The organism is Pontibacter saemangeumensis, assembly GCF_039541895.1.
Classification (GTDB): Bacteria; Bacteroidota; Bacteroidia; order Cytophagales; family Hymenobacteraceae; genus Pontibacter; species Pontibacter saemangeumensis.
In genome coordinates, this window is sequence record NZ_BAABHC010000001.1 from 115,343 (window position 1) to 346,028 (window position 230,686).

The 230,686-nt window shown below is 54.7% G+C and carries 210 protein-coding genes and 2 tRNA genes (2 of these 212 cut by a window edge); 65 read left to right on the top strand and 147 right to left on the bottom strand.

The genetic code is table 11. The features are described from left to right. The 3 genes from ABD920_RS00520 to uvrA all read left to right on the top strand — a co-directional run. A protein-coding gene (locus ABD920_RS00520) for a YidH family protein (RefSeq protein ID WP_345156171.1) crosses the window boundary here: on the top strand, positions 1-105 show its 3' portion. 291 nt of this gene lie to the left of the window's left edge; the window shows 105 of its 396 coding nt (coding positions 292-396); its start codon lies beyond the left edge, outside the window; the stop codon is at positions 103-105. 177 nt (positions 106-282) lie between these two features. Beyond that, entirely contained in the window at positions 283-666 is a 384-nt protein-coding gene (locus tag ABD920_RS00525) for a YidH family protein (protein WP_345156172.1), read from the top strand. A 129-nt stretch (positions 667-795) separates the two neighbouring features. Next, positions 796-3,690, top strand: a complete 2,895-nt coding sequence (gene uvrA, locus ABD920_RS00530) for an excinuclease ABC subunit UvrA (RefSeq protein ID WP_345156173.1) — start codon at positions 796-798, stop codon at positions 3,688-3,690. Positions 3,691-3,752: 62 nt separating this feature from the next. On the opposite strand, the gene ABD920_RS00535 is transcribed toward uvrA, so the two are convergent. Next, complete coding sequence (locus ABD920_RS00535) at positions 3,753-4,322, bottom strand: DUF4142 domain-containing protein (protein ID WP_345156174.1); 570 nt, start codon at positions 4,320-4,322, stop codon at positions 3,753-3,755. Positions 4,323-4,459: 137 nt separating this feature from the next. Then, on the bottom strand, positions 4,460-5,038 hold the full coding sequence (locus ABD920_RS00540; RefSeq protein ID WP_345156175.1) for a DUF4142 domain-containing protein: 579 nt from the start codon (positions 5,036-5,038) through the stop codon (positions 4,460-4,462). A 217-nt stretch (positions 5,039-5,255) separates the two neighbouring features. On the opposite strand from ABD920_RS00540, the gene ABD920_RS00545 reads away from it, so the two are divergent. Further along, the gene (locus ABD920_RS00545) at positions 5,256-5,954 is read left to right on the top strand and encodes an ABC transporter ATP-binding protein (protein WP_345156176.1); all 699 of its coding nucleotides are present in this window, start codon (positions 5,256-5,258) and stop codon (positions 5,952-5,954) included. Positions 5,955-6,108: 154 nt separating this feature from the next. Here the strand turns inward: ABD920_RS00545 and ABD920_RS00550 are convergent, their stop codons facing one another. The 5 genes from ABD920_RS00550 to rpoN all read right to left on the bottom strand — a co-directional run bounded on the left by ABD920_RS00550 (position 6,109) and on the right by rpoN (position 11,016). Beyond that, complete coding sequence (locus tag ABD920_RS00550) at positions 6,109-6,891, bottom strand: enoyl-CoA hydratase-related protein (RefSeq protein ID WP_345156177.1); 783 nt, start codon at positions 6,889-6,891, stop codon at positions 6,109-6,111. A 113-nt stretch (positions 6,892-7,004) separates the two neighbouring features. Continuing rightward, positions 7,005-7,625 (bottom strand): hypothetical protein, encoded by a 621-nt coding sequence (locus ABD920_RS00555; protein WP_345156178.1) that lies wholly within the window; start codon positions 7,623-7,625, stop codon positions 7,005-7,007. Between the two features lie 174 nt (positions 7,626-7,799). Next, positions 7,800-8,783 carry a 3-dehydro-L-gulonate 2-dehydrogenase gene (yiaK, locus tag ABD920_RS00560; protein WP_345156179.1) on the bottom strand — a complete coding sequence of 328 codons (984 nt, stop codon included), beginning with the start codon at positions 8,781-8,783 and terminating at the stop codon, positions 7,800-7,802. Between the two features lie 114 nt (positions 8,784-8,897). Next, positions 8,898-9,458, bottom strand: coding sequence for a sugar O-acetyltransferase (locus ABD920_RS00565; RefSeq protein WP_345156180.1), 561 nt, complete (start codon positions 9,456-9,458; stop codon positions 8,898-8,900). 112 nt (positions 9,459-9,570) lie between these two features. Continuing rightward, on the bottom strand, positions 9,571-11,016 hold the full coding sequence (gene rpoN, locus ABD920_RS00570; protein ID WP_345156181.1) for an RNA polymerase factor sigma-54: 1,446 nt from the start codon (positions 11,014-11,016) through the stop codon (positions 9,571-9,573). Between the two features lie 343 nt (positions 11,017-11,359). Between rpoN and asnS the strand changes: the two genes are divergently transcribed. After that, positions 11,360-12,799 carry an asparagine--tRNA ligase gene (gene asnS / locus ABD920_RS00575; RefSeq protein WP_345156182.1) on the top strand — a complete coding sequence of 480 codons (1,440 nt, stop codon included), beginning with the start codon at positions 11,360-11,362 and terminating at the stop codon, positions 12,797-12,799. Between the two features lie 170 nt (positions 12,800-12,969). On the opposite strand, the gene ABD920_RS00580 is transcribed toward asnS, so the two are convergent. Then, complete coding sequence (locus ABD920_RS00580; protein ID WP_345156183.1) at positions 12,970-13,305, bottom strand: DUF805 domain-containing protein; 336 nt, start codon at positions 13,303-13,305, stop codon at positions 12,970-12,972. A 275-nt stretch (positions 13,306-13,580) separates the two neighbouring features. On the opposite strand from ABD920_RS00580, the gene ABD920_RS00585 reads away from it, so the two are divergent. After that, positions 13,581-15,140, top strand: a complete 1,560-nt coding sequence (locus ABD920_RS00585) for a hypothetical protein (RefSeq protein WP_345156184.1) — start codon at positions 13,581-13,583, stop codon at positions 15,138-15,140. Positions 15,141-15,215: 75 nt separating this feature from the next. Here the strand turns inward: ABD920_RS00585 and ABD920_RS00590 are convergent, their stop codons facing one another. From ABD920_RS00590 to ABD920_RS00645, 12 genes are all read right to left on the bottom strand, one after another. After that, a complete protein-coding gene (locus ABD920_RS00590) occupies positions 15,216-15,713 on the bottom strand; it encodes a DUF4168 domain-containing protein (protein ID WP_345156185.1) in 498 nt (165 codons plus the stop codon). Positions 15,714-16,109: 396 nt separating this feature from the next. Then, entirely contained in the window at positions 16,110-17,489 is a 1,380-nt protein-coding gene (locus ABD920_RS00595; protein ID WP_345156186.1) for an FAD-dependent oxidoreductase, read from the bottom strand. Between the two features lie 69 nt (positions 17,490-17,558). Continuing rightward, positions 17,559-18,137, bottom strand: a complete 579-nt coding sequence (locus ABD920_RS00600; RefSeq protein ID WP_345156187.1) for an alpha-ketoglutarate-dependent dioxygenase AlkB family protein — start codon at positions 18,135-18,137, stop codon at positions 17,559-17,561. A 50-nt stretch (positions 18,138-18,187) separates the two neighbouring features. Beyond that, positions 18,188-19,465, bottom strand: a complete 1,278-nt coding sequence (locus ABD920_RS00605; protein WP_345156188.1) for a cation:proton antiporter — start codon at positions 19,463-19,465, stop codon at positions 18,188-18,190. 249 nt (positions 19,466-19,714) lie between these two features. After that, positions 19,715-20,641: a mechanosensitive ion channel family protein gene (locus ABD920_RS00610; RefSeq protein WP_345156189.1), complete on the bottom strand. Its 927-nt coding sequence runs from the start codon at positions 20,639-20,641 to the stop codon at positions 19,715-19,717. Between the two features lie 86 nt (positions 20,642-20,727). Next, the gene (locus tag ABD920_RS00615) at positions 20,728-22,974 is read right to left on the bottom strand and encodes a monovalent cation:proton antiporter family protein (RefSeq protein ID WP_345156190.1); all 2,247 of its coding nucleotides are present in this window, start codon (positions 22,972-22,974) and stop codon (positions 20,728-20,730) included. Positions 22,975-23,235: 261 nt separating this feature from the next. Further along, complete coding sequence (locus ABD920_RS00620) at positions 23,236-23,412, bottom strand: hypothetical protein (RefSeq protein WP_345156191.1); 177 nt, start codon at positions 23,410-23,412, stop codon at positions 23,236-23,238. Positions 23,413-23,646: 234 nt separating this feature from the next. Then, positions 23,647-24,033 (bottom strand): RNA methyltransferase, encoded by a 387-nt coding sequence (locus ABD920_RS00625; protein ID WP_345156192.1) that lies wholly within the window; start codon positions 24,031-24,033, stop codon positions 23,647-23,649. Positions 24,034-24,131: 98 nt separating this feature from the next. Further along, complete coding sequence (kynU, locus tag ABD920_RS00630; protein WP_345156193.1) at positions 24,132-25,406, bottom strand: kynureninase; 1,275 nt, start codon at positions 25,404-25,406, stop codon at positions 24,132-24,134. 386 nt (positions 25,407-25,792) lie between these two features. Then, positions 25,793-26,881, bottom strand: a complete 1,089-nt coding sequence (locus ABD920_RS00635; RefSeq protein WP_345156194.1) for an amidohydrolase family protein — start codon at positions 26,879-26,881, stop codon at positions 25,793-25,795. A 132-nt stretch (positions 26,882-27,013) separates the two neighbouring features. Further along, positions 27,014-28,342 carry a PQQ-dependent sugar dehydrogenase gene (locus tag ABD920_RS00640; RefSeq protein WP_345156195.1) on the bottom strand — a complete coding sequence of 443 codons (1,329 nt, stop codon included), beginning with the start codon at positions 28,340-28,342 and terminating at the stop codon, positions 27,014-27,016. Positions 28,343-28,615: 273 nt separating this feature from the next. Next, positions 28,616-29,155: a 3-hydroxyanthranilate 3,4-dioxygenase gene (locus ABD920_RS00645; protein ID WP_345156196.1), complete on the bottom strand. Its 540-nt coding sequence runs from the start codon at positions 29,153-29,155 to the stop codon at positions 28,616-28,618. 120 nt (positions 29,156-29,275) lie between these two features. On the opposite strand from ABD920_RS00645, the gene ABD920_RS00650 reads away from it, so the two are divergent. The 3 genes from ABD920_RS00650 (at position 29,276) to ABD920_RS00660 (ending at position 33,316) form a co-directional block, all read left to right on the top strand. Continuing rightward, positions 29,276-30,064, top strand: coding sequence for an SDR family oxidoreductase (locus ABD920_RS00650; protein WP_345156197.1), 789 nt, complete (start codon positions 29,276-29,278; stop codon positions 30,062-30,064). Positions 30,065-30,379: 315 nt separating this feature from the next. Further along, positions 30,380-31,825 (top strand): aldehyde dehydrogenase, encoded by a 1,446-nt coding sequence (locus ABD920_RS00655; protein ID WP_345156198.1) that lies wholly within the window; start codon positions 30,380-30,382, stop codon positions 31,823-31,825. A 216-nt stretch (positions 31,826-32,041) separates the two neighbouring features. Continuing rightward, a complete protein-coding gene (locus tag ABD920_RS00660; RefSeq protein ID WP_345156199.1) occupies positions 32,042-33,316 on the top strand; it encodes a chloride channel protein in 1,275 nt (424 codons plus the stop codon). A gap of 159 nt (positions 33,317-33,475) precedes the next feature. Here ABD920_RS00660 and ABD920_RS00665 read toward each other — a convergent pair whose 3' ends face one another. The 3 genes from ABD920_RS00665 to ABD920_RS00675 form a co-directional block, all read right to left on the bottom strand. Next, positions 33,476-35,713 (bottom strand): S9 family peptidase, encoded by a 2,238-nt coding sequence (locus ABD920_RS00665; protein ID WP_345156200.1) that lies wholly within the window; start codon positions 35,711-35,713, stop codon positions 33,476-33,478. Between the two features lie 179 nt (positions 35,714-35,892). Continuing rightward, positions 35,893-37,458, bottom strand: a complete 1,566-nt coding sequence (locus ABD920_RS00670) for an OmpP1/FadL family transporter (protein ID WP_345156201.1) — start codon at positions 37,456-37,458, stop codon at positions 35,893-35,895. Positions 37,459-37,494: 36 nt separating this feature from the next. Next, positions 37,495-38,709 carry a hypothetical protein gene (locus ABD920_RS00675; RefSeq protein ID WP_345156202.1) on the bottom strand — a complete coding sequence of 405 codons (1,215 nt, stop codon included), beginning with the start codon at positions 38,707-38,709 and terminating at the stop codon, positions 37,495-37,497. Positions 38,710-38,906: 197 nt separating this feature from the next. On the opposite strand from ABD920_RS00675, the gene proS reads away from it, so the two are divergent. The 3 genes from proS (at position 38,907) to floA (ending at position 42,143) form a co-directional block, all read left to right on the top strand. After that, a complete protein-coding gene (gene proS, locus ABD920_RS00680) occupies positions 38,907-40,385 on the top strand; it encodes a proline--tRNA ligase (protein WP_345156203.1) in 1,479 nt (492 codons plus the stop codon). Positions 40,386-40,668: 283 nt separating this feature from the next. Continuing rightward, positions 40,669-41,142 (top strand): NfeD family protein, encoded by a 474-nt coding sequence (locus tag ABD920_RS00685; RefSeq protein WP_345156204.1) that lies wholly within the window; start codon positions 40,669-40,671, stop codon positions 41,140-41,142. An 11-nt stretch (positions 41,143-41,153) separates the two neighbouring features. Next, on the top strand, positions 41,154-42,143 hold the full coding sequence (gene floA, locus ABD920_RS00690) for a flotillin-like protein FloA (protein WP_345156205.1): 990 nt from the start codon (positions 41,154-41,156) through the stop codon (positions 42,141-42,143). Between the two features lie 210 nt (positions 42,144-42,353). Here the strand turns inward: floA and ABD920_RS00695 are convergent, their stop codons facing one another. The 3 genes from ABD920_RS00695 to ABD920_RS00705 form a co-directional block, all read right to left on the bottom strand. Continuing rightward, entirely contained in the window at positions 42,354-42,743 is a 390-nt protein-coding gene (locus ABD920_RS00695) for a Dabb family protein (protein ID WP_345156206.1), read from the bottom strand. A gap of 172 nt (positions 42,744-42,915) precedes the next feature. Then, positions 42,916-44,034, bottom strand: coding sequence for a redoxin family protein (locus tag ABD920_RS00700; protein ID WP_345156207.1), 1,119 nt, complete (start codon positions 44,032-44,034; stop codon positions 42,916-42,918). Positions 44,035-44,245: 211 nt separating this feature from the next. Then, entirely contained in the window at positions 44,246-45,085 is an 840-nt protein-coding gene (locus ABD920_RS00705) for a hypothetical protein (RefSeq protein ID WP_345156208.1), read from the bottom strand. 103 nt (positions 45,086-45,188) lie between these two features. Here ABD920_RS00705 and ABD920_RS00710 point away from each other — a divergent pair, with 103 nt between their 5' ends. Both ABD920_RS00710 and chrA read left to right on the top strand, forming a co-directional pair. Further along, on the top strand, positions 45,189-46,163 hold the full coding sequence (locus ABD920_RS00710; protein ID WP_345156209.1) for an isopenicillin N synthase family dioxygenase: 975 nt from the start codon (positions 45,189-45,191) through the stop codon (positions 46,161-46,163). Between the two features lie 70 nt (positions 46,164-46,233). After that, positions 46,234-47,406 carry a chromate efflux transporter gene (gene chrA, locus ABD920_RS00715; protein ID WP_345156210.1) on the top strand — a complete coding sequence of 391 codons (1,173 nt, stop codon included), beginning with the start codon at positions 46,234-46,236 and terminating at the stop codon, positions 47,404-47,406. An 85-nt stretch (positions 47,407-47,491) separates the two neighbouring features. Here the strand turns inward: chrA and rfbA are convergent, their stop codons facing one another. The 4 genes from rfbA to prmC form a co-directional block, all read right to left on the bottom strand. Further along, the gene (gene rfbA / locus ABD920_RS00720; RefSeq protein WP_345156211.1) at positions 47,492-48,352 is read right to left on the bottom strand and encodes a glucose-1-phosphate thymidylyltransferase RfbA; all 861 of its coding nucleotides are present in this window, start codon (positions 48,350-48,352) and stop codon (positions 47,492-47,494) included. Between the two features lie 137 nt (positions 48,353-48,489). Continuing rightward, positions 48,490-49,539 (bottom strand): dTDP-glucose 4,6-dehydratase, encoded by a 1,050-nt coding sequence (gene rfbB, locus ABD920_RS00725; RefSeq protein ID WP_345156212.1) that lies wholly within the window; start codon positions 49,537-49,539, stop codon positions 48,490-48,492. 11 nt (positions 49,540-49,550) lie between these two features. Beyond that, positions 49,551-50,582, bottom strand: coding sequence for a UDP-glucose 4-epimerase GalE (gene galE / locus ABD920_RS00730; protein WP_345156213.1), 1,032 nt, complete (start codon positions 50,580-50,582; stop codon positions 49,551-49,553). Between the two features lie 194 nt (positions 50,583-50,776). After that, on the bottom strand, positions 50,777-51,631 hold the full coding sequence (gene prmC, locus ABD920_RS00735) for a peptide chain release factor N(5)-glutamine methyltransferase (RefSeq protein WP_345156214.1): 855 nt from the start codon (positions 51,629-51,631) through the stop codon (positions 50,777-50,779). A gap of 336 nt (positions 51,632-51,967) precedes the next feature. Between prmC and ribD the strand changes: the two genes are divergently transcribed. Then, complete coding sequence (ribD, locus tag ABD920_RS00740; RefSeq protein ID WP_345156215.1) at positions 51,968-53,017, top strand: bifunctional diaminohydroxyphosphoribosylaminopyrimidine deaminase/5-amino-6-(5-phosphoribosylamino)uracil reductase RibD; 1,050 nt, start codon at positions 51,968-51,970, stop codon at positions 53,015-53,017. 84 nt (positions 53,018-53,101) lie between these two features. Then, complete coding sequence (locus ABD920_RS00745; protein ID WP_345156216.1) at positions 53,102-53,584, top strand: GAF domain-containing protein; 483 nt, start codon at positions 53,102-53,104, stop codon at positions 53,582-53,584. A gap of 310 nt (positions 53,585-53,894) precedes the next feature. Here the strand turns inward: ABD920_RS00745 and ABD920_RS00750 are convergent, their stop codons facing one another. The 4 genes from ABD920_RS00750 to ABD920_RS00765 form a co-directional block, all read right to left on the bottom strand. Then, on the bottom strand, positions 53,895-54,578 hold the full coding sequence (locus ABD920_RS00750) for a phosphatidylserine decarboxylase family protein (RefSeq protein ID WP_345156217.1): 684 nt from the start codon (positions 54,576-54,578) through the stop codon (positions 53,895-53,897). Positions 54,579-54,701: 123 nt separating this feature from the next. After that, the gene (locus tag ABD920_RS00755; protein WP_345156218.1) at positions 54,702-55,976 is read right to left on the bottom strand and encodes a Glu/Leu/Phe/Val family dehydrogenase; all 1,275 of its coding nucleotides are present in this window, start codon (positions 55,974-55,976) and stop codon (positions 54,702-54,704) included. A 95-nt stretch (positions 55,977-56,071) separates the two neighbouring features. After that, complete coding sequence (locus ABD920_RS00760; RefSeq protein WP_345156219.1) at positions 56,072-56,899, bottom strand: phosphatidate cytidylyltransferase; 828 nt, start codon at positions 56,897-56,899, stop codon at positions 56,072-56,074. Between the two features lie 58 nt (positions 56,900-56,957). Further along, a complete protein-coding gene (locus ABD920_RS00765; RefSeq protein ID WP_345156220.1) occupies positions 56,958-57,923 on the bottom strand; it encodes a CPBP family intramembrane glutamic endopeptidase in 966 nt (321 codons plus the stop codon). 53 nt (positions 57,924-57,976) lie between these two features. Here ABD920_RS00765 and dusB point away from each other — a divergent pair, with 53 nt between their 5' ends. The 4 genes from dusB to ABD920_RS00785 all read left to right on the top strand — a co-directional run bounded on the left by dusB (position 57,977) and on the right by ABD920_RS00785 (position 62,823). Further along, positions 57,977-58,972, top strand: a complete 996-nt coding sequence (dusB, locus tag ABD920_RS00770; RefSeq protein WP_345156221.1) for a tRNA dihydrouridine synthase DusB — start codon at positions 57,977-57,979, stop codon at positions 58,970-58,972. A 12-nt stretch (positions 58,973-58,984) separates the two neighbouring features. Next, positions 58,985-59,710 carry an FRG domain-containing protein gene (locus tag ABD920_RS00775; RefSeq protein WP_345156222.1) on the top strand — a complete coding sequence of 242 codons (726 nt, stop codon included), beginning with the start codon at positions 58,985-58,987 and terminating at the stop codon, positions 59,708-59,710. Between the two features lie 95 nt (positions 59,711-59,805). After that, positions 59,806-60,648, top strand: coding sequence for a DMT family transporter (locus ABD920_RS00780; protein ID WP_486357926.1), 843 nt, complete (start codon positions 59,806-59,808; stop codon positions 60,646-60,648). Positions 60,649-60,828: 180 nt separating this feature from the next. Further along, entirely contained in the window at positions 60,829-62,823 is a 1,995-nt protein-coding gene (locus ABD920_RS00785) for a Na+/H+ antiporter NhaC family protein (protein ID WP_345156223.1), read from the top strand. Positions 62,824-63,147: 324 nt separating this feature from the next. Here ABD920_RS00785 and ABD920_RS00790 read toward each other — a convergent pair whose 3' ends face one another. After that, a complete protein-coding gene (locus ABD920_RS00790; RefSeq protein WP_345156224.1) occupies positions 63,148-64,083 on the bottom strand; it encodes a GNAT family N-acetyltransferase in 936 nt (311 codons plus the stop codon). Positions 64,084-64,204: 121 nt separating this feature from the next. Further along, the gene (locus ABD920_RS00795) at positions 64,205-65,386 is read right to left on the bottom strand and encodes an ATP-binding protein (protein ID WP_345156225.1); all 1,182 of its coding nucleotides are present in this window, start codon (positions 65,384-65,386) and stop codon (positions 64,205-64,207) included. Between the two features lie 112 nt (positions 65,387-65,498). On the opposite strand from ABD920_RS00795, the gene hemA reads away from it, so the two are divergent. After that, positions 65,499-66,782: a glutamyl-tRNA reductase gene (gene hemA / locus ABD920_RS00800; RefSeq protein ID WP_345156226.1), complete on the top strand. Its 1,284-nt coding sequence runs from the start codon at positions 65,499-65,501 to the stop codon at positions 66,780-66,782. A gap of 127 nt (positions 66,783-66,909) precedes the next feature. Here the strand turns inward: hemA and ABD920_RS00805 are convergent, their stop codons facing one another. Continuing rightward, on the bottom strand, positions 66,910-67,218 hold the full coding sequence (locus ABD920_RS00805; RefSeq protein ID WP_025608763.1) for an ArsR/SmtB family transcription factor: 309 nt from the start codon (positions 67,216-67,218) through the stop codon (positions 66,910-66,912). A gap of 130 nt (positions 67,219-67,348) precedes the next feature. On the opposite strand from ABD920_RS00805, the gene ABD920_RS00810 reads away from it, so the two are divergent. The 3 genes from ABD920_RS00810 (at position 67,349) to ABD920_RS00820 (ending at position 70,896) form a co-directional block, all read left to right on the top strand. Continuing rightward, the gene (locus tag ABD920_RS00810) at positions 67,349-68,422 is read left to right on the top strand and encodes an anhydro-N-acetylmuramic acid kinase (protein ID WP_345156227.1); all 1,074 of its coding nucleotides are present in this window, start codon (positions 67,349-67,351) and stop codon (positions 68,420-68,422) included. A gap of 71 nt (positions 68,423-68,493) precedes the next feature. Next, positions 68,494-69,720 (top strand): Glu/Leu/Phe/Val dehydrogenase dimerization domain-containing protein, encoded by a 1,227-nt coding sequence (locus ABD920_RS00815; RefSeq protein ID WP_345156228.1) that lies wholly within the window; start codon positions 68,494-68,496, stop codon positions 69,718-69,720. After that, a complete protein-coding gene (locus ABD920_RS00820) occupies positions 69,721-70,896 on the top strand; it encodes a mechanosensitive ion channel family protein (RefSeq protein ID WP_345156229.1) in 1,176 nt (391 codons plus the stop codon). It begins immediately after the preceding gene. Positions 70,897-71,296: 400 nt separating this feature from the next. Here ABD920_RS00820 and ABD920_RS00825 read toward each other — a convergent pair whose 3' ends face one another. Beyond that, positions 71,297-73,762, bottom strand: a complete 2,466-nt coding sequence (locus ABD920_RS00825; protein ID WP_345156231.1) for an AsmA-like C-terminal region-containing protein — start codon at positions 73,760-73,762, stop codon at positions 71,297-71,299. Between the two features lie 238 nt (positions 73,763-74,000). Between ABD920_RS00825 and ABD920_RS00830 the strand changes: the two genes are divergently transcribed. Continuing rightward, positions 74,001-74,075: transfer RNA gene (locus tag ABD920_RS00830), tRNA-Val, on the top strand. Positions 74,076-74,246: 171 nt separating this feature from the next. Here the strand turns inward: ABD920_RS00830 and coaE are convergent. From coaE to ABD920_RS00870, 8 genes are all read right to left on the bottom strand, one after another. Next, positions 74,247-74,852: a dephospho-CoA kinase gene (gene coaE / locus ABD920_RS00835; RefSeq protein ID WP_345156232.1), complete on the bottom strand. Its 606-nt coding sequence runs from the start codon at positions 74,850-74,852 to the stop codon at positions 74,247-74,249. Between the two features lie 4 nt (positions 74,853-74,856). After that, on the bottom strand, positions 74,857-75,840 hold the full coding sequence (locus ABD920_RS00840) for a YbbR-like domain-containing protein (RefSeq protein ID WP_345156233.1): 984 nt from the start codon (positions 75,838-75,840) through the stop codon (positions 74,857-74,859). 40 nt (positions 75,841-75,880) lie between these two features. Beyond that, positions 75,881-76,189, bottom strand: coding sequence for a preprotein translocase subunit YajC (yajC, locus tag ABD920_RS00845; RefSeq protein ID WP_345156234.1), 309 nt, complete (start codon positions 76,187-76,189; stop codon positions 75,881-75,883). 41 nt (positions 76,190-76,230) lie between these two features. Further along, complete coding sequence (locus ABD920_RS00850) at positions 76,231-76,779, bottom strand: DUF1573 domain-containing protein (RefSeq protein WP_345156235.1); 549 nt, start codon at positions 76,777-76,779, stop codon at positions 76,231-76,233. 31 nt (positions 76,780-76,810) lie between these two features. Then, a complete protein-coding gene (locus ABD920_RS00855) occupies positions 76,811-77,809 on the bottom strand; it encodes an isocitrate/isopropylmalate dehydrogenase family protein (protein WP_345156236.1) in 999 nt (332 codons plus the stop codon). A 3-nt stretch (positions 77,810-77,812) separates the two neighbouring features. Then, positions 77,813-78,118, bottom strand: a complete 306-nt coding sequence (locus tag ABD920_RS00860) for a YtxH domain-containing protein (RefSeq protein ID WP_345156237.1) — start codon at positions 78,116-78,118, stop codon at positions 77,813-77,815. Between the two features lie 92 nt (positions 78,119-78,210). Further along, positions 78,211-79,353: a transcription antitermination factor NusB gene (gene nusB / locus ABD920_RS00865; RefSeq protein ID WP_345156238.1), complete on the bottom strand. Its 1,143-nt coding sequence runs from the start codon at positions 79,351-79,353 to the stop codon at positions 78,211-78,213. 184 nt (positions 79,354-79,537) lie between these two features. Then, positions 79,538-80,638 (bottom strand): Glu/Leu/Phe/Val family dehydrogenase, encoded by a 1,101-nt coding sequence (locus ABD920_RS00870; RefSeq protein WP_345156239.1) that lies wholly within the window; start codon positions 80,636-80,638, stop codon positions 79,538-79,540. Positions 80,639-80,790: 152 nt separating this feature from the next. On the opposite strand from ABD920_RS00870, the gene ABD920_RS00875 reads away from it, so the two are divergent. After that, positions 80,791-82,575, top strand: a complete 1,785-nt coding sequence (locus tag ABD920_RS00875) for an ABC transporter ATP-binding protein (protein WP_345156240.1) — start codon at positions 80,791-80,793, stop codon at positions 82,573-82,575. Between the two features lie 139 nt (positions 82,576-82,714). Continuing rightward, the gene (locus ABD920_RS00880; protein ID WP_345156241.1) at positions 82,715-83,125 is read left to right on the top strand and encodes a hypothetical protein; all 411 of its coding nucleotides are present in this window, start codon (positions 82,715-82,717) and stop codon (positions 83,123-83,125) included. 408 nt (positions 83,126-83,533) lie between these two features. Here ABD920_RS00880 and ABD920_RS00885 read toward each other — a convergent pair whose 3' ends face one another. The 6 genes from ABD920_RS00885 to ABD920_RS00910 all read right to left on the bottom strand — a co-directional run bounded on the left by ABD920_RS00885 (position 83,534) and on the right by ABD920_RS00910 (position 89,708). Beyond that, positions 83,534-84,148 (bottom strand): TetR/AcrR family transcriptional regulator, encoded by a 615-nt coding sequence (locus ABD920_RS00885; RefSeq protein ID WP_345156242.1) that lies wholly within the window; start codon positions 84,146-84,148, stop codon positions 83,534-83,536. 218 nt (positions 84,149-84,366) lie between these two features. After that, positions 84,367-84,885 (bottom strand): GyrI-like domain-containing protein, encoded by a 519-nt coding sequence (locus ABD920_RS00890; protein ID WP_345156243.1) that lies wholly within the window; start codon positions 84,883-84,885, stop codon positions 84,367-84,369. Continuing rightward, a complete protein-coding gene (locus ABD920_RS00895) occupies positions 84,882-86,651 on the bottom strand; it encodes an ABC transporter ATP-binding protein (RefSeq protein ID WP_345156244.1) in 1,770 nt (589 codons plus the stop codon). Before ABD920_RS00895 ends, ABD920_RS00890 begins: the two co-directional genes overlap by 4 nt. Positions 86,652-86,885: 234 nt before the next feature. Continuing rightward, positions 86,886-87,638 (bottom strand): tRNA pseudouridine(38-40) synthase TruA, encoded by a 753-nt coding sequence (gene truA, locus ABD920_RS00900; RefSeq protein WP_345156245.1) that lies wholly within the window; start codon positions 87,636-87,638, stop codon positions 86,886-86,888. Positions 87,639-87,718: 80 nt separating this feature from the next. Beyond that, the gene (locus tag ABD920_RS00905; protein ID WP_345156246.1) at positions 87,719-88,267 is read right to left on the bottom strand and encodes a GAF domain-containing protein; all 549 of its coding nucleotides are present in this window, start codon (positions 88,265-88,267) and stop codon (positions 87,719-87,721) included. Between the two features lie 241 nt (positions 88,268-88,508). Then, on the bottom strand, positions 88,509-89,708 hold the full coding sequence (locus ABD920_RS00910) for a thiolase family protein (RefSeq protein WP_345156247.1): 1,200 nt from the start codon (positions 89,706-89,708) through the stop codon (positions 88,509-88,511). Between the two features lie 64 nt (positions 89,709-89,772). Here ABD920_RS00910 and ABD920_RS00915 point away from each other — a divergent pair, with 64 nt between their 5' ends. Continuing rightward, positions 89,773-90,273: a DUF4293 domain-containing protein gene (locus ABD920_RS00915; RefSeq protein ID WP_345156248.1), complete on the top strand. Its 501-nt coding sequence runs from the start codon at positions 89,773-89,775 to the stop codon at positions 90,271-90,273. Positions 90,274-90,654: 381 nt separating this feature from the next. Here ABD920_RS00915 and ABD920_RS00920 read toward each other — a convergent pair whose 3' ends face one another. From ABD920_RS00920 to ABD920_RS00950, 7 genes are all read right to left on the bottom strand, one after another. Further along, positions 90,655-91,431, bottom strand: a complete 777-nt coding sequence (locus ABD920_RS00920) for a proline and serine-rich protein 1 family protein (protein ID WP_345156249.1) — start codon at positions 91,429-91,431, stop codon at positions 90,655-90,657. Positions 91,432-91,612: 181 nt separating this feature from the next. Further along, on the bottom strand, positions 91,613-92,182 hold the full coding sequence (locus ABD920_RS00925; protein WP_345156250.1) for an outer membrane beta-barrel protein: 570 nt from the start codon (positions 92,180-92,182) through the stop codon (positions 91,613-91,615). 324 nt (positions 92,183-92,506) lie between these two features. Next, a complete protein-coding gene (locus ABD920_RS00930; protein ID WP_345156251.1) occupies positions 92,507-93,679 on the bottom strand; it encodes an AIR synthase related protein in 1,173 nt (390 codons plus the stop codon). Between the two features lie 321 nt (positions 93,680-94,000). Next, positions 94,001-95,917 (bottom strand): CHU_0125 family OmpA-like outer membrane integrity protein, encoded by a 1,917-nt coding sequence (locus ABD920_RS00935; protein ID WP_345156252.1) that lies wholly within the window; start codon positions 95,915-95,917, stop codon positions 94,001-94,003. A gap of 57 nt (positions 95,918-95,974) precedes the next feature. Then, on the bottom strand, positions 95,975-96,457 hold the full coding sequence (locus tag ABD920_RS00940; protein ID WP_345156253.1) for a hypothetical protein: 483 nt from the start codon (positions 96,455-96,457) through the stop codon (positions 95,975-95,977). 257 nt (positions 96,458-96,714) lie between these two features. Further along, positions 96,715-97,500, bottom strand: a complete 786-nt coding sequence (locus ABD920_RS00945) for a (Fe-S)-binding protein (RefSeq protein WP_345156393.1) — start codon at positions 97,498-97,500, stop codon at positions 96,715-96,717. A 206-nt stretch (positions 97,501-97,706) separates the two neighbouring features. Then, positions 97,707-99,080 carry a 4Fe-4S dicluster domain-containing protein gene (locus ABD920_RS00950; protein ID WP_345156254.1) on the bottom strand — a complete coding sequence of 458 codons (1,374 nt, stop codon included), beginning with the start codon at positions 99,078-99,080 and terminating at the stop codon, positions 97,707-97,709. Between the two features lie 168 nt (positions 99,081-99,248). On the opposite strand from ABD920_RS00950, the gene ABD920_RS00955 reads away from it, so the two are divergent. Then, positions 99,249-99,321: transfer RNA gene (locus ABD920_RS00955), tRNA-Phe, on the top strand. 336 nt (positions 99,322-99,657) lie between these two features. Here the strand turns inward: ABD920_RS00955 and ABD920_RS00960 are convergent. Continuing rightward, positions 99,658-100,764, bottom strand: a complete 1,107-nt coding sequence (locus ABD920_RS00960; protein WP_345156255.1) for a tetratricopeptide repeat protein — start codon at positions 100,762-100,764, stop codon at positions 99,658-99,660. A 155-nt stretch (positions 100,765-100,919) separates the two neighbouring features. On the opposite strand from ABD920_RS00960, the gene ABD920_RS00965 reads away from it, so the two are divergent. The 3 genes from ABD920_RS00965 to ABD920_RS00975 are packed head-to-tail and all read left to right on the top strand — an operon-like array spanning position 100,920 to position 102,674. Beyond that, entirely contained in the window at positions 100,920-101,300 is a 381-nt protein-coding gene (locus ABD920_RS00965) for a phage holin family protein (protein ID WP_345156256.1), read from the top strand. Next, positions 101,297-101,923 carry a hypothetical protein gene (locus tag ABD920_RS00970; protein ID WP_345156257.1) on the top strand — a complete coding sequence of 209 codons (627 nt, stop codon included), beginning with the start codon at positions 101,297-101,299 and terminating at the stop codon, positions 101,921-101,923. The genes ABD920_RS00965 and ABD920_RS00970 overlap by 4 nt, the downstream gene beginning before the upstream one ends. Next, positions 101,913-102,674, top strand: a complete 762-nt coding sequence (locus ABD920_RS00975; protein WP_345156258.1) for a phosphoglycerol geranylgeranyltransferase — start codon at positions 101,913-101,915, stop codon at positions 102,672-102,674. Before ABD920_RS00970 ends, ABD920_RS00975 begins: the two co-directional genes overlap by 11 nt. Here the strand turns inward: ABD920_RS00975 and ABD920_RS00980 are convergent. The 7 genes from ABD920_RS00980 to panC form a co-directional block, all read right to left on the bottom strand. Continuing rightward, complete coding sequence (locus tag ABD920_RS00980) at positions 102,657-103,583, bottom strand: AraC family transcriptional regulator (protein WP_345156259.1); 927 nt, start codon at positions 103,581-103,583, stop codon at positions 102,657-102,659. The two genes, ABD920_RS00975 and ABD920_RS00980, sit on opposite strands and share 18 nt — an antisense overlap. A 159-nt stretch (positions 103,584-103,742) precedes the next feature. After that, complete coding sequence (locus tag ABD920_RS00985; protein WP_345156260.1) at positions 103,743-104,882, bottom strand: acyl-CoA dehydrogenase; 1,140 nt, start codon at positions 104,880-104,882, stop codon at positions 103,743-103,745. A gap of 215 nt (positions 104,883-105,097) precedes the next feature. Next, on the bottom strand, positions 105,098-105,778 hold the full coding sequence (locus ABD920_RS00990; protein ID WP_345156261.1) for a zinc metallopeptidase: 681 nt from the start codon (positions 105,776-105,778) through the stop codon (positions 105,098-105,100). Positions 105,779-105,793: 15 nt separating this feature from the next. Beyond that, positions 105,794-106,285 (bottom strand): D-glycero-beta-D-manno-heptose 1-phosphate adenylyltransferase, encoded by a 492-nt coding sequence (gene rfaE2, locus ABD920_RS00995; RefSeq protein ID WP_345156262.1) that lies wholly within the window; start codon positions 106,283-106,285, stop codon positions 105,794-105,796. Next, positions 106,269-107,312 (bottom strand): lysylphosphatidylglycerol synthase transmembrane domain-containing protein, encoded by a 1,044-nt coding sequence (locus tag ABD920_RS01000; protein ID WP_345156263.1) that lies wholly within the window; start codon positions 107,310-107,312, stop codon positions 106,269-106,271. The genes rfaE2 and ABD920_RS01000 overlap by 17 nt, the downstream gene beginning before the upstream one ends. Before the next feature lie 8 nt (positions 107,313-107,320). Beyond that, entirely contained in the window at positions 107,321-107,668 is a 348-nt protein-coding gene (gene panD, locus ABD920_RS01005) for an aspartate 1-decarboxylase (RefSeq protein ID WP_345156264.1), read from the bottom strand. A 94-nt stretch (positions 107,669-107,762) separates the two neighbouring features. After that, the gene (gene panC, locus ABD920_RS01010; protein ID WP_345156265.1) at positions 107,763-108,620 is read right to left on the bottom strand and encodes a pantoate--beta-alanine ligase; all 858 of its coding nucleotides are present in this window, start codon (positions 108,618-108,620) and stop codon (positions 107,763-107,765) included. A 136-nt stretch (positions 108,621-108,756) separates the two neighbouring features. Here panC and ABD920_RS01015 point away from each other — a divergent pair, with 136 nt between their 5' ends. Next, entirely contained in the window at positions 108,757-109,569 is an 813-nt protein-coding gene (locus ABD920_RS01015) for a glycogen/starch synthase (protein WP_345156266.1), read from the top strand. Between the two features lie 111 nt (positions 109,570-109,680). Further along, the gene (gene glmS, locus ABD920_RS01020; protein WP_345156267.1) at positions 109,681-111,516 is read left to right on the top strand and encodes a glutamine--fructose-6-phosphate transaminase (isomerizing); all 1,836 of its coding nucleotides are present in this window, start codon (positions 109,681-109,683) and stop codon (positions 111,514-111,516) included. Between the two features lie 309 nt (positions 111,517-111,825). On the opposite strand, the gene ABD920_RS01025 is transcribed toward glmS, so the two are convergent. Next, entirely contained in the window at positions 111,826-112,503 is a 678-nt protein-coding gene (locus ABD920_RS01025) for a 3-hydroxyacyl-CoA dehydrogenase family protein (RefSeq protein ID WP_345156268.1), read from the bottom strand. Positions 112,504-112,554: 51 nt separating this feature from the next. On the opposite strand from ABD920_RS01025, the gene ABD920_RS01030 reads away from it, so the two are divergent. Further along, on the top strand, positions 112,555-112,935 hold the full coding sequence (locus tag ABD920_RS01030; protein ID WP_345156269.1) for a RidA family protein: 381 nt from the start codon (positions 112,555-112,557) through the stop codon (positions 112,933-112,935). Positions 112,936-113,051: 116 nt separating this feature from the next. Here ABD920_RS01030 and ABD920_RS01035 read toward each other — a convergent pair whose 3' ends face one another. Beyond that, complete coding sequence (locus ABD920_RS01035) at positions 113,052-114,071, bottom strand: YihY/virulence factor BrkB family protein (protein WP_345156271.1); 1,020 nt, start codon at positions 114,069-114,071, stop codon at positions 113,052-113,054. Between the two features lie 182 nt (positions 114,072-114,253). Between ABD920_RS01035 and gltX the strand changes: the two genes are divergently transcribed. The 4 genes from gltX (at position 114,254) to ABD920_RS01055 (ending at position 117,531) form a co-directional block, all read left to right on the top strand. Next, on the top strand, positions 114,254-115,795 hold the full coding sequence (gene gltX, locus ABD920_RS01040) for a glutamate--tRNA ligase (protein ID WP_345156272.1): 1,542 nt from the start codon (positions 114,254-114,256) through the stop codon (positions 115,793-115,795). A gap of 139 nt (positions 115,796-115,934) precedes the next feature. Continuing rightward, positions 115,935-116,309, top strand: a complete 375-nt coding sequence (locus tag ABD920_RS01045; RefSeq protein ID WP_345156273.1) for a hypothetical protein — start codon at positions 115,935-115,937, stop codon at positions 116,307-116,309. Positions 116,310-116,444: 135 nt separating this feature from the next. Beyond that, entirely contained in the window at positions 116,445-117,212 is a 768-nt protein-coding gene (locus tag ABD920_RS01050) for a TIGR00266 family protein (RefSeq protein WP_345156274.1), read from the top strand. A gap of 124 nt (positions 117,213-117,336) precedes the next feature. After that, the gene (locus ABD920_RS01055) at positions 117,337-117,531 is read left to right on the top strand and encodes a hypothetical protein (RefSeq protein WP_345156275.1); all 195 of its coding nucleotides are present in this window, start codon (positions 117,337-117,339) and stop codon (positions 117,529-117,531) included. A gap of 323 nt (positions 117,532-117,854) precedes the next feature. Here ABD920_RS01055 and ABD920_RS01060 read toward each other — a convergent pair whose 3' ends face one another. From ABD920_RS01060 to lptB, 3 genes are read right to left on the bottom strand one after another with little or no spacing between them, the layout of a single operon-like run. Then, positions 117,855-119,366, bottom strand: coding sequence for a GH3 auxin-responsive promoter family protein (locus ABD920_RS01060; protein WP_486357925.1), 1,512 nt, complete (start codon positions 119,364-119,366; stop codon positions 117,855-117,857). A gap of 38 nt (positions 119,367-119,404) precedes the next feature. Then, positions 119,405-119,785 (bottom strand): four helix bundle protein, encoded by a 381-nt coding sequence (locus ABD920_RS01065; protein WP_345156277.1) that lies wholly within the window; start codon positions 119,783-119,785, stop codon positions 119,405-119,407. Positions 119,786-119,828: 43 nt separating this feature from the next. Next, on the bottom strand, positions 119,829-120,560 hold the full coding sequence (lptB, locus tag ABD920_RS01070) for an LPS export ABC transporter ATP-binding protein (RefSeq protein WP_345156278.1): 732 nt from the start codon (positions 120,558-120,560) through the stop codon (positions 119,829-119,831). A gap of 249 nt (positions 120,561-120,809) precedes the next feature. On the opposite strand from lptB, the gene ABD920_RS01075 reads away from it, so the two are divergent. Continuing rightward, positions 120,810-121,583: a glycoside hydrolase family 25 protein gene (locus ABD920_RS01075; RefSeq protein ID WP_345156279.1), complete on the top strand. Its 774-nt coding sequence runs from the start codon at positions 120,810-120,812 to the stop codon at positions 121,581-121,583. A gap of 229 nt (positions 121,584-121,812) precedes the next feature. After that, complete coding sequence (locus ABD920_RS01080; RefSeq protein WP_345156280.1) at positions 121,813-122,382, top strand: hypothetical protein; 570 nt, start codon at positions 121,813-121,815, stop codon at positions 122,380-122,382. Positions 122,383-122,413: 31 nt separating this feature from the next. On the opposite strand, the gene recJ is transcribed toward ABD920_RS01080, so the two are convergent. The 12 genes from recJ to ABD920_RS01140 form a co-directional block, all read right to left on the bottom strand. Then, positions 122,414-124,120, bottom strand: coding sequence for a single-stranded-DNA-specific exonuclease RecJ (gene recJ, locus ABD920_RS01085; RefSeq protein WP_345156281.1), 1,707 nt, complete (start codon positions 124,118-124,120; stop codon positions 122,414-122,416). Positions 124,121-124,370: 250 nt separating this feature from the next. After that, complete coding sequence (locus tag ABD920_RS01090) at positions 124,371-126,182, bottom strand: tetratricopeptide repeat protein (RefSeq protein WP_345156282.1); 1,812 nt, start codon at positions 126,180-126,182, stop codon at positions 124,371-124,373. A gap of 456 nt (positions 126,183-126,638) precedes the next feature. Further along, on the bottom strand, positions 126,639-127,094 hold the full coding sequence (locus ABD920_RS01095) for a DoxX family protein (RefSeq protein ID WP_345156283.1): 456 nt from the start codon (positions 127,092-127,094) through the stop codon (positions 126,639-126,641). Positions 127,095-127,153: 59 nt separating this feature from the next. Next, positions 127,154-129,262, bottom strand: coding sequence for a peptidylprolyl isomerase (locus tag ABD920_RS01100; protein WP_345156284.1), 2,109 nt, complete (start codon positions 129,260-129,262; stop codon positions 127,154-127,156). A 75-nt stretch (positions 129,263-129,337) separates the two neighbouring features. Beyond that, positions 129,338-130,639, bottom strand: a complete 1,302-nt coding sequence (locus ABD920_RS01105) for a hemolysin family protein (protein ID WP_345156285.1) — start codon at positions 130,637-130,639, stop codon at positions 129,338-129,340. Between the two features lie 23 nt (positions 130,640-130,662). Beyond that, positions 130,663-130,836 carry a hypothetical protein gene (locus tag ABD920_RS01110; protein WP_345156286.1) on the bottom strand — a complete coding sequence of 58 codons (174 nt, stop codon included), beginning with the start codon at positions 130,834-130,836 and terminating at the stop codon, positions 130,663-130,665. Beyond that, complete coding sequence (lptC, locus tag ABD920_RS01115) at positions 130,836-131,372, bottom strand: LPS export ABC transporter periplasmic protein LptC (RefSeq protein ID WP_345156287.1); 537 nt, start codon at positions 131,370-131,372, stop codon at positions 130,836-130,838. Before lptC ends, ABD920_RS01110 begins: the two co-directional genes overlap by 1 nt. Before the next feature lie 140 nt (positions 131,373-131,512). Next, entirely contained in the window at positions 131,513-132,793 is a 1,281-nt protein-coding gene (gene bamG / locus ABD920_RS01120) for a BamG family beta-barrel-assembly machinery protein (RefSeq protein ID WP_345156288.1), read from the bottom strand. After that, positions 132,786-133,502 carry a type III pantothenate kinase gene (locus ABD920_RS01125; RefSeq protein ID WP_345156289.1) on the bottom strand — a complete coding sequence of 239 codons (717 nt, stop codon included), beginning with the start codon at positions 133,500-133,502 and terminating at the stop codon, positions 132,786-132,788. Before ABD920_RS01125 ends, bamG begins: the two co-directional genes overlap by 8 nt. A 3-nt stretch (positions 133,503-133,505) precedes the next feature. Next, positions 133,506-135,236 (bottom strand): pseudouridine synthase, encoded by a 1,731-nt coding sequence (locus ABD920_RS01130; RefSeq protein ID WP_345156290.1) that lies wholly within the window; start codon positions 135,234-135,236, stop codon positions 133,506-133,508. A gap of 100 nt (positions 135,237-135,336) precedes the next feature. Beyond that, positions 135,337-135,900 (bottom strand): SMC-Scp complex subunit ScpB, encoded by a 564-nt coding sequence (scpB, locus tag ABD920_RS01135; RefSeq protein ID WP_345156291.1) that lies wholly within the window; start codon positions 135,898-135,900, stop codon positions 135,337-135,339. 24 nt (positions 135,901-135,924) lie between these two features. Then, on the bottom strand, positions 135,925-136,314 hold the full coding sequence (locus ABD920_RS01140) for a TraR/DksA family transcriptional regulator (protein WP_345156292.1): 390 nt from the start codon (positions 136,312-136,314) through the stop codon (positions 135,925-135,927). A 365-nt stretch (positions 136,315-136,679) separates the two neighbouring features. Between ABD920_RS01140 and ABD920_RS01145 the strand changes: the two genes are divergently transcribed. Beyond that, positions 136,680-137,282: a DUF3575 domain-containing protein gene (locus tag ABD920_RS01145; protein ID WP_345156293.1), complete on the top strand. Its 603-nt coding sequence runs from the start codon at positions 136,680-136,682 to the stop codon at positions 137,280-137,282. 211 nt (positions 137,283-137,493) lie between these two features. Here ABD920_RS01145 and ribH read toward each other — a convergent pair whose 3' ends face one another. The 3 genes from ribH to pdhA all read right to left on the bottom strand — a co-directional run bounded on the left by ribH (position 137,494) and on the right by pdhA (position 140,012). Then, complete coding sequence (gene ribH / locus ABD920_RS01150) at positions 137,494-137,970, bottom strand: 6,7-dimethyl-8-ribityllumazine synthase (protein ID WP_345156294.1); 477 nt, start codon at positions 137,968-137,970, stop codon at positions 137,494-137,496. A gap of 156 nt (positions 137,971-138,126) precedes the next feature. Further along, positions 138,127-138,846 (bottom strand): tetratricopeptide repeat protein, encoded by a 720-nt coding sequence (locus ABD920_RS01155; protein WP_345156295.1) that lies wholly within the window; start codon positions 138,844-138,846, stop codon positions 138,127-138,129. Between the two features lie 119 nt (positions 138,847-138,965). Further along, positions 138,966-140,012: a pyruvate dehydrogenase (acetyl-transferring) E1 component subunit alpha gene (pdhA, locus tag ABD920_RS01160; protein ID WP_345156298.1), complete on the bottom strand. Its 1,047-nt coding sequence runs from the start codon at positions 140,010-140,012 to the stop codon at positions 138,966-138,968. Positions 140,013-140,150: 138 nt separating this feature from the next. Here pdhA and recF point away from each other — a divergent pair, with 138 nt between their 5' ends. Both recF and ABD920_RS01170 read left to right on the top strand, forming a co-directional pair. Further along, complete coding sequence (gene recF, locus ABD920_RS01165) at positions 140,151-141,257, top strand: DNA replication/repair protein RecF (RefSeq protein ID WP_345156300.1); 1,107 nt, start codon at positions 140,151-140,153, stop codon at positions 141,255-141,257. Positions 141,258-141,291: 34 nt separating this feature from the next. Then, the gene (locus ABD920_RS01170; protein WP_345156301.1) at positions 141,292-141,720 is read left to right on the top strand and encodes a DUF1643 domain-containing protein; all 429 of its coding nucleotides are present in this window, start codon (positions 141,292-141,294) and stop codon (positions 141,718-141,720) included. 277 nt (positions 141,721-141,997) lie between these two features. Here the strand turns inward: ABD920_RS01170 and ABD920_RS01175 are convergent, their stop codons facing one another. The 14 genes from ABD920_RS01175 to ABD920_RS01240 all read right to left on the bottom strand — a co-directional run bounded on the left by ABD920_RS01175 (position 141,998) and on the right by ABD920_RS01240 (position 151,007). Further along, the gene (locus ABD920_RS01175; protein ID WP_345156302.1) at positions 141,998-142,504 is read right to left on the bottom strand and encodes a DUF488 domain-containing protein; all 507 of its coding nucleotides are present in this window, start codon (positions 142,502-142,504) and stop codon (positions 141,998-142,000) included. A gap of 146 nt (positions 142,505-142,650) precedes the next feature. Next, positions 142,651-143,391, bottom strand: a complete 741-nt coding sequence (locus ABD920_RS01180) for a cupin domain-containing protein (RefSeq protein ID WP_345156303.1) — start codon at positions 143,389-143,391, stop codon at positions 142,651-142,653. A 370-nt stretch (positions 143,392-143,761) separates the two neighbouring features. Next, the gene (locus ABD920_RS01185) at positions 143,762-144,100 is read right to left on the bottom strand and encodes a 2Fe-2S iron-sulfur cluster-binding protein (RefSeq protein WP_345156304.1); all 339 of its coding nucleotides are present in this window, start codon (positions 144,098-144,100) and stop codon (positions 143,762-143,764) included. A gap of 50 nt (positions 144,101-144,150) precedes the next feature. Continuing rightward, positions 144,151-144,588 (bottom strand): RrF2 family transcriptional regulator, encoded by a 438-nt coding sequence (locus tag ABD920_RS01190; RefSeq protein ID WP_345156305.1) that lies wholly within the window; start codon positions 144,586-144,588, stop codon positions 144,151-144,153. A gap of 181 nt (positions 144,589-144,769) precedes the next feature. Next, on the bottom strand, positions 144,770-145,255 hold the full coding sequence (locus tag ABD920_RS01195) for a hypothetical protein (RefSeq protein WP_345156306.1): 486 nt from the start codon (positions 145,253-145,255) through the stop codon (positions 144,770-144,772). Positions 145,256-145,272: 17 nt separating this feature from the next. Then, a complete protein-coding gene (locus ABD920_RS01200) occupies positions 145,273-145,554 on the bottom strand; it encodes a cupin domain-containing protein (protein ID WP_345156307.1) in 282 nt (93 codons plus the stop codon). A gap of 176 nt (positions 145,555-145,730) precedes the next feature. After that, positions 145,731-145,979 (bottom strand): cupin domain-containing protein, encoded by a 249-nt coding sequence (locus tag ABD920_RS01205; RefSeq protein WP_345156308.1) that lies wholly within the window; start codon positions 145,977-145,979, stop codon positions 145,731-145,733. Positions 145,980-146,194: 215 nt separating this feature from the next. Next, a complete protein-coding gene (locus tag ABD920_RS01210; RefSeq protein WP_345156309.1) occupies positions 146,195-146,590 on the bottom strand; it encodes a group III truncated hemoglobin in 396 nt (131 codons plus the stop codon). Further along, positions 146,587-146,994, bottom strand: a complete 408-nt coding sequence (locus tag ABD920_RS01215; protein WP_345156310.1) for a cytochrome C — start codon at positions 146,992-146,994, stop codon at positions 146,587-146,589. The genes ABD920_RS01210 and ABD920_RS01215 overlap by 4 nt, the downstream gene beginning before the upstream one ends. A gap of 4 nt (positions 146,995-146,998) precedes the next feature. Further along, positions 146,999-147,256: a hypothetical protein gene (locus ABD920_RS01220; RefSeq protein ID WP_345156311.1), complete on the bottom strand. Its 258-nt coding sequence runs from the start codon at positions 147,254-147,256 to the stop codon at positions 146,999-147,001. Between the two features lie 4 nt (positions 147,257-147,260). Continuing rightward, complete coding sequence (locus tag ABD920_RS01225; RefSeq protein WP_345156312.1) at positions 147,261-147,506, bottom strand: hexameric tyrosine-coordinated heme protein; 246 nt, start codon at positions 147,504-147,506, stop codon at positions 147,261-147,263. Between the two features lie 131 nt (positions 147,507-147,637). Next, on the bottom strand, positions 147,638-148,654 hold the full coding sequence (locus tag ABD920_RS01230; RefSeq protein WP_345156313.1) for a cytochrome c: 1,017 nt from the start codon (positions 148,652-148,654) through the stop codon (positions 147,638-147,640). Between the two features lie 61 nt (positions 148,655-148,715). After that, positions 148,716-150,584 carry a cbb3-type cytochrome c oxidase subunit I gene (locus ABD920_RS01235; RefSeq protein WP_345156314.1) on the bottom strand — a complete coding sequence of 623 codons (1,869 nt, stop codon included), beginning with the start codon at positions 150,582-150,584 and terminating at the stop codon, positions 148,716-148,718. Between the two features lie 195 nt (positions 150,585-150,779). Then, the gene (locus ABD920_RS01240) at positions 150,780-151,007 is read right to left on the bottom strand and encodes a hypothetical protein (protein ID WP_345156315.1); all 228 of its coding nucleotides are present in this window, start codon (positions 151,005-151,007) and stop codon (positions 150,780-150,782) included. A gap of 606 nt (positions 151,008-151,613) precedes the next feature. Between ABD920_RS01240 and ABD920_RS01245 the strand changes: the two genes are divergently transcribed. The 4 genes from ABD920_RS01245 (at position 151,614) to ABD920_RS01260 (ending at position 153,293) form a co-directional block, all read left to right on the top strand. After that, positions 151,614-151,964: a nucleotidyltransferase family protein gene (locus ABD920_RS01245; protein ID WP_345156316.1), complete on the top strand. Its 351-nt coding sequence runs from the start codon at positions 151,614-151,616 to the stop codon at positions 151,962-151,964. After that, positions 151,933-152,271, top strand: a complete 339-nt coding sequence (locus ABD920_RS01250) for a HepT-like ribonuclease domain-containing protein (protein ID WP_345156317.1) — start codon at positions 151,933-151,935, stop codon at positions 152,269-152,271. The genes ABD920_RS01245 and ABD920_RS01250 overlap by 32 nt, the downstream gene beginning before the upstream one ends. A 77-nt stretch (positions 152,272-152,348) precedes the next feature. Next, on the top strand, positions 152,349-152,672 hold the full coding sequence (locus tag ABD920_RS01255) for a DciA family protein (RefSeq protein ID WP_345156318.1): 324 nt from the start codon (positions 152,349-152,351) through the stop codon (positions 152,670-152,672). A gap of 66 nt (positions 152,673-152,738) precedes the next feature. Next, positions 152,739-153,293: a hotdog domain-containing protein gene (locus ABD920_RS01260; protein WP_345156319.1), complete on the top strand. Its 555-nt coding sequence runs from the start codon at positions 152,739-152,741 to the stop codon at positions 153,291-153,293. A gap of 101 nt (positions 153,294-153,394) precedes the next feature. On the opposite strand, the gene ABD920_RS01265 is transcribed toward ABD920_RS01260, so the two are convergent. After that, positions 153,395-156,214, bottom strand: coding sequence for a GEVED domain-containing protein (locus tag ABD920_RS01265; protein ID WP_345156320.1), 2,820 nt, complete (start codon positions 156,212-156,214; stop codon positions 153,395-153,397). Between the two features lie 1,063 nt (positions 156,215-157,277). On the opposite strand from ABD920_RS01265, the gene ABD920_RS01270 reads away from it, so the two are divergent. Beyond that, the gene (locus tag ABD920_RS01270) at positions 157,278-158,660 is read left to right on the top strand and encodes a M28 family metallopeptidase (protein WP_345156321.1); all 1,383 of its coding nucleotides are present in this window, start codon (positions 157,278-157,280) and stop codon (positions 158,658-158,660) included. A gap of 25 nt (positions 158,661-158,685) precedes the next feature. After that, on the top strand, positions 158,686-159,399 hold the full coding sequence (gene bla, locus ABD920_RS01275) for a subclass B1 metallo-beta-lactamase (RefSeq protein WP_345156322.1): 714 nt from the start codon (positions 158,686-158,688) through the stop codon (positions 159,397-159,399). A gap of 76 nt (positions 159,400-159,475) precedes the next feature. Here bla and ABD920_RS01280 read toward each other — a convergent pair whose 3' ends face one another. From ABD920_RS01280 to ABD920_RS01300, 5 genes are all read right to left on the bottom strand, one after another. Continuing rightward, positions 159,476-159,742 (bottom strand): hypothetical protein, encoded by a 267-nt coding sequence (locus ABD920_RS01280; RefSeq protein ID WP_345156323.1) that lies wholly within the window; start codon positions 159,740-159,742, stop codon positions 159,476-159,478. A 158-nt stretch (positions 159,743-159,900) separates the two neighbouring features. Next, the gene (locus ABD920_RS01285) at positions 159,901-160,623 is read right to left on the bottom strand and encodes a head GIN domain-containing protein (protein WP_345156324.1); all 723 of its coding nucleotides are present in this window, start codon (positions 160,621-160,623) and stop codon (positions 159,901-159,903) included. Positions 160,624-160,802: 179 nt separating this feature from the next. Next, entirely contained in the window at positions 160,803-161,180 is a 378-nt protein-coding gene (locus ABD920_RS01290; RefSeq protein ID WP_345156325.1) for a hypothetical protein, read from the bottom strand. Between the two features lie 11 nt (positions 161,181-161,191). Next, entirely contained in the window at positions 161,192-161,377 is a 186-nt protein-coding gene (locus ABD920_RS01295) for a zinc-ribbon domain-containing protein (RefSeq protein WP_345156326.1), read from the bottom strand. After that, positions 161,374-161,529: a hypothetical protein gene (locus tag ABD920_RS01300; RefSeq protein ID WP_345156327.1), complete on the bottom strand. Its 156-nt coding sequence runs from the start codon at positions 161,527-161,529 to the stop codon at positions 161,374-161,376. Before ABD920_RS01300 ends, ABD920_RS01295 begins: the two co-directional genes overlap by 4 nt. A 19-nt stretch (positions 161,530-161,548) precedes the next feature. On the opposite strand from ABD920_RS01300, the gene ABD920_RS01305 reads away from it, so the two are divergent. From ABD920_RS01305 to ABD920_RS01315, 3 genes are all read left to right on the top strand, one after another. Next, the gene (locus ABD920_RS01305) at positions 161,549-162,355 is read left to right on the top strand and encodes an N-formylglutamate amidohydrolase (protein WP_345156328.1); all 807 of its coding nucleotides are present in this window, start codon (positions 161,549-161,551) and stop codon (positions 162,353-162,355) included. 302 nt (positions 162,356-162,657) lie between these two features. Continuing rightward, positions 162,658-164,505 carry a peptidase MATCAP family protein gene (locus ABD920_RS01310; RefSeq protein ID WP_345156329.1) on the top strand — a complete coding sequence of 616 codons (1,848 nt, stop codon included), beginning with the start codon at positions 162,658-162,660 and terminating at the stop codon, positions 164,503-164,505. A 48-nt stretch (positions 164,506-164,553) separates the two neighbouring features. After that, positions 164,554-165,603: a glutathione synthetase gene (locus tag ABD920_RS01315; protein WP_345156330.1), complete on the top strand. Its 1,050-nt coding sequence runs from the start codon at positions 164,554-164,556 to the stop codon at positions 165,601-165,603. A 777-nt stretch (positions 165,604-166,380) separates the two neighbouring features. Here ABD920_RS01315 and ABD920_RS01320 read toward each other — a convergent pair. Then, complete coding sequence (locus ABD920_RS01320) at positions 166,381-166,839, bottom strand: hypothetical protein (protein ID WP_345156331.1); 459 nt, start codon at positions 166,837-166,839, stop codon at positions 166,381-166,383. Between the two features lie 511 nt (positions 166,840-167,350). On the opposite strand from ABD920_RS01320, the gene ABD920_RS01325 reads away from it, so the two are divergent. Continuing rightward, on the top strand, positions 167,351-169,207 hold the full coding sequence (locus ABD920_RS01325) for an ABC transporter ATP-binding protein (protein WP_345156332.1): 1,857 nt from the start codon (positions 167,351-167,353) through the stop codon (positions 169,205-169,207). Positions 169,208-169,299: 92 nt separating this feature from the next. Here the strand turns inward: ABD920_RS01325 and ABD920_RS01330 are convergent, their stop codons facing one another. From ABD920_RS01330 to ABD920_RS01370, 9 genes are all read right to left on the bottom strand, one after another. Next, positions 169,300-170,082, bottom strand: a complete 783-nt coding sequence (locus ABD920_RS01330; RefSeq protein WP_345156333.1) for a DUF2490 domain-containing protein — start codon at positions 170,080-170,082, stop codon at positions 169,300-169,302. Positions 170,083-170,140: 58 nt separating this feature from the next. Further along, entirely contained in the window at positions 170,141-170,959 is an 819-nt protein-coding gene (locus ABD920_RS01335) for a 3-keto-disaccharide hydrolase (RefSeq protein ID WP_345156334.1), read from the bottom strand. A 211-nt stretch (positions 170,960-171,170) separates the two neighbouring features. Beyond that, complete coding sequence (locus tag ABD920_RS01340; RefSeq protein ID WP_345156335.1) at positions 171,171-172,949, bottom strand: SLC13 family permease; 1,779 nt, start codon at positions 172,947-172,949, stop codon at positions 171,171-171,173. A gap of 177 nt (positions 172,950-173,126) precedes the next feature. Then, positions 173,127-173,552, bottom strand: coding sequence for a hypothetical protein (locus ABD920_RS01345; protein WP_345156336.1), 426 nt, complete (start codon positions 173,550-173,552; stop codon positions 173,127-173,129). 179 nt (positions 173,553-173,731) lie between these two features. Continuing rightward, positions 173,732-174,202 (bottom strand): fasciclin domain-containing protein, encoded by a 471-nt coding sequence (locus ABD920_RS01350; protein WP_345156337.1) that lies wholly within the window; start codon positions 174,200-174,202, stop codon positions 173,732-173,734. Positions 174,203-174,302: 100 nt separating this feature from the next. Further along, entirely contained in the window at positions 174,303-174,926 is a 624-nt protein-coding gene (locus tag ABD920_RS01355; RefSeq protein WP_345156338.1) for a rhomboid family intramembrane serine protease, read from the bottom strand. Positions 174,927-175,191: 265 nt separating this feature from the next. Continuing rightward, complete coding sequence (locus ABD920_RS01360) at positions 175,192-176,166, bottom strand: polyprenyl synthetase family protein (protein WP_345156339.1); 975 nt, start codon at positions 176,164-176,166, stop codon at positions 175,192-175,194. A 151-nt stretch (positions 176,167-176,317) separates the two neighbouring features. After that, positions 176,318-178,597, bottom strand: coding sequence for a ribonuclease R (rnr, locus tag ABD920_RS01365; RefSeq protein ID WP_345156340.1), 2,280 nt, complete (start codon positions 178,595-178,597; stop codon positions 176,318-176,320). Positions 178,598-178,871: 274 nt separating this feature from the next. Continuing rightward, on the bottom strand, positions 178,872-180,716 hold the full coding sequence (locus ABD920_RS01370; protein WP_425568529.1) for an ABC transporter ATP-binding protein: 1,845 nt from the start codon (positions 180,714-180,716) through the stop codon (positions 178,872-178,874). A gap of 174 nt (positions 180,717-180,890) precedes the next feature. Between ABD920_RS01370 and ABD920_RS01375 the strand changes: the two genes are divergently transcribed. Continuing rightward, positions 180,891-181,496: an HAD family hydrolase gene (locus tag ABD920_RS01375; RefSeq protein WP_345156342.1), complete on the top strand. Its 606-nt coding sequence runs from the start codon at positions 180,891-180,893 to the stop codon at positions 181,494-181,496. 197 nt (positions 181,497-181,693) lie between these two features. Here the strand turns inward: ABD920_RS01375 and ABD920_RS01380 are convergent, their stop codons facing one another. From ABD920_RS01380 to ABD920_RS01390, 3 genes are all read right to left on the bottom strand, one after another. After that, complete coding sequence (locus ABD920_RS01380; protein ID WP_345156343.1) at positions 181,694-182,320, bottom strand: lipoprotein signal peptidase; 627 nt, start codon at positions 182,318-182,320, stop codon at positions 181,694-181,696. Positions 182,321-182,421: 101 nt separating this feature from the next. Then, positions 182,422-185,775 (bottom strand): isoleucine--tRNA ligase, encoded by a 3,354-nt coding sequence (gene ileS / locus ABD920_RS01385; protein ID WP_345156344.1) that lies wholly within the window; start codon positions 185,773-185,775, stop codon positions 182,422-182,424. Between the two features lie 1,072 nt (positions 185,776-186,847). After that, entirely contained in the window at positions 186,848-188,350 is a 1,503-nt protein-coding gene (locus ABD920_RS01390) for a glycine--tRNA ligase (protein ID WP_345156345.1), read from the bottom strand. Between the two features lie 231 nt (positions 188,351-188,581). Between ABD920_RS01390 and ABD920_RS01395 the strand changes: the two genes are divergently transcribed. Further along, positions 188,582-189,718, top strand: a complete 1,137-nt coding sequence (locus tag ABD920_RS01395) for a hypothetical protein (protein WP_345156346.1) — start codon at positions 188,582-188,584, stop codon at positions 189,716-189,718. Positions 189,719-190,172: 454 nt separating this feature from the next. On the opposite strand, the gene ABD920_RS01400 is transcribed toward ABD920_RS01395, so the two are convergent. The 12 genes from ABD920_RS01400 to ABD920_RS01455 form a co-directional block, all read right to left on the bottom strand. Continuing rightward, on the bottom strand, positions 190,173-190,631 hold the full coding sequence (locus tag ABD920_RS01400; protein ID WP_345156347.1) for a hypothetical protein: 459 nt from the start codon (positions 190,629-190,631) through the stop codon (positions 190,173-190,175). 45 nt (positions 190,632-190,676) lie between these two features. Further along, a complete protein-coding gene (locus tag ABD920_RS01405) occupies positions 190,677-191,225 on the bottom strand; it encodes a DUF4385 domain-containing protein (RefSeq protein ID WP_345156348.1) in 549 nt (182 codons plus the stop codon). Continuing rightward, positions 191,191-193,266, bottom strand: coding sequence for a cation:proton antiporter (locus ABD920_RS01410; RefSeq protein WP_345156349.1), 2,076 nt, complete (start codon positions 193,264-193,266; stop codon positions 191,191-191,193). The genes ABD920_RS01405 and ABD920_RS01410 overlap by 35 nt, the downstream gene beginning before the upstream one ends. 1,460 nt (positions 193,267-194,726) lie before the next feature. Continuing rightward, positions 194,727-196,340 (bottom strand): Ig-like domain-containing protein, encoded by a 1,614-nt coding sequence (locus ABD920_RS01415; protein ID WP_345156350.1) that lies wholly within the window; start codon positions 196,338-196,340, stop codon positions 194,727-194,729. 74 nt (positions 196,341-196,414) lie between these two features. Further along, positions 196,415-197,302: a class I SAM-dependent methyltransferase gene (locus ABD920_RS01420; RefSeq protein WP_345156351.1), complete on the bottom strand. Its 888-nt coding sequence runs from the start codon at positions 197,300-197,302 to the stop codon at positions 196,415-196,417. Continuing rightward, complete coding sequence (gene mnmG, locus ABD920_RS01425; protein WP_345156352.1) at positions 197,303-199,165, bottom strand: tRNA uridine-5-carboxymethylaminomethyl(34) synthesis enzyme MnmG; 1,863 nt, start codon at positions 199,163-199,165, stop codon at positions 197,303-197,305. A gap of 66 nt (positions 199,166-199,231) precedes the next feature. Next, the gene (gene ybeY / locus ABD920_RS01430) at positions 199,232-199,660 is read right to left on the bottom strand and encodes an rRNA maturation RNase YbeY (RefSeq protein WP_345156353.1); all 429 of its coding nucleotides are present in this window, start codon (positions 199,658-199,660) and stop codon (positions 199,232-199,234) included. Beyond that, on the bottom strand, positions 199,644-200,069 hold the full coding sequence (locus tag ABD920_RS01435) for an ATP-binding protein (RefSeq protein ID WP_345156354.1): 426 nt from the start codon (positions 200,067-200,069) through the stop codon (positions 199,644-199,646). Before ABD920_RS01435 ends, ybeY begins: the two co-directional genes overlap by 17 nt. Positions 200,070-200,099: 30 nt before the next feature. Next, positions 200,100-203,408: a DUF4175 family protein gene (locus ABD920_RS01440; protein WP_345156355.1), complete on the bottom strand. Its 3,309-nt coding sequence runs from the start codon at positions 203,406-203,408 to the stop codon at positions 200,100-200,102. A gap of 146 nt (positions 203,409-203,554) precedes the next feature. Then, the gene (locus ABD920_RS01445) at positions 203,555-204,316 is read right to left on the bottom strand and encodes an exodeoxyribonuclease III (protein ID WP_345156356.1); all 762 of its coding nucleotides are present in this window, start codon (positions 204,314-204,316) and stop codon (positions 203,555-203,557) included. A 160-nt stretch (positions 204,317-204,476) separates the two neighbouring features. Then, entirely contained in the window at positions 204,477-204,827 is a 351-nt protein-coding gene (locus ABD920_RS01450) for a hypothetical protein (protein WP_345156357.1), read from the bottom strand. A gap of 79 nt (positions 204,828-204,906) precedes the next feature. Then, positions 204,907-205,260 (bottom strand): carboxymuconolactone decarboxylase family protein, encoded by a 354-nt coding sequence (locus ABD920_RS01455; RefSeq protein WP_345156358.1) that lies wholly within the window; start codon positions 205,258-205,260, stop codon positions 204,907-204,909. A gap of 89 nt (positions 205,261-205,349) precedes the next feature. Here ABD920_RS01455 and ABD920_RS01460 point away from each other — a divergent pair, with 89 nt between their 5' ends. Then, on the top strand, positions 205,350-206,036 hold the full coding sequence (locus ABD920_RS01460) for a ComF family protein (RefSeq protein ID WP_345156359.1): 687 nt from the start codon (positions 205,350-205,352) through the stop codon (positions 206,034-206,036). Between the two features lie 111 nt (positions 206,037-206,147). On the opposite strand, the gene ABD920_RS01465 is transcribed toward ABD920_RS01460, so the two are convergent. The 3 genes from ABD920_RS01465 to ABD920_RS01475 form a co-directional block, all read right to left on the bottom strand. Further along, the gene (locus ABD920_RS01465) at positions 206,148-206,621 is read right to left on the bottom strand and encodes a DUF4265 domain-containing protein (protein WP_345156361.1); all 474 of its coding nucleotides are present in this window, start codon (positions 206,619-206,621) and stop codon (positions 206,148-206,150) included. An 81-nt stretch (positions 206,622-206,702) separates the two neighbouring features. After that, positions 206,703-207,932 carry a gliding motility lipoprotein GldJ gene (gene gldJ, locus ABD920_RS01470; protein WP_345156362.1) on the bottom strand — a complete coding sequence of 410 codons (1,230 nt, stop codon included), beginning with the start codon at positions 207,930-207,932 and terminating at the stop codon, positions 206,703-206,705. 63 nt (positions 207,933-207,995) lie between these two features. Further along, on the bottom strand, positions 207,996-209,009 hold the full coding sequence (locus tag ABD920_RS01475) for a PorP/SprF family type IX secretion system membrane protein (RefSeq protein WP_345156363.1): 1,014 nt from the start codon (positions 209,007-209,009) through the stop codon (positions 207,996-207,998). A gap of 145 nt (positions 209,010-209,154) precedes the next feature. Between ABD920_RS01475 and ABD920_RS01480 the strand changes: the two genes are divergently transcribed. Both ABD920_RS01480 and ABD920_RS01485 read left to right on the top strand, forming a co-directional pair. Then, on the top strand, positions 209,155-212,181 hold the full coding sequence (locus tag ABD920_RS01480; RefSeq protein WP_345156364.1) for an AsmA family protein: 3,027 nt from the start codon (positions 209,155-209,157) through the stop codon (positions 212,179-212,181). Between the two features lie 179 nt (positions 212,182-212,360). Then, positions 212,361-213,155, top strand: coding sequence for a DUF4382 domain-containing protein (locus ABD920_RS01485; protein ID WP_345156365.1), 795 nt, complete (start codon positions 212,361-212,363; stop codon positions 213,153-213,155). Between the two features lie 195 nt (positions 213,156-213,350). Here ABD920_RS01485 and ABD920_RS01490 read toward each other — a convergent pair whose 3' ends face one another. The 4 genes from ABD920_RS01490 to ABD920_RS01505 all read right to left on the bottom strand — a co-directional run bounded on the left by ABD920_RS01490 (position 213,351) and on the right by ABD920_RS01505 (position 215,229). Then, positions 213,351-213,827, bottom strand: a complete 477-nt coding sequence (locus tag ABD920_RS01490) for a DinB family protein (protein ID WP_345156366.1) — start codon at positions 213,825-213,827, stop codon at positions 213,351-213,353. A gap of 6 nt (positions 213,828-213,833) precedes the next feature. After that, positions 213,834-214,226, bottom strand: coding sequence for a DUF6970 domain-containing protein (locus ABD920_RS01495; protein ID WP_345156367.1), 393 nt, complete (start codon positions 214,224-214,226; stop codon positions 213,834-213,836). A gap of 61 nt (positions 214,227-214,287) precedes the next feature. Continuing rightward, a complete protein-coding gene (locus ABD920_RS01500; protein ID WP_345156368.1) occupies positions 214,288-214,668 on the bottom strand; it encodes a diacylglycerol kinase family protein in 381 nt (126 codons plus the stop codon). Between the two features lie 171 nt (positions 214,669-214,839). Further along, entirely contained in the window at positions 214,840-215,229 is a 390-nt protein-coding gene (locus ABD920_RS01505; protein ID WP_345156369.1) for a methionine-R-sulfoxide reductase, read from the bottom strand. Between the two features lie 431 nt (positions 215,230-215,660). On the opposite strand from ABD920_RS01505, the gene ABD920_RS01510 reads away from it, so the two are divergent. Beyond that, complete coding sequence (locus tag ABD920_RS01510) at positions 215,661-216,101, top strand: hypothetical protein (protein WP_345156370.1); 441 nt, start codon at positions 215,661-215,663, stop codon at positions 216,099-216,101. A 435-nt stretch (positions 216,102-216,536) separates the two neighbouring features. Here the strand turns inward: ABD920_RS01510 and ABD920_RS01515 are convergent, their stop codons facing one another. The 4 genes from ABD920_RS01515 to ABD920_RS01530 all read right to left on the bottom strand — a co-directional run bounded on the left by ABD920_RS01515 (position 216,537) and on the right by ABD920_RS01530 (position 220,467). Then, positions 216,537-217,427 (bottom strand): hypothetical protein, encoded by an 891-nt coding sequence (locus tag ABD920_RS01515; RefSeq protein ID WP_345156371.1) that lies wholly within the window; start codon positions 217,425-217,427, stop codon positions 216,537-216,539. Between the two features lie 142 nt (positions 217,428-217,569). Continuing rightward, positions 217,570-218,967, bottom strand: a complete 1,398-nt coding sequence (fumC, locus tag ABD920_RS01520; protein WP_345156372.1) for a class II fumarate hydratase — start codon at positions 218,965-218,967, stop codon at positions 217,570-217,572. A gap of 276 nt (positions 218,968-219,243) precedes the next feature. Next, the gene (locus ABD920_RS01525) at positions 219,244-219,960 is read right to left on the bottom strand and encodes a hypothetical protein (protein ID WP_345156373.1); all 717 of its coding nucleotides are present in this window, start codon (positions 219,958-219,960) and stop codon (positions 219,244-219,246) included. Positions 219,961-219,984: 24 nt separating this feature from the next. Further along, positions 219,985-220,467, bottom strand: coding sequence for an Mpo1 family 2-hydroxy fatty acid dioxygenase (locus ABD920_RS01530; RefSeq protein WP_345156374.1), 483 nt, complete (start codon positions 220,465-220,467; stop codon positions 219,985-219,987). Between the two features lie 264 nt (positions 220,468-220,731). Here ABD920_RS01530 and ABD920_RS01535 point away from each other — a divergent pair, with 264 nt between their 5' ends. The 5 genes from ABD920_RS01535 to ABD920_RS01555 all read left to right on the top strand — a co-directional run bounded on the left by ABD920_RS01535 (position 220,732) and on the right by ABD920_RS01555 (position 228,813). Further along, on the top strand, positions 220,732-223,653 hold the full coding sequence (locus tag ABD920_RS01535) for a CHASE domain-containing protein (RefSeq protein WP_345156375.1): 2,922 nt from the start codon (positions 220,732-220,734) through the stop codon (positions 223,651-223,653). A gap of 178 nt (positions 223,654-223,831) precedes the next feature. Beyond that, complete coding sequence (radA, locus tag ABD920_RS01540) at positions 223,832-225,211, top strand: DNA repair protein RadA (RefSeq protein ID WP_345156376.1); 1,380 nt, start codon at positions 223,832-223,834, stop codon at positions 225,209-225,211. Between the two features lie 307 nt (positions 225,212-225,518). After that, a complete protein-coding gene (locus ABD920_RS01545; RefSeq protein ID WP_345156377.1) occupies positions 225,519-226,700 on the top strand; it encodes a baeRF7 domain-containing protein in 1,182 nt (393 codons plus the stop codon). A 122-nt stretch (positions 226,701-226,822) separates the two neighbouring features. Continuing rightward, positions 226,823-227,845 (top strand): SPASM domain-containing protein, encoded by a 1,023-nt coding sequence (locus ABD920_RS01550; protein ID WP_345156378.1) that lies wholly within the window; start codon positions 226,823-226,825, stop codon positions 227,843-227,845. A gap of 23 nt (positions 227,846-227,868) precedes the next feature. Beyond that, entirely contained in the window at positions 227,869-228,813 is a 945-nt protein-coding gene (locus ABD920_RS01555; protein ID WP_345156379.1) for a mechanosensitive ion channel family protein, read from the top strand. A 93-nt stretch (positions 228,814-228,906) separates the two neighbouring features. Here ABD920_RS01555 and ABD920_RS01560 read toward each other — a convergent pair whose 3' ends face one another. The 4 genes from ABD920_RS01560 to ABD920_RS01575 form a co-directional block, all read right to left on the bottom strand. Next, complete coding sequence (locus ABD920_RS01560; RefSeq protein WP_345156380.1) at positions 228,907-229,245, bottom strand: hypothetical protein; 339 nt, start codon at positions 229,243-229,245, stop codon at positions 228,907-228,909. 159 nt (positions 229,246-229,404) lie between these two features. Then, on the bottom strand, positions 229,405-229,584 hold the full coding sequence (locus ABD920_RS01565; RefSeq protein ID WP_345156381.1) for a FeoB-associated Cys-rich membrane protein: 180 nt from the start codon (positions 229,582-229,584) through the stop codon (positions 229,405-229,407). 31 nt (positions 229,585-229,615) lie between these two features. Then, positions 229,616-230,419 carry an inositol monophosphatase family protein gene (locus ABD920_RS01570; protein WP_345156382.1) on the bottom strand — a complete coding sequence of 268 codons (804 nt, stop codon included), beginning with the start codon at positions 230,417-230,419 and terminating at the stop codon, positions 229,616-229,618. Next, positions 230,416-230,686, bottom strand: partial view of an Lnb N-terminal periplasmic domain-containing protein gene (locus ABD920_RS01575; protein ID WP_345156383.1) — the end only. The gene runs 962 nt beyond the window's last position; only the last 271 of its 1,233 coding nucleotides appear in the window; its start codon lies off the right edge, out of view — the gene reads right to left on this strand; its stop codon occupies positions 230,416-230,418. The genes ABD920_RS01570 and ABD920_RS01575 overlap by 4 nt, the downstream gene beginning before the upstream one ends.

Sequence of the window (230,686 nt, forward strand, 5' to 3'; positions counted from 1 at the left end):
ATCGAAAGCCACCACCACGACTACTGCCCGACCAGCCATGAGCACGAAAAGTCCCACGCCAGCAAAAAGCACTACAGCAATGATGAAATGGAAGGCAAGGCATGAACCATGAAGTTCCGGGACCGCCTTCTGATTGTCTTTACGAAAGGCGGGAACCTGCAGCTTCTGTTATATCCTTCCCTGAGGCGCTTCGCTTTCATGGCAGTAACCGGGAAAATCACTGAACCTGAAACGGCCCCATCACAATCCTTGCTTTAGCCGTATATTTCACAAAAAAGAACCATGCCGGATTCGGAAAAAGAAGAGATAAAAAAGCTTAGGAAGAAGCTAAAGCACCAGGAGCAGAAGAATACAGAGATACGTGACCAGATGGCCATACAGCGCACCATTTTCGCGAGTGAGCGCACGTTAATGGCCTACCTGCGCACGGCCATCGCTGTGATAGCCGGTGGCTTTGCCGCCATCAAACTATCCAGTCACATATACATGGAAGTAATGGGAATCCTGCTGATGCCCATAGGCCTGGGCATGGCTATCTATAGCTTCTACAGGTACTTTCAGAAACAAAAGCTAATAAAGCAGCAACAGGCGGACTACACACACACCAGCCACCAGCACGCTGAGCTCCACGAAAAGGAAACATCCCGGTACGGCAACATCGACTAAAACAGCCTGATCAATCCTGCCCCGGGCTAAACCAAATGCTGCTTTCTGCTGTTAAGAGTGGTTGGTGCTTGGCGGCTGCAAAGCGCTGATAATTTTGTACCTTTGCTACTTAAAATCAAGCATTCCTGAATGGCTTTTAACCAAGCGCAAGAAATTACGACGGACACCGCCCCTGCATTCTCCCAGAATGGGGAAGCCCAGCAGATTGAGGTATACGGTGCCCGCGAACATAACCTGAAGAACATTTCCATCAAGCTGCCGCGCTACAAGCTGGTGGTGTTTACCGGCATTAGCGGCTCAGGCAAGTCCTCGCTGGCCTTCGACACCATCTATGCCGAGGGGCAGCGACGCTATATGGAAACCTTCTCAGCCTACGCCCGCTCGTTTATGGGCGGCCTGGAGCGCCCGGACGTGGACAAGATCGAGGGCCTCTCGCCGGTGATCTCCATCGAGCAGAAGACCACGAGCCGCAACCCGCGCTCCACGGTGGGCACCATTACGGAGATATATGACTTCATGCGCCTGCTGTGGGCGCGCACGGCCGAGGCGTTCAGCTACGTGAGCGGCGACAAGATGGTGCGCCAGAGCGACGACCAGATCGTAAGCCATATCCTGGAAAACTTCCGCGACAAGCGCCTGGTGGTGCTGGCCCCGGTGGTGAAAGGCCGCAAGGGCCACTACCGCGAGCTGTTCCAGCAGATCCGCAAGATGGGCTTTATCCGCGCCCGCGTGGACGGTGAGTTGGTGGAGATCACGCCGAAGATGCAGGTAGACCGCTACAAGATCCACGACATCGAGATCGTGGTGGATAAGATCGTGGTGAAAGAGGAGGACCGCTTCCGGCTCTCAGGCTCTATCCAGAACGCCCTGACGCACGGCAAAGGCACCGTGCTGACACTGGACGCCGACACGAACCAGACGAATTTCTACTCCCGCCACCTCATGGACCCGGCCACCGGCATCGCCTACGACGACCCGGCCCCGAACTCTTTCTCGTTTAACTCGCCTTACGGCGCCTGCCCTACCTGCAATGGTTTAGGGGAGATACAGGAGATAACCGAGGAGACGGTGATTCCGGACAAGAGCCTGAGCATCCGCCGGGGGGGCATCGCGCCGCTGGGCGAGTACCGCGACATCTGGATCTTCAAGCAGATCGAGGCGCTGTTCAAGCATTTTAAAGCCTCCGTATCCACGCCCATCAAAGACCTGCCCGAAGAACTGCTGCATATACTTTTATATGGCCTGGAGGAGGACCTGGAGGTAAGAACCAAGAAAGGCAACTACGTGGTGGAGTTTGAGGGCATCATCCACTTCCTGAAAGGGCAGATGGAATCCGACTCGGATAACATCCGCACCTGGATAGAGGACTTTACCCAAACCACTGTTTGCCCTGAGTGCAATGGCTACCGCCTCAAAAAGGAGTCGCTGCACTTTAAGATTGACGGCAAAAACATCGGGGAGCTTTCCGTGCTGGACATAACCAAGCTGGCTGCCTGGTTCGAAGGGCTGGAAGACAGGATGAACGAGCGCCAGAACGTGATAGCCCGCGAGCTGCTGAAGGAAATCCGGAAGCGCATCGGCTTCCTGCTGGACGTGGGCCTGGATTACCTGAGCCTGCACCGCCCCGTGCGCACGCTGTCCGGCGGCGAGAGCCAGCGCATCCGGCTGGCCACCCAGATCGGCACGCAGCTGGTGGGTGTTCTATATATCATGGATGAGCCGAGCATCGGCCTGCACCAGCGCGACAACGAGCGCCTGATCAACGCCCTGAAAGACCTCCGCGACCTGGGGAACTCCATCATCGTGGTGGAGCACGACAAGGATATGATCATGCAGGCAGACTATGTGGTGGACATCGGCCCGGGCGCGGGCATCCACGGCGGCCAGGTGGTAACAGCGGGCACGCCGGAGCAGATGATGCAGGCCGGCACCACCACCGCCGATTTCCTGAGCAACCGCCGGGGCATTGCCGTGCCGCGCGCCAAGCGTCCCGGCACCGGGGAGGTACTGAAATTAAAGGGGGCCACCGGCCATAACCTGAAAAACGTGACGCTGGAGCTGCCGCTGGGCAAGATGATCTGCGTGACGGGCGTATCGGGCAGCGGCAAGTCGTCGCTGATACACGACACGCTGTACCCGATCCTGAACACGCACTTTTTCCGTGCCAAGCGCGAGCCGCTTCCCTACAAGAAAATCGAAGGGCTGGAGCATATAGATAAAGTGATTGAGGTGGACCAGTCGCCGATCGGCCGCACGCCGCGCTCCAACCCCGCCACCTATACCGGCGTGTTCACCGACATCCGCACCCTGTTTGCGCAGCTGCCGGAGGCGAAGATCAGGGGCTACTCGCCCGGCCGCTTCTCGTTTAACGTGAAGGGCGGGCGCTGCGAAGCCTGCGAGGGAGCCGGTATGCGCACCATCGAGATGAACTTTCTTCCGGACGTATATGTGCCGTGCGAGGTGTGCAAAGGCAAGCGCTATAACCGCGAAACCCTGGAGGTGCGCTTCAAGGGCAAGTCTATTACCGATGTGCTGGATATGACCGTGGAGCAGGCCGTGGACTTTTTCGACAGCCAGCCACGCATCCTGCGCCGGATACAGACGCTGAACGAGGTGGGCCTGGGCTATATCACCCTGGGCCAGCAGGCCACGACCCTGTCGGGTGGCGAGGCGCAGCGCGTGAAACTGGCGACGGAGTTATCAAAGAAAGATACAGGCCAGACGCTCTATATACTGGACGAACCGACTACCGGCCTTCACTTCCAGGACATTGAGCACCTGACGGACGTGCTGCACAAGCTCACCAACAAGGGCAACACTGTCCTCATCATCGAGCATAACCTGGACATGATCAAGGTGGCAGACCACATCATCGACATCGGCCCGGAGGGCGGGGAAGGTGGCGGCAGCATTGTGGCCACGGGCACACCCGAGCAGGTGGCGGCGGCAGGCAAGGGTTATACCGCCAAGTTCCTGAAAGACGAACTGAAGACGAGCCACTACCGGGAAGCCAAGGAGGCCTAAGCACGCTATCTCCTCGAATATTTAAACTAAAAGAGGCCGCTGTAGATAGCGGCCTCTTTTAGTTAGGCATTGTCTATTTTTTCTTCCAGCTCCTCTACCAATTGCTGGTGCCGCCGCAGCAGGGGCAGTTGCTTGGAGGCAAACTGCTTCAGCTCCATCACCTGCCCGTGCTCGGCTATATCCTCATAGCGCTCCACCAGTTCGTTTCGCTGCTCCACCAGGCGGTTGATGTAGGCGATGTCGAAGGCGATGCCCGACTTGGCGGTGATCTCCTGGTATATTTCGTGGTGCCGGGCCCCGAGCGTGCTTGGCAGCACAAAATTGCTCTGGCTGGCCACCTGCTGCAGTTCGTTCAGCATCTGCTGGTTGGCCTGCACCATCTCCTGCGCCAGGTCCTTCACCTCAGGGCTTACAGCCGTGGCCAGGGCCGCCTCGCCGAGCTGCACCTCCAGCATGCTGGCACTGGCCGCCTCGGCAGCAAATAAGGCGTCGTTTCGCATGCCCTGCACACCCGCAGCCTCAAACTCCTGCACGCTTTGGTCCACGGCCAGTTTTATGCTGTCGTCGGAGGAACAGGCGGTGGTGAGCAAGAGGGCGGTGGCAACGAGTCCCGTCAGTAGTGATCGTCTCATAGTGTATAGTTTATATGGTGGTAATTAGTATAAAAGCATCTGCAAGATATCACTTACAGATGCTTTTACGCATATCCCTGATGACTTAAAGCCTGCAGTATCTATCAATTATGGTAACGCGTAAACCGGTGCATTGGCTATTCTGTTGCTTCCATGGTGCTGTCGATCATCTGGGCTTGGTCCAGGTGCTGCTGCAGAACCGGCAACGTTTTAACCGCGAAGGCCTTTACCTCCGCGTCCTGCAGGTTGTTTGATGCCTCCTCGAACATGTTCACGTCTTCCTCGTGGTCGCTCACCATCAGGTCCATGTAAGCCTCGTCGAACTCAGCGCCTTTTTTATCGCGCAGCTCCTCCACATGATCCATATGGGCCTCGCCCATGCTGTCCGGCAGCACGATGTTCTTGCTCGCGGCAAGCGTCTTCAGTTCGTCATTCGCCTTGCTGTGGTCTGTCACCATCATCGTCCCGAAATCTTTCACCTGTTGGTTCTGCGCCTGCTGCTGCGCCAGCTTGCCAAGCTCTACTTCCATCATGCCGCCGCTGGCCGCCTTGGTCATGAACTCAGAAATTTCTTCTGTCTCGTCTTCCATGGCTGTGTCGTCGGCCATCTCCTCGTTTGCTTCCTGCGCCTCTTCTACGGCCCCTTGCTGGTTACAAGACGCCATCCCAAAAAGGAAAGCGCCTAGTATAAATCCGGTTCTTACTAAATTTTTCATAGCTGTCATGTCGTTAGATCCTGAATATTGTATCGTAGAATAAGTATACGCCTGCCGCAGGCCTGAGTTAACAAAGCTGGCCCGAACTTAACGTCCAAGCCTATACAGGCTACTAAACCAGTCCGGGTGGCAACCCGCTATATATAGAAATACGTATATGGTTATAATCCTCTCATCCCTGAACGTTTATATCCTCACACGCCCAATAAAACCACTTATGAAACCATATACGAAAAAGGAGAACCTTTTAATCCGGCTGCTAACGATCGTAGTGCTGCTGTGGATGCCGCTCCTGCAAGCGCAGGGGCAGGACGAGGGCGATTTTCAGGAGATAGACCCGGCCCATGACCGTGTGCTGAAAGTAAGCCCCCTCCAGCTGGGGGAGATTTCCCTCTCTTATGAGAAGCTGCGCACCGAGCGCGTCTCCAACGAAATCGCTGTGAGCTATATATACCGCACTTACCTGAACGGCGACGAGTGGCTTCCGGAGGATACGCGTGTGCAGGGAGCCGGTTTTAGGATGAGCCAGCGCAAATATTCAAACAAGGGAAAGGGCCAGCCGTTCGGGTTCTTCCACGGTTTTGTTTTCGGGTACCGGTTTATGGTGTTTGAGGAGGATGTGTTCGGACTGCCGGAGCAGAACCCCGACAGCCCGGGCTACCGTTTTGTTGGCCGCCTGTACCAGAACTCGCTGGACCTGAGCTACCAGCTTGGCGTGCAGTTTAAGCTCTCGGACCACCTGACGGCGGAAGTTGCCGGCGCACTGGGTGGCCGCGTAAAGTATGCGCTTGCGAATAACGCAGCCGAACTGCTGACCGATAATATCATAGGGCACGCTGTGGTGGCAGAAGACAATTCGGCCATTTTCGTGGTGCCGATGCCGCAGCTGAATCTATCGGTGGGCTACTCCTTCTGATCTAATGCGCTAAAAAGCAAAGGCCATTTCCTGTGAAAGAAGATGGCCTTTGCTTTTTGATTGTGGATATATACCTGTGGATAAATGCTTATATGAAAGACGAAAAATAACCGTCAGAAATGCAGGTATCAGCGGCTTAAATAAGCTGCGAAAGTCACTCCCCCTTGAAAAGTGGCTTCCGTTTTTCGTTGAAAGCGGCTACGCCCTCTTTGTAGTCTGCTGAGTTCCCGGCAATTTTCTGGCAGTATGCCTCGTAGTCCAGCATCTCGTCCAATGTAGAGCTGAAGGATTTGTTCAGCATCTTTTTCATCAGGCCAATGGCTTTGGTAGGCGCGGCAGCGTATCTGGCAGCGAGCTCGGCCACGGCGGCATCAAGGTCCTCCGGCGCCACTACCTGGTTTACCAGGCCTAGCTGCAGCGCTTCCCCCGCCGACACCTTGGAGCCGAGTGTGCTCAGCTCGAAGGCCTTGAGCGAGCCCACGGCGCGCGGCAGGAAAAAAGAAGAGCCGGAGTCCAGCACCAGGCCCACGTTCACGAACACCTCGATCATGCTGGCTGCAGACGATGCCACAACCAGGTCGCAGGCCAGCGCCAGCGAGCAGCCGGCGCCGGCCGCCACGCCGTTCAGCCTGCATATGATGGGCTTGGGCAGGCCGCGCATGGCGCGGATAATCGGGTTGTAGCGCTTCTCCAGCGACTCAGACAGGTCGCGCTTGCTGGCACCGGCGATGGCTTTCAGGTCTTGGCCAGAGCAAAAAGCCTTCCCGGCACCCGTCAGCACCACCACGCGCACGCGCTCATCGCGGGCCACCTGCTTCAGGGCGTCCTGCAGGTCGTAGCTCTGCTGGTCGTTGAAAGCGTTGAAAACGTCCGGCCTGTTTAAGGTGATGGTCGCAACGCCGTCCGCCACGCCATATAGTAAGCACTCGTAGGTCATCTGTGTCTGCGTTGGTTATAGGAAGTAAAGTTAGCAAAAAGCCCCTTTGCCGCAAGCCGCATGCGCTTCCGCCTCCTTTCGCGGAGCGACAGCACAGGAAGACGGCACCGGTCTCACAACCCTGAAAGGGCAGCGGCAATGGGGAGCAGCAGCCCGCTTATAAACCCTGCGTACACCTGGGCCGGCGTATGCGCATGCAGCGACAGCCGCGCCGTGAGCACCGCCCCCGACAGCATTATCCCGATGGCGACGGGCGTCACCATCCTGGCCTCCGGGGCAAGCCAGTTCAGGACCAGCAAGAGCCCCAGGCCGCCGCCCATTCCGATGCTGTGCGCGCTTATCTTCCAGAACAGCGAGATGATGTAAGTCAGGAAAACAGAGGCGGCGATGATGCCCATCACAAAATAAAAAAGCGCATCGAAGGCGGCTTCGCGTTGCAGGAGATAGGCAGTAACGGCGTAGCAGGCGCCCGTAAACAGCAGGGGCAGCCCGCGCTGCTCGCGCTTGTCCATGTGTACCGAGTCGAGGTGGCCGAGGCGCACCATACTGTACGCTGCGGCACCCGGAAGAATAAACGTGGTGAAAAAGATCATAGCCAGCACTACCCACCTTACCTGGAAAGGAAGCGTCAGGGTAGACGCAGGCATGTAATACAGGATAACTGCAAAAAGGTAAGTCGGGAGCAGCAGCGGGTGAAAAGCCACCGACAACACCTGCGCAAGCGTACGGTTCACTATCAAGTACAGATTACGGAATATAAGTTAAGAATCAATGCCATATAGCACCTCAGTTCATTAGTAGGCTATACAAGCAACAGCGCCGCTTTGTTTTATACAGGCTAGGTTGCCCTGTTATCCACAGGCTTACCTGTGGATAACAGGGCAGGTTATATATAAGCTGAGGCAAAATTAAAGGGCGAGGACCTGCCCCCAGATTTGCGCATTCACCGGGATGCCCTCCTGCTCGTTTCTGCGCCGGGTGGCCAGAGCGCTTTCCCCCGGGTACCGGACCTCCCCCTCGCCATCTAGCAATCCGCTGGTTTTGGTGTACTGTATGATGCGCTCACTGATGGACTGGTCTATATGGTCGGCGTTGATGCACATGAAAAACTGCGAGACGCCGGCCTCGTTCCCGCCTGCGGTGATCTCCCCTACCGTGCGTCCCCCGCTCAGGGAGGCGACCAGCACATCCAGCACCAGCGACAGCCCCGAGCCTTTCCAGAACCCGATCGGCAGGGTCCGCTCTGTCGCTCGGATCTTCGCAGGGCCTTTGGTCAGTTCACCGTTCTCGTCGTAGCCGCCGTTCACCGGAAGTTCTTTCCCCTTCAGTTCATACTCCTGCAGCTTGCCGTACGAGAACTGCGACATCGCCATATCCAGCACAATGTGTCCTTCTTTGCGCGGCACGGCAATCACGAGGGGGTTGTTGCCCAAGCGCGGGTCCGTGCCCCCCCAGGGCGGCATGTTGGCGATGGTGTTGGTGGAGCAGATCCCGATACAGCCGGCGTCTGCGGCCTGCCAGCCATAGGCGCCGGCGCGCATCCAATGGTTGGTGTTCCGGACGGCCACGCAGCCCATACCGTTCTCTTTGGCCAGGGCGATGGCCCGTTGCATGGCTTTGGTAGCAGTGTACATGCCGGGTGCCAGGTGGCCGTCCCACTGCTCCGTCACGCCATTTTGCGCCACCTTTTCAGGCTCTGCGCCCACGGCAATCAGACCGTCTTTCACCATCTGCACAAACACCGGGAAGCGGTTCAGGCCATGCGAGTACACGCCGTCTCTGCTGTTCTCGGCAAAAATACGGGCGCACAGGGCTGCTCTTTCCGCCGGAAAGCCCAGCTGTAACAGCACGCGCTCAAACTGCGCCATTAACTCCTCAAAAGATATTTTCATGGCCGGTTGTATATATAACGGAAGCTGCCTGCACAGGAATAAAAGAAGCGCTTCGGTGGCGCCCGCAACGTCGGCAAAGCGGCGGGTGCCCTGCTTTCCCGGCTGCGCTACTTCCTATTCTTCCAAATGCCGGATTACCTTGCACGGATTGCCGGCGGCAAACACATCGGAAGGGATGTCTTTGGTCACCACGCTTCCGGCCCCGATCACTGTTCTGTCGCCTATCGTTACGCCAGGGCAGATCACCACACTGCCGCCTACCCATACATCTTCCCCGATGGCAATCGGCTTGGCAAATTCAAGCCCTGTCGCCCGCTCTTTGTAGTTTACCGGATGCGTCGCCGTATATATCTGCACATTCGGGCCGAACAGTGTCCTGCTGCCAATGGTCACCTGCATCACATCCAGCACCACGCAATTGAAGTTGAAGAACACTTTCTCCCCTAACTGCATGTTCGTTCCGTAATCGCAGTAAAAAGGCGGCTGCAGCCACAGGCCCTCGCCTGAATTCGGGATCAGGTCGTTCAAAATACGGGTTCGCTTTTCTACCTGGTCTTCCCTGGTGTCGTTCAGCTCCTTAATGAGAAGCCGTGTCCGCAGCCTTTCCTCCGAAAGCTGTTTATCGAGTGCGTCATACAACTCGCCTGAGAGCATTTTTTCCTTTTCGGTTTTCATCTGATAAGCGCTTGAAATATGAGCTTAAAACAGTGCCTGCACCAGCAGGCTGTTTGAGTTGCTTGTCGCTGGTTTATATATTAACAGGGCTGATGCTGCAGGCTTTCGGCGGCTACAGCTCCTTCCGCAGGCGCGCCACTGGTATGTTCAGCTGTTCGCGGTATTTGGCTACCGTGCGGCGGGCGATGTTGTAGCCTTTGTCGTTCAGCATCTTCTCGATCTTCTCGTCGGAGAGTGGCTTGCGCTTGTTCTCGGCTTCGATGATCTCTTTGAGGATGTGCTTCACCTCGCGGCTGCTGGCGTCCTCGCCGGAGTCGGTGGCGATGCCCTCGGAGAAGAAATACTTGAGCGGGTATATACCAAACTCCGTCTGCACGGCTTTGCTGTTGGCCACGCGGCTCACAGTGGATATATCCATCCCGATTTCCTCTGCAATGTCTTTCAGGATCATCGGGCGCAGCTCACTCTCGTCGCCCTCCAGGAAGAAGTCGTGCTGGTATTTGATGATGGCTTCCATCGTGCGCAGCAGCGTGTTCTGGCGCTGCCGGATGGCATCGATAAACCACTTGGCCGCATCCAGCTTCTGCTTCACGAACGTCACCGTCTCCTTCAGCTTCTTGTCCTTCTTGTCTGACTTGTCGTAGGCGTCGAACATCTCGGAGTAAGAGCGGCTGATGCGCAGGTCCGGGGCGTTGCGCGAGTTCAGCGACAGCTGCAGCTGGCCGTTGTCGTTGGTGAGGATAAAGTCGGGGATGATGTACTGCACCCGCGTCATGCCGGCACCGGCGCCGCCCGGCTTTGGGTTGAGTTTGATGATCAGGTCCACGGCCTTCTTCAGCTCGTCTTCCGAAATGTTGAACCGGCTCTGGATTTTCTGGTAATGCTTTTTCGAGAATTCGTCGAACGCCTCGTGGATGATGCGCTCGGCCAGCAGTGTGGTCTGGTCCTGCTCCCGGCGACCCAGCTGCAGCAGCAGGCATTCGGGCAGGTCCCGGGCGGCGATGCCGGCGGGGTCAAACGTCTGGATCATGTGCAGCACCTGCTCCACCTCCTCCTCCGTCGTTTCGATGTTCTGCGAGAAAGCCAGGTCGTTGACGATGGCGTACAGGTCGCGGCGTATGTATCCGTCGTGGTCGATGCTGCCGATCAGTTGCATGCCGATGGCATACTGCCTGTCGTCGAGGCTCAGGAAGCCCAGCTGGTCCATCAGTGAGTCAGTGAGCGAGGAGGTCATGGCGATCGGCATTTCCCGTTCTTCCTCATCGCCGCCGCGGTCGCCCTGCATTTTGTAGCCGCTGATCTCGTCGTCGTTCAGGTAGTCGTTGATGTCGACTTCATCCTCCTTGCCGTACTCGTCCTCCCCGTATTCCTCCTCCTGTGCGTCATTGAAGTCTTCGGCAGGCTCCTCCCGCCCCTCTTCCAGGGCGGGGTTTATCTCCATTTCTTCTTTAATGCGCGCCTCCAACTCCACAGTAGGTATCTGCAGCAGCTTGATAAATTGTATCTGCTGCGGCGATAACTTCTGGGACAAAAGTTGTCTTAAATCGAGTCGCTGCATAGTTTTTAAAGAAAAAACGTGCGGTTATGTGCACCTCCAAATTTAGGATAATTTTACTCGCATTTACAAAAAAGGTTAAAATATCGTTACTTTGGGAGGTTTTCGAACAGACACAAGTATTGCGTATTACGATGCACGTATCACGTATCAGGACAAAAGAACTTTAGACAAAGGAGAAAAGGCTTTTGAGGTATAAAATCGCTTGATCCGGACCTCTACTTATATGTCAAATCAACACCGATCTTATATTTGGGAACTCCTGATACGTGATACGTGCGTCGTGATACGCATATAATCTAAGAACCTATACCTTCAGCAATTGAAGGCCATAACAACCTTACACATGCAACGCACAAAAGTAAAAGACCTGCTAACGGGTGCCGAGGCAGGCAAACAAGTACTGCTGAAAGGCTGGGTGCGCACCAAGCGCGGCAACAAGTTTGTGAGCTTTATCGCCGTGAACGACGGCTCCACGATACATAATTTACAGGTAGTGGCCGATGCGGAGAAGTTCAGCGAGGAGGCCCTGAAGGACGTGACGACCGGCGCTGCCATTGCCGTGACCGGCGAGCTGGTGGCCTCGCAGGGCAAGGGGCAGGCCTTTGAGGTGCAGGCGAGCAGCATCGAGGTGCTGGGCAAGGCCGACCCAGAGACCTACCCGCTGCAGAAGAAGGCACACTCGCTGGAGTTCCTGCGCGAGATCGCGCACCTGCGCTTCCGCACCAACACCTTCGGTGCCGTTTTCAGGGTGCGCAACGCCCTGGCCTTTGCCGTGCACAGGTTCTTCAACGAGAAGGGCTTTGTGTATATGCACACGCCCATTGTTACCGCCTCCGACGCGGAGGGTGCGGGCGAGATGTTCCGGGTAACCACCTTGGACCCGATCAACCCGCCGCGCACTGAGGATGGGCAGGTAAACTATGCGGAGGACTTCTTCGGCAAGGCCACCAACCTGACCGTGTCGGGTCAGTTGGAGGGTGAGCTGGCAGCCATGGCCTTCAGCGATATCTATACCTTCGGCCCCACGTTCCGGGCCGAAAACTCCAACACCACGCGCCACCTGGCCGAGTTCTGGATGATCGAGCCGGAGATGGCCTTCTACGACCTGAAGATGAACGCGGACCTGGCCGAGGAGTTTATCAAGTACATCATCCGCTACGCGCTGGAAAACAACCGCGAGGACATCGAGTTTCTGGGGCAGCGCCTGGCTGAGGAAGACAAGAACAAGCCGCAGCAGGAGCGCCAGGAAATGACCCTGCTGGAGAAGTTGGAGTTCGTGGTGGGCAACGACTTTGAGCGCGTGACCTACACCGAGGCCATCGACATTCTGGTGAACTCGAACCACTACAAGAAAAAGAAATTCCAGTATGACGTGAGCTGGGGCATCGACCTACAAAGCGAGCACGAGCGCTACCTGGTGGAGAAGCACTTCAAGAAGCCGGTGATCGTAACGGATTACCCGAAGGACATCAAAGCCTTCTATATGCGCCTGAACGACGACGGCAAAACCGTGGCTGCCATGGACATCCTGGCGCCGGGCATCGGCGAGATCGTGGGTGGCTCGCAGCGGGAGGAGCGCCTGGAGCTGCTGGTGGAGCGCATGAAAGGCGTGGGCATACACGAGGACGACCTGTGGTGGTACCTCGACACGCGCCGTTTCGGGGGCTGTCCGCACGCTGGCTTTGGCCTGGGTTTCGAGCGCATGGTGCAGTTCGTGACGGGCATGGGCAACATCCGCGACGTGATCCCGTTCCCGCGCACGCCGCAGAACGCCGAGTTTTAGGCGACTGCTATATATAAAGGGAGCTTTATATAGGCTTTCTGAAGCCCGGCTATATATAATATGGCCGGGCTTCTTTGTTTATATAAGTTTTAAAACATCTCCCTGATTTCCGCCAGGTTCAGGAAGTAATGCGTTTGGCCCGCCGCCTTTCCCACCAGACGACGGTGGCACTATAGCGCTTCTGCATCTACACCAACGGCTAATCCCCTTTTAGGATTTAGTCCGAACCTGTTATTTCCCTCATCGCCTGAAGCGAACAGCATCCAGAAAAAGTAAAAAGGAATGATCTGGAACCAACCAGTATTGCCTCTGTCGTGGCACCTTTTGGCACTCTGTGCTAGGAAGAACCATATCAAAGGGATATATAAAATCCCTGCAGCAAATGCGGCACCTCTAGCCTCGATGCCTTCGCTAACAATGTACAAGATGATAGTATATAAAACGAGGGAAAGACCATACTCGGTTCTTCTGATTCTCCCTTTGAAAGAGAATGGTTTTTTGAACATAGTTAGCGGTTTTAGTTTGTTTCAGTAGCAGCTACATATGCTGGTTATATATATTAAGCACCACTAATATAATAGAAAGATAATAAATAACACTGTCGGGCCTCCTCCCTTTATTGCCGGGCAGAAGCTGCAGGCAGGGCACGCTGGCGCCCGAGCCATAACATCAGACAAACATCACCTATCTGCAAGAAAAAATATTATCTTAGCCACTGATTTTGTATACTTTGGCCAAAAATTTGCACGTTGTACGTTTATATAAACTAAACCCTTATACCATGCGCAAAATATTCCTGAGCCTGCTCTTGATGGGTGCCTTCGCCACCGTGGCCAATGCCCAGAAAGAGTTTGCCAATATAGAATTACCAATGAACCGCGCCGAGGATCTTGTAACGGTGGCAGACGAGAGCGGCAACGTGTGTATTTATTTTTATCAGAACGGCCGAGTGAACATCGCCCTGCTCTCGCCGAACGGCGAACGGCTGGCGCAGCACGAGATCCCGTACCGCTTCTCGCAGGAGCCGCAGATACTGGGCACCCGCGTAACCGATGAGGAATTTGTCTTCTACAGCCGCTACACCAACGGGCGACGCGAATATGTGCGCCCCTTTGCCGTGAACCGCAGGACGGGCGCCTTCCGCAGCATGCAGGACGAGCAGCTGCAGGTAGAGCGCAACACGGAGTTCCTGGGGGGCTTTGGCAACGATGAGCATTTCTACATGCTCTACACTGACCGCGACAACAACCTGCACCTCTACCGTGACAATGACGAGGAAGTGGCGCGCCTGGAGCACCGCGTGTTTAAGCCAAACCTGCCCCGCACCCGCGACCGCTATGCCCGTGAGGAAGACCTGATTTATGTGAGCGACGACATTGAGCACAACGTGTTCACCGGCCATCACCGCAGCAAGATTTACATCCGGGACGGGAAGATCTACATGATCTTCGACGGGTTTGACCTGAAAGGCAGCGAAAAGAACAAAGCGACGACCGAGATTCTGGCCCTCGACTGGGAAACCGGCGAGACGGAGTACCGCACGCTGCCTGCGCTTGACCAGCGCAACTCCCCCACCTTCAATTCTTTCCTGTTCCAGGACAAGCTGTTCCGGGTGAACATGGAGAAAGACGAGTTTAAGCTGACAGCCTTCGATTTCAACACCCTGAAGCCGATCAAGGAATACACTTACTCCGGCGACGAGGAGATTGCCATCAAATCCACGCCCGTGCAGCAGCGCGGTGCGAAGGCCATCTTCTCACCAGACAAGACAGTGATCGAGAAAACGTCGAAGGTGATGAAGAGCCTGGCGGATGGCGTACCGGCCATTACCGTGGATGCCTTCAGCGACAGCACCCTGCAACTGACGATTGGCTCCTACAAGGCGCCGGCAGAGCGCAGCGGCATGGACGACAGGAGCCGCATGGTGCGCACCCCTGACCGCTACGTGCGGACGTCGCGCGGCCTGATGATGGTACCGGGCCGCTGGACACCGGCCTATAACATCCCGAGCTACTACCTGAACTCGCCGTACTACAGCCGCTACTTCTACGACCCATATGGCCAGGGCGGCGGCTTTAGCTCAGGCCCGGGCACCAGCACCTACTTCCGGTCTGTGCTCAGCGCCGACAACCTGACAAAGGTGAACGAGGCCGAGGCACAGGTGTTGCAGGAGAAGATCGAGCACTTTGAGGAGGAGTTGAAGCCGGAGCCCGAGTTTAAGACCGTGTACCGCTACGGCGACAAGCTGCACTACGGCTACTACGACCGCAAGGCCAGGACATTCCGCATCATGGAGTTTGCCCACGGCCAGGAAGAGCCAAAAGAGCAGAAGCAGCCATAAGTGCAGGCTGTTCCTATATATAAAAGGCCCCGCCGGTGAGCACCGGCGGGGCCTTTTATATATAGGAACAGCCTGCTACTGCCCCATCAGTTTGTTTACCCGCTCCTGCAGCGACGGGTCCTGCTGGTACACCATCATGATCTGCTCATATTTTTCCAGCGTCATGCCGTCTTTCTGGATGGCGGTTTCCACGTCTTTCTGCATGGCCGGCTGCAGCTCCATCATGCGCTGCGCCGCTTTGTTAAAGGAAGCCATTTCCTCTGCGGTGGCGCCCACTTCGGCCAGCTTCTGCTGCTGGTGCGCCTGCGCCATTTCGTTAAACTTCTCAACGCTTAGCTTTTCCTCCTCCAGGATGCCCATCATCGTCTTCTCGCCTTCCTGCTGCAGCGCCATCAGGCGGCTGCTGGCATCAGCAAATTGCTTCAGGTCGGCATCAGAGAAGTCCTGCGGTGCTGCCCCCTGCTGCTGTGCGGGTGGCGTGGCCTGCTGCGCCACGGCGGTTGTGCCGAAAACAGTAAAGCCAATCACGAGCGCAGCTATCGCTGCCCCTTTCAATTTATTCATGAAGTTCATAAAGTTCTGGATTTTAATAATTACAGGATGGATAAATCTGTGGGTAAAAGCAGGTTCCGATGCTCTTACCTCCCGCCTTATACTCTACTTTCAGCAAAATAGTTGTGCAGCAGCCTCCAAAGGCAGTAAGGCAAGCATGTGTTATATATACTTCCGGTGCGCTTGCGGTTTGCAGGGTGAAGTTGAAAACAGTACCTGAACTACGTAAATTTTCTGGCAGGAGCTCATACTGAGATACGTGCCTCCTGCTCCCGGTTTATATAAATGCGCTCCTTTAACCCGCATCTATATACTCGTAAACATTGCTTTCTGAAGTGCCCGCAACGACTCTACATACCACGAAAGGACACCATCTATATACCACAAACTAAGCTATATATAACCTGGAGATAGGCGCTACCCCCTGTAGGGCTTGAGTTTCTCTTTCTGCACCAGCTGTTTCTCCAGCAGTTGCTGCACCTCCGGGCTATCATAGTCTTCCAGGGTATTGATGTGCTTCATCACCTTCTTCATGATCTTTTCCTGCTTCATGCCGGTTTCGAGGGCGTAGGAATACGGCAGGTCGGTGAAGGTGACCATGGAGTAAAGCGGGATCCACCTGTCGGGGTATTGCTCTGAGATTTTGCCCTCCACCTTTTTGCGGAGCAGGAAGCGCGGGTTGGCCACCTTGTCGCGCATCTCGATAAAGTTCAGCACCGCCAGGTCGGCGATGGCGTCGGCGTCAGGTTTGCGGCGGCGCTCGAACCGGTGGAAAAGCCCCTCCCAATCATCCCCTTCAAAAGCCTCCAGCATCTGGTCCAGCACCGTGATGTCTTCGAAACCGGCGTTCATGCCCTGCCCGTAAAACGGCACCACCGCATGGCTGGCATCGCCGATCAACAGCGATTTGCCTGCGAAGCTCCACGGGAAGCACTTCACCGTCACCAGCGAGCCGACCGGGTTTTCGAAATATTCGGCAACAAGGCCCGGCATCAGCGGCACGGCATCCGGAAACACTCCCTTAAAAAAGGCCAGTAAGTCATCTCCGTTTTTTATGGAGGCAAAAGAGCGCTCGCCTTCGTAAGGGAAAAACAGCGTGCAGGTGAAGCTGCCGTCCAGGTTGGGCAGCGCGATCATCATATAGTTGCCGCGCGGCCATATATGCAGCGCGTTCTTCTCGATGGCCCAGCCACCTGCTGCCGTGGCCGGAATGGTCAGCTCCTTGTAACCGTATTCGAGGTAGTGCTGCTCATAATTGAAGCGCTCGGTTTTCTGCATCGCGCCCCGCACCACCGAGAAAGCCCCATCGGCCCCGAAAAGCAGGTCGGGCTGCACGGTTTCTGATTCGCCCGTTTCCAGGTTGCGCAGTTGCACCTCGTTGGTGCGCAGGTTCACATCCAGGGCCTGCCGGCTGAAGTGAAAGGTAATGTCCGGGTTGGGCTCCGAGAGGTTCATCAGCGCCACGTTCAGCCCGCCCCGCGAGACGGAGTATATAGCTTGGCCCTCTTTGCCGTAGGGCTGAAAGGTGAGGTTGCCCTGCTCGTCGTGCATCACGCGGCGGCGCATCGGGATGGCCACTTTGCGCACCTCCTCCTCAATGCCGATGCCTTTGAGGGCGCGCCAGCCGCGGTCGCTGAGAGCAAGGTTAATGGAGCGGCCGCCGTCCACTACGGTGGTGCGCAGGTCGGGGCGGCGCTCGTACAGGTCCACTTTGTGGCCGCGCTTGGCCAAGTACAACGACAGCAACGAGCCCACCAAACCGGCTCCCATAATGGCAATGTTCTTTTTCTCGCTCATATAGATGCAGGGCCCACGGCCGCTTCACGCTGTAAAGTAACGGTTTCCGGCCCGGAATGGCAAAGCCTGCTATGCTTTCACGCGCCGGAAGGTAAGGTTGATGCGTGGTTGTACGGGGCGTTTGGTCTTCGGGATGTGGTGCAGCCAGTGGTGTTGCGTCGGGCCCTGCATCAGCAGCAGGCTGCCGTGCGCCAGGGTTATATGCACCGGTTTGAGGTCCTGGCGGGCGCGGTGCTTCAGGCTGAACCTACGCTCGCCGCCAAGGCTCAGGCTGGCGATGGCCGGCTCGTCTCCCAACGCAGCCTCATCGTCCGCATGCCAGCCCATGCTATCGTTGCCGTGGCGGTAGAAGTTCAGGAGCACGCTGTTATATATATGGCCGCTGGCCTGCTCCACCCGATCCTTCAGCTCCTGCAGCACCGGCACCCACGGCTTCGGGGCGTTATATAACCCGGAGTAGGTGTAGGCTTTGTCGCCGTACCAGGCCGTGAGGCGCGGCATGGGCAGCTCTTTGCCGAACATCCTGATGCTCTCCTGCTGCCAGCTTATCTCACGCTCCAGCCGCAGAAAATAAGCATCGGCCTCTTCCTGTTTCAGAAAGTGGGGATCATAGTATAGCTCGGCATCGGGTATGTCTAACGTTTGCACAGGATTGCTATCGCTTGCATTTGGGATATCTGACGCTTGGCTGGTGCTTCTCAGAAAATTTCATCCGGGGTTTGGTCTGATGCAGGGATCGGCCGGCCGCTTACCTTGCGCTCATGGTCCAGCGTCCTGATCGCTTTGGTGGCGGTGACGCCATGCAGTAAAATGGACACCATTACGATAAACGCGACCACAGACCACAGCTCGTTGGCTTCCGGGAATCCTACACTATCCAGGGCAAAGGAAAGGTAATAGAACGAGCCGATTCCCCGGATGCCAAAGAAACAGATCGCTAATTTCTCTTTTGGGGTAGAGTAGGTGCCGAGCAGGCTCGGCAAGGCCGTAAGCGGCCTGATCACAAAGAGAAACGCCAAACCGATCAGGGCACCTTGCCAGGTAAGGTATTCCAGGATTCCGGTCACGAGACTGCCTCCAAACAAAACCAGCAGCACCACCATGATGATGCGCTCTATCTGGTTCACAAAGTCGTGCATCTCTACGTTATACTCGTGCTCCTCCTCGACCCCACTCAGGGCAAGCGCCGCCACAAACACGGCAATAAAGCCATAGCCATGCAGCAGTTCCGTTACCCCGTAGGTTAAAAACGTAGCAGAAAGCGCCAGGAAGCCATGCTGCGCCCTCGGGAAGCCTGATTTCTTGGGAAGCGTAAAAATCAGCCACGCAAGGCCGCGCCCGATTAGGTAACCCACTCCCACCCCCACGACAATCTTATACAGCAGGTCGCGTAACAGCCAGTCTGTAAACCAGCCGCCGTCGGCCCCGACCGATGCGGCAAGCACGATGGCCAGCCAGGTAAACGGGAAAGCCGAACCGTCGTTCAGCCCGGCCTCGGCCGTCAGCGAGAAGCGCACGACATCCTCCTCCTCATCGTCGGGGGGGCCAACCTGCACCTGCTCTGCCAGCACCGGGTCGGTGGGGGCGAGCACGGCACCCAGCAAAACGGCACCGGCCACCGAAAAGCCCAGCACGCTCCACCCTAAGAGCGCGATGGCCGCAATGCTCAGCAGCATGGTGATGCTCACCAGCCGAAGCGGGATCCGCCATCTCTTCAAACCAAACTTCCGCCTGATCTTAAGGCCTGTTCCCATCAGCGATATAATCACGCTGATTTCAGTGAGCCGCACCACATAGTTCTCCTGCCAGATCGGGTCCGGAGAAGGCAGCCCCAGTGGCAGCAGGTAAATGAGCATGCCCAGCAACAGGTAAACAATCGGGTAGGAGAAGGGTGTCTTCTCCAGCAGGCTCGGAACCCAGGCCATAGAAAGAGCCGCTAAACCGATAACGGTCAAGGCTACTATATAATCATTCATTTCTGTTTTCTCCGTTAAGATAGCATTTGCCGCACCTGCCCTGCTGTGGTTGCTACAGGCCAGTATTTTTGCCAAGGATAGGGATAACTACGTAGTCCGCGCTTTGTTGGCTGATTTTGTGATCCGACTTTATAACAGCCGGGCGCCCGGAAGCACACCAACGGTGAAAGTTGGCGTGGCGAGGAGGAAAAAGTACGGGCGAAAAGCCTGCGGGCGGGAAAAGGCACGCGCTATATATAGGCTTTTCGCCTATATAGGCTTCTCGTCCTGCTTGTCCTGCTGCTGGTCCTCCGCAGACTGGTAAAAGCGCGTGGTTGGGTAGGCAAAATGGATGTCGGGAGACTTCCTGAACAAGTCCAGCACCTCTTCCCATATCTGATTCTCGCTGTCGCGGCGGCCGTTCAGGTTGCAGAGGTAGCGGATGGTGAGTTGGATGCCGTTTTCCCGGACTTTGGTATATACCTTCGGCTGAAAATTCTGGTAGAAAATAAGGTGCCGCTGCGACTCCCGCCTCACCATTTGCTCTGCTGATTCGCTGAGCGCCACCGAGCACCGGTTGGCAACGCCCTGCAACATGGCCTTGGCTTTCTGCCAGTTGCTCTCGAAGGTGATCTGCACCTGTATCTCATTCCACAGAAAAGGGAACGCGTAGTTATAGTTCGTCTGCGCCTGCGTAAAGACAAAGCTGTTTGGCACGTGTACTACGCGCCCTGTCGCCTGCTCCGAGTCTACCCACTGCCCGAGCTCGTTGAGGGAGAACTGGAAAAAGGCGATATCAATCACATCGCCCGTGTACTCCTGTATCTTGATTCTGTCCCCTACCTTGAAAGGGCGCTTCCAGATCAGGAACACCCAGCCAAACATATTCATGATCGGGTCTCGGAGCGCCACCACCAGGCCCGCAGAAAGCAGCCCCAGGAAGGTGGCAATGGACTGAAAGCCCTCGAACCAGATATTGGCCAGGAGGATGATGCCCAGCCCCGTCACCACATAGTTGGTTGTCTTCTTCCACTGGTACAGCTTCCGGGAGTCTGTCTGTCGCTGAGAGGCAACGCGCAGCAGCAGCCGGCTGATGATCCAGAGCCCCGCCAACACGACCACAGAGAATACAATGTTTTCCTGCGCGGCAGCGGGCAAACCTATCGCCTCTTCAATCCAGTGCTCAATTCTTCGCATACAACGTTAGTTTTTCATCCTCCTGTCATCCCCCGGTATAAAAGGACTGCTCCTGATGGCAGCTACCGGTAGCTGCGGCATCACGGTTACGAGACATTCTCCTGCCTGGCTGCCTCGAGCTTGCTGATCCGCCAGGGGCTGCCGACAATCCAGACGATATCCCCCTCCTCGAACACCAGGTTAGAATCAGGGTTGAGGATGCGGCGGCCATTCTTCTCGACGCCGACGATCAGGCCTTTTGTCTTCTCCCGCACCCCCGCCTCGCGTATGGTGGTGTGCAGCAGGGGAGAGCCGGCTGTTACCAGCAGCTTCTGAAGCCGGATGTCCTCTTTGTCGTGCTGCCCGTTCATTTCCAGCTCCACCTCGGCCTCCATCAGCTGCCTGAAGGTCTCCATCTGGTCATCCGTGCCGAAAACATAGATACGGTCTCCGGGCAATATACGCTCGTTACGCGTAGGCGCCGTAATCGTGCGCCTGCCCCGCTCTATCACGGCCACGTTTACGCCATATACTTCCCTGATCTGCAGCTCCACGAGGCTTTTACCGGCAACTGCGGACTCCGGCGAGACATCAAAGCTGGTCAGGTGGGCATCCCAGGGCGTAAGCGTGTGGTGCATTTTGGCGGCGTCGCTGATCTCGCGGGCATTCAGGTTATTCATGAAGCGGGTCTCGATCCGGATATAAAAATCCTGGATCTTCTGGGAGAAAACAGCCAGCAAAGCAACTATGACCAGGCCCACTACAATAGCGACCTGCACAGAGAAAAACTGGTGGAGCAGGAAGCCAATGAACAGGATGGCAATGACGATACGGGAAAACTCCAGCACGATGATCAGGCTGCGGTAGTTCTTGTTCGCCCATATACGCCCCATCGCCTCCTTCTGCGGGTGGTACACGGCCAGCGCCCACAGGAAAGGCGCCATAAAAACAAGTGTGACGGCAGTGGTTAAAAGGTCCCCCAGGTTGCCGGGCACCACGTTCTTTGTTATAAGCGGGTTCACGAACCGGGCAGAAAGCATGACGATGCCGATGATGATGACAGAGTATATCACCAGGTTCAGCGCATATGACCGCAGCACCAGCCTCCAGTCGCTTGTTGTGGAGATGGTCTGCGCGCCTGAGCTGTACTCACTCAGCGAGGCTTTCCACTTATCGGGCAGCATGGCCTCCACCGATTTGTACAAAGGCTCCGAAAGACGGATCATATAGGGCGTGGTGAACGTGGTGATGGCAGAGACCGCCACCGCCACGGGGTACAGGAAATCGCTGGTTACGTTGAGGGTAAGGCCCAGCGTGGCGATGATGAAGGAGAACTCCCCGATCTGCGAAACGCTCATGCCGGACTGGATGGACGTCTTCAACCCCTGCCCCGCCACCAGGCCGCCGCTCGTGATGCTCAGGAACTTGCCCGCCAGCGTCACCACCGTGATGAGCGCGATCGGACCGGCATAGGTAACTAGCGTCTCCGGGTTGATCAGGAGCCCCACCGACACGAAGAAGATGGCGCCGAAGAGGTCTTTCACCGGGGCGACCAGGTGCTCGATCTTCTCGGCCTTCGTCGTCTCTGCCAGAATAGAGCCCATGATAAACGCGCCCAGCGCCGGGGAGAAACCAACCTGCGCCGCCAGGATCACCATCAGCAGGCAGAGCCCGAGGGATATGATCAGCAGCATTTCGTCGTTCAGCAGCTTGCTTGCCTTCCTAAGGAAGGTCGGGATGATGAAAATGCCCGCCAGGAACCACAGCAGCAGGAAAAAGGCCAGCTTCAGGACGGCCTCCAGCATCTCGGCCCCGGCAAACTGCTGACTCACCGCCACCGTAGAGAGCAGCACCAGCAGCAGGATCGCCACCAGGTCCTCCACGATCAGCACGCCGAACACCAGCCCCGCAAACCGCTGCGACTTCACGCCCAGCTCCTCAAACGCCCGTATGATGATGGTGGTGGAGGAGATGGACAGGATACCGCCCAGGAAGATACTGTCCATGGTGGACCATCCCAGGATTTTGCCTGTGACGTAGCCCAGCAGCAGCATCACCACCACTTCCACCAGGGCCATGATGGAGGAGGCGCCCCCGACCTTCACCAGCTTCTTGAAACTGAACTCCAGGCCCAGGCTGAACAGCAGGAAAATCACGCCGATCTCTGCCCATATGTTTATGTTCTCGGTCTCGATAATGGTGGGGAAAAGGGCGGTGTGCGGCCCCACCAGCAGACCGGCAATGATATACCCCAGCACCAGGGGCTGCTTCAGCCACTTGAAGAGAAGGGTGGTAATGCCTGCTGCTACGAGTATCAGCCCTAAGTCTGTGATAAGATTCGGTAAATGCGTCATATAATAAGGTTGGGTACTGAAAAAGCCTATAGAGTAAATGCTATAAGCTATTCATAATTTACAATATATACGTTAATCTGTGTTATTTTTTGCGCCCTGCCTGTAGCACAGGTGCCAGGGCTGCTGCCAGTTTGGGCGACGCGCCCATCCCCGACCCCGGATAAATGCACAAGGGCAACTCCGACCATGCGGAGATGTACCTGCCAGTTTTCCTTTGGTTGCCGGCGGTGCTCTATATAGGGGAGCATGCATCCGGTAGGCTCATTCGGTCAGGGCAAAAAGGATAAACGACAGCAGGAGTAAAAAGCTATAGATAATGAAAGCGTTGATTCTGGTCTTCTCTCCCATATACCAGAAGAGGCTCTTCTTTGGAGACAGCACGCCTCCAATCATTCCTATGATGGCCACCCATGTGGCGACGATCGCAAAGTTTGTCATGGTGCTATATAAAAAGGTGAAAGTTTTCAGCGCGCAGGGATACACGCGCTTGCAGGCCGTGCCTGCGGCTCGGTAAAATGAGAAATGGAGGCACGGCAGCATGCGGGACCCGCCCAACTTCTAAGCGGTTTGTGCTGCAGGCACTTTGCCTCCCTGGCAGGTTATGGTATAAATGAGTACAGCCAGGCAAGCAACCATGCGGTTGCCTTTAAAGAAAAGAAGCGGATGGGGAGACTAAGGGGCGTTGGGCTGTATGGCCCCGGGCAGAAGCTGCGCGCATAGTCTGGCTCCTGCAGCGCTTCTGGCAAAAGCAGGGATGGGCTCATCGGCGGGGGCGGCAAAAGCCAGTAACTGCAAGGGGAGTTTGGCCAGTTGCGGCAAGTCGAGCACCAGGTAAGCAGATACCCGGGCGTCCTGAAAAGCCTGCACGGGCTGTTTTTGCACCGCTGCCCCGTCACCAGGTGCCGGTACTACCTGAACGGCTGAATCGGCAGTTTTGCCATGAAACAAAAGGCTGTAGACTTCTACCTCCTGCCCGGGCAGCGTGAGCGCCCAGAGCAGCATGACCGCCATAAGCGGATACCTGAAGTAATAGCCTAATTTTTTTGCGTTCAGCAGCATACGGTACAAAAATAGCACATCCCGGGCTAAAATGAAACCGCAGCGGCTCATTCAGGACACACGCTTCTTCGCCCGCGGCGGCTATATGCCCGCAGGTGTTACTGGCCGTGCAGGCACTTATGCAGTATCTCGGAGAAGCGGTACACTTCCTCAAAGCTGTTGTAGAGTGGCGCAGGCGCTACCCGGATCACGTTGGGCTCCCGGTAGTCCACGATAATGCCGGCTTCCATCAGCCGATCGAACAGCATGCGGGAGTGCTCTTTCACCAGCAGCGACACCTGGCTGCCGCGAGCCTGCGGGTCGCGTGGCGTGATCATCTCCAGCACCTCCATTCCCACCCCCACGTCATCGATCAGGAACTCCAGGTAACCCGTCAGTTTCTCGCTTTTGGCTCGGAGATTTTCCATGCCGGCCTCATCGAACAGCTCCAGGGAGGCGCGATGCACGGCCATCGGCAGGATCTGCCCGTTGCTCAGCTGCCAGCCCGCGGCGCCTTCCATCGGCTTGAAGCCTTTTTTCATCTGGAAGCGCTCCTGAGCGTTGTGGCCCCACCAGCCGGCAAAGCGCGGAATGGAGGGGTCGTTGCCGAAACGCTCGTGCACATACACCCCGGATGTGCCGCCGGGGCCGGAGTTGAGGTATTTGTAGGTGCACCACACGGCAAAATCCACGTCCCAGTCGTGCAGGCGCAGGGGCACGTTTCCGGCGGCGTGCGCCAGGTCAAAGCCAACCAAAGCACCTGCCGCATGCCCCGCCTTGGTGATGGTTTCCATATCGAACACCTGCCCGGTGTAGTAGTTAATGCCGCCCATCATCACCAGCGCCAGCTCGTCGGCATGCGTTTGGATGCTTTGGAGAATATCCTCCGTGCGCAGCGTGTGCTCGCCCTCGCGCGGGAAAAGCTCAATCACCGCGTCGTCCGGGTTATAGCCGTGGAATTTGGTTTGTGTTTCGAGGGCGTATTGGTCTGAAGGGAAAGCGCCTCCTTCGGTGATGATCTTATAGCGCCTGCCCTGCGGCCGGTAAAACGACACCAGCATGAGGTGCAGGTTCACGGTCAGTTGGTTCATGATCACCACCTCGCTTTCTTTGGCTCCCACCACGCGGGCAGCACCAGGTGCCAGCAGTTCGTGATAGTTCACCCAGGGCTCCTCGCCCTTAAAATGGCCTTCCACGGCTAGGTTCGCCCATTTGTACATTTCATTGTCGATGTACATCTGCGCTGACTTTGGCTGTAATCCGAGAGAATTGCCACAGAGGTAGATGGCGTCGTGCCTGTTTACCTGCGGATAGTAAAAGCGCTCCCGGAAGTGGTAAAGCGGGTCGTTCTGGTCTTGCTCCTGCGCAAAGGCAAGGGTATTCTGGTAGTTCATGCGGATTTTATATATAGAAGCTGCCGCGGCAGGTATTGTTCTGGGAACGCTGCGAATATACGAATTTGCGTTTTGAGTTACGGATGAGAGGAACAGGCGTTGCCGCAGTTGTTCTCAGGAACTGCGCTTGCACATATATGATGGTCTGCTGTGCCGGGTCCAACCACCCCTGCCCCTCCTTATCCAAGGAGGGGAGCTTTCCCTACTCCTTCTCCTTTCCTACTTATTGCAAGCGAGTGGCTATATATGAGATTTTATTTTCACAACTATATCTCCAGCTATAGTCTCTCAAGCGTGGAGGAAGCAAAATCAGACGCCCCTCCTTGGATAAGGAGGGGCAAGGGTGGTTGTTGGATACTCCATGATGATGCAGTGCCGCTAAAGAATCAAACACCTTTCGCAACTGGCGCGGCGCTTCCCTTCACAAACTGCTCCTTTCTCAGGTTCAGCCACTCCAGGGCGGTGCCGTGCAGCATGCGGTCCTTGGTGGCGCGGTCATACGGCATGGATTCGATGAGCTGGCCCGGCTCCAGTTCACCCAGCGGGAACGGGTAATCGGTGCCGAGGGCGATGCAGTTTGCCCCCACCAGGTCCACCAGGTACTCCAGCACCTTCGGCTCGTGCACCAGCGAATCGAGGTAAAACCTGCCCAGGTACTCGCGGGGATTCACGTTGTTGTCGACCGCGCACAGGTCCGGGCGGACCTCGAAGCCGTGGGCGATGCGCCCGATGGTCGCCGGGAAGGAGCCGCCGCCATGCGCAAAAGCCACGCGCAGCTTCGGCAGGCGCTCCAGCACGCCCCCGAATATCATGGAGCAGATGGCCAGGCTCGTTTCGGCGGGCATGCCCACCAGCCACGGCAGCCAGTATTTGCTCATCTTCTTCTTGCCGTACATGTCCCAGGGGTGCACGAACACGGCGGCGCCCAGTGCTTCCGCCGCCTCAAAAACAGGGAAAAGGAAAGGGGAATCGAGGTTATACTCGTTGATGTGCGTGCCGATCTGTACGCCTGCCAGGCCCAGTTCTTTCACGCATCGCTCCAGTTCTTTCACCGCCAGGTCCGGCGCCTGCATCGGCAGCGTGCCCAGCCCCACGAAGCGATCCGGGTAATCGGCCACCACCCCGGCGATATGGTCGTTCAGCATTCGGGAGAGGTCGTAGGTGTGCTCCGGCTTAGCCCAGTAGTTAAACATGACCGGCACCGTGCTGAGCACCTGCACCCCTACGTGGTGCCGGCTGCACTCGTGCATACGCACCTTCGGGTCCCAGCAGTTGTCCTGTACCTCGCGGAAGAACTTGTCGTCCATCATCATGCGGGCACAGCAGGGCTTGTGGTGCTCCAGCCGCACAAAGCCGCCATAGCCGTAGCGCTCCCGCAGGTCCGGCCATGTGCGCGGCAGTATGTGCGTGTGGATGTCGATCTTAAAAAGGTCGGCTCCCGCTGTGGGCGAGGCTTGGGGCTTTTTCTGGTGCATGTTATCAAACAGGATGAAAGTGGTCTGCTTGCCGGCTGTGCTGCAAAGGGCAATCCAACAAGATACAGATTTTCTTCTTTCTACGCACGTTTGGCGGCAAAAGCTTCCGCGAGCCCAAGTCTCATCCGCACGCTATGGCCGGGCACTCACCCGCCAGATGGTGTTGCTGGTATCGTCGGCCACGAGCAGCGAGCCGTCAGGCAGAACAGCGATGCCTACCGGGCGCCCATATACCTCATCGCCGCCGCCATCAGCCACAAACCCTGTCAGGAAATCCTCTGGCGGCCCTGAGGGCGTACCGTTGCGGAAAGGCACAAACACTACCTTGTACCCCACCAGCTCTGACCGCCGCCAAGAACCGTGCTGCCCGACAAACGCCCCGTTGCGGTATCTCTCCGGAAAGGAAGTCTTGTCATAAAATGCCAGGCCCAGCGAGGCTGTGTGCGACCCAAGCGGCACATCCGGCACAAGGGCCTTCGCTACCAGCCCGGGTTGCTGCCCCGCCCACTCCGGGTCTTCGTTGGGGCCGAAGTACGCGTAGGGCCAGCCGTAAAAGCCTCCCTCCTGCACACGCGTCAGGTAATCAGGCACCAGGTCGTCTCCCAGGTCGTCGCGCTCGTTCACGGACGTCCAGAGCGTGTTGGTGCCGGGCGCCCAGCCCATGCCCACCGGGTTGCGCAGGCCGCTGGCATAGACGCGTTCGCCGGTGCCGTCGGGGTTTATCTCCAAGATGTTCGCGCGCCGGGTTTCTTGGTCCATGCCGTGCTCACCGTGGTCGCTCGCCGACCCGACCGCCACATACAGCCTGGAGCCGGCTGCGTTGGCGATGATGTTGCGCGTCCAGTGGTTGTTGTAGCCTCCGGCAGGCAGGTCCAGTATTTTCTCTCTTTTTGATGAAATTCTTGTCTGCCCGGTTTGGTATGGGTAGCGCCATATGCCATCGGTGTTGGCCACGTAGAAGCTGCTGTCCAGCACCAGCATACCGAACGGCTGGTTCAAGTCACTCAGGAAAACCTCCCGCACCTCTGGCTTGCCATCCTTGTCGGTGTCCCTGAAAAGCGTGATGCGGTTTGCGCTGTTGCCCAGGGCCATCGACTTTGTGATGCCCACCAGTTTAGCGCCGAGCCGCTTCCAGTAACCGACCTCAGTGCTTGCTTCTGCTACCAACACATCGCCGTTCGGGGTAACGTAGAGCCAGCGCGGGTTCTGCAGGCCATCGGCGTATTTTGTCACGGTAAAACCTGCGGGCGCCTTGGGTGTGCGGCCGGCTTCCCACCCGATCACGTTGCTGAAGTTCCGGCCGGATTCTGTGGCATGCGGCGGCGGCAGGGTTACCTGTAGCCCGGCAGGCGTCTCAATTGTCCTGGCCTGCTCCTGCACCACCCGAGGCTGAGAGTTGCATCCTGCTATAATGGCTGCAGTTGCCAAGGGGAGTGTTATATATAAGTGGCGTTTTTTCATAGTGCTGCATGAGTCCTTGCCTATTAAAGCCCGGCAGGCACAGTTTTGTTTCAGCCATATAGACGGCAACTGCCGCCGGAGACCCCGCACAGGCAACAGGCTATATAAGCTGGGGAAGGAACCTGCCCGAGAAGGAGGAACATTCTTAGAGCAATCCTATCCTGTATAATGCTTCTGTATAGGATAAACACGTCGCCCCCAAACAGCACACCCTCGCCGAACCGCCTTGAGCAAAGCAGGTTCAGCGAGGGTGCTATATAAGTTGTGTTGGCTTTATTGTTTCGCCTCGGCGGGCAGCACCGGAGGCTGCATCACTTCGCCGCAGTTTTTGCAGGTGCGGTGCTCCTCGCTCTTCCAGAAGTTATCCATGATCACGGGCAGCTGCCCTACAATGTCGGTCACGTCGGCGTACTCCTCATATAGCTTGTTGCCGCAGTTCTCGCAGAACCACAGGAAGCCGTCCTTCTCCCCTGCTTTGCGGTAGCGCTCCAGCACAAGGCCCACGGTGTTGGCCGGGCGGCGCGGGGAGTGCGGCACGCGTGGCGGCAGCAGGAAAATCTCCCCTTCCCTGATCGGGATATCTACGGGTTTGCCGTCCTCGATGACCTTCAGCACAATGTCGCCCTCGAGCTGGTAAAAGAACTCCTCGCCTTCGTCGTAGTGGTAATCTTTGCGGGCATTGGGTCCACCTACCACCATCACAATAAAATCGTCGTTGCCTTTGAACACCTGCTGGTTGCCCACGGGCGGCTTCAGCAGGTGCCGGTTTTCGTCAATCCAGGCTTTGAAGTTAAAAGGTCGTGTTATAGCCATCGCTCTGTCTCGTTAGGTTGATACATGAAGGTACGCAAAAGCAGCTACAAATGGTAACCCGCCCACCTGCTGCAGGCAGATGGCAGCGCAAGTTTACGCTGATTTCCGTACATTTAATCTATGAACTTAGACCTGAAAAACAAACGCGCCATTGTATGCGGCAGCACCCAAGGTATTGGCAAGGCGGTGGCCTTAGAGCTGGCAGCTTTAGGAGCCAGTGTTACCCTGGTGGCCCGCAACGAAGAGAAACTGAAAGAAGTAACCGGGGAGCTTCACCAGGCCAGCGGGCAGCAGCATGATTACATCGTGGCTGACTTCTCGGACCCGGACGAGGTGTACCTCCAGGTAAACGCCTATGTGCAGCAACTGCAGGAAGTACACATCCTCGTCAACAACACTGGTGGCCCTCCGGGCGGCCCCATCCTCGAGGCCTCACCGGACGAGTTCCTGAAGGCGTTTAACATGCACCTCATCAACAACCACCAAATGACGCAGGCCGTGGTGCCGCTCATGAAAAAAGCCGGGTACGGGCGCATCATCAACATCATCAGCACCTCCGTGAAAGAGCCCATCGCCGGCCTGGGCGTATCGAACACCACGCGCGGGGCGGTAGCCAGCTGGGCCAAAACAATGGCCAGTGAACTGGGTCCGTACGGCATCACGGTGAACAACGTGCTGCCTGGCTCCACCAAAACAAGCCGCATTTACTCGCTGGTGGAGAGCCGGGCAGCGAAAGCGGGTCGCAGCAAAGAGGAAGTGCAGCAGGAGATGGAAGCCGCCATACCCGCCCGCCGCTTTGCCGAGCCCGAGGAAGTCGCCGCCGCCGCCGCTTTCCTGGCCACACCCGCCGCCGCCTATATAAACGGTGTCAGCCTGGCCGTAGACGGGGGCAGGACTGGGAGTATATGATTGGCGGGTGTTGATTGTTCTGAAACTGTAATCCAACCACCCCTGCCCCTCCTTGTCTAAGGAGGGGAGCCTGTCTTTGCTTCCGCCAAACTTAGAGACTATAGCAGGAGATATGGTTGTGAAAACAAACTCACCATATATAGCTAAGCGCTTGCGATAAGCAGGAAAGGAGAAGGACTAAGGAAAACTCCCCTCCTGGGGTAGGCCCCCCCGAAAAGGACAAGGAGGGGCAGGGGTGGTTGGACCCGGTACTGCAACCACAAACCCCAACGGCCACCCATAATTTCTAATTTTTAATTTCTAATTACCCTCGCAGTGAAGCAGCTCCAGAACTACATCAACGGCCAGCTCATCGCGCCAGTGGCGGGACAGTACATCGACAATTACAACCCGGCCACCGGTGCGGTATATAGCCTCATCCCCGACTCGGATGCGGAGGACGTGGAACGTGCGGTACAGGCGGCGCAGGCGGCTTTTCCGGCATGGTCTAAAACGCCTGCCGAGAAGCGCGGGCAGGTCCTGATGCGCATCGCTGACCTGATCGACCAGCACCTGGACCGCCTGGCCGAAGCCGAATCCATAGACAATGGCAAGCCGCTGAAACTGGCGAAGACGGTGGATATACCGCGGGCCAGCAGCAACATGCGGTTTTATGGGACGGCTATTCAACATTTCGCTTCGGAGGCGCACTATATGGAGGGCACGGAAGCGATCAACTATACGGTGCGGCATCCGTACGGGGTGGCGGGCTGCATTTCGCCGTGGAACCTGCCGCTGTACCTGTTTACCTGGAAAATCGCCCCTGCCCTGGCTGCCGGAAACTGTGTGGTGGCAAAGCCTTCCGAAGTAACGCCCATGACGGCTTACCTGCTGTCGGAAATTTGCAGGGAGGCGGGTTTACCCGCCGGTGTCCTCAACATCGTGCACGGCTACGGGCATAAAGTGGGTGCGGCCATTGTCGCGCACCCGAAGGTGCCGGTCATCTCTTTCACGGGCGGCACCGCGACGGGACGCTCCATTGCCGCTACGGCAGCGCCCATGTTCAAGAAACTGTCGCTGGAGTTGGGAGGCAAGAACCCGAACATCATCTTCGCCGACTGCGATTTTTACAGTGCGCTCCATACCTCCGTCCAATCCTCGTTTGCCAACCAGGGCCAGATCTGCCTCTGCGGCTCCCGCATTTTTATACAGCGCCCGCTCTATGAACGGTTCAGGGAGGCGTTTGTAGCGAAGGCCAGGGGCCTGGCTGTGGGCGATCCGCTGGAGAAGGGCACGCAGCAGGGAGCCGTGGTTTCGGAACAGCATATGCAGAAAGTGCTGTCCTATATAGAGCTGGCAAAGCAGGAAGGCGGCAACATCCTAACAGGAGGGCATCAAGTGCGGGTAGCTGGCCGCTGCGCCAGAGGCTGGTTTATCGCCCCGACCGTTATCGAGGGCCTTCCCTACAACTGCCGCACCAACACCGAGGAAATCTTCGGCCCCGTCGTTACGCTTACGCCTTTCGACACCGAGGAAGAAGTGCTGCAGTATGCCAACTGCACCGACTACGGCCTCTCCGCCACCATCTGGACACAGAACCTTGCCCGTGCCCACCGCGTGGCGCACCAACTGCATTCCGGCATCATCTGGATCAACACCTGGCTCCTCCGCGATTTACGGACTCCGTTCGGCGGCATGAAAAACTCCGGCGTCGGCAGGGAAGGCGGCTTTGAGGCGCTGCGTTTCTTCACCGAGCCGCAGAACGTTTGTGTGAAGCTGTAAAAAGACAGAGCAAGCCCTTTTCAAGTTAGAGAAACAATGCATTAGCCATATACCCCAACACCCTTGTTATTCTGAAAGCATGGTACGGGCAAACCACAACAGCTTAAGCTCCCTTCCAACAGGATTCTCCCAGCATGACAGGAAAGACGCATTACTACCCTATAGTTAACTTCCTTCCCGTTCCTTGCCCCATCATTTTCTCCTTACCTTTGCCGCATGAAGTACAATAAGGCAAAACGGTTCATTCTGCTCCGGGACCGGCTAAATTACCCGCTTCGGTTCAACCCGTTCGTTTTCAGCAAATTATTCTTTCTTTGGGTGGCAGTTGGCGTGGTTGGGGGTATAATCGCAGGCTCTTACTGGATTGTGCTGGAAACCATGATGCACTTCCTGGCGCAGTTTCAGGGCCTCGTTATTATCCCATTGATGGCTACCGCTGGCTTGCTGGCAGGCCTGATCATCCACTACCTCGGTGACCCCGGCGAGATGGACCTGATCGTGAATAACATCCGTTTTAAGGGCGGAAAGCTGGAGCCGAAGAACAACCCGGCCATGATCCTGTCTTCGCTACTGTGCATTGCCAGCGGGGGCAGTGCCGGCCCGGAAGCGCCGCTGGTGCAGGTCACCGGCTCCACAGGTTCTTGGATCGCGCGCAAGCTGAAATTCAAAGGCGAAGACCTTCGCTCGCTGACGATTGCCGGCATGGCCTCCGGCTTCACCGCCTTGTTTGGTGCACCGCTGGGTGGAAGCCTTTTCTCGCTTGAGATTCTGCACCACCGGCACGTAGTCGAGTATTACCAGGCGCTCATTCCCGCGTTTGTGGCCAGCTGCTCCAGCTATGTCATTTTTATCCTGATCACCCAAATCGGGATCGGCCCCACCTGGCTGTTCCCGGTCTACACCACCCCTGAGGTAAATGATTTCTTCTATGCGATGCTCTATGCGCTGGCAGGCACGGCCGTTGGCTGGCTGTTTATTTTCACGGTTCGGCAGAGCAAGTACGCTTTCAGCCTGGTCCCGATGCCCATCTTTATCAGGATGGCCATCGGCGGTTTGCTGATCGGTACGATCGCCTATTACGTTCCGCTCACGCGCTACTTCAGCCACGACGAGTTAGCAGAGTTGCTCCGGCATGAGTTTTCACTCGAATTCCTGGCCGCGCTCCTGATCGCGAAAATCTTCGCCATCAGTCTGACGGTTACGTCCGGCTGGCGCGGCGGTTTTATCATCCCGCTGTTCTTTGTCGGTGCCACCACGGGCCTGATCATCAACACCGCTTTCCCGGGCCAGAACCTCCCGCTGATCATGGTCAGCTGCATGGCCGCCATCAACGCCTGCGTCACGCGCACGCCCATCAGCACCATTATCCTGCTGTCCACCTTAACCGGCTTCCACCAGTTTATCCCCATCATGTTCGCCAGCCTGACGGGCTTTTTCCTGGCGCCCAAAACGCCACTGATAAATGCCCAACTGGGTGTGAAGGAGGAGTAAAAAAGACCGTTTTACAGGAAACCATATATAAACAGGAAGGCATATATAAACAGGAAGGCATATATAAACAGGAAGGCATATATAAACAGGAAGGCATATATAAACAGGAAGGCCCGCCGTACGGCGGGCCTTCCTGTTTATATATGGATGCGACAGTTCTTACTGGTTTACTTCAGACCCCTCCGGGTTGATCAGCTTGCGCTCCAAGAAATTCGTCATCATGTTGAAGCGGTGCAGGCTGGTAACGCCCCCCCCGATGCCGTGGTTGCGGTTCGGGTAGTAGAAGCTCTCGAACTGCTTGTTGGCACTGATCAGGGCATCCTGCATCGCCACTGAGTTCTGGAAGTGCACATTGTCATCGCCCGAGCCGTGGATCAGCAGCAGGTCGCCCTGCAGTTGGTCGGCAAAAAACAGCGGAGAATTGTCGTCGTAGCCGGCCGCGTTTTCCTGCGGCGTTTTCAGGTAGCGCTCGGTGTAGATAGAGTCATAGAACCTCCAGTTGGTTACCGGGGCCACGGAAATCCCTGCCCGGAACACGCCTTCGCCTTTGGTGAGGCCCAGCAGCGCCATATACCCCCCGAAGCTGTGGCCCCAGATACCGATGCGGTCTTTATCGACATACGGCTGCTTGCCCAGCCATTTGGCGGCCTCTACCTGGTCCTCAATCTCATACTTGCCCAGGTTGGCGTAGGTGACTTTCTTGAAATCCGCGCCGCGTGCGCCCGTGCCGCGGTTGTCCACGCTCACCACAAGCAGCCCTTTGTCGGCTAGCATCTGGTGCCACAGGTAGTTGCTGCCGCCCCAGCTGTTGGTCACCGTTTGCGAACCCGGCCCGCCATATACGAACATCAGCACCGGGTACTTCTTGCTTGGGTCAAAATCCGTTGGCTTAATCATCCAGCCGTTCAGTTTGGTGCCGTCGGCGGTGTTCAGGGTAAAGAACTCCTGCTTGGCAATGTCGTACTGGGCCAGCGTTTTTTTCAGCTTCTCGTTATCCTCCAGCACCTTGATCAGCTTGCCGTCTTTGGCGGTGTGCAGGCTCACGGTTGGCGGCGTGTTGGCGGCAGAGTAATAATCAAGGTAGTACTTGAAATCATTGCTCATGTTGATGTCGTGCGTACCGGATTTCTCTGTCAGGCGCTGCTTCTTTCTGCCTTTGCTGCTGATGCTGTACAGGTGGCGGTCCAGCGGCGACACTTCAGTGGACATATAATACAGGCGGTCGTTCTTCTCGTCGTACCCCACAAACTCGCTCACCTCCCAATCGCCATCCGTGATCTGGCGCACCAGCTTGCCGTCCATTTTGTAGAGGTACAGGTGGTTGAATCCGTCTTTCTCTGAGGTATGGATAAAGTTCTTGCCATCCTCCAGGTAGGTCAGGTCGTCGGTGACATCGATGTAGGTCTTGCTGGTTTCCTTCAGCACCACATCAGCCTTGCCGGTGGTGGCGTTGGCGTGCAGAATCTCCAGGGTGTTCTGCAGGCGGTTCATTTTCTGGATGGAGAGCAGGTTCGGGTTGTCCGTCCACTTGATGCGGGGGATATAGACATCCGCCTCGTTGCCGGTTTCCATTTTCACAGTTTGGCCGCTGTTCACGTCATACACCGACACTTTCACTTTCGAGTTGGCTTCTCCGGCTTTCGGGTACTTGAACTTGTAGTCCTGCGGGTACAGCTCGCCCCACATTTGCATGTTAAACTCCGGCACATTGGCCTCATCGAAGGTATAGAAAGCGATCTTCTTGCCGTCCGGAGACCAGTGGAAGCCCTTGGCAAAAGAGAACTCCTCTTCGTACACCCAGTCAGAATACCCGTTGATGATGGAGTTGAACTTGCCGTCGGTGGTGATCTGCGTTTCCTTCATGCCGCTCAGGTCGGTCACAAACATATTGTTCTCGCGTGCAAACGCCACCCGCTTGCCGTCCGGCGAGAAGGTGGCATATAACTGCTTGCCGCCGTCGCTGAGCTTGGTCAGCTTTTTGGAGGCGATGTCATATATATAAAAATCCGCTTTGGACGAGCGGCGGTAGATCTGCTCGGTGTCGGTAGCGAACAGCACCTTCTGCTCGTCTGAGGAGAAGGTGTAATCGTCGTACTGGATGGGGGCGTTGCCGCCTGCCGGCACCAGGTTCTCGCCCTCGATGATGGTGGCTACGGGCTGTCCGGTGGTGACGTCATACTTGACGATGTCATATGCCTTGTTCTTCTCGTCCGGCACCGTGGAGCTGTAGTAGCGTCCATCGTTCATCCAGTTCACGCCGTAAACTGACTCTCCCCGGAAGGTGCCTTTCTGGTATATATCCTCTACCGTGATAGCCTTCTTCTGCTGCGCCTGCGCTATAAAGGAGAGGCAAAGCAGCACGGCGGTCAATAAATTCGTTTTTCGTTTAAGATGCATGCGTTCTATGGGTTGTTGTCTCTGCTATAAATTTAAATCAATAATATCGTTCCGCCATAGCTCGTAGCCAAAACCGTACCTCTACAGGCCGCCGGCGCTTCACAGACGGCAGCAAACGGAAAAGACAGCCCCTTTGCCGGAACTGCCTTTTCTATATATAAGCTATATATGGTTTTTACTTAGAAGTTGTATCCTACTGTCAGCAGCACCGAGTTCTGCCTGTTCGCCACGTCAACTACCGGCTCTCCGCCCTCAGAAGAGAACTGGTAGGGAGAGAAGCGGCTATCGCTCTTGCTGCTGACAAAGGCCAGGTCAGCATAGTAGTTCTGAAGCCGTACCCCTGCCCCTACGGAGAAGGATTTTACGGCGCCATCCAGGGCAGCGCTCTGGTAAGGGTCTCCGGAGTAGGCATAACCCACACGCACCCTGAATGCCTCGTAACGCCCCTCTGCCCCTATCTTGTAGTTCATGGCCGATTGGTAGATGTTAGCGATGTTGCTGTTCACGTCTCTGTAATAGCTGGTGGTGCCTGTGCCTAACTCGTCATCCTCTTTAAAGCGGCTCTTGGCGTAATCCACATATTCCACATCACCGGTTATAAAACCATACTTGCCGATAAAAACGGCCACGCCACCTGTGGCTCTGAAAGGCGTGGTGAGCCGGTACGTAAACTCTCCCGGGTCCTCAAACGCCTCAATGCTTTCCGGCGCCCCGGTAGCGGGGTTCAGCGTGGTGGAGCCCAGCGAGCGCTGGTAGGTATCTGTCAGGGTATAGGCGGTTGGTGTCTGGATGCTGGCGCCGATACGCAGGGCATCAATGGGCCTCGCGATCACGCCCACCTTCAGGTTTACCCCTGCGCCGCGGGTGGTGAAATCGTCGTACAGTTCCAGGCTGTAATTACCCTCCAGATCCGGCGCGCCGTTTTCATCAAAGGTGGCGACGTACTGCCCCGATTCACGGAAAATGCTCTTCTGCGTAAAGTTCGTGGTCAAGATCCCGACAGATGCGCCTATATAGATCTTGTCGCGGAAGCTGGTGCCGACGCCAATGTCAATCTGATTCTGGGAGCCTCTGCGCTCGATCTCCTCACTTTGCGCGATATCGCCCATGCTGTAGAGAGGCTCGGCATATTGCCCCAGGTCATCCTCAAAAACATCAATCAGGTAATTGCTGTAGGCCAGGCCCTCGATCGTGTTGATCCCAAGGGCGTACTCATCGTCCAGGCTTTCCTCAAGCGTCTTGCCTGCCTCCAGTGCCCTGAGGTTTGCCTGCTCGGCAAAGTAGTCCACAATCGTGTTAGGCGGCTCCGAGGTGTTCTGGTAAGAGATCCGCTGGTTAAAGTTATTGAGCCGCGTGAAGCCTATCCCGAAGTTCAGGCCCCGCCAGTCGCTGTCGTCTTCGTCGCCTTTTCGGTTCGAGAGGATCAGGCTCGCCTGCGGGATAGTGAGCATGCTGCGCTCGTCTGATTGCGATGCCCCGCTTGCGCGGGCATCCGAGGTGCTATACTGTAGAGCCGGGGTAATGCTGAACTCTGAGCGGCGGAACATGCCGATACCGGCGGGGTTGCCTGCCAAGTTAGACACATCGGCGCCTAACGCTGTCTGTGCGCCTCCAATGCCTTGTGTGCGTGCAGAGCCTGCCACGCCCAGTTGAGTGTAGCGCAGGGCATCCACCTCGGTTTGAGCAAAAGCAGTTCCGCTCCAGCCCAGCGCGAACGCCAGGCTGGCCAAAACTATCTTTTTCATATGTCTGTAGGATTGAGCTTTTGTGATGATTGTTGATTAATTGCCTCTGCGCGGGCGGCCACCCCCACCGGAAGAGCCGCTGCTCTGGGCCGGACTGCTGGAAGGCGACGGGCTGCTTTCAAAAGAGCGCGACGGGCGGCTTTCGTAGGTGCGGACCGGCTGGCTCTCCTGTGTGCGGATAGGGCGGCTTTCGATGGTACGGGTTCTTTGCTGCTGCTGCTCAGGCTGTCGGTACTCCTGCGTACGGGTGCTGCGACGCTCTGTGCGGCCCGGTGTCAGCACGCGCTGCTGCTGTTGCTGTCTTTCCAGGGCAGGCTGCTCCTGGGTTGTGCGGCGCTGGCGGCTCTCGATGGTGCGGCTTGGCCGGGTTGGGCGGCTTTCCAGGGTGGCTTTGCTCTCCTGCGAGTTTGTAGGGGAACTTGCTGCTTCGCCTCTGCGTACAGGGCGGCTTACAGACTGCCTGCCTTCGCTGTTTTCGCCTTCGTACACATTGCCTCTGGCTGGCCTGCCCGCAGTAGAAGATCGCTCCGTTACAACTGCGCTACGTGTATCGCGGGGGCGATTCTGCAGGCGCACCGGGTTTGTGATCACCACAGGGCGATCGTAGAATCCGCCGTAGTATGGGTTGCTGGCATAGTACCCGTTGTGAAAGCCGTGGCGGTAACCGTTGTAGTAGTCGTAGCCATAGCTGCCCGGGAACCAGTTGCTGTAGGGGCGGTTGTAGAAGCCGTGGCCCCCCCAGCCCATGCCGTAGCTGATGCTCACGCTCAGGCCGTTGTTCCAGTAGGGGTTGCGGCGGAAGGAGCTGTAGTAAAACGGATCGTTGTAGAAAGGATCGTAGAACGGATCGTAGTACGCGTAGCTGGCCATGCGCGGCGAGTAGGCTGCGCCCCAGTACGGATCCACAAAAGAATAGCTCGGCTGGTACCAGTTGTCGCGGGGGTTGTAAGACCGCCCGTCGTAGTACTCCTCGCTGTAATAGTTATTTACCGCGGCTTCACTGCCCGCGTATTCAGGGTTCAGCACTTCGCCTTCGGAGAGCGCCTCCTCTGCTGCGGGCTCATCGTACTCCCGGTACTGCTGCTCCGCCGAGGCCGTTGCTTCTCCCGGCTCCTGCACGTACTCCGTTTTATCGGATGCGCTGTAGTACATATCGTCGTACTCCGTTGACTGCATCGCAATCGGGCTGCTGCAGCCCACCGCCATCAGCGCGAGCACGGGGGCTATCGTAAGTAAAGTATATTTTTTCATGGCTTGTGCTGGTAAAGAACTCCCTGAATTAGAGCTATATCAAAGATAAACACACAATGGCGCAATTCCTTGTCTATAGTGTAATATATTAACGTAATTTTGGGCCAGAATGATATGAGGCTTTTATACCTAAATAAGCAAAATCTATTCCAAAACACATTAAGAAGAAGCGTACTATAACAAAAAGAGTATAAATTATGAGCAAGGGGCTACCAAAGAGAAGCGAAGATTACTCGCTGTGGTATAATGAGCTGGTAAAAAAAGCAGGTCTGGCCGAGAATTCCGCCGTGCGCGGCTGCATGGTGATCAAGCCATATGGCTTCGCGATATGGGAGAAGATGCAGCGCGTGCTGGACGATATGTTTAAGGCGACCGGCCACCAAAACGCCTATTTCCCGTTGTTCGTGCCCAAGAGCTTATTTGAGGCCGAGGAACAGAACGCCGAGGGCTTTGCCAAGGAATGCGCTGTAGTGACGCACTACCGCCTGCAGACAGACCCCGATAACCCAGGCAAGCTCCGCGTAGACCCGAACGCGAAACTGGAGGAAGAGCTGATCGTGCGGCCTACCTCAGAGGCCATTATCTGGAGCACCTACAAAAACTGGATCCAGAGCTACCGCGACCTGCCCCTGCTGATAAACCAGTGGGCCAACGTGGTTCGCTGGGAGATGCGCACGCGCCTGTTCCTGCGCACGGCTGAGTTCCTGTGGCAGGAAGGCCACACCGCGCACAGCACCGCCGAAGAGGCCATTGCCGAGACAAAGCAGATGATGGAGGTATATGCCACCTTCGCCGAGCAATACATCGCCCTGCCCGTTATCCGCGGCGTGAAAACGCCAAGCGAGCGCTTTGCCGGCGCCCTGGACACTTACTGCATCGAGGGACTGATGCAGGACGGGAAGGCGCTGCAGGCAGGCACTTCCCACTTCCTGGGCCAGAACTTCGCCAAAGCCTTCGATGTGAAATTCGCCACAAAAGAGGGGGGCCTTGAGCACGTGTGGGGAACCTCGTGGGGAGTGAGCACGCGCCTGATGGGTGCGCTCGTGATGGCGCACTCCGACGACGAAGGGCTGGTGCTGCCCCCGAAACTGGCCCCGATCCAGGTGGTGATCGTGCCAATATACAAGGGCGAGGAGCAGTTTGCCCGGATCAGCGAAAAGGTGCACACGCTGAAGACGGAGCTGGAAGAAAAGGGCGTCAGCGTGAAGTACGATGACCGCGACACCGAGCGCCCGGGCTTTAAATTTGCGGAGTGGGAGCTGAAGGGGGTGCCGGTGCGCCTGGCCATCGGTGCCCGGGACCTGGAAAGCGGCACGGCCGAAGTGGCCCGCCGCGACACCAAGGAGAAGAGCACGCAGGCTTTCGACACCCTCGCCGACTATATACCCGCCCTGCTGGACGAAATACAGCAAAACATATATAACCGCGCCCTGAACTACCGCGAGCAGCACACCACCGAGGTGGACTCTTATGAGGAGTTTAAGGATGTGCTGGAGAACAAGGGCGGCTTTGTGCTGGCGCACTGGGACGGCACCGCCGAAACGGAGGAGCGCATCAAGGAAGAGACAAAGGCCACGATCCGCTGCATCGGCCTCAGCACAGAGGAGGAGGCAGGAGTGGATATGCTGACAGGCAAGCCGAGCAAGCAGCGGGTGTATTTCGCCAAGGCGTATTAGCAGCATCGTGTCTCGTTAATCGTTGCCCGTTTTTCGAGAGTGGCTGTAGCAACAGCCATATAGCAGCTACAGCCATATATAACACGTAAGGCAAGCGCCGCATCCCGCACCGGATGCGGCGCTGTTGTTTTGTGCTGCTTGTACCATACCTCCCCGGCTCCCACTGCCTATATGAAAGTAAGTTTCCCGGATATTTTTGCCTTGCGCCGCAGACAAAGATTAACCGAGGCGTCGAATTCGTAAATCTAAATCAGTATATTTACCTATATAAGCGCATCACCCTATGCTACTCGATTGGATTACAGTTGCATTGCTCATCGGCATCGGCCTGCTCCTCATTATTGTGGAGCTTATTTTTGTGCCGGGCACTACTGTTGTGGGCATACTCGGTTTTATACTCACCGCCATCGGCATCTGGATCGGCTATGCCGCGCTGGGCACCACCATCGGGCATATCATCCTGGCTACCACGGTTTTGATCGGGGCATTAACCTTTGTGTACAGCTTCCGCTCCGACAGCTGGTCGCATTTTGCTTTGAAGGACCAGAACCGCAGCCACGTAAATGAGGATACCCCCCACCTGCTGGAGGTTGGGGAGGTTGGGAAAACGATATCGGCCCTGCGCCCGCAGGGCACCGCGCTGTTTGCGGACCGCCACCACGAGGTGCAGACCCGGGGTGAGTTCGTTGCGCCCAACACCAATGTCCGCATTATCCGATTGCAACAGAATAAAATCACCGTAGAAGCTATCTCCTAACCCAACCCAAAATGGAAAACCTTTCCGTATTGCTCATTATCGCAGGCGTCATTGTGGCCCTGATCATCTTCCTGTACTTCGTGCCGATCAGCCTCTGGATCACCGCCCTGTTCTCCGGCGTGAAGGTTGGCCTCGCGGAACTGGTGTTTATGCGTATCCGGAAGGTGCCGCCGAGCCTCATCGTCAACTCCATGATCAATGCCACCAAGGCGGGCATCGACCTGACCACCACCGAGCTGGAGACGCACTACCTGGCGGGAGGCAACGTGCCCATGGTGATCAAGGCCCTGATCTCTGCTGACAAGGCCAACATTCCGTTGACTTTCAAACAGGCCACCGCCATCGACCTGGCAGGCCGCAACGTGTTTGAGGCCGTAACCACCTCTGTAAACCCGAAGGTGATCAACACGCCCAACGTGGCCGCCGTGGCGCAGGACGGCATCCAGCTGATCGCGAAGGCCCGCGTGACGGTGCGCGCCAATATAAAGCAGCTGGTTGGCGGTGCCGGCGAGGAGACCATCCTGGCCCGTGTGGGCGAGGGCATCGTCACCTCCATCGGCTCCTCTATCTCCCACAAAAGCGTGCTGGAGAACCCAGACATGATTTCGAAGCTGGTGCTGCAGAAAGGCCTGGACGCGGGCACAGCCTACGAAATCCTTTCCATCGATATAGCTGATATTGATGTGGGAGAGAACATCGGGGCGAAGCTGCAGATAGACCAGGCGGGGGCCGACCTGCGGGTAGCGGAGGCCAAGGCTGAAGAGCGCCGCGCCATGGCCGTGGCCGTGGAGCAGGAAATGAAGGCGAAGGCACAGGAGGCGCGCGCCGCTGTAATAGCCGCTGAAGTAGAGATTCCGCAGGCCATCGCCGCCGCTTTCCGCAGCGGCCAGCTGGGCATCATGGACTACTACCGCATGCAGAACATCCAGTCGGACACCGATATGCGCAACTCCATCGCCAACCCGGGCCAGGGCGGCACTAACAGGCCGAAGGACAGCTAAGCTGTTCTTACCCGCAAAAAAGGAAGCGGCCATACCTTATAAGAGTGTGGCCGCTTCCTTTTCTATGCTCTTGTATGCAGCAAACTTTTGAGAAGCCCTTAAATTCGAGAAACAGACACATTTACATAACTGTATGGTATCAAACTGAACTCATAACAGGTATAGATTTCGTTTTAGTGAATGGCTTTCCCCTTACTATATCCCCACAGTCTACTCTGTCCAGTAATCCACCACCATAACTTCTGCCAACAGAGGATCAGCTGATTTGCTGAAAGACTGATGGTCTGGATGGGCTCCGTAGGCAGCTAAATCTGTTTCATCCTTAACTGTAACGATAAAGCAGTGGGTAAACTTCCCGTTCTTTTTCTGAAATGACAGATCAGGGCCTCCTTCAAACGCAATTATCTGGGGGACTTTTCCCTTTAAGGCATGAAAGTCTTCTGTAACTTTCTTCATCTGCTCCGTAGTAACTTCGGGTTTGAACTTGAAAGCTACCACATGCCGCAGTTTCTCAGCTTTAGAATTACCGGCACTTAGAAGCAGGAACGGGCCGACACCCAAAAGCAGGACCACAAGTAGTGTAATCTTAATATTTTTCATATGTTATGGAAAGCTTGTTGAGCAGGAATTCATATATGATTTGAGTCTGTTGCAATTATCAAAACCTTTGACAGGAATCTGATTGCAGTTTTAGCCCACACTAACGCCACCTATATATAGCAGGAGGCAAGCAAGCTGTGTATGCCGGTTTTCAATTTAGGAGACGCTAAACTCAATAATACCGCCCCACCTGCTCTACAATCGCTTTCTTCATCTCGGACGGCACAATCGTGCCTTGCTTGCGGTACAATACGTTACCGCCTGGCTCAATCAACAGGGTGTAGGGCAAGGCGCCCTGCCACTCCGGGTCGATGGCCTCAATGAGTTTGTACTTGTCCTCGGAGTTGAAGAGGTAATTCTTGTTAGAGGCTTCTAACTTTTTCAGGGTCGCCAGCGCCTTATCTTTTTTGTCCGGCTTGTCGGCGCTGATGGTGATGAACTCGAAGTCGCGGTTGCGGTACATGCGGTTGATGTCCACAAAATCAGGCAGCTCCTGCACGCAGGGGCCGCACCAGGTGGCCCACACGTTAATCAGGCGCAATTTGTCGGAGTCGTTCTTCAGCAGCGCTCTCAGGGCAGGTTCATCAATCAGGTCCAGCGTCACCTCTTCCTTCGCCCACTGCGCCCTTGCCCGCTCAGCCATCTCTCTCTTATCGGCCCACTTAATGGAGCAGCCAAACGTTTTTGTCTTGGCGACCGGCACGGGTTTGCCAGCCAGCAGGGCATCCAGCGCCTGACGGGTGTCCTCGGCATTTGCGGAGCCGGGCTTCTCGGAGGCATCCAGCCGCCCGTTGTACCGCAGCTTGCGCTGCTGGTCGAACACGAAAACATGCGGCGTGGCGGCGGGGCCATATGCCAATGACATTTTCTGCGTCTCGCCGTCATATAGGTACGGGAAGTTATAGCCTTTTTCCTTTGCCCGCACTTTCATTTCCTCGAACGTGTCTCCCATATCGCTGTAGCCCAACTCATCCAGGCTGACCGCTTCCGGGTCATTCGGCGAAACGACGACCACAGCCACTCCCTTGCTTTTATAGTCTGCGGCGAGCGCCTTCATGCGGTCTTCGTAGGCCTGTGCCGTCGGGCAATGGTTGCAGGAGAAAATGACCGCCAGCACCTTCGCGTCAGCGAAGCTTTTCAGGGTGTAGGTCTTGCCGTCAGTGCCCGGCAGGCTGAAGTCCGGTGCAGGCGCCCCTATTTCCAAAGGCTTCGGGTCGGCTGCAAAGCCCCCAAAGGCTACCAGCAACAAAGAAAACAGCAGGATGCTCTTCTGTAAAACGGATTGTGACATAGCTATTTCTCTTAAGCGTTCTATATATAAGTTTCTGGCCAATCTTGATTTGTACATTTAATATATGAATTTATATCCTCACGGCAAGCACTAACCTTCTGTTATCTGCATATTTCAGCCCCAGAATAAATTGAATAACAGCCATATATAAAGCAAAACGCCCGTGCCAACAAATATGGCACGGGCGTTTGCTTTATATATAGCTAACAGCTTAGGCGGCGGGTTTCAGTGTGAAAGTGCGCGTCACGCTGTTGTAAGGGCCTGGCAGCACGTTTCCGCTATTATCCACCAGTTCCAGCTGGATGGTGTTCTCTCCCATCGGCAGGCCTTCCATGATGTAAGGCAGCCACCTGTCAAGCACAAACTCGGTGCCGTTGATGGTGGCCTTCACTTTGTTGCCGGTAGTGGACAGGTCTGTGTTCACGAGGTAGAAATCCAGCATGACCTGCTCCGTGTCCTTGCCCACGTACTCTCCCTTGGGGCGGCTGTAGAACATGTGCGGGGCCGAGAGGTCGAAGTTGAGACGCTCAGCCGGGCGGCCAACCGTTACCTTGCGCAGGTCGTAAGCGCCCTGGTGCTTCAGGCTCTCGTGGTACGAGCGCGACAGGAACGACAGGATCACGTGCTCGCCCTCTGTCATATCTTTGGTAAACTCAGTCTCGTAATGCGCGGTGTAAGGCTCGTTGTCCACGATGTTGTGGATATGCTGCCCCTGCTGCGAGTTGGCCAGGTGGTCGGCGTTAGAGTGCGGCGTCATGCGCGTCAGCTGGTAATTAGACAGGGTGTAGTCAAACTGTACAGGGCCGGGCTCCACCACACCTCCTGCCGGGGGCGTGTTCAGGCGCAGCTGTGACTCAGGGTAATTCTGTGAGTTGTTGAAGGCAAAAACCCGCAGGCCGTTTTTACTCATCACAGCACCAACCGGCACCGGACCATCCGCTAGCTGCGACACAGGAGTCTGGGTTTCGACATCCTGGGTCTGGCGGGCAGTGTCACAGGATGTGAACCCTACCAGGAGGGCCGAGGCCAGAAGCAAGTACGTTTTTTTCATCAATTTTGGGTTTAGTTAGCAACAGAGCTAAATTAGCGATTTTATTTTTTCCGTATATTGCGATCTACGTATAAATCACAAAAAAGTATACAGTTTTTACTATATGAGCGAAATATTATTTGACGAGGTTCCCTCGCTGGACCTGGCTGATTTTACCTCGGGGGATGCTGCGCGAAGGGCCCGGTTTGTGAAGCAGCTAAGCGACGCGTACCAGAATATCGGCTTCATCGCGCTGCGGAACCACGGCCTGAGCGATGCGCTGACCCAAAAGCTGTATGCTGCCACCAAGGCGTTCTTTGCGCTGCCTGACGAGGTAAAGCAAAAGTACGAGGTGCCGGAGCTGGCTGGCCAGCGCGGCTATGTGGGCAAGGGGAAAGAGCACGCCAAAGGCCGCAACACCGGCGACCTGAAGGAGTTCTACCACGTGGGCCAGGAGGTGACGGACAACGACCCGATCAAAGAGGAGTACCCGGACAACATTTTCCCGGAGGAGGTAGCGGAGTTCAGAGAAGTGACCCTGGAGGCATACCGCAAGCTGGAGGCGGCCGGCAAGCAGGTGTTGAAGGCCATTGCCATCAACCTGGGCCTGGAAGAGAACTACTTCGACGAGAAGGTGCACAACGGCAACAGCATCCTGCGCCCCATCCACTACTTCCCCATCGAGGACCCGGACAGCGTGCCGGCCGATGCGGTGCGGGCTGCCGAGCACGGCGACATTAACCTGATCACGCTGCTGATGGGCGCCAGCGCCGACGGCCTGCAGGTGCTGCGCCGCGACGGCAAGTGGATCCCGATCACGGCCTTGCCCGAGCAGGTGGTGGTGAACGTGGGCGATATGCTGGCCCGCCTCACCAACAACAAGCTCAAGTCGACCATCCACCGGGTGGTGAACCCGCCGCGCGAGCTGATGAACACCTCCCGTTTCTCTATCCCGTTCTTCATGCACCCACGCTCCGAAATGGACCTGACCTGCCTGGAGAGCTGCATCGACGCGCAAAACCCAAAGGCCTACCCGGACGCCACTGCCGGTGAATACCTGAACGAGCGCCTGGTAGAGCTTGGCCTGAAGAAAGCGTAAACGCACCGCCTGAAACTTTAAAAAGAGAGATAGTTAAAACCTGTCTCTCTTTTTTTACTTTTATGCTCCTATGAGCCTGCGCTATTATATCTTTCTTAAAGACGTGCTGATTCTGGCCCTCACTTCTTTTGGGGGCCCGCAGGCGCACATTGCCATGATGTTTAAGCTTCTGGTAGACAAACGCCGCTACCTGTCGGAGAAAGACCTGATAGAACTCAACGCCCTTTGCCAGATCCTGCCCGGCCCTACCTCCACCCAAACCATCACGGCCATCGGCTTCAAAATCGGGGGGCCGAACCTGGCGTACCTCACGCTGTTTGTCTGGATCATGCCCGCCGCCACCATTATGGCGCTGGCAGCGCTGGGCATTTCCTACCTGCAGAAGCAAGGCATATCCCTCGACTTCCTTCGGATTATCCTGCCCATGGCGGTAGGCTTTGTGGCCTATGCCGCCTACGTCATCAGCCTGAAAGTGGTCACGACCAAAACGGCCATCGTGCTGATGGTGATCTCTGCTATTCTGGTTTACTTCTTTTCCTCGCCCTGGGTGTTTCCGATGCTGTTGCTTGCCGGAGGGGCCGTTACCGCCCTGCGCTTTAAGCAGCACCCGCTCGAGAAAGACAAGAAACTGCACATCCAGTGGGCGAATTTCATTTTATATGTCGGGGTATTGGTGACGGCGGCGGTGCTCGGCGGCGCCACTTCTTCGTTGCCGGTCCGGCTGTTCGAGAACTTTTACCGCAACGGCTCCCTGGTTTTTGGGGGCGGGCAGGTGCTCATCCCGCTGCTCTTTACCGAGTTCGTGGATTTTAAAGGCTACCTCACCGGGGAGGAGTTTCTGTCGGGCTATGCCATTGTGCAGGCCCTGCCGGGTCCCACTTTCTCTTTCTGCTCCTTTGTCGGCAGCCTGGCGATGCGGCAGTATGGGCTGCCTGGGCAACTGCTGGGCTCTTTTGTGGCGACGCTGGGCATTTTCCTGCCGGGCACTTTCCTGATCTTCTTCGTGATCCGGTTCTGGGACGAGTTGAAAAAGTACCGGGTGGTGCGGGCCTCCCTGGAAGGCATCAGCGCCGTCAGCTCGGGCATGGTGGTGGCCGCAGCCATACAACTCTATCACCCCATCGAGAACACGCCCCTGAACTTCGGCATTGTGGTGGCCACCTTTTGCCTGCTCCTGTTCACCAAAATTCCCGCGCCTGCGCTTATCCTGACGGGGCTACTGCTGGGCATCATTATCTACTAAACAGCCGCGCCCGGCAGAGTTTCCTCCACCGGGCGCGGCTGTTTCTGGATGCTGTTATATATGAAGATTAATTCATCTATAGCCTCTACTTCAGGATCTGCAGCAGGTACTCGCCGTAGCCGCTCTTGCGCAGGGGCTCGGCCACGCGCTGCAGCTGCTCCGCATTGATATAGCCCATGCGGTACGCCACTTCCTCGATGCTGCCGATCTTCAGGCCCTGCCGGTCCTCGATCACCTGCACAAAAGTAGCCGCCTGCATCAGCGACTGTATCGTGCCGGTATCCAGCCAGGCAGTGCCCCTGTCCAGGATGCCGACCTTTAGCTTGCCCCGGCGCAGGTACTCTTTGTTCACGTCCGTGATCTCGTACTCACCGCGCGGGCTTGGCTCCAGGTTCTTGGCGATCTCCACCACATCGTTGTCGTAGAAGTACAGCCCTGGCACCGCATAACTGGACTTGGGCTGCTTCGGCTTTTCCTCTATCGAAATGGCCACTTTGTTCTCGTCGAACTCCACCACGCCGTAACGCTCCGGGTCGTGCACGTGGTAGGCATATACCACGCCGCCGTCGGGGTTGTTGTTGGCCTGCAGCAGCTTGCTCATACCCGATCCGTAAAAAATGTTGTCACCCAGGATCAGCGCCGCCTTGTCGCCGCCGATAAACTCCTCCCCGATCACGAAGGCCTGCGCCAGCCCGTTCGGCACTTCCTGCACCGCGTAGCTGAAGCTGCAGCCGATCTGGCTGCCATCGCCCAGCAGGCGCTCGAACAGCGGCAGGTCGTGCGGCGTGGAGATGATCAGGATGTCCTTGATGCCCGACAGCATGAGCGTAGACAGTGGATAGTAGATCATCGGCTTGTCGTATACCGGCATCAGCTGCTTGCTCACCGCAATGGTGAGTGGGTGTAAACGGGTGCCGGAGCCCCCGGCGAGTATGATTCCTTTCATTTCTTGATTGTTGGTTGCTGATTGTTGATTGTCTTCAAAGTCATCAACTATTTACAACTATATACTTATATCTCTTGCTGATCGCTTTTTCAACAATCAACTATATAACAATTAACAACTGCCGCTTTTCAGCGGCCTTAGCGGCTCACGTACTGCTGCTCGTAGTAGCTCTGGTAGTTGCCGGAGGTCACGTTCTCGAGCCACTCTTTGTGCTGCAGGTACCAGTCCACGGTTTTGCTGAGGCCTTCCTCAAAGGTAACCGAGGGTTTCCAGCCCAGTTCGTCCATGAGTTTGGAGGAGTCGATGGCGTAGCGCAGGTCGTGGCCGGCGCGGTCTTTCACAAACGTGATGAGCTGGCGCGAGTGTCCTTTCTCACGGCCCAGTTTCTCGTCCATCTGGTCGCAGAGCAGCTCGATCAGATCCAGGTTCTTCCACTCGTTCACGCCGCCGATGTTGTAGGTCTCCCCCACTTTCCCCTCATGGAAAATCACGTCGATGGCGCGGGCGTGGTCGATCACATACAGCCAGTCGCGTACGTTCTCGCCCTTGCCATATACCGGCACCGGGCGCTCGTGCTGGATGTTGTTGATGGCCAGCGGAATCAGCTTCTCCGGGAAGTGGTTCGGGCCGTAGTTGTTCGAGCAGTTCGAGATTTTCACCGGCAGGCCGTAGGTGTGGTACCAGGCGCGCAAGAAGTGGTCGGAACTGGCTTTGGAGGCCGAGTAAGGCGAGCGCGGGTCATAGGCGGTCTCCTCCGTAAACAAACCGTCTTCGCCCAGCGAGCCATATACCTCGTCGGTGGAGATATGGTAGAACAGGTGGTCCTGCAGGTTAGCAGCCCAGTGCTGGCGGGCGGTGTTGAGCAGGTTCACGGTGCCGATCACGTTCGTCTGCACAAACGCCAGCGGGTCGGTAATTGAGCGGTCCACGTGCGACTCTGCCGCCAGGTGAATCACGGCATCAAAGCCATGCTCGCTGAAGATGCTCTCTATATAGGCGGCGTCCACAATGTCGCCTTTCAGGAAGGTGTAGTTTTCCTTGTCTTCTATATCGGTGAGGTTCGCCAGGTTCCCGGCGTACGTCAGTTTGTCGAGGTTGAAGATCTGGTAGTTGGGGTACTTGTTCACGAACAAACGCACCACATGCGACCCGATAAACCCGGCACCGCCCGTAATCAATATTTTCATGCTTGTATTGGTTATTTATCTTTCTGAAGGGACAGTTGCCAGTCCCAGGCGCTTTTCATGGCTTCTTCGAGCGTGCTGGTGGTTTTGAAGCCCAGTTCTTCGGTGGCCTTGGTCACGTCGGCGTATATCTTCGGCACATCGCCGGCGCGGCGCGGCCCGATTTTGTAGTTGAGCTTGACGCCCGTGGCGTTCTCGAAGGCATGCACCGCCTCCAGCACCGTATTGCCGCGCCCAGTGCCCACATTAAAGAACTCGATGTCCTGCACCTTGCCCTGCAGCATGCGCGCCACCGCCGTTACGTGCGCCTTGGCCAGGTCCACCACGTGTACGTAGTCCCGCACGTTGGTACCGTCCGGGGTGTCGTAGTCGTTCCCGAAAATAGTCAGTTGCTCGCGGATGCCTGCGGCGGTCTGGGTGATGAACGGCACGAGATTGCTCGGCACGCCCAGCGGCAGCTCGCCGATCTTGGCCGACGGGTGCGCCCCGATCGGGTTGAAGTAGCGCAGGGCAATGCTCTTGATGCCGCTGTTGCCGCTGCTCGCCAGGTCTACCAGTATCTCCTCGCAGATTTTCTTGGTGTTGCCGTACGGCGAGTTGGCTTTCTGCACCGGCGTCTGCTCCGTTACCGGCAGCGTCTCCGGAATGCCATATACCGTGCAGGACGAGGAGAACACGAGGTTGTGCACTTTTTGCTCCTCCATCACCTGCAGCAGCGTCACCAGCGAGCCCACGTTGTTATGGTAGTATTTCAGCGGCTGCTCCACCGACTCGCCCACGGCTTTGTAAGCCGCAAAATGGATGACGCCCACAATGTCCTGCTCCTGCTCAAACACGCTGCGCAGGGCGGCGGCATCGTTGCAATCGATGCGGTGGCAGGGCACGCTGCGGCCCAGAATAGCCGCGATGCCGTCCAGCACCCGCTCCTCTGAGTTAGAGAAGTTGTCCACGATCACGGGCTCGTAGCCCGCCTCCACCAGTTCCACCACCGTATGCGACCCAATATAGCCTGCGCCGCCGGTCACCAGAATTTTTTCCTTTGCCAATGTGCTACCGTTTAGTTGTTAAGCCTGATTTCATATATAAGCCGTGCGTCAGAAGCCCTGCTTTTAAAAAATATCTTATCCTCTGCCGCATCCAAAGCCCTGGCCGTGAAGCCGGTGCTCTAAAAGTGCAAAGTTACGTATTTGTGCCTTACGCACAACCCATTATCAAACGCCACCCATTTCGGCAAGGCGAATTATTTTACCGCCCGCACCATCCGGTCTTTGCCGAACAGGTCGGGCACCACGGCAGCCGCTGCAAAACCGGCCTGCAGCAACAGCTCCTGCACCTGCTTTCCGTAACGCTCGTTGATCTCAAAGTACAGGTTACCGCCTTTCTTCAGCAGTTCCTGCGCCACGGCTGCTATCCGGATGTAGTATTTCAACGCGTCGGTGTCGGGCACGAACAGAGCCAGGTGCGGCTCGTACTGTAGCACGTTGGGGCGCATCTGCTGCTTTTCGGCCTCCAGCACATAAGGCGGGTTGCTGGTGATAACGTCCAGAGAGCCTGCGGCGACGCCCTGCACCGGCGCGAATATATCCTGCAGCAGCCACGTAACCGGCAGCTTATATAGAGCCGCATTGGCTCTGGCCACCTCCAGCGCCCCCTCCGACACCTCCAGGCCATATATAGCCGCCCCCGGCAGGTTCGCCGCCAGCGCCAGCGGAATGCAGCCGCTCCCGGTGCAGATGTCCAGCACCTGCAGCCCCTGCCGCCCTTTGTGCTCCTTCAGCACCAGGTCCACCAGTTCCTCCGTCTCCGGCCTCGGAATCAGCACCCGCTCGTCCACCTGCAGGTCCAGTCCATAAAAGTGCGCCACGCCCAGCACGTACTGCACCGGCTCCTGTTGCTGCAGCCGCGCCACCGCCGCATATATATAGGCCGCCTGCTCCTCGCTCACCGTCTCCTGCCCGTTCAGGCGCAGCTGCACCCGCGACTGCCCCAGCACATGCTCCAGCACCAGTTGCGCCACCGCGCCCGCCTCCGGCTCCGGGAAGGCCTCCTGTATGTTTTGCCGGATGTACTGTTGCATTTCCTGGATGGTCGCCACGCGTATTCTTTCTTTAGATTTGGATATCTTTGCAAAAGTAGTGTTTAGCGTTCCGAGTTCCGAATTATGACCCCGGGTTATGAGGTGGAACACGGCTCTCGCGGCATTGCCGACGTTTTAGAATTGTTGCTTGTTAATCGTTGATTGCTGATTGCGAAATGAGTTGATGGTTCTATTGCTGGTCCGTAGATTGAACAGGAAGCCCGGGTCAGGCTGATGTAGTTGTTCGAAACGACCCTATATATCAACAACCAACAATTAACAACCAACAATAATAATCCGCGCCAACTAAGCCACCTAACCTATCAGTCAAAACCTGTAACTCATAATCAGACCATGCTTTCCTCCGACGAGTTATATATGCGCCGTGCCCTGGAACTGGCCCGTTGGGGCAGCGGCTTCACCTACCCGAACCCGATGGTGGGCTGCGTGGTGGTGCACGAGGGCAGGATTATCGGCGAAGGCTGGCACCGGCAGTACGGGGGGCCGCATGCCGAGGTAAACGCCATCGCGGCCGTGGAGGACAAAAGCCTGCTGCCGAAAAGCCGGGTTTACGTGACGCTGGAGCCCTGCTCGCACTTCGGCAAGACGCCGCCCTGCGCCGACCTGCTCATAAGCAGCGGCGTGGAAGACGTGGTAATCTGCAACACCGACCCAAACCCGCTGGTGGCGGGCCAGGGCATCAAAAAGCTGTTCGAGGCGGGCGCGCAGGTGCAAGTGGGCGTGCTGGAGGAGGAGGGCCTGGAGCTGAACAAGCGCTTCTTCACCTTCCACTCGCAAAAGCGGCCCTATATTCTGCTAAAATGGGCCGAAACGGCAGATGCCTATATAGCCGCCACCGATTATAAACAGGAGCAGATTAGCGGAAAACTGGCGCAGCGGGTGGTGCACATGTGGCGCTCTGAAGAGCAGGCGATCATGGTTGGCAGCCGCACCGCCTTGTATGACAACCCGCGCCTGAATACCCGCCTCTGGGCCGGCAGAAGCCCGACGCGGGTGGTGATAGACAAAAACCTACTGCTGCCCGGGCACCTGCACCTGTTCGACAGAAGCCAGCCCACCGTGATATATAACTACCGGAAGCAAGAGGCCGGGGAGAATTTAGACTATGTGCAGCTCCGGGAGCAGGAACCGCTGCTACCCCAGCTCATGCAGGACCTGCACCGGCGCAACGTGCTGTCGGTGCTGGTGGAAGGCGGCACCTTCCTGCTCGAAAGCCTGCTGCAGGCCAACCTTTGGGACGAGGCGATCGTGCTGAAAAGCAGGCACAAAACCCTGGGCAACGGCATTAAAGCGCCCACCGGTATATATAGCCCGCTGCTGCACACGCAAACTTTAGGCCCCGACCAGTTGTTGCACTACCGCAACAATTCATTTATCAGTTAACATTATTCATTTGGCAGAAGCTGTGATGGCCTCACTCTTCTCTATAAGTCACTCATTCAAAATACAGTCATTTAATTTTAGCCCATGGCAGAATCCCTTCTCATAGATGCAACCCTTAGCAAAGCGGAAAAATACAAAGCCCTGTTACCGCAGATCGAGGCGCTGGTAACCGGCGAAACAGACCTAATCGCCAACATCTCCAACCTGGTGGCCGCCCTCCGGCAGGGATTCGGCTTTTTCTGGGTAGGCGTGTACTTCAACAAAGAGGGGCAGTTGGTGCTGGGCCCCTTCCAGGGGCCGGTGGCCTGCACCCGCATCCCCTACCATAAGGGCGTCTGCGGCGCCAGTTATACCCAACAGCAAACCATCGTGGTACCGGACGTGGAGGCCTTCCCCGGCCACATCGCCTGCAGCGGCGACTCCAAATCCGAGATTGTGGTGCCGGTGATAAAAGACGGTGAGGTAAAGCTGGTGCTGGATATAGACAGCGACAAACTCAATGATTTTGACGAAGTAGATCAGCAGTACCTGGAGCAACTGATGAAGCTGGTGGCAAGCTGGTATTAGTTTCGTTGATCGTTTTTCGTTAAATGCTTTTTACTGTCACAAGTTTTCAACTTGCTTCCTGCGGAGCAGAAAAGTTTATATTGGCTGAGTGGCTTTTTGCCAGAGCACTGGGTATCGCTTCGGGTACTACAAACCGTGCTTCTTCGAAGCAAAGAAGTCACAGACTTCTGCCATATATCCCACAAGTTGCGCTGCGCTAAACTTGCGGGATAAATAAAAGCGAGGCTTATATATGGCAAGTATATGGCAAGGGCGCTGCAGAATCATCTGCAGCGCCCTTGCCATATATAAATCCTAATGCCTATATAACTTACCCGAAGAAGGTCGGAGGTGCGGTCTTCAGTTGGGCGATCACGGTTTGGCCGCCTTTGGTTTTCTGGCCGAGCTCAACTTTTATTTCCGTGTCCAGCGGCACGAACACATCTACCCGGGAGCCGAACTTGATGAAGCCGAACTCCTCGCCCTGGCTCACTTCGTCGCCCTCGTTCACGTACCACACGATGCGGCGCGCCATGGCACCGGCAATCTGGCGGAAAAGCACCTCCGGGCCCGCCGTAGACTCCACCACCACCGTGGTGCGCTCGTTCTGCGTGCTCGACTTCGGGTGCCAGGCCACAAAGTAGTTGCCCGGGTGGTATTTAAAGTATTTGACGGTGCCTGATACCGGGTTGCGCGTGATGTGCACGTTGATCGGCGACATGAAAATGGAGATCTGCTTGCGCCTGCCTTTAAAGTACTCGGGCTCCTCCACCTCCTCAATCACCACCACTTTGCCGTCGGCAGGGGCCGTAAGCAGGTCTTCGTGCAGCAGCAGGTTGCGGTACGGGCTGCGGAAAAACTGAAGGATCAACAGGAACAGGACAGCAGAAACTGCTGAGAATATTTTGTTAAAGGTGCTGTTGTCCGCATTAAAGTTGTAGAGCAACAGGTTAAGCACCAATAAAATAAGCAGCAAAAAAAATAAAATTCTCCGTCCTTCTTTATGAATCTTCATCAGTAGTTATGTTATCCGCAGGCGCCTTGTAAGTCAGCGATCGCCCATCCACCGAAAGCGGATGGGCGATGATGCTGCTTCAAAAATAATAAACTTACGTTTATTGTTATAAATTATTACGCCTTAGAAGCCGCCACGGTATTTATACGTCATCGCTACTTTGTCGATTGCTACGATATAAGCCGCAATGCGCATCGGCACGTTATATTTCTGCGAAGCGGCATACACGCGCTCAAACGCCTCGTTCATGATGCGCTCGGCGCGCTCGTTCACCCGCTGCAGCGTCCACTTGAAGCCCATGCGGTTTTGCACCCACTCAAAGTACGAAACCGTTACCCCGCCGGAGTTCGCCAGGATGTCCGGCACCACCATAATGCCCTTCTCGTTGATGATGCTGTCGGCTTTGTAAGACGTCGGGCCGTTGGCCCCCTCCACAATCAGGCGCGCCTGTATCCGGTCCACGTTGTGAATTGTGATCACGTCCTCCACGGCAGCGGGCACCAGCACGTCCACCTTAGAGGTTAGCAGCTCGGCCGGGTCCATATGCTCGGCGCCTTTGTAGCCTTCCAGGCGGCCGTTGTGCTCGTTCTTGTATTCGATGGCCTCGTCGATGTCGATGCCGTTGTCGTTCCAGTAGGCGCCGCTCACGTCGCTGATCCCGAGTATTTTCACCCCGCGCTCCGCCATCAGCTTGGCCGCCCAGGCACCCACGTTGCCGAAGCCCTGCACCACTGCGGTAGACTTGTGCGGGTCCATGCCCAGCTTGTCCATCGCCGCCATCGCCGACACCATCACCCCGCGGCCGGTGGCCTCCACGCGGCCCAGCGAACCGCCCAGCACCAGCGGCTTGCCCGTCACCACCGCGTGCACCGTAGAGCCTTTTGTCTTCGAGTACTCGTCCATCAGCCACGCCATCTCGCGCGGGCCCGTGCCCATATCCGGGGCCGGGATGTCCTGGTCCGGGCCGAATAGATCGACCAGCGAAGAGGTATAGGCCCTTGTCAGGCGCTCGATCTCACCGGCCGACATGGAATATGGGTCGCAGATGATGCCGCCCTTGGCTCCTCCGTAGGGAATGTCCACCACGGCGCATTTCCACGTCATCCAGGCCGCCAGGGCCTTCACCTCGTCCAGGAACACGTCCGGGGCATAGCGGATACCGCCTTTGGACGGCCCTAGGATGTTGGAGTGCATCACCCGGTAGCCTTCGAAAACGCGCACCTTGCCATCATCCATGGTAACCGGGATATTGACGATGACCTGGCGCGTCGGCGACTTTAAAACATTATATACTTCCTCATCCAGCCCCAGTACTTCAGCCGCCACATTGAAGCGCGACATCATCGATTCAAAAGGATTCTCCCTGTCCTTTATCGGCGCAGGCTCTTTATATAACATTGTTCTGTGTGTTTAAAAATATTAGTGAGTAATCAATTATGCGGCAAAGTTGCTCATATTACAGGCAACCTCCTACGGGCTGTGTGCAATTTTTTTCAGAAGATCTTCAGGAAGGCGACAATGAAGGGAATGGCCATCAGCAGGCTGTCGAAGCGGTCCAGCAGGCCCCCGTGGCCGGGCAGCAACGTACCCGAGTCTTTCACGCCCAGGCTGCGCTTCAGCATCGACTCCACCAGGTCGCCCAGCACCCCGAAGACCGAGACAATCAGGGCCATGCCGACCCACTGGTACACCTCCAGTTCCGGGAAAAGAAGCCCCAGCACATAGCCGACGCCGATGGAGAAAAGCGTGCCGCCCACCCACCCTTCCCAGGTTTTGCCCGGCGAGATGCGCTCGAACAGCTTGTGCTTTCCGAAGTTCTTGCCGGCAATATAGCCGCCCGTGTCAGCGGCCCAGATGAGCAGCATCAGGCCCAGAATGGGCTGCCAGCTGTAGGCACCCTCGTAGTAGGCCAGCACGTGCAGCAGCCCGAAAGGCCCCGCCACATACACTACTCCCAGTATGGTGAAGGCAATGTTGGTGAAGGGCTGGGGTTGCTTGCGGTAAAGCTCATATATGAGAATGAAGAAAAGCACCGGCAAGGAGAAGTACAGCAGCTCGCCGGGCATTATGCCTGCCTGCACCAGGAACACCGACACGAAAAACAGGCCGCCCAGCAGAAACCCGATGCCCCGGTTGGCATGAATGCCCTGCACCCGCACGATGCGGTAAAACTCGGCAATACCAAGCAGCGTGAGCCCCAGGAAAAGCAGGAAATAGGTCCACTCGCTAAAGCAGATGCCCCCGATGAATATGGCGGCACCCAGCACCCCGACAATGACGCGTTGATTTAAGTTACTGAGGGTGGATATCTTTTTACTCATGAATCGGTTTTATGTCGATGGGGCGACAAGCCATGGGATCGGTTTACAGGCACCTGCCTTATGCCTGGAACTCTTCTTCTGCCGCCGCTGCCGCGCTTTCCGGCCGCAGCGGCACTGCCCTGTACTGCTGGTAAAGGTAATAGATAACGGCGGCACTCAGCACCAGCGACAGCAAAATCATATAGAGCGGCATCGCCTCGGTGCTCTCGATGTCGGCGTCCACGGCGCGGGTCTGGTACAGGTACAGCATGAAAACGGTAAACCCGTTGTTCACAAAGTGCGCCACCATGGGCACCACGATCCGGCCCGACCAGAAGAACAGGTACCCGAACAAAGCCCCGAGCAGCACCCTTGGCACAAACCCGAAGAACTGCACGTGAATGGCCCCGAAGATGATGGCCGCCAGCCAGATGGCCACGTGCGGGTTGCCCAGCCAACGCCGGAACTGCCGCTGCACAATGCCCCGGAACACCAGCTCCTCGCCGATGGCGGGGATCAGGGCAAACACCACCAGCCCGATGAGCAGGTCACCAACCGTCTCGAAACGCGTGATGAGCTTCATGATCTCCGCCAGCTGGTCTTCCTGCTGCCGCGCCCACACCTCAAACCCCTTCATAAAATCGGGGAAGCTGAGCGTGGCGTTCCAGTTGATGACCGCCGAGTTGGCCGGCATGATGAGCACGATCAGCAGCCCGCTCAGCACCACCAGCCATGCCGCAGGGGGCATTTTCCGGTTCAGGTAATGGTCTAAATCATAGCCGATAACCCGGAGCAGGATGAGCGGCCCGACGATGAACGAGATAAACTGCAGCACGCCCTGCAGCAGCAGCATCACGCCCGGCCCCTGCGGGTGCGTGGCCGGGTTGGCCACCACCTCCATCAACTGGAAAATGCTGATCCCAAAGATCCACTTGGCCAGCAGGCTCACCACGAATGTGGCCACGAAATAGCCACCCGCCATAAACACCAGCAGCAGCAGCAGCACCCAAAACGGATGCAGATCCTTGGAGATGAAACCTTTCATACAGAAGATTAGGTTTAATTGACGTAAATTTACGCGAAAAAATATATTTAGCTGTGGTAAAGATAGCGAACATAGCGCTCGGCGAGTTTCCGCTGCTGCTGGCACCGATGGAGGACGTGAGCGACCCGCCGTTCCGGAAGGTGTGCAAGGCGAACGGCGCCGACCTGATGTACACGGAGTTTATCTCCTCGGAGGGCTTGATACGCGATGCCGCCAAAAGCATCCAGAAGCTCGACATATTCGATTACGAACGCCCCGTCGGCATCCAGATCTTCGGGTCTGACATAGAGTCGATGCGCGAGGCGGCCATCGTCTCCTCGCAGGCCGGGCCGGACCTGATTGACATCAACTACGGCTGCCCGGTTAAGAACGTGGCCTGCAAAGGCGCGGGCGCGGCCCTGCTCCGCGACATCCCGAAGATGGTGAAAATGACGGAGGAGATCGTGAAGGCGACGCACCTGCCGGTGACCGTGAAGACCCGCCTCGGCTGGGACGAGGAGACGAAGTATATAGTAGAAACTGCCGAGAGGCTTCAGGATATCGGCATACAGGCCTTGAGCATTCACGGCCGCACCCGCGTGCAGATGTACAAGGGCGAGGCCGACTGGAGTTTGATTGCAGAGGTGAAAAACAACCCGCGCATGCATATCCCGATCTTCGGCAACGGCGACATCGACTCGCCGCAGAAGGCGCTGGAGTACCGCAACCGCTACGGCGTGGACGGCATCATGATCGGGCGGGCCAGCATCGGCTACCCCTGGATCTTCAACGAGATAAAGCACTACATGAACACCGGCGAAATGCTGGCTGGCCCAACGCTGGAGGAGCGCGTGGCCGTTTGCCGCCAGCATTTTACGCACTCCCTGGAGTGGAAGGGCGAGAAACTGGGCATATTTGAGATGCGCCGCCACTACACCAACTACTTCCGGGGCCTGCCGCACTTCAAGCCGCTGCGCATGCGCCTCGTGCAGTCCGAAAACATTGAGGAGATATATGACACGCTGGAGGAAATCGCGCAGACGATGAGCTATGCAGAAGTTGCGGAGTAGAGATATAAAATCATGAGAATATTTGAGAAAGAGGAATATTATATCAAATCCGTTTCAGACTTTTTAAAAATAAAAGACAGGCTACTATATACTTTTGATCCTGGCACGTGGTTTTTTAGAGGTGAAGATGATTATACATACCTGCTCAAGCCGTCTATAGGTAGATTATTTGCAGAAACAGGAAATTTCACTACTAAAGAAAAGTTACTGCATTTCGAAAAGCATGCTTTTAACGAATTCTATGTTAGGGTATATAATGAGCTCCGTGAAAAGGACAAATTTATTCTTCTTGCAGTAGCACAGCATCATGGTTTAAAAACAAGATTATTAGACTGGACTTTTTCTCCCCTGATAGCGTTATTCTTTGCTGTTGAAAATGACTCAAAACATGATGAAGATGGTTCTCTAATAACTTTTCAAGCTACTACTCACTTTAATAACTATGATAAACAAATAATATCTCCTTTCGATGAAAGGCTGGAAGAATATCATTTCCTATTTATGCCAGATTTATCCCCAAGGATTAGAGTCCAACAAGGTGTTTTTCAGTTATTTAAAGATCCCACACAAGAGTTTAGAGAAGGCAATAACTTAAGTAAATTCATAATACCCGCAGCCCATAAAAGAACTATAAAAAGGGAGCTTAGTGAGCTTGGAGTATCTTATCAAACAGTGTTTCCTGATTTGGATGGCTTATGTAAGTATATTAACTATCATAAGTTAAACAACAAGTTATAATTTAGGTATTCCAGCTTTCAATAATTAAGGCCATCAAAACCGCCACCACTCCCCCTCCGCAAAAAAGCGACTCCTCCACGCTTGCCTGGTTTCTGATTGTCGTGCTTTCCCTGATATGGGGCACCTCTTTTATTTTGATCAAGAAGGGGCTGGTTGTTTTTGCGGCGGATGAGCTCGGGGCGCTCCGGATCGTGATCGCCTGCCTGTCGCTGCTGCCCTTCGCCATCCTGAACCTCCGGAAGATTGAGCCGCACCGCTGGAAGTTTATCGTGGCCAGCGGGCTGCTGGGCAACCTGTTCCCGGCCTTTCTGTTCGCCTATGCCGAGACACAGCTGGCCAGCGGCCTCGCAGGGGTGCTCAACTCGCTCACGGCGCTGTTCACGCTGCTGATCGGGGCCATGTTCTTCCGCCAGTCCATTACCTGGATGCGCATGGTGGGCATCCTGATCGGGATAGCGGGCACCGCCATGCTCATCTTCTCAGGCAACAACAGCGCAGACCTTGACAACAAGTTCTATGGGCTGTTTATCGTCGCGGCCACGGTCTGCTACGGCGGAAGCGCCAACATCATCAAGTTCCGGCTGCAGGGCATCAAACCCGTGGTGATGTCGAGCATGGCCCTGCTAACCGTAGGACCCGTCGCGGCCACTTACCTTTTCACCACCGGGGCCATGTATAAACTGCAGCATGTGCCCGGGGCCTGGGAAGCGCTGCTTTATATAGCCACCCTGGCCGTTTTCAGCACCGCCATCGGCCTGATCCTGCTCAACAAGCTCATCCACGTTTCCACACCGCTCTTTGCCAGTTCCTCCAACTACCTCATCCCGATCGTGGCGCTGGGCTGGGGCGTGCTGGACGGGGAGAACATCTACGCCTGGCACTATATGGGCATGGCGGTTATCCTGATGGGGGTGTTTGTTGTGAACCGGGCGAAGTAGCGGCGGCAGGAGGCCATCCGGGGCTGAGGCCACGCGCACGGAAGCAGCCACAGGCGGGGCAACCAGGCCTCAGGCGCACGCGCTTTGCAGACCCCCCGGAAAACCTTCCCTGCCGCGGCATATTTCCGGATATGCCTTTTTTTTGCTTACTTAAGGGTCTGAAATCCCTTATGCTGATAAATGAAGCTATATAAGCCCCTGCTGCCCCTGTTGCTGCTCCTGCTAGTATGTTTTCGGGCACAGGCACAGGAAGTCGTGGATAAAACCGCGATTGAAGAGCTCACCCTCCAGGCCATTAACGACACCGCCTTCACCCTACGCACCACCAACGAGGCAGGCAATCTGGTGAAGTACGCCGGTATGCTGCCGCTCCGTGTAAACGGAGAACTGCACGACGCTGACTTTGTGGAGGGCGAAACCCTCCTCTTGCTGCCTGAAGCCAGCACGCTGGTGCAGGTGAGCGCCAATTTAGGCACGCATACCCTTGCCCGCCTCTACCGCCATGATAAAGAACTGCCTGGCGGCCTGGACGAGCTGCCGATGTGGCTGTCGATATTGCCTCCTCTCCTTGCCATCGTGCTGGCGCTCCTCTTCCGGGAGGTCCTGCTGGCGCTGTTTGCAGGCATCTGGGTGGGAGGCTTCGTGATATATGGCTTGTCCTTCAAATCGATCTTCACCGGCTTGCTGGCCGTGGGCGACACCTACCTGATGGAGGCGCTCACCGATTCGGACCATGTGGCAGTGATCCTGTTTTCGATGCTGATCGGGGGCATGGTGGCCATCATCTCAAAAAACGGCGGCATGGCCGGCGTCGTGAACCTGCTCTCCCGCTACGCAAAAGATGCGAAAAGCTCACAGCTTGTCACGTGGGCGCTGGGCATCGCCATTTTCTTCGACGATTACGCCAATACCCTGATCGTGGGAAACACCATGCGCCCTGTTACCGACAAGCACCGCGTGTCGCGCGAGAAGCTGGCCTATATCGTGGACAGCACCGCCGCCCCGGTGGCGGCCATTGCGTTCGTGACCACCTGGGTGGGGGCCGAGCTGGGCTATATACGGGACGCGGCCACTTCGCTGGGTATCACCGAAGGGGCCTACTCGCTGTTTTTCCACTCGCTGGAATACGCCTACTACCCGGTGCTGACGCTGGTGTTTATGCTGCTGGTAATCGTGATGAACCGCGACTTCGGGAGCATGCACGCTGCCGAGGTGCGCGCCCGCACCACCGGCGCCGTCTCTTCCGCCGGCACCGACCAGCAGGGCGAGGCGAGGCAGCGCCAGGAGATGGCGGAGTTCGAGCCGGTGGATGCCACGCGGGCACGCGCCGTGAATGCGCTGCTGCCGGTGCTGGTTGTCATCTTCGGCACACTGATCGGGCTGCTATATACCGGCTACAACCCCGACACCTGGGCAGACGCCAGCCTCAGCTTCATCCGCAAGCTCTCCATTACCATCGGGGATTCCAACTCCTATGTTTCCCTGATCTGGGCGTCGCTCTCCGGCGTTATCGTAGCCGTGGCCCTGACCGTAAGCCAGCGCATCATGGGCCTGGCCGAAACGATGGAGTCGCTGGTGGCGGGCTTTAAGACGATGCTGCCGGCCATCCTCATCCTGGTGCTGGCGTGGTCGCTGGCGGCGGTTACGCAGGAACTCTACACGGCCGAGTACCTCACTTCCCTTTTCTCAGGCAACATATCACCGCAATTTCTGCCGGAGATCACTTTCTTCCTGGCGGCTATTATCGCCTTCTCGACGGGCTCCAGCTGGGGCACCATGGCCATCCTGTACCCGCTGATGCTGCCGGCCGCCTGGTACGTGTGCCTGCAGCAGGGGTTCTCGCTGGAGGAGACCATGCCCATCATCTACAACGTGATCTCCGTGGTGCTGGCGGGCTCGGTGTTCGGCGACCACTGCTCCCCCATCTCCGACACCACCATCCTCAGTTCGCTGGCCTCCGGCTGCAACCACATCGACCACGTGAAAACGCAGCTGCCTTACGCCATTACAGTGGCCCTGGTGGCGAACCTGGTTTGCACAAACCTCTCAAGCTGGGGCGTGCACTGGCTGCTGGTCTATTTTATCGGGGCGGGACTGCTTTGGGGCCTCATCAGGCTGTTCGGCAAAAAGGTGGAAGTGGCTGCGATACCCGCGGCTGAAGCCATTGAAGCATAACCCGCTCACTCATACCAAGTCGCCTGAACTCTCTTCCATACATGGCTTCATTCTATCAAAAGGGTAAAAAGGGAATGCCATTTTTACTTTGATTATGCAAGGGTGTAGATAGGATCTGGGATTATATATAGCTGAAGCGGCGGCTCCTTGCGCAGGGTCCGCCGCTTCAGCTATAGAGACGTTATACCCATATCAGCCGGTTCGTTCGCATACAATTTTATACACCTACTGGAAATCCCCCTCCTCGGAGGGGTTCAGGGTGGGTTCAAGTTGCGCACAAAATATTAATCAGCTTCGTCGCGCATTTTTCAATTGATAATGGTATTAGAGCGCCAGTTCATAGAAATCGTGCACTACGGTTCGGGCCCCGTAGCTTTCCTTGTTCCGTATAAGCCCCTCGTTCAGGTACTGCCCCTGCTGGTCGGTGGAGATGCCGAAGTTTAAGTATTTCTTATGCGCGCAGGCTGTTTGCAGCAGGTGATCGACCAGCACATCCATTGCGCCTACGGATTTGCCTTCCGCGGTGGCACCCATATACTGGCAGTGCGCCACCGTTGCTGTTTCATATATCAGAATGCCCGCCATTATCGCCTCACCAGCACGTGCTATATATAACCTGATGTTCCGGGGAAAGCGTGAGGCCAGAAGCGCCACTTCTGCGGCGGTGTGCACCGGTTTTTTGTTGTGTCTTTCCTGCAGCAGCTCATGCTCTATCTGCATAAACCGGCGATAGTCCTCTGATTTCAGCACCTGCAGTCCTGCCTGCTTCGCTTTCTTCACCTCCCACCTTCGCTGCCTGCTGTAGCCGGTGTGTTGCGCCATATCTATCACGGAACTCGCGTCGCGCCTGTAGAGCACCGCACCGTGGCGGAACAGCGCGTACAGGTCCTCCTCGGCGGGCAACCGGTGGTATATATGCGGGACTGTTTTATATATGATTTTCCGGAAACCCTGCTCCCGGAAGTACGCCACCATCGCCTCAAACACATCCAGCATCAGGGGTGCCTTCATGCGGCTGTCGCTGATGATCCCGCCGTAGGTCAGGCCGCCGTGGCTTTGCACCTCCTGCCCCTCCTCGTTGGCTGGCAGCAAGGCGATCAATTTTCCCTTTCGGTAAAAAAGCAGCGAATGGTCCGTAAAACGATCCTCATGGTACTCCATATAAGACCGGTGCAGCAGAAAGGTGCCATTCTTGGAGCCTGCCACAAAAGCATCCCAATCTGCTCTATACTCCGGCATATACCGCACGACTGCTATCATTTTTCAGACAAGTGTATTTTTAACAAAAGTCAATTGAATGAAGGACAAAAGAATAAGGAAATAACGAAAGGCAAAGCCATACTTCAACTTGGAACCCGGAACTCCTAACTCAGAACTATAATCACCTGTTCAGCACAATCCGGAACGTGGTGCCCTTGCCTACCTCCGACCATTTCACGTACAGCCGGCCCTGGTGGTAATTGTCGATGATGCGTTTGGCCAGCGCCAGGCCCAGGCCCCAGCCGCGTTTTTTGGTAGTGTAACCCGGCAGGAAAACAGAGGCCATTTTGCTTTTCGGGATGCCCTTCCCGGTGTCCGTGATGTCCACGGCAATGCTGCTCTTGCCCAGCAGCAGCAACTGTATGTTGATGCTGCCCCTGCCCTCCATCGCGTCCACGGCGTTTTTGCAGATGTTCTCGATCACCCAGTCGTAGAGCGACACATTGACCTTGGCCGTAATATCGGGGGAGAAAGTGGAGGTGACCGAGAACTCCACCTTGCGCGAAATGCGGTTCTGCAGGTAATTGATGGCATTTTCCGTCACCTGCAGGATGTTTTCGTCACGCAGCGTCGGGACAGAGCCGATGTTGGAGAAACGCTCCGTGATCACCTCCAGTCGCCGCACATCTTTCCCCAGTTCGTCTACAATGGGCTCCTTCTCAAACTTGGGGTTCGACTTGATGTATTCGTACCACGCCATCAGCGACGACAGCGGCGTGCCCAGCTGGTGCGCCGTTTCCTTGGCCAGGCCCACCCACACCCGGTTCTGCTCGGCGCGGCGCGAGTAGCTGAAGGCGAAATAGGCCATCAGGGCGAAGCAGGCGATCACGATCAGCTGCACGTACGGGTAGTAGCGCAGCTGCGAGAGCAGGGCCGAGTCTTTGTAAAAAACATAGTTCACCGACCCCTCCGCCCATGGCACCGGGATAGGCTCGTGCTGCTCCTGCATGTTCTCAATCTGCCGCTGCAGGTAATCGTTAATTTTATCAGGGTTATCCGAAATGTTTTCGGGTATATCGATGTTCTTAGAGTCGAGTATATTGATATTCTCATCCGTCAGGATAACAGGCACGGTGTTGTTGGAGGAAAGGATCTCTTCCTCTATAAAAACGATGTTGTCGTCGCTGGGCGCATTGATCATATACCGAAGGCCCTTGGCATAGAGCTGAACCAGTTCCTGCTCCCGCTCAGACAACTTGGCGACTAAAACGTTCGTGTAGGTGATGGTGGCGGCACCGATGATAAGGGCAATGATGACAACGACAAGTTTTATCCTGTTCTTCTGGGAGTAAATGGGGATCATGCAGTGTACACGTAATTTATTTGAAATTAGTATAAATTGAACATTAAGAGCAACTAAGTTTCATTTTAAAAAATTGAAAGTTAACTTTACACTTTAGTAGACACACGTTACTATGCTTCAGAATTTCAAAGCAATCAGCCTGTCTTATAAGAAAGCGCCGCTGGATATCAGGGAACTGATTGCCTTAGATGAAACTTCCTGCAGGCTATTCCTTCAGACGCTCAAGGGCTTTATCCAGGCTTCTGACATACTGGTGCTCTCTACCTGCAACCGCACCGAAGTATACTACAATGCCGACATCGACCACAGCACCGAGATCGTGAAGCTGCTGGGCATCACCAAAGGCATCGGAAACATCTCCCAGTACTTTGACTATTTCACCATCCTGAACGAGCACGACGATGCCGTGCAGCATCTGTTCGAGGTGTCGATGGGGCTGGAGTCGCAGGTGGTGGGCGATATGCAGATCTCCAACCAGGTGAAGCAGGCCTACCAGTGGGCGGCCGACAACGAAACAGCCGGCCCGTTTCTGCACCGCCTGATGCACACGATCTTCTTCACCAACAAGCGCGTGGTGCAGGAAACCTCCTTCCGCGACGGCGCCGCCTCCACCTCCTATGCCGCCATCGAGCTGATAGAGGAGCTGACCGCCGACATGACAGAGCCGAGTATCCTGGTAGTGGGTTTGGGAGAGATTGGGGCTGATGTTTGCCGCAACCTGAAAGACAATGGCTTCAGGAACGTAAAGATCACGAACCGCACACAGGCCAAGGCGAAAGGCCTGGCAGAAGAGTGCGGCATGGACGTGCTGCCGTTTGAGGAAATTGTGCAGGGCATGAAGGCCGCTGATGTGATCATATCCTCCGTGGCCCGCGAAACGCCTTTCTTCACCAAAGAGATGGTGAAGCGCCTGAACGTGCTTTCCTTTAAATTCTTCATCGACCTGTCGGTGCCCCGCAGCGTGGAGGCCGAGGTAGAGACCGTACCGGGCGTGCTGGTCTATAACATCGACACCATCCAGAACAAAGCCTCGGAGGCGCTGCAGCTTCGCCTCAACGCGGTGCCGAAGGTGAAGGAGATTATCACCGAATCAATTGAACAGTTTAACGACTGGTCGAAGGAGATGATGGTGTCGCCGACGATCAACCGGCTGAAGAATGCGCTGGAGTCCATCCGCCAGGAAGAGATGGCGCGCTACATGAAAAAGCTCGGCCCGAAAGAGGCCAAACTCATGGACAACATCACGAAATCCATGATGCAGAAAATTATAAAACTTCCGGTATTGCAGCTGAAGGCCGCCTGTAAGCGCGGCGAGGCCGAGACCCTCATCGACCTGCTGAACGACCTGTTCGATCTCGAAAACCAGGCAGTAGAGGCAAACCGTTTTTCTGAGTAAACAACCCTTTTTTATTAGTTAAAATAAAAGCCTAAGGCCTCCGCAGACTTCATTTTGAGGTGAAATGCGGAGGCCTTAGGCTGTTTTAGCAGGCAACATCGGTGCAGGCAAATTGCGTGGTTTGCCGTTAAATGTCAATGCAACACTCTTCCAGGCAATCGATCACATCGATCAGTTTCGGGATGGCAAGCGAGTAATAGATCTTTGTTCCCACCTTAAACGAGGACAGGACGCCCTTGTCTTTCAGTGTTATGAGGTGCTGCGATGCGATGGCCTGGGGGAGGTCTAACTGCTTATATATCTCAGTAACAGTCATTTTATCCTCCTTTCCCAGCAAATCAACGATCGCCAATCTCTTCGGGTGGGCCAGTACTTTTAGCATGGCCGCTGCCTTATCTATCTTCTTAGATTCTACTCTTGATAATAAACTTTTCATAATTAATAATTATACCTAACAGTTTCTACAATTCATTTATCGGTTAACAATCCTATTCATATTAAGATATATACGAGCCCTGCATTATTTGGCTGAACCCAACATTGCCGCGTATTTATTATTTTTGGTAATGGATACTACTTTTCATGTGATCGGCCTGATGTCAGGCACCTCGTTAGATGGCCTTGATTTGGCGCATTGTAGCATTACGTGCGAAAAAGAAAATTGGATATATAAAATACTACATACAAATACATCCGGATATTCGGATACCCTAATTGAATCCCTCCGCGAAGCCGAAACAATCTCCGGAATGGAACTCATCCGGCTACACCACGCCTATGGGAAATACCTTGGTGAGGAGGTCCACGCTTTTGCACTGAAACATGGCATCAGGCCAGACTTTGTCGCCTCCCACGGCCACACCATCTTTCATCAGCCAGACAAGCATATCTCTTTACAGCTTGGCCACGGCGCCTATATAGCTGCACACGCTAAATTACCCGTAGTCAGCGACTTCCGCACGCTTGACATTGCCTTGGGCGGGCAGGGGGCACCGCTGGTCCCGATCGGGGATGAACTGCTTTTCGGGGAGTACGATTATTGTATCAACCTCGGAGGCATCGCCAATGTTTCATATACACAAAACGGCCGTCGGCTCGCCTTTGATATATGCGCCTGCAACATGCTTTTGAACACGCTGGCCAACAGCGTCGGAAGCGCCTATGACCACAACGGAGAGCTGGCGCGGGGCGGGCTGCTGCAACCTAAGCTGCTGCAACAGCTGAACGCACCCGCGTATTTCGCTACGCCGGCACCCAAGTCGCTGGGGAAGGAATGGGTGCTGGAGCACAGCCTCGCCGCCCTCCGTGCCTCCGAAGCTTCTGTGCCGGACAAGCTGCACACCACCTGCCACCACATTGCCGCGCAGCTAAAGCGGGCATTGCCGCAGCTGCACGCGGGGCGGCACCGGGTGCTGCTAACGGGCGGCGGGGCCTTCAACCTGTTCCTGGTGCAGCTGCTGCAGGAGTACCTGGGGGAGCAATACCAGGTGGAGGTGCCGGAGCCGGAGGTGGTTTCGTTTAAGGAGGCCCTGATCTTCGCCTTCCTGGGGGTGCTGCGCTGGCGCGGAGCGCATAACTGCCTCCGCAGCGTAACCGGCGCCTCGCAGGACAACATCGGCGGCTCCATCTACCTATGCTAAGCAAGCTTTGCCTGCTCGCTCTGATCTTATTTTGTACCTTTGCGCAACGTTAGCAACAACGAAGAAAGCAGATGAAAGAGCTACTGGAAAAGTTTGAGAACAGGCGACCCGAAATCGTTTTTGAATGGAAAGATTCTGAAACAGAGGCGGAAGGCTGGGTAGTGATCAACTCGCTGCGGGGAGGCGCCGCTGGCGGCGGGACCCGTATGCGCAAAGGCCTCGACAAGCGCGAGGTGGAATCGCTGGCGAAAACGATGGAGGTGAAATTCACCGTGTCCGGGCCTGCCATCGGCGGCGCCAAGTCGGGCATCAACTTCGACCCTGCCGACCCGCGCAAACGCGGCGTGCTGGAGCGCTGGTATAAAGTCGTGATCCCGCTGCTGAAGAACTACTACGGCACCGGCGGCGACATGAACGTGGACGAGATCCACGAGGTAATCCCCATCACAGAAGAATACGGTCTCTGGCACCCGCAGGAAGGCATCGTGAACGGCCACTTTAACGCCACCGAGCCGCAGAAGATAAACAAGATCGGGCAGCTGCGCCAGGGCGTGGTGAAGGTGATCGAGGACCCAAACTATTCCCCCTCCACGGCACGCAAATACACCATCGCCGACATGATCACGGGCTACGGTGTGGCAGAGTCTGTTTGCCACTTCTATGCTTTATGGGGAGGCCATTATGCGGGCAAGCGGGCCATCATACAGGGCTGGGGCAACGTAGGCGCATCCGCGGCCTATTACCTCGCTTCCAAGGGTGTCAGAATCGTTGGCATCATCGACCGGGCCGGTGGCCTGGTAAAAGAGGAGGGCTTCTCTTTCAAGGAGATCACAGATTTGTTTTTGAACCGCCAGGGCAATGCCCTGAACCCGGAGGGGCTGCTGCCATTCGAGGAGGTGGACGCGCGTATCTGGTCGCTGCCAGCCGAGATCTTCATCCCCGCCGCCGCCTCCCGCCTGATATCCCGGGCGCAGGTAGAGCAGATGATCCGCAACGGCATGGAAGTTATCTCCTCCGGCGCCAACGTGCCGTTCCAGGACCCTGAGATCTTCTTCGGCCCCACCGGTGAGTTCGCGGACCGTAACCTGGCCGTGATCCCGGACTTTATCGCCAACTGCGGCATGGCCCGCGTGTTTGCCTACCTGATGGAAAGCGAGGTGGAGATCACAGACGAAGCTATTTTCACCGATATTTCCGCCACCATCCGCACGGCCCTTCAGAAAACGCGCGAGAAGCGTGGCCAGAAAACCGAGATCGCTAAAACAAGTTTTGAAATTGCCCTTAGCCAACTGCTGTAAATGGACTTTATAAACTGGAGAGAAATTCTTGCCTATGAGTTCTTAGGCAACACAGTAAGCGAGTTCCTGATCTTTGCAGGCATCCTGCTGTTTGGCTTCATCTTTAAGACGGTACTCTCGCGGTTGCTTTCCGCTATCCTGTACAAGCTGGTGAACCGCTTCACAGCCGCAGAAAACAACCTCCACGATTTTAAGCGCCTGCTTATACAGCCGCTCGAGGTGCTGCTTTTCCTGGTGTTCCTTTACTTCGCGTTCCTGGTGCTGGATTACCCCCTCGACCCCACCGAGATCCGCGAAGGAGACCATTTTTTCAAGACCTTTGCTTTCCGCACCTACCAGGTGTTCGTAATCGTGGCGCTCACGTGGGTGATCATCCGTTTCGTCGATTTCATTGGCCTTATCTTTAAGTTCCGTGCCGAGAAAACCGCCTCCAAGCTGGATGACCAGCTGGTGCCTTTCTTCAAGGACTTCTCGAAGGTGCTGATCGTGATCTTCGCCTTCCTGTCGATGCTGGGCATTGTGTTTGGGGTGAATGTGGCGGGGCTGGTGGCGGGGCTCGGTGTGGGCGGCCTGGCCATTGCCTTTGCCGCCAAGGAAAGCCTTGAGAACCTGCTGGCCTCCTTCACCATTTTCCTGGACCAGCCCTTTGTGGTAGGCGACCTGGTGCAGGTGGCTGAGCTGGTGGGTGTGGTGGAGAAAATCGGTTTCCGGAGCACGCGCATCCGCACCCTTGAGAAAAGCTTCGTCACGCTGCCGAACAAGTTCATGATCGACAAGCCGCTGGACAACCTGACGCTGCGGACCTTCCGCCGCGCCATGTTCGACGTCAACCTCACCTACGACACCACCTCGGAGCAAATCCGGGCCATCACCCGCGACATACAGGCATACATCGATAGCCACCCCCGCACCAACCAGGATGGCCGCGTCCGCTTTCTGAAGCTCGCCTCACACTCCAAAGATGTGATGGTGCTTTACTTTGTAGACACCATGGACTGGAACGAGTACATAGATGTGAAAGAGGAGATCAATTACAAGATAGTGGAGATAGTGGAGCGGCATGGCGCTGAGTTTGCCTTCCCTACGCAGACGCTGCACCTGCAGCGTTCGGCTCAGCAGCCTCCAGCGGCGGCGGCTACCCTTTACCCTCTTGCCAAGGAATCAGATATAGAATAGGCCTGAACCATATGGAAACAAAAAAGCCGGAGAAGCTCCGGCTTTTTTTTCACCCTTATATTATTAATTTTCTTTGATTAATACTTTCACTGTTAATCCAGCTACTTGTAATTATTTTTTGAAATCTCTGATCTTTTAACCTTAAACCCTTAAACTGTCAATCCCTTATTTTGCAGTTTTGATTTCTTTAACGCCCCATTTCGGTCATAGTTACAGCGGATGGCGTATTACCATTGGCATAGCCTGTATTATACCGTGAACGTACGCAACCAGCATGTGAACGTAAAATTAAGGAGTCAGGATATATAACTTATCCTATTTAGATTTTATATACCCTGAGCTGCTATAGCAGGATTTTCCGGGCCCTCCTATAGAAGCTTTCTTCGTTTAACCTGTGTTTTTAGTCAAAGTCAAAGTATTCGTCTTCTGCCAGCTCTACCTCCTTCTCCTCTGACTTCGGTTTTTTGCCGCGCAGCAAGTCTTTCAGCTCACGCCCTTCCTCCTTCAGATCCGTTTTTACCTTCTGCCGTACCCGCTCGTTGTCGTAAGCGATCTTAAAGTCTTTTTCATTCCCTTTCAGGGTAAGGAAGAGGCTGCTGTTACCGGCACCTGCGTCCTCGGCAACCATCCCGAACACAGCGTCCTTATCGGGGCGGCGGCTCCCGAACAGCGGCAACTTTATCTTGTAGTCCATCTGCTGGTCGAAGGTATGCGTGCCGGCCACCGACACCGTGGGGGCCGCCGATATATTGGAGCGGATATCCATCTCGGGTATATAAATGGTACGCTGCTGTATCCAAAAGCTGTTGTGCAGCTCGGCAAAGCGCATGTTAGCCAGCTCCGAGCGCTTCACGAAAGCCGACATCTTCTGCATCGGGGCGAAGTTAATGAGCTGCCCGTTGCGGACGGTGGCGTCTATCTCTGCCTGCAGCAGGTTGGTCTTCGGGTCAAGTTGACTGTTGAGGAACACATCAGACACAATATCGGCGGTGAGCTGGCCGCGCAGGTGGCGCTCTTCTATAAAGTCCTGGTGGAAGTTCTCGAAGACATAAAACAGGCTGTCCACGCTCATGTTCGTGAGCTTGGCGGCTGTGCTCAGCTTGATATGGTCGCGCGTCTGGGCATTGAGCGAGCCCCGCACGGCGAAATCCCCCCCGATCGCTTTGAAAGAGATGTTCGGGGAGGAGAGCACCTGGTTGCGCAGCTTCACCGCTCCCCGTACCTCTTTGCCTCTGAAGCGCCTGAACCGGAGCCGGTCAATGGAGGCGCTCAGGTCGAAAGCGATGTTCGGCGAGATCACAAACTTATAACTGTCCCCTTTGCCGGTGCGGTCGGCCTCTGCCGTATTCTGCTCCTCGCTCAGCAACTGGTCGAAGTTCAGGTAACGGCTCCTGAAATCGGCCTCTACCAGCAGGCGCTGCCGGTCCAGCAGCAGCCAGGCCATCATGTTTTTGAACATGCCGTTAATCACAAAGTCAGACTCCCCCCACTTGCCCTTGAAGTCGGACACCGCCACGTCGTTGCGCTTGAACATGAAGTTGCCGCTCAGGTTGCGCAGCGGCAGCGGCAGGTCCTGCATGGTAAGCGAAACGTTGTGCAGGGTTATGTCTCCTGTGGTGCTGAGCGTGCTGTTGCCCGGGTGCGCCTTGAACTCATTCAGGTTGCCGGCGAAAGCGATGCGTACATCGGCCAGGCCGCTGCCCTTGCGCACCTGCTCCAATTTGGCCAGCCCCAGTATATAGCCGACGTCCAGCATGCCCTGCACATCAAAGGCAATGTTCGGGTTGTCGAAGTTCCGGTACGTCAGGTTTCCCTTAAACGGCCGCCCGTTCAGCACCCCGCTTAGTTCCTCCAGTTTCAGGGTCGAGGTGCTGGCATTCTGCTTCCCGCCATTCGTAAAACTACCTTTCAGGTTAATCTTCTCTACCCGCTGCTGCACGTCGGGGTGGTAGAAAGAAGCGTCGCGGGCTCCGAAGCTGATGTCGATAAGCGGGGTTTCCCTGCCGGACGCCTTGCCTTTCACGCTGCCGGTAAAGTACAGCTCGCCTTCGCTCCGGTACTGGCGGAACTCTTTGGTTATCTCCTGTGGCAGCAGCGAGAGCAGCGACTGTATGTTGGTGTTCTTCCCCTCCACCTTCAGGTCGAGGGTGGTGGTGCCGGTATAGTCAATCGCGCCGCCCACCTCGTAGGCGGCGCCCTCTACCTGCACCAGCGACGGCTGCAGCCGGATGCCTTGCGCCGCCCGGTCTATCGTCAGTGCTGTGGTGAGGTCAACCTTCTTGCCTTTAAAGTACTCGCCGGTGCCTATCTTGATGGTGTGTATGGTGGTATTGCCGCTCGCCTCGATCTCGATCGTCTCCGGGGTGATGGCCAGGGCGGCCACCAACTGGTGCGCAGCCACGCTATATGTCTGCTTCAGTTGCTGGTCGATATAGTGCACATCCACATCGTTCAGGCTGATCTTCTCAAGGTCGAATGAAAAGCCCTCTTCCTCTGAGGAACTTGTGTCGGTGGCAAGCACTTCGTAATTCACGGTGCCATCCGGCAGCACCTTCACGTACACCTCGCCCTGCTCCATGTAAAACTCCTTCACGCTGTAGGTGCCGCGCAGCACATCCAGCACGCTGAAGGTAAAGTACAGCTTGTCGGCCCGCGCCAGCGACTCCTCGCTTTCCGGCAGGCCCTCGTGCACATTTACCTGGTCCAGGCTCACGGCCACATGCGGGAACTTGTCGAACAACGAAAGGGAAATCTGCCCCACATCCACTTTCGTTCGGATATGCTTGTTCGCCTCTGACACAAAGAGCCCGATTATTTTGTCCTGGTAGGTATAGACCAACGCCAACGCGATGCTCATGACAGCCATAAAGCCGGCAACCGCATAAAATATAACTTTTTTAACAACTCCTTTTTTCACCAACCGAAAGTTCAGATTTTTAGGGCCTTACAAAGGCTAAAGGTACAGCAGTTAAAACACGCGCACAAGAGGCGCTTTGTCCTGAAATTTTTTTTGACAATTTTTTTCCAAATGTTTTGCGGTTAAAAAAATATGCTTCATATTTGCATCATCAAACAGGGACAAAAGGTCTCTCACAAGATAGAATGGGGTGTTAGCTCAGCTGGTTCAGAGCACCTGCCTTACAAGCAGGGGGTCACTGGTTCGAATCCAGTACGCCCCACAAGAGGACAACTGCAAAGTTGTCCTTTTTTTATGTCCTCCCCTTCCGGAACACCTGCCTTTTACTGCTTTACCTGTGGGTGTTATAAAGGCAACGCTGTAGTTTGGGCAATCGTATCCTTCCCGGTTATATCTTCACCGGCAACTGATTTAGAATTAAAAGAAAGTGGCTTTATTTTGCGGAGGCAGGGGCTGCGGAGAGTTGTGCATGCAGCTTCAGCACCTGCGGGATGAGAAGTTGCTTTCCGTCGTTGTAGAGGATATGGTCGGCGCGGGACATGCGTTCCTCCTCGCTTAACTGCTTACTGATGATTGCCTTTATATCTGCCTCTGTGCGGTGAGGGTCGCGTTGGAGCAGTCGCTTGATGCGTACGTCCAGGGGCGCATATACGGTGATGATCTGGTCCATCTGCTTCCAGGCATCCGACTCGTACATCAGGGCGGCCTCTTTCAGCACATAGGGTGTATCGGCATACGAGGCTGCCCAGTTGGCAAAGTCGTTGCCCACGTGCGGGTGCACCAGGCTGTTGAGTTGCTCCAGCCGCTCCAGGTTGTTGAATACAAGTGTGGCCAGGAAGGGGCGGTTTATATCCCCTGTTTCTGTGAACGTCTCATGCCCGAAGGCGCCGATCAACTCCTGCCGCAGCGCTTCGTCGTGGCGCATCAGCCACTTGGCTCGCGCGTCGGAATCATATACAGGCACCCCCAACAGCGCAAACATACGGCTCACCACTGATTTCCCTACTCCAATCCCTCCCGTTATTCCTACTTTCAGCATAGCGTTACTTTTGTTGCTGCGGTCCCGGTTGTTGCGGCGGTGCAGGTTGTTGTTCCACCACCTTAAACCGATCCGGCCACATGAGGATATTCCGGGTGCCCCTGGGCTTTTGCACCAGTACCGGCTTTATCGTAGAATCCTGAGGGTTGAGTTTGCTGTAGTCCAGCACCACTTTAAGGCCACTGCGGTTCAGCAGGGGCAGGGAGTCCTGCAGCACCTGGTAGCGCACCATCGTAAGGGGCGGGCGCACGGACAGCCTTACGCCCTCCGGCACGTTGATCAGGTCCGGCGCCACCTGGCGTTCGTCCTGCGCCAGGGCTTTTACAGTTACGGCTACCTCAGCCTCCTCCACATCGGCCTGTATCAGCGATTCATAATCATATTCGATCGGCACGGAGATTTCAGATGACTCCACCAGTGCCCCCTGCTGCTCCGGCAGGCGCAGCAGAAAAGGGTTCGGCAGGCTATCGATAAGCGACGCTGGCCCGGTAAAGGTAATGGAGTCGGGGGAGACGCGGACTGGTCCTATCACCACATGCTGGTTGTCTGTGAGCGGGCGCGAGGGGTCGAGGCCCAGCGGAAAGCGCTCCGTCACCTTTGCGTCAAAATTAAAGTAGATGGTGTCTGTCACCACGAAGTTCAGTTCCAGCCCATCCAACGAGTTAACCAGCGCCGGACGCAGGGCAGAACCCAGGAGGTAGTTGTTGCGGGGCAGGTTCCGGATATAGATTTCAGCGGGCTGCACCTCGAGGCGAAGCGTTTTGCGCAGCAGTTTCCACCCTTTGCCGGTCACGTTGATGGAAACCTCCTCCGGCAGCGGCTTGATGGGGATCAACCTATTTTTGTCGTACACAAACCGGACGGGGTACGTGGTTTGGGTAGAGTAGCTTTTATTGAGTGCGTTGAGAAGCCAGAAAGTTGAGGCAGCCACGAAACAAAGCACCACTACCCGCCAGTAGTGCTTTGTTCGTGGCTGAAATGGCCTCACAAACCATAGAACTATATTTTTTGCTTTCTCAACCGGCAATTTATGATGGCTTTTGCACCTTCATGGTGGCCTCCATCGAAACGGAGGTCTTATCAAATGTAAGGCGTACGCCTTTGTCAACCTCTAACGTCACGGTATCGTCGTCTATTGCGATCAGCTTACCGTGCATGCCCCCGATGGTAACAACCGACATGCCTTTGGTAAGCTCTTCGCGGAACTTCTTCTGATCGCTCACCTTTTTCTGCTGTGGCCTGATCATAAAGAAATAAAAGACGAGGATAATGGCACCAAACATGAGCAACTGAGGCAGCATACTCGCGTCTGGTGCTTGCAATAAAATATTTTCCATATAGCTTTTTGGGTGTAAACTCTGAATAGCGGCGCTGCGGCTTAGTTGCGGCGAACGGGGCCGTCTGCACCGGCAGTCGGGATGCCGCCAGCCTCCACATTGCCCTTCATCGATACTTTTACAATGTTCGGCTGCGTGTTGGCACGTACCGTAACAGTTGGGTACTGCTGCCCCATTTTACCGGCACTGTTAAATTTCACCTCGATCTGGCTCGACTCACCCGGGGCAATAGGCTCTGTAGGCGGCTGTGGCACGGTGCAACCGCAAGAGGCCGTGGCACTTTCGATAATCAGCGGGGACTTGCCTGTGTTCGTGAACTTGAACGTGTGGTCTACCACCTCGCCTTGCTTGATCGTCCCAAAGTCAAACTCAGTCTCATCGAAAGTAATTACAGGAGCATTAGCGTCAGTTGCGCCGGTCTCGCCCTCAGCGCCAGCGCTCACCACATTCGGGTTGTCAATTGGCTGCGCTGCGTTGCTCTCCGTCACGGCTGCTTCGCTTGCCACCGTATCGTTTCCTGCGTTGTTATCGCAGCCAGTAGTGAAAACAGCTACAGCAAAGCTTGCTGCTAAAAATAGGCTCTTGTTCATATCAGTTACGTGAAAGGGTTTATATACTTGTTTATAGTTTTGAGATGATGTTCTGGGCAAACGCCATGGTGCTTGCTTTTCCGCCCAGGTCCCCGGTACACTCTTCTTTGTTTGCCAGTGTCGCCTCCAGGGCAGCCTCAATGCGGTTTGCCTCCTCCTTCAGGTCAATGTGGTGGAGCATCATGATCGCGGAGCGGAGCAGGGCGGTGGGGTTTGCGATTCCTTTTCCGGCTATATCCGGCGCAGAGCCATGCACGGCCTCAAATATGGCAATGTCATCGCCGATGTTAGCCCCGGCCACGACGCCAAGCCCGCCCACAAGGCCGGCACAAAGGTCAGAGAGGATATCGCCGAACAGGTTGGTCGTCACGATCACCTTAAACTGCTCAGGCTTCATCACCAGCTGCATGCACATGTTATCGATGATCTTGTCCTCCATCTGCACAGTTGGGTAATCCTTGGCCACTTCCGCAGCCACACGCAGCAGCAGTGCGCCGGCGTTCTTGAGGATATTAGCCTTGTGCGCCACCGTAATCTTCCCGCAGTTGTGCTTTTTGGCGTACTCAAACGCGGCGCGCACAATTTTCTCACAGCCCACGCGGGTAACGCGTGAAATGGAATCGGCTATCTGCAGGCGCTCATCAAATATCTCCAGTCCGGAATAGAGCCCCTCGGTGTTCTCGCGGAACAGCACCAGGTTTACGTTCTCGAAGCGGGACGTGATGCCCGGAGTGGTTTTGGCGGGCCGGATGTTCGCGTACAGGTCAAACATCTGCCGCAACTGCACATTCACGCTCTTAAAACCCTTTCCCACCGGTGTGGTGATCGGGCCTTTCAGGGCTACTTTGTTTTTGTTGAGAGAGTCAATCAGCGTCTGCGGAATCAATTCGCCAACAGAATCAAAAGTGGTCTGCCCAGCGTTCTCCTCTTCCCAGGTTACGGGCACGTTGGCAGCACGAAAAACGGCTTTAACAGCCTCTGTAATCTCTGGGCCTATCCCGTCGCCAGGTATTAGGGTTACTTGTCTCATGCGTTATAGTTCTTTCCGGCTATTGATCTCGTTGATGAGTGAGTCTACATCACCCAACAACTTCTCTGCTTTGTCTTTTGCGTCCTGTATCACGCGCTGCCCTTCTGACTTGGCGGTGGATGGCAGGTTGTCGCTTTTGGCCACCAGTTGCTGCGTCAGGTCTGCCAGCGTGTCACGGTATTTCTCCAGGCGATAGCTGAGCCAGCTGCGGGTCTCCCTCCCTTTCTCAGGGGCAAACAGGATGCCGGTCAGGGCACCTACAGCAGCGCCCGATGTGAATGCCAATAGTACGGTTGTCTTTTTGCTCATAGTTCGTATGCTTATATGTCGCAGGGTCGTTTTTATATATCCTTACGGCAATTCTGCCGCAGGGGTCAGCCCGGGGACAACAGGGGCGCAGGTTACTTGTTGTCGATCAGGCCCCGTCCCGATTTGCGAATCTCCCCTTTGGTGGTCAAATCCTGTGCCATCTTATCCAGCACACCGTTAATAAACTGCTTGCTTTTCGGGGTGCTGTACAGCTTCGAGATCTCGATGTACTCGTTGATGGTCACCTTCACGGGGATGCTGCGGAAGATGTGCATTTCGCAGAGTGCCATCTTCAGGATGATCTTGTCCAGCATGGCCACGCGCTCCACGTCCCAGTTCTTCACGCTTTCGGCGATCATCGCCTCGTAGCGCTCCTCCTCCTGCACGGTATGGAAGTAAAGCTCCTCGAAAAAGGCCTTGTCGTCTTCCCAGTTCGCAGAGAGGTCCAGCAACTGCACCTCCTCCTCCAAGGGCTCCTCCCCGAAAATTTTAATGGTTTTGTTTACGAGACTTTTGACGATGGCTTTGTTCTCGACCCAGTTCAGATCCTGCTCTTCAAACAAAGATTGTAAGTTTTTTTCTTTAAAGATAATGTTTTTGAAAATATGTTTCACGATCTCCAGGTCGTCTTCCAGGGTCGGCTCGGGCAGCGCCAGGTAGTGCAGAAATGCCTCGTCCTGCTTCAGAATGTTCTTGTACACGGCCTTGATTTCGCTGATGTCGGAGCCCCAACTGATGTTGCGCCGGATGATGTGCTGCTGGTAGGATTTGCTGTGGAGCAGGCGCTGCACCACGCGGTTCTGCAGGAAGCGCTTCACATCGGGGCCGCTTGCCGCCGTAAAGCGCTTCTCTTTCTTCTCCTCCTCTTCCTCTATCAGGCTCATCAGCACTTCCAGTATCTGCAGCGTGCCGAGGTAGTGGTCGTAGATGCGCTCCACCGCGCTCAGCATCTGGTTGCCGTAGTACGTGTGGTCCTTCCTGAGGAGGTTCTGGTAATACACGATGGCCCTGTTCACCGCATCGATCGTCTCTTTGTCGGATTCTTCTGTCTCGAACTGCTTCGTCTCGTGCCACTCCTTGAAGAGCAGCGTAGCGATTTGCTTCCTGCCTTCGAGCAGCTTCCTGTCCTGCACCTCCATGGAGTTCAGGTCGGGGGCGAAGTCCTCGCTTATGTGGTCCAAAGCCAGGAGATAATCTGAACCTACGGCCTGCTTATAGGCATAAATCGCCTGCATTGCCTTAATTCGTAGTGTTCTGCGGTTAAGCATATTTGAAAGAACGTAAGTTGGGTATATCGTGTAAAACAGGCGGCAACGCCTGGTAATGTATGCTGGGAAGCCCTCTCCTAAAGGATGGAGAGCGTGCTAAAGTTCCGTATGCAGGCTGTGCTGCCCACGGCGCTTTGCGGCGATTGCCCTGTTAAAAGGTAGAGCGGACCTTGCCGATGCGCTCGATGCGGTTCTCAGCCATCTTCACGGCCGCCTGCTGGCTGTGCAGCCCTTCTTTCTCCGCAAGCTCGAACACGTCGAGCGTATAGCCATAGATGCGCTCGGTCTGGGCGTAGGCGCTGTCGCGGTTATAGCCCCTCAGTTCGGAGTACACGTTAATCAGGCCGCCGGCGTTTATCAGGAAGTCCGGTGCGTAGGCAATCCCTTTTTTGACCAGGGCCGGCCCGTGCACGTGCTCCTCGCGCAGTTGGTTGTTGGCGCAGCCCGCGATCACGCGGCACTTCAGGCGGTCGATGGTGTTGGCGTTGATGGTGCCCCCGAGGCCGCAGGGCGAGTAGATGTCCACATCCAGGTCATATACCTCCTCCATCCCCACTACTTTGGCCTTGTACTTTTTGGACACCTCGCGCAGGCGGTCCTCATATATGTCGGCGATATAAATCTCGGCGTTCTCCTTGCTCAGCAGCTCCACCAGGTAGCCGCCCACGTGCCCAACCCCCTGCACAGCGATTTTCATGCCTGCCAGCGAGTCGGAGCCGAAGGCTTTCTTGGCGGCGGCCTTCATGCCCATATAGGTGCCGTAGGCGGTCACCGGGGAAGGGTCGCCGCTGCCGCCCATGGCCTCCGGCAAGCCGGACACATGCTCGGTCTCCATCCGGATGTACTCCATGTCTTTGGGGGTCGTGCCCACATCCTCGGCGGTGATGTAGCAGCCGTTCATGTTTTTGACGAACCGGCCGAATTTGCGGAGCAGGGCCTCGCTTTTGTCTTTCTTGGCGTCGCCGATGATCACGGCCTTGCCGCCGCCCAGGTTCAGGCCGGAGATAGCCGCTTTGTAGGTCATGCCCCTCGAAAGGCGCAGCACGTCCTCCAGCGCCTCTGCCTCCGAGGCATAGGACCACATGCGCGCGCCGCCCAAAGCAGGGCCCAGCACGGTGCTGTGGATAGCGATAATGGCCTTTAAACCCGTATCTTTGTCGTGACAGAAAACAACTTTCTCGTGATCGTGTTCTGTTACCTGATGAAAGACGGACTTGTCTTTCATCGCTCCGACTTCTTTTAACTTGGCCATTGTATTGTTATTATGCGTCGCTCTATCTTTGCAAAACCCGGGGCCACCGGCACCCTCTCCCTCAACGCGCTGCAAAATTAATTCTTTTTTTTAGTATTTCAATTTGTACTTTGTGAGACTTCGTAAAAGCCCTTAGGCTGCAAACTTATACCGTGAAATCATTACGTTACATTAACAAATATTTGCTCAGATATAAATACAGGCTCCTTTTGGGCATTGTGTTTACCATTATCTCCAACTTTTTCCAGATACTGCCGGCGCAGATCGTGCGCCACGCCTTTAACTTAATCAAGGAGGGCATCAGCCTGTTCGGGCTGTACGAGGGGCTGGAGCAGCAGGAACTGGTGTACGACATCTTCGCCAACAGCATCCTGGTATATGGCGTGGTCATCCTGGTGATGGCCCTGCTGCGCGGCATCTTCCTGTTTTTCGTGCGGCAGACCATCATCGTGATGAGCCGCCTGATCGAGAACGACCTGAAAAACGACATTTACGCCCACTACCAGAGCCTGCCGCTGAGCTTCTACCGCCGCAACAACACCGGCGACCTGATGTCGCGCATCTCAGAGGACGTGAGCCGCGTGCGCATGTACGTGGGGCCGGCCATCATGTACGGCATCAACCTGATCGTGCTCTTCCTGATGGTGATTCCCTATATGCTGTCGGTGAACGTGAAGCTCACCATCTATACCCTGCTCCCGCTGCCGGTGCTGGCCATCAGCATTTACTACGTCAACAACATCATCCAGCGCAAGTCCGACGAGATACAAAAAAGCCTTTCGGGCATCACCACGTTTGTGCAGGAGGCTTTTTCTGGCATCCGGGTGCTTAAGTCGTTTGTGCGCGAGGAGGACTCGCACGCCAACTTCACCACCGCCAGCAACAAGTACCGCGACAAGTCGCTGGAGCTCAACTTCGTGAACTCGCTGTTCTTCCCGCTGGTGCTGTTCCTGGTGGGCCTCAGCACCATCATCACGGTCTATATAGGCGGGCAGGAAGTAATCAACGGCAGCATTACGACAGGTAACATCGCTGAGTTCATCATCTATGTGAACATGCTGACGTGGCCCGTTACCTCCCTCGGCTGGACGGCCAGCCTGGTGCAGCGGGCGGCGGCGTCGCAGGAGCGCATCAACGAGTTCCTCAACACCAAAAACGACATCGTTTCGCGCCAGAACATCAGCAAGCCCATCAAAGGCGACATCGTGTTTGAGAACGTGGACTTTATATATCCTGACACCGGCATCCAGGCGCTGAAAGGTGTTTCGTTCACAATCGACCATGGCGAGACGCTGGCCATCGTCGGCAACACCGGCTCGGGCAAGAGCACCATCGCCAACCTGCTGCCGCGCATGTACGACGTCACCGGCGGCCGCATCCTGATCGATGGGGTGGATGTGCGGGACTACAACATCAAGAGCCTGCGCAGCCAGGTCGGGTACGTGCCGCAGGACGTGTTCCTGTTCTCCGACACCATCAGCAACAACATCGGCTTTGGGCTGCCGGCCATCACGGAGGAGCAGATGGTGCAGTCCACGAAAGACGCGGACGTGTATGAGAACATTGTGCGCTTCCCGGAGAAGTTCGAGACCAAGCTGGGCGAGCGGGGCATTACCCTGTCGGGCGGGCAGAAGCAGCGCGTGTCGATGGCGCGGGCGCTGGTGCGCGAGCCCAGCATCCTCATCCTCGACGACTCCCTCTCGGCGGTGGACACGAAGACGGAGAACGCCATCCTCAACAGCCTGCACCGCATCATGCACAACCGCACGAGCATCATCATCTCGCACCGCGTGTCGTCGGTAAAGCTGGCAGACCGCATTCTGGTGATGGAGGACGGCGAGATTGTGCAGCACGGCACGCACGAGGAGCTGATCAGCCAGGAGGGCCTGTACAAGGTGCTCTACGAGCGCCAGCTGCAGTCGGAGGACTCGGAGTAGGTTCACCGTTTTTTTGCCTCCGTTCACACCCCGCAGGCCCTATATAGGCAACTGATAATTGTTTGCGGGATTTTTTTAGGGCAAATTCTGTTATATGCTCGTATAGCAATTCTGATAACCCCTAAAAAACACTCTGCATATGGCTGTTGACTTACAACAAATTGGTAAAAGGTTCCGGTTTTACACCAACCTGAAGGAGCTGGAAATGGAGCAGTTAAAAACCATGACCGGCAGCGACGAAACAACGCTCTCCAACATTATATGCGGCAAGAACTACGCACTGGACGAGTTGGTGGCCATCGTGAAGCACTTTGAAGACCTGAACCCCCAATGGCTTATATACGGAGAGGGCAGCATGTTTAAACCAATGAGTGAGGACGGCACCTGCAGAGATGGCCAGAAAGGCTGCCTGAAGAAAGACAAGGTCGCTTACCTGGGGCAGATGAGGGAGATGCTGCAGGAGCTGGACGCCGCCGAGTGCGCCAAAGGCCACCACGCCGACGTGGACGCCCTGAAGGCAAAACTGGACGAATACAAAGCGACGCATTGATTGCTGGTTGTTAATTGCTGATCGTTGATTGTTAAATCGTTGTGAAGCGATTCGTAGTTTTTAACCGTTTGACATATCAGCAACCCAGCTATTTTGATAAAAAAGGAGGAGGCAAAGCTTAAATAGCTTTGCCTCCTCCTTTTTTCGTGGCTGCAGCTCCCTCGTACTATATAGGTGCTCCCTCTGAAAAAGCCTGTTTATATATACCCCTAACAATCCTTCCATACCGCAAGTTTGAGCGGAGCGGTAACTTGTGGTAAAGCTTAATCGCAAGTTTGTAACTTGCGTGTCTGTAACTTTGGTAAGAGCATTTACAAACTTGTTGTCATGGAAAGCCGCAAGTTACCGCTCCGCTCAAACTCGCGGCATGGCTCCCTTCGCAAACAATCAACAATCATCAACTAACAATTAGCAATCATCCCTCCTGATGCCGTTCAGGATGAGGTTGATGGTGAACAGCACGTCCCTTTCTATTTTCAGGAAATCGATGGAGGGTAGCTTATGGAAGTCGGCCCGCTGGAACTCCTCGAACTGGATCAGGTCTTTCACCACCATCATGGAGTAGCCCACGCGCTCTGCCTCGCACGGCAGGAAAACGCCTCTTTCGATGCCCTCCTTGATTACGGTGGCGTAGTAGTTCGACTCTTTGCCCCGCGACTCCCGGAAAAGCTCCTGAAACGTGACGCGCGTCTCGATCAGCACCCGGATGGAGATGGTGTGCTGCGTCACGATTTCCTGGTAGTAGCGCAGCGAGGAGCGCATATAGCGCAGCAGGCGCTCGTGCGGGTTGGGCTCCTGGTCAGCGATGCGCTTGATGCGCGATAGGCTATCGCGCCACTCCTGCGAAAAAGCCTCGATGAACAGCACCTCCTTGCTCTTGTAGTAATAGTAGAGCGAGGGCTTCTTCATGCCGATGGAAGCGGCAATGTCATCCAGGGTGGCTTTGCTGTAGCCCAGCCTGCCAAACACAGCCTTCGCCGACTGCAGGATGAGTTCTTTTTTAGCCTCTGCTTTCTTGCCCAAAGTATTGCCGCTGTAGTGGAAGGAGTGTGACAGGAGGCGTGGTTGCCCCTGCTCTCAAAGTTAGGCTTTTTTCTGTATCTACAAACTTATATATAGCTGAGCTATAGACGCGGCCCAAAGGAACGGGCACGCCCTCCCGTGCGCTTTCAGTTTACACGTTGCAGCTTGGTTTGGGGCCAGTTGGATAGAGGTGAGGAAACCGGTTATGCTATATGCGGCTACTCCTTCACCGGGACTTCTACCACGCCCCTGTCGCTGGCCGGGAACCACTCTACGTAGAAATCCTCCAGCGCCAGGTTCTCTTCTTTTGCATAGTCGAAAACAGCCTCATATAATTTCTTCGGGGCGATGGCCACGTTCGCGTTCACCTCCACGTGCACCACCTGCCGCCCACCCGGCACCGTGCGCAACTCATACCCTGCTGGCAGGGCAACGCCCGAATCCGGTACGATCACGCCCACAAAGGCCCGCAGGCTGTCGCCGCTCTTGTCCGGGTCGTTGTAGTAAATGTTGCCCGGCATACCGTTTAGCTCTTTCTTTTCGAGTACTTCCGCTGCCCGCTGAAACGCCTTGCCCAAGGCCTCGTCCTCCACAGAGCCCTGGTAGGGCTGGCCCGCTATATAGATGGTTTTTGAAGTGGCAAGCGCAACATCCGGTGCCGTAAAGCCGCCGAGGTACGTGTACAGCACCAGCAGGACAATGGCAAAGCCTGCCATTACGTAAAAGAGCTTTTTCATAAATCGATCATGTTCTTGTACTGCATCTTGTACAGTTGGGCGTAGTAGCCGTCGTGCTCGAGCAGTTCCTCGTGGTTGCCCATCTCTTTTAGCTCGCCCCGGTCCAGCACGATAATCTTATCGGCTTTCTGGATGGTGGACAGGCGGTGCGCAATCACAATGGAGGTGCGGCCGTGCATCAGCTGGTCGATGGCGTACTGGATCAGCTCTTCGGTCTCGGAATCAACGCTGGAGGTGGCCTCGTCGAGGATGATGATCTCCGGGCTGTAAACCATGGCCCGCACGAACGAGATCAGCTGCCGCTGCCCTACCGAAAGGGTTGCGCCCCGCTCCATCACCTGGTAGTGCAGCCCGCCCGGCAGCCGCTCGATGAACCTGCGCGCCCCCACCAGATCGGCGGCCTCCCATATCTGGGCTTCGGTGATGGCCTTGTTGCCGAGGGTGATATTGTCGGCGATGGAGCCGGAGAACAGGAACACGTCCTGCAGCACCACCCCGATATGGTGGCGCAGCACGCTCAGGTCATACTCCTGCAGGTTGTGCCCGTCAATGAAAATCTCGCCTTTGTTTATCTCATAAAACCGGTTGAGCAGGTTAATCACGGAGGTTTTGCCCGCACCGGTCGCGCCCACAAAGGCCACCGTCTGCCCGGCCTTCACCTCAAATGAGAGGTCGCGCAGCACCCAGTCCTCTTCTTTGTAGGCGAACCATACATTCCGGAAGCTCACGTTGCCTTTGATCCTCTCCGGGGCGTAACTGCCGTTGTCCGGAATCATCTCTTTGCTGTCGAGCAGGCGCATGAGGCGCTCGGTGCTCACCACGCCCAGTTGCAGCGTGTTAAAACGGTCGGCGATCATCCGGATGGGGCGGAAGAACATCTGGATATATAAAATGAATGCCATCAGCGTGCCCAGCGACGTTTCGTCCTCGATCACGCCGTGGGCGCCGTACCAAACCAGCAGGCCCAGGCCGGCCGCGCCGATGATCTCGGCCACCGGGAAGTAGACGGAGTAATACAGCACCGAGCGGATGTTGGCGCGGGTGTGCTCTTTGTTGATGGCCTTGAACTTGTCCATCTCGCGCTCCTCGTTGTTGAAGATCTGCACGATGCTCATGCCGGTGATATGCTCCTGCACAAACGAGTTGAGCTTGGCCACCGCCGTGCGCACCTCCTGGAAAGTGCCTTTTATCTTCTCCTTAAAGATATAGGTGCTGATGATCATGATCGGGAAGGTGGAGAGGCTCACCAGCGTCAGCTCCCAATCGATGTAGAACATGAAGCCCACGATAAACACCAACTGCAGGATGTCGCCGATCATGGCGGCCAGGCCCTCGCTGAACACATCCGACAGCGTCTCCACATCCGATACGTTGCGCGTCACCAGCGTCCCGATCGGCGTGCGGTCGAAGAACTTGAGGCGCAGGTCCAGGATGTGGCGGTAGAGCTTGATGCGGATGTCGCGCACCACGTTCTGGCCCAGCCACCCGGCGAAGTACGTGTGCAGGTACTGTACAATGGCATGCGCCACCAGCAGCACGCCCAGTATCACGAACATGCGCGTCAGGCCGTCCCAGTCGTTGTTCAGGATGTCGTTGTCCACGGTGTACTGGATCAGGAACGGGCGCACCGCCCCCAGGATAGCCGAGGCAAAAGTCAGGAATACGATAAAGTAAAATACCCGGATGTAGGGCCTCACAAAGGTGAAGAGCCGCTTTAGCACATCAGAGTCCAATACTATACCGCTGTTTTTAGGTTTATCTTCCAAGGTAGTAGAATCGGTATATAGGTCGGTTTGAAAGGCCGCTGCCTGTCGGCCGCCTTCTATTAACCGTTTGTAAAGTTAATGGTTTTACGCGAAGGGTTTCGGATGGAGTTACGAAATACGAATCCCGAATTATTTAAAACATGATATGGACAGCCGCTGCTTCCTCCCGCTTCAGGCAAGGATGAGCCAGAGGGGATTACCCACGGCGAGTTTGCGCAAAGGCTATCGGAGTTTCTACGCGTTCCCCGAAGGTATATGCACCGGGTACTCCACCTTCGCCAGGAACAGGCCTTCCGCCGGTGCCGCGCCGCTGGATTTGCTACGGTCCTGGCTTGCCACAATCTGCTCAAACTGCTGCACCGTCAGCTTGCCGCGGCCCACGTCCACCAGCGTGCCCACCACCAGGCGCACCATGCCGCGCAGGAAGCGGTTGGCCCGTATCGTGAACACCAGCTCCTGCCCCTGCAGCCGCCAAACGGCCTCATATATCGTGCAGCGGTAGTGTTTGGTGTCGCCCTTCACTTTGCTGAAGGTGGTGAAATCCTCGTATTCCAGCAGAACAGCCGCCGCCGCATTCATCCGTTCCACGTCCAGGGGGCGGCTGTGGTACCAGGCGTGGTGGCGCCGGAACGGGTTTTTGGCGAAGGTGATGTAGTAGTGATACGTGCGGGCCTCGGCGTCGAAGCGGGCGTGGGCATCGTCCGGCACATTATATAGGTTGATGGCCGAAATGTCGCTGGGCAGGATGCGGTTGAGGCGGTACAGCACCTGCTCCGTAACTAGTTGCTGCGCCACGTCGAAGTGCACAAACTGCTGGCTGGCGTGCACGCCGGTATCGGTGCGGCCGCTGCCGGTGGAGCTCACGGGCTGGCGCAGCACCTTGGTCAGGCAATCGTCGAGCACTTCCTGCACCGTCAGGGCATTGGGCTGTACCTGCCACCCATGGAAGCGGGTGCCGTCGTAGGCGATCTCTAAAAAATAACGCATAGGCCGCAAAGGTATAAAAATAACCCGCACGCCACGGATGCCTGCGGGTTGTCGCTTTCCCGGTTGCCCGGCCCTTCCGTTTAGCTGGCGTTGTCGTCTTTGCGCCGCAGGTAGCGTTTCTCGATTTCCTCCATCACCATCGAGGCCAGGTGCACCAGCATTTTCTGGTCGCTCTCGATAAACTCCCGCGGTTGCTTGTCTATCAGGCAAAAGGTGCCGATGTTCAGGCCATGCCTGGTTACGAGCGGGGCGCCCGCGTAAAACCGCAGCCCAAAGTTGCCGGACACCAGTGGGTTCGCCAGCAGGCACGGTTCATTGGCCGCGTCAGGGAAAATGGTCAGGTCATCGTTCAGAACGGCCAGCGAGCAAAGGCTTTCGCCACGCGGCGCGCTGGCAATGCCCTCCATGCCCACGTTCGCTTTAAACCACACCCTGTTTGCATCCACCAGGGAGACCAGGGCAATGGGCACGTTGAACATATGCGTGGCCATGGATGCGAGATGGTTGAAGGCCCCCTCCTCCGGCGTGTCCAGTATGTCGTACTCTTTGAGCTTGTGTAATCTTTCCTCCTCATTGTCGGGGATGATGTTGATCCCGATGAAGGTGTTCCTGGTATTTCTTTCCGCCACGCGCTTTGATTTAGTTAAATGGAGTAGCCACTGCCCGCCCTGCATGCCTGTTTAAAACTGCTGCCAGTGACATTTGTTTAGGTGGCGGTTTTAGAAGGATGCTGGTACAGGTTATACACAGCAAGGCATCTTTGTGGTTCCGAAAAAGGCAAAAGTATCAGAAAATGGCGGCTGTTGCCGGAGCAGCCGAAGTTTTATATATCCCCTGTACAGGCGCTGGCAGGAGTTGCAGGGTTATCCCTTACAGTTTCTCATATATCACCGCCACGCCCTGGCCCACGCCCACGCACATGGTGACCAGGCCATACTTTACGTCGCCGCGGCGCTTCATCTCGTGCAGCAGAGTGGCCGAGATGCGGGTGCCGCTGGCCCCCAGCGGGTGCCCGATAGCAATGGAGCCGCCGTTCACGTTCACTTTCTCCGGGTCGAGGCGGAGCTCGCGCATACAGGCCACAGCTTGCGAGGCGAAGGCTTCGTTCAATTCCACCAGGTCGAGATCGTTGAGGGTGAGGCCGGCGCGCTTCAGGGCCTTGTGCGTGGCGGGCACCGGGCCGATGCCCATATGCGCCGGGTCCACGCCTGCCACGGCAGCGGACACGATACGTGCCATGGGCATCAGGTTATAATGCATCAGCACCTCCTCGCTCACCACAAGGGCCGCCGCCGCGCCGTCGTTGATGCCAGAAGAATTGCCCGCCGTGACGGTGCCGCCTTCCTTGAAAGCCGGGGCCAGCGTGCTTAGTTTCTCCACCGACGACAGGCGCGGGTGCTCGTCTGTGTCGAAGACGATATCCTCGCCTTTGCGCTGGGGGATATATACCGGCACGATCTCGTCATTGAACCTGCCGGCCTCGGCGGCGGCTTTGTATTTTACCTGCGAGCTGTGGGCAAATTCGTCTTGGGTTTCACGTGAAATGCCGTAGCGCTCCGCCACGTTCTCCGCCGTCTCGCCCATGCCGTAGGGGTAGTGCAGTTTCGAGAGCTTCTCATTGACGAAGCGCCAGCCGATGGTGGTGTCATATACCTCTGGGGTCCGACTGAAGGCGATTTCGGCTTTGGCCATTACAAAGGGGGCGCGCGTCATGCTTTCCACACCGCCGGCTATATATACCTGGCCGTCGCCGCAGGAAATGGCGCGGGAGGCATCGATGATGGACTGCAGGCCGGAGGCGCACAGCCGGTTCACGGTCACGCCGCCGATCTCCTGCGGCAGCCCCGCCAGCAGCACCGCCATGCGCGCCACGTTGCGGTTGTCCTCGCCGGCCTGGTTGGCGGCTCCCAGCACCACGTCCTCGATCAGCGCCGGGTCCAGGCTGGGGTTGCGCGCCACTACCTCCTTCAGCACATGCGCGGCCATATCGTCAGGGCGCACCGAGCTGAGGGCGCCGCCAAACTTCCCGACTGGGGTTCTGAGGATATCTACGATATAAGCTGTGCGCATCTGATTTTTGTTTTACAGGTCTTTGGCTAATTTTGCATCTCATTGCAAGTTAATCAACCCCTTTATGATACAAAGAATTCAATCCGTATTTCTGTTCCTGCTGGTCGTGGCCATGGTGTCGATGCTGTTCCTGCCGCTCTGGTCTAAGACTGACGCCATTACCCGCGAAACCGTCGTGCTTTCGGCCTGGAACCTCAAATCAACCATCCTCAACGCGGAGGGCGAGCCGACCGGGGCAGGCACGCTTCCCGGGCGCGGCACGTTTGCCATCGGCCTGCTGGCCATTGCCGCCGCTGCCATCGCCGCCTACGAGATTTTCCAGTACAAACGCCGCCTGAACCAGATGAAGCTGGGCCTGCTGAACACGCTGGTGCTGGCCGCCCTCATCGGCACCACCCTTTACTACGCCTTGTATGTGGGCGCCGACATGGTGCAGGCCGACAACAACGGCTCCTACCACGCCGGCTTCTATATGCCGCTGCTGGCACTGCTGCTGAATGCCCTGGCCAACCGCTTTATCAAGCGCGACGAGGACCTGGTGCGGTCGGTGGACCGGCTGCGGTAAGGCAAAAGTTTAGGAGTTAAAGAGTTGAAGAGTTACATATAAAAGCCGCTCCCAGGTATTGAATCCGGGAGCGGCTTTCTGATTTGTATGCTTCGTTTTACCCCCTCTGGAAAGTTTTATTGCTGTAGTCTGAATTATAGCAGCTCCCTGTAAGGTACTATGCTCTCCCTCAGAGCAGGGTCTTTTCAGTCTTCATTTTACTGGCGCAAGTTTTTAAACTTGTGTCTAAAAGTGATGTCGAGTTTGTAACTCGACTGGGCCAGAGACCCAATTACCTCTCACACTCGCGGGACGCGAGCGAAGGCAATCATAAATGAAAAGGCCCTAACCCCGAATTGTTCCCTCCGAACATCTCCCTACGTTAGCTTTCTAACTCCAGCCCTATCTCCTGCCATTGCTATACCGCTCCAGTTCTTCTACGCTGGTGTCGAAGCTGAACGCGTCGTATACATAGTAGAAATGCTCTCGGTCGCAGAGGTAGTCGTAGGCGTATTTAGCGACTTCCACGCGGGCGTTTTCGTACTCAAACTCCTGCAGCACTTGCTTCAGGTCCTCGGCCGCGATACTGCCGTTGCGTATGGCATCGCGGGCAATGCTTTCTTTGATGCTTTCGGAGTCGCGGCTGCGAAGGGTCTGCAACAGGTGGTCTATTTCCTCTGCCGTCATCAGGTTGCGGCAGGCATTGTCGTCATAGTCTTCGTAGCGAGGCGGCGTGCGGTCATAGCGCTCGTCGAGTCGTGGCTCTTCATAGCGGTCACCATACCTGCGGTCTTCTTCATACCGATCAGGGTAGCGTGGCACCGGCACCACTACCACGGGCGGCGCTACCCGCACCTCGCGCAGCAGGCGCAGGTAGGCTTTGCCGCTTCTGCCGACGGTGCGCACCCCGTAGTTTGCCTCCACCCCGTTCCGCACGTGCACCCGCTGCCCTAACTGATACACGCCGTGCCGGCTCCTGACCTTGAACTCAAGATAATGCCTGCCGGGCCGCAGGTTGTTCAGACGCACGAACGTGGAGGGCGTGTGGTTGATAGTCTGGCCGTCCAGTTTTACCTGGAACAGCTCGCCCCGCTCGGCTTTGAAGGTGAGGACGGAGGCTTGTGCCCATACCGGCAGCGCCAGCAGCACAAGCAGGATCGGAAGTAGAAGCTTTTTCATCAGGAGTATAGGTTTTAGCTTATACTTCCGATAAAGCCAATTATTATGCCAGAAAAGACTACTTCAGCCTGTAGTTCACGCCAAGCGCCAGAGACCAGTAAATCTGCTCTGACTTTGCCGCAAACTGATTCCAGTCGTGGTGAAATGAATTCTTCCCGGTCAGGTTCGTCTTGAAGAAAAGCTACTCCAGATACCCTGTAATTCGGTTGCTGATTTTGTAGTTAAACCCCAGGCCAGCAGTCGCAAACACATTCATACCTCTGTCTTCCCCCTCGGTGGTGGTGACAAGGCCGTGGCGGGTTTCCGTACTCTTTGCTTGGGTAGAGCCAAATGCAGGCATCAGGGTGGCGGTGCCATATATAGGAAAGCGCCTGAAAGCCTTGAAAAGCACCAATTGCCCGGAGACAGGAACTGCTACGACGCGCGTTCGGGTGTAGTCTTCATACAGTAAGGTGTCTGCAGAACCAGGCGACCATTCCCCACTGTCCTTGCTCCATCCATAAGTAAGCCCGACCTGCACCCTGATTCTTTCATTCACTTTGTACCCAAAGTTTAATGAGATAGGGTGGAAGTAGCCCGACCTTATAGCGCCTGAGCTTTTTGGCTCGTCGTAATAAATGTGGTACCCAAGATTTGTTAAGCCAGCGCCTATATATAGCTTCCCTTCACCTGCGCTATCTTCTGCAGGCTGCTGCGCCGCTGCTGCAAAGGAGGAAAGCAACAGGAGGACAGAAAACAGAGATTTTCTCATCAGCATTTGCTTCCTTATTAAAAGGTTTTTAGAGGATGGCGGGGAACTTGTTTCTTCATGCAATAGAATCTGTATAGGTTTAACACGCCATAATAATGTGCTGTTCTACTGGCAATAACAAGGTATTCTGTGCCAGCTTTGTAACATTATAAAATCAGATTTTCCTTGCTTTCTCTCCTCAAAAAAAGCCTTTCAATGCATACTCCGCCCCCTTTCTGAAAGAGCAACAAGCACAATATTGTAACATCATAAAACAAAAAAGCCACAGGCGCTTTGCCCGTGGCTTATATATACTTTACCCTTTATATAGCTTTTGATGGTCGGCTATCCTTCGTAGTAGAACTCGCCGTACCTGCTTCGAATCGTTAGTTCGTTCTTGCTGCTCTTCTTCACGCGGCCGATCACCTGCGCCTCCACGCCGAAGGCTTTCGAAATGGCGATCAGGTCCTGCGCGTACGCTTCGGGCAGGTAAATCTCGAGGCGGTGGCCCATGTTAAAGACCTTGTACATCTCTTTCCAGTCGGTGCGGCTCTGCTCCTGGATCACGCGGAACAGCGGCGGCACCGGGAACAGGTTATCTTTGACGATGTGCACCTTGTCTGTGAAATGCAGCACCTTGGTCTGCGCGCCGCCGCTGCAGTGCACCATGCCGTGGATGTGCGGGCGGTGCTCCTTCAGGATCTCCATCACAATGGGCGCGTAGGTGCGCGTCGGCGAGAGCACCAGTTTGCCCATCTCCAGACCGGTTTCCTTGTTGATGTCAGTGAGGCGGTAGTTGCCGCTGTACACCAGGTCCACGGGAAGCTCCGGGTCGTAGCTTTCCGGGTAAGAGGCCGAGAGGTACTTATGAAACACGTCGTGGCGGGCCGAGGTGAGGCCGTTGCTGCCCATGCCGCCGTTGTACTCGTCTTCGTAGGTGGCCTGGCCGTAGGAGGCAAAACCCACAATTACGTCGCCGGGCTGTATAGTGTGGTTCGAGATCACCTCGTCGCGGCGCATGCGGGCCGTCACGGTGCTGTCCACGATAATGGTGCGCACCAGGTCGCCCACGTCGGCGGTTTCGCCGCCGGTGCTGTAGATACCCACGCCCGTGTCGCGCAGCATCTGCAGCACCTCCTCCGTGCCGTTGATGATAGCCGCGATCACCTCGCCGGGTATCAGGTGCTTGTTACGCCCGATGGTGGAGGAAAGCAGGATATTGTCGGTCGCGCCCACGCAGAGCAGGTCGTCAGTGTTCATCACCACGGCATCCTGGGCAATGCCTTTCCACACGCTCAGGTCGCCGGTCTCCTTCCAGTACATATAGGCCAGCGACGATTTGGTGCCGGCCCCGTCGGCGTGCATGATCGCGCAGTACTCCGGGTCGTTGGTGAGTATATCGGGGATGATTTTGCAGAACGCTTTCGGGAAAAGTCCTTTGTCGATGTTCTTGATGGCGTTGTGCACGTCTTCTTTGGAGGCAGAGACGCCGCGGCGCAGGTATCTATTTTCTTCCATAGCTCAGGATGATTTGCTCTCAAATTTACGAAAGCCTACGGCATTAGCCGCAGCGGAGGTTATAAAATCACCATATATCCTGCTCCGGCTAAATTGTTTTTGCCGCCATTCGTGCAACTACTGGTCACAAAGAAGGCTTCTCCTATATATGCCCCCATGAAGGCAGGTCGTTTCTTTCCGGGGAATTCGGATGATGGTGCTCGCGCCGTCACCCGTCCACATAAAAGGGCCTGCCCTATATATAAGCCAAACGGATATAAACAGAACGAGCCGCCGGGGCATATGCCCCGGCGGCTCGTTCTACTTGTAGCGCTACACTGATTACTCTTGTATACGCACCACTTTGAATTCGGTGCGGCGGTTACGCTGATGTTCTTCTTCCGTTTTGGCGTTGCGCACCACCGGGCGGCTCTCGCCGTAGCCCTTGGCCGTGATGCGGGAGCTGTCGATACCTTTTGAGATGATGTACTCCACGGCAGACTCGGCGCGGCGCTGCGACAGGTCCTGGTTATATATGTCACTCCCGCGGGCGTCGGTATGGGAGCTGAGCTCGATGGAGATGCCCGGGTTGTCGTTGAGCACCTGCACCAGTTTGTCCAGTTCAACAGCCGCATCCGGCCGAATGTTGGCCTTGTCGAAGTCGTAGAAGATGTTCTCCAGCACGATGGCCTTCTCCTTCACGATCTCGTTCAGCACCAGCGTCGCCGTTAGTCGCACCTCATTCGACGCCTCTGTCAACTCCTCCTGCGTCGGCATTTTGCCTACAGTGGTGATTTGCTGGCGCGCCGTAAAGAAGCCGGGCTTCTCAGCCACCAGCGAGTAGGTAGACGCGGAGTCAAGGTTAAACGTAAACTCGCCGTCCGAATCGGTGGTTGTCGTACGGAGTTGCTGGCCGCTGGCGTCCTGGAGCACCACCGTGCTATTCGGCACCGTGGTGCGCTGCCCGGCACCTTCGCGCTGCTGGTACAGCGTGCCGTCCACATAAAAGTCAACCAGTTTCCTGTCCGTTCTCACAAAGCGATACAGGTCGTCGCCGCCTTTGCCGCCTTCGCGGTTAGACGAGAAATAGCCGATGTTGCCTTCCCCTATATAGATACCGAAGTCATCACCGGGCGAGTTGATGGGCGGCCCCATGTTCACAGGCTTCCCGTTCTCGATGCGGAACAGGTCCAGGTTCCCTAACCCGGGCAAGCCGTCCGAGGCTACATATAATGTGCCATCCGGCCCTACCGAAACGAAGCTTTCGTTGCCGGGTGTGTTGATGTCAGGCCCCAGGTTCTCCGGCCTGGAGAAGCGGCCATTGTCGTCGAGGGTGGTTTTATAGATGTCGTTGCCTCCCAGCCCGCCTTTTCGGTTAGAGGAGAAATAAAGCGTTTTGCCGTCTGGCGAGAAAGCCGGGGAGGAGTCCCAGGCCTCACGGTCGCTGATGCTGAGGATCTGGGGGGTGGTCCAGGCGCCGGAGCGGAAGTTGGAGAGGAAGAGGTCCACGTTCTGGCGCCCTTTCTTGGTGCCTTCGTTGCCCCGCGCAAAAATCATGGTGTTCCCTTCGTTGGTGAAGGTAGCCAGGGCATCATGGATGCTCTCCGCATTCACGTTTTCGTACGGCCGCACCGCGCCTCCCATCTCTGCGGCAGAGTCTGTGAGCGTGGTGGTGTACAAGTCGAGGAAGCCCTCGCCGTTGCCCATATACTCTTTCCCGGGGCCGCGGGTGGAGGAGAACACCAGTTCATTGTCAAGCACATAAGGCGCAAACTCCGAAGCGTCCGTGTTCAGCGCCTCCAGGTTCATGATCTCGTAAGGAGAGCTTTTCTTTAAAATGGTGCTGAGCGTGCTCAGGTTCTCGATCTCGCGTGCGGCCTGGGCCTTGAGTTGCGGGCTGGTGCCCACACGCACGTAATCCTGCAGCTGGCGCAGCGCCTCTTCGTACTGCCCGTTGGCTTTCAGGGCGAGGCCGTAGTAGAAAAAGCCGTCTTCTTTGCGGTAATTGGCGTCCAGCGCTGCTTTGTAATACGGCATTGCCTCCGCCAAACGATTTGAGAGGCGGTAGGCCTCGGCAATTTTATAGTTCACCTCCCCCGCGTTACCGGCACTGGCAAGGCCCTGCTTGTAGAACTCAATGGCACGCTCGTACTGTTCCTCGCCGAAGCGCTTGTCGCCCTTGCTGATGTACTGGCCCGCACAGCCACCCAACAGCAGCAGGAGCAGCAGGAATGCGGCGATCGATTTAAGTTGTTGCACGGTTGAATTGAGTGGCAGCGTTGGATGCATGAACACGTTTGGTTAGGTTTCGCCGGATCAGAAGTAACGGGAAAGCCAGCTCTTGCCGGCAGGCTTCGGCCATGCCTCCTGCAGCTCCCCGAAATTATTCACTAAGGTATCAAAGTAAAGGGTATTCTTATCAATCTCGCCGGCCGATACTTTGCTTTTCAGCTCCTGCATCGGCACCATCTCTACCTCGCCCGCCTTGAGAAAGGCCAGCCGGGTGCGGTCGAAGAAAGTGACCTGCAGCAGTTGCTCCAGTTCCCGCACAAAAGCCACCGACTTATCGATGGAGCAACCGCTGGCGGCAGCGGCCGTTTCGTTGTTAGCCAGCACCAGGAACTGGCCGTGCAGCAGCTCGGCCGAGGCCTGCAGGCCCGTGCCGTGGCTGCTCCACTCTTCTGCAAAACGCTGCAGCAACGGTTTTATTTTAGCCTGCTCCTCCTCCGTTAAAGGCCTGTTAGCCTGGTATATCCAAAGCCGCGCATGCGGCGGCAGTTCGTTAAAAGGAATGTACATTTTTATTGCTGATTATTCATTGTTGATTGTTTGTTGCTGATTGTTGAGATGATACACAGTTGAATGGCTGCATGGTTTAATGGTTAAATTATACCAAATCCTATATACTTCCTTCCATAGCTACAGTTAAATTGCCACTCCCCTTTGATTTCATTTAAAACGATAAAGCCATATAGGGAAGAAGGTTTGGGCGACTTGGTATTATATATGAAACGAGCTTTCAATCATTAAACCATTCAGCAATCGACAATCAACAATTATTTTCCAAGCCCCTCGGCCTGTGCGATGAGTTCGGCGATGTCGAAAACTTGTACGTTTTCTTCCTGGTCCTTGTTCTTCACGCCGTCGTTCATCATCACCATGCAAAACGGGCAGGCCGTGGCGATCACAGTGTTTCCGGCAGTGCCGAGGGTAGCCAGCGCCTCTTCTGTCCGCTCGATGTTGACGTCTTTCCTACCCGGCTCCGGCTCCTTGAACATCTGGGCACCGCCGGCGCCGCAGCAAAGGCCGTTGGCGCGGCTGCGCTTCATCTCCACCAGGTCGGCGTCCAGGGCGGCGAGCACCTCGCGGGGCGCCTCATATATGTTGTTGGCGCGGCCCAGGTAGCAGGAGTCGTGATACGTAATGCGGCGCCCTTTGAAAGACTCGCCTCCCTTTACGTGCACCTTGCCCTCATCAATCAGCTGCTGCAGAAACGTGGAGTGGTGGATAACCTCATAGTTACCCCCCAGGTCCGGGTATTCGTTTTTGATGGTGTTGAAGCAGTGCGGGCATGCGGTCACGATTTTTTTCACGTTGTAGGCGTTCATCACCTCAATGTTGGTGATCGCCTGCATCTGGAACAGGAACTCGTTGCCTGCGCGCTTGGCCGGGTCGCCGGTGCAGCTTTCCTCCGTGCCCAGCACGGCATACTTCACGCCCACGTGCTCCAGTATCTGCACAAAGGCACGCGTCACGCGCTTGTAGCGGTCGTCGAAAGCGCCGGCGCAGCCCACCCAAAACAGGATTTCCGGCTCCTCGCCGCTGGCAGCCATCTCGGCCATGGTCGGCACTTTCACTAATCTCTTATTTTCTTCCATCTGATATATAAATTGTTGATTGTCGATTGATGATTGTTATTTCCTCACCCGTATAGCGCCTGCTATAATTTAACTTTATGAGCCAACAGGTGGCATCACAACTGAAGCGAGTAACACAATCAACAATTACATGTCAACATTAAGACAATTAACAAATTAACAATCAACAATTAGTTTTTCGAAGGCACATATAACTCCTCCGCCCAGTTAAAGCGGTCGGAGGGCGAGAAGGCCCAGGGGGCGCCGTTGTTCTCGATGTTGGTGAACATGGCGTTCAGCGAGGCTGGCGCCGCAGATTCCTCCAGCACCAGGTAGCGGCGCAGGTCCATGATGGTGGAAAGCTGGTCGATGTTCACCGGACAACTTTCCACGCAAGCGTTGCAGGTGGTGCAGGCCCACAGCTCCTCCGGCGTGATATAGCCGCGCAGCAGGGTATTCTCCTCCGTCACATGCACGCGCTCCTCTCCCATCGCCTTATAATGGTTCGGGGCGAATACAGCCGGGTGCTCGCCTTTCTCCTCCATCCTGTCGCGGGTGTCCATCACGATCTTGCGCGGCGACAGCAGCTTGCCCGTGATGTTGGCCGGGCAAACCGAGGTGCAGCGCCCGCACTCGGTGCAGGTGTAGGCGTCCATCAGCTGCTTCCAGGTCAGGTCTTCCACATCTTTGGCACCGAAGCGCTGCATAACGGCATTACCCTCCGCATCCACCTCAGGGGCAGGCGGCTGATAGCCTGGGTCCAGCATGGCCTTTATCTCATGCGTTATCGCCGGGTTCGTCGTGAACTTGCCCTTTGGCAGCAGCTTGGAGTAGTACACATTCGGGAAAGCCATGATGATGTGGAAGTGCTTTGAGCTTGGCAGGTAGTTCATGAAGGCAAGGATGCCCAGGATGTGAAACCACCAGCCGATGCGGCCCGCCATATGTAGCGTATCGGGGTTGCTGCCCAGCGCATCCACGAACAGGGAGCTGATCGGGTATGCACCCGCAATATGCGCCCCCCGCAGCTGCGCCAGTTTCAGGTCCGAGATGTTGAACACAAAAAGCGCCAGCATCAGCACGATCTCCACGATCAGGATGATGTTAGCATCCAGCTTCGGCCAGGCGCGCATCTCCACGCCACTTGCCAGCCGTGGCACTTTGGTGACGTTACGCCGCCACAGGAAAATGACGCAGGCAATAATCACCAGGGCGGCCAACACCTCGTTCACCGCCATCAGGCCGCTGTACAGGATGCCTGCGAAGCCCAGGATGCGGTGCGTGCCGAAAATGCCGTCGATCAGGATCTCGATCACTTCGATGTTGATAACCAGGAAGCCGACGTACACAAACAGGTGCAGCACGGCGGGCAGCATGCGCTTGAACATTTTCTGCTGCCCGAACGCCACCAGCAGCACCTTGTTGATGCGCTCCGACGGGTCATCTGAAAGCACTGTATCCCGCCCCATCAGCACATTTTGGCGGATCTTTCGGATCTGCCATACAAACAAGCCGATGCCGGCGGCAGCCACAATCAAAAAGACGATATTCTCTATTCCTATCACGGCAAACTATTCGTTATACATACTAATTTAGAACTAAAGATAGCAGAATATCGAGAATAAAGTACGTTGGGGGCACTTTTTAAAATATTTTCGGTGATAATATTTGCTACTTTAGAATTGGTTACTACTTTTGCATACCCTTTCGGAACAAGGGCAAACAACAGAGCTGGTGATGTAGCTCAGTTGGTAGAGCAAAGGACTGAAAATCCTTGTGTCGTTGGTTCGATTCCAATCATCACCACAGAAACCCTTGTCAGAAACGGCAAGGGTTTTTTGTTTATCTGCCCTCATTGTTTAACAGTAGCCTGTATATTTTGTTTCCCCGGAAGATTTCCGCTCTTACTTGTAGAAATAAAGGAGACAAGGCAGCAGGCTCAAATCTATATAAGCGTGTAAATGCAGGGAAGAGTCGCTACCGAACCCATCCTCAGAAGTAGCCACATCGAAAGCGGCATGACCTCATTATATATAGGATGTACCAGCCCTACTGGATTTCAACAGAAGCGGCAGGGATATAGGGACAGCCTTAAGCTGGCTTGCCTGAAGGCTGGCAAGACTTAAAGGGGCGGCAGGCAGGTTAGTTCTGGCACCTTGCCCGCAACTCCAGCAGTGCCGACGAGTAGCCCAACTGGTATGCCTTCGAAAAATACGCACAGGCCGCATCCGACTGCTGCTGCGCCGCCACCACACGGCCGAGCAGGTAATACACCCTTCCGTTCTCCTTGTCCAGCGCCAGCGCGGCCTGGTAGTCCTGCTCCGACTGCACATAATCGCCTATCTTAAAGTAGCCAAAGCCGCGGTAGGTTAGCGCCGACACCCGCTCCGGCCCCTTGCCGCTGTTGGCCAGGAAAACAGACAGGTCTTCGATCCCCTGCTCGTAGTCTTTCAGGTAAAAGAGCCGCACCTCGCCCCGCACCAGGTGCGCCCGCCATAGCTTCCTGTCCAGTTGCAGTGCCCGTGTCAGGTCCTGCTCGGCCTGCCGGTACTGCCCCAGTTGGCGGTAGCTGCGCCCCCGCATGTAATAATCCTGCGCCGACGGCTGCTCCCGCAGCGCAATCGCCGTGTTCAGGTCGCGCAGTGCCGCGGCGTAGTTCTCAAATACATTCAGTTCTATCCTTGCCCTGGCCTCGTAGGCAGCCACGTTCTTGGGCATAAAGCGGATGGCGTCTGACAGCAGGCGGTGGGCACTGCTGTATTTGCCGTCTTCTATATAGGCTATAGCCGTCTTATATTTGTCTTCGCCTGTGATCCGGTCCATGGCCAGTTTCAGCAGCAGGCTAAAAAACAGCAGGCCTGCCACAAAGCCGAAGGTGATGTACCAGTCCTTGCGCGCGAAACGGTTATCATCGCGTTTTATATTGCGGTAGTGGCGCTCCGACACCCCTGCCGGCTGGCGTGTATGGGCATAGCGGGTCCCGTCGTACGGCGGCTGGCTTGGGTGCTGTACCACAGCCCGTTGCTGCTGCCTTTGCAGCTGCAGGCGCATGTCGTACCGGGCACGCTTGGCCGGGTTGGAGAGGGTTTGGTAGGCGGCGTTCACCAGCTTAAACAGGTCCTCGGCCCGCGCGTTCCCCGGGTTCCTGTCCGGGTGATACTTGAGCGCGAGCTGCTTGTAAGCTCCCTTCACCTCCTTTGCAGAAGCTGTCGGGCTTACCCCCAGAATGCTATAGAAATTGTAATTCAAACAGATGCAGAGCTGAGAAAGTCAATGTTAAATTTAACTAAATCCGGACAATATACCTCAAATTCCGTACTACACTTCTAACTTCTTATACTTTACGTAAATTTTTGTTTATACCCTCGTATACAGGTAAAACGCTACAAAAGCTTAAACAAACTATGGCAATACAAGACAACGGAACACGCGAACGGAACCCCAACCTGATGGAGAACCTGATGGGGTACATTGACACACGAATTGACATCATACGGCTTGAAATACAGGAGAAGCTCAAAGCTGCTTTTGTTGGCGCCATACACGGCGCCTTACTTGGTTTTGCCGCCTTCATGAGTGTTATCTTTGTGAGCATCTTTCTGGGTTTATTACTAAACCACCTGCTGGACAGCTCCTTCTGGGGCTTCGGCATTATAGCGCTTTTCTATGTGATTATACTGGTAATATTGGTAGTGGGCTTAGACAAGAAAGTGTTCCAGGGCATAGCAGACAAAACTTTTGATAACACAATTTACAAATCTGATAAACGAGAAAAAAGCATATGAGCGAGTTATCCAATCCTATTTTTGACAATGAGCGGGAGTTTTTGGAGCGGCAGAAGGAAGAGTACAAAAGCGCCCTCATGGGCGATGTGGATCAAATAAAGACCCAGGGGCAGGAGATCGGTAAAAAAGCGGCGATGGCGGGCGGGGTCCTGCTGGCCGGCTACCTGCTGAAGCGCATGTTCAGCGGCGGTAAAAAAAAAGCTAAAGCCGTAAAGGCTGAGAAGGCACGGAAGAAGAAGAAAAACGAGCACAAAAAGCCTGTCGCCACCCTGCCGGTTTCCACGCCCGTGATAGATTACGACTCTATTATGCATGAGCAGGAAGACGGCTACACCATCTCCTCGGAGCGGATGCACCACGCTGCTGACAGCGACGCTACGCACCGGCAACAGGAAAGCACCGCTGCGACTTCGAAGGAAGCTGCCAACAAAACTCTGGACTCGCCGGTGGCCAAGGTGCTGACGCAGCAGGCCGTAGCCTTCCTGCTGGTGTATGCGGGCAAAAAGCTGGAAGAATACTTACACGGTGTCTCTGAAAATGACGATATTGCAGCTAAGCCTGTAGTAGAGGTTACTGAGATAGAGACAACTGAGTATATCGTTCCAAAAGAGGATGCCATTTAACGACCTTCCCCAACCATACCCTACCACAGGCAGGAAGCACTTCGCGGTGCTGCTCGACCCCGACAACCTGACGGAGGCTTCCTGCCTGAACCTGATTGCCCTGACTGCGTCTCACCCCGTAGACTTCTTTTTTGTTGGCGGCAGCCTGATCATGACTGATAACCAGGCCGGTATTATCCGGCTCCTGAAAGAAAACTCCACCGTACCCGTTATCCTCTTTCCGAGCAACAGCCAGCACATCGACAGGCAGGCAGACGGCATCCTGCTCCTGTCGCTTATCTCCGGCCGCAATCCCGACTTCCTGATTGGCCAGCATGTGCTGGCGGCACCTGTCCTCAAGGCCAGCGGGCTGCAGGTGTATCCCACCGGCTATATGCTCGTAGACACTGGCTGCCAGACAACGGCCTCCTATATGAGCGGCACCACGCCCATCCCGTATGACAAGCCAGCGATTGCCGCCTGCACGGCCATGGCCGGAGAACTGCTGGGGCTGCGCTATATATACCTGGATGGCGGGAGCGGCGCTTATAAACCCGTTACCCCGGAAATGATTGCTGCCGTGCGTGCGGCAGTGGGTGTCCCGCTGATAGTAGGCGGCGGCATTAACACGGCAGACAAGGCAAAAGCCGCCCTGGAGGCTGGCGCCGATGTGCTGGTGATCGGCAACCACATAGAAAAAAACCCCGGCTTTCTGGCCGAGGTTTCTGATCTTGTCTCTTCTTACAATGTTGCCTTAGATGTTCATCGCTGATTCGCGACGGCGCATCTTGCCGGCTGGTATCCCAAACATCATCTTAAAGCGACGGCAGAAATAGGCGGTGTCTTTGTAACCCACCTCTTTGCCAATCTCCCGGATGCTTTTCTTGGTGGTGCGCAGCAGGAACACGGCGCGCTCCATCCGCTGGTACTCAATATAATCCTGCGGGTTGATGCCGGTGAGCATCTTGAAATACTGCCCCACATAATCCTCTGACACGTTCGCCACGTTAGACAACACCTTGTTCGACAGGTCGCCGCCGATGTTCTCCTTGATGTAGTTGAACAGGTCGATGAGACGCGGGTCTTTGAAGTACGTGCTGTTGGTTGCCAGTTGCTCCACGAACATTCTGTTGCGCAGGATATGGCGGACGATCTCCACCACAATCTGCTCGGTGTACAGGTTGATCAGGCGCTCTTTTCCTGGCAGCTCCTGCATGTTCTCCTCCACCACCTTGATCACCAGGTTGGCCAGCTTGCTGTTGTTAGAGATCAGGAACGCCGGCAGGTCAAGCGAGGCGAAGAAGTTAACGGAGTCAAACACCTTGGCTTCGAAGCTCACGTAGCTGTGGCTTTCTTCGGCATCGCCTATCAGGTCAAGGTCGTTGTTGCTCTTGAAGAACTTCTCACGGTTCGTAATCAGGTCGTCGTTTGTGATAGATTTCCCACCTCCCGATGGTCCGTAGGTAACTTTTGTGCTTCGGCCACCCGGAATGAACAGAAGTTCCCCTTCTTCTACCATTTGCTCCTCGGTGCCGAAAAAGATGCTGCCTTTGTGAAGCAGGATCAGGTTATTACCTACATCATAGTAGTTGCGCACTGTAAACGGCTGCTGTAACACCAGATTCTTAGCCTTAATGAACCGCACCCCCAGCGACTCAATAATCTTATTGTAATCTTCCATGTATGTTTACCAACTAATTTTTTATACTGTAAATCCTAAAATTTGATCTAAAGCTAAGGTTTATCTTTATAAAATTCAAAAAAAATAAATAATTAATTTTAATTAAGAAAAACATATCTAAGCCATAAATCTCTGACCAGCAATCTATTAATGCATAAATTACTTCAAGAGCTCTCTTGATATTACTATTTTCTGTATCTCGGAAGTGCCCTCGTATATTTGTGTGATTTTAGCATCGCGCATCATTCGCTCCACATGGTACTCTTTCACGAAGCCATATCCGCCGTGCACCTGCACTGCTTCTATGGTGGTATCCATCGCTACCTTGGAGGCAAAAAGTTTCGCCATGGCGGCTGATTTTGTATAATCCTGGTGCGTGTCTTTGTCGTATGCGGCCTGCAGGCACAGCAGGCGGGCAGCCTCAATATTGGTGGCCATATCCGCCAGCTTAAACTGAATGGCCTGGTGCTGCGATATCAGCACGCCAAACGTCATGCGCTCCTTTGAGTACTTTACCGCCAGTTCGTAAGCGCCGGAAGCGATTCCCAAAGCCTGCGCAGCGATGCCGATACGGCCTCCGGCCAGTGTGGCCATGGCCAGCTTAAACCCGAAACCGTCTTCCCCGATGCGGTTCTTCTTCGGCACCTTCACATCCGTGAACATCAGCGAATGGGTATCAGAGCCGCGAATGCCCAGTTTGTTCTCTTTCGGGCCTACCACAAACCCCTCCATGTCGCGCTCCACAATCAGGGCATTGATGCCGCGGTGGCGTTTCTCGGGGTGCGTTTGGGCAAATACCAGGTACACGGAGGCTGTGCTGCCGTTCGTGATCCAGTTTTTTGTGCCGTTGAGCAGGTAATGGTCCCCTTTGTCTTCAGCGGTAGTGCGCTGTGAGGTGGCATCAGAACCGGCCTCGGGCTCTGACAGGCAGAAGGCGCCGATCACTTCGCCGGTGGCAAGCCTTGTCAGGTACTTCTGTTTCTGCTCTTCCGAGCCAAAATTCTCAATACCCCAGCATACAAGCGAGTTATTGACCGACATCACCACAGAAGCGGAGGCATCCACTTTAGAGATCTCCTCCATGGCCAGCACATACGACACCGCGTCCATACCGCCACCGCCGTATTTCGGGTCTACCATCATGCCCAGGAAACCCAGCTCTCCCATCTTCTTCACCTGCTCGGCAGGAAACTTCTGTTGCTCATCGCGCTCAATCACGCCTGGCAACAGCTCTGTCTGCGCAAATTCCCGGGCGGCCGCCTGCACGGCCAGTTGTTCTTCTGTGAATTGGAAATTCATGTTAGGGTTTATATATACAAAAGTTATATTAAAACTATCTGGTACAAAACTAAGAAATCAACTGCATTAACAGAACACAATATTCTATTTATTGTTATGTTCTGTCATTTATTTATCACGTAAGCGGCCTGATCGGGCTCTGTAACATCAAAAAAGAGCGCTACCTATACCAATGGTACAAGCAGCGCTCTTGATTCAGGCAAATTTATATTGCGTTAGTCGCGGCGTCCCATCAGCAGCGACACGTAGTAAAGCAGTGTCGCCAAAGATCCCAGCGCTGCCACCACGTAGGTAAGGGCGGCCCACTTCAGGGCATCCTTTGCCATACCGTGCTCCTGCGCCGTCACGATCCCCCTGCTGTCAATCCAGGCCAGCGCGCGCTTGCTGGCGTCGAACTCCACCGGCAGCGTGATAAAGCTGAAAATAGTGGTAAGCCCGAACAGCGCCACGCCAATGGTCAGGGGTACGGGTGTGGTCTGCAGCATCAGGATGCCGATCAGGATAATCCACTGCATGTACCGCGATGCGATGCTGAGCGCCGGCACCATCGCCGAGCGGAACTTCAGAAAACTATAGGCCTTGGCGTGCTGCACAGCGTGCCCGCACTCGTGTGCCGCCACCGCCGCCGCCGCCGCACTCCGCGCCTCGAACACATACTCACTTAAGTTTACGGTTTTGTCAGCGGGGTTGTAGTGGTCCGTCAGGCGCCCTGCCACAGACATAACGCGCACATCGGTGATGCCATTGTCCGCGAGCATCATTTCTGCAATTTCACGGCCGCTCAGCCCGGAGCTTAGCGGCGTCTGGGAGTATTCCTTAAACTTGCTTTTCAGCCTCCAGCTCACCCACATACTGACGAGCATGAAAACAATACCTATAAAATATATACCTAACATAGTTGTTTTAGCCTTTTATTTACCTAAAAATTGCTTCTCTATTTTCTTTACGATATTGGTTGTGGAGTAGCCCTTTACCAGCGGCACCGTTTTCACTTCGCCGCCCCTGGCCAGCACTACCTCGTGGCCTACAATACTTTCTACGGTGTAGTCATCTCCTTTTACTAATATGTCTGGCTGCACCGCCTCAATCAGCTCCAGAGGCGTATTTTGGTCGAACAGCACTACGGCATCTATAAACAAAAGGGATGCCATAATTCTGGCGCGTGACATTTCGTCCTGCAACGGCCGGTCCGGTCCTTTTATACGGCTGATGGAGGCGTCGGTGTTTAAGCCCAGCACAAGCCTATCGCCCAGTTGCCTGGCTTTCTCGAGGTAGTCTACATGCCCGAGGTGCAGCAGGTCGAAGCAGCCGTTGGTGAAGACGATTTTCTGGCCCTGGCTGCGCCAGGCGCTTACCTGTTCCTGCAGGCGCGGAAGGGAAAAGATTTTATCTGTTGAGTTCATGGGGTTCTGCGTTCGTTTGGGTGAGCTGCACGCCCGCGCCATTGCGCCGCAGCATACTCCCCATAAAACTAAGCACTCCCATCAGAACAACCAAAAGTGTTTGAGACGTGTGTGCCAGCAAAGCGTACGCCATGCCGGCTTCTTTGGGCACGCCATATAGCAGCAGCGTGGCCTGCACCAGCAGGTGATACACGCCTATGCCGCCCTGCACCGGCACCGCCATGCCCAGGCTGCCTACCACCAGCACCGACAGGGCCGCGCCCCACGACAAGCCAGAGGTGGCCGGCAGCGCGAAGAACACCACCAGGCTCATGGAATAGTACATCACCCACACAAAAACGGTGTGCCCCCAGAATACAGCCGGGTTCTCCAATTTTGTGATGCTGAAGACGCCCTGCAGCATGCCTTTCACAAAATCGACTGCTTTCCGGAAGTACGTGTTTTTGCGCAGGCGGCTCAGGTAGCGCAACGCCACAAACAGCACCACCACCACAGAGCCCAGCAGCACCCAGCCCAGCCAGTACAGCGAGCCGATGCTATGCTCCAGGTTGGTGTATTTATCAGAGAAAAGGCCGAAGAAAAAATCCCGTATATGGCCGAACTCCAGCAGGAAGGTAAGGCCGATCGCGAACAGGAGCATCACGCCATCAATGATGCGCTCCGCTATCACGGTGCCGAAGCCTGTGTTCACAGGCACCTCGTCTGTGCGCCGGAGCATGCTGCACCGCACCAACTCGCCGGCGCGGGGCAGCACGAGGTTGGCCATATAGCCGGTCATCATGGCGTTGTAGGTGTTCCGCAGCGAGGGGTGGTAACCGGTGGGCCTGATCTGCATCTGCCAGCGGACGGCGCGGCTTACGTAGGCCAGCACCCCCATCACCAGCGACAACAGCACCCAAAGGTAGTTTGCCCGCAGGAATTCTGCCCACATCTTCTCAAAATCCAGCTCCTTCAGCGCGTACCACATCAGAAACGCGGAAACGCCCAGCAGCAAGACAGGCTTCAGGAAAGAGAGCAGCTTTTTCATGAGGGGTTTTACACCAGGCGGTTGTGCTGGTCAGGGAACACAAGCGTGGGGGTATGGCTTTTGGCGTCTTCGAACTTAATGCTGCAGTAGGAGATAATGATCACGATATCGCCCACCTGTACCCGCCGGGCCGCCGGGCCGTTGAGGCACACGGTGCCGGTGCCGCGCTCGCCCCTGATGACGTATGTCTCGAAACGCTCGCCGTTATTGACGTTCACAATCTGTACTTTCTCATTCTCCACAATGTTGGCGGCGTCCATCAGGTCTTCGTCAAGGGTGATGCTGCCGACATAGTGCAACTCGGCCTGCGTTACCTTGCAACGGTGGATTTTGGATTTTAAAACCTCGATATACATGGTTTATTTCTGTAAGAATGCGCAAAGGTAGCGAATTGAAGGCAGATTAACTACCAAGCTAAAGGGCCAGGCAGTGCCTCAGCCATGGAACAACCTAGTGCCCGTTTAAATTCACCAGGAGGTTGTCGATCAGGCGCACGGGGCCCACTACCGCTGCCAGGCACAGCGCTACCTCCTGCATGCCATCCAGACCTGCCACAGGCTGCAGAGTGGCAGGGTCAACGATCTCGAAGTATTCCAGCTCTACCCCGTCCACCTGCCCCAGGTAAGCCGCCACACCCGCTTTGATGGTCGGCACCGGATTCTGCCGCAGTTGCGCCTCCGCTTTCTTCAAGGCCATATATAACTGAGGCGCCACCTGCCGCTGCGCTGCGCTCAGGCGCGTGTTCCGCGACGACATCGCCAGGCCGTCCTCCTCGCGCACCGTCGGGAAGCATACCAGCTGCACGTCAAAACTCAGGCTGTGCACCAACTGCCGCACAATAGCCACCTGCTGCAGGTCCTTCTGCCCGAAGTAGGCGCGGTGCGGCTGCACCAGGTGGAAGAGCTTGCTCACGATGGTGGCCACCCCGTTAAAATGCCCCGGCCGGTGCGCCCCTTCCATCACCGCCTCCAGCGCCCCGAAACTAAACTGCAGCAGCGTGTGTTGTCTCGGATATACCTCCTCTGCGCCCGGTGCGAACAGCATGTCGCAGCCTACTGTCTCCAGCAGCGCGATGTCCTGGTCCAGGGTGCGCGGGTATAGCTCGTAATCATCCGGGTTGTTGAACTGGGTGGGGTTTACGAAAACGCTGCAGACCGTGACATCGTTTTCCGCTGCGGAGGCTTTCAGCAGTTGCAGGTGGCCCTGGTGCAGGGCGCCCATGGTAGGCACAAGGCCGATGGTTTTGCCGCTACAGCGCAACGCCTGCACCCGCTCCCGGATGGTATGAACCTGCTTTATAACTTCCATGTAGGTGGTGTTAACGTTTGGGATAGGTATAAGCCGGCAAATGTAAGTTATAACGTTTTAAATTGAAAATTAGAATAAAAATTACTAATTTTGCACGTCCCATTACTGTTGCTTTTTTAATTTTAACCACATATCCATGTCTAAATTGCGAATCTTATACGCCGCCACAGAGATCAATCCCTTCTTACAGACCACTAAAGTAGCCGAGTTTCTGCAGACGCTGCCACAGGGGATGCAAGAGCGAGGGATGGAGATCCGCATCTTTGTGCCACGGTTCGGCCTGATCAACGAACGCAAGAACCGGCTACATGAAGTGGTTCGCCTTTCCGGCATCAACATCGCTGTGGGCGACGATGAGAAACCGCTGGTAATTAAGGTAGCTTCTATCCCAAATGCAAAGCTACAGGTTTATTTTATCGACAACGAAGACTACTTCCACAGAAAATCTGTTTTTGTCGATAAAAACAACAAATTCCATGCGGACAACGACGAGCGCGCGATCTTCTTCTGCAAGGGCGTGCTGGAGACGGTAAAGAAACTGGGCTGGGCACCCGATATTGTACATTGCAACGATTGGATGACGGGCCTCATACCGATGTACCTGAAGACAACTTACAAAAAAGATCCTATTTTCAAGGATGCCAAATCCATGTTCACGGTATATAACCACAACTACACGCAGAAGTTTGACGAAGGCCTGCTGGAAAAGGTGAAGATGCTGGATATTGACGACAGCATGCTGACCGAGCTGCAGTCAGCTGACTGCGACGGGTTCGTGAAATGCGGCATGAAGTACGCTGACTCTGTGATCAAGACAAACGAAGACTTCGGCGACAGCATGAACGCCACCTTCAATGAGTATATGAAGACCAAGAACATCAGCACGGTGAGCGCTGATGAAACCCTGCTGGACTCCTACTACGAACTGTACAACCAGTTGGGCCAGTAGAATCAGGCTTTACGTTAGAAATCATATATAATTAGCATTATAGATTTTTGAATAATAGGTACCTTTGTGGTACCTATTATTTTTTATCCTGGATATTTAATTCTGATCATTATGTGTGGAATTGTAGCATACGTTGGGCACAGAGAAGCCTGCCCGGTTATTCTAAAAGGCCTGAAACGACTGGAGTACAGAGGCTATGACAGCGCCGGAGTCGCGCTGATGAATGGCACGCTCAACATCTATAAGAAAAAAGGGAAAGTGGCAGAGTTGGAGGCTGCGCTGCAGGACGTGAACACGCACGGGCATATCGGCATGGGCCACACCCGCTGGGCCACCCACGGAGAGCCAAACGACGTGAACGCGCACCCGCACTACTCTACCTCCGGCAACATCGCCATCATCCACAACGGCATCATCGAGAACTACGCTTCGCTGAAGAAGCTCCTGCTCGAGAAAGGCCATACGTTTAAGTCCGACACGGACTCTGAGGTGTTCATCAACCTGATCGAGGACATCCGCACCAACAGCAACTGCACCTTGCCGGAGGCGGTGCGGCTGGCCCTGCACGAGGTGGTGGGCGCTTATGCCATTGTGGTGCTGGCCAAGGACAGCCCGAACCAGTTAGTAGCCGCGCGTAAAGGCAGCCCGCTGGTAGTGGGCATCGGAGAAGGCGAGTTTTTCCTGGCCTCCGACGCCACGCCGATCATTGAGTACACGAATGATGTGGTATACCTGAACGATTACGAACTGGCTGTGATCAACAACGGCGAGTTAGATATCCGCACGAAGGAGGACGTGAAGCAGACACCTTACGTGCAGCGCCTCGAGATGGCCCTGGAGTCGATTGAGAAAGGCGGGTACGAGCACTTCATGCTGAAGGAGATTTTCGAGCAGCCGCGCTCCATCCTCGACAGCATGCGCGGCCGCATGATCGCGGAAAGCGACCACCTGATGATGGGCGGCATCCGCGAGTACGAGAACAAGTTCGCCAAAGCCAAGCGCATCATCATTGTGGCCTGCGGCACTTCGTGGCACGCCGGGCTGGTGGCCGAGTACCTGATCGAGGATTTTGCCCGCATCCCGGTGGAAGTGGAGTACGCCTCCGAATTCCGCTACCGTAACCCGATCATCACAGAAAAAGACATCGTGATCGCTATATCACAGTCCGGGGAGACGGCGGACACGCTGGCTGCGCTGGAACTGGCGAAGTCAAAGGGCGCCACGATCTTCGGTATATGCAACGTGGTGGGGTCGTCTATTGCCCGGGCCACGGATGCGGGAGCCTATACGCACGCAGGCCCTGAGATTGGGGTGGCCAGCACGAAGGCCTTTACGGCGCAGGTAACCGTGCTCACGCTGATCGCCATGATCATCGGCAGCAAGCGCGGCATGCTGGAGACTACCAAGCTGCACCAGCTGATGGTGGAACTGGAGAACATCCCGGCGAAGGTAGAGATTGCCCTGCAGCTGAACGATCAGATTGTGGAAATCGCTGAGAAATTCAAAGATGCGACAAACTTCCTGTACCTGGGCCGCGGCTACAACTTCCCGGTTGCCCTGGAAGGCGCGCTCAAGCTAAAGGAGATTTCTTATATCCACGCAGAGGGCTACCCGGCTGCAGAGATGAAGCACGGGCCGATCGCGTTGATCGATGAGCACATGCCGGTGGTGGTGATCGCCACGAAGGACAGCTCGTACGAGAAAATCGTGTCGAATGTGCAGGAAGTGAAAGCCCGTAAAGGAAAGGTGATTGCCGTTGTAACAGAAGGCGACACCACGATTCCGTCGATGGCGGATTATGTGATCGAGATTCCGGAGACAAGCGAACCGCTAATGCCCTTGCTGTCTGTGATTCCGCTGCAGCTGCTGTCGTACCACATTGCGGTGATGCGCGGCTGCAACGTCGACCAGCCCCGCAACCTGGCCAAGTCTGTAACTGTGGAATAGACGGGGGTTTTATATATAACAGAAAAGGGCCGCTCTTCAGCGGCCCTTTTCTGTTATATATAAAATGTGATGAAAGTCTGGCTGCTGTATGTTTGAATGGCTTATACCAGATGATATATACACCCTTCCATCGCTACAGTTAAAATACCTCTCCCCTCTAACTCAAAAGAATGAAGCCATATATGTAAGAGGGGTTTAGGCGACTTGGTATTACTTGTTCAATGGTTATATAGGGCTCATGATTGTCTCAGCGATCAACAGCCTGACATGGTAGCTGCGGCAGTGCCGGTGCCCTTCCATTGAGGGCCCTCAGAACTTCTCTCCTTTCAGGTACTTTGTCTTCAGAAGCGGGCATATCTTGTACCGCTCGTCCTTGGTGTCCTCATACACTGCCTGCAGCACCTCGTACACATGCTCCACGCCCATCTCGTTTGCCCACTCAAAAGGCCCTTTGGGGTAGTTGGTACCCAGTTTCATGCCTAGATCGATGTCTTCGATGCTGGCGGTCTGCTCCTGCAGGGTGTAGCAGGCCTCGTTGATGATCATGCAGATCAGGCGCGGGGTCACCATGCCCGCCCTGTCTTCCACCAGCAGGTATTCTGTGCCTAAGGCTGCGCAAACCTCCTTTAGCTTCGCCTCGTGCTCCGGGTTAAGCAGGCTTGCCTCCAGCACCGGCCGGTTGAGCAGAGTTGGCAGACCGTTAAACCCAATCAGCGTGCACGGGGCCTCCAGTTCCACCTCCCGCACCAGCGCCGCCAGTTGCACCGTGGCGGCGCTGCAGAACACCACCTGCCCTGGCGCGTACTGCGCCAGGCGCTCCGGCTGCCGGTGCAGCAAAAAGTCAAACACCACATCCGAATGCTTGCACTGCTCATCCAGCAGGCTAAGGTTGCTCAGGAACGAAAAGGAGACATCCTCCCTGCCCTCCGGGAACTTCTGCTTAAACTCCGCGGCCATTTCCGGGCCCGACAAAACAACTATGTGCATATAAATTCAGTACTTTTGATAGTAAAGATACAATATTAAACGAATTCATATATGGCACACACCATTATCACCTCCCCGCAGGCGCCTGCCCCTATCGGCCCCTACAGCCAGGCAACCTTGGCAAACGGCACGCTGTACGTTTCCGGCCAGATCGCGCTGGACCAGGCGAGCGGCAACCTGATCAGCGACAGCATTGAGAGCGAGACGCACCAGGTGATGAAGAACCTGCAGGCTATCCTGGCGGAGGCGGGCATGGGGTTTGAGCACGTCCTCAAGTGCTCCATCTTCGTGAAAGACCTCAACAACTTCGGCCGCATCAACGAAACGTACGGCAGCTATTTCAGCAGCAACCCGCCCGCCCGCGAAACCGTTGAGGTAAGCCGCCTGCCAAAAGACGTGAACGTGGAGATCTCCTGCATCGCAGCAAAGTAAAGCAACCGCATTTTCACAAGTCACAAGGGCAAAGGCAGCCGGTATTCCTGCTGCCTTTGCCCTTGTGCACATGTTGGCGTTTTCACCAACATCGCCTGCTGCAGCTGCTTTTTGGCTCAGATGTTCTCTCCCTGCGAGGTGGCACCTTCGTCTTTCTTCTCGGTTGCCTCCTCCAGTTCCCCGTAAACCTCCTGTGCATGTATGCCCGGCTCCGCGTTAACGGCTGAGTTGCCCACCTCCACCTGTCTCCGGATCACGCGCACGGCATAGTCTGACGGGTAAATGTTGTAGCCATACTTGCGGGAGTACACAAACGTGAACACGGCGCCGAAGAAGATAATCTGGGAGGTGAAGAACACCCATGTCAGGATCACCACCACCGAGCCCGCCGCGCCATATACCGAGCCCACGTCGTTGGTGCCCAGGTAAAACCCGATGAGGCCCCGGAAAAGCACGAAGAGCAGCGAAGTAACCAGCGCCCCGACCCACACATCACGCCATTTTATCTTGGCATCCGGCAGGAATTTATATATACAGGCAAACAGGAATGACATCAGCACCAGCACCGACACCAGGTTGGCGAGGTGCAGCAGGTAAACCACCCACCCTGCAAAACGCACCGTCAGGAAGTCGCCGATGGCCACCAGTATGGCATTGGCCAGGAGCGAGAGCAGCAGCACAATGGCAATGACCAGGATCATCCCGAAAGAAAGGAACCGGTCCAGCACCAGCTTCACGTAACCGCGCTTGGGCTTGGGCTTCACGTACCATATCTCGTTCAGGGAATCCTGCAGCGAGATAAACACCCCCGTTGCCGCAATAAAAAACGCAACCACGCCCACCAGCGCAGCCAGGCTCAGGTCCGAGAACTGGTTTACGTTCTCCACCATCTTCTGCACCGAGTAGGCCCCCTCCGTCCCGATCAGCTCCTTGATGCGGTAGTAGATCTCCCCGGACACCGCCTGCCTCCCGAAGAAGTACCCGCCGGCGCTCACGATGATGATGATCATGGGTGGCAGGGCGAAAACAGTATAATAGGCCAGCGCGGCCCCTTTCTGCCAGGAGTTGTTGTCCATAAACTCCAGCATCGTCTCCTTTAACAGGCCCCACACAATATTCAATCGGCTTTTCACCATCCGGTAGCTTTAGGGTTCTTTATTAAGCAGATACGCAATTACCTGATTATGTTTATGATGTATTAGCCGGTTGTAGCCCGTCCGGTTTAAACGCATACGCCTTTGCAGCCCCAGAACTTATCGAAACGAACTTTATTTTGTACCTTTGTGCCGAAATTGAACGATCTGAATCAGAAAGATACATGGAACGAGAAGTTAGAGTACGCTTTGCCCCCAGCCCGACCGGGCCTCTCCATATAGGCGGTGTGCGCACGGCCCTTTACAATTACCTGTTGGCCCGCAAAACCGGCGGCAAAATGATCCTGCGCATCGAGGACACCGACCAGAACCGCTTTGTGCCGGGTGCCGAAGACTATATCCGCGAGTCGCTTGCGTGGTGCGGCATTGAGCTGGACGAGAGCCCCTGGAACGGCGGCCCCTACGCCCCGTACCGCCAGTCGGAGCGCAAGCCCATGTACATGCAGTACGCGCTGCAGCTGATTGAGAGCGGGCACGCCTACTACGCCTTCGACACGGCGGAGGAGCTGGATGAGATGCGCGATCGCCTGAAAGCCGCCAAGGTGGCTACGCCCCAGTACAATGCCATCACCCGCGCCACCATGAAAAACTCGCTCACCCTGCCCGAGGATGAGGTGAAGAAGCGCCTGGAGTCCGGCGACCCGTATGTGATCCGCCTGAAGGTGCCCCGCAAGGAGGAAGTGCGCCTGAAGGATATGATCCGGGGCTGGGTGATGGTGCACTCTTCCGCCATCGACGACAAAGTGCTGATGAAATCGGACGGCATGCCGACCTACCATCTGGCCAACATCGTGGACGACCACCTGATGCAAATCACGCACGTGATCCGGGGAGAGGAGTGGCTGCCGTCGGCGCCGCTGCACGTGCTGCTGTACCGCTACCTGGGCTGGGAAGACACCATGCCGGAGTTTGCGCACCTGCCCCTGCTGCTGAAGCCCGACGGCAACGGCAAGCTGAGCAAGCGCGACGGCGACAAACTGGGCTTCCCGGTGTTCCCGCTGCGCTGGCAGGACCCGAATACGGGCGAGGTGTCGTCGGGCTACCGCGAGAGCGGCTACCTGCCGGAGGCGTTCACCAACTTCCTGGCCTTCCTGGGCTGGAACCCCGGCACGCAGCAGGAAATCTTCTCCATGGAGGAACTGATCGAGGAGTTCTCCGTGGAGCGCATCGGCAAGTCCGGCACTCGTTTCGATATTCAGAAGGCCCGTTGGTTTAACGAGCAGTACCTGCGCGCCAAACCCGACGGCGAACTGGCCGGCTACCTGCTGCAGGCGCTGGAGGAGCACAACATCACCACCTCGCAGGAGAAGGCCGAGAAGATCGCCGGGCTGATGAAAGAGCGTGTTTCCTTCCCGCAGGACTTCTGGCAGGAGGCCAAGTATTTCTTCGTGGCCCCCACAGAGTACAGCGAGAAAGTGGCCTCCAAGAAGTGGAACAGCCCATCTGTCGCTGTTTTTGAGGATTTCAAGAATGAGCTGCCCACGCTGGAGAACTTCAACGCCGATACGGTAAAAGATTTACTGAACGGCATCCTGGAGCGCCACGGCATGAAATTGGGCCAGGTGATGCAGGCGCTGCGGCTGGCGGTGACGGGCGCCGAGGCGGGTCCCGACCTGATGCACATCATCGAGGTGATTGGCCGCGAGGAGACCGCGCAGCGCATCGGGGCAGCCATCGAAAAGCTGAGCCCATATGCGGCGGCGTAACCGCAGCTTATATATAAGCTATATATAAACAGGAAGGCTAACCACTGCGGTTAGCCTTTTTTATTTTCTGCTTTGGACCTGCTATGCAACAAATTATTGCTGCATAGCTTATACAACAGAAGTACAAACCGGAAACATCATGGCTAAGAATAAAAAAGAGAACAAGAGCAGCAAGAAGAAATCCAAGGTGCACAAGGACCTGGAGGGCTTCGAGATAAAGGTGAACGAGCACGGGGAGATCATCTCGAACTACAGCATCGACAAGATAAACGAGTTCCTGAACAGCAATGTGGAGGACAAAAAGCTGGTGAAGCGGGATGCCGCCGAAAAGGCCAAGCGCGAGGAAGAGGAGGCGTACCGCATAGAGGAAAGCGAGGAAGTGGAAGAAACAGACGAGGACTTTGTGCGCAGCACCAACGCCGTGTCTGATGACGAAGACGACAAGGACCTGCCCAAAGCACGCCGTGGGAAGAAAGGGAAAGAAGATGATGCGGAGGAGGAAGACGAGGCCTGACCATGGCAAGCCCATTAAAAGTGCCCCGCTTGTAGCTGAGCCGGTTCTGGTAAAGTTTTGCGACCTATATAGAAACAGCGACATATTGCGTTCTGTATACTCATACCGCATCTTTTAACTAACCTTAATATAACTATGACAAATTCTCACGAGATCGACTACAAGATATTCGGCAACGACATTCAGATGCTGGAAGTGGAACTGGACCAGCAGGAAACGGTGATTGCCGAGGCGGGCGCGATGGTGTATATGGAAGAGGGCATTGAGTTTGAGGCCAAGATGGGCGACGGCTCCAACCCCAGCCAGGGCTTCTTCGGCAAGCTGGTTTCGGCAGGCTCCCGCCTAATCACGGGCGAATCGCTGTTCATGACCCACTTCACGCACCGCGGCTACGGCAAAAGCCGGGTGGCTTTCTCGGCTCCTTACCCGGGCACCATTCTGCCCATCGACCTGCGCCAGATGCGCAACAGCAGCCTGATCACGCAAAAAGACGCTTTCCTGGCGGCCGCCCTGGGCACCAAGCTCAGCATTCATTTTAACCAGCGCCTAGGCTCCGGCTTCTTCGGCGGCGAGGGCTTTATACTGCAGCGGATGCAGGGCGATGGCATGGCCTTTATACACGCCGGCGGCACTGTGGTAGAGAAACAACTGAATAACCAGACCCTGCGCGTGGACACCGGCTGCGTGGTGGCTTTTGAGGAGGGCATTGATTTTAGTGTGCAGCGTGCCGGGGGATTAAAGTCGATGATATTTGGCGGCGAGGGCATTTTCCTGGCCACGCTGCGCGGCACGGGCCGCGTGTGGCTGCAGTCGATGCCGGTGAAGAAGCTGATAGAGGCCCTGATGCCGCACGGCGAGAACACGAAGAAAGAAGGCGGCATGTTCAGCAGTTTCCTGGAGTAGAAGGATTTCCCTTCATCACGTATCCGGACCCTGTTTGCGTTTACCCCAGGTTAACATTTCCGGTGTCAACTTATTTCGAAACCAATTTTTAAGAGCATATTCAAGTGCTCAAGACACTTAGACTATGACAATACAAATCAGGAATACACGGGGCACCTTAAACAAGGCGTTGACGATGATGAACCTTATCCTGTTCAGTATCCTTACTTTAAACATTGTCCGTTATAAGGAAATCAAGGATAAGCAGGTGCCGGTTCTGGCAAACATCTGCCTGCTGATCTTCCTTGGCTTGGGAGTACTTGCGGCGCTTACAAATTAAAGCGGCCTTCCGTTCGTAGCTACCGTAACCTGAAAGCAGCGGCCCCTGCAGAAATCATCTGCCGGGGCCGCTGTGTGTATATAGGTATTTCTTCTCGGCTCAGAAACCGTGACTCATCCCATCATCAAATCTATTGTAGGTTTAACCTCGCTCGCCTCTGGCGAGTGTGGGCTATCCTTCGGCCTCTGGCCACCTAATTTTACATATTTCTTTATGTTGGGTAACGTGGCGTGACGCCACCCAATAATTCACACTCGCCAGAGGCGAGCGAGGGCACTATATATATAGAAGTTCCTTTCAACTCAGAATTCATGACTCGGAACTCAGAACTCCTTCAGGATTTCCTCCAGGTACTCGCGGGTGTTGCTGAGGCGGGGCACCTTGTTCTGTCCGCCCAACTTGCCTTTGTGGCGCAGCCAGTTCATGAAAGTGCCTTTGGGCGCCATATGTACCAAAGGTCCCTGCAGGGCGATGTCGTTTTGGCGCTTGGCGTCGTAGTCAGAGTTAACCTCGCGCAGCGTCTCGTCCAGCACCTGCGTGAAGCGCGGCAGGCTATCCGGTTCTTTCACAAACTCGATCACCCATTCGTGGCCGCCGCGCTTGCCGCTCTCCATATACATCGGGGCCGCCGTAAAGTTGGTGATCACGGCGCCGGTGGCCTCACATGCCTTGGTGATGGCCTCCTCCGCGTTCTCCACGATCACCTCTTCGCCAAAGGCGTTGATGAAGTGCTTGGTGCGGCCTGATATTTTGATGCGGTAAGGGTTGAGGCTGGTGAAGCGCACCGTGTCGCCGATCTTATAGCGCCACAAACCGGCATTGGTCGAGATGACGATAGCGTAGTTTTTCCCCAGCTCTACCTGGTCCAGCGTCAGCGTTTTGGGCTGCTCCTCCTCAAACTGGTCCAACGGGATGAACTCGTAGTACACGCCATAATCCAGCATCAGCAGCATCTCATCCTCTGTGCCCGCCTGGTCCTGTATCCCAAAAAACCCTTCTGAGGCATTGTATACCTCCAAATAATTCATCTGGGCAGAGGGGATGATGTCGCGGAAGAGCTGGCGGTAGGGGCCGAACGCCACCGCGCCGTGCGTGAACAACTCGAGGTTGGGCCACACTTCCAGGATGTTGCTTTTGCCGGTCACCTCCAGGATGCGCTTTAGCAGCACGTAGGTCCAGGTGGGCACGCCGCTCATGCTGGTCACATTCTCCTCCACCGTTATCTCTACCATCTTCTCAATCTTCTCCTCCCACTTGTCCATCAGGGCCACCTTCAGCGGGGGCGTGCGCATGGCCTCGGCCCACATGGGCAGGTTCTGCATGATCACCGCCGACACGTCGCCGCAGGAAACCTTCGCGTTTAGCTCGCTGGGCCGGTGGCTGCCGCCAATGGAGAGGCCCTTGCCCGAGAACAGCTTTGTTTCAGGATATAAGTTGACGTAAATGGAGAGCATGTCCTTGCCGCCTTTGTAGTGGCAGTCCTCCAAAGACTCCGGGCTGACGGGGATATACTTGCTGCGGGCGTTGGTGGTGCCCGACGATTTGGCGAACCACTCCACCTTGCTGGGCCACAGCAGGTTCTGCTCCCCCATCATCACGCGCTCTATATAGGGGTAAAGTGCCTCGTAGTCACTCACCGGCACCCGCTCCTGAAACTCCCGCACCGACAGCTTCTCGCCGTAGCCGTACTTTTTGCCCCACTCGGTGTCTTTGGCTGTGCCGATGAGGTTCTGGAAGAGCTCTGCCTGCACGTCGTGCGGGTATTTCCGAAACAGATCGATGTCATGGATCCGCTTCTTCATTACCCACGTCACTATAGAGTTTATTATTTCCAAAATTGATTGTTGGTTGTTGATTGAAGATTGTTTGTTGGCTATACGGTTAAGTTGTCGTTTGTCACCTTTATCAACGCGTTAAGCATTTTCGGCATCTTTTGCAGTACAGAGAAAACCTCATCATACTCTTCCTGTGTCAGCAGCTTCCTAACCTTGCATTTTTCATTCCAGTCGAGGCATTCATATACAGATCCACGGGCATATCTGAAAAATTGTATCTTCTCTTTTTTGCCATAACGACCAAACCCCTCTGCAATGTTGGCAGAAACGCTGTCTACAGCCTTCACAAACTGGATACCAACGGTGCTCCTTGAGAAGTGTTCCCAACGTTCTGCTCTAAGCCATATATAGTTGCTCAGGCCAAACGACACCTTGTAGGCATCAATGTCATTTAGCTGCAAATGTTTTCGCTCATCCATAAACATGCAGTACGAAAAACAAACAGCAATTAACAATCAGCAATCAAATTTTCCGCTTCAGCTCGAAGTGCTTGCCGAGGTATACGCGGCGCACCTGCTCGTCGGCGGCGAGCTCTTCGGCAGTACCTGATTTCAGGATCTTGCCCTCGAAGAGCAGGTAGGCCCGGTCGGTGATGGAAAGGGTTTCGTTTACGTTATGGTCGGTGATGAGGATGCCGATATTCTTGCTTTTGAGCTTGGCCACGATACTCTGGATCTCCTCCACGGCGATGGGGTCCACGCCGGCGAAAGGCTCATCCAGCAACACGAACTTGGGATCTACGGCCAGGGCACGGGCAATCTCGGTGCGGCGGCGCTCCCCGCCACTCAGCACAATGCCTTTGTTCTTGCGCACATGCGTCAGTGAGAACTCCTCCAGCAGCGCCTCCACCTTTTCGTGCTGCTCCCGCTTGGGCAGGTTCGTCATTTCAAGCACAGCCAGGATGTTCTCCTCCACCGTCAGCTGCCGGAACACCGAGGCCTCCTGCGCCAGGTAGCCCACCCCGCGCTTCGCGCGCTTGTACATGGGCAGGTTGGTGATGTCTTCGTCATTGAGGTATATCTTGCCGGTGTTCGGTTTCACCAAACCCACAATCATATAGAAAGAGGTGGTCTTCCCGGCGCCGTTCGGCCCCAGCAGCCCCACGATCTCCCCCTGGTTTACCTCCACGCTCACATCGTTCACGACAACACGCGATTTGTACTTCTTTATCAGGTTTTCTGCTCGTAGTATCATTGTGGCTAAATTACGCATAAAGGCGGCATCCTGCAACGGCGCGTGGCCGCACCGCCCCTGCCTCCTCCTTAACGCCTTACGTGCCCCGTGTGCTATTAAAATTTATACAATAATCTGTATAAACATACGGATGTGGTATTGTATAAGCGGGTTTTAATATATAACTTAAAACTCGCTTCATCTTCAACGCTGTTACTTATGCTTTTGCCTTTACTTCTTTCAGCTGGTCAGAAACTCGCTTTCTCAGGCATGCTGTTGCTCGCAGGTTACACTGGTTTGGCGCCGGAGGCCCCCGCAGCGGCCCCCAACGACGAGACTAAGGAGACAACAACGTCTAAAACCTTCACCCCTGCCACGGCCATTAAAGGCATAGATGTTTCGCGGTGGCAGAAACACGTGGACTGGGCGCTTGTGAGCGAAGCCGAAGTAGCCTTTGCCTTCGTGAAAGCCACGCAGGGTGACTTCAGGCAGGACCCATTTTTCTCGCGCAACTGGGAAGAGACGAAGCGCCACGGCATCAAGCGCGGCGCCTACCATTTCTACAAGCCGGAGGCGCCTGTGCAGTGTCAGATCGAGCTTTTCACGAACTCCGTTGTGCTGGAGGCTGGCGACCTGCCCCCCGTGCTGGACGTGGAGGTATCGGACCCGAAGGTAAGCCCCACGCAGCTACGCGCCGGCATCAAAACGTGGCTGGAGGCCGTAACGGCGCATTATGGCGTAAGGCCCATCATCTACACCAGCCAGAACTATTACCGCCGCTACCTGCAGGGTCATTTCAATGACTATCATTTCTGGATTGCCCGCTACAGCACAGTGCAGCCCGAGGTGCATCCTACTGACAGCTGGATGTTCTGGCAGCACACCGACAGGGGGAAAATCACAGGCATTAACACGGCCGTGGACGTAAACTACTTCGTCGGCGACATCGAGACGCTGGGCCAGCTGTGCATCCCGGATATGGTGGCGCAGGAGACGCAGACCAGCCCCCTGAATCGGCTGAAGCATATGTACCCGCTGCCATAAGCGGCTTTTGCAGCCTCAGCACCTGTCCTGTCCACTTTTCTCTGCGATTGCGAATATTATTATATCAAATTATTGGTATATTAGAATAATTAATTGTACCTTTTGCCAAGATTAATATAACGCATTCCGAATACCCGCTGCTCTTTCCCTGATCCTGATGCCGTCGCTGCTCCTGGCAGGCCCTGGCTTATATGTGCGCTTTCAACCCTACCACTATATAACCAGCTTTATGGAAACACCCCTACACGCGTTAGCGGAAAAAGTAACAGCTACCGAAACCGCCACTGCCCTTCCCCTCGACCAGCATAAACTGGAACAGTACATGCGCCGGCTAAGCATGGAGCAGAACTTGCTCCTTGGGATTTTAGCAGGCTTTCTGGCCGCGGTGGCAGGGGCTGTGGCCTGGGCTGCCGTCACGGTGCTCACAGGGTATCAGATCGGGTATATGGCGGTTGCCATCGGCTTTGCAGTAGGCTACACCATCCGCACCACGGGGCAGGGCATCGACAAGGCTTTTGGCGTGGCGGGGGCCGTGCTGGCGCTGTTTGGCTGCGCATTGGGTAATTTCCTGAGCACATGCGGCTTTGTAGCAGAGGAGTTCGGGCTAGGCTACCTGGAGGTGCTGCAGACACTGGACTTCAGTGCCGTACCGGCACTTATGGTGGAGACCTTCTCGCCAATGGATGTGCTTTTCTACGGCATTGCCCTTTACCAGGGATATAAAATGTCGTTCCGCCAGGTAACGCAGGAAGAACTGCTCGCCAACGCGGGGGCAGTCACCGTCCACACAATCGATTAAGGAACAAGAGCGGCGGCTATCGGAGCCTTACTTATTTTACCCGGATATCCTTGATGCGGAGCTGCAGCGAGATCACGCCCCTATATACATTCTCTTCCACGGTATAGCACACATCGAACGGGATGCCTTTAGAGATGACGTGGTAGTAATCGCTGAGGCCGAAGCCGATGGCATCGATGCTGAAGAAGCCGTCCTGCGTGAGGCGCAGTTTCAGGTGCGAGTCGCCCACCACGCGCACGCTGCCCGTGTCGTACACGCACTCCGACACAAACACCGGCCCCATGTTGCCGGGGCCGAAGGGCTCCATCTGCCGGATGATGTTGTAGAAGTTGCGGGTGATCTGGTTCAGCTTGATCTTGCCGTCGATCTGTATCTGTGGAATCTTCTGCTCCTCGGTGATGGTGCTGGCCACTACTTCCTCAAACCGCTCCCGAAACGCGGGCACATTCTCCACGGGCAGCGTAAGGCCGGCCGCGTACATGTGCCCGCCAAATTGGTCCAGCAAATCGGAGCAGCTTTCGATGGCATTGTGCACATTAAAGCCGTGCACCGAGCGCGCGGAGCCGGACGCCTTGCCGTTAGACTGGGTAAGGATGATGGTGGGGCGGTAGTATTTCTCGATGCAGCGGGAGGCCACAATACCGATCACGCCTTTGTGCCACGTCTCCTTAAACAGCACCGTGGAATTGGCCGACTTCAGGAAATCATCCTCCTCGATCATCTGAAGTGCCTCTTTCGTGATGTCGGTGTCTTTGGTGCGGCGCGCCTTGTTCGACTCGTTGATGATGTCGGCCATCCGGAAGGCATCGTCCTTGGTTTGGGCCAGCAGCATGCGCACCGAGTTTTTGGCGTCGCCCATGCGCCCTGCGGCATTGATGCGGGGCGCAAAACCAAACACGATGCTGGATATGTCCATCTCGTAATTGATGGCGGCCAACTCCTTCAGCGCGTCCAGCCCCGGGCGCATCGGCTGCGGCCCGTTGAGGTGGCGCAGCCCGAAGTGGGCCAGGATGCGGTTCTCGCCGGTGATGGGCACAATGTCCGCCGCAATGCTCACCACCACCAGGTCCAGCAGTTTGTAGGCCTCCTCCTGGTCAATGTCGTTCTGCAGGCAGAAGGCCTGGATCAGCTTAAAGCCCACGCCACACCCCGACAATTCCTTAAAAGGATATGGGCAGTCTACCTGCTTCGGGTCAAGCACGGCCACGGCCTGCGGCACGTCTTCGTCGGGCAGGTGGTGGTCGCATACAATAAAGTCGATGCCTTTCTCGGCGGCATACGCCACCTTGTCAGCCGACTTGATGCCGCAGTCGAGGCAGATAATAAGCGAGAAGCCATGCTCCGCCGCCCAGTCAACGCCTTGCTGCGACACGCCGTAGCCTTCCTTGTACCGGTCCGGTATATAAAAATCAATCTGGTGGGTATAGCCGCGCAGAAAGCCGTACATGAGCGCCACGGAGGTGGTCCCGTCTACGTCGTAGTCGCCGTACACCAGTATCTTCTCGCTTTTGTGCAACGCCTCGTTCAGGCGGTTCACGGCCTTGTCCATGCCCTTCATCAGGAAGGGATCGTGCAGGGCGGAGAGGGCGGGGCGGAAATAGCTTTTGGCTTCCTCGTAGGTGCAGATGCCGCGCTGGCAGAGGATGCTGGCGAGGGTGGGGCTGATTTTAAGGCTTTCTGTGAGTTGCTCTACGATCTCTGCCGGTGCCTCCTGGCTATATACCCACCTTTTCTCCATATGCTTCTGCTACACTACAAACGTTCGGCTGTAAAGGTAGCCATTTTAAGGGATTTTTGAGCGAAGGTGCCCGGCTGCTCCGTCTCCTTTGCTTTGATTTTCGTACTTTTGCAGTGATACAACAGGCTAACCCATGAAACGATTTAAAGATCTTTTCGAAAAGTATAAGAATTATTCCCTGGACCTGATCATGTATGGGTTCTTCCTTCTTTTTATACTCATCCTGTTTATCTTCTTCAGCTAGGCAGCCTCAGTTTACCTTATCGCCGCGCAGCTTCCGGAAGCGCTTGCGGGCCTCGGCCGCATAAATACTGCCCGGGTGTTTTACCAGCAGGTCGTTGTACAGTTGCTGCGCCTTTTCCTTGTCCTGCAGGTTCTCCTCGTATATATAGGCCAAGCGGTAAAGCGCGTCGTCGCTCAGGATGTCGTACTGCGGGTTGCTCACAATCTGCTGCAGGTTCTCCACCGCTTTCGCAAAATCACCAGTGCGCTCATATATGCTGGCTTTCTGGAAGTATATCTCGTCGGTGAGGCTGTGGCCGGGGTACTTCTGCAGCATGGCATCGAGGGCGGCTTGCGCCTCGGGCAGCTTGTTACGGAACACCAGCAGGTCAATGGCGGCGTACTCTTCCATGGCCGTGGTAGAGGTGTCGAGGCCGGTGTTGTCGGTGATCAGCAGGCTCAGGTCCATGGCGTCGTTGGCAATCTCGCGGCTGGTGGCCAGCTTCAGGATGTCGAGGTGGGCCTGCGCCAGCTCGAAGTCGCCTTTGTAGTAATTGAGGCGTGCGTTGCGCAGCTTGGCCTCGTGCCCGATCGGCGTCTCCTTATGCGATTTCTCCACCTGCGAGTACAGCAGCGTGCTCTCCCACGGCTCCCCCTTCAGCAGGTATATATCGCCCAGGGTAAGCTTGCTGTCTGCCACCAGGCTGGTATTTGCCCGCGGCATGTTAATGGCCTCCTGCAGCAGCGCGATCGCCTTTTCCTTGTCATCGAGGTAGAAGGCATATAAGCCGGCCATATGCTGCAGCACTTCCACGGTTTCGGGTCTGCGGCCCACTTCACTCAGCAGCGCCTCGTAGTCCGCCAACAGGGCCTGTACTTTCTCCTGGCTCACCGGAAACGTGTTCTGCACCTGCTCTTCGCGGGCGTTTATCAGGCGCTGCCGCGCGACCAGGTAGTAAGGCCCCTCGGGGTACTCCTCCACGATGTACTCAAATGCCTCTATGGCCCCCTGGTAGTCTTCGTTCTTCAGGCTGATGGCCCCCAGTTCCATCACGCGGGTGCCGCCGCTGCGGGTGCGCTTGTCTACGGCGCGCGCCTGTAGCAGGGCGCCGTAAAAATCGCGCCGCTGCACGTAGAGCCAGATCAGCAGCTCATTAAACGCCAGCTTGTCCGGGTTCTGCTGCACCCGCAGGATCAGCTCTTTCTCCAGCGCATCGAAGTTCTTCTCGTCCCGCATGCTGTTCTGCAGCATGTTCTGCACGTGGCCCAGCTCATTCTCATCCGCCTGCAGCAGGTTCAGCGCCTCCGCCAGCAGGTTTTCTGTCTTCTGCCGGTACATATAGAGCGCCATCAGCGGACGGTTGTAAGCCATCGGGTCGTTGGCCAGCTGGCGGCCCCGCAGGTATGTTTTTTCAGCATAGTCGTAGAGCTCGTTCTGCATAAACGCGTTGGCCACCCCCACCACCGACTCCGTTGTAGCCCCGGCAATGAGCTTATCAAACTGCTTCGCGGCCGCGGCCTTGTCGCCGGCGGCCTGATGCACCAGGCCCATGTCCACTTCGTAGGCAGGGTTGCCGGGGTTGCGCTTTATGGTTTTCCTCACCAGCTTCTCGGCCTCTTTGTAGTTGCGCTGCGCCAGCAGCACCTTCAGGTAATCCGGGTACACCGCCCCGAAAAGCCGCTGCTCGTCTATCAGCTTGCTATACAAGGACTCGGCCTTGTCGTAATCGCCCTGGCTCATATATTGGCGGGCCAGCTCCAGGTCCTGTTGCTGTGCCCGGGCCGCAGGTACTGCCAACAGCAGCAGCAGCGGGAAAAGGATATAACATAGTCTTTGCATAGTCTTCTTAGAACGGTGAGGAGGTGCGCGTTTATATATGCTTCAGCCACTAAAGGCACAGAGGAAGCGGCAAAGGAAAAAGGCATTTCTGAATAGCGCCTGCTAAAGCACCAGGGCAGCCGCTTTACTTCTTCCTGTCCCTTTTTTGTTAACTATGAATATACTGAATCAGTTTAATTTTTTTCTGATGTATTTATATATGCTGTACTTACAGCAGCAAGCCTCCGCTTACCATTTGCTCCCATCATCCTTTCAGTAGAAAAGTTATCCTTACTACGGCAGGTAGCTTGAGGACTCTAAGCGTTCAGCTCCCTGTACAATTCCGTAGAGACAACTTAAGCAACCCGCTCTCTTGAGATGCACCGGCACCTGAGTGGAAAACAGAAAAGCCGCTCCTTAGGAACGGCTTTTCTGTTATATATGGTCTTCTATATGGGTCTATCTCGTTGGATGCCCTCAGGCGTAACTCCTTGCCTTGGCACCTTTCCTCTTCATCCCAGGCTTTCCGCCTAGCATGCTGTCAAGGGAGTACCTGCCCGGACCAAAAACCAGCAGCGTCAGGAAAATCAACAGGTAGAGCAGCGCCTGCTCCTTTTTAGCGAACGGGTCTTCGGCGTGGCGAAGGAAAGCGGCTACCCCCATCGTGATCGCCAAAGCTATGCTGGCCAGGCGGGTGCCCAAACCAAGCGCCAGGAGCACGGAACAAATAACTTCAGCAAATACAGCCAGGGCAAGAGAAGCGGCGGCGCCAATGCCCATGAAATCGAAAAACTGGATTTCACCACCTGCCAGCAGCTTCTCTAACTTTGGGTAACCATGTGTCAGCATAAACCCACCAACGCATAGCCGCAACAGGAAGAGCCATATATCGGCTATGCTCCTGTTATAGGCGGTGCTAAAGACTTTACTCACGCATCATATATAAAGTGGCTGTATAAGATAAGTAGCTGTTTCCGAAGGCCGGTGCCTCCTTAGAAGAACCTGACGCGGTTATCCTTGATTTCGGCTTTCTCCTTGATGGCTTCGAACGCATTGTTCTCCACACGGCTGGTGCGGGTGGTGCGGATCTGCTCTTTCACATTCGCAAAATCACTGATTTCGGGCGCAGGGTTCAGTTGCGTCAGCTCTACCATCAACACGCCGCCCTGTCCCTCAAAAGGAGCTGTACGGGCACCCGGCTTCATGCCGAAGGCTTTCCCAACGGCTATCGGCTCTACGCCCAGGCCAGGGATGGTGGCGGAGGCGTAAGTTACGTTGTCGGCTGTTCTGACAACGGCATCCGCGCCGTAGCTGGCCGCGATCTCATCCAATGTGCCTTTCTGCCCCTTCAGTTTTTCGATGATCTGCTGTGCCTTCACCTCGTTGCGCACGGCCGCCGTCAGCTCATCCCGTATATCCGCAACCTCGGCATAGCCTTTTTCGCGCTTGCCGGTGAGCGTGGCCACCACAAACTGATCCTCAATCTCGAACACAGGCGATACATCCCCTATTTCAGTGTCTTTTGCGTATGCCCAGCGCACCAGTTCGCGTGCGTTGTTCAGGTTATTCACCACAATGTTGTTCTTCCCGATCGCAATGGCCTCTTCTTTCACCAGGGACGGATTTTTGGCGGCATTCTCCTGAAACTCTTCCGTGCTTCCGCTTGTGCCGGCCAACTCGTCGGCAACGGCATATGCCGCGTCGCGCGTAGCCTCACTTGCCTCAATCGGGCGCTGCACTGCCGCAATCTGGTACGTTGTTGTTGTTTTAGGCGCGGTGATCTTCACGATGTGGAAGCCGTACTCTGTCTCCACCAGGTTCGGCAGCAAGCCAGGGCCTGCGGCAGCGAACACGGCTTTGTCAAACTCCGGCACCATGCGGCCTTCTGCAAACCAACCCAGGTCGCCACCGGCGGAGGCTGTACCGTCGGTACCGTACTGGGCAGCCATCTGGGCAAAGTCAGCGCCGTTCTGTATCTGCGCCAGCACGTCCTGCGCTTTGGCACGGGCGGCCGCTTTCGCTTCCGGGGTGTCGTTTTCCGGCCTGATGAGGATATGGCTCGCTTTTACGGCGGCATCGCCTTCTTTCGCATCCGTCACTTTGTAGAGCGACAGCATGCCGTTCTCTGTGAAAGGCCCATATACCTTGCCTTCCTCCAATGGCAGCTGGCTGCCCAGTTGCTGCGGCAACTCGCCCGGATTACGGTAAGTGCCGTCGAAAGGCATGTCAGAGTTGGTGTTCACGAAAGCGGAGTCGTTGGTGGCTGTCGCAAACTGCTGCGCGAGCGTACTGATCTCCTGGCTCAGGTAGGTGCTGTCCTCTCCGGAGGCGCTCACCGGGATGGTCACGAACTCTATAGAACGTCCCTCCTCCACTTTATAAAGCTCCTTGTTGCGCTCATAGTAATCCTGCAGCTGCGCGTCGGTTACCTGCACGGCAGAATCTGATACGCTCACGTAAGGCACGTACAGCACCTTCATGCTGGCAGTGCTGTTCTGTGCCTGGTAAAAGTCTTTTGCCTCGGCCGTGGTGACATATACTGTCTTGCTCAGCAGGTTCATGTACTTGGACTGCAGGCGGTCAGAAAGAACGCTCTGCTCAAAGTTTACCCACATCGGGCGGGCGTTCGGGCCCATCTGGTCCAGGTTCTGCAGGTACTGCACGATCTGGTTACGGTCGAACTCCCCGGTCTGTGGGTTCGTGAACGCCTGCTTTACGGCCGGGTGTATGTTGTTGCCCTGCACCATGTCAGCCAGTTCTTCTTCGGTCACGACAATGCCCAGGCGGTCATATTCTTTTTGTAGCGCAATTTTAAAGATCAGCTGGTTCCAGGCCTGCTCGCGCAGCATCGCTAACTCCCCTTCGTTGGCGGCACGGCCGGTGCGGTTCTCGTAATCAGCTTTCGCCTGCTGCAGTACAGCGTCAAACTCCTGATAGTCGATTTCTTCGCCGGCGATTTCGCCTACTGTCGTTGCATCGTTACCTAAAAGCCTGGAGTTAGGCCCCAGCAGGTCGCCGCCTACTACAAACACACCAAGCCCTATAGCAATGGCGCCTACAGCCCAACCAGACTTCTCTCTAATCTTGTTAATTAATGCCATTCGTTATTTAAATGTAAAAAGGATTGTGCAAAATAAGGTTAATCGCGCTAAAATTCAAAATTTTTATATTTCTGTTTAGCTTATAGCATCTGCCTGAGCGTCTGCGCTTTTTACCACCTTCACCGCATCGATGCGGTTGTCATCCATGGTCAGGACGCTGATGGTATAGGGGGGCACCGTTACTTCATCGCCCGGCATAGGTATCTCTCCGAATTCAGACAAAACCAAACCGCCTAAGGTTTCATAATCCCCCTCCGGCAGGTCCATGTCGTATTTCTCGTTTAGGTAGTCGATCTCGTGGCGGCCGCTCAGGATGTAGATGCCCCTGTCGGGCAGCACCTGCTCCAGCAGCGCCTGGCTCACGTCATACTCGTCCTCTATCTCCCCGAAAATCTCCTCGATCACGTCCTCTACCGTCACAATGCCCGAGGTGCCGCCAAATTCGTCCACCACCACCGCCACGCTGCGGTGCTCGGACACGAACTTGATGAACAGCTCACTGGCCAGCATGCTCTCCGGCACCAGGCTCACCGGGGCCAGTATCTCCTCAATGCTCTTGGGCTGTTTGAACATGGCCAGCTGGTGGCAGTAGCCGATGATGTTGTCAATCGACTCTTTGTAAACAAGGATTTTAGAGTGGCCCGTGTCCACGAACGCCTGCCCCAGTTGTCCGATGGGAGCGTCCACTTCCACCGCTTTTATCTCGGTGCGGGGCACCATGCACTCCCGCACCTTCACGGTTTTAAAGTCCAGGGCGTTATGGAAGATGAGCGGGTCCACCTCCGGGGCGTCTTCGTGCTCGGGGTGGTACAGGCGGTTTTTAGTGAAGGCGTTCAGGTCGGTGAAGCCGAACACCGGTTTCTCCTCCGAAAACTCAATCTTAAAGAGTTTCTCCGCCACCCACTTGCTCAGGCCCACAATCAGGAAAACAACCGGGTACAGCAGGTAATACACCAGCAGGATGGGCACCGCCAGCACCTGCAGCATGCGGTTCGGGTTGATGGCAAAGAGGCTGCGGGGCAAAAACTCGGCAGTGAGCACCACCACCACAGAGGCCACCGCGATCTGCAGCAACAGGATGAGGAAACCCAACTGCAGCCCCTCGGGGAGGTAAGCAGACAGCAACTGGTGCAACACGCTGGCGATGGCCAGGCCATATAGCACCAGCGCCAGCGTGTTGCCGATCAGGGTGGTGCCCATCAGGCGGGCGGGCCGCTTCAGCAGGAAACCCAGGATGCGCCCCGAGAGCGCCCCGTTCTTCTCGTTCAGCTCTATCTGGATTTTATTTGCGGCCATAAAGGCCATCTCGATGCCCGAGAAAAAGGCCGAGAACAAGAGGGCGATGATTAAGAGTATGATCTGACTGGGGTCTACCATATATGCGTTAGGTCCGAAAAAGATCAGGCGCTGTTCTTCCTTTTGCGGTAGTAGTACAGCATAAACAGCACCAGGCCAATCATATAGAGCCAGTAGTTGCCTACTATGTCCTCCTCCACCAGGCTGCGGTGCACGCCAATGACCATTACCACAAAAGAGAGCGAAAGTAAAATGATATTTACAAGCCTTGGGTTCATTATTCTTCCAGATCGATTATTCCCGTGACATCACGGATCCTGTAACTTGAGAAGTCCTGTTTTGCCTGCAGGCCGTTCCCCATGATGATTTGCTCCGGGGTGGTGATCCGCACAAACTTGTCGGTATATATCCTGGCCTTGCGCTTGTCCCAGAACAGCTCCTCGGTCTCCAGTTTCTCTTTCTTCACCAGGTTCTGGACCACCACGTTTCCCTTTGCCTGGAAAAGATTTTTGTTGCGGTCCTGCTTGCCGTAGTTGGCTTTTAGCGTAGAGGTCACCTGCCCTTCCTGCTCATAGAACTCAACGAAAAGCCCCTCCGGGAAAACGCCGTCGCCGCTCTCGAACTCCTGCTGCAAAGGCGCCTGCAATTTAACCAGCAGCTTGGCCGAGTCGCTGTAGAGCGTGACCACGTCATGGTTTTCCATGGTGGGCCCTGTGTACTTCTGCTCTTTGTCCGGATCCTTTAAATCCTCTTTACAGCCAAACCCTATGATGGAAATAAGGGCCATCAGGGTGGCTATGCATGCCTTGCGCATTATTTTGTTCTACTGGTTGATGTGAATTTAGCAAATATTATGCTGAATATGCCCCTTTTCAGAATTGGCGGACTCCCCTATATGAAAAAGGCCGCTTAAAAAACGGCCCTTGGTGTTGTCAGGAAATTGTACGGTTGCCCTTAGTCTACTCTGCGCTTGATGAACCACCTGCTGTTTACCGTGAAGCCCAGGCCAAACTGAAAATAGTCCTCCTTGATCAGGCCGCTCTCCGTGGTGCCGCGCTGCCCGTACCCCAGCGAGATGTTCAACTGGTAAAGATCATATATAGTGGAGATGCCGATCGGGAACATGGCCCCCGCCGTTACGCCCCTGTCTGTGATTCCCTTTCCGTTCAGCTCATACGGCGTCTGGCCGTAATAAACCCCTCCGCGGTACATAATGCGCTTAAAGTAGCTGTCGATGGCGTTGGCATCCGGGGTGTACTCGCCGCCCACGGCCACGCGGTAACTGTCGCGGAGGCCGTCGTTCTGGCCTTCGAAGTTCTTGAAGTCAGACCATTTGTAGCTGGCGAAATCCGCGGCCAGCGTCAGGTTAGAGCCGTTGTCGACGCTGAAGCCAACTCTGTAGTTAGAAGGCAGCGTAACACTGCTCTCGGCACTGTCGCCCAGCACCGGGTTTGCCTGTGTGCGTCGCTCGTAAGACAGCTTGCGCTCGGCATCCAGCTCCGAGTTAAAGCTATATACCCCACCGGCGCTCAGGAACAGCTTGTCGTTGAGCTTCTGCCGGTAGTTGGCGCCGGCCCTGAAGAGAAAGCCGCCATATGTGGTACGGTTCACCACAGAAACGCGCTCCGTGTCCACTAGTTCCTGCTGCGGGTCGCTTACGGTGCTAGCTGACTCGCTGGCGGTATTGCCGAAGATATAAGAGGCGCTGCCGCCAACGGTAAGGCCGCCCACCAGTTTCACGCCATGGCCAAAGTAAACCTCCGACAAACCCCCACTGCCCACGTACTCGCGGAAGATGGTGGCCCCAGGGTTGCCTTCCACCGCGTCCGACACCGTTGTCTCGTAGTTGACGGTGGAGAACGGGCGCAGGCCAGCTGCGGCGCTCCAGCGCTTCGTCACCGGCACGGCCAGCGACAGGTTGTGCAGGTTGCCGTTGCCGTCTACCTGCGAGCCGGTTTCGTTGCTCACGCGCTTTACCTGCCCCGCAATGCCCATATCGAAGTTGGTGATGCTGTTGTAATACAGCAGAGCCGGGTTGGAGGTATTTACCTGATAGCTATTCGCGGCACTCACACCGACGCCTGCCATGCCAGCCGTGCGGATATTGCCGTAGTTTTCGTTTATTTCGCCTATCCCAAAGCGGGAGTACGGGGTGTTGCTGATGAGCTGTGCCTGTGTAGTATGCGCCAGACACAGCGCGGCAAAGCCTACCAGTACTCGGAATGTCTTATACATTATGTGTCAATATTCTGTGAAGCCCGATTAAGACCAGTTCGGGAATTACAAAGATGCGACCTTTTAAGTGACTTTCAAAAAATCCTGCATCCCCCCCGCAAAGTATAACCACCAGATCGGCAGCTTTTTCGGTATATGCCTGAATAAAACCGTTTAATTCGGCCACGGTGCCAGCCAGCACACCGCTGCGGATAGACTCCTCCGTCGTTTGCCCCGTTAGCGGAAACTCCTTAGTCCGGTGTACTAACGGCAGCCGCTGGGTAAAAGTATGCAGGGCCTTGAACTTCATCGCCAGGCCCGGCGAGATGCCCCCGCCGTGGTAGTTGCCGCTGCTGTCTATGTATTCATGCGTGATGCTGGTGCCGGCGTCGAACACGAGGCAGTTGCGGCCGGGGAAAAAGTAATTCGCCCCCACCGCGGCCGCTATCCTGTCGGCTCCCAGGGTTTGGGGCGTTTTATAGCGGTTAGAAACAGGCAAGGCTGTCTGCGCCGTAAGCTCGATGAGCTTACCGGTTACAGACAGCCTTTGCTGTATATGCTGTGCGCTTTGTGCCACCGAAGCAACAATGGCATGGTCAAACGCCTGGCTTAGCAGCGCCTCGGGCAAGTTCTCCTGCCCTTCAAAATAACCCTGTGCTGCCAACGCATCCCCTTCGAAGATGCCGTACTTTGTGCCGGTGTTCCCTATATCGATGGCGACGCTGCGCATGGCTTACATGAAATACTTCAGCCGCACGACTTCTTTCTCGGTGAGGTAGCGCCAGTTGCTGCGCGGCAGGTCTTTTTTGATCAGGCCGGCATACTGCACGCGGTCCAACGACACCACCTCATAACCCAGGTGCTCGAAAATACGGCGCACAATGCGGTTGCGGCCAATGTGTATCTCCAGCCCCAGGAACTTGTTGGATTCCCCCAGCAGCGCCACATCGTCTACCACCGCTTTGCCGTCTTCCAGCTCCACGCCCTCGGCTATTTTTTTGAAGTCTTCTTTCGTGATCGGCTTGTCCAGCTCTACCTGGTATATCTTCTTGATGTCGTTGGAAGGGTGCGTCAGTTTCTGCGCCAGCTCACCGTCGTTGGTGAACAGCAGCAGGCCCGTGGTGTTACGGTCGAGGCGGCCTACCGGGAAGATGCGCTCCGTGGAGGCATTCGCCACCAGGCTCATCACGGTTTTTCTGCCCTCCGGGTCCTCCGTCGTTGTCAGGAAGTCCTTTGGCTTATTCAGCAGCACATATACCAGCTTCTCGCGGTTCAGGATTTTCTTGCCGTACTGCACCGTGTCGGACGGCTGCACCTTGAAGCCCATCTCCTTCACCACCTCGCCGTTTACCTTTATCTCACCGGACTCAATCAGCAGATCGGCCTCACGGCGCGAGCAGATGCCGGCATTAGCGATAAAGCGGTTCAGGCGGATCGATCCGTCGTCTTCGCCTTCCTCCTTGCGGTTGGTCTTCTTGATGCGTGGGTTGTCGTTGTAGCGGCTCAGGTTGTAGGTTGGTGCCTTCGGCTCTTCACCGGTGTTCTCACCTGGCCGGTCCGTGGAGCGGCTACGGTCGCTGAAGCTCTTGCCTTTTCCATCCCTGTCGCCGCCATAGCCGCGCTTTTCCCCAAAAGAGGGCCTGCTGTCGCGGCTATAGCCACGGTCGTTGTCGCCGCTTCGACCGGCACTATATGGCTTCCTGTCTCCGCCTTCGCGCTTATCACTGTAGGAACGGCGCTCGCCGCCCTCTCTCCTGTCGCTGTTATATGGTTTGCGCTCGCCATCGTCGCGCCGTGGCCTGTCGTTGCCGAACGAGCCTCGCTCGCCGCTGTCTCTTCTGTCCGCCCTGTCCGCCCCAAAGGAACGTCTTTCGCCACCGTCTCTTCTCTCTGGCCTGTCAGGGCCAAAAGAGCGGCGCTCGCTTCTCTCTCCGTCGCGGCGGTCCTCTCTCCTGTCGGAGTTATACCCTCCCCGGTCGTTGCTGCGCCTGTCTGATTGGTCTGAGTTAAAGGATCGGCGCTCGCCGCCTTCCTTCCTGTCGCCAAACGAGCGTTTTTCTCCACCCTCTCTCCTGTCTCCGTAGGTGCGCTTCTCGCCGCCCTCTCTCCTGTCCGGCCTGTCACTGTTATAAGGCTTGCGCTCTCCGCCTTCGCGCTTATCGCCGAAAGAGCGGCCTTCGCGTCTGTCTGCATTGTAGGGGCGGCGCTCGCCGCCTTCCCTGTTCGGGCGGTCCGCGTTATAGGGGCGTCGCTCGCCGGAATCTCTTCTGTCGTTATCTCTTCTGTCAGGCCCGAAGGAGCGGCGCTCGCCTCTGTCGCCCGGCCGGTCGTCTTTGTCTCTCCTGTTGAATATTTTCTTGCCGTCGCGGTCGTTGTTCACCGGCCTGCCTGAAGCGTTTCTGTCAGCGCCTCTTCTGCCTGCTCCCGCGTTGTCGCGGTCAGGTCTTTCATTGTCTCTTGCCATGGTAATATAGTTATGGATGCAGTATCGCTACTGTACCTTTTATGGTGTGCAGTATTAAGGAATTAGGGTGTTATATAGTTCAATGGGGGCGTTGCGCCGGCTAATCGGCGGCCTGGCCGATGGTGTTCTCTTCGGTGGCGAAGTCTTTCAGTTGCGGAAGGTCTTTGATATGGTTGATGCCGAAGTAATCCATGAACTTCTGGGACGTGCCGTACAGCACGGGCCTGCCAATGGTTTCGGCCTTGCCCTTTATCTCAATCAGCTCTTTCTCCAGCAGTTTGTGCAGGGCATAGTCGCAGCCCACGCCGCGTATCTGCTCTATGGCCGACCGGGTAACGGGCTGCTTGTAGGCAATAATGGCCAGCGTCTCCAGAGAAGACGCTGACAGTTTTTTCTTTGACTTGTGTTTCAGGTAAGTGCTGACCGTATCCTGGTACTCCGGCTTGGTCAGGAACTGATAGCCGCCGCCGATCGCGTAGATCTGGAAGGCAAACCCACTCTCGGCCAGTTGCTCGTTTATCGCCTCTACCGCTTCCAGCACATCGCTCACCAGAATCTCCTCCATCCCCATCGACTCCTGCAGGCAGCGCTGGATCTCCTCGATGCTGATGGGCGATTGGGCACAGAAAACAAGTGCCTGAATATGGTTTTGCAGAATATTCAAGTGGTAAAAGTAAAGGTACGGGTACTAGTCGTTACGCTGCAGCTTGGCCTCAATTGAGTGCTGTGTATGTGGCACGGCACGCAACCGCTCCTTCGGGATAAGCTTATCCGTAACAATGCAGACACCGTAAGAGCCGTTCTTGATGCGGATCAGGGCGTTCTCGAGCTGCTGGATGAATTTCATCTGGCGGGAAGCCAGCTGGTTCAGGCTCTCCTTCTCTGCCGTATCCGCGCCATCCTCCAGCACTTTGGTAGGGGAGGCGGTGTTGTCGGTGCCAGAGTCGTTTCGGCGGCTAAGGGTTTCCTTGATAAAGGCCACTTCTTTGCGGGCGTTTACCAGCTTTTCCCTGATGATGGTCTCAAACTCTGCTAACTCCTCTTTGGAATATCGCTGTTTTTCTTCGTTTGTATTCATTCTAATGAATTAGGTCGTGTTATAGTATTAACCTCTCTTATATAAATCGGCTAACTAAAACTATACTTTTAAGGGTGTAGCCGCATAACATACGGCACAAAGATAAAGTTTAAAATATCTATATATACCCTTTCGACTTTTTTGCCGGCACTGCTGCTTAGCGTAGTATTAAGTCTAAATTTCGTGCAAAAATAGCAGTAATATCCATACTTTGCTACGTGTAAAGATAATTTAACAAATTTATCTTCCGTATAATTGCCACGTCTCCCGCCATCTAAAAAGCGCGGTGTTTCCGGTGCATATTGGAACGGATGTTGCTATAGCTGGTGAAGCCCGGACCGGGACCCATTTTAAGATTGACTCATATGAAAAAATTTACTTTATCCGCTGTTCTGCCCCTGTTGCTTGCCTTTGTGGCAATAGCACCAGCAAACGCCCAGCGCAGGACAGATAACCCAAACTCCCGCAACACCGTGCTGAAAGTGAACGTGCTCAGCCCCTTCGTGCTCACGGCCTCCGGCTTCGTGGAACACGCTTTCAGCCCCCGCATCAGCGCACAGCTAGGCGCTTTCAAGACAGGCGCCAGTGTGAAAGACGTGGATTTTGAAGGCCACGGCTTTACGCCCGAAGTGCGCTACTATCTGGCAGAGCAGGCTCCGGACGGCTTTTATATAGCCGGCTATGGCCGCATACTCAATTACAAGCTGACGGTGGAGGACAAAGAGAAAGGCGAAACCTACGAGGCGACTTACAAGCCGATTGGAGCCGGTGTGGCCGCCGGTAACCAGTTTATCTTCAACAGCGGCGTGTCTCTGGACCTTTTCCTGGGGGTTGGCGTGAACGGCGGCAGCCTGAACGTGAAGACGGGCACCGACGAAGACTTTGACCGCGGCGTACTGGACTATCTGAACATCCTGGGCAGCGGCTTCCGGGTGAGGCCCGGCCTCACCGTGGGCTACAGCTTTTAAACCACAGCCATATATAATTCATATACAGAAGGGCGGCTTATCTGCATAAGAGATAAGCCGCCCTTCTGTATATGTTCTTTTCTGCCGTCGTGGGCTCAACTTATTGGAAGTCGCTTCCATCGCTGTCCCTGCACGGAACAGTGGGTTTTGTGCCAATACCTTATCTTGGCTTCTGCTTGATCTATCGATCTATATATGGCAGATCCAGGTATCAGAAACTAAGCATGCGGATAGCCGCCGCCGCTGCCTCCACCCCTTTGTTGCCGTGCTTGCCGCCTGCCCTGTCCAGGGCCTGCTCTAACGTATTGGTGGTTACCAGCCCGAAGGAAACGGGCTTGTTGTATTTCATAGACACATGCGTGATGCCCTGCGCCACTGCATGATTGATATAATCATCGTGCTTGGTATCGCCTTTAATCACGACGCCAAGCACGATCACCGCGTCTATCTCCTCCTGCTGCGCCAGGAACTGGGCGCCCAGGGTAAGCTCGAAACTGCCGGGCACCGTGTTAACGAAGATGTTCTCCTTGGCAGCGCCGTGCTGCAGCAGCGTATCCACGGCTCCCTGGCACAGGACACCGGTTATCTCCTCGTGCCACTCCGCTACCACTATCCCGAATGTCTTGCCGGATATGTCCGTGAATCTGTCTTTGTTGTACTCGTTCAGGTTTTTTAATGCTGTCGCCATGATGGATTCGTTTTTCGTTGCGCGTTTTTCGTGTTTCGATAGGTTCTGCTGCATTCTTTTACCGGCAGCTATATATAGCTTGTAACAAAAAAGCGCTTCTGCCTGGCTCCCCAGCACAAAAGCGCTTTCTATATATAGGCCTACGCCTGTTGGTGCTTATTCGGCGGCGGTGCCGCCTGCCAGCATCGCGGCACGGGCCTTGTTCTTCTTGGCATCCGTTACTTCAGCAGAGGCAGCATATTTGGTGATGATGTTGTCATACATTTCGGCGGCCGAGGCAAAGTTACTGTCAGCTTCGTAAGCGATTCCCGCTTTCATCAGGTACTGTGGCGAGAAGTAAGGGTTGGCATTGTGGTTGGCCGCTTTCACATACAGGTCCGCGGCCTCCTTGTTCTTCCCCTGCTCCAGCAAAGCATCGCCGGTCAGGCTGTAGGCGCGCGCCTGCAGCAGGTAGTCATCCGATTCGAACTCCTGCAGATAATTGGCCGCTTCCTCAAATTTACCCTGCTTCAGCAGCGCCACACCCGCATAAAACTTGGCGAGGTTACCGGCGTCCGTGCCGCTGTAGTTGTCTGCTATCTGCAGCAAGCCCTCGTACTGCCCGTCGCCGTTCAGCGCCTTGTTCAGGGAGTCGGCTTCGAAATAATAAACGGCCTGGAACATGGCCTGCTGCGCTTCCTGGTTCTGCGTGCTGCGGTAGTTGTAATACAGGAAACCCCCAACCACAATAGCAGCGATCAGGGCGAAGACACCGAGTAGTTTTGACTTGTTTTTCTTTACGAAGTCCTCTGAATGCGCGAGGCGGTCTGCCAATGCATCCGGGTTCTCCACCAACTCCTCAAACTCACTGTGCTTCTTAACTGTTTCTTTTGCCATTAATATTTAAAAAATTAGAAATTTAAAATTAGAAATTAAAAGCCTAAGAAAAAAACACTTATAGATTCTGAACATTGAATTTATAATTTTTAATTCCTAATTTTTAATTAAAATTCAGATTAGTCCATTATATATGGATAGTCTTTCTCTGCGTAGATGTCGGTGTAGAGTTCGGAAGGGTCCGGGTAAGGAGAGTCCTCGGCAAACTGCACGGCTTCCGCCACGCGCTCCTTGATTTTCTCGTCAATCTGGTCCAGTTCCTCTTCTGTGGCCCAGCCGTTCTGCAGGAGGGTGCCTTTCACCGCCTCGATCGGGTCTTTGCCTTTGTAGTCTTCCAACTCTTCTTTCGTCCTGTACTTGGCAGGGTCCGACATGGAGTGGCCTTTGTAGCGGTACGTCCTGAACTCGAGCAGCGTCGGGCCCTCGCCGGCACGCGCACGCTCGGCGGCTCTCGCCACGGCATCGTGCACATCTTCCACGCTCATGGCGTTTACCGGCTCCGACGGCATGTCATAGGCCTCGCCCAGGGTATATAAGTCGGTTACGTTGGAAGTGCGCTGCACCGAGGTTCCCATGGCGTAGCCGTTGTTCTCGATCACGAAGATCACGGGCAGCTTCCAGAGCATGGCCATGTTCAGGGCCTCGTGGAAGGCGCCCTGGCGCACCGCGCCGTCGCCCATGGAGCACACGCACAGGTTGCCGGTCTTGTTGTATTTCTCAGCGAAGGCAATACCCGCCCCCATCGGGATCTGGGCACCCACGATGCCGTGGCCTCCCATAAAGTTCACCTCTTTGTCGAAGATGTGCATCGAGCCGCCCTTGCCCTTGGAGCAGCCGGTTGATTTGGCAAACAGCTCAGCCATTACCGCACCCGGATCGGTGCCTAAAGCCAGCGGGTGCGCGTGGTCACGGTAAGCGGTAATCCACTTGTCGTCTTTAGTGAGCGCGGTGATGGCGCCGGCCGCACAGGCCTCCTGGCCGATATAGAGGTGGCAGAAGCCTTTTATTTTCTGCTGGCCATATAGCTGGCCGGCCTTTTCCTCGAAACGGCGCATGAGCTTCATCATCTCATACCATCTCATATAGGTTTCTTTTGAAAACTTTGGCTCAGCCTGTACCTTTGCCTTCGGTGCCTTTCCTTTTGCCTTTTCTTTCGTATCAGCCATAAGTATTAGTCTATGCGTTATCTTGGATGTCCGTTTGCTGCTCTCTGGCAGGTCTAAGTCTCTTAAACTACGGCAAATATAAGCCACTAACGGAATTAGCTTGCGAAATTAAGGAAAAAGATATCAAAGTAGAAACGAATGCTCCTCGAAAATCTAAGTTTGCTGTTTTTCAAGAATTACGAGGAAGCCGCCCTCAGCTTTTCGGAGCATATCAACTGTTTTATAGGCGATAACGGCAGCGGCAAAACCAACCTGCTGGACGCCATCCACTACCTCTCCATCACCAAAAGCGCCTTCCCGGGCACGGAGCTGCAGAGCATCAAGCAGGGCGAGGATTTCTTTATGGTGAAGGGCCGTTTTAACATAGAAGGCGAAAAGCACACGGTGCAGGTGAGCCTGAAGCAGGGGCAGAAGAAGACCGTGACGCACAACAAGGCGCTCTACGAGAAAATGAGCGACCACATTGGCCGTTTCCCGGTGGTACTCATCTCGCCCTACGACACGGACCTGATCCGGGAGGGCAGCGAGGAGCGCCGCAAGTACTTCGACAGCCTGATCTCGCAGCTGCACCACCCCTACCTCGAGCAGCTGATCCAGTATAACTATATCCTGCGGCAGCGCAACTCGCTGCTGAAGCAGTTTGCTGAGCGCCACTACTTCGACCGTGATTACCTGCATATCCTGAACGAGCAGCTGGTGCCCTGCGGCGAGCAGCTGGCGCAGGAGCGGCAGAAGTTCCTGGCGGATTTCGTGCCGGTTTTCCAGAAGCATTACCGCCATATATCCGACAGCCACGAGGAAGTGAGCCTGACCTACAAAAGCCAGTTGCCGGGCGCTGATTTTGCTGCCTTGCTGCTCCAGGCTGAGCGCAAGGATATGGCGCTGCAGCGCACCACCGTGGGGCCGCACAAAGATGATTTCGTGTTCCTGATGGACGGCAACCCCGTAAAAAGCTTCGGCTCGCAGGGGCAGCAGAAAAGCTACGTCATCGCGCTGAAGCTGGCGCACTTCGAGGTGATCGCCGAGAGCCAGCACCACAAGCCCCTCCTGCTGCTGGACGACATTTTCGACCGCCTCGACGAGAAGCGAATCACGCAGCTCATGCAGATGGTAGCCGCCCACACCTTCGGCCAGATCTTCCTGACGGACACGCACCTGGAGCGTACGGATAAGATTCTGGAGGGTCTTTCGGAGAGCATCCGTAGGTTTGAGGTGAAGGAGGGGACGGTTAGATTAATTGCTTAAATGTAGATGGCTAAATTGTTGATTATTGAACTATATGAAATCCTACGATATTGACATCTATCATGAACTTAATGATGATTTAGCTTATAGATATACTTTAGGGAAATCAGGCCAAAAGCCATTGATAGCGATTGGGCTTAACCCAAGTAAAGCCACCAGTGGAAAGACTGACGTAACAGTTTCTAAAGTTATCGGCTTTGCTGAAAGAAATGGTTTTGATGGCTTTATAATGCTGAATCTTTATCCGCAACGAGCTACTTTACATCATGAGTTGCATGAAGAAATAAATTCAATTATTCATTCTGAAAACATCAAAGCTATTGTAAATTGTTTAGCTGGATATGAAGAAGTAAATCTATTAGCTGTCTGGGGAGAAACGATTAAAAAGAGAGCTTATCTCAAAACTGCCTTGCAGAAATTAATTCAGCCATTTCAGAGCGAGATGTTAGATGGTGGCAGATAGGCTCTATGACGAAAAGCGGCCATCCAAGGCACCCGTCCAGAGCTGCTTATAATTTAGGAATTGGCTCCTTTTGTATTGACACTTACTTAGCGTCGTTATAGAACTAATAATCACTTATTTATCCGCTCTCGCTCGCCTCTGGCGAGTGTGAGTTACCATCGGCCTCTGGCCGCTTAGACTTCATGCTGTTATTAACATGCCGGGACGCCACCGGTAGCTCACACTCGCCAGAGGCGAGCGAGGGCATAGTACTTCATAGGTGCATCTCCACCTACCCCTAATGCGTTTCCAGGTAAGCGGCGGTGTAGGGATGCTCTTTGGCTACGCCTTCACTCATGATGTGCATCACCGTCCAGCCTCTTTCTTTGAGATAATCTGAGATAATGGCGCGGTGGCACCGCCACCACACGGCTTCCGAGCACATATAGGCTACCCGTTGCTGTTCGGCCACATCTGTTAGCCGCGCTATTCCTTCCTCAAATTCCTGGGTTTCAGAGTAATCAGCATAGCCCCGGAAGGCTTCGTTCCGCCAGACGGTGTTGGCCGAGTCGGGCTTCAGTTTCCGGCGGCCGCCCAACTCCAACTGCGGCATATAACGGATGCCCGCCTCCGGCAGGAAAGCCTCCATAGCGGCCACGTTGAAGTGAGGATACTTCCTAGAGCCGGGATACCTGCGCACATCCACCAGCACCTCTATTTCAAAGGATTTCAGCGCAGCTATGAATCCCTCCGGGCTGCGGGTGGAGTGGCCAAAGGTCCAGATGGTGTTGTTTTTCTCTGCCATATAGGCTTGCTATCTGTTGAATCCGTTCCCCGAAGCGAGTACATTCCGAGCCAGAGCAGAACGGTATATATACAGTCTATATATCCGATTGCTTCTTTCTCCTTATGCCATGGCTCCTCCTTGTCTTACTCAGAGCGGCGGAAGCATTATTTGTTTGTCGGTGTGATGGCGAGGGTCAGCAGGAAAACAGACTCTTCGGTGGCATACACGCTGTGCGGGATGCCGGCGTGAAGCGCCAGCATCTGCCCCACTCCCATCTCAGCGACCTGCTGCGCTGTTGTGAACTTTATCTTTCCTTCCAGCACCTGCACGCTGATGATGCCGGGGGCGGTGTGCATCTTCATCTCTGCGCCCTGGTGCAGGGCCACCAGCACCAGGCGCATGCCGCTGGTCTTGAAGACGGTGATGGCGTTGCGGTCGCTGTTTTGCCAGGCCTTTTCCTGCTTTATCTGCTGCCTGAAAGCGCTGAGGTCCATCTCCACCAGCGGCGCATCCAGCGGACGGTCTCCTGCCGGGCGCTGCGGCGTGGCCTCATTGTACTTTTCCTCCGGCGCGGTCGGCGCTTTGTCTGTGGGGCTGGAGGCTACTTTTTCCTTCAGCGCCTTTACCAGTTCGCTAGTCACGCCATCGCTGTACATCCCGTAGCCGTCTACGAGGGTGCCCTTTACGTTGTGCTTTGTGGAGGAAATGGCATATACCACCGCTTCATCGCCCGGGTCTGAGATGCCTTCAAAGCGGAAATGCCTGTCCACCACAAACTCATCGGGGTATATCTGCAGCGAGTTTCCATGACAGATCAGGCAGTTGTCGTCCAGGTTAAAATCAACGGTGTAGCCTTCGCTTTTCAGTTTGTTCAATACTTCTGAAACGGTGGTCATGGTATCCATAGGAGATTGGGTTAAGTGGTGAAAAATAATTAGCCGAACCGGGGAAAGGCAGTAAGCGAGAAGCTCGTGGCGGCCTTTTCAGGTAAGCCCGGTAAAGGCTTGGTCAACGATAAGAGCCGAAACCGCTTGTCCTGTTCTACGGCCTTCGGCCCGTGGGGTATATGGGAAGGCGCTTTACGGCGCCGCGAAAGCGCTGTTACCTAGCTGCCAGCCCTGCTTCCTCCAAATCCTGTAATCCTTCGTAACCAGTCATTTGAAAAGCCCTTTTTGCCTTGGCCACTGACATATACACACTGCTGCGTTATATATAAATCAAACCTGCCTCTCCTGAAAGAGGGGCTTTATATACCGGAAGCCTTCAGACAAAACCTCAATAGCCGCCCCCTGATCCTTCTACTACCTCCACTTCCAGGCCGTTGATGTGCCTGTCCACCATTATCTGGCAGGCTAGGTGGCTGGTCTCGTTGGTGTTGCCCAGGCGGCTTAGCGTCGTGTGCTCCACCCCATCATGAAAAACCAGGCCGGCAGGCGCCCTCAGCACATGAACGTGGCACGTGCCACAGCGGCCCACTCCTTTGCACTCGCCGAACTCGTCGATATAGATCTTATCATATAGCAGCATCATCAGGTTGCGGTACTCGCCGTCGTAGGTCTCCAGCACATGCTCCTGGCCATACACACGCACCGTTACCTTTATGTCTTTTTTCATGCGCTTGCAAAATTTTATATACCCCGCCCGGCGCTTCCGCCATGGTGGCCTTACGGTATGTTCTTGATGAACGAGGTCCCTTCCTTTAGCTCCTGGGCCAGGTGCCGGATGGTGGTTTGCTGAAAAACGTCCCGCAGCGATTCGCGCGCCGCCTTAAACCTGTCGTGCATGGGGCAGGGGTGTGTCTCAGAGCATCTGGAAAGGCCCAGGCCGCACTCCCTGAACACCGCCATGCCGTCAATGGCGTTCACGATGTTGATGACCGGTTGCTCCAGTTGGTAGTCTTCCACGTAAAAGCCCCCATAGGGCCCTTTGAGCGAGGTAATGATGCGGTGTTTGTTTAGCACCTGCAGGATTTTTGCAGTAAAGGCCTCGGGGGCATCCACCTCCACAGCAATGTGCTTTACGTTCAGCTTAATGCCTTCACCAGATTTGGAAGCCACGTAAACGGCCGCCCGGATACCATATTTACACGCCTTGGAAATCATTTTATCTGCCGTTTACATGAAGCCATTTCAATTACACGCTATTAGTTGAATTAGGACTCTACGCGATGGTGTCAGGGCTGGTTTTGCACCCGGAGCCGACTCGTTTCGCAGCCACTCGTTTCGGTTGTTACAGCGGTGTATACTCCTCCGCTCACCGGCGTGTTGGCGGCAATCCAGCGCTTTATAATTGACAGGCACACCCCACACTGCGCTTCATCCAGAATTCATCGGGGTACGCGTCTTTGAAAGTTGCGGTGCGTTTAGCCGCCCCGATGCGCGCCAGTTCGGCCTCTCCCAGCACCCGCAGCAGGTGCGGAAACAGTTCTCTTTTCTCAAACCGGATATGGCTGTTCACCGCGTCGGCCAGTTGGTGGAAGGCGGCTGGCTCCGGAGCCGTGTCGTTGCTTACCACCTGTTTTACGAGTGCCTCGATTTCCTGGTGCTGGCCCAGCGATTTCCGGCTCAGGACATCGTCCACTTTCAGCAGCAGGTGCTGCGCTTCGCCCTCAAAGAGCGGCTGAAAATAAATCTCCCAGAAATAAGCCACGTACTTCCGGATGCGCAGGATAACACCCTCCCGTTTTAGCCCCTGCCTGACTCTCCAGCAAAACAACAACCCCGCATGATGCTCATGTGAGAACAGAAGGATACTTTTATATTGCTCCATAGGCATCTTTCAGGAGGTTACCGGTCGGTGAACTTGATTTCTGCCCCGGCGGCCAGCACCACGAAGGCGCTGAAATCTTCCAGCACCTGCAGGCTGTGCGGTTCGCTGTCCAGCACATGAAACGTTGCCCCCTGCTCCAGCACCACCTCCCTGTCGGGCAGTTGCAGCCTGGCTTTTCCCTTCTCCGGAATCAGGAACGCATCCGACGAGGCATAATGGCGTGGCATTTCCTCTCCCCCAGCCAAGGTGACCTTCAGGACCTTGAATGTTGCGTTGGCGTATATTTCTTTCATTTCCATATCATTCTGATTTAGGCGCAGGGTAGATTCCCTGCTCGTTTATATATAAATGCAAGGCAAGTTGTGGTTCTTCGCTCCATTAGGCTTAAGCCATTTCCCCCGGTGCCTCCTGGCCATATATACCGCCACCGTTGGGCTTAGCACTTATATAGCCGGGTCTGGAATGCTGCCGGAGGCTACAGAACAACAAGGGCTGTAAAATCCTCCGAAGCGGTCAGGCTGTGCGGCTCCCTGCCCGGAATATGCAGGGTGTCGCCCGGTGCCAGCGCCGCGCTGCGGTCTTGGAAAACGACTTCCGCCTTCCCTTTCTGTGCGATGACAAAGGCGTCTGTGGCGGCAAAGTGGCGCGGCATGGTCTCACCGCTGGCCAGCGTTAACTTCAGCACCCTGTAAGCCCCGTTGCTGTGTATTTCTTTCATCTCCATGTTGCCCGGCCTTATCTTCTGTTCCTTCTTATATATCCTTATATATAGCTGGCAGCCGCGAAAAGCAGGCCTCAAGCCATTGCCTTATATATGCACCCGTACAAAATCAACCTACACTCTCTTTAGAGGCATCACACCTCCCAAACAGCTGATATCAAGCTCAATGCGACACAAAAAGTCTTGTGCCTTGATACCTGCTACTTGTGTCCTTTTACTTATACCAGCGTTACCTTGCCCTGCCCCTTCAGGCCGTTTATCCGCCGCTCAAAGTTTGTGGCCATGATCAGCGCCCGCTTCTTCGCGTCCTCCGCCACCGGCCCCTCAAAATAAGTATCGACGGTAGTGTTGAAGAGGGCGAGCCAGCGCGTAAAGTGCTCGCCCTCCACGGGCATGGTGGCATGCCTAGCGAATGGGTTGCCGGTGTAGCCCCTCACCCCGAAAAGCGCGGCGTTCCAAAAGGTGTACATCTTTTCGAGGTGCGGCTCCCAGTACGTGTTGAGCCTGTAGAGAAAGATAGGTGCCAGCAGTTCGTCGTGGCGCACCAGGGTATAGAACTCATCCACCAGCACTTTTATATCGTCCAGTCCGGTTATATCATGTTTCGTTGTCATGTGGTAATAGCGAATTGTGTGATCAAATAATAGATGGCCCAGCCGCCAAACACAATGTGCAGGATCCAGACCCAGTTGGGGATGCTGCGCGGCGTCTCGCTGCCTTCTATCAAGAATACTTTCTGGTCGCCTTTGCCGTAGGCGCTCACCATAATGGGCAGCACGCCGTCCACCACCTCGTTCTCTGAGATGCCCTCCACGTTTATGTCCGGGCCGTTGCGCACGATGAACGGTATTTTGCGGATGCCTTCCTTGCCGGAGGGGTCTTTGCTGACGATGCGCAGGAAATGCTCCCCGTCTACCAGCTTCCGGGTGTCCAGCTCGAAGTTGATGGGCGATTTAAAGGAGCCGATGGGTTGCTGTTCGTCATCCACAAAAATTATAACAGAGCTTTTGTCTTCCATTTTATCAGAAATCTAATACCGTTCTTTTGATGTGGTCACTGCCTTTTTCGCCGGGCCTAACCAGCCACTTTATGCTGAAAAACAGGCAGAGCACCACCACAAACATGGTGGCCCACACCAGCACGTAGTCCCAGTCGCTTTGCGGGCCGGCGCCGTGGCTGATGCCCTGCAGCACCTTCGGCTGCTGCTTCTCACACACCGGGCAGGCAAAGGCCGCCAGGCTCAGCAATGTGGTGAATAGGGTTAGCAGTAATTTTTTCATAGGCTCAATCTTTTGTTTTCCAGTAGTTATTTGCCTGCGCAATCGTCTGGAACTCCACGGCCACCACCTGCGCAGAGGCAATGAGCTGTGCCGTGTCCGAGGCATAGGCCGCACGCAACTGCTGCCGGATGCCGGCGTCCGGCTGAATGGCGCCAATGGATTTGCGGGCAAGCTTAATGGCCAGTTGGCGTCCTTCAAAGGGTGTGGCCGTGATGAGGCTTGGCAGGTAATCTTCTTCCTGGTTTTCCATATAGGTTTGATGTTGCTTTATACTTTCTTACTGCGTCTTTTCCCTGGCCTTCGCTGGTGCGAGCTGCAAGCTCGCACCAGCGAAGGATTGCTTTACCTGCTGGTTTTGCCTCAAGTGAAGCCTTTCCTTTCTTACTGCGTCTTTGCCTCCAGCTCCAGCATATCCATGATTTTCTGCACTTCCTCCACCGGCACTTTGCGGGCGTTGTTGCCCCAGCTGGTGCGCTCGTGGTTGATGATGGCGGCTACCTCTGCCGCCGACAGGTTCACGTTGTCACCCACGGCTGGCATCACTGCATAGTCTGGCCGGGCGTCGTAGCCGTTCATCACCACATCTATCAGCACCTCCGGGTTGTCGTCCAGCACGATGGGGCTGCCCTTTAGTGGCGGGAAAGCGCCTTTCAGGCCCTCGCCGTTGGCCTGGTGGCAGCTCTGGCAGTTGGCCGAGTACAGCGCCGCGCCATCCAGCCCCAGGTCTTGGCCATCGCCTGTCACCTCGTCCGGCAGCGCCTCGCGCTTGTACAGGAACTCCGGAGCCGCCATAGCCCCCGGCAGCTCCGCCTGCTTCAGCGACTGCAGGTAGGCCACCAGGTTCAGGGCGTCTTCTGTCGCCACTATCTTACCCTTCACGCCACGGCGGAAGGCATCCGGCACGGGAACCTCCACATCGCCTTCCCCCAGTTCCGCCTTCACCTCGAACAGCCACGGGTAGGCCGGCATAATGGATTGCTCCACCACCGCGCGGGGCTGGTACAGGTGCAGCAGGTTCCACTCGGCGCTCGGCTGGCGGTTGCCCACATTGGCCAGGTCAGGGCCGGTGCGCTCGGTGCCCATCAGGGTGGCGGTGTTGCGCCAGAAGTCGGTGCGGTGCTCGTCGGCGTAATCGGCGGCGATGCTGGGCCGGTCGCCCCACACGGCGTCCATCTCCAGGTTGCGCACCTGCTGGGTGTGGCAGGCCACGCAGCCGTTGCCCACATAGATGGCTTTTCCGGCCAGGGCCGCCTCGCTCATGGGCTCTTCGGTTGGCAGCGGGGCGTTGTTGTTCTGGTTGCTGATGGCCGGCATGATGGCCACCAGTATGGTCAGGAAGACAAACAAGCCAAGCGCCGTGAGGTATAGCTTCCTGTAATCGTTAAAAAAGTCCATCATATGCTTGGTGTGCTTTGAAGCAACTTTTGTTTTTTAGATTTATATATGGCTCCTGAACCTGCTATTCGTTTGCGATGTCCACCAACTCGTAATCCTTCTGGTTTAACTTCCTCACTGCCGCATCGTTGATGTTCACGGTTTTGCGCGGGTTTATCATGCGGTACATGTTATAGGCGAAAATCAGGTGCGACACCCACATCAGGGAACCGCCGATGGCGCGCCACAGCCAGTACGGCGCCATCATCACCACGCTCTCTATAAATGGCACCCCGTCCATCCACATCAGGCCGCGCAGGGTGCCGCCCCACATCAGTGGCACGGTATAAAACATCATCCCGATAAAGGCCATCCAGAAGTGGATACCCACCGTAATTTGGGGCGGCTCCTGGTGCGTGAGGCGCGGCACAATGGCGTAGATGCCGCCCCACAAAAAGAAGGCGATGATGCCGTACATGGTCAGGTGCGAGTGGGCTACTGTGAAGTCGGTGAAGTGCCAGAGGAGGTTGGTGCTGCGGAAAGCCTCCGCCGTGCCCTGCAGCGAGCCGGTGAAGTAGAAGATGATGCCCACAATGAAGAAAGGCAGCGTGTAGCTCCCCGCCACCTTGTGCCACGATCCCCGGAAGGTCATCACGAAGTTGGTGGTGCCCGACACGACAGGGATAATCATACCGGCGCTGCCCACGATGGCCACCGTCTGCAGCGACCACGGAATGGCACTGAACACGAAGTGGTGCGTGCCGATGAGGGTGTAAAAGAATATCTGCGACCAGAAAGCGAGAATGCCCAGGCTGTAGGAGTAGATGGGCTTGTTGAGCTGCTGCGGCAGGTAATAATATACCAGACCCAGCGTGAAGAGCATGAACCACATGCCCACGCCCTGGTGCATGTAATAGCCCTGGATGATGGTTTCGCCGAGGCCGTTCTGGAAGTTGGGCACATAGGCCACAATGGAGATAACGATGGCAAACATCACGGCCGCCACAATGTACCAGTTCGAGACGTATATCTCGGTGGTCTTGCGGTTGGCCACTGTCTTCAGGAAGTTGAACAGGGTGATGATAAGGCCGATGCCGAACAGGAGCTGGATGGGCCATATATACTCGCGGTACTCGCCGCCGCCGTTGTTGATGCCCGCCATCAGCGCGATAGTTCCGAACACGACGGAGGCATTTATCAGGATAAGCGTCCACCAGCCGGCCTTCAAACTGTGTATTTGGATGTTGCTTACGCGTGGCACCACGTAGTAGCCCAGCCCCAGCATGGCGAGCGACGACCAGCCCCAGAACACGGCGTTGGTGTGCACCGGCCGCAGCCTCCCGAAACTCAGCCAGCTTACCTGGTCCACGTCGGGTGCCACGAACTTAATGCCTACGTACTCCCCCACCGAGGTCCCGAACACCAACCAGAACGTGGCAGTGCCGAGGAACCAGAGTATCAGCCTTGAGAGGCTGGGGTCTATGTTTGGCCGGTTTAGGGCTTTGCGCTTGGCCTCTATAAAGCGGATGTTAGCCCGCTCGTTTATATTGCTCAGCAGCCCTTTGGAATCCTGAGGCGAAAAGGGGCCGGAGAGTTCCTTGTTGTTCAGGTGATACTCCTGGTGCTCCCTGTCCTTCTGCAGCGCCTCCAGCTGCTCCACGTTCAGGGTTTTCAGGTACTCCGAAAAACGCGTGGCCTCCTCGGTGTCTTTCCTGGTTTTTATGCTTTTGAAGAGGGCGTTTGCCTTTACCACCAGCAGCAGTAGTGCGGCAACAACCGGAATTATCAGCAGGGTGATGGTGATCAGGATACCGGGCAAGCTCATCAGGCCCTCGTCGGTGCCTGCCTGGGCAAATGCAGCCGTGGTAGCGGCAAAACTCAACACCACCACGAATAGGGCTTTGACCAAAGGCGGGAAGATAGGCTTTCGCCGGGCGGGAGACGGTGCTTTCATTCTATATTGTCTTTGCATAAGCGTACTGTTCCAATATCTGCATTAAAATCTAAAAAGGATAGTTTTATCTTAAATTGAATCATAAAAAAAGGCTGTCACTTCCCTCTGAAACTAAGCAGTAGTTATATATAGGTTGGGGTACAGCTGCTGTAAACCCGGTGTAGTTTTGCGCTTCCATTATGTTTTGCATCGGTTTCAGATTTCCAGGTAAAAGTGGCGTTTCTGCTCAATTTCGGAGGAGGGTCTAGCGGAGTAAATACCGTAGCCGTTCACCAGCAAGTCTTTCAGGCCGTTACTGGCTTGCACCCCATATACAAGGGTTTCGTCAGCCGGATCTGAGGCGCTCTCAAAGCGGTAGCACTCCGGGATTCCGAATTCATCTGACCCCGAGCTGCTCGGTGCGGCAAGCCTGGCAGTTGTCATGCAAGTTAAAGTCGAGGACATATCCCCGTTGCTGCAGAGCCTGAATTACCTGTGACAATGTTTCATAATAATTCATAGCGCGTCGTCCTTCATTTTTAGTGATTTCCTGCAAATGCGGCCCGACGTCCGCAAACGCCGCCACAGCCCTTCCTTCGCCCCTGCCTTGATTGCATCTGCCGTGGCAGAATCAACAAGCCAGCTGGTTCATAAAAGGCCAACGTCCATTATGATTAAAGGTAGAGCACGTTTTTCTCTGAAAGAATGACCCATATCAGCCAAAAAACTGATAAAAGTCATTTTTGGGAGAGGGCGAGGATAGATGGTATATATAAAATGGGTAGAAACTCCGGAAAAGGAGATTTGAAAGATAGATATAAGTTATACCTTGACAAATAGAGGAGCATTGATACTTGCTATATTTCTGTTCCGCTGGTGTATTGCCCTGAGCTGTTGTTGGTTGTTTGATTGTAGGCTGAAATGGGAACAGATTACCTGCTTTTAGAAATTATATATAGCCGGCCTCTCAGAAAGTATCTTTAGATTTGAAGTGAAGGAGGGGACGGTGAAGGTGATCGGGTGATGGTTGGATCATTAACCAGCTGAATTATGTATATTGAACGTATGGGCCTCAAAGAAGAAATAAGAAGCAAGGCAGAGAGCTTCGCCGCGCTTTGCAGCAACCACCAGGTGAAATATCTATATGCGTTTGGCTCTTCTATGACGGATCGTTTTGATGAAGAAAAAAGCGACATAGACCTGCTGGTAGAAATTGAGGTGGCAGACCCGGTGGAGAAAGGTGTGAAACTGATGTCGCTTTGGGATGAGCTGGAAGCGCTTTTTCATCGCAAAGTAGACCTTCTGACTGCATCATCGCTTACCAACCCGTTCCTCCGCAGATCTGTCGACGAGACCAAAGTACTTATATATGACGGATCAGGAGAAAAAGTACTTAGCTGATATACGCGAGGCTATCCGCAAAATTGAGTTTTTTATCCGGGATACATCTACCTTTGAGGTATATGTGCAGGATATTGAAACCCAAAGTGCCGTAGAGCGGCAGCTGAGCATCATCGGTGAAGCCGTGAATAGGTTCACCAGGCTGGGCGCACCTCACACTTTAGAAAGCGCGCGGCAGATTGCAGGTTTCCGGAACAGGCTGATTCACGCCTACGGCAGCATGGATAACACCATTGTGTGGGCAATTCTAAAACGCCATATACCTTCTTTGAAAGAAGAAGCAGTAAAGAAGTTAGCAACCAAGTGAGTGAGGCTCCAAGCGACAAATGGCAACATGGCTCGCTCGCCTAAACAAAACCATATATACGCTTTTACCCAAACCACGTGCGCTATTTTAAGAAGAAAGAGGAGATTGACAGGCGCAAGGCCGATATACAGCCGATCGGCGAGAGCCTGAAGGCGCTGATGAAGGCCTACCGGCTGGATGGCAAGCTGAGCGAGGTGAACATCGTGCAGAGTTGGGAACGCATCATGGGCAAACCCATCGCCATGAAGACGCAGGAGCTGTACTTCCGTGACCATAAACTTTTCGTGCGCCTCACCTCCGCCCCGCTCAAGCACGAGCTCAACATGTCGAAGAGCAAGGTAATCGAGCTGCTGAACCGCGAGGTGGGCACCGACGCCGTGAAGGACGTGGTGTTTTTGTAAGCGCAACAGCCGCCGCTCTAACAGAGTATAGGATTTATATATCCGCTACTATATACCTGCGCCCATATGACAGTACCTGCCTTTCGCACCGTTGCCTTTTCCCAAACGACCCTCACGGAGCTGATGATCCCGAGCTACGCCAACTTTGGCGGCAAGATACACGGCGGCATCCTGCTCTCGCTGATGGACAAAGTGGCCTACGCCTGTGCTGCCAAGCACGCCGGCAACTACTGCGTGACGGTAACGGTAGACGGCGTGAACTTTCTGCAGCCCGTGGAGGTGGGCGAGCTGGTGTCGTTGCTGGCCTCGGTGAATTACGTTGGCAACACCTCGCTGATGGTAGGCATCAAGGTGATCTCGGAGAACGTGAAATCGGGCTTCGTGAAGCACACCAACACCTCCTACTTCACGATGGTGGCCAAAGGCGACGACGACAAGCCCACGCAGGTGCCCGGGCTAAAACTGGTAAGCCGGGAAGACGCCCGCCGCTTCCTGGAGGCCATCAAGCGCCGCGAGCTCTCGCGCCGCTACCAAACCGAGCTTGCCAACTCCAAAACAATTCTGCAGGTGGAAGATGAGCTGCACCTGCTACAGAATGAGCGCTGCGAGATCGCGTTCTGATATATAAAGCACAAAATAAGTTTTCTATTTAACAACTATTTAGATACGGCAAAGGGCCGGCACTGCTATATACCAGTGCCGGCCCTTTGCCGTAGGATTTCCTATTTTTCCTTCAGTAGTTTGCCACTTGCTATCTTTCCGTTACCCGCTACCTGATATAGGTATAGCCCGCGGCTCACCGGCTTTCCGTTACTGTCTGTGCCATCCCACTTCAACTCGTGCTGGCCTGCACTGAGCCTTCCGAATCTAAGCTCCCGCACTTTCTGGCCTGAAGCCGAGTAAACAACAAGGCTGACAGGCTCTTCTTCCTGCATGCTCACAGAGATGGTGACACCCTCCATGAAAGGATTAGGATAGGCCACAGCACGCTCTGCTGTGGTTGCTGCGATCACTTCAGTTATCTTCTCCGCCCTATCGGCAGAATGCAGCACAGTATAGGAGAAGCTGCTGACTACCTGGCCACCGCCCGCCAGCAGCACGGTTATTCTTCCGGTCGTGGCCCCCTCCGGTACAGTTACCTTCAGCAGATGGTCATTATATACACTAATGTCTGAGGTCGGTACCCCGTTAAAGCGCACCTCACTGGCAGTGGCAAGGTACTCACCCACTATGAACACCTTGGACCCTTCATACCCTCTCCAGGGGGCAAAGACATATATGCTGGGCCGAAGCACCCTGAAATCCCTGTCGCTGGTGGCCTCTCCCCCGTCGGTTGTGACAGTGATTCTACCTGTGGTTGCCGTAGCCGGAACAACAGCCTCCAGTTGCGTGTCGCTGAGGACGCTGAAAACTGCTTCTACGCCATTGAACCGGACTGAAGTTGTGGTTGCAAGGGCGGTACCGGATAACCGAACCGTAACTCCGGGCAGGCCCCGGCGGGGCGAAAAGGAGGCAAGGGTTGGCGGCTCTACCTCAGGCTCCTCTATGGTGATTGTGTAATCTTCCGTTTCTCCATAGAGAAAAGAGTCTGAGTCGGGGCCAACAGGATCTGAATCATACTCAGCACAGGCCCCACCAACTCCACGGAATGGGAAGGAATTCGACCGCACCCGCATGCGCAAAGGGCCTGCAGTAGCCGAGGCAGGTATCACAACCGTTCCAGTGAACGGATCGGTGCTGACGGATGGGGAGACCAGATAGCCTTCGTCAATGTAATCCTCCCCCGTAACCGGAGAGGCATAGACCAATTCCCCCTCATCATCAAAGTCAAGGTCATTGTTGAAGTCTATCCATACGCCGAATGCCTGCGCCACAGGGCCCGACTGTACGCTGAGGCTGTAGCCCTGGCCTTTTGTGACCGTGGTGGTTAGCGTGCCGGTGGGCTCATAGATGGTGTAGCCGGGCGCATCATACCCTGAATTGTTGTTGACAAGTGTATGGAAGCTGAAGTTATCTATGTAAGACCCGTTGTTATTCGTAGAGGCCGGGAAGGGGGCGCAGTAACCGATGGCGATGGTGTAGTCCTGGGTTTCGCCGTAGGAACCGGCTGTACAGGACTCCGAAGCCGTGAACACGCCCTCTGGCCTGCTTCGCACCCGCATGCGCCTCACACCAAGCGAAGCGTCGGCAGGTATCGTAACGGTGCCGGAAAAGTCAGCGCCCACAGCAGGCGAACCGTAGACAAACTCTCCCGGATCATCAAAGTCCTTGTCATCGTTGTAATCGATCCACACCCCGTAGGCTTGTTCCTCAGAAACAGCTCCGTAATAGGATTCTGACTTCAGGCTGATGGGGTAGCTTTGTCCCGGCTTCACCGTTGCCTCATAATACGATTGGTTTAGTTTATCGTCAAACGGATAGAAGTCCGTGTAGCTGTTATTATTCCGGCATCCCTGACCCAGCGCATTATAATACAAATCGGCAAAGGAAAAGTAAGCAATATAATGATCATCTGCGCAGCCGTTGGCCATTGCTGGTACGCAGTAGGGATTATCAGTCATCTTGACAACCCAATAGTCAATGAAACTTTTTGAAGCCTCGCTTTTGTCACCACTAATACCCGACCTCGAAGACCCTCCTAACAGGAAACCACCATCCCAAGCAGCCACCACAGCTGTGAAATCCTCATCATCGTCGCCACCGAAAGTCTTGTCCCAAAGCTTGATTCCGCTGCCGTTTATCTTCACGATCCAATAGTCGTTACCACCATATTCATAGTCACCGCCACGACTAGCCTCGCTTTTATCGCCACTTATGGGAGAAGAGGAACCACCGCCAAGTATATAGCCTCCATCAAGAGTAGCCACCATACTCAAAAGACGATCATAGTTACTACCGCCGAAGGTTTTATCCCACTCCTGATCGCCACTACCATCGATCTTTACAACCCAATAGTCTTCGCTACCACGACTAGCATCACTCTTATCGCCGCTAATACCAGAGTCCGACCATCCCCCTAATAAATAACCACCATCCAGTGTAGCGACGATCGTTGACAGTCGATCATAGTTACTACCTCCAAAGGTTTTATCCCACACCTTGTTGCCACTACCATCGATCTTTACAACCCAATAGTCAGAATACCCCCCTTTACTAGCCTCACTTTTATTTCCACTTATACCCGACCTCGAAGTTCCTCCTAATAAATAACCCCCATCTGGAGTAGTTACTATAGCTTCAAGGTCTTCAAAGTCATGTCCGCCAAAGGTCTTGTCCCACAGTTTGTTGCCGCTGCCGTCTATCTTCACTACCCAGTAGTCATCGGGGCAGTCTCCCTCTAAACAAATATCATCAACATGATTATCCTGGGTCTTGTCGCCACTTATAGGCGAATCGGAATATCCCGCGAGAAGGAAGCCTCCCTCGGGAGTGACAACGATGGCAGTGAGTTTATCAAAGCCGCTTCCGCCAAAGGATTTATCCCAGACTTTATTGCCGCTGGCATCAATTTTTACGATCCAGTAGTCTACCGCACACCACATGCCATCCCTGCAGTAACCACCACCGATTGACATAGACCACCCCCCTAACAAATAACCACCATCCGGTGTAGCTACGATAGTTGTAAGATAGTCATAGTTACTACCGCCGAAGGTTCTATCCCACACCTTGTTGCCACTACCATTTATCTTTACAACCCAATAGTCATTATAAAATGGGCCATCTTCATACAGAAATTCTGTATAATTATTCTCATCCCGACTTTCCTCGCTCTTATCTCCGCCTGCTTCTGAGTCAGAGGATCCGCCTAACAAATAACCGCCGTCCGGTGTACGGATCATCGTGCTAAGGATTGAAGCGCCGTATTTTATATAATCCTCATAATATATATTCAGTTCAGGAGAAGTGGTAATCACACCACCATAGGTTCTGTCCCAGACTTTAGTCTGGCTTGTAGCTGTAAAAGGCAGAAAAAAGAGCAGTAGCATAGGATATATCCAGTGCCTTTGGTACCTGAAAACTGCAACGTTTGCGTTTAAAACTGTTTGAGTTGTGTGTTCTTTCATAGCTTTAAGATTAATAGATTGGAAAAGAGGAGATGACCGTGTGTAGGAGAGAAGCCGCACAATCTTGCTTAAAGCAAAATAACATGCTGCACCATCAGAGTCTAAGGCAAGGGTTAGCCGAGAAAATAAGATGTATGCGTCTTTTCTGGATAAGGGCGTTCCCAGAAACAGGGTTGTGCTTGAGTAGCGGCTACTAAGCTAAAATTGAGAGATGCCTGTTGCCTCGTAACTGGGGCAGAGGCATATTTATCAAGAGCATATTGTAATCACGCCTTATACTTTAAATATACTAATATTATTTTATACTTTTAAAACAATTCTGTGCTTTTTTTATCAACCCCTATAACATTATTATGAACGAACATGCCGTTGTAGTCGTGCTATATTGCCCCTAACATATGATCGGATACCTGAAAGGGTGTTGGAAACACACACCATCGGCAGCAAAGTACCCCCTGCCACCAACACCTTCCCAAACAATGATTATATAAATCTGCTTAGTATCTTTAAGGTTTACTATCCTTACACTTTACCAAATATGACCTATAAGATTAAACTTTCCCGGATGCTGGCGCCCGTCCTGCTTTCCGGCTTTTTCCTGACCTCCTCTCCCCAAACCCTTGCCCAGGAGGCCGTGCGCCAGGACGGCGAGATCAAGCAGATGGTGAACCAGCTGTCGGCGCAGAACCTGGAGCAGCTGGTGCAGAAGATGGTGAGCTTCGGCACCCGCCACTCGCTCAGCACCACCACCAGCAAAAAAGAAGGCATCGGGGCGGCCCGCGAGTGGGTAAAATCAGAATTCGAGAAATACGCCAAAACCTCCGGTGGCCGCATGACCGTGGAGATGGACCGCTACACCGTGAAAGCCGATGGCCGCCGCATTCCGCAGGACGTGGAGATGGCCAACGTGATGGCGACGCTGAAGGGCACTGACCCGAATGACGACCGCGTGATCATCGTGGGCGGCCACCTCGACTCGCGCGTGACCGATGTGATGGACGCCAAAAGCAAAGCGCCGGGCGCCAACGACGACGCCTCGGGCGTGGCCATGGTGATGGAGATGGCCCGTGTGATGGCTTCCAAACAGTTCCCGGCCACCTTGGTTTTCGTGGCTTTTCAGGGCGAGGAGCAAGGGCTATATGGGTCGAAGCACCTGGCAGACCGGGCCAAAAAAGAGAACTGGAACCTGGTGGCGATGCTGAACAACGACATCGTGGGCAACTCTTACTCCGCCGAAACCGGCCTGCACAACAACACCACCGTGCGCGTGTTCAGCGAGGGCATCCCCGTGAACGAAACCGAGGAGCAGGCGCGACTGCGCAGAACCCTGGGTGCTGAGAACGACAGCCCGAGCCGCAACCTGGCCCGCTATATGGAGAACGTGGGGGAAAGGTACGTAGACCAGATCGATGTGGTGATGGTGCACCGTGCCGACCGCTTCCTGCGGGGCGGCGACCATACCCCGTTCAATCAGAACGGTTTTGCGGCGGTGCGCATGAGCGAAACGAACGAGGATTTCGACCACCAGCACCAGGACATCCGCAAGGAAGACGGCAAGCAGTACGGCGACCTGATCGAGTACATGGACTTTGAGTACCTGCGCAAGAACACAGGCGTAAACCTGGCCACCATGGCCAGCCTGGCCTGGGCTCCTGCCGCCCCCGACAAAGTGAGCGTGCTGACCGCTGACCTCACCAACACCACGCAACTGCAGTGGGAGGCCCCGGCCAAAGGCGAGAAGCCGGCCGGTTATTATGTGCTGATGCGTGAGACCAACAGCCCTGCCTGGGAAAAGAAGTTCTTCGTAAAGGACACCAAGGCAGACATCAACTACTCCAAAGACAACTACTTTTTTGCCGTGCAGGCCGTAGACGCAGAGGGGCACGCCAGCCTGCCGGTGCTGCCGGTTCCGGTGCGGTAGCATGTATATATAACCTTCGCTGATCATGATAAAGCGTCTCGTCCTCGGCCTGCTCCTTCTCAGCGCCACCGGTGTGTATGCGCAGGAGATACAGGTAAAAAAGCTGGCGCCGCAGGTGTATGTGCATACCTCCTATAAGCAGGTCGGTGAGGTGGTCTTCCCGTCGCATGGCTTAGTGATCGCTACGAAAGGCGGCATCGTGCTGGTAGACACCGGGTGGGGCAACCAACCCACGGAGCAGTTGCTGGCATGGGTAAAAACCAACCTGAGGCGGCCTGTGATAGCGTGTGTGGCCACCCACTGGCACGAAGACAAAATGGGAGGCATTGATGCCGTGCAGGCACAGAACATCCCGCTCGTCACTTCGAAGCGCACGGCTGCACTGGCCGCCGAGCACGGGAAAGGGACACCGGATATCACCTTTGCCCGGGATACCGCCTTTGCAGTGGGGAAACAGCAGTTTGAAGTGTACTACCCCGGCGGCGGCCACACAACCGACAATGTGGTGGTGTACCTGCCGCAACAAAAAATCCTGTTCGGGGGATGCCTGGTAAAGGACTTGCAGACAAATAACTTAGGCAATGTGGCTGACGCGGACGTCAGGAGCTGGCCTGGAGCCATAAAAAACCTGCAGCAGCGCTACCCAAAGGCAAAGGTGGTGGTGCCAAGCCATGGCCCCTGGGGCGACCAGTCCCTGCTACGCCATACGCTGGGGCTATTGCAGGACCAGGAGAAGTAACCAACCATAGCATATATAGCGAGAGGCCGGTACTGTTTTGCACCGGCCTCTCGCTATATATATGCATGAAGCTCTTTTAATCCCGCTTCACCAGCTTGTTGAAGTTGCCGTTCGGGTCGTGGAGCAGGGCCAGTTTGCTGTGCTCGAACTCCTTAAAGAACTCCTCCCAGCTTACTTCCTCAAAACTTTCGTTGCTGTCGCTCTTTTTCGGGAAGTGGATGCGGAGCACGCCCTCGCCGCTGCCGTCCTTCTCGGTGCCCTTGATGATGGACGGTTTGCCGCCGTGCTGCTCGGCCCATTTCTGAATCTCTTTGTGATCGGTTGTTTTCTTAGCTTCGCTCATAGGTATATAGGTTTGTGGTTTCTGATACTGCCTTTTCTATACGGGGCGCCTCCGCCAAAGGATAAGAACAGGAGGTCGCATAAAAAAAGCAGCCCAGGGCGAGGCTGCTTTCAAAAATAGAAGTCATATATAAAAATCAACAGAGGCCCTGTGCCGCTTTACAGCTTTGACACTCTGGCCGCCGACGATGTTTCGGCCGTGATGCGGGGACTGCCTTTGTAATACACCGATGTGGCACCGGAGGCGTCTATGTCCAGCGACTCGGTGGCGTGCACCTTTACTTTGCTGGCACCGCTGGCCTCCACCTTCACGTTCTTCGCCTGCAAATCGGCCGCCTCCACTTTCGAGGCCCCTGACATGTTCATGTCCACCTCGTCGGCTTTGCCCGCCAGTTCTATTTTGCTGGCGCCGCTCATATCCGCCTTCAGCTCCTTGGTGTTGATGTCCAGTTTCACGTTCGAGGCGCCGCTCATGTCCAGCTTCAGGGCATCCGTCCTGAAGGCAGACTTCCCGATCACCTTCACGCCACCGCTGATGTCCATGCTGTTCAGCTCCCGCATCGTGATATAGGCCTTCATGTCTTTGTTGGTGGTCACGCCGTCCTCGTTATATATGTGCAGCACGCCGTTGCGCACCTCTGTTTTGATGTTGCTCAGCAGGTTCTCCTCCGCCTCTATGCGCAGGCTCTCCCTGTTGCCCTGCGTTACTTCCACGGCAAAGCCGCCGCTCACGTTAATGCCCTCAAAACCGGACACGTTTCTGTCCTGGGTCTGCATGTTGCCGTTTCCGCGCAGCTGCTGGGCCATCAGCGGAGCGTCCGTCATGAGAAGCGCGATCGTGAACACCGCAAGAGAGGTTAGGTAGAATTGAATGATCTTCATGGTTTCAGGTGGTATGGTTTAAGTTCTTTCGGATACAGGGGTCAGCTCCTGTGGGAAGCGTCTGTTCAAAAGATGCGGATTACTGCAAAAGGTTGCTTTGGGGTGAGAAAAAATTTACCGCAAAGGGGAACAATGTTTTATATATAGGCATAACCGGAAAACGGGGGAGTCGAAACCGCTCAGCCCTCCGCTGCCGCAGCAGGTCGGTCGAGTGGCTTGTTCAGGTATATATAGAAGATAAGCGCGCCCAGCATATAGGCCAGCACATCCAGCGCATCGGCGGTATACAGCGTTTTGTAAAGCGGGAAGAGAAGCTCAAAGCAAACGCTGAAGGCCGCCACCGCAAAAACGATGTGGCGCACCGGCAGCACCATGCGCGGGTTCCGGAAATACGCGCGCTGCACCGCCAGCACGATCCGGAGCGTGACGGGCAGGCACAGCAGGTCGTCGAGGTGCGTGTGCAGCGGCCATATATAAACCTGCGCCTGCTCCAGCGCCTGGTTCAGGCAGAAGAGGGAAAGGCAGGTCAGGAAGAGCGGGTGCAGCAGGGTCCTCATATATCCTCATATCACAAAGCCACTAAAAACACGCCCAGCATCAGGCTGCCCAGCACCAGCAGGAAGATCTCGGTTGGCGTGAGGGCCCTCAGCCAGTGCCGGTTCTGTCTGGAGCTGCCGCCCAGCAGTTGGCCGCAGTTCGGGCACTGCTTCGCCCGGAGGGGCACTGTTTCGCCGCAGTTCGGGCAGGTCTTCATTTTTTTATCTTCGGGGGCAGCCATGGCAGCAGTAGCAGGTTGGTACAAAGGTAAAAGGACTTCTCCTGCTTCCTATACTTGCTTCCGGCGATCAGGTTTAGCAGCAGCAACCCCGCCCGCCAGATAACCTTCAGCAGCCTGAAGGGGTACATTCTTAAAAAGCAAAAAGCGATGACACAAACAAAAACAGATACTGCCTACTATACCCTTAAGCGTGGCGACAGCCCTTTGGTGGCCACCGCCATCCACAGCGGGCACAACGTGCGCCAGAACATCAGCAACCTGTTCGCCCTGGCGGCGGCAGAGCGCCTGCGCGAGGAAGACCCCTTCACGGACGTGTGGGTGGCCGTGGCCGACAACCAGATCATCGGGCACAACTCCCGCTTCGAGCTGGACCTGAACCGCTCCCCGGACAAAGCCATCTACCGCCTGCCCGACGACGCCTGGGGCCTGGACGTGTGGAAAGAGGACCTGCCGGAGGAGCTGGCGAAGGAATCGATGAGCCGCTACGACCGGTTTTACGCCGATGTGAAGCAGATGCTGACGGAAATCATAGCACAGCACGGCTGCCTGGTGGTATATGACCTGCACACCTACAACCACAAGCGCGACGGCGCCTCCGGACCCGTCGCCAGCCCCGACGAAAACCCGGAGGTGAACATCGGCACCGGCAACATGGACCGCGCGAAATGGGCACCCGTGGTGGAGGCCTTCATGCACAGCCTCCACGGCTACGACTACCGGGGCCGCCACCTGGACGTCCGCGAGAACGTGAAGTTCAAGGGCGGCCACTTCATGCGCTGGATCCACGACACCTTCGGCGACAAGGCCTGCGTGATGAGCATCGAGTTCAAGAAGTTCTTTATGGACGAATGGACAGGCGAGCCGGACGAGGAGCAGGTGCAGGAGATCAGGAGAGCCCTGGAGCAGACGACAAAGCCGGTGCTGCAGGCGCTGGCGCAGGTGTGCCAGCCGTGATGGCTGGTTGTTGATTGTTAATTGATGAATGGTTAAGAACAATTAGCCATTGGCCTGTGCGAGCCTGAACGCCATCCGGTTTCTCTGGCGCGGGTTTCCGACCCGTGCCTTTCAATGAAAGTGAAGTCTCCGACTTCACGCGCCTGCAAGGCACAAGCGCTACGCAGCAAAGGTCACGCGATACTTGATGCCACAGTTTATACTTCATCTGTCGGCTCCCGCGAGTCTGGAGACTCGCACACATCTTTGGTCACGGGTCGGAAACCCGCACCAGAGCCCAGAGAAACATACTTAAAAACCCAATGACCGACGACATATCCGACAGTTTCATAAAGAAGGTAAGCAGCAGCCTGAAGCGCGGCAAGCAGGTGCACCGACGCCTGCCGCAGGGCGGGCTCATCTACATAGACAGGCCCCTGCCCTTCCTGGTGCTCTTCCGCCACCCGACCGGCAAACCCGACCATGCCACCGCCGACTTTGCCAAAGCCACGGCTTCCTATATCATCTCGCATGAGGAGCAGATGCCGCAGCTGCAGGAGCTCATCAGGGCCGTGGCGGAGGAAATGGCCGGACAGTTCGGCGCTTTCATGATACTGGAGTTGCTGGCCGCCCCCTCCCCTGATCGGGAAACGCCCCTGTTTAAGGTGCTGGGGCCGGAGAAGCAGCTGCCCGCCACCATCAGCACCCTGGTGCAGGAGCTGGAGCAGATTAAAATCAGCGGCATCCACACCGCCGTTAAGACGGCCTCCAACAAGGCCCTGCTGGAAGGCCCGCTGCGCCTGATGCCGGAGGAGGAGCTGAAGAAGCACAGCTACCTGATGCTCGGGCTGGAGCTGAAGCCCATCTACTGCGACAGCAAGACCGGCAGGCCCTATCCCCTGCTGCTCCGCACGCTCCGCGAGAAGCTCTCCAACGCCATCAAGAAAACAGTTTTCGATTTCGTGAATGTGCAGACCACGCACAAGGCCATCCATTTCCAGGCGCTGGGGCGGCAGGCCGTGAACCGCGTGGTGTGGCGCATCGACAAGCAGCTCACCGGCATCAGCGACCTGTTCCAGTTCCTGCTGCTGGTAACGCCGGTGAACAACAGCGAGGCCTGGGAGGAGTTCCGCAAAGCGAAGTTCAGCAAGGCCCCCACGTTCCATTACCGCCTGATGCCCATAGACGCCGACCAGCTCAAGCGCCGGCTCTACAACATCCCCATCGAGAAGATAGACGACCCGACCCTGGCGTTCCTGTTCCGGGACAAGCGCCACGAGCTGGACAAGATGCTGACCATGCTCGCCGACCGCAACACGCCCGACTTTATATATAGCAGCATGCAGCTTTTCGGCGGCGTAGACGACCAGTTGCTGAAAGTGGCGGAGGGTATTCTGGCGGCCATCCCGGAGCCCACCCGCCACACGAACGTCGAGCTGATACCTGTGCCGGAGTTCGCCGCGCTGGCCGAGCAGGAGATCGACTTTCTGAAGGCGCAGTACAAAGGCGTGGACTCGGGGGTGGATGTGCGGGACGATGTGGTGGGGCTGATCGTGTCGAAGGGCAGGCTGAACGTGGGCACCGATGCCAAAATACCGCGCCACCGGGCGCAGGCGCTGATCCAGCACGAGGTGGGCACGCACATCCTGACCTACTTCAACGGCAAGGCGCAGCCGCTGCACCAGCTGTACGTGGGCAGCCCCGGCTACGAGGAGCTGCAGGAGGGGCTGGCCGTGCTGAGCGAGTACCTGGTGGGCGGCCTTGACCAGGACCGGATGCGCATGCTGGCGGCGCGCGTGGTGGCGGTGTACCACCTCACCAAAGGCTGCGGCTTCACCGACAACTTCGCCCGCCTGACGCAGCAGTACCATTTCGACGAAGAGACAGCCTTTGATACGACCATGCGCGTGCACCGCGGCGGCGGCCTCACTAAAGACGCCGTGTACCTGCGCGGGCTCGTGCACCTGCTCGATTACCTGAAGCAGGGCCATGAGCTGGAGCCCCTGCTGATCGGCAAAATCCGGCAGGACTATATCCCGATTGTGCAGGAGCTTATATATAGGAACGTGCTGCGGCCAGTGCCCATCAAGCCCCGCTACCTCCTCGACCCGGCCATCAAACCAAAACTGGAACAACTAAAAGCGGGCATATCAGTATTTAACCTTTTATAAAATTCAGTATTTATTACACCAAACTTATATATAAGCCGCACTCAAAACATGAATATAGCATTTGTAGTAAACGACGTAAACACCGAAAAAGCCTCCTACACCACCATCTTTCTGGCGCAGCGCATGCACAACCAGGGCCACAGCGTGTACCTGGTGGGCGTGGGCGACCTGGCCTATTACCCTGACGGCTATATGGGCGCCACCGCCGTGCAGGCCGACCCCAAGCACAAGTACAAATCCCCGGCTACCTATATAGAGGCCGTGCAAGGCGAGAAGGCCACCCGTACGCGCATCACCGCCCCGGACTTGGATGTGCTCATGCTCCGCAACGACCCCTCCTCGGAGGGCGAGGGACGGTCGTGGGCCCAGAATGCGGGCATTATTTTCGGGCAGCTGGCCATGCGCCACGGCGTGATCGTGCTCAACGACCCCACCTCCCTTTCCGACGCTGTGAACAAGATGTACTTCCAGCACTTCCCAGAGGCCGTGCGGCCGCGCACCCTCATTACGCGCGACAAGAATGAGATCAAGGAGTTTTTCAGCGAGCAGAAGAACAACATCATCCTGAAGCCGCTGCAGGGCTCGGGTGGCTCCGGCGTGTTTATGGTGAAGAAACAGGATTCCACTAACCTGAACCAGATTGTGGAGGCCATCAGCCGCGACGGCTACGTGATTGCCCAGGAGTATCTGCCGGAAGCCACCGAGGGCGATGTGCGCCTTTTTGTGATGAACGGTGAGGCGCTGCAGCACAAGGGCAAGTACTGCGCCATCCGCCGCGTGAACAGCAAAGACGACATCCGCAGCAACATGCATGCGGGCGGCTCGGCGGTGGCGGCCAAGGTAGACCAGCGCATGTTGGACCTGGTGGAGCTGGTGCGCCCGAAATTGATCCAGGACGGGATGTTCCTGGTCGGACTGGACATTGTAGGCAACAAGCTGATGGAGATCAACGTGTTCAGCCCCGGTGCCCTGCCGGACGCCAGCGAGATAGAAGGCGTGGACTTCTCAGAGCCCGTGATCGCCGCCCTGGAGCGCAAGGTACACTACAAGAAAACGTACGGCACGCAGGTAGATAACAAGACCGTGGCGATGATTTGATTTAGCTATAGCTGCCAGCATAGCAGTTATATACCTGGTACACATGAATGGCTAAGCGAACGGATACCCAAACCGGTGGCTTAGCCATTTTCATGTCCCGGAGGTGGCTATATATAACACCGGCTTACAGCAGTGATAACGGCAGCGCGCCAGAAGCTTCCCTGTTTCACACAGGATCAGGAGAGGCCCAAAGTTTTTTTCGGAACCTAAAATATTAATTATAAATATGTTAAGACTAAAATCGGATATGGAGCAAAAATATTATGCCATATTCTTTCGCAACAAAAAACTAAATAGTAGTTTTGCACCCGATTTAAGGAGAAGGGAAATCTGAATAGCTAATTTATATAGCGGCTGCTTGACATACAAGTACTGTTACAACTATTTTTCATTTTCCGGTTTGCGCTGCTGTTACAAAAGCCAAAGCTATTCAAGAAAAGACGCGCTCCTGCCCCGCAATAGAGGTTTCGTAGACAAAAAATAAGGTTAGTAAAGTTTAGATTAGTTTGTTTTAAGGTGAGAGAAGGCCCCAGCATTCGTTGGGGCTTTTCTCATATATGCCCCTAAAGTTCTTGCCTTTGCCTGTCCTCTGCCCGTGCTCCGGAAACCGCGTTCTTTATAGAGCAGCCATTGTAGCTGAAGCAGTAAGCGCATTTTATATTATTCCAAGGAACAGGAGTAATACAGGCAAGGTGGCTCTGCTGGTGAGAGGGTTGCATGCCTGCTGAAGGCACGCAAAGGCGCCGGCTATTCCCCGACTTTACTCATGCGCGTTCTTTACAGCTTTGGCATCAGGATAAACCAGGTTACTACCACAGCAAGCGGGATGAGGGCGAGGATGATCTTCAGGAGGAACCCGGGCGCGGTGGTGCCCGACCCCCAGGAACCCCTTCTGAATACGTAACGCAGGCTAACGATAAGCGAAAGCAGTACCAGCCCCGACATGACGGCATGCACGATCAGTATCACCTGTATAAAGGAAACCTCGGAGACCAATATCCGTTGCCAGGCCCTGACGGCCCAGGGCACCATCGTGAGCAGGCACAGCAGCGCCAGCAGCGCGCCGGGCTTCACCTTAAACAGCGTGAGCCACGAGGCCATCCCAAAGAGCGTCATCGCCCCCACCAGGGCCGCATCGGAGTACACCGTGTGCGGCGCACCCCCGTAGCCCCTGAAGAACAGGATGAACGTGGCCACGGCAAAGCCCGTCAGGAAGTACAGCAGGTATCTCGTCATACAGATACCATACTGCAAAAAGGGGGTTTCAGATGCTTCTTCCGAAAGAGGATGCTGTCTCGCCGCTACCGATATAGCCCACGTTGCGCTGCACTTACCATATCGAAACATGCCCACACCCGCCACTCCGTTGACAAGGGGTCCCAACCTTTGGAGGGGAATTCACGCAGAAAAGGTGTTTTTATTCCCCACCAGGAAGGGACAGGTTTTCAGTCAGCAGATTTTTATAGCGCAACTTGGGCTATATAATACGGGCAAGTATCCCGGGAGCAGTATTTGGGAGTTTGTATGTCTGCTGCTATCCGCTATTTAATTGAGTTCCTTACCGGCACGTAGTAGCGTGCATCAACAGGCTTTATCTCCTGCAGTCCCGGTTCCCGGGGAGGCATACTGCTTCTCCCCGAAAAATATCGTTTAACTTTATACCCCACAGGCGACAAGCGTCAAACATATTCCGCCCCGGGAGGTATAGGTATATGCCATCATGGCGAAGGCACGGAGAGAAGTAGATATGGACAACCCCAGAAAAGGCACACGGGCTGCTGCAGGCCAGAACGACACCAATAAGAAAAGCTTCCGGGAGCAGTTGGGCGCGCTGAAAAACCTGCCTAAGTTTTTCCGGCTGATCTGGGAGACAAGCCCGCGCATGACCATCGCCAACATGCTGCTGCGCCTGTTTAAATCGGCGCTGCCTGTTACGATGCTCTATATAGGCAAGCTGATTATAGACGAGGTGGTGCGGCTGATAGACGTGGCTGGTGAGCGCGACCTGAGCTACCTGTGGGTGCTGGTGGCGCTGGAACTGGGGCTGGCCGTGCTGTCGGACCTCATCAACCGGGGCATCACCCTGATGGACAGCCTGCTGGGCGACCTTTTCTCGAACCGCACCTCCGTTACCCTCATAGAGCATGCCGCCACGCTGGACCTGGCGCAGTTCGAGGACGCCACTTTCTATGACAAACTGGAGCGGGCCCGGCGGCAAACAGTGACGCGGGTGGTGCTCATGTCGCAGGTATTGTCGCAGGTGCAGGATATGGTGACCATCGGCTTCCTGGCAGCCGGTTTGATTGCGTTCAACCCCTGGCTCATCCTGATTCTGCTGGTTGCCGTGGTGCCCTCCTTTCTGGGGGAAAGCCACTTCAACGAGCGCACCTATTCCCTCTCCCGCTCCTGGACGCCCGAGCGCCGCGAGCTGGACTACCTGCGCTATATAGGCGCCTCCGACGAAACCGCCAAAGAGATCAAGACCTTCAACCTGTCCGGTTTCCTAGCCAGCCGTTTCAAGGAACTCTCCGACAGGTACTACACCCTAAACAAAAGCATTACCGTGAAGCGGGCCATCTGGGGCAGCGCCCTCTCGGCCATCGGCACCCTCGCCTACTACGGCGCCTATATATTCATTTTGTTTAACACCGTGATGGGCGTCATCACGATCGGTAGCCTCACGTTCCTGGCCGGCTCTTTCAGCAATATGCGCGGCCTGCTGCAGGGCATTATGACGCGCTTCTCCCAGATTGCGGAGAGCGCCCTCTACCTGCAGGACCTGTTCGACTTCCTGGAGCTGAGGCCACAGATCACGCCGCCTGTCAACCCTTTGCCCCTGCCACGGCCTATCCGGCAGGGCTTTACCTTCGAGAACGTCGGCTTTAAGTACCACAACAGCGAACGGTGGGCCGTACGGCACCTGTCTTTCCATCTGAAGGCCGGCGAGAAGCTGGCGCTGGTGGGCGAGAACGGCGCCGGCAAAACCACCCTGGTGAAGCTGCTGGCACGGCTGTATGAGCCGTCGGAAGGCCGCATACTTTTAGACGGCGAGGACCTGCGTGCGTATGACCTGAACGATCTGCGCCACCAGGTCGGCATTATTTTCCAGGATTACGTGCGCTTCCAGATGACCGCCTCCGACAACATTGCCATCGGCCAGATCAGCAATATCCTGGACAAGGCACGGATCCAGGGCTCTGCCCAAAAGAGCCTCGCCGACCTCGTGATCCAGCGCCTGCCGGACAAGTATGACCAGGTGCTGGGCAAGCGCTTCGACAAAGGAGTGGAGCTTTCGGGCGGAGAGTGGCAGAAGGTGGCCCTGGCCCGCGCCTATATGCGCGACGCGCAGCTCCTGATTCTCGACGAACCCACCTCCGCCCTCGATGCCCGCGCCGAGCATGAGGTTTTCCTGCGCTTCTCCGAACTGATCGAGGGCCGCACTGCCGTCCTTATCTCCCACCGCTTCTCCACGGTGCGCATGGCCGACCGTATCCTGTTCCTGGAGCAGGGCCAGCTAAAGGAGCTGGGCACGCACGAGGAACTTCTGGCCAAGAACGGCAAGTATGCGGAGCTCTTCCTGCTGCAGGCGAAAGGCTATATGTAAGTAAGTAAGATTTTTGGGGTGGGATATAGGTGGCTAAATCCTATATAAGCTGTTGGTCAGAACGGAGCAAAGGACACGTTAAAAGAAACACGCTACTTTTTTATATCTGCCGGATCCGCATCCTCCTTCTTATTAAGATTAATTTTGTGAAAGATCATTAGGCTGATGATGTCCCTGCTGAAAAATTGGTTTCCTGTCACTCTTTGCTGAAACCAGTACAGATAGCCTGCCTCTATATTGATATTCTTGTGCAACGCGTAGTTCAGTCCTACATATATCCGGTTCTGGTTAAACCTGTTGTACAGGATGCTCTTCCCGGCATTAACATGAATCTCTTCACTTGCTTTCACCTGTAGTGGCAGGTTGTTGATGTTTGCTATATGATACTCTAACCCAAGGCGATACCTGAAACGATAATTAGTATTATACCCTTTCGCCAGTTCGCCGTAGGCTGTATTTCTGAAGAAGCGCTTTTCTATCATATAACGATGCCCAATAGAAAGCCTGCCAATGCGCTGCCTGTAGTCGAACTGGACGTACGGCCGGAGTTCCGGCACTACAAGATCGTCGGTTGCATGAGGGTCCTGGGGGCTTTGCAGCAAATAGGCAAATCCCACCGAAGCACCCCAGCTTTTACCCAGGCTGTAGTACAAGCGGCTACTGATCTGGAACTGGTGCTGCTCATCCGGGTTTCTGAACCTCCTTTCCTGTATCTCCGTAGTTAGAGCCCACTTAGGCCTGAAAGCAAGGGTGTTATTATAGGTGTATGTAACCAGTTGCTGCTTTGTCACCTGCTTCCCTAGGCTTTGGGCAAACAGCGGTGAGGCGAAAAGGAGCCCTATCATCCCGACGAGGTATATACCGCGTTTCTTCATGCTACCCACAGCGCTTGCTGCCCCTCCCCTGTATATTAATCAGCGATATAGCCTGTTTCTAATTGGAGGTTTCAGGCACCCCGGGCTTTCCCAGCTCTTTGATTTCCACTTTGCGGAAGTCGATGGCCTGGCCCTCGCTTTGCAGGGCTATATATCCCTCACTCAAGAGCTTGCCGTCCTGCTTCAGGGCTAGGTCAAAATTGTTGACCACGCCGCCGCCAATCTGCGGCTTGGTATATTGCAGCACCGTGTCTCCGTTGATGATGTGCTTCACCAGCGAGTCTCCCAGAACAATGAGCTCCGCCCGCACCCACTCGTCTATGTCGTAGGTTTCAGAGCTGGAGTTGATGCAATGCCGGGGGTCGATTTTGCCTTCATATACCACGTCCGTGCCCGGTGAGCACATGTTGCCGGTGGGGCGCGGCTTGCCATCGCCCAGGCCCGCCAGAAACTGCATCTCCACCGATATAGGCCAGTCCTGCTCGCGCGGCATGGTTCTCGGGTCCTGGGAGTGGAACATCACGCCGCTGTTCCGGATGGTGTAATCCGGCGCGTCCGGATGCCACTCATCGGCAAAGCGATACTCCACCACCAGGTGGTAACTGGAGAAGGGCTGCTTGTAATAAAGGTGCCCGTACTGCTCGTTGAAGTCGTCGTACTGGTCGTAGCGCACCCTAATCATACCGTCCTCCACCCGAAAGGTGTTTCCGAAGTTCTCCCCCACCTCGTGGTGATGTATCTTCACGATCCAATCCTCTATATCCTTCCCGTTGAAAAGCGATACCCACTCTCCTTCTCCGGCTGGTTTGGTTTCTTCAGCTTCGGCAATATTTTGCTCCGGCGCAGACGAGGTGCAGGCCAGGAGGGCAAAGGCCAAAACCCAGGCGGCATATTTCCCCGCTCGGTTTCTTAGGGTAATTTCTCTTGACATCTTGTATCTGTGGAAGGTGTAGTAGGTTATTTAATGATCTGCTTGACTTACTCGTAGCAGCCTTGCTCCTGCTAATATAGGAAGCTTCGGGTAAATATACCCTATATATCCGCCGGTACCTTCTCCACGTGGAACACCCGTTTATATATGCCTCAACTTAAAACGGGAAGAAATACGGCAGGATGAGCGAGGCGAGCAGCCAGAAGAGCAGGTTGAGCGGAGTGCCCACCTTAAGGTAATCTATGAAGTGGTAGTTGCCGGGGCCATATATCATGGTGTTGGTCTGGTAGCCCATGGGTGTCATGAAGCTGAGGGAGGCCCCGTAGGCGACCGCCATCAGAAAAGGGCGCACACTCACTCCCAACTCGTGAGCGGTTACGATGGCAATGGGCGCAAGCAGGGCCGCCGTCGCGTTGTTCGACATGAAGTTGGTGGTCATAAAGGTGATGAAGAAGAACACCGACAGCAGCGCGTGCGGCCCGTAGTCGCCGACGCCCGCAATCAGGAAATCGGCCAGGAGCTTGGCGGCGCCCGTTTTTTCGAGGGCGGCGCCCATTGAGAGCACGCCCGCCAGCATGAAAATCACTTTCCAGTCGATCGCCTTGTACACCTCATCCACCCGGATGCACTTGAAAAGTATCAGCAACACCACCCCTGCCATGGCGCTCAGCACAATCGGCACCAGGCCTGTAGCCGCCGCCGTCACCACCGCCACGCTGATGAGGATAACCGGGATGATTTTGCTGTAGTTGAACCGGCTGTGCTCTGTCTGGGAGATGATCAGCAGGTCCTCGTTGTTCCGCAGCTTCTCCGCCTGGTCCTGGTTAGCGGCAATAAGCAGCACATCGCCGGCAGAGAGCTTGATGTGGCCGGGCTTCTCGTTCACAATCTCATCGCGGTGGCGGATGGCCAGCACTGAAGCCCCGTGGTTATAGGCCCTGAAATCCAGCTCCTTCAACGACTTACCCTCCATATAGGAGTTGGGTGTGACGATGGCCTCATAGAGCTTACTGTCGGTCAGGCGCAGGTTATTGTCGTCGAACTTGCGCTCGGACTTCAGTTGGATGCCTTTTTCCTCTTTCAGCAACTTCAGCTTCTCCACGCCGCAACGCACCTTCAGCACATCGTTCGCCTGCAGAATGAGGGAGGGGTACACCGGGATCTTCTGCCTGCGGCGCGTTACCTGCATCACCAGCACATCCAGGTTCTGCACCAGCCCTATTTTTTCCAGGGCCATCCCCACCGAGGGGGAATCCGGCAGCAGCACCACCTCCGTCAGGTACTGCCCCAGGTTAAAGTCCTCGGACAGGTCTTCCGCCAGTTTCCGGCTGGGCAGCAGATGCCTGCCCACGAAAAACAAATAGGCAACACCTACCAGCAGAAAACACAAGCCGGCGGGCGCGAACTCAAACATCCGCAGCGGCTCCTCGCCCTGCGCCTCTGCAATACCGCTGACCAGTATGTTGGTGGAGGTGCCGATGAGGGTGCAAACGCCGCCCAGCAGCGCGCTGAACGACAGCGGAATCAGCAGTTTGGACGGGCTGACGCGGATGTCCTTGCTTAACTGGATCACGACGGGCATAAGCAGCGCCACCACTGCAGTATCGTTGATGAACGCGGACAGGGTGCCGGAGATAAGCATGAGGGAGAAAAGGCACAGCAGGTAATTCTTGCGGCCGATCCGGGTAAGGCCAATGCCGATGCTGTTGAGGGCCCCCGATTTGAATATGGCTGAGCTGATGATGAACATGGCTGCCACGGTAAGGGTGGCAGGGTTGCTGAAGCCCGCAAATCCCTCTGCCGGGGTCAGGACGCCGGTGACCATAAACAATACCATGGTGAGGATTGCGACAGTGTCGATAGACAGGCGCTCAGACACAAACAGAACCACTGCCAGTGTTATTATCCCAAGCACAAGCGCAATCTCAAAGGTCATAGGCGCGGTAGAAAAGCTATAGCTGCCTGCGTTCGGGTGCTTTATACCGCATTAGCACGTGTTCCGGCAAAATCAGCAGCAGGCAAAGTCCAGAAAGTGAAATTATATATGCCTGATACGGCTAAACCTACAAAAGGCTTTATATTTTATTGATAATGTGCAGTTTGGGAAACAAAATCAGGCAGTCAGCCAGATTTCCGCCTCCACAACAGAGGAGAAGTTCTCAGAAGACATCGTGCTTTTGCTGTTTATTTCCTCCACCTGCAGGGTAGCGATCCGGTCAATGGGTACCACAATCGCGGCTTTTGACAGGCCGGCTAACTTAATGAGGTTGTGCGCCTCGATGTGCAGGCTGCTGAGGCGCTGCGGATGCGTTAGCATGGTGCGCAGGTCCGACAGCAGGCTGAAGTCTGGCTTAACCAGCCGGAGGGCTTTCTGCAAATCATCCAGGAAGTGCGGCACGGCTTCCCTGTTCTTCCAGAAACCCTTCACCGTTAGGTATATCCTATTTTTACTATTGTCGTATATAAGCTCATAACAGGGGTTATGAGCCACTACTATTTTGGACTCTTCTGGGGCGGTATGAGGGTCTGTATTGTACATAGGTTGTTACTTCTTCTACGTACTTCTACAGCCAAAGCATTTCATAATGCTTAGTTTCTATTATGCAATAAGAAGATTTAAAGAAAACAATCCGTAGTTAATGCTGCCTCCCAGGCAGAAAACTCTTCTCCTGCTTCCCAGCTTATTTTGCACTCAGTTTACTTCAGAAAGAGGGTAGTTTATAGATTCAGCTTCCCGGAGAGGCTGTGTAATATCCCATTTTTTACCTCCACAGGCTCGTGGCCGATCTGCATGCCGTCGATGAGGGTATAGTCTTTCTTACGGCATACCCTGATGTTGGTGTGGGCCAGCGTCTGGATGGTGGCCCCGTCCTTAAAGTCCTTCTCCTGATAAAGACCTTGCAGTATATGGCCTGACAGCACCGCCCTTAACCTGACGGCGGGCAGGTCCTTGAGCTTTTTGAGCTCTGCCTCAGGCGGGGCCAGGATGGTATAAGGACCGGCGTCGGAGAGGATCGGGGTGAGGCCCGCCTTGGTGATGAGGTTTGCCAGCACCGGCCTTTCCTGCACCATGTATTCGATCATGTTCATGCGGGCTGCCACGTCCTGCGCCTGCGCCGGACTGCCCAGCGCCAGCAGAAGTGCCAGTACCGTAAATTCTATATATAACCGATGGTGCAATCCCCTCATGGTCCGATGTTTTATCACTGGTTATATATACGTAATAATATATAAAACAGCTACATAACCCCGACCCAGGTTGATCAGGATTGCACAGACCTCTCCTGCATCAGAACAGGCGCCAGTTGGCGATCTGCTCCACAAAGCTCGGCAGTGCCCGAGGCACCAGCACCAGGCTTAGTACGAAACCATACACGGCTCCATACAAGTGCGCATCGTGGTTGATGTTGTCGCCCATGCGTTTGCCGGAGTAGTACGAGTACAGGATATAGAGCACGCCCAGGATAAATCCGGGAATGCAAAGCAGGCCGTACAGGCATATATCGTTGGTGGGATAAAACAGGATGCTGGAGAATACCACCGAGGCCACGCCGCCCGAAGCGCCCAACGCCCGGTAAGGCGGATCGTTGCGGTGCTTGAAGTAAGTGGGGATATCCGAAATAATGATGCCTCCTATATAGAGCAGCAGGTACACCAGGATGCCCGTCTCGGCTCCGAAAATAACCGCAAACGTCTGCTCCACCGCCTGCCCGAAGAAGAACAGCGTGAACATGTTGAAGAACAGGTGCGTGAAATCGGCGTGCAGAAAGCCCGAGGTAACGAAACGGTACCAAGAGTTGTCGCGCTGCACCGCGTAAGGCTGGAAAATCCACTTATGCATCAGGCTCTCGTTCTGAAAGGCATACAGGGATATTCCGACGGTAATGATAATTAATATAAGGGTAACGCTCATTTCTGGTTGTTGGTAGTTAATTGTTAGCTGTTAATTATTATGTTGTTGAATGATTGAATAGCTAAATGGCTGAATGGTTTAATGGCTATGTGGATATTGAATAGGATATAGTTATTCGCTATATATAAACTCCTGGTAAAACTGCGAAGCGACAATCAGCAACCAACAACCTAACAATTAGCTACACCTCCGAACCAATAATCAGCAACCTAATAGTTAACCATCGCTGCGAACCAATCCATTTAACAATATAACCATTCAGCCATCAATTATCCCGCTCCATCAGCTGCAGGGCCAGGCCCCGGATCGTGCTTTTACGCTCCTCGGGTAGCTGAACGGCATCGAGGTGGTGCAGCGCCTTCCGGAAGTAGGAATCGATCTGCTGCTCTGTCTGGTGCCGGATGTTGAGCTGGTTATAGATGGCCGTGATGGCGTCCACTTTCTCCCCGGCTATACTGCTGTCCGTTTTGTCGCGCCAGCTGATGATGGTTTGCCGCTGCGCCGCGTTAGCCTGTTCCAGCGCCGTCAGCATCAGAAAGGTTTTTTTATCCGACAGGATATCGCCGCCCACCTGCTTACCGAACTTGGCCTTGTCGCCATACACGTCCAGCAAATCGTCGCGGAGTTGGAAGGCGATGCCCACGTTGATACCAAAGTCCTTGAGGTTCTCCGCGTCCACCAGCGGGGCGCTCTGGAGAATGGCCCCCAGTTCCAGGCTAAAGCCTAAGAGCACCGCCGTCTTCAGCGTGATCATGTGGATGTATTCCTGGATGCTTACCTGCTCCCGGCGCTCGAAGTTCATGTCCAGTTGCTGGCCCTCACACACCTGCGCGGCGGTTTCGCTGAAGAGTTCCAGCACCTGCGCCAGCTTGCTTTGCTCCACCCCCAGCAGCAGCTGGTAGGCCCGCACCACCATCACGTCGCCCGACAGGATAGCCGTGTTGGCATCCCACTTTTCGTGCACGGTTTGCTCGCCGCGGCGCAGCGGGGCCTTGTCCATGATGTCGTCGTGCATGAGCGTGAAGTTGTGGAAAACCTCTACCGCTGCAGCAGGCAAAAGGGCCTTTTCTACATCCTCGTCGTACATTTTAGCCGATAACAGCACCAACAAAGGCCTGACGCGCTTGCCGCCCAACGCCATGATATACCGGATCGGCTCATATAGTTCCACCGGGTGCTCACCGTAACGCAACGTGGACAGGGTATGATGTATCTTTTCGGAAAGGGTGCTGATATCCACTGAATTGAAATGTAACGGGTCCGTGATAAGTAGGTGTGTCGCCTATGTGTTTTTGCTCAGTTTCCAACAGCACCTCGCCCCTCCTTGTTTAAAGGAGGGGACTGTATGCTTGGCTACACATGTAAACGCATCGCTAAAAGGCTTTCCTTAACTATTTTTTCAAGGTTTCTATTAACGTCAGGTCAATGGTGCGGTCGGCCAGGTTGGCGCTTTTCACCTCTACCATCACCTCGTCGCCAAACGATATAATGCGCTTGTTCTGGCGGCCGATGATGCGGTAATTGGCCGAGTCAAGTTCGTAGTAATCGTCGTTCAGATCAGACAGGCGCACCATGCCCTCACACTTGTTCTCCTCGATCTCCACAAATATACCCCATTCTGTGACACCGGACACAATGCCTTTGTACTGGTTGCCGATGGTGTCCTTCATAAACTCCACCTGCTTGTACTTGATAGAGGCACGTTCGGCATCAGCGGCGCGTTTCTCCATTTCAGAGGAGTGGCGGCAGCGTTCCTCATACTCCTCCTTGTCCTCCGACTTGCCCCCGTCGAGGTAGTGCTGCAGCAGGCGGTGCGCCATCATATCGGGATAACGGCGTATGGGCGATGTGAAGTGGGAGTAATGCTCGAAGGCCAGGCCGAAGTGACCTTCCGGCTCGGTGCTGTACTTGGCTTTGGCCATGGTGCGTATCGCCAGGTTCTGCAGTACGCTCTGCTCCGGCTTGCCTTCAATCTCCTCCGTCAGGTTGTTCAGCTCTTCGGATATATCGCCGTCGGGATCCACCTTGTAGCCGAACTTGCGGGCGAACAGGGAGAAGGTGCTCAGTTTGTCAGGGTCGGGCTGGCCGTGCGTGCGGTACACCATGGTAGGGCGGCGCTTGCCTTTGCCGAGGTTGTAGACATACTCCGCCACCTTTTTGTTGGCGAGCAGCATAAATTCCTCGATCAGCTTGTGTGCGTCTTTGCGCTCCTTCACATATACCGACAGCGGGCGTCCTTTCTCATCCAGCTTAAACTTCACCTCCACCGTCTCAAAGCTGATCGCGCCGTTTTTGAAGCGCTTGTCTTTGAGTTTTTTGGCGATGCCGTTCAGGATGTTGATCTCTTCCACAAAGTCGCCTTTGCCGGTTTCGATGCGCTCCTGTGCCTCCTCGTAGGAGAAACGCCGGTCGGAGTAAATGATGGTGCGGCCAAACCAGGACTCGTGCAGCTTCCCGTTCTCATCCAGCTCAAACACCGCCGAAAACGTCAGTTTCTCTTCATTTGGCCGGAGCGAGCAAAGGCCGTTAGAAAGGCGCTCGGGCAGCATCGGGATGGTTCTGTCGACGAGGTACACCGAAGTGGCCCGATGGAAGGCTTCTTTCTCCAGAATGGTTTTGGGATGCACATAATGCGTGACGTCGGCGATGTGCACGCCTATCTCGTAGTTGCCGTTCTCAAGCTTTTGGATGGAAAGGGCATCGTCAAAGTCTTTGGCGTCTGCCGGGTCTATGGTAAAGGTGGTCACGTCGCGGAAATCGCGGCGCTTGGCAATCTCGGCGGCCGTTATCTTATCCGATATGCTCTCTGCCTCTTCCTCCACCGACTCATCGAACTCAAACGGCAACCCGAATTCCGCCATGATGGAGTGAATCTCCGCCTCGTTCTCACCGGCCGGCCCAAACACGCGGATTACTTCGCCGGTAGGATTCTTATCGGGTTTGCTGGGCCATTCCACTATCTTCACCAGCACTTTATCGCCGGCGTTGGCGCCGTTCAGGCCGCGCTCCCCTACAAACACATCAAAGTATAGCTTCTTGAAATCAGGAACCACAAAGCCGAAGTTTTTCGACAGCTCCATAATCCCGACCAGCTCGGTGCGGGAGCGCTCCAGCACCTCGAGCACCACGCCCTCCTGCCGGCCGCCGCGCACTGTAGGCGACACTTCCACCTTCACTGTATCGCCGTCCATGGCGTACTTCAGGTGCTCGCGGTACACGCGCACATCGTCCTCGCGCCCCTCCGACACGATATAGGCGTATTTGCTGTTTGCCAGGTCGACGCGGCCCGTGATGATGTCCACCTTCAGGTTCATCATGTACTTGTCGTCGTCGATCGGCAGCAGCTTGTTTTCTTTTACCAAAGCGTGCAGGATTTCATGTACCTGCTCGCGGCCTTTTTTGTCTGTCACGCCAAGGCGGCGATGCAGGGAGCGTTCGGTATATACGGTGTCCGGGCTGTTGGAAAAGGCCTCTAGTACAAGCGCTTTCGCTGATTTAGGGCCTCCTTTGCGGTCTGAGGAACCGCCGCTGCGCCGGGAGGAGGAGCCTCCTCTGTCGGATGATTTGCCTCTGGATGAACTGTTTCCTCTGGATGATGATTCGCCCCGTCCTCTGGAGCTGCTGCGGTCGCTGCGGCTTTCGTCGCCGCCTTTATTTTTTTTACTTCTCATGTAGCTTTTAATGCATCTGGCAGCCACTAAAACAGCGGCCACTCCTAACTTACAAACTTTTGCTTAAATAGTTTATCCACTATACGCCGGATGTGGTCGTATGGCTAAATTGGCGGGTTAATTTTCAGTCCAATTTATATATAATATTCCATATATGAACATTGCGCTGTAAAAGAGCGCCATATAGGTACCTTGGTACCTGTACTTGCTGCTACGCTAAAGCTGTTACATTCCGCTCTTTTCTTCCTACAGGGCTTTCGCCCGATGCGAGGGGCTATAGGCCCGCAACCTTCATCGCCTCCCGCTTCTGCTGCGCCGCGATGATGTCCCCGGGTTCTCCCTTCGGTATGGCGCTGAGCAGGGTGCGGGTGTACTCCTGCCGCGGGTTCCGGAAAAGCTCTGCTGGCGTGCCGCGCTCTATGATCCGGCCGTTGTGCATCACCAGAATGCGATCTGACATATACCGGGCCACGGAGAGGTCGTGGGTGATGAAGATATACGTCATCTGGAACTCCCGCTTCAGCTTGTTCAGCAGGTTCAGCACCTGCGCCTGCACCGACACGTCCAAAGCTGACACTGACTCATCGCAGATGATGCACTTTGGCTGCAGTGCCAGCGCGCGCGCAATGCTGATGCGCTGCCGCTGCCCCCCTGAAAACTCATGTGGATAACGCTGGAGGTGCTCCGGCTTAAGGCCCACCATATTAAGTAGTTCCATCGTTTTTCCACGGCGTTCTTTGCTGTCGCCGTACAGGTTGTGCACCTGCATCGGCTCCATAATGGCCGCGCCCACGGTATGCATCGGGTTCAGCGAAGCATACGGGTCCTGAAAGATCATCTGGAAATCGCGGCGGCTCCTGCGCAGCTCTTCTGCGCTGAGTTGGCCAAGGTCGCGGCCCTTAAAAAGAATGTTGCCTTCCGTAGGCTCCACCAGCCGCAGCAGTGCCCGGCCCAGCGTGGTTTTGCCGCAGCCCGACTCCCCCACCAGCCCAATGGTCTCGCCGGGCTGCACATCGAAGCTCACACCGTCTACTGCCTTAATATGGCTGGTGGTGCGGCCAAAAAAGCCTTTCCTGACCGGGAAGTACACTTTCAGGTCCTTTACCTCAAACAGCGGTGGCTTTTGCTGACTCTCCTGCCGCTGGTCCGTGGCAGAGCCTGAATAACCGTTCACGACCTCGGCCGAAGACGGATTATATATAGCTTTCTTCTTCTCGATGATGTTGCCCGCGCCATCCTCCCCCATAAAATCGGAAACGGTAGGCAGCACAGAATGCGGCACAGCCGAGAGCTTTGGGCGGCAAGCCAGCAGCCCTTTTGTGTAAGGGTGCTGCGGATTTGTGAAGATGTCCAGCACCTTGCCCTGTTCCACCACTTTGCCTTTGTACATCACCAGGATACGGTCTGCTATTTCGGCCACCACGCCCAAGTCATGGGTGATGAACAGAACAGCCGTATTTTCTTTCACGCGCAGTTCGTCGATCAGCTGCAGCATCCGCGCCTGCACCGTTACGTCCAGCGCCGTCGTGGGCTCATCGGCGATCAGGATACCCGGCTCGCAGGCCATGGCCATGGCGATCATCACGCGCTGCTTCTGGCCGCCGGAGATTTCATGTGGATAAGCATCGTATAACTTCTCAGGCCGTGGCAGCTTTGCCTTCTCAAAAAGCTGAATCGTGCGTGCTTTGGCGGCCGTTTTTGTTAGCGTAGTGTGTAACAGGAGCACTTCTGCCACTTGTTTTCCACAGGTGAGCACCGGGTTCAGGCACGACATGGGCTCTTGGAAAATCATGCTGATCTCGCTGCCGCGCAGCTGTTGCATTTGCTTCTCAGGCAACTGAAGCAGGTCTACTTCGCCAAACTTCCCCGACTGGAAAATGGCCTCTCCTCCCACAACCCGGCCCGGTGGCGTGCTGAGCAGGCGCAGCACCGACAGCGCCGTCACTGACTTGCCTGAGCCCGACTCGCCTACAATGGCCACCGTCTCGCCCGCATATATGGCAAACGTAACCTTGTCCACGGCTGTGGTTATGCCGTGGCGCGTGGCGAAAACGGTTTCTAAATCTTTGACCTGCAGAATTGGTTTAAGAGTAGCCAAGGGTAAGCTGGGTTTGGGCATCAGGTAAAAATAAGGGTTTTAAAGGATTGTTGGTTGTCTCTTGCTGATTGTTGTGACGGGTTATAGATAAATCAGCAGTCTATATCGCACCGAACGTACACAGCCATGCCCCACCATTTGCGAAGCTAAGAGACACGCAGTACTTTTATACCTTACATTTTGAGAATACAGATTATGACGAAAACGATCATTTTTGATCTGGGCGCGGTGCTGATCGACTGGAACCCGCACTACCTGTACCGCAAAATATTTGAGGACGAAGCCGAGATGCGGCATTTCCTGGAGCATGTTTGTACCCCGGACTGGAACGAGGAGCAGGATGCGGGCCGTCCGCTGGAGGAAGCGACAGCACTGCTGGAGGCCAAGCACCCGGAGCACGCCGAAAATATCCGCGCCTTTTACGGCCGCTGGGAAGAAATGCTGGGCGGCGCTATTGAGGGCACGGTAGAGATATTCCGGGAGTTGAAGCAGAGCGGGAAGTACAACCTGTATGCCCTCACCAACTGGTCGGCGGAGACGTTCCCGATCGCGCAGGAGCGCTATGAGTTCTTAAGCTGGTTCGATGGCACGGTGGTGTCAGGCACGGAGAAAGACCGCAAGCCTTTCGCCTCGTTTTACCACACGCTGCTGAACCGGTATGACGTGCATCCGTCAGATGCGCTGTTTATTGACGATAACCTGCGCAACATCAAAGCGGCGGAGCAACTCGGGATTGCATTCATCCACTTTACCTCACCGGAGACTTTGCGGGAGGCTTTGCAGGAAAAGGGAATTCTTTAGATTTCACTGCCTCACAAGATCTGAAAGATCCCGGAGCGTGCACAGCTCCTGCGAGCCTCTGGCGGGAATGGCTATGGCTTCGTAGTGCAGACGCTCGCGGGATCTTTGAACACCGCGAGGTCTCAAGGTCCTATATATAAAAAAGGGGCTGTTCCTGATGGTGCAGCCCCTTTTATATATATAAGTGGAAGCAGAATCTATAATCCCTGCTCCCGTTCCATCATGCTTTTATGCTGCGGCTCCTCTTCGTGCTCTCCGAAGAAGCGCTTCTGGTTAAACAGGATCAGCAGCACGCCTATGAAAATGGCGGAATCGGCCACGTTGAAGATCGGCCAAAGCGACATGGGCTGCCCCCCTAAAACAGGTACCCAGTTCGGTATGATACCTTCCCATATATCGATGTAAAACATGTCGATTACCTGCCCATGAAACCAGGGCGTGACAGCGCCATAGGCGGCATTATCAAACCACACACCGTAAAACGTGCTGTCGATCAGGTTGCCGATGGCACCGCCCAGGATAAGGGCAATGCACCAGATGAGCCCTTTCGGTGCCCGGTGGCTGACGAGGTAATACAGGTAATAGCCGATACCGAACATGGCCACCAGCCGGAAGAGCGTCAGGAGCAGCTTGCCGTATTCGGAGCCCAGCTCCACACCAAAGGCCATGCCGGGGTTCAGGGTATAGTGCAGCTTCAGCCAGTCCCCGATCAGGTGTATCTCGCCGGGCAGGCCCATCTCCATGTTGTAGTGCACAATCAGCTTCACAGCCTGATCCACGAGGATAACGGCAAGCGCGGCAAGGTAATATTTCAGATATTTCATATATGGCTGTTAAGCAGGGCGCTCTATACCTTCCGCCGCTGCAAGTATACTCGTTGAAGCACAAAAGCACCGAAGGAAACTCTCTCCGGTGCTTTTGAAATTTAGAACACAGTGCTCTCCACTGTCTGTATATGGATATATACTTTGTAATCGTCGATATCCAGCAACGTTGCGTCCTGCAGTTCGCCTACCATGTCCAGCTTCAGGGCCTGTGTTTCGGCGCATATATAGGCGCTGTAGTTCTCTACGGCGGCATTCACCTCCGGCTCTGCGCGCTGCATCGTGATGTAGATCTTGTCCTGCACCTCCAGGTTGCTGTCCTTGCGGAGGTTCTGGATGCGGTTCACCAGGTCGCGGGCAATGCCTTCCTGCTTCAGCTCTTCCGTCAGGGTGATGTCCAGGGCCACGGTCAGTTTGCCTTCGTTGGCTACCAGCCAGCCCGGGATGTCCTCTGAGGAGATCTCCACGTCGTCCGGCGTCAGCACGGCTGTTTCGTCGTCATTCAGCAGGAGCTCAAAGCCGCCTTCCCGCTCCAGGGTAGCGATGTCGTTCTGGTCCATTTGCTGCACGGCGGCGGCCACCAGCTTCATCTTCGGCCCGAACACCTGGCCCAGCTTCTTGAAGTTCGGCTTGATCTTCTTCACCAGGATGCCCGACGTATCATCTATATACTCCACGTGCTTCACGTTCACCTCACTCATGATCAGGTCTTCCACGGCCTGTACCTGCTGCTTTGTTCTTTCGTTCAGCACCGGTATCAGGATGCGCTGCAGCGGCTGGCGCACTTTGATCATCTCTTTCTTGCGCAGCGAGTGCACCAGCGACGATATGGTTTGGGCCAGTTGCATCCGCTCCTCCAGGTCCTTGTCGATTGCGCCTTCCGCCACCACCGGGAAATCAGCCAGGTGCACGGACTCCACGCTGTTCCTGCCGCTCACGCTGTTCAGGTCGCGGAACAGCTGCTCGGTGTAAAACGGCGCGACCGGGGAGGCCAGCTTGGCAATGGTCTCCAGGCAGGTATAGAGTGTCTGGTAAGCAGCCATCTTGTCTTCGTTGTACTCACCTTTCCAGAAACGCTTGCGGTTCAGGCGCACGTACCAGTTGCTCAGGTCGTCCACCACGAAATCCTGGATGGCGCGGGCCGCTTTGGTCGGGTCGTAGTCGGCGAGGTAGCCATCCACCTCCTGCACCAGTGTGTTCAGCTTGGAGATGATCCAGCGGTCGCTCTCTGTTCTTCGCTCCAGCGGCACGTCGGCCTCGGCATAGGTAAAGTTGTCGAGGTTGGCATACAGCGCGAAGAAGGAGTAGGTGTTCTGCAGCGTGCCGAAGAAACGGCGCTGCGTCTCCACCACTCCCTCCGGGTTGAACTTCAGGTTATCCCAAGGCGGAGCGTTCGCGATCATATACCAGCGCACGGCATCCGGTCCGTAGGTACTGATCATCTCAAACGGATCGATGGCGTTGCCGAGGCGCTTGCTCATCTTGTTGCCGTTCTTGTCGAGCACCAGCCCGTTCGCGATCACGTTCTTGTAAGCCACACTGTCTTCCAGCATCACGGCCAGTGCGTGCAGTGTAAAGAACCAGCCGCGTGTCTGGTCTACTCCCTCGGCTATATAGTCGGCCGGGAAGTTCTGCTCGAATATTTCCTTGTTCTCGATCGGGTAGTGCCACTGTGCATAAGGCATCGCGCCAGAGTCGAACCATACGTCGATAAGGTCTGTCTCTCTGTACATTGGCTTCCCGGAATGGCTCACCAAAACGATGTTATCCACGTAAGGGCGGTGCAGGTCGTTTATCTCAACACCGGCATCCATAAAGCCTTTTTCCACCGCTCTGTCTATCTCCTCGCTCAGTTGCGCGATGGAGCCGATGCAGATTTCCTCCTCGCCGTCCTCAGTCCGCCATATAGGCAGCGGAGTGCCCCAGTAGCGGGAGCGCGACAGGTTCCAGTCCACAAGGTTCTCCAGCCAGTTTCCAAAACGGCCCGTGCCAGTAGATTCCGGTTTCCAGTTGATGGTCTTGTTCAGCTCGATCAGCCTGTCTTTTACCGCTGTCGTTTTGATAAACCAGCTGTCGAGCGGGTAATATAAAACGGGCTTATCCGTACGCCAGCAGTGCGGGTAGGTGTGCTCGTATTTCTCTACCTTGAAGGCTTTGTTCTCCTCCTTCAGCTTGATGGCGATCTTTACGTCCGTCGGCTTATAGTCCGGGGCGCTCTCGTCCTCGCCGGTATAGTTCTTCACGTACATGCCGGCAAAGTCTGTGATCTCCGGTACAAACCGGCCTTGCTTGTCCACGATGGGCATTGGCTTCCCGTTCTCATCCATCACCAGCAGAGCCGGTATGTCGTTTTGAGCGGCTACCCTGAAGTCGTCGGCACCAAAGGTGGGTGCTATATGCACAATACCCGTTCCATCCTCTGTCGTCACGAAATCGCCCACTACTACCCTGAAAGCAGGTTTCTCCGGCTGCACGTACGGCATCAGTTGGTGATATTCTACGCCAGCCAGGTCAGCGCCGGTAAACTCCTCTACCACCTTATAAGGGATCAGTTTATCGCCGGAACTGTAATCTGTCAGCGCCAGGTCAGCGGCTTTCGGGTTGAAGTAGCGGCTCACCAGGTCTTTGGCCAGAATAACTGAGATTGGCTCAAAAGTGTAAGGGTTATATGTCCGGACCTTCACATATTTGATGCCCTTTCCAACGGCCAGTGCGGTGTTGGCAGGCAAGGTCCAGGGCGTGGTTGTCCAGGCCAGGAAGTACACTTTCTCCTCCTCGTACCCGAACAGGAACATGTTGCGGGTGATTTTCTTCACCTCGAACTGCGCCACGATGGTCGTGTCCTTCACCATCTGGTAGCAGCCCGGCTGGTTCAGCTCATGCGAGCTCAAACCAGTACCGGCTCCCGGAGAGTAGGGTTGGATAGTGTAACCTTTATAGAGGTAGCCTTTGTCGTAGAGGCGCTTCAGCAGGGCCCAGCAAGATTCGATGTACTCGTTCTCGAACGTGATGTAAGGGTTGTTCAGGTCTACCCAGTAGCCCATCTTCTCGGTCAGGTCGTCCCACTGGTGCTTGAAGCGCATCACGGTTTCGCGGCAGCGCTCGTTGTATTCCGCTACTGAGATAGTCTTGCCTATATCCTCTTTCGTGATGCCCAGTTCTTTCTCTACCTGCAGCTCGATGGGCAGGCCATGCGTATCCCAGCCGCCTTTGCGGTTCACCTGAAATCCCTTAAGGGTTTTGTAGCGGCAGAAGATGTCTTTCACAGCGCGGGCCATCACGTGGTGGATGCCCGGTTTCCCGTTGGCCGAAGGTGGCCCCTCATAGAAAACGAATGGCTTGTTCCCTTCACGGGTAGCCACTGATTTCTCAAATATGTTGTTCTGCTTCCAGAACGCCAGTACTTCCTCGCCTACTTTGGCGTAACTCAGGTTTTTATACTCGTTGTACTTCACCGTTTTCAGGTTATTTGTCTTGTTCTACCTTTCCAAATTTTGCCAGGTACAGGTTTAATCTTACTCCGAAGGAAGCTAATCTACCGAAATTGGGGTACTATATGTCCGTCGCAAGCCTGAATCATCCAATGTGGTCTGCATCCAGGATCTCTTCCGCTGTTACCTATTATTCAAAGCTCGGTTCCCCGGCACTTTTAATCCGGCAAAGGTAAGCAATTCTGCTCTTTTTTATTGATTAAAAGCTCCTGCTACTCAGGTTCGTGGCTTTCGGTTAATCCCATAGCTGTCGGCACGGGCCTTATACCTGCTGTGCATACATTATATACTTGCTCTGCTATTAGTATTTATATCCCAGGAAGTTACAGTTCTTTCCACAAGCCTAACAGTAATTTTAAGCTTTCTGTTTCCACATTCCCTGAAGAACAGAACTTAGCACATTGTATCCTTGCTAACTTCAGAAACTAACACTGATACAATGGAATGTCTATGTTAGTAACTAAAGAATAATATCGCTATAAATGACTTAAAGGCATATTCTATATATTTTTTCAACATAAACCTTAACAGCATTCATAAGCTGATCATAATCATATTTAACATAATTTTTGCACTATAATACAAATTTTTAACCTTTTGCCTCCATATTGTATCGATAGCATTTATAATAATAAGCTCTATTACGGAAAGAACGCTCCTGCTTTATATCTACCGAAGCTCCAGGTCATATATAAACTTCAACATGGAAACTTATAGCATTACCAACTACATGCTGCACACGAAGCTATTCTACAGAACCTGCCCCTCCCAAGACGGGAATCTGCAACCAGGTTAATTGCAGTGTGCATGAACCAAGTGATGTGAATAGTATACTAAAACGTCTAATCCCTCTTCCATTTAGGGCTTCATTCTTTTTAAACCAGTTAAAAGGGAATGTCCATTGTCCTTTAATTCTGGAAGAGTCTATATATGATCTGGGATTATACATCGGGTGCAAGATTCAGTACAGCTATAAAAGCAAAAGCCGGAGGCGCTGTTCCTCCGGCTTTTGCGATAACAGTAATTTATATATGGCCTAAGCCAGTTTCTCAAAAATGCTTTTGAAGTTTACGGCCTTGTCGATGTAGCTATTCAGTTCACTGATCGGCATGCGCACCTGCTCGCGGCTGTCGCGGTCACGCACCGTTACGGTGTCATCCTCCAGTGTCTGGTGGTCGATGGCGATGCAGAACGGCGTTCCGATCAGGTCCTGGCGGGTGTAGCGCTTGCCGATGCTGTCGCGCTCTTCATATATGGTGTTGAAGTCGTACTTCAGCGCGTTAAACACCTCTGTTGCTTTTTCCGGCAGCCCGTCTTTTTTGGTGAGCGGCAGGATAGCGGCTTTCACCGGGGCCAGCGACGGGTGCAGCTTCAGGAACGTGCGGGTTTTGGTAGCGTCGCCTTCTGTGATTTCCTCTTCCTGGTACGCGTTGCAGAGCGTCATCAGGAACAGGCGGTCGGCACCGGCTGATGTCTCGATCACATAAGGAATGTAGTTGCCATATGGCTTGCCGTCTTCATTCAGGTCGTTGTCGAAGTACTGCAGCTTCTTGCGGCTCAGCTCCTGGTGCTGGCTCAGGTCGAAGTCGGTGCGGGAGTGGATTCCCTCTACTTCCTTAAAGCCAAACGGGAACTGGAACTCGATGTCCACGGCGGCGTTGGCGTAGTGGGCCAGCTTGTCATGGTCGTGGAAGCGGAGCTTATCGGAAGGGATGCCCATGGCCTCATGCCACTTCTTGCGCGTCTCCTTCCACTGGTTGTACCATTCCATCTCGGTGCCGGGGCGCACAAAAAACTGCATCTCCATCTGCTCAAATTCACGCATCCGGAAAATAAACTGGCGCGCCACGATCTCGTTACGGAAGGCCTTTCCGATCTGGGCGATACCGAAAGGCACTTTCATACGACCGGTTTTCTGCACGTTGAGGAAGTTGACGAAGATGCCCTGCGCAGTTTCGGGTCGCAGGTAGATGGTCTGCGACTCCTCAGCCACGGACCCAACCTGCGTCGAGAACATCAGGTTAAACTGGCGCACCTCTGTCCAGTTGGCAGTGCCGGATACAGGGCACTTTATACCTTCCTGCACAATCAGTTCCCGCACACCATCCAGGTCTTCTGCCCCTAACAGGCGCCCCATCTCTACCAGCAGGTCTTTTGCTTTGTCGAAATGGCCGTCTGCCTCATACTGTGCGGCTTTATCTTCCAGCAGCACATCGGCACGGTAGCGCTTTTTGGAGTCCTTGTTATCGATCATCGGGTCGTTGAAGCTGTCGATGTGGCCCGAGGCTTTCCAGGTGAGCGGGTGCATGAAGATGGCTGCATCCAGACCTACTACGTTCTGGTTCAGCTGGGTCATACATTTCCACCAAAGGCTCTTGATGTTGTTTTTCAGTTCGACGCCCATCTGGCCGTAATCGTACACGGCCTGCAGGCCATCGTAGATCTCGCTTGACGGAAAAATGAAGCCATATTCCTTCGCGTGTGAGATTATATCTTTCAGCTGTGCGTTTTCTACAGGGGTTTTCTCTTGTGTTGCCATGGCGCAAAGATAATTTTTAGCGGATGATAATGCACAGTAATTACTTTGTTTTTCAGATACTACCTTTATTTTGTCTGCCCTTGACCTGCCGTCACCTTCACTAAACCTGCCTCAGCGCCCCCCGTAGCCCTTCTCCTGCCTGCGTTAACAATTTCTTAACATTGGTATATTACCCATAACTTCATTTTACAGTAACTTGCATCGTTTTTTGTTTCTCACTCAAACCTAAAGATGGCTAAGACTAAAAAAAGCCCGAAGCATGTAGCCCCAATTAAGCCATACAAATTCCGGAGGCGTTACAGTCTACTCGACATCTACATCCGGAAGGAAAAGAATTTCCTTTACTTCATTGCCTTCTCTCTTATCCTGGCCGGCCTGGTTTATCCCTATGCATCCATCGCCATGTGGGTCGGCTTTGCCTTTGCCGGCTACTCCGCCATCGCCAACGACAGTATCCAAACCATCGGCACGTTCATCGTCTCTAACGAGGATAAAAAATGGTACTGGCAGTGGCTCTTCATGGGTGCCATCTTCTTAGGCACCGTTTTCTACAGCTGGTATGCCTTTGATGGCGATGTGACCTACCAGCGCCTGTCATCCAAGGGCTTCGACCAGACCATCGACAGTTTCGTGTACCTGCAGCTGGCAGCACCCATTGTGCTGTTACTACTCACCCGCTTCAGGATTCCGGTGTCTACCACGTTTATGCTCCTGAGTGTGTTTACGGTTAGCTCAGGTGCCATCATCGGTATGGTGAGCAAAAGTCTGATGGGCTATGTGGCAGCTTTCCTGGTCGCGCTTCTTCTGTACCTGGCGCTTTCCAAAATTATCAAGCGTTTTATAAAGGGTGAGGCACACGGCTCCTGGATCATAGCGCAGTGGGTAATAAGCGGGTTTCTATGGCACACCTGGCTGGCACAAGACCTGGCCAACGTAGCTGTTTACCTGCCACGCCAATTGGATGTTATGGAGTTTGCTGCCTTTGCCGGCTTCATCTTCCTTGGCCTCGGTTTTATGTTCTACCAGCGCGGCGAGAAGATCCAGCACATCATCAACGAGAAATCCGATGTGCGTGATGTGCGCAGCGCCACCATCATCGACCTTGTTTACGCAATCATCCTGTACTACTTTAAAGAAGTGAATAACATCCCGATGAGCACTACCTGGGTGTTTGTGGGCCTTCTGGCCGGCCGCGAACTGGGTATGCGCCTGCGCGCCCATGACAGCCCGGTAAAGTTTGCCAAAACCTTCCGGCTGATTGGCAAAGACATCCTTTCGGTTACTATTGGCCTGGTGATTTCCATTATCCTGGCTGTGGCCATCAACCCGGTTATCCAGGAAGAGCTGGTAGATTTCCTGTTCAAGTAGGCGGTACTTCCGTACATATAATTTTACCTAAAAGGCCCTGCATGTGCAGGGCCTTTTTCTTTTTTATAAAGCGCTGAGGCACCTGATGCTATATGTGTAAAACGCAACGATTCTATTTATACACAATTATAAAAAACTTCTTTTTCCCTGCGTATACACGTTTTTCCCGTTTTTTATCCACAGCCGTTCCAGCTGGCCTTTACACCATTCTGGCATTTTAGAAGCTTCAACTTAGGCTATGATCGGGTCGTCATTGATGGGAACTTGACAGTATAACATCTTGGGGTTGCAGGAAGAGGTATACCGTTTTAAGTTTTATACAACCCATACCCGTATAATTTCAGTAAAAACCGCCTTCGCATCAGACCCGGCATATATAACTTACGTTTGCTTATCATCAAAAAGCCCCGGCAGAATCTTCTGCCGGGGCTTTTTATATATGCTTGTAAGGCGCTTATTTCTCAGGCCACATCACTTCCAGGTTATCGTTGATGAACACGCCGAAATTGATGGCGATCAGCTGGTCATCGTCGAAGTACAGGTCGATCATCTCTTTTTCAAAAGACACCCTTGTTTCACCGGTCTCCGCTTCTTCCTCTTCCGGGTTGGTTATATCGTTATCTGCAAACAGCTGCAGAATCTGCTCCTTGCTCATCTCAAAAACACGCTCGCCCCAGATCTGCACCTCGCGGTTAGCTGTTTCGATACAGCTCAGGCGGTAGTCGTCTTCTTTGTCAAAGTACAGGGAGTAGCCTTCTTCCCAGTAGTTCCAGGCCTGATGCTCAAACTCATCTTCCTCATCAGACTCTTCTACCTCTTCCGGTTCGCCAATCAGCTCTTCCACTTCTTCCATTGTCAGGCCAAACTTGATCTTGCCAAGCCCCTTGCCTAACCTGATGTCTTTGTTGATCATGTTCACTTTAAGGTTTATATGGGCAAAGATACGCGATTTACCTTTCTATTGATTTATCTTTTTTGCAGAATTTTCCTGTGGCGCCGCTTCGTAGGCAGCCCTAAATCGCTGGCTCATCTGCTGATAGACCTCGTGCTGCTTTGCCTGTTCCCACTTCTCCTTGAAAATCGCCGCTGACGCGGCCTTCACCGGATCCGGATCCGCTGGCAGCTGCTCGCGGCCGTGTGCCCCGCTCTGTCCCTTCTTGTCTTCGGGTACCGGGCCCTTGTATTTTTTGCCCGATTTGTGGTTGGCATAGCGCCGGCTGCGGGTATAGCCCATCTGCAGAAACTTGCGCGCTATATCGGCTCCCACAAAATCGTCCTGCTGCAGGTACTCCTCAAAGAGTTCATAGATCTTCTCGGATGACTCCCGCGCGATATCCGGTGTTTTAAAACGCCAGTGCGGCAGAATCTCCGATTTATACGGCTCTACCAGCAGCACCCCCTGCTCGCCTTTGCCGATGCGGTATAACTCCGGGTGCTCTCTGAAATTAACGGTCGCGAAATCGAGGCCATAATCAAAAGTTTTCTTCTTCACTGGCGTTGCTGGCATAGGCAGCTGGTCTTGTGGGTGTCGGTTGGTACACCGGGTACTGTTCGGGGTAGATAACGATAAAACTGTTGTCTTTGTAGTTTCTCGACAAAACGCGTGGTACGTAATCGAGGTTGCTGTTGTACGACAATGTTCCTTTCCTGGCCGAGATCACCACGACCATATCGTCCTTTTTAAGCTCAGACTTCATGGTGGCTATCTCATTCAGACTCTCATATGGCACGTACTCCGCCTCCACGGTTGGTTTGCTCTCCGCAATCACGCTTTTGAGCTTGTTTAACGTACGCTTACGGGCCCGGAACACCACCGGGGCACCCATCTGCTGCGAAAGCAGCTTCACACTCCTGACCCAGCGCATAAAGCCCCGCTCGAGCTCTGCGTTGGTCGGCACAATCACGACCAGGCGGGCGGTAGTGTTCAGGGGCTGTATGATCTTACATACCAGGATCATCTCATCCGTATTGGCCAGCAGGCTGTCGAGCACTGTCCCGAAGATGCGGTCGCGGGTGGTGATCTTTGCATTCCAGCCCAGCACCACTTCCGTTATCATCAGCTCTTTAATCGCCCGCAGGATTCCGCTGGCTATGTTTATATCTATTTTTGAAACCAGCTGTACGTCGTTGTCTGTGGCCGAGGCATGGTGAATCGCCTCCTGCAGCATCTTGTTCTTCTTGTAGATTTCCTCCTCCGCATGCTCGTTGTCTATAACCACCGCCAACGGGTATATGGGCTGACTATGGTCCGGGTTCTTTAGCATGATCGACAAGTCTATCAGGCTTTCTATGGTCTTCGGGTTCCCGACTGGCACCAGAATCCTGTCCGGCTTCACACTTATATCCGGCTTTCTTCTGTTTTCCATAATCGCCAGCTTTCGCCCTACTTTCTCAGTAGTAAACGAGCTCACCATACTTGATACCAGGATCAGCACAACCGCACCATTTAGGGCGCTCTCCCCCAGCAGCCCTATTTCAAACCCAGCCAGCACCACGGCGAGGGTTGCGGCCGCATGGGCGCTGCTCAACCCAAAAATCAGGTTACGCTGCAGTACGCTGAAGCCGAATATTTTCTGAGTCAGAAATGCTGCTGCATATTTCGCCAGGGGGGCCAGAATAACAATTGTACCAGCTATGAGCATGGCATTGGTATCTGTGAACAGCACCGTCAGGTCCACCAGCATTCCCGTGCTTATCAGGAAGAAAGGAATGAAGATGTTGTTGCCGACAAACTCAATCCTGTTCATGAGCGCCGATGTGTGCGGAATCAGGGGGTTTAGCGCCAACCCCGCCAGGAACGCGCCGATAATGGCTTCCATACCCGCGAGCTCTGACAGAAAGCCTGCCGCAAAAATTACCGTCAGCACGAATATGAACTGGGCGCCCTTCTCACTTTCCAGCTGCTTAAACATCCATTTCGCCATCTTCGGGAACAGCCAAAGCACCACCACCACGAAGATGATCATCTCCAAAATCATGAACACCCAGAACCATGCATCTGTGTCTCCCTGTGTTGAGTTGATGATGATCGCCAGCACAAAGAGCACCGCGGTGTCTGTGACGAGCGTACCGCCGATGGTGAGGGTTACAGCCGCATTTTTGCTCAGGCCCAGCCGACTCACGATCGGGTATGCCAGCAGTGTATGCGGAGAGAACATGCTCGCCAACAGTATGGCTGGCTTTACTTCGTAGCCATGTATATAAAAGAACACTGCCGTTCCTATGGTGATCGGGATGAGGAAGGTCAAGGCCCCGAACACAAGGCTTCTCACTTTGTATCGCTTGAAATCAATCATGTCGATCTCAAGCCCCGCCTGGAACATGATGTATAGCAACCCCACTGTCCCGAACAGTACGATACTTGCATCGCGTTCCAGTACTCCAAACCCGTTTGGCCCCAGTATAACCCCGGCCAGTATCAACCCAACTATTCCAGGTACCCGGAACTTGTTCAGCATGATCGGCACTACCAATATGATGAGGAGTACCACCGTGAATATGATGACAGGTTCCTCGAACGGAATAGAGAGATCTACATTTAACAGCATGTTTTTTTCTTCTTTGGGAATTCGCCTTTCGGCTTCTAAATATATCGATTTTTCTCCTGTATAGTTTTAATGTATCCCTTCTGCTTCTTTATACAACTCTGTTTCTTCACCTTTCCACAACTTTTGTTACCTAATAACTTTTTATAAAATGATTTCTTAAATATTCTTCTTTCACTATCAGGTCTGTTCATAAGTGGACAACTTTACCCAGTTTTGTGTATTACGGACAACTTGTTTACATCTGGCTTCTTTTTCACCAGTTCCACGAACAGGTTGTTTATAAATATGTCTTGTGTATCAGTCACTTGGGGAGCTTATCCACCTTTCCACCCTTTGTGTGTATTTCATTCCTCACAATTCACAACAACGTGGACAATGTAATTTTCAGGCGGTGGTTATACACCCCTATCCACTTTTACACCCTTACACTCCTGTGTATTCTTTGTGCCGGATTGGGTAGTGTAAATTATCCATTGCTTTACCCACGCTTATCCACAGTTATACCACCCCATATGTGGATTACCCATTCCTGTTATTATTGCTTTAATTTTTTCTCAAGCCGAAGCTTACTGTCATTGATTGCGGCAATGTATGACCATCAAATCGGATGAGAAACTGTACGTCGACTGCTCTTTTAGTTTCCCATATGTGTAAAGGGATATATAAATGCAGGAGATGAGCAGTGCAAACATAATGTATATAGGGAGGTGCAGATTTTAGCTGCGCCAGCTTTTACATATATGGAGGATATCTGTTCTTTTCACAATTAATAAGCAACAAAGAATAAGCTGCTAAAATGATAGGTTAAGTCCTGAACCGGAAACAGCTAATGATTATATATGGCCATTACATTTTCAGGCACGAGGGGCTATAAACAGAAAGATAGAGGTGGCCTGTGGCAGAATTGAAACTTATAGTAATGCCTATATATAACTCTCTGCTTTAGCGGTTACATATGAATTTCGGGCCCCTGAGTTGGAGCAGAAATGAGAATTGATTAAATGCCGGATGCTTCCACTTAGCTACTGCTGACCCGCCTGTATTGAATGTCGCGCTGGTGTAGATGTTGTGATGGTAGCGCCACGGTTGGCCTCATTTTAATCTGTAAGCTTTCTCTGTAGGTTGAAAAAATTTTTTTCAGGCTTGCTGCTTTCCATAACTCCTATATAACTGTTATGTTTTAACTGTTCTGGTAAAAGGAGACATAGGTGGGTGCGGGTCCAAAGGATTGGCAATTTCTGATGCCTTTATCAACCGCATGCTGCGCTTAAAACTGTTCTATATTAGCTACCTCTGTCCCTCCAGGGAGGGGAATCTGCAGACTGGTTTAATACAATGCGCTTGAAACAAATGATACTGGCAATAGATAGAAGATATGGATGCTGTTCCGGCTGGTTGGGAATAGCGGGCACAAAAAAAGAGGCGCATGCGCCTCTTTTTTTAAATGCCTCCGCTGTAGGTTAAAATGTGAGGTTAATATTTTCTCTTTCCCAATTTGCCCGGACATCAATCACCTCCGGGTATATATAGACTTTCTCTGGTGCCCGCTTCATCTCCGGATCTCCCTTATCCCACTTGCCATTTTTGTTTTCATCTATAAGTACCCGTACTCTATAGGCGCCTGGCTCAATGTCCTTGAACAGGTTTTTCTGAGGGTTCTTTTTCTCCTCCACTACTTTATACTCGCTGTTAAGCAGCTGTACTATATAGGACTCGCTTTTGGTTGTGATAGCGCCGCTTATCGTTCCTGTACCGTTTTCTTCTGCTATAGGTATGCTGATAGAAGTAAAGGTTAGCGGCTCGCCTATTGTCGGAACAAGCGCCGTGCTATCCAGCACCACACTTACCTGCTTCATGCGCCTGTTTAGTTCGGGTAGGTTAAAGCTGATTTCTGTACCTGTTTTATCCAGCCTTACCTGTTCCGGATAGGTTAGCTGTTGCAACACTACGGTGTCCGTCATTAAAGTAACAAGAGTATTACCCTTAATGCTTACGGGCGTCTCCAACACGATGGTCACCGGTTGCTTTGCCCTGTAACTTCCTTTTGCAGGAGTGTTCATAACTTTCAATTGTGCCCCTGTAATTCGTTTCGCCCGCTTTCCCTCAAAAGCTATTTCAATGGTATCAGCTGTAATATTCCCTGAGGAATCAACAGCGGTGAGGATCGTTTTTCCACCACTGAAGTTAACGGTTTTAAACAGCTCTACTGCCTTCCCATCCGCGCTTAATCGGTGCACGAGTGTATCCGCGCCACCGGCCATTGCTTTCAATTCAAACTGTTGTATCCCTTCGTTGTAATTGGCAATGAACCGGTCCAAGTACTTTTCGCGCTGTAACAGGATCGGTTTCTTTGTGTCTATCCGCACCGTCTGCAGCAGCACGGAGTCAGTGCCCGGCATAATCCGGATCGGCTCTGTCAGGTAAGCGACCCTCTCCTCTTCATTGTCATAGAAGGTATTTGAATTTTTATCTACCAGCGCATATACCCGGTAGCTGCCTTCCTTTATGTTCTCTATTTCATAGTTGCCGGCTGAGTCTGTGTTTGTAAGATAATATGGCCTGTGCTTCCGGAAGCTCATCGTATCCTCTGCCTGGTAAAGAGCCACCACGGCTCCTTTTTCCGGTGTCTGCTTCAGAATATTGACTACCCTCCCGCTCACGCTGCTGGAGTCGATGAAGGATCCTGTGCTGAAAGATATTTTCAAATTTACAGCCTTGTTCTGCTCCGTAATGTCTACAATACCCTCCCTGAAGTTGAAAGAAAAGGTCGTGCTGTCCTGCAGCGGCTCTTCAAACTCCAGGGTCAGCTCATTCTTGTCTGATCTTACTTCATATCTTTTGTTTACGTTTGGCGTGATGAGCAGCTCTTTCTGCAGGTTTTTCTGTTGCACTTCCTCATCAAACACCAGGCGTATGGTGTTTGTCTTTACATTCAGTTGCTGGTCTTGCGGGCTGCTTGCCTGCAGCGTGGGCGCTGTCAGGTCCTTGGGTCCTCCTTCGGGGGCGTTAATAGTGGCGCAGGCCGTAATCCCTGCCAGAATGCCTGCTACTATAGTTGCTCTGATTAGCTTCATTTGGGTTATGTCTCAAAATCAAAATAGGCAAACTCTCGCTTGCCTATCAGGTATTACACGTTTATCAGCGTGTTTTATTTTCTTTTCGCCACAAAAATGAGGCTGGAGTAATCGTTTCCGTTCTTCTCGGCGTAGCTGTTCGACTTATACCCGTTCAGCACACTGTTCAGCATCTGGGTTTTACCGTTCTTTTGTTTCTCGCTGAGCAGGCTCACATAGTAGGCGTCAAACTTCATCGGCAACACTTCTTCCAGCTTCATCTTGTGCTTTTTCAGGAAGCGTTTCATGGTAGCCTGCGTGAAATGGTAAAGGTGGCGCGGCACATCGTATGCGGCCCAGTTCTCCTTGTACTCTTTGGCGTCATGCGAGTCAGCATTCGGGACGGCAATAATCAGCGTTCCGTCTTCCTGCAGGCTCTCCAGCAGCTGGCTCATCGTCTCATTCAGGGTGTGGATATGTTCCAGTACGTGCCAAAGGGTTATCACCTCAAATTTTTCTCCCTGCACATCCTGCAGGCCCGCGGCTATAATTTCGCCTGTTTCCGCTGACGCGGCCTCCCTTGCCTTTGCGTTAGGTTCGATGCCTCTTACCTCCCACCCGTCTTTTTTGCAGGCAGCCAGAAATACGCCTGTGCCGCAGCCATAGTCCATGATGCAGCCTTTGGCAGGCGCATACCTGTCGATAAGCTCAACTTTCTGCTTCGTGGTGATGGAGCGCACTACATGGTAGGCTCTGTTGATGATCCCTGCTTTGGTATTGCTGTGCGAAATGTACTCCTCTGATTCATAATACTGCCCGATGCTTTGCGTATCCGGTCTCGGGTTCGTGAACTTGAAGGAACAGTTTTCACATTCCACAATCACGAAACTCTCTTTTGACACAGCGTTGTCTGTTACTACTATAAAATTTTTAAATTCTGTTTTGCCGCAGATCGGGCAATGTTCCAGTCTTTCGTAGCTCATTTATTTTCCCAGGTATACCATAAGCACTGATATGTCGGCTGGCGTGACGCCACTAATTCTCGAGGCCTGCCCGATGGTTTCCGGGTTTACCTTCAGGAGTTTTTCCTTTGCCTCAGCCGACAGGGCAGGTATGTTACGGTAGTCTATTCTTTCCTTGATGATGTAGTTCTCAAGCTCGCTCATCTTGGCGGCCATGCTGTATTCCTTTACAATATAGCTTTCATATTTTACCTGTATGCCTGCCTGCTCCACGCTGTCTGCCCTGAACTTGCTTAGGTATTCTGCTACTGACGGCACCGCCAAGGCTATATGCTCTATCTCGATATTCGGACGTTTGATTAGCTGGCCGGCCCGCTGTTTTTCTAGGATCGGCGCCGAGCCCAAGTCCTCCAACAATGTGTTGATTTCTCCAGGCTCAATCGGCTTATTATTTAAATAGGCGATGATTTCACCCGTTTCTTCTATCTTCTTATCCACATTTTTCTTGCGGGCTTCGTCTGCCAGGCCAAGGTCGTAACCAAGCTTTGTCAGGCGGATATCAGCGTTGTCCTGGCGCAAGAGGATGCGGTGCTCGGCACGTGAAGTAAACATGCGGTATGGTTCGTTGGTGCCTTTGTTCACCAGGTCATCGATCAGCACGCCGATATAGGCCTCTGAGCGCTTCAGCACAAACGGCTCCTTCTCGTTAATCTTGTTGTGGGCATTGATCCCTGCCATCAGACCCTGGCAGGCGGCTTCTTCATATCCGGTCGTGCCATTTATCTGACCTGCGAAATACAGGTTCTCCAACAGTTTTGTCTCTAGCGTCAGGTTGAGCTGCGTTGGCGGAAAGAAGTCATACTCGATGGCGTATCCAGGGCGGAACATTTTGGCATTCTCAAAGCCCACTATTTTCCGCAGCGCCTTCAGCTGCACATCCTCCGGCAGGGAACTGGAGAAACCGTTTACATATACCTCCACTGTATTCCACCCCTCTGGTTCCACGAAAATCTGGTGGCGGTCACGGTCTGCGAAGCGGTTGATCTTATCTTCAATGGATGGGCAGTAGCGTGGTCCCAATCCCTGGATGCGGCCCTGGAACATCGGTGATTTCTCGAATCCTGTTTTCAGGATCTCATGTACTTCCGTGTTGGTGTAGGTGATATAGCAACTGCGCTGTTGCTGCAGTGGAACGGTGTCTGTATAGGAGAACTTGGACGGATTCTCGTCTCCATACTGCTCCTCCATGCGGCTGTAGTCAAGCGAGCGCCCGTCTACCCGCGGAGGTGTTCCGGTTTTCATGCGGCCCGCTTCAAAGCCCAGTTCTACAAGTTGCTCGGTTATGCCTTTGGCTGCTTTTTCTGCGGCGCGTCCTCCCCCTAGTTGCTTTTCACCGATGTGGATAATACCATTCAAAAAGGTGCCATTTGTGAGTACAACGGCCTTTCCACGTATAGTTATCCCCAAGCTGGTTCGTATACCGGCGGCTTTCCCGTCCACTACTTCTATGCCTGAAACCATCTCCTGCCAAAAGTCGATGTTCTCTGTCTGCTCCAGCGTCAGGCGCCACGCTTCAGCAAAACGCATGCGGTCGCTCTGCGCGCGCGGGCTCCACATGGCGGGTCCTTTCGATTTGTTCAGCATCCGGAACTGGATCATGGTCTGGTCGGTGATGATACCGCTCATTCCTCCTAAAGCATCTACCTCGCGCACAATCTGCCCTTTTGCCACGCCACCCATGGCAGGGTTGCACGACATCTGAGCGATGGTGTTCATGTTCATGGTTGCCAGCAGCACCTTTGAACCCATTTTGGCCGCAGCCGCAGCGGCCTCGCAGCCTGCGTGCCCGGCGCCTACAACTATCACATCGTATTCTGGAAACATGTATTCTGAAATTTAGAGACGTTTCACGTGAAACATCTGCAGAGGGTTGGTAATTCCTTTTTGCTGTTAAAACTTTCGCAAAGATAAGGAAGAATCTTCTTGTTTGCGCATAAGCGCCTCGTCCTCTTCAGACTTATCTGAGAAGCCGAGCAGGTGCAGCACGCCGTGGATGATCACGCGGTGCAGTTCGTCTGTGAAAGATGTGCCAAGCTCTGTGGCATTGTCGCGGACACGGTCTACGCTAATAAAAACATCACCTTCAACGATGCCATCTTCGTCGGCATTGTTGAAGGTGATGATGTCTGTGAGGGTATCGTGGTCAAGGTACTCCACATTGATGTGGTGGAGGTAATCATCCGAGCAGAATACGTAGGTGAGGTTATTTAACTCCTGCCCGTGTTGCGCTACAATTGTTGCAATCCACTCTGAAACCTGATCCGGGTTATCTAGCTCAAACTCGATGTCTTCGCTAAAGAACTCAATGGGATGTTCCATTATGTGAGGGTAAGACATTAAAAATTAGCTGTACCTTTTTCCCGTGGTTATCAAAATTTACTTCATCGCAGAGGTTACGCATCAGGAAGATGCCGCGGCCACCAGGGCTCTCCAGGTTCTCAGGGGCGGTTGGATCAGGCAGGTTCTCGTAGTCAAAACCAGGGCCTTCGTCCTCTACTTCAAAAAGCAACTTGTTGTCTTCTACCTGCAGCGTGAGGTATACGTTCTTGTCCTTGTCAAATTTATTCCCGTGACGGATAGCGTTATTTACAGATTCCGTAACAGCAACCATGATATTGCCATAGATGTCATCTTCAAACTCAAATTCATCTTTTGAGTTGTCTATAAAGCTTTCTATTACTCTGATGTTCTCGATTAGGGAAGGAATCTGAATTTTAACCTGATTCATATTAATCGTTAAGTGTAAAATAGGTGCGTATTATTTGCTGATATTCTGAAAGTACTCGTTTACCTTCTGCTTGTAATAAGGTGAAAGGGCAGGCGGTATTGTTTTAAGTAACTCCGTCTGTTTTTCTTTCGCTTTGATGTATTTATCAAAAGACGGCGGAACCTTCCTTGCAATCTCCTGTGCTGTCTTAGCCTCCCGTTTGTTGTCCAATTCCCGTTCCTTCGCAGCCTTCTCAGCTTCCAGCAAACGGGTCAGTATTTCCCGCTGTCTCATCAGGGTTTGTTCGGTCAAACGTTTATTAACGAGATCAATCTCGCTTTGTTCCATCATCTTACTGATATTTCCCATATCGCCGTTCTGGCCCTTTTCGCCCGGTTTCTGGCCTTGTTTCTCCAGTTCTTTGAGCGCATTGCGAAGTGCTTCCTGCTCTGCAGCCAATTTAGCTAATTCTTCAGAAAGTGCCTTACCCGATTTGCCCCCTTTTTTCAAATCTTCGATTTTTTTGTTCAATTGTTGCTGCAATTCTCCCATGTTACCGGGCTTGGGTTTGTTCCCTTTTTGTTTGCCGGCCATATTCCCCATCTGCTGCATGGCCTGCTGCATCTGTTTCATGGCATCATTCAGCATCAGGGCCAGGTTGTTCATGCTCGTCATGGCCAGTTGCTGCTGCGAGTTAGCCTTGCCCACGTTGCGGTCGCGGAGTTCCTGCACACTGTTGTCCATGCTCTGGTTCATAGCCGTTACCTCGCGCGTGACAAACGACTCGATCTGAAATACTTTTTTGGCCAGTGCGAAAAGGCTGTCCTCTATTACCTGAGCATTGTCGCGGAGACTAAGCTGATTCTCGGAGAGCGTGATAAAGCGCGGGTCGCTTTGGTTTACGCCGCGGAACTCCTTCATCAGGTCCTCCTGGTCAAAGGAGAGCTTGATCAGGTTCTCCAGGATGTCGCGGAGGTTGTCGAGGTTCTGCGACATGCTCTCCATGCTCATCGAGCTGCTCATCTGCTCCATCTGCTTCGCCATCTGCTCCATCTTCTGCCCCGCCTTCTGCTGCGATTCGCTGGCTTTTTTGTTTTGCTTTTTCTGCAGCTGCTCCTGGCTCTGCTGCATCTCCTGTTCTACGTCCTGCTGGTCCTGCTCCTGCTGCTGCTCGTCCATCTGGTTGGGCTGCTCCATCTTCTCGTTCAGCTCCTCCAGCTCCTTCATCTGCTCCTTCACATCCTCAAACTCTTCCTGCAGGGCCTTCTGCTCTTCCTGCAGCAACTGGTTTTCTTCCTGCTTCTGCTCCGTCTTCTCTGCCAGCTGCTGCTGCTCCTTCGCCATCTCCTGCAGCTTGTCGGTGATGTTGTCGAGCTTCTGCTCAAACTGCAGCTGCTTGAACAGCTCCAGGGCGCGCTCCAATTCACGCTCCAGGTTGCGTTCTTTGTTGTCAAGCTTGCTGAGGAGCTTCTGCATTTCAGCATCGTTGGGTTGCTGCTGCTGCAGCAGTTTCTCCAGTTCTTCGTACAGCTTCTTTGTTTCCGGGTCAAGCAGGTCGTTCATCAGCTGCTGCAGCTCCTGTGCCTTCTCCGCCAGCTGCTTGTCCTGCTCGCTCAGCATGTTCTGCTTCTTGTTGAGCTCGTCGAACAGTTCCTTCATAGAGGAGATATCCTGCTCCAGCTGCTTTTTCTTCTCCATCAGGTTTTCCAGCTGTTTTTTGTCCTGCCAATCCATCTCGCGCTTGGTCTTCATCTTCTCCTCCGACCGCGCAAGCTCTTCCTGCAACTGGGTAGCTTTGTTCAGCGTCTTGCTCATCTGGCTGGCCACCGACTGCGAGTTGTTGTCCAGTTCTTTTTGTAGTTCGCGCTTGTCCGGCACTTTCAGCTCGAAGGTGCGGGTGCGGGCGGATTTAGGCCCCTGCAGGCCGTCGTTGTCCCACACCTGCACGAAGTACTCCAGTTTGTCGCCCGGCTGCATGTTTAAGGCAGCGGTGTTCCACTGGTAGTAATAGGTCTGGCTGAGTTGCTGCTTGTTCAGAGGCAGGGGCTGGCTCTTATAAGCAGCCTGCGGATTTTTGTCGTTGTTGATGCGGTAGTGCAGGGAAAGGCGCGTCAGGCCATAGTCATCCGACACATCGCCGCCCAGGACGGTGTAGGTATATAAAGCGGTATCCTGAAACTGCTCTATGCTGATTTGCGGGTTCCTGTCGGGGATGGTGGTAATCTGGTAGTTGATTTCCTCTTTGTTGCTGCTGTGCTTGTTGCGGAGCTTAATATTGTAGTTCCGGCTTTTGTTGAACTGCTTGCTGGCCGTAAAGCTGTTGCCGTCTTTGCCGGCGGGGAGAGTTTCTGCAGGCTCTGCAAAGGCTAAGTCAATGCGCTCTGTCTCGGTGGCTGAAAAGTTCCAGGTAACGGTGCTTCCTTCCGGTATGTTGGCGTTGCCCGTGTTCTGTACCTCCTCCGGCTTGCGCTTCAGGTAGGACGGGTACTGCACCAGCATTTTAAAATCTTTCAGGTTTGGCCGTGAAAGGAGTTGCAGGGTATAATCATCTGACATAAAACCGGAGCCTTCCAGCTGAAAATCCACTGGCTTCTGCAGCTGCTTAAAGGTATAGGTATAGGTGCCATCGGCCGCGGCGTTCAGCTTCTGGCGGCGGCCGTTGTAGTTGATGAACACCTCACTGGGCACGGCTTTGCCTTCCACATCCACCTTCAGCTCAAAATCCTCCCCCCTGTAGGTCTGCAGCGGATCGTTCTGCACCACGAACCTGAACGGCGCTAAAGGTTCGTAGTGTCTTTTGTAGTTGATAATGCGCTCGGTGCCCTGCACGAAAATAGTGGGGTATATCAGCGCAATGAGCAGCGCGATAAGCGCAGGCAAGGCTATATACTTTAGCAGGGGCCTGTTCTCGCGGTACGTGACAGCATCTGTAAAGCGGAAGGACCCCAGCTGCCCGGCACGCTGGTCGATGCTGGCGGCTATCAGGGCATTGGTGCGGTCTAGGTTCTTCAGCTGGATGGCGTTCAACAGCTTGTCCCGGATCTCAGGGTAATGAGAGCCGACCCGCTGCGCCGCCTGCTCGTCGGTAAGCACCCGCTTGAGCCTGGCCAGAGCCGAAATGGGCAGCACGATCCAGCGGACAAAGACGTAAGCAACGAACGCTACAAAGGAGAAAAGCAGAAAGCCGCGCACCCACTCCGGGAAGTAAAACATATACTCCAGCAGGCTGTAGATGATATAAATAGACAACAGGAGCCCAACAGCGAAGATGCTACCCCGCAACAGCATGTTGAGGTAGAATTTCTGCTTGAACTCCTGCAGCTGATGCAGCAACTGATCGAGTGCATCGTTATTTTTCATGTTCTTACTCCTTATGATTTTATCACATGGCGGCTACAGTGGTAAGTTAACTAAATACTGCTAAAGTATTGTACTTAAGTACGGAATGTACTTCGATCTGCCGTTAAAATATTAACTGTAACGGCAGGCACTTTAGTATATCTCCCCTACTCCAACTCCAGCAGCACCGGGCAATGGTCTGAGTGCCTGGCCTCTGTCAGGATCGCGGCGCGCTTTATCCTGTCGCGCAGGTTTTCGGTTGCCATGTTATAATCAATACGCCAACCAAGATTTTTGTTGCGTGCGCCGGCACGATAACTCCACCAGGTGTAGTTATGCGGCTCCGGGTTTACGTGCCGGAACGAGTCGATGAAGCCGCTCTCAACAAACTGGCACATCCAACTGCGCTCCTCCGGCAGGAAGCCCGAGCTGTTGGCGTTCGATTTCGGGTTGTGGATATCGATGGCCTGGTGGCAGATGTTATAGTCACCGCTGATAATTAAACCGGGAAGGGTATGCTTCAGTTCATTTATATAGCTGTGGAAGTCGTCGAGCCACTTGAACTTGAAACCCTGGCGCTCCTCGCCGCTGGAGCCGGAGGGCATATAGACGCTCATCACCGACACGTCCTCATAGTCTGCCCGCAGCACGCGGCCCTCAATATCGTAGCACTCGATGCCGCAGCCCACCTGCACGTGTTTTGGTTTTTCCTTTGATAAAATAGCCACGCCGCTGTAGCCTTTCTTCACGGCCGGGTGCAGGTACACATGATACCCCATTTGCTCGAAGAAGGCTTTGTCAAACTTCGACTCGTCGGCCTTGATCTCCTGCAGGCACAGCACATCGGGGTTCGCGGCCCTCAGCCAGTCGCCAAAGCCCTTGGTAAGCGCGGCGCGGATGCCGTTTACATTATAGGTAATGATTCTCATATTTTTTGCGAATCACGCAGCGCGTATTTCGTATCGCAATTGACTTTCCTTTTTAAAAAAGTAGTAGCAATGCAAGTGCGAAGCCTTAGCTCATATACTTCATATCAGCTACAATAGAAATCGAAAGTCGTGATACTTGATACGAACTACATGATACGTTTTAAACTTCTTCAGATTGGTTAAAGTACTCGATGACGTGCCATTTCAACATGTTTTCCTGCTCGCGCAGGTTGGCAAACGGAATGGGTTTGACAGCCTCGTAATGGGGCCAGCCCTCTTCATCAGTGCCGGTCAGGGTATAGTAGCCGGACAGGCTGAAGACTTTGCAGGTAGCGATGTGCATCAGATCCTGCTTCTCTTCCTTGGTAAACTCCCGGATGCCGATGCCCAGTTCCTGGATGCCGATCAGGAAGAGGATGGCGTTCATGTCGGGCTTCTTGCCGAACTGCTTCATCAGCATGGCCCGCAGCTGCGTCCAGTTATGCTCTAAGTTGTCTGAATCGAATTTCATCTTTTATGATTGTTGATTGGTGCTTGCTAATTGTTTGTTCTCATATGTAAACAATCAACATCTAACAATTAGCAATAACTTACTCCGCACTCCCCCGCGCTTTCAGCTCCTCCCAATACTCCACGGCTCTTCTGAAGTGCGGGATGACGATGGAGCCGCCCACCAAGTTGGCGATAGAAAACACCTCCATGATCTGCTCGTCTGAGATGCCCTCTTCGTAGCATTTACCCACATGGTACTTGATGCAGTCGTCGCAGCGCAGCACCATCGAGGCCACCAGGCCCAGCATTTCCTTTGTTTTCACATCCAGGGCACCCTCGGCGTAGGTGTTGGTGTCGAGGTTGAAAAAACGTTTGATCACTTTATTATCGTAAGACATGATGCGCTCGTTCATGCGCGTGCGGTAATCGTTAAATTCTTCTACTAAGCTCATTGTTTTATATGCTATTGCCCGTAAGCCTTAAAAGGTATATATAATACAGCAAAGTTAACCATAATCCCTTAAACCGCAGTTCCCTGCCAATGTTCGACGACCTGCTTTCGCTGCTGTTCCCCCGGAGTTGCTACGCCTGCGACGGTGCCATGGCCCGCGGCGAAAGCTATATCTGCACCAAATGCAGCGTGAAGCTGCCCTACACCGACGTGCACGTGCATGGGGCGACGGAGCAGAACCCGCTGCAGCGCAGGTTCTGGGGCAAGGTGCCGGTGCGGTTTGCGTTTGCCTACCTCCACTTTGTGCCGAAGGGCCGGGTGCAGCGGCTGTTGCACAAGCTCAAGTACAAAGGGGCAAGCGAACTGGGCGAGCACCTGGGGCAACGCTATGGCTCCCTCCTCTCGGATTACCAGTACCCCGGGCAGTTCGACCTGGTGGTGCCGGTGCCCCTGCACAGGCATAAGCTGCGCCGGCGCGGCTATAACCAGGCCGAGAGCTTTGCCAGGGGGCTGGCCGGGGCCATGCAGCTGCCGCATATAGGGGATGTTCTGTATAGAGCCATCGATACCTCTACCCAAACAAGCAAGAGCAGGTTCGACAGGTGGCAAAATGTGGAGCAGGTGTTTCAGGTGCCGAGGCCGGAGACGGTGCAGGGTAAGCGCGTGCTGCTCGTGGACGATGTGATGACGACCGGCGCCACCTTAGAGGCCTGTGCCGTAGCGTTGCTGGCAGCGGGCGCTGCCGAGGTAAGCGTGGTGACAATCGCGGCGGCGTAAAAGAGGCAGTGCTATATATAGGGCTATATATAATACAGGCACGCAGCATCGAATGGAGGCCCTTTATATATAGAATACAGGGTTGCTGGAAACGCGGCAGATCAGGTGTCCTTAACTCGTCTGCTCCCGGTGTATATCCGACAGGCTCGGCTCTGCGTACTCTATCTCTTCCTGCTGCTCCAGTTCATCCAGTGTGTCTTTTACCACGGCGTAGTTTACGTTGGCGGGTATCTCCAGCACAAAGAAATCCTCGTTCACCTCCACCGATATGCAGCCTAGTTCGGCAAACTGCCTGCGCAGGTCCAGCAATGGCGTCTCCTCGTTTTGGCGGATCACCTGGACCGTGGAGTTACCGGAGGGCGTGACGGTTTCCTGGTACAGCAGGCCTTCCTCCATCGGGTTGTAAGTCGCGCGCACGATATCTTCCGTCGCGATAAGGGGTACATAGTATGGGATACTGTCTATTTTATACAGCCCCTTTGCGGCGTCTACCTCCAGCGCCCACAGCGTCTCGGACATCTCCTTGCCAAAAAGGGCGCTGTCAAAACGGAAGATGATTTTATGGGTTTTTTCCTGCTCGCTCATATATAGGATAGGTTAGGCTGGTAAAAAGCAAAAAGCCCGGAACTGCTTCCGGGCTTTTTATATATGGTAAGTGTGATCTTCTTATTTGTTAGAGCCGGCGTTGATCATCGCGCAACGGAAACCGATGGTAGCTGTGGCAGAATCCTGTGCCATGAAGCGGCGTGTGCCAGGAGACAACCAATAGGCTACGTCTTTCCAGGAGCCGCCCTTGAACACGCGCACCTCGTCGTTCACCAATGAGTGGTAGCCTTCGCTTGAGTCGTAGTTCTCAGACTCATCCAGGTAACCGTCTCTACGGAAAGGGTTCAGGTCTTCCACGTCCTGGTAAGAAAGCGGGCGGTAGATATCCTGCACCCACTCGTTCACATTGCCGGCCATGTTGTATAAACCGAAGTCGTTTGGCGGGTAGCTGTATATATAATCCGTGATCATGGCGCCGTCGTTCAGTGAGCCTGCGATACCGGCATAGTCACCGCGGCCACGCTTGAAGTTCGCCATAAACTTGCCCATCTCCTTGCCGTACGGGTTGCGCACCTGGTGGCCGTCCCATGGGTAAAGGCGACGGTTGTTCTGGTTCTCGTCCTCGTTGTACTGCGTGCCGATCATGGCCTGCGCCGCATATTCCCACTCAGCCTCTGTTGGGAGGCGGTAGTTCGGCAAAACAAGCCCGGACTCAATGCCAGGGGCCTCCCCCTCTACAGGCTCGTCGTTTCCGCGGCGGCCAAACAGGCCCCTGCGGCCACCGCCGCCAGTTTCCTGCGCAGCGAAGTTCTCGTTTACCTTGGCCGTGCGCCATATACAGAAATCATTTGCCTGCAGCCAGCTCACGCCCACCACCGGGAAGAAGCGGAAGCCTGGGTAGCGCAGGTAATACGTTACGTAAGGGTCGTTGAAAGAAAGCTGGCGCGACCAAACGGTTGTGTCTGGCAGGGCAGCCTGGTATACTTCCGGCAGAGAGTCCTTCTTCAGGTAGTGCAGGTACTCCAGCCAATGAATATTCGCTACTTCCGTTTCGTCCATGTAGAAAGAAGCCACCGTTACCGTGCGCTCCACGTTGTCGCGCGTCATGGCGATATCCTCCTCCATCGAGCCAAGCACCGTGCGGCCGCCTTCGATGAACACCAGGCCGGGGCCCTGTGGGAACTCAGCGTAATCCGGCACGTCGAAAGCCTCTTCATCCTCACCATACTCGATACCGGTGGAGCTACTGTAGTCGCCAGGGTTCGTGCTGGTTGGCTGCCCTCCTTTAGAGCAGGATGCCATGAGAAAGCCTCCCATAACCGCAACTGATAAATACTTAATCAACTTCATAAATTAGTACCCAATTAAGATAAGGTTCTTGTAACGGAATTTAATGTGCAATTATAATTAAAATCAGAACGCCGGACAAACAATGTTCCTGTTTAATTTGCGGCCTGAGCGGCTTTTAAACAAATTGTTAAAATCAGACGGTTCAAAAACGAGTGAAATTTCATTTGCACCGCCGGCTTCTGCGCTAAATCCCTGCAAGCCAACGTCGTGGCTGTAGCCAAGGCGTATGCTCCGCAGCTGCAACCCTGCTATGACGGACAGTGTTTGGTCCTGGTTAGTTCCACCTGTTACCGGAACACCTTTGTATATGAGTCCTAACGTGAGAGGCGTGTAAATAGTATATAGCCCTATATCTAAGCGATTTAAATTTTGCTGGTGCATGAAAGTGGCCGTGGGTGAGAAGCTCAGCTCAAACAGCTGGCCCTGCTCTTCATAGGTTTTAGTATAAAATTTATATCCTGCGATGGCTATATAGCGGATGGGTAATTCGGTTTCGCGGTTGAATCCGTACCCGGGTCTGTTGAGGTGCGCCGCCGTGAGGCCGGCCCAGAACTGGTCGGTGTAAGCCAGCCCGCCCACCGTGAAATCGACATAGTAGCTTGGCTCAAAACTGCTTGCCTCCGCCGACGTGACAGCCACTATCCCCTTATCCGACAATTGGTCCCCAAACACGAGGTTGTCGAAGTTTACGCGCAGCGAGGCCACTGCCGCCTGCAAGCCCGCCGACATGGCCCATTTAGAGCTAAGGTTGGTATGGTAGGCATAGCCGCCCGCCACCTGCCATTTCTGCAGGCCGCCCACACCGGCGCGGTCCTGCTGCACCAGCAGGCTCGCCGCGCTCTTTGTACCCGGGATTCTGTAATCGGCGGCAAGCTGGTTGGTGATGAAGGAGCCGTTGAGCGCAGGCCACTGGTTGCGGTGGGACAGCGCCACGCTCCAGCTGCTGTTTATGCCCGCGAAGGCCGGGTTCAGGTACAGGCGGTTGGCATACTGCTGGGTGAGGTGCACATCCTGCGCCGCGGCCACCACGGCACACAGGCAGCACACGCACGCCACGAAAATCTTTTTTAGCCCCATGCCTATACCAAACGAATTAGCAGCTACGCTATATATAAAGAGTATGTCATTAAAGAAGCAATGTATAAATTAGCACGGTTTTAGCTATTGTGCTTCTACTATAGTTTATATAGTCATGCAACCATCGAAACGATCCTAATCCTATATGAAAAAAGTAGCTATCGGTTTTTTTATCTTTGTGGCCCTGCTGTTTGCCGCGGCGGCTTTGGTGCCTCTTCTGTTCAAAGATAAAATCAAGCTGGCCTTAGACAAAGAGATCGCCCGGAATATTAACGCCGAGGTGGTCTACCAGACAGACGATGTGAGCCTCTCGCTCTTCCGCAACTTCCCGAACCTGTCGCTGGGCGTGGAGAACCTGTCTGTGATCGGCAAAGACTCCTTCGCCACCGACACGCTGGCCCGCATCCCCTCCTTCCGGATGGGGTTGAACCTGATGAGCGTGATCTCGGGAGACGAGCTGAAGGTGAACTCCATCACCTTGAACGAACCCGTGATCCGGCTGCTTGTGCTCAAGAGCGGCAAGGCCAACTGGGACATCATGATCGACGACTCCACCGCCGCTGAAACGCCGGAGGATACCTTGGCCAGCGATTTCAGGATGGCCATCAAAGGCTGGGAGGTCAACAACGGCACGCTGTACTACGACGACCTGAGCATACCGTTCGGCATGGTGGGCTATAACGTAAACCATACCGGCAGCGGCGATTTTGAGAAGGATGTGTTCGATATGAAGTCGCAGACCACGGCTGAACGCTTCACGATGACCTACGACGGGGCGAATTATATAGAGAATGCCAGGCTCAATGCCGACGTCACGATGGCCATGGACCTCAACCAGTACCTCTACACCTTCAAAGACAATAACATCCGCATCAACGAGTTCCCGTTTAAGTTCGACGGCACGATCCTGATGCCGGACGAGGCCATTGACTTCGACCTGACCTTTGCCGCCACCGAAACCGACTTCCGCAATGTGCTGTCGGTGGTGCCGGGCATGTACAGCGAGCAGTTCGAGGACATTAAGACAGACGGGAAGCTGAGCTTTGAGGGCTATATGAAAGGGCGCATGCTCGATACCCTCATGCCGGGCTATGGCATGGACCTGAAAGTGATCAACGGGATGTTTAAATACCCTGACCTGCCGGAGGCGGCCCGCAACATCAACGTGGATATGAGCGTCGACAGCAAGGACGGCGAGCTTGCGAACACCAACGTGGAGGTGCGCCAGTTCCACCTCGACCTGGGCAAAAACCCCGTGGACGCCAAAGCCGTGATCAAAGGCCTTGACAAGACCATGCTTGTGGACGGGAACGTGAAGGCGAACGTGGACCTGGCAGAAATCACCAAGGTGTTCCCGGTAGAGGACATGACGCTGCGCGGCCTGCTGAAAGTGGACGCCAATGCCAAAGGAACCTACAGCGAGACCAGCATGCCGGTGATAGACGCCGACCTGAACCTGACCAACGGCTACGTGAAGTCAAAAGACTTCCCGGCCCCGATCCAGCAACTGAACATGGTGACGAACGTCCGCAACACCACCGGCAACACCGACGACACCCGCATCAACATCGAGCGCTTTAACATGAACCTGGACGGCGAGCCGCTGGAGGGCCGCATGCTGATTCAGGGCATCGATCAGCCGGCTTTCGATGGCCGCATCAAAGGTATCCTGGACCTGACCAAGCTCACCAAGATATTCCCGCTGGAGAACATGACGCTTTCCGGCCGGATAAACGCAGATGTGGCGGCCAAAGGCAAGATGAGCGACATAGAGGACGAGAAATACAACAACATCACCGCAAACGGAACGATGGCGGTGAGCAACCTCAACTTTGTGAGCACCGACCTGCCGCAGGGGATGAAAATCAGCAAAGCCAACGCCACGTTCAACAACGAGCGCATCAACCTGCAGAACATGAGCGGGTACCTGGGCAAGAGCGACATCCAGGCCAACGGCAGTCTCTCGAACTATGTAGGCTATGCGCTGGCCGATAACCAGCCGCTGCGCGGCACCTTCAACATCAGCTCCAACCGCTTTGATGTGAACGAGTGGCTGGTGGACGAGAACACGGGCGCGCCGGTAGAGGAAACCGCCTCGGAAGGGGTGGTGGAGGTGCCTGCAAACCTGGACGTGGCCCTGAACATAGACGCCAAGCAGGTGCTGTACGAAAACCTGAAGCTGAACAACATGACCGGGCAGGTGCAGGTGAAAGACAAGATAGCCAGGCTGAACAAGGTCTCCTTCAACACCCTGGGCGCAACCTTTGCCACCAGCGGCAGCTACAATACCCAAAGCCTGCAGCACCCGCTTTTCGACATGAAGCTGGATATACAGGACTTAGGTTTTAAAGAGGCCTTTGATGCCTTTAACACCGTACAGGCCTTCGCCCCGATTGCCAAGGTACTGGAAGGGAAATTCTCTACCAACTTTGCCTTCGCCGGGGAACTGGGCCAGAATATGGTTCCGGTTTTCCAGACGCTGGATGGCGAGGGCGTGATCAAAGTGCTTCGGGCGGCTGTGCGCAACGTGCCGATCGTAGACAAGATCAGCAGCCTGACGCACTTCGAGGAGCTGCGCAACTTCGTGATCGAGAACAAGATAATCGATGCCCAGATTGTGGACGGCAAGTTTATCGTGAAGCCGTTTAAGATGGATGTGGGGAACGTAGGCATGTCCGTTGGCGGAAGCACCAGCGCAGATGGAGGCATTGACTATATCACGGCGCTGGATGTGCCTGCGGGCAAGGTTGGCCGCGAGCTGAACACACGCCTTTCCTCCCTGCTGGGCAACGAGAGCCTGGCCAACTCAGAGCGCGTCACGCTGAAGCTGAACGTGGGCGGCACGTACTCCGACCCCCGCGTTTCGCTGGCGGGCGGCTCTGTGAAAGAGAAGGCCGCCGATATGGTGCAAAGCGTGGTGAAGAATAAGCTGGATGAGGCCAAGCAGCAGGTGGACCAGCGCAGGCAGCAGTTACAGGACAGCGTGCAGAACGAACTGGTCCGTAAGCGGCAGGAGGTGGAGCGCAAGGCACAGCAAGAGCTGGACAAGAAGCGCGCAGAGGCCGAGCAGCAGATCAAGAAGCAGGCCACCGACAAAGTGGGCGGGTTCCTGCGGCAGCTGACCAAGCCAGCCGCTACCCCGGACACTACCAAGGCAGGAGCGAACCAGTAAGTGCGGAAAAGCGGGTAAAACCCTGTTTATATATAAATCTATAGATAAAGCCAGCAGAGATGTTTTTTCTGCTGGCTTTTATTTTTACTTTCCTATATATATAAATACAACTTTATCTCGTTTACCCGTATAATGGGTGCGATTTCACCCGAGCGCAACTAAAACTTAATACAATTTTTATGAAGAGAAAGCACATTATTCCTTTTCTGCTGAGCGGCCTTCTGATCGGCTTCAGCGCATGCGACAGTGAAACCGATGAGGGCACAGGCACTGCTAAAATGGAGGTGCGCCTTACCGATGCCCCCGGCGATTATGAGGAGGTAAACGTGGAGATAGAGTCGGTGCAGGTGCACAAGGAGGACGGAGACAGTGAAGACGGCTGGATCACGCTGGACGAGATACACCCCGGCGTATATAACCTGTTGGACTTCGCCAACGGCCGCGACACCCTGTTGGCCAGTGCTAATTTGCCCGTCGGCCATATCTCGCAGATCAGGCTGGTACTGGGCGATGACAACACCTTGAAGCTGAAAGACGGTTCCGTGGTGGACCTGCAAACGCCAAGCGGCCAGACCTCGGGCGTAAAGCTGCAGATCGACGCTCACCTCGAGAGCGACGTCACCTATATGGTGCTGCTGGACTTTGACGCCGCGAAATCGGTGGTGGCGAAGGGTAACGGCGGCTATAACCTGAAGCCGGTGGTGCGCACCATTACAAAGGCCATTGCAGGCGGCATCAGGGGCAAGGTAACGCCAGCCGCGTATAAGCCGGGTATCTATGTGATCTCGGCAGCCAACGACACCATCGGGGGATTTGCCAACGACAACGGCGACTTCCTCATCAAGGGCATTGAGGAGGGCACCTATACCGTTAAATTCTACACCGAAGGCGCCGCGCACGACACAACCGTAGAGGGCGTAAACGTAAGCAAGGATCAGATAAAAGACTTAGGCACTGTAGAGCTGCCTGAATAAGTTTTTCAGAAGGATGATTTATCGAAAGGCTATTTGGCAGATGATGAGCAGGAATATATAATCGCTTTGCTTCATCAGGCCTGATCATCAGCGTCAAAAATCAAATCTCCCTATATATAAAAAGAGGCTCTTCCGCTGGGAGAGCCTCTTTTTATATATAGGGAGTCTTATGTCTGTCGTCTGAAAGCTGATGCCTTAAAACACCTGCCCCATCAGCTCCCGCACATAGGTCACGTAATCGGTGTTGGGAGGCGTGTGGCCTTTCCTGCGCAACTCGGTGGCGGTTTGGGCGCGGTGGTAGGTGGCGTGGTTGAAGGCGTGCGTCAGGATGTCGAGCACGCGGGTGCTGTACTGGTTGCCGAGGCTGTTGCTGTAATCGATCAGGCGGTTAAACTCAGCCTCGTCGGCGTTTTGCGCCAGCTCAGCAATCTTGTGGGAAGAATACTGATGCAGCTTCTTCAGTTCCTCTAAATCGTGCTCCTGCCATACCTTCACGGGGCTTTCGGTGCCGGTGATGCGGGCAATCCAGATAGCCTGGGCATTCAGGGCGTGGCTGAAGAGGCGTGCAGCGCTGGCGGGTATTTCCGGAAGGCTGCTGAACACATCCAGCATGGTTTGATTAGCCCAGATGTTGTATTCCGATAGGTTTTTCAGTACGTCGTTTCCAGTCATGGTTCCTTATTGTTCTCGTTTATCTTCCCAAATTAAAGTTTCATCAGATCGTTTTTCCGCGAAGTCGGGGCAGCGGCCATCTCCCCTGCCCGTCAGGCCGCCGTCCGGCTCGCACAGCACGTTGCCGTACATGTCGAATACCTTGCTAGGCACATCGCAGCAGCGGCTGGTCAGGTAATATACTTCCTGGTCATTGTAAGTGTAGCGGTAAATTCTGGCGGTCGGATTGGCGGCTTTCTCCTCCTGCAACTGCTGTATCAGCTCGTTCAGCCACGGAGCGCCCATGGCATTGGCGGTGGCGGCCTCCGGTATCATCGGGGATATGCCCGGCTTGCAGCCTGCTGCTGCCAGAACGGCTGCCAGTAGAAATGCCCGTGATGTAGTGCCTGCTTTCGCCATATGCGTGTTGCTGTTGCGGAGCAAAGGTAATAAACACCTCTTTATATACCAGCCTGAAGGGCTAACTGTTTATGTAGGCCTGCCAGTACGGAATAAAGATGAGCAGGCCGATCACTACCGAAGTAATGGCCGCCATCAGCACAGCCCCGGCCGCCAGGTCCTTCGTCTTGCCTGCCAGCACATGCTGCTCCGGCGACACCAGGTCGGTCAGGGTCTCGATAGAGGTGTTGAAGATCTCGGCCATCCACACCATACCCACGCAGAACACAAGCATGCACCACTCCAGGCGCGTCACCTCAAACCGGTAGGCCATCACAAACACAACAATGCCTGCCAGCACGTGCAGGTGCATGTTCGGCTCGCTGCGGAAAACAGCGGTCATTCCCTTGATGGCAAATTTAAAGCTGTTGTAGCGGGTCCTGAAGAAGGATGGTCGGGCCATAGGTTCAGTTATGGGCGGTGCGAAACGTTTACGAAGGGAGTTTACTTGAAGCGGAGTTATAAAGTTGCCCGCCTCCGTCCGGTCTGTTTCAGGAGACAGCCAGGCCCCTGTTAAAAGCGAAAGGCAGATGCGCTTCCCCATCTGCCTTTCGGTCATCACCTTATAGGGCGTTTACAACTCCTCTGCCGGCACAAACTTCATCGACAGGGAGTTTACGCAATGGCGCACGTTCTTTGGCGTCAGGTACTCGCCCTCAAATACGTGGCCCAGATGCGCGCCGCAGTTCGCGCACACGATCTCGGTGCGGCGCCCATCGGCGTCCGGCACGCGCTTCACAGCCCCTGTTATTTCATCATCAAAGCTTGGCCAGCCGCAGTGCGACTCAAACTTATATTCTGATGTATAGAGCGGGTTGTTGCAGCGCCTGCACAAGTAAACGCCTTCCGCCTTGTTATGCTCGTATTCTCCGGTGCCAGGGTACTCCGTGCCCTTGTTTACGATGATGCGCGCTTCCTCCGGTGTAAGCGTGTTATACTCTGATGGGTCTTTCGCTACTTTCATAGGTTCTGTTTCGTTGTTCGTCTTTTTTATACGTGTACTTTTCAGAACAAACAAAAGACCAGAATGATTTGTGGCGGCGAGGCGGCAGGTGGCCCAGGGGCAGCGTTTTTACAGGGGATTTCTGATGAGCGCCTTCGGGGTTTTGCGCTCTCAGGTGGTCTCAAAATGAGCTTAAAACGCTGACCCGCAAGTAGCATAACACAGGGTGTTCGGGCATGCTGGTAACACAAGGTGCAGTTTGCCTTTATTTTAGCTCCGTTCACACCAAAAAACTGATACATAGACAGTTATAATTGATCAGGAAGAACTAGAGCTGAGATTACCTCGTTTCTCATTTAATAAGCCATTCGCAGAGCCAGTGAGTGAATACATCAACCTGCTGACTTACAATTGATCCTTAAAATTAATTGATAACCTAAAAGTTAAGCACTATGACAGTTTACACATCCTTTTTTAGAAATTTGTTTGGCATTAAGGAGCAACCTTCGGGTGCCAGAGAATCAAAGCAGGTCATTATCACGTCTTCTTCGCAACCGGAGGTTTTGCAGAAAAGGATGCAGGAGGAAAAACTGTCTCACGGGGAGACGGTGACTGCAAACCTGTCTCCTGTGCGCCTGGAGAAAAGCCGGGGTAAGGTGGTGATGTATTTCTGCCCGATGAAGACGATTGAGGTGCTCGAAACGGTTGCGGCCGGAGACGGGGGCAGCATTCCGGGTGAGGTGAAAGTGGAAGGGCTGACCACCCCTGCAAACCTGAGAGAGGGCATCTACAAACTGAAAAACGTAACCCTGACCTCTAACGGAACCATGCAGGTGAAGGCAACAGATAAAACCACCTGGGAATCCGCACCGTCTGAGCTATACCAGTGGTAGTTTTAACTGTATATTCAAAACACATTTAAGCACTAGCCTTCCTATATAGGAGGGCTGAATCAGAAGCAGTCACTTGACCGGTGGCTGGATGTTTTCTTTCGATTGAAGTTCACAGCGGCTATGCCATAGTTCTAATGCCTCATTAGCTATAGCATAGCCGCTCTGGGTATATAGAGGCGCAAAGTCTGTAGCCGAAGAACGTAACAGCTTTGCCGTTTGAAAAGTTATCCTACCCCACCTGAAAGGCGCCTGCTTGTCCTGCAAAATGACCTTTATCTCCCTTTATCCCGCAAGTTTGAGCGAAGCGGTAACTTGTGGGAAGTAAGGCAGCAAGTTTTCAACTTGCGAAAGTAGAATTGCATGAACGCCAGTTACAAACTGGCTGCAAAGTATAACCACAAGTTGCGCTATCGCTAAACTTGCGGGATGTGGGGATTATTTTATGTTCGTATTTGGGGTAAGATACTCAAACGGAATGCTACACCTACTCTCACTTTCTTTGATTATCAGGTCAATATATCTAATATAAGATTGGTTAAAAGGAAGTGAGGTGCGAGCCAAGTCTACTCTTTCAGCGAAAGTCAGCAGACCTTCTAACTCATTTCTGAATTCCAGAGTAAACTTTGGGGTTACTTGTAAAAGAGCTAAATAACACCAATTTTGAAATTCATTAAAAACTGGAAAATGATTTTTGATGATATCAATGATGTATATTTTAGACTCCTGCGATTCCAGAAGCTTTTTAGATAAACTGTGCCACTTATCAGATTCGAGTAGCTCCGACTTTAAAATATATACATTCCTTTTTGGAATGTCTGACTCTCCATTGATAGAGAATTCTGTCCCAATTCTTAAATATGAGTTGTGACTCGTGTAGTTTCTTAAGTCTTGAATAAATTTGTGATGTGGGTTCTTATCAAAATATATTTCTTTGCTCCTAATCAACTTACTTTCTACTTCTGGATTCAAAGAGATATATCCCCTCATATTGCTCCTCGAAAAATCGACTGTTGCAAAAATGCTACTGAGATAATTAAAAAGCTGCATTGTTATGCTTCTCTGCTGTCTCCATCTATAAGAAGGGTTATAGTCATCCCAAACTTTAGAATGAACTTCAGGAGAGTTATGATACTCAACAAGTTTTACAAGTTTACTGTAGTTATAATTGAGAAAAGAGTTTACTTGCCTATTTGATTGTAGAAATAGATAGAATTTATAATATTCATCTTTTTTGAATTTCTCCAGTGCTCTTATATAGGAGAAAGTGTCATTAGACTTTACCTGCTCATAGAGATTGATAAGTTTCTTTTTTTCAATTTCATCCATAATTTATTCTCTTATACACAGTATTCTCTTATACACAATTAAACGAAAAAGCAGCTCTTGATGGAGCTGCTTTTTTTCTACGTAAAGAGGCAAAATTTTGCGTCTCTACAGGTTTGATAAGTAATATTTTGCTACAAGAAACCTACTTCTTCAAACTGCCGATCATATCCTCCGGCCTTACCCACTCGTCGTACTGCTCTGAGGTGAGCAGGCCGAGCTCGATGGCGGCTTTGCGGAGCGAGGTGCCTTCTTTGTGGGCCTTCTTCGCGATCTTGGCGGCGTTGTCGTACCCGATGTGCGGGTTCAGGGCCGTTACCAGCATCAGCGAGTTCTCCAGGTTGTCCTTTATCTTCTCGGTGTTCGGCTCGATGCCCACGGCGCAGTGCTTGTCGAATGAGTCGCAGGCATCGCCGATCAGCTGGGCGCTCATGAGCAGGTTGTAGATCATCACCGGCTTAAACACGTTCAGCTCGAAATGCCCGTTCATGCCGCCAATGGAGATGGCCACGTCGTTACCGATTACCTGCGCGCACACCATGGTCATGGCCTCAGCCTGTGTCGGGTTCACCTTGCCCGGCATAATGGAAGAGCCCGGCTCATTCTCCGGTATCAGAATCTCCGCAATGCCGGAACGGGGGCCCGAGGCCAGCAAACGGATATCGTTGGCAATCTTCATCAGGCTTACGGCCAGCTGCTTCAGGGCACCGGAGGTTTCTACCACGGCATCGTGCGCGGCGAGCGCCTCAAACTTGTTGGGCGCCGTGATAAACGCGTGCCCGGCATACTCTGATATTTTCTCAGCCACCAGTTCGGCATATCCTTCCGGCGTGTTCAGGCCGGTGCCGACGGCGGAGCCGCCCAGGGCCAGCGTGCTCAGGTGCGGCAGCGTGTTGCGGAGCGCCTTCATGCCGTACTCCAGCTGTGCCACGTAACCCGACAGCTCCTGCCCCAGCGTCAGCGGCGTGGCGTCCATCAGGTGCGTGCGGCCAATCTTCACCACGTTCATAAACTCCTCCGACTTGCCGTGCAGCGTATCGCGCAGCTTCTGGATCATGGGAAGCGTGTGCTCCACCACTTTTTTGTAGGCGGCTATGTGCATGGCGGTCGGAAACGTGTCGTTCGACGACTGGGACTTGTTCACGTCGTCGTTCGGGTGCACCTTCTTCTTTTCGTCCAGCAGGTTGCCGCCCAGCAGCACGTGTGCGCGGTTGGCCACTACTTCGTTCACGTTCATGTTTGATTGCGTGCCCGAGCCTGTCTGCCACACCACCAGCGGAAACTCCCCGTCCAGGGTGCCGGCCAGTATCTCGTCGCACACTTCGCTGATGATGTCGGCTTTGTCCTGTGCCAGCACGCCCAGCTGCGCGTTGGCCTGTGCCGCTGATTTCTTCAGGATGGCAAAGGCTTCGATAATTTCCTTCGGCATGGTCTGGCCGCCGATGGTAAAGTTCTCTTTTGAGCGCTGCGTCTGTGCGCCCCAGTATTTTTCTGCGGGCACCTCTATGGGCCCCATGGTGTCTTTTTCTACCCGAAATTGCATATAGCTTTATCTATTAAGATGAAAGAAATAAGTGTCTGTGGCAAAACTAAGTAAAGCGGCAAAAGTATCAAGGCCTAAGGCGCAACACTTTTTCGTTTTAGAGGAATCTATCCCGTTTACATAGCAAGGGCCGCTTCAGGAATCCGATGCCCGCCCGGCGCCTTGCCTGCGCTGTCAGTTTATATATAAATCCTTCTAATCCTCTTTCTTATCATACGGGCATCCGCAGGAATGGCTTGCCTCCCCTGCAACTAAGCACCCGATGCAGCCTGGCCCTTACCGGATAACCCGCTTGCCCGATTTGGCCGAAAGCAGCGCGATCATTTCCAGCGTGGCCGGCTTCAGGTAGGTGGTGTTGATGTTGGCCTGGTCGGTGAAGGAGATCAGGTACTCGCCCTCGGCGCCTAAATAGTGAATGCTCTGGATGTCGCGCATGCCGTAGATGCGCTGCTCCAGCAGCAGGTTTGTCACCTCCACTTTTTCCTCGCCGATGTTCACGTGCCAGCGCAGCGCATACCAGATCACAACCCCGGAGAGCGCCAGCATCAGGAGCAGCAGGATGTTGTAGATGCGGTTGGAGCTTTCCCCCTCCACCTGGCGGGTGTAGGTTTTGTAAAGGTCATAATCGTGGTGCAGCAGCGTGCGCTGCACCAGCCGCAGGGGCAGCACGGCCAGCGTGAGGCCCAGCAGCAGGCCCGGCGCGAAAAAGGCCCTGAAGTTGGGGGTGAGCACGTACATATAGGCCGCAGAGGAGTGCATGATACTGGAAGCAAGGGCCAGCATGCCCGCGCAGAACACCGACAAGACGGCCGCGAAAAAGAAATAAATCACCGTCAGCTTCAGTTCCTGCTTCTGTATATACTTCAGCTCATCTGCCGGCATGGCAGCGGTATCCTGCGCCGGCGATAGCCTGCGCAGCGCATACCGCACGACAGGCAGCAGCACCGCCACCGCGAAAAAGGCAATAAGTAAACTCTTAATGATTTCCAGCATGGGACACGTATTGGTGGCGCTAAGTTAATACGGTATCCCCAATTTCCGATAAATAAAGCCGAGCAGCCAGCCCGGGCCTATCAGCAGGAACTGCAGGTCCTTCAGGAAAGACGGCTTTTTCCCTTCCACCTTGTGCCCGTAGAACTGCCCGACCCAGGCCAGCACAAACACAACCAGGCATATAAGCCAGAGCGGTGCCTCGAAGGCCGCGTCTACTGCGCGCACCGCCCACAGTACCAGCAGGCACACCAGCGCCATCCCCAGGAACATGGAAAAAGACAGGCGCAGGTAAAACAGCAGCCCCAGCAGCAGCAAGATGGTGCCGAAATGGACATAGGGCTGTAGCGGTGCCGGGAACGGCTGCTGCAACGCGCCGCTTGGGATGCTGGCCAGCAGGCCCGTGATACTGAAGAATATCAGCGGAACACAAATCCAGTGGATAAGTTTGTTGGTGTGGTTTTGGTGGCTCAGGCCGTATTCGTGGAACCACTGCTGAATTGTTTTCATAAGCCGCCAATTGATAATGAAGCCTTTAGCCACCAACGCCCTGAAGGTGCCATAGCCAAGAAATATACTTATTTTGCCGTACCTTTGCAATGCCGGTTTACGGGCTAAATATAATTTTTCTGCTGCCAGGGGTTTTTAGAGACGGAGGCTTCCGGCATTTTTTCTAAATTTGATAATCAGGGCAAAACTGCCTGTAGGGGAACTATTCGCGGTGGTGGGCGCCTTTTGCTCCTGCCCCAAAGCCTCCACATAATACCATAACGAATGAAAGTAGTCAGGCTGGCTCGTTTTTTAAGGGAATACTACATTGCCGTCTTCTCTTTCCTGCTCATTTTGCTGCTTACGCTCTTCATCTACTCCGAGACAAAAAAGAAAGTGGATGAGCGGAGCGAGAAAGCGTTCAGCATGCGCGCCAACCAGGTGACGGCGGCTGTGGAACGGCGCATGCACAATTACATTCAGGTGCTGATCGGCGCTAAGGCTTTCTTTGTGGCCTCCGACACCGTGGAGCGCCGCGCCCTGCACACCTACTACAACTCTTTGGGCATCGAGCAGAATTACCCGGGCATACAGGGCATCGGGTATGCGCAGTTTCTCCATACCCCCACGGAAGTGGCGCGGCATGAGCAGAACATGCGAAAAGAGGGCTTCAGCGGCTATACCGTGAACCCGGAAGGCAAGCGCTATGCCTACACCCCGATTACCTATATAGAGCCTTTTGCCGGCCGCAACCTGCGCGCCCTCGGGTTCGACATGTTCAGTGAGGACACACGGCAGTCGGCGATGCGCATTGCCCGCGACACAAAGCAACCTGCCTTATCGGGCAAAGTGCGGCTGGTACAGGAAAACGGCAAAGACGAACAGGCCGGTTTTCTGATTTACCTGCCGGTATACAGGAACGACACCGACCCGAAGTCCATTCAGGACCGGCAGCGCCTGATCAAGGGTTTTGTGTACAGCCCCTTCCGGGCCGCGGACCTGATGACTTCCATCCTGCAGCAGAATTACCAGGACATCGACCTGGAGGTGTATGACGGCACCAGCCTCACAGCGCAGAATCTGCTCTACAGCACCGATTCCACGTTGCATTACCAAACGGCAAGCGACAGGAGCTTCAGCCAGCTTAAAACCATTACCATCGGCAACCACACCTGGCGCCTCCATATCTCGGCTGCGCCGGAGTTCGGGTATAACTCTGATACCGACCTGCCTTACTTTATATTGATGGGCGGCGGGATCATCAGCCTGTTGATGGCTTTCATTATCTGGTCGCTGTCCAACACGCGCCGCTCTAACCGCCTGAAGCAGACCATCACAGACAACGCCACGGCTGCCCTCTTTATGATGGATGCCAGGGGCTACTGTACGTTCATGAACCCGGCAGCCGAGGAAATGACGGGGTATACGTTTGAGGAGATCACGAAGAAGCCGCTGCACAACATGATCCACCATACGCGCCCGGACGGCACCCCTTTCCCGCTGCACGAGTGCCCGATAGACAGGGCGCTGCCAACCAACAACAGCATGCGGGCCTACGAGGATGTGTTTATCCGGAAAGACGGCACCTTCTTCGATGTGACCTGCGCGGCGCGGCCGATCATAGAAAACGGCGTGCCGACGGCCACCATCATCGAGGTGCGTGACATCACGGACGAGAAGCGGATACAGCAGGCGATTGTAGAGAGCGAGGCGCGTTTCAGGACCATGGCCGACAACGCCCCGGTGATGATATGGGTCGGCGACCCCACCGGGAACTGCGTGTATGTAAACAAGCAGTGGCTCGACTTTACCGGGCTCACCTTCGACGAGAGCATCAGCATGGGCTGGCGCAAGGTGCTGGAGCCGGAGCACATGCAGGGTTACTCCGACGTGTTCCGGAAAGCCGCCAGCGAGTCGGGCTCCTTCAAGATGGAAATGCGCCTGCGCCGCCACGACGGCACCTTGCGCTGGGCGATGAACACGGCCATGCCGCGGTATGGTATAAACGGGGAGTTCCTGGGCCACATTGGCTCTATCATCGACATCACGGAGATAAAGGAGGCGGAGCGGAAGGTAAAGCAGAACGCCGAACTGCTGCAGAAGCTGTTTCTGGAGGTGCCGGCCGTGGTGGGCCTGGTGCGCGCCTCCGATTTACAATACGTGCTGGCCAACCCGCAGTATCGCCGGCTGTACGGCAACCGGCCGCTGGTTGGCAAAACCATATATGATGCCCACACCCGGGAAGAAGGAAAAGGCTTTTTCAGGCGCGTTGAGCGTGTGCTGAAGACAGGCGAGCCGTTTGTGGGCAATGAGATGCCGGCCACCTTCGACCGCAACAACGGGCAGCTGGCACAAGGCTACTTCAACCTGGTGTACCAGCCGCTGCTCGACACCAACGGCCAGGTAGAGGCGGTGCTGTTGTTTGCGGTGGAAGTGACTGAACTGGTGAGGGCACGGAAAGAGCTGGTGTCGACGAACGATGAGCTGAGCGAGAAAAACGACGAACTGCTACGGATCAACAACGACCTCGACAGCTTTGTGTATACCGCCTCCCACGATCTGAAGTCCCCTATCGCCAACATGGAGGGCCTGGCCACGCTGCTGCGCGATGTGCTGCAGGGCAAACTGAACAGGGAGGATGAGCAGGTGCTGGATATGGTGCAGCACGCCGTAAACAAGCTGAAAGGAACCATCGCCGACCTTGCCGAGATCACCAAAGTGCAGAAGGAACTGCAGTCGGCGGTGGAGCCGCTCTCCTTCGACACCATGCTGGAGGGCATCACAACCGATATAGACGGCCTGATCCAGGAAACTGGCGCTACCATCACCACTGATTTTGAGGTGAAGGATATACTGTATGCCCGCAAGAACCTGCGCAGCATCATATATAACCTTGTTTCCAACGCCATCAAATACAAGTCGCCGGAGCGCGCGCCGGAGGTCCATGTCGCCACTTACAGGGAGGAAGGTTTCCTGGTGCTGGAGATTCAGGACAACGGCCTGGGCATCAAAAAAGAGCAGCAGCACAAGCTGTTTACCATGTTCAAGCGCCTGCACAGCCACGTAGAGGGCACCGGCATCGGGTTATATATCGTGAAACGCATCATCGAGAACAACGGCGGCAGGATTGAAGTGGAGAGCGAGCTCGGCAAAGGCTCTACCTTCCGGGTATATTTTAAACAGGCGGCGGTAGTCGCCGAGGTATGAACAGCGCGGCGCTGGAAGGCTTTTCCTTTTTTAAGCTGGCCTGAGCAGCGGGAACAGGTTTTAATAGAAAGTATCCCGATTACTTACATTGTGGGTAATCAACCAATGCCTGTACAGAGTTATATAGCGTTATATATAGCTTCAGGAAATATTCAACGAAACACGAACAACGACGGCAATGGCCAAGATAAAAACATCCTATTTCTGCCAGAACTGTGGCGCCCAGTCTGCCAAATGGATTGGCAAGTGCCCGGCCTGCGGGGAATGGAATACTTACGTGGAGGAAGTGGTGCAGCGCGAGGAGGTAACCCCCACCACCGCCTGGAAGGTAGGCAGCACCACGGCGCAGGTGGCCAACAAACCAAAGCCGATCGCCGACATCAGCTATCAGGAGCAGCAGCGCATCGTGACGCAGGACCAGGAACTGAACCGGGTGCTGGGCGGCGGCATTGTGCCGGGCTCGATGGTGCTGATCGGCGGGGAGCCGGGCATCGGCAAAAGCACGCTGATGCTGCAGATCGCCCTGAGCCTGCGCGGGCTGCGGGTGCTGTACGTGAGCGGTGAGGAGAGCGAGCAGCAGATCAAGATGCGCGCCGAGCGCCTTGCCGCCCAAACCTCCGACTGCTTTATCCTCACTGAAACCGGTACGCAGAACATCTTCAAGCAAATCGAGCTGGTGCGCCCGCAGGTGCTCATCATCGACTCCATCCAGACCCTCCACTCCTCTTTCATAGAGTCGGGGGCCGGCAGCGTGAGCCAGGTGCGCGAGTGTACGGCCGAGCTGCTGAAGTTCGCAAAGGAGAGCGGCACGCCGGTTTTCCTGATCGGCCATATCACCAAGGAGGGAAACCTGGCCGGGCCGAAGATACTGGAGCACATGGTGGACACCGTGCTGCAGTTTGAGGGCGACCGCCACATGACCTACCGCATCCTGCGCACCACTAAGAACCGCTTCGGCTCCACCTCGGAGCTGGGCATATATGAAATGCTGGGTTCGGGGCTGCGCGAGGTAAGCAACCCCTCGGAGATCCTGATCTCGCAGCGCGAGGATGCCTTTAGCGGCATCGCCATCGGCGCCACGCTGGAGGGCAACCGCCCCCTGCTGATCGAGGTGCAGAGCCTGGTGACGCCCGCCACCTACGGCACCCCCCAGCGCACCAGCACCGGCTTTGACGGCAAGCGCCTGAACATGCTGCTGGCGGTGCTGGAGAAACGCGGCGGCTACCGCCTCGGCGCCCAGGACGTGTTCCTGAACATGGCCGGCGGCCTGAAGGTGGAGGACCCGGCGCTGGACCTGGCGGTGTGCGCCTCCATCCTTTCCTCTTTCGAGGATATGGCTATCCCCAGCACGGCGGCTTTTGCGGCAGAGGTGGGCTTGGGGGGCGAGGTGCGCGCCGTGAACCGCGTCGAGAACCGCATCACGGAGGCGGAGAAGCTGGGCTTCCGGGATATTTATATATCCAAGTACAACAAAAAGGGCCTCGACTACAGCAAGTTCTCGATCAACATCCATGCTTTTGGCAGGTTAGAGGAAGTATTTGCCAGCCTGTTCGGGTAAGGCCCGCGGGGAAGGAAATGCCCGCCTGCTGATCTGAAGCAGCGGCGACAAGAGCAGCAGCCCGTTTTGCCCAGGCGGCAGCGGGTAAGAGCGCACGCGCGGTTTCTGCCGCGTATGTGTTTCAGCCCCTGTTATATACCCCCTCCGGCACCCGTGCCTTCTGTGATTTGCCGTCCTGTCCAGTGGCGTTTTATATCCGGCACTTCAATAACCGTAGTTTGTTTTGCTGCGTACTTTAACGTACCCTCGTTATACAAACGGAGGCGCATTCAAAGAATTTCTTACGCCACTTTTTAATCTAACTTCTATGGCATTAATAAACAAAAGCGACATTGAGAAGATGATAAATGTGCAAAGCAACACCCAGAACGCTTTGTGCCTGTCCTTCTATTTACCCACTCACCGTGCCGGCCAGCAAACCTTGAATGGAGCGGATACCATCAGCTTTAAAAACCAGGTGAAGAAGGCGAAGGAGCTGCTGGAGAGGCACGATGTGCCGGAGGCGGAGATCGCACAGTATATAAAGCCAGCCGAAGACCTGTTGCACGACAATAATTTCTGGCGCCACCAGGGCGACGGCCTCGCAGTGTTTATTACGAAGGGTTTCTCAGCACATTACACGCTGCCCATGGCCATGCCGAATGAAGTGTATGTGCTGGACCAGTTTTACTTCACGCCTATCCTGCCTATCCTGAGCCAAAACGGCCGCTTCTTTATCCTGAACCTGTACCGCGAGAAGATCGCCTTTTATGAGGCTACCATAGATAAGATCCGGCCGATAGATATCAGCTCTTTTGTGCCGGAGACGTTTAACCAGGCGCTTAAGTTCGATGTAAAAGGCAACGACCAGGACTTTACTAACTCCACGACCACCGTGAACGGCAGTAACATCGTGCACGGGGCGGGAAGCACGAAAGGCGATGAGGAGCATGCGCGCGTGCGGGAGTTTATGCTGGAGATAGACAACAACCTGCAGCAGATCCTGCACAACGCCACCGAGCCGCTGGTGCTGGCCGGCGTGGACCACTACTGCAGCATATACCGCAGCATCAGTAAGTACAGGCACATCGTGGCGCAGAACATCAACGTGAACGAGGGGGTGGACGACATGAACACTCTGCACGACAAAGCGCTGGCCGTGATGAAGCCGCTCATGCAGCAGGGGCACACCGACTCGATGACGCGCTATCAGAACGTGGCCGGCACCGGCGCCACCTCCGAGGATATTGCCACCGTGGCGGCCGAGGCGGTGCATGGCCGGGTAGATACCCTGTTTATTTCGCCGAGCCAGCCGGTTTGGGGCAGCTATAACGCTGTGAGCGCCACCGCAGAGGTGCACGACGAGTACCAGCGGGGCGACGACGACCTGATAAACCTGGCGGCCATTAAGACCATTGCACAGGGCGGGAAAGTATTCGTCGGCAACCTGAACGGGATGTCGCAAAGTGCTGACAACCGCGCAAACGTGAAAGCCCTGTTCCGCTACTAAAAAGCCGTAGCCTTGGCCTTTCGCGCCAGAAACCATATCTTAGAGGGCAGCCACTGCGGCTGCCCTTTTATTTTCGGCGGCAAGGCCCCTGTTTCCTTTGTTGCCGCCTTAGCCTTTTTTGCATGAAGCTGCACCTGACTGACGGGTTTAACTTTTTATCGAAACTGACGCCGCTGCGGGCACTCAATGCGCTGCAGGTGGTGAGCAGCTATATGCTCTCGAAGCTAACGGGCCGGGCCAGGCACTGGGGCTTCCCTCTGAGCATTTCGCTGGAGCCCACCACCTCCTGTAACCTGCGCTGCCCCGAGTGCCCCAGCGGGCTGCGGTCCTTTACGCGCCCCACCGGCATGCTGCAGGACGAGCTTTTCAAGCAAACCATCGACCAGCTGCACCGGCGCCTGCTCTACCTCATCTTCTATTTTCAGGGGGAGCCTTACCTGCACAGAAACTTTCTGGGGCTGGTGAAGTACGCCTCAGACAAAGGCATCTATACCGCCACCTCCACCAACGCCCACTTCCTGGACGACGACACAGCCCGCAAAACGGTTGAGTCGGGCCTGGACAGGCTGATTGTGTCTATTGACGGCACCACGCAGGAAACATACGCCGCCTACCGTGTGGGCGGCAAGCTGGAGAAGGTGCTGGAGGGAACGCGCAACGTGGTAAAGTGGAAAAAAAAGCTGAAATCCAAAACACCGCACGTCCTGTTCCAGTTTCTAGTAGTGCGTCCGAACGAGCACCAGCTGGAGGACGTACAAAAACTGGCGCAGGAGCTGGGGGTAAATGAGGTGGCATTCAAGACGGCGCAGATTTACGACTACGCGCAGGGCTCTCCGCTCATCCCGACCATCGACTACTACTCGCGGTACAGGAACAACGGCGACGGCAGCTTTGCTATCAAGAACAAGCTGCTGAACCATTGCTGGAAGATGTGGCACTCCTGCGTCATCACCTGGGACGGGCTGCTGGTGCCCTGCTGCTTCGACAAAGACGCGGAGTACAGGATGGGCGATTTAAAGGAAGCAGGTTTTGAGAAGGTATGGCGCGGGCCGGCTTACAGCCAGTTCAGGCAAACCCTTCTGGGCTCCAGGGCCGATATAGAAATGTGCCGGAATTGCACGGAAGGCACTAAAGTGTGGGCATAAGCAACAACCTAAATAGAATCAACTTGACAAACTATATGAGAGACGTGAACGGGGCGCTGGAGCTGCTTTGGAATAAGCTGGAGGCTTGGGGTGCGCAGACGGTGCTGATGTTGCCGAATATTCTTGTAGCGCTGGTATTACTGATCCTTACGTTTTATGTGGCCGGGCTGATCAGAAGCTGGATCGGGAAATTCATCAACAGGTTCTCGCACAGCGCCGCGCTTAACAACCTCATCCTGACGCTCCTGTACATCGGCATGCTGTTGCTGGGCTTCTTCTTCGTCCTCAGCGTGCTGAACCTCGACAGGGTGGTGATCTCACTGCTGGCCGGTGTCGGTATCATTGGTCTGGCCCTGGGTTTTGCCTTCCAGGACATTGCCGCCAACTTTATCTCCGGGGTGATCATCGCGGTGCAGAAGCCCTTTCGCGTCGGCGACAACATCGAAACCAACGACTACTTCGGCACCATCGAGCGCATCACGCTGCGCACCATCGACATTCGGCAGGTGACAGGGGAGCTGGTGAAGCTCCCGAACAAAATGGTTTTCGAGAACCCGCTCACGAACTTTTCTATATATGGTACCCGCCGCATCGACCTGGAGGTGGGCATATCCTACGCAGAAGACCTGGAGCGCGTGCAGCAGGTGGTGATTGAGGCATTGGAGGACGTGAAGAACCGCGTGAAGACCAAGGCGGTGGAGGTGATGTACGACTCGTTCGGCGACAGTTCCATCAACTTCAAGGCGCGGTTCTGGGTAAGCTATAGCCGGCAGGTAGACTATGTGGGCGCTAAAAGCGATGCCATCATCCGGATTAAGAAAGCCTTCGACGCCAACGATATCCTCATCCCGTTCCCGATCCGCACCCTGGACTTCGGTATAAAGGGAGGCGAAAAGCTGACGGAGCAACTGCAGGCGCTGAATGCCACCGTCAAAGACGGCCAACGCATCGGAGGCAACGGGAAATAACCGCGTTTATATATACCTTATATAGTAACAGGCAGGGCCGGTACAACTAGTTGTACCGGCCCTGCCTGTTACTGCCATTACTTGTTAATTTTATTACTTGTCGTTCTTGTCAAGGTTCTTGCCCAGGTCTTCCACCTGCTTCAGGAAAGTGTCTACGTTCTCGTCGGCATATGGGCCATAGGAGTTGGAGATGGTTCCTTTCAGGCCGGTGGTTGTTTCCACGGCATATAAAATAGACATGTCATCCGGGTTGCTTTCCCCCTCAAATCGATAGTGGTCTACAATGCGCACCTGCTCTGGCCCAAAGCTCTCTTTTTCGTCCATAGAGCAGAGTTTTCCTTCTTTCGATACTTTGAAGTCATGCTTGTACCCGTCCTTGAAAAGCCGGTTATAGACATTTACCAAAGATCTTTCTTCAACTTTATCTTGCATAGTATTTTAGTTATTAGGTTCAGTCTCTCAGTATAAAACTATACGCAAAATTGAGTATTAGATACAAAAAGAAGCGGATTAATAACGGAAGCGCCCGCCTTTGGCAATGCTATATATAGCAGGAATCTTAGAAATAGGAACGCGCGGCTATATATAAGCTTACTGTGCGGCCGCCTGCTTTTTATCAAGCTCCTGCTGGATCTTTTTAAAGTCGATGGCGCCGCAGCTGCCGCACCCCTTTGCACAGCCGCTTTTGGCGGCAAAGCTTTGGTACACCATGCGGGCCATATAGAAAGCGGCCGCCAGAAAAACGAGGAGTATGATCAGTTCCTGTATCATGCATTTATAACTACGCGGAGCTTTAAAAAGTTTATTCCATCCCCTTCTTCCAGTGCTCCCGGATGGTTTCCTGCATCTCGGTGTGGATGTTGCCGTTACTGGCAACAATTTCCCGGCCGAACACGCAGTCCCCGTCAGCCAGGAACTTGCTGAGCCTGCCGCCGGCCTCCTGCACAACAATGGTTCCGCCTGCCACGTCCCACGGGTTCAGGTTATACTCGAAGAAGCCCTCGCAGCGGCCAGCCGCCACGTACACCAGGTCCAGGGCAGCGGAGCCCAGCCGGCGTATGCCGTGCGACTTTGCCATAAACGAGCCCAGCACCTGCAGGTACTGCTGCGTCAGGCCGAAGTCATAGTAAGGGAAGCCGGTGGCGATGAGCGAATCTTTCAGGGCCGGGGCCTCCGATACTTTGATGGGGTTGTCGTTGCAGAACGCGCCGCCGCCTTTGTAGGCCGAGAAGCACTCGTCGCGGTTCGGATCATATACCACGCCCACCACAACCTCATCGCCGTCCAGCAGGCCCACGCTCACGCAGTATATGGGAAGGGTGTGGGTAAAGTTGGTGGTGCCGTCCAACGGGTCGATTACCCAGTTAAAGCGCTCTCCCCTGGTGGTGTCGGTGCCTTCTTCGGTAATGAAGCCGGCTTCGGGCAGCAGTTTCCGGAGTTCCTCCACCAGTTGCTCCTCCGCCTGCTTGTCAACGTAAGACACCAGGTCGTTGAAGCCCTTCATCTCTATTTTGGAGCGGTCGAAGTTATCTCCTTCCTTGCGGATGAAAGCGCCTACACTACGGGCAATGATATTCAGGTTCTGTGACAGTTGGCTCAGGTTCATATGGTCTGTTTTACTTGGGGCTCGATTGTTTCTGTTGCGGTCTTCCTGGAAAACCATACGGTATACGCAGCCCGCAGGCCGATAGCCAGGGTCACGGGCACAAAAGCCTGGTGGAGCATCTGCGGCCACCAGGGCCAGAACAGGAGCAGCACCGCTGCCAGCACGGCTGTGCCCAGCATATACCTGCTCGCCCAGGCGGGGAGCGCGTTGCGCCCGAGGAAGAAAGCCACGATGAGGTGGGTAGGCAAGGCCCACAACAGGTTAAAG

Bases quoted from the DNA above. Each gene is read 5' to 3' on its own strand.
- ABD920_RS00525 (WP_345156172.1), top strand. From the start codon at position 283: ATGCCGGATTCGGAAAAAGAAGAGATAAAAAAGCTTAGGAAGAAGCTA.
- uvrA (WP_345156173.1), top strand. From the start codon at position 796: ATGGCTTTTAACCAAGCGCAAGAAATTACGACGGACACCGCCCCTGCA.
- ABD920_RS00535 (WP_345156174.1), bottom strand. From the start codon at position 4,322: ATGAGACGATCACTACTGACGGGACTCGTTGCCACCGCCCTCTTGCTC.
- ABD920_RS00540 (WP_345156175.1), bottom strand. From the start codon at position 5,038: ATGAAAAATTTAGTAAGAACCGGATTTATACTAGGCGCTTTCCTTTTT.
- ABD920_RS00545 (WP_345156176.1), top strand. From the start codon at position 5,256: ATGAAACCATATACGAAAAAGGAGAACCTTTTAATCCGGCTGCTAACG.
- ABD920_RS00550 (WP_345156177.1), bottom strand. From the start codon at position 6,891: ATGACCTACGAGTGCTTACTATATGGCGTGGCGGACGGCGTTGCGACC.
- yiaK (WP_345156179.1), bottom strand. From the start codon at position 8,783: ATGAAAATATCTTTTGAGGAGTTAATGGCGCAGTTTGAGCGCGTGCTG.
- ABD920_RS00565 (WP_345156180.1), bottom strand. From the start codon at position 9,458: ATGAAAACCGAAAAGGAAAAAATGCTCTCAGGCGAGTTGTATGACGCA.
- rpoN (WP_345156181.1), bottom strand. From the start codon at position 11,016: ATGCAGCGACTCGATTTAAGACAACTTTTGTCCCAGAAGTTATCGCCG.
- asnS (WP_345156182.1), top strand. From the start codon at position 11,360: ATGCAACGCACAAAAGTAAAAGACCTGCTAACGGGTGCCGAGGCAGGC.
- ABD920_RS00580 (WP_345156183.1), bottom strand. From the start codon at position 13,305: ATGTTCAAAAAACCATTCTCTTTCAAAGGGAGAATCAGAAGAACCGAG.
- ABD920_RS00585 (WP_345156184.1), top strand. From the start codon at position 13,581: ATGCGCAAAATATTCCTGAGCCTGCTCTTGATGGGTGCCTTCGCCACC.
- ABD920_RS00590 (WP_345156185.1), bottom strand. From the start codon at position 15,713: ATGAACTTCATGAATAAATTGAAAGGGGCAGCGATAGCTGCGCTCGTG.
- ABD920_RS00595 (WP_345156186.1), bottom strand. From the start codon at position 17,489: ATGAGCGAGAAAAAGAACATTGCCATTATGGGAGCCGGTTTGGTGGGC.
- ABD920_RS00605 (WP_345156188.1), bottom strand. From the start codon at position 19,465: ATGAATGATTATATAGTAGCCTTGACCGTTATCGGTTTAGCGGCTCTT.
- ABD920_RS00610 (WP_345156189.1), bottom strand. From the start codon at position 20,641: ATGCGAAGAATTGAGCACTGGATTGAAGAGGCGATAGGTTTGCCCGCT.
- ABD920_RS00615 (WP_345156190.1), bottom strand. From the start codon at position 22,974: ATGACGCATTTACCGAATCTTATCACAGACTTAGGGCTGATACTCGTA.
- ABD920_RS00620 (WP_345156191.1), bottom strand. From the start codon at position 23,412: ATGACAAACTTTGCGATCGTCGCCACATGGGTGGCCATCATAGGAATG.
- ABD920_RS00625 (WP_345156192.1), bottom strand. From the start codon at position 24,033: ATGCTGCTGAACGCAAAAAAATTAGGCTATTACTTCAGGTATCCGCTT.
- kynU (WP_345156193.1), bottom strand. From the start codon at position 25,406: ATGAACTACCAGAATACCCTTGCCTTTGCGCAGGAGCAAGACCAGAAC.
- ABD920_RS00635 (WP_345156194.1), bottom strand. From the start codon at position 26,881: ATGCACCAGAAAAAGCCCCAAGCCTCGCCCACAGCGGGAGCCGACCTT.
- ABD920_RS00640 (WP_345156195.1), bottom strand. From the start codon at position 28,342: ATGAAAAAACGCCACTTATATATAACACTCCCCTTGGCAACTGCAGCC.
- ABD920_RS00645 (WP_345156196.1), bottom strand. From the start codon at position 29,155: ATGGCTATAACACGACCTTTTAACTTCAAAGCCTGGATTGACGAAAAC.
- ABD920_RS00650 (WP_345156197.1), top strand. From the start codon at position 29,276: ATGAACTTAGACCTGAAAAACAAACGCGCCATTGTATGCGGCAGCACC.
- ABD920_RS00660 (WP_345156199.1), top strand. From the start codon at position 32,042: ATGAAGTACAATAAGGCAAAACGGTTCATTCTGCTCCGGGACCGGCTA.
- ABD920_RS00665 (WP_345156200.1), bottom strand. From the start codon at position 35,713: ATGCATCTTAAACGAAAAACGAATTTATTGACCGCCGTGCTGCTTTGC.
- ABD920_RS00670 (WP_345156201.1), bottom strand. From the start codon at position 37,458: ATGAAAAAGATAGTTTTGGCCAGCCTGGCGTTCGCGCTGGGCTGGAGC.
- ABD920_RS00675 (WP_345156202.1), bottom strand. From the start codon at position 38,709: ATGAAAAAATATACTTTACTTACGATAGCCCCCGTGCTCGCGCTGATG.
- proS (WP_345156203.1), top strand. From the start codon at position 38,907: ATGAGCAAGGGGCTACCAAAGAGAAGCGAAGATTACTCGCTGTGGTAT.
- ABD920_RS00685 (WP_345156204.1), top strand. From the start codon at position 40,669: ATGCTACTCGATTGGATTACAGTTGCATTGCTCATCGGCATCGGCCTG.
- floA (WP_345156205.1), top strand. From the start codon at position 41,154: ATGGAAAACCTTTCCGTATTGCTCATTATCGCAGGCGTCATTGTGGCC.
- ABD920_RS00695 (WP_345156206.1), bottom strand. From the start codon at position 42,743: ATGAAAAATATTAAGATTACACTACTTGTGGTCCTGCTTTTGGGTGTC.
- ABD920_RS00700 (WP_345156207.1), bottom strand. From the start codon at position 44,034: ATGTCACAATCCGTTTTACAGAAGAGCATCCTGCTGTTTTCTTTGTTG.
- ABD920_RS00705 (WP_345156208.1), bottom strand. From the start codon at position 45,085: ATGAAAAAAACGTACTTGCTTCTGGCCTCGGCCCTCCTGGTAGGGTTC.
- ABD920_RS00710 (WP_345156209.1), top strand. From the start codon at position 45,189: ATGAGCGAAATATTATTTGACGAGGTTCCCTCGCTGGACCTGGCTGAT.
- chrA (WP_345156210.1), top strand. From the start codon at position 46,234: ATGAGCCTGCGCTATTATATCTTTCTTAAAGACGTGCTGATTCTGGCC.
- rfbA (WP_345156211.1), bottom strand. From the start codon at position 48,352: ATGAAAGGAATCATACTCGCCGGGGGCTCCGGCACCCGTTTACACCCA.
- rfbB (WP_345156212.1), bottom strand. From the start codon at position 49,539: ATGAAAATATTGATTACGGGCGGTGCCGGGTTTATCGGGTCGCATGTG.
- ribD (WP_345156215.1), top strand. From the start codon at position 51,968: ATGCTTTCCTCCGACGAGTTATATATGCGCCGTGCCCTGGAACTGGCC.
- ABD920_RS00745 (WP_345156216.1), top strand. From the start codon at position 53,102: ATGGCAGAATCCCTTCTCATAGATGCAACCCTTAGCAAAGCGGAAAAA.
- ABD920_RS00750 (WP_345156217.1), bottom strand. From the start codon at position 54,578: ATGAAGATTCATAAAGAAGGACGGAGAATTTTATTTTTTTTGCTGCTT.
- ABD920_RS00755 (WP_345156218.1), bottom strand. From the start codon at position 55,976: ATGTTATATAAAGAGCCTGCGCCGATAAAGGACAGGGAGAATCCTTTT.
- ABD920_RS00760 (WP_345156219.1), bottom strand. From the start codon at position 56,899: ATGAGTAAAAAGATATCCACCCTCAGTAACTTAAATCAACGCGTCATT.
- ABD920_RS00765 (WP_345156220.1), bottom strand. From the start codon at position 57,923: ATGAAAGGTTTCATCTCCAAGGATCTGCATCCGTTTTGGGTGCTGCTG.
- ABD920_RS00775 (WP_345156222.1), top strand. From the start codon at position 58,985: ATGAGAATATTTGAGAAAGAGGAATATTATATCAAATCCGTTTCAGAC.
- ABD920_RS00785 (WP_345156223.1), top strand. From the start codon at position 60,829: ATGAAGCTATATAAGCCCCTGCTGCCCCTGTTGCTGCTCCTGCTAGTA.
- ABD920_RS00790 (WP_345156224.1), bottom strand. From the start codon at position 64,083: ATGATAGCAGTCGTGCGGTATATGCCGGAGTATAGAGCAGATTGGGAT.
- ABD920_RS00795 (WP_345156225.1), bottom strand. From the start codon at position 65,386: ATGATCCCCATTTACTCCCAGAAGAACAGGATAAAACTTGTCGTTGTC.
- hemA (WP_345156226.1), top strand. From the start codon at position 65,499: ATGCTTCAGAATTTCAAAGCAATCAGCCTGTCTTATAAGAAAGCGCCG.
- ABD920_RS00805 (WP_025608763.1), bottom strand. From the start codon at position 67,218: ATGAAAAGTTTATTATCAAGAGTAGAATCTAAGAAGATAGATAAGGCA.
- ABD920_RS00810 (WP_345156227.1), top strand. From the start codon at position 67,349: ATGGATACTACTTTTCATGTGATCGGCCTGATGTCAGGCACCTCGTTA.
- ABD920_RS00815 (WP_345156228.1), top strand. From the start codon at position 68,494: ATGAAAGAGCTACTGGAAAAGTTTGAGAACAGGCGACCCGAAATCGTT.
- ABD920_RS00820 (WP_345156229.1), top strand. From the start codon at position 69,721: ATGGACTTTATAAACTGGAGAGAAATTCTTGCCTATGAGTTCTTAGGC.
- ABD920_RS00825 (WP_345156231.1), bottom strand. From the start codon at position 73,762: ATGGCTGTCATGAGCATCGCGTTGGCGTTGGTCTATACCTACCAGGAC.
- coaE (WP_345156232.1), bottom strand. From the start codon at position 74,852: ATGCTGAAAGTAGGAATAACGGGAGGGATTGGAGTAGGGAAATCAGTG.
- yajC (WP_345156234.1), bottom strand. From the start codon at position 76,189: ATGGAAAATATTTTATTGCAAGCACCAGACGCGAGTATGCTGCCTCAG.
- ABD920_RS00850 (WP_345156235.1), bottom strand. From the start codon at position 76,779: ATGAACAAGAGCCTATTTTTAGCAGCAAGCTTTGCTGTAGCTGTTTTC.
- ABD920_RS00855 (WP_345156236.1), bottom strand. From the start codon at position 77,809: ATGAGACAAGTAACCCTAATACCTGGCGACGGGATAGGCCCAGAGATT.
- ABD920_RS00860 (WP_345156237.1), bottom strand. From the start codon at position 78,118: ATGAGCAAAAAGACAACCGTACTATTGGCATTCACATCGGGCGCTGCT.
- nusB (WP_345156238.1), bottom strand. From the start codon at position 79,353: ATGCAGGCGATTTATGCCTATAAGCAGGCCGTAGGTTCAGATTATCTC.
- ABD920_RS00870 (WP_345156239.1), bottom strand. From the start codon at position 80,638: ATGGCCAAGTTAAAAGAAGTCGGAGCGATGAAAGACAAGTCCGTCTTT.
- ABD920_RS00880 (WP_345156241.1), top strand. From the start codon at position 82,715: ATGGCTGTTGACTTACAACAAATTGGTAAAAGGTTCCGGTTTTACACC.
- ABD920_RS00890 (WP_345156243.1), bottom strand. From the start codon at position 84,885: ATGAAAAAGCTCTTTTACGTAATGGCAGGCTTTGCCATTGTCCTGCTG.
- truA (WP_345156245.1), bottom strand. From the start codon at position 87,638: ATGCGTTATTTTTTAGAGATCGCCTACGACGGCACCCGCTTCCATGGG.
- ABD920_RS00910 (WP_345156247.1), bottom strand. From the start codon at position 89,708: ATGCGCACAGCTTATATCGTAGATATCCTCAGAACCCCAGTCGGGAAG.
- ABD920_RS00915 (WP_345156248.1), top strand. From the start codon at position 89,773: ATGATACAAAGAATTCAATCCGTATTTCTGTTCCTGCTGGTCGTGGCC.
- ABD920_RS00920 (WP_345156249.1), bottom strand. From the start codon at position 91,431: ATGAAAAAGCTTCTACTTCCGATCCTGCTTGTGCTGCTGGCGCTGCCG.
- ABD920_RS00925 (WP_345156250.1), bottom strand. From the start codon at position 92,182: ATGAGAAAATCTCTGTTTTCTGTCCTCCTGTTGCTTTCCTCCTTTGCA.
- ABD920_RS00930 (WP_345156251.1), bottom strand. From the start codon at position 93,679: ATGGAAGAAAATAGATACCTGCGCCGCGGCGTCTCTGCCTCCAAAGAA.
- ABD920_RS00940 (WP_345156253.1), bottom strand. From the start codon at position 96,457: ATGTACATTCCTTTTAACGAACTGCCGCCGCATGCGCGGCTTTGGATA.
- ABD920_RS00945 (WP_345156393.1), bottom strand. From the start codon at position 97,500: ATGGCCGAGATGGCTGCCAGCGGCGAGGAGCCGGAAATCCTGTTTTGG.
- ABD920_RS00965 (WP_345156256.1), top strand. From the start codon at position 100,920: ATGGCAATACAAGACAACGGAACACGCGAACGGAACCCCAACCTGATG.
- ABD920_RS00970 (WP_345156257.1), top strand. From the start codon at position 101,297: ATGAGCGAGTTATCCAATCCTATTTTTGACAATGAGCGGGAGTTTTTG.
- ABD920_RS00975 (WP_345156258.1), top strand. From the start codon at position 101,913: ATGCCATTTAACGACCTTCCCCAACCATACCCTACCACAGGCAGGAAG.
- ABD920_RS00980 (WP_345156259.1), bottom strand. From the start codon at position 103,583: ATGGAAGATTACAATAAGATTATTGAGTCGCTGGGGGTGCGGTTCATT.
- ABD920_RS00985 (WP_345156260.1), bottom strand. From the start codon at position 104,882: ATGAATTTCCAATTCACAGAAGAACAACTGGCCGTGCAGGCGGCCGCC.
- ABD920_RS00990 (WP_345156261.1), bottom strand. From the start codon at position 105,778: ATGTTAGGTATATATTTTATAGGTATTGTTTTCATGCTCGTCAGTATG.
- rfaE2 (WP_345156262.1), bottom strand. From the start codon at position 106,285: ATGAACTCAACAGATAAAATCTTTTCCCTTCCGCGCCTGCAGGAACAG.
- ABD920_RS01000 (WP_345156263.1), bottom strand. From the start codon at position 107,312: ATGAAAAAGCTGCTCTCTTTCCTGAAGCCTGTCTTGCTGCTGGGCGTT.
- panD (WP_345156264.1), bottom strand. From the start codon at position 107,668: ATGTATATCGAGGTTTTAAAATCCAAAATCCACCGTTGCAAGGTAACG.
- panC (WP_345156265.1), bottom strand. From the start codon at position 108,620: ATGGAAGTTATAAAGCAGGTTCATACCATCCGGGAGCGGGTGCAGGCG.
- ABD920_RS01015 (WP_345156266.1), top strand. From the start codon at position 108,757: ATGTCTAAATTGCGAATCTTATACGCCGCCACAGAGATCAATCCCTTC.
- glmS (WP_345156267.1), top strand. From the start codon at position 109,681: ATGTGTGGAATTGTAGCATACGTTGGGCACAGAGAAGCCTGCCCGGTT.
- ABD920_RS01025 (WP_345156268.1), bottom strand. From the start codon at position 112,503: ATGCACATAGTTGTTTTGTCGGGCCCGGAAATGGCCGCGGAGTTTAAG.
- ABD920_RS01030 (WP_345156269.1), top strand. From the start codon at position 112,555: ATGGCACACACCATTATCACCTCCCCGCAGGCGCCTGCCCCTATCGGC.
- ABD920_RS01035 (WP_345156271.1), bottom strand. From the start codon at position 114,071: ATGGTGAAAAGCCGATTGAATATTGTGTGGGGCCTGTTAAAGGAGACG.
- gltX (WP_345156272.1), top strand. From the start codon at position 114,254: ATGGAACGAGAAGTTAGAGTACGCTTTGCCCCCAGCCCGACCGGGCCT.
- ABD920_RS01045 (WP_345156273.1), top strand. From the start codon at position 115,935: ATGGCTAAGAATAAAAAAGAGAACAAGAGCAGCAAGAAGAAATCCAAG.
- ABD920_RS01050 (WP_345156274.1), top strand. From the start codon at position 116,445: ATGACAAATTCTCACGAGATCGACTACAAGATATTCGGCAACGACATT.
- ABD920_RS01055 (WP_345156275.1), top strand. From the start codon at position 117,337: ATGACAATACAAATCAGGAATACACGGGGCACCTTAAACAAGGCGTTG.
- ABD920_RS01065 (WP_345156277.1), bottom strand. From the start codon at position 119,785: ATGGATGAGCGAAAACATTTGCAGCTAAATGACATTGATGCCTACAAG.
- lptB (WP_345156278.1), bottom strand. From the start codon at position 120,560: ATGATACTACGAGCAGAAAACCTGATAAAGAAGTACAAATCGCGTGTT.
- ABD920_RS01075 (WP_345156279.1), top strand. From the start codon at position 120,810: ATGCTGTTGCTCGCAGGTTACACTGGTTTGGCGCCGGAGGCCCCCGCA.
- ABD920_RS01080 (WP_345156280.1), top strand. From the start codon at position 121,813: ATGGAAACACCCCTACACGCGTTAGCGGAAAAAGTAACAGCTACCGAA.
- recJ (WP_345156281.1), bottom strand. From the start codon at position 124,120: ATGGAGAAAAGGTGGGTATATAGCCAGGAGGCACCGGCAGAGATCGTA.
- ABD920_RS01090 (WP_345156282.1), bottom strand. From the start codon at position 126,182: ATGCAAAGACTATGTTATATCCTTTTCCCGCTGCTGCTGCTGTTGGCA.
- ABD920_RS01100 (WP_345156284.1), bottom strand. From the start codon at position 129,262: ATGGCATTAATTAACAAGATTAGAGAGAAGTCTGGTTGGGCTGTAGGC.
- ABD920_RS01105 (WP_345156285.1), bottom strand. From the start codon at position 130,639: ATGGTAGACCCCAGTCAGATCATACTCTTAATCATCGCCCTCTTGTTC.
- ABD920_RS01110 (WP_345156286.1), bottom strand. From the start codon at position 130,836: ATGAACCCAAGGCTTGTAAATATCATTTTACTTTCGCTCTCTTTTGTG.
- lptC (WP_345156287.1), bottom strand. From the start codon at position 131,372: ATGCGCAAGGCATGCATAGCCACCCTGATGGCCCTTATTTCCATCATA.
- bamG (WP_345156288.1), bottom strand. From the start codon at position 132,793: ATGTATAAGACATTCCGAGTACTGGTAGGCTTTGCCGCGCTGTGTCTG.
- ABD920_RS01125 (WP_345156289.1), bottom strand. From the start codon at position 133,502: ATGCGCAGCGTCGCCATCGATATAGGGAACACCGGCACAAAGTACGGC.
- ABD920_RS01130 (WP_345156290.1), bottom strand. From the start codon at position 135,236: ATGGCAAGAGACAATGAAAGACCTGACCGCGACAACGCGGGAGCAGGC.
- ABD920_RS01140 (WP_345156292.1), bottom strand. From the start codon at position 136,314: ATGAATACAAACGAAGAAAAACAGCGATATTCCAAAGAGGAGTTAGCA.
- ABD920_RS01145 (WP_345156293.1), top strand. From the start codon at position 136,680: ATGAAAAAATTTACTTTATCCGCTGTTCTGCCCCTGTTGCTTGCCTTT.
- ribH (WP_345156294.1), bottom strand. From the start codon at position 137,970: ATGGCGACAGCATTAAAAAACCTGAACGAGTACAACAAAGACAGATTC.
- ABD920_RS01155 (WP_345156295.1), bottom strand. From the start codon at position 138,846: ATGGCAAAAGAAACAGTTAAGAAGCACAGTGAGTTTGAGGAGTTGGTG.
- pdhA (WP_345156298.1), bottom strand. From the start codon at position 140,012: ATGGCTGATACGAAAGAAAAGGCAAAAGGAAAGGCACCGAAGGCAAAG.
- recF (WP_345156300.1), top strand. From the start codon at position 140,151: ATGCTCCTCGAAAATCTAAGTTTGCTGTTTTTCAAGAATTACGAGGAA.
- ABD920_RS01170 (WP_345156301.1), top strand. From the start codon at position 141,292: ATGAAATCCTACGATATTGACATCTATCATGAACTTAATGATGATTTA.
- ABD920_RS01175 (WP_345156302.1), bottom strand. From the start codon at position 142,504: ATGGCAGAGAAAAACAACACCATCTGGACCTTTGGCCACTCCACCCGC.
- ABD920_RS01180 (WP_345156303.1), bottom strand. From the start codon at position 143,391: ATGGATACCATGACCACCGTTTCAGAAGTATTGAACAAACTGAAAAGC.
- ABD920_RS01185 (WP_345156304.1), bottom strand. From the start codon at position 144,100: ATGAAAAAAGACATAAAGGTAACGGTGCGTGTGTATGGCCAGGAGCAT.
- ABD920_RS01190 (WP_345156305.1), bottom strand. From the start codon at position 144,588: ATGATTTCCAAGGCGTGTAAATATGGTATCCGGGCGGCCGTTTACGTG.
- ABD920_RS01195 (WP_345156306.1), bottom strand. From the start codon at position 145,255: ATGGAGCAATATAAAAGTATCCTTCTGTTCTCACATGAGCATCATGCG.
- ABD920_RS01200 (WP_345156307.1), bottom strand. From the start codon at position 145,554: ATGGAAATGAAAGAAATATACGCCAACGCAACATTCAAGGTCCTGAAG.
- ABD920_RS01205 (WP_345156308.1), bottom strand. From the start codon at position 145,979: ATGGAGATGAAAGAAATACACAGCAACGGGGCTTACAGGGTGCTGAAG.
- ABD920_RS01210 (WP_345156309.1), bottom strand. From the start codon at position 146,590: ATGACAACGAAACATGATATAACCGGACTGGACGATATAAAAGTGCTG.
- ABD920_RS01215 (WP_345156310.1), bottom strand. From the start codon at position 146,994: ATGGAAGACAAAAGCTCTGTTATAATTTTTGTGGATGACGAACAGCAA.
- ABD920_RS01220 (WP_345156311.1), bottom strand. From the start codon at position 147,256: ATGAAAAAATTACTGCTAACCCTATTCACCACATTGCTGAGCCTGGCG.
- ABD920_RS01225 (WP_345156312.1), bottom strand. From the start codon at position 147,506: ATGGAAAACCAGGAAGAAGATTACCTGCCAAGCCTCATCACGGCCACA.
- ABD920_RS01230 (WP_345156313.1), bottom strand. From the start codon at position 148,654: ATGATGGACTTTTTTAACGATTACAGGAAGCTATACCTCACGGCGCTT.
- ABD920_RS01235 (WP_345156314.1), bottom strand. From the start codon at position 150,584: ATGAAAGCACCGTCTCCCGCCCGGCGAAAGCCTATCTTCCCGCCTTTG.
- ABD920_RS01240 (WP_345156315.1), bottom strand. From the start codon at position 151,007: ATGACAACTGCCAGGCTTGCCGCACCGAGCAGCTCGGGGTCAGATGAA.
- ABD920_RS01245 (WP_345156316.1), top strand. From the start codon at position 151,614: ATGTATATTGAACGTATGGGCCTCAAAGAAGAAATAAGAAGCAAGGCA.
- ABD920_RS01250 (WP_345156317.1), top strand. From the start codon at position 151,933: ATGACGGATCAGGAGAAAAAGTACTTAGCTGATATACGCGAGGCTATC.
- ABD920_RS01260 (WP_345156319.1), top strand. From the start codon at position 152,739: ATGACAGTACCTGCCTTTCGCACCGTTGCCTTTTCCCAAACGACCCTC.
- ABD920_RS01265 (WP_345156320.1), bottom strand. From the start codon at position 156,214: ATGTGGTGTGCGGTAGACTACTGGATCGTAAAAATTGATGCCAGCGGC.
- ABD920_RS01270 (WP_345156321.1), top strand. From the start codon at position 157,278: ATGACCTATAAGATTAAACTTTCCCGGATGCTGGCGCCCGTCCTGCTT.
- bla (WP_345156322.1), top strand. From the start codon at position 158,686: ATGATAAAGCGTCTCGTCCTCGGCCTGCTCCTTCTCAGCGCCACCGGT.
- ABD920_RS01280 (WP_345156323.1), bottom strand. From the start codon at position 159,742: ATGAGCGAAGCTAAGAAAACAACCGATCACAAAGAGATTCAGAAATGG.
- ABD920_RS01285 (WP_345156324.1), bottom strand. From the start codon at position 160,623: ATGAAGATCATTCAATTCTACCTAACCTCTCTTGCGGTGTTCACGATC.
- ABD920_RS01290 (WP_345156325.1), bottom strand. From the start codon at position 161,180: ATGAGGACCCTGCTGCACCCGCTCTTCCTGACCTGCCTTTCCCTCTTC.
- ABD920_RS01295 (WP_345156326.1), bottom strand. From the start codon at position 161,377: ATGAAGACCTGCCCGAACTGCGGCGAAACAGTGCCCCTCCGGGCGAAG.
- ABD920_RS01300 (WP_345156327.1), bottom strand. From the start codon at position 161,529: ATGTACCCCTTCAGGCTGCTGAAGGTTATCTGGCGGGCGGGGTTGCTG.
- ABD920_RS01305 (WP_345156328.1), top strand. From the start codon at position 161,549: ATGACACAAACAAAAACAGATACTGCCTACTATACCCTTAAGCGTGGC.
- ABD920_RS01310 (WP_345156329.1), top strand. From the start codon at position 162,658: ATGACCGACGACATATCCGACAGTTTCATAAAGAAGGTAAGCAGCAGC.
- ABD920_RS01315 (WP_345156330.1), top strand. From the start codon at position 164,554: ATGAATATAGCATTTGTAGTAAACGACGTAAACACCGAAAAAGCCTCC.
- ABD920_RS01320 (WP_345156331.1), bottom strand. From the start codon at position 166,839: ATGACGAGATACCTGCTGTACTTCCTGACGGGCTTTGCCGTGGCCACG.
- ABD920_RS01325 (WP_345156332.1), top strand. From the start codon at position 167,351: ATGGACAACCCCAGAAAAGGCACACGGGCTGCTGCAGGCCAGAACGAC.
- ABD920_RS01330 (WP_345156333.1), bottom strand. From the start codon at position 170,082: ATGAAGAAACGCGGTATATACCTCGTCGGGATGATAGGGCTCCTTTTC.
- ABD920_RS01340 (WP_345156335.1), bottom strand. From the start codon at position 172,949: ATGACCTTTGAGATTGCGCTTGTGCTTGGGATAATAACACTGGCAGTG.
- ABD920_RS01345 (WP_345156336.1), bottom strand. From the start codon at position 173,552: ATGTACAATACAGACCCTCATACCGCCCCAGAAGAGTCCAAAATAGTA.
- ABD920_RS01350 (WP_345156337.1), bottom strand. From the start codon at position 174,202: ATGAGGGGATTGCACCATCGGTTATATATAGAATTTACGGTACTGGCA.
- ABD920_RS01355 (WP_345156338.1), bottom strand. From the start codon at position 174,926: ATGAGCGTTACCCTTATATTAATTATCATTACCGTCGGAATATCCCTG.
- rnr (WP_345156340.1), bottom strand. From the start codon at position 178,597: ATGAGAAGTAAAAAAAATAAAGGCGGCGACGAAAGCCGCAGCGACCGC.
- ABD920_RS01370 (WP_425568529.1), bottom strand. From the start codon at position 180,716: ATGCCCAAACCCAGCTTACCCTTGGCTACTCTTAAACCAATTCTGCAG.
- ABD920_RS01375 (WP_345156342.1), top strand. From the start codon at position 180,891: ATGACGAAAACGATCATTTTTGATCTGGGCGCGGTGCTGATCGACTGG.
- ABD920_RS01380 (WP_345156343.1), bottom strand. From the start codon at position 182,320: ATGAAATATCTGAAATATTACCTTGCCGCGCTTGCCGTTATCCTCGTG.
- ABD920_RS01390 (WP_345156345.1), bottom strand. From the start codon at position 188,350: ATGGCAACACAAGAGAAAACCCCTGTAGAAAACGCACAGCTGAAAGAT.
- ABD920_RS01395 (WP_345156346.1), top strand. From the start codon at position 188,582: ATGGCTAAGACTAAAAAAAGCCCGAAGCATGTAGCCCCAATTAAGCCA.
- ABD920_RS01400 (WP_345156347.1), bottom strand. From the start codon at position 190,631: ATGATCAACAAAGACATCAGGTTAGGCAAGGGGCTTGGCAAGATCAAG.
- ABD920_RS01405 (WP_345156348.1), bottom strand. From the start codon at position 191,225: ATGCCAGCAACGCCAGTGAAGAAGAAAACTTTTGATTATGGCCTCGAT.
- ABD920_RS01410 (WP_345156349.1), bottom strand. From the start codon at position 193,266: ATGCTGTTAAATGTAGATCTCTCTATTCCGTTCGAGGAACCTGTCATC.
- ABD920_RS01415 (WP_345156350.1), bottom strand. From the start codon at position 196,340: ATGAAGCTAATCAGAGCAACTATAGTAGCAGGCATTCTGGCAGGGATT.
- ABD920_RS01420 (WP_345156351.1), bottom strand. From the start codon at position 197,302: ATGAGCTACGAAAGACTGGAACATTGCCCGATCTGCGGCAAAACAGAA.
- mnmG (WP_345156352.1), bottom strand. From the start codon at position 199,165: ATGTTTCCAGAATACGATGTGATAGTTGTAGGCGCCGGGCACGCAGGC.
- ybeY (WP_345156353.1), bottom strand. From the start codon at position 199,660: ATGGAACATCCCATTGAGTTCTTTAGCGAAGACATCGAGTTTGAGCTA.
- ABD920_RS01435 (WP_345156354.1), bottom strand. From the start codon at position 200,069: ATGAATCAGGTTAAAATTCAGATTCCTTCCCTAATCGAGAACATCAGA.
- ABD920_RS01440 (WP_345156355.1), bottom strand. From the start codon at position 203,408: ATGAAAAATAACGATGCACTCGATCAGTTGCTGCATCAGCTGCAGGAG.
- ABD920_RS01445 (WP_345156356.1), bottom strand. From the start codon at position 204,316: ATGAGAATCATTACCTATAATGTAAACGGCATCCGCGCCGCGCTTACC.
- ABD920_RS01450 (WP_345156357.1), bottom strand. From the start codon at position 204,827: ATGAAATTCGATTCAGACAACTTAGAGCATAACTGGACGCAGCTGCGG.
- ABD920_RS01455 (WP_345156358.1), bottom strand. From the start codon at position 205,260: ATGAGCTTAGTAGAAGAATTTAACGATTACCGCACGCGCATGAACGAG.
- ABD920_RS01460 (WP_345156359.1), top strand. From the start codon at position 205,350: ATGTTCGACGACCTGCTTTCGCTGCTGTTCCCCCGGAGTTGCTACGCC.
- ABD920_RS01465 (WP_345156361.1), bottom strand. From the start codon at position 206,621: ATGAGCGAGCAGGAAAAAACCCATAAAATCATCTTCCGTTTTGACAGC.
- gldJ (WP_345156362.1), bottom strand. From the start codon at position 207,932: ATGAAGTTGATTAAGTATTTATCAGTTGCGGTTATGGGAGGCTTTCTC.
- ABD920_RS01475 (WP_345156363.1), bottom strand. From the start codon at position 209,009: ATGGGGCTAAAAAAGATTTTCGTGGCGTGCGTGTGCTGCCTGTGTGCC.
- ABD920_RS01480 (WP_345156364.1), top strand. From the start codon at position 209,155: ATGAAAAAAGTAGCTATCGGTTTTTTTATCTTTGTGGCCCTGCTGTTT.
- ABD920_RS01485 (WP_345156365.1), top strand. From the start codon at position 212,361: ATGAAGAGAAAGCACATTATTCCTTTTCTGCTGAGCGGCCTTCTGATC.
- ABD920_RS01490 (WP_345156366.1), bottom strand. From the start codon at position 213,827: ATGACTGGAAACGACGTACTGAAAAACCTATCGGAATACAACATCTGG.
- ABD920_RS01495 (WP_345156367.1), bottom strand. From the start codon at position 214,226: ATGGCGAAAGCAGGCACTACATCACGGGCATTTCTACTGGCAGCCGTT.
- ABD920_RS01500 (WP_345156368.1), bottom strand. From the start codon at position 214,668: ATGGCCCGACCATCCTTCTTCAGGACCCGCTACAACAGCTTTAAATTT.
- ABD920_RS01505 (WP_345156369.1), bottom strand. From the start codon at position 215,229: ATGAAAGTAGCGAAAGACCCATCAGAGTATAACACGCTTACACCGGAG.
- ABD920_RS01510 (WP_345156370.1), top strand. From the start codon at position 215,661: ATGACAGTTTACACATCCTTTTTTAGAAATTTGTTTGGCATTAAGGAG.
- ABD920_RS01515 (WP_345156371.1), bottom strand. From the start codon at position 217,427: ATGGATGAAATTGAAAAAAAGAAACTTATCAATCTCTATGAGCAGGTA.
- fumC (WP_345156372.1), bottom strand. From the start codon at position 218,967: ATGCAATTTCGGGTAGAAAAAGACACCATGGGGCCCATAGAGGTGCCC.
- ABD920_RS01525 (WP_345156373.1), bottom strand. From the start codon at position 219,960: ATGCTGGAAATCATTAAGAGTTTACTTATTGCCTTTTTCGCGGTGGCG.
- ABD920_RS01530 (WP_345156374.1), bottom strand. From the start codon at position 220,467: ATGAAAACAATTCAGCAGTGGTTCCACGAATACGGCCTGAGCCACCAA.
- ABD920_RS01535 (WP_345156375.1), top strand. From the start codon at position 220,732: ATGAAAGTAGTCAGGCTGGCTCGTTTTTTAAGGGAATACTACATTGCC.
- radA (WP_345156376.1), top strand. From the start codon at position 223,832: ATGGCCAAGATAAAAACATCCTATTTCTGCCAGAACTGTGGCGCCCAG.
- ABD920_RS01545 (WP_345156377.1), top strand. From the start codon at position 225,519: ATGGCATTAATAAACAAAAGCGACATTGAGAAGATGATAAATGTGCAA.
- ABD920_RS01550 (WP_345156378.1), top strand. From the start codon at position 226,823: ATGAAGCTGCACCTGACTGACGGGTTTAACTTTTTATCGAAACTGACG.
- ABD920_RS01560 (WP_345156380.1), bottom strand. From the start codon at position 229,245: ATGCAAGATAAAGTTGAAGAAAGATCTTTGGTAAATGTCTATAACCGG.
- ABD920_RS01565 (WP_345156381.1), bottom strand. From the start codon at position 229,584: ATGATACAGGAACTGATCATACTCCTCGTTTTTCTGGCGGCCGCTTTC.
- ABD920_RS01570 (WP_345156382.1), bottom strand. From the start codon at position 230,419: ATGAACCTGAGCCAACTGTCACAGAACCTGAATATCATTGCCCGTAGT.